The sequence below is a fragment of the Mycobacterium sp. Dal123C01 genome (assembly GCF_052566995.1).
The window spans coordinates 1,938,730-2,163,737 of sequence record NZ_CP199580.1; the positions used below are offsets into that span (position 1 = coordinate 1,938,730).

At 64.7% G+C, this 225,008-nt stretch carries 218 protein-coding genes, 5 tRNA genes and 6 pseudogenes (2 of these 229 only partly in view); 113 read left to right on the plus strand and 116 right to left on the minus strand.

The window, feature by feature from the left end:
- Together ACTXG5_RS09230 and ACTXG5_RS09235 are read left to right on the plus strand one after the other, a co-directional pair.
- Positions 1–243, plus strand: partial view of an SDR family oxidoreductase gene (locus tag ACTXG5_RS09230; RefSeq protein WP_445163375.1) — the end only. Its footprint begins 612 nt before the window's first position; only the last 243 of its 855 coding nucleotides appear in the window; its start codon lies beyond the left edge, outside the window; its stop codon occupies positions 241–243.
- Positions 240–1,031, plus strand: coding sequence for an SDR family NAD(P)-dependent oxidoreductase (locus ACTXG5_RS09235; RefSeq protein WP_445163376.1), 792 nt, complete (start codon positions 240–242; stop codon positions 1,029–1,031). Before ACTXG5_RS09230 ends, ACTXG5_RS09235 begins: the two co-directional genes overlap by 4 nt.
- Before the next feature lie 6 nt (positions 1,032–1,037).
- On the opposite strand, the gene ACTXG5_RS09240 is transcribed toward ACTXG5_RS09235, so the two are convergent.
- Positions 1,038–2,612: an LCP family protein gene (locus tag ACTXG5_RS09240; protein WP_445163377.1), complete on the minus strand. Its 1,575-nt coding sequence runs from the start codon at positions 2,610–2,612 to the stop codon at positions 1,038–1,040.
- Between the two features lie 265 nt (positions 2,613–2,877).
- Here ACTXG5_RS09240 and ACTXG5_RS09245 point away from each other — a divergent pair, with 265 nt between their 5' ends.
- A complete protein-coding gene (locus ACTXG5_RS09245) occupies positions 2,878–3,528 on the plus strand; it encodes a DUF2510 domain-containing protein (RefSeq protein WP_445163378.1) in 651 nt (216 codons plus the stop codon).
- 17 nt (positions 3,529–3,545) lie between these two features.
- On the opposite strand, the gene ACTXG5_RS09250 is transcribed toward ACTXG5_RS09245, so the two are convergent.
- Positions 3,546–3,755: a hypothetical protein gene (locus tag ACTXG5_RS09250; RefSeq protein ID WP_445164336.1), complete on the minus strand. Its 210-nt coding sequence runs from the start codon at positions 3,753–3,755 to the stop codon at positions 3,546–3,548.
- A 119-nt stretch (positions 3,756–3,874) separates the two neighbouring features.
- Between ACTXG5_RS09250 and ACTXG5_RS09255 the strand changes: the two genes are divergently transcribed.
- From ACTXG5_RS09255 to ACTXG5_RS09290, 8 genes are all read left to right on the plus strand, one after another.
- On the plus strand, positions 3,875–5,026 hold the full coding sequence (locus tag ACTXG5_RS09255; RefSeq protein WP_445163379.1) for a TDT family transporter: 1,152 nt from the start codon (positions 3,875–3,877) through the stop codon (positions 5,024–5,026).
- A 92-nt stretch (positions 5,027–5,118) separates the two neighbouring features.
- Entirely contained in the window at positions 5,119–5,280 is a 162-nt protein-coding gene (locus ACTXG5_RS09260; RefSeq protein WP_445163380.1) for a hypothetical protein, read from the plus strand.
- A gap of 25 nt (positions 5,281–5,305) precedes the next feature.
- The gene (locus ACTXG5_RS09265) at positions 5,306–6,181 is read left to right on the plus strand and encodes an alpha/beta fold hydrolase (protein WP_445163381.1); all 876 of its coding nucleotides are present in this window, start codon (positions 5,306–5,308) and stop codon (positions 6,179–6,181) included.
- Positions 6,182–6,301: 120 nt separating this feature from the next.
- The gene (locus tag ACTXG5_RS09270) at positions 6,302–6,946 is read left to right on the plus strand and encodes a S1 family peptidase (RefSeq protein ID WP_445163382.1); all 645 of its coding nucleotides are present in this window, start codon (positions 6,302–6,304) and stop codon (positions 6,944–6,946) included.
- Positions 6,947–7,113: 167 nt separating this feature from the next.
- On the plus strand, positions 7,114–7,578 hold the full coding sequence (locus tag ACTXG5_RS09275; RefSeq protein ID WP_445163383.1) for a lipoprotein LpqH: 465 nt from the start codon (positions 7,114–7,116) through the stop codon (positions 7,576–7,578).
- A 54-nt stretch (positions 7,579–7,632) separates the two neighbouring features.
- On the plus strand, positions 7,633–8,532 hold the full coding sequence (locus ACTXG5_RS09280) for an MAP_0585 family protein (RefSeq protein ID WP_445163384.1): 900 nt from the start codon (positions 7,633–7,635) through the stop codon (positions 8,530–8,532).
- Between the two features lie 23 nt (positions 8,533–8,555).
- Positions 8,556–9,326 carry an enoyl-CoA hydratase gene (locus ACTXG5_RS09285; RefSeq protein WP_445163385.1) on the plus strand — a complete coding sequence of 257 codons (771 nt, stop codon included), beginning with the start codon at positions 8,556–8,558 and terminating at the stop codon, positions 9,324–9,326.
- 154 nt (positions 9,327–9,480) lie between these two features.
- Positions 9,481–11,121, plus strand: coding sequence for a diflavin oxidoreductase (locus ACTXG5_RS09290; RefSeq protein ID WP_445163386.1), 1,641 nt, complete (start codon positions 9,481–9,483; stop codon positions 11,119–11,121).
- Here the strand turns inward: ACTXG5_RS09290 and ACTXG5_RS09295 are convergent.
- Complete coding sequence (locus ACTXG5_RS09295) at positions 11,118–11,723, minus strand: TetR/AcrR family transcriptional regulator (protein WP_445163387.1); 606 nt, start codon at positions 11,721–11,723, stop codon at positions 11,118–11,120. The genes ACTXG5_RS09290 and ACTXG5_RS09295 overlap by 4 nt on opposite strands.
- Positions 11,724–11,795: 72 nt before the next feature.
- Between ACTXG5_RS09295 and ACTXG5_RS09300 the strand changes: the two genes are divergently transcribed.
- Positions 11,796–13,211, plus strand: a complete 1,416-nt coding sequence (locus ACTXG5_RS09300; protein ID WP_445163388.1) for an ABC1 kinase family protein — start codon at positions 11,796–11,798, stop codon at positions 13,209–13,211.
- Positions 13,198–14,388: a cytochrome P450 gene (locus tag ACTXG5_RS09305; RefSeq protein ID WP_445163389.1), complete on the plus strand. Its 1,191-nt coding sequence runs from the start codon at positions 13,198–13,200 to the stop codon at positions 14,386–14,388. Before ACTXG5_RS09300 ends, ACTXG5_RS09305 begins: the two co-directional genes overlap by 14 nt.
- A 39-nt stretch (positions 14,389–14,427) precedes the next feature.
- Here the strand turns inward: ACTXG5_RS09305 and ACTXG5_RS09310 are convergent, their stop codons facing one another.
- From ACTXG5_RS09310 to ACTXG5_RS09330, 5 genes are all read right to left on the minus strand, one after another.
- Positions 14,428–14,742 carry a hypothetical protein gene (locus ACTXG5_RS09310; RefSeq protein ID WP_445164337.1) on the minus strand — a complete coding sequence of 105 codons (315 nt, stop codon included), beginning with the start codon at positions 14,740–14,742 and terminating at the stop codon, positions 14,428–14,430.
- 272 nt (positions 14,743–15,014) lie between these two features.
- Positions 15,015–15,647, minus strand: coding sequence for a hypothetical protein (locus tag ACTXG5_RS09315; RefSeq protein ID WP_445163390.1), 633 nt, complete (start codon positions 15,645–15,647; stop codon positions 15,015–15,017).
- Between the two features lies 1 nt (position 15,648).
- Complete coding sequence (locus ACTXG5_RS09320) at positions 15,649–16,980, minus strand: molybdopterin-dependent oxidoreductase (RefSeq protein WP_445164338.1); 1,332 nt, start codon at positions 16,978–16,980, stop codon at positions 15,649–15,651.
- A gap of 54 nt (positions 16,981–17,034) precedes the next feature.
- The gene (locus ACTXG5_RS09325; protein ID WP_445163391.1) at positions 17,035–17,514 is read right to left on the minus strand and encodes a hemerythrin domain-containing protein; all 480 of its coding nucleotides are present in this window, start codon (positions 17,512–17,514) and stop codon (positions 17,035–17,037) included.
- Positions 17,511–18,440: a Rieske 2Fe-2S domain-containing protein gene (locus ACTXG5_RS09330; RefSeq protein WP_445163392.1), complete on the minus strand. Its 930-nt coding sequence runs from the start codon at positions 18,438–18,440 to the stop codon at positions 17,511–17,513. Before ACTXG5_RS09330 ends, ACTXG5_RS09325 begins: the two co-directional genes overlap by 4 nt.
- 359 nt (positions 18,441–18,799) lie before the next feature.
- On the opposite strand from ACTXG5_RS09330, the gene ACTXG5_RS09335 reads away from it, so the two are divergent.
- Entirely contained in the window at positions 18,800–19,582 is a 783-nt protein-coding gene (locus tag ACTXG5_RS09335; RefSeq protein ID WP_445163393.1) for a DUF732 domain-containing protein, read from the plus strand.
- A 39-nt stretch (positions 19,583–19,621) separates the two neighbouring features.
- On the opposite strand, the gene ACTXG5_RS09340 is transcribed toward ACTXG5_RS09335, so the two are convergent.
- Together ACTXG5_RS09340 and ACTXG5_RS09345 are read right to left on the minus strand one after the other, a co-directional pair.
- Positions 19,622–19,696, minus strand: a tRNA-Thr gene (locus tag ACTXG5_RS09340).
- 28 nt (positions 19,697–19,724) lie between these two features.
- Positions 19,725–20,447 (minus strand): hypothetical protein, encoded by a 723-nt coding sequence (locus ACTXG5_RS09345; protein WP_445163394.1) that lies wholly within the window; start codon positions 20,445–20,447, stop codon positions 19,725–19,727.
- 159 nt (positions 20,448–20,606) lie between these two features.
- Here ACTXG5_RS09345 and phoP point away from each other — a divergent pair, with 159 nt between their 5' ends.
- Both phoP and ACTXG5_RS09355 read left to right on the plus strand, forming a co-directional pair.
- Complete coding sequence (phoP, locus tag ACTXG5_RS09350; RefSeq protein ID WP_445163395.1) at positions 20,607–21,326, plus strand: two-component system response regulator PhoP; 720 nt, start codon at positions 20,607–20,609, stop codon at positions 21,324–21,326.
- Positions 21,327–21,361: 35 nt separating this feature from the next.
- Positions 21,362–22,813 carry a sensor histidine kinase gene (locus tag ACTXG5_RS09355; protein ID WP_445163396.1) on the plus strand — a complete coding sequence of 484 codons (1,452 nt, stop codon included), beginning with the start codon at positions 21,362–21,364 and terminating at the stop codon, positions 22,811–22,813.
- A gap of 3 nt (positions 22,814–22,816) precedes the next feature.
- On the opposite strand, the gene ACTXG5_RS09360 is transcribed toward ACTXG5_RS09355, so the two are convergent.
- The 9 genes from ACTXG5_RS09360 to ACTXG5_RS09400 all read right to left on the minus strand — a co-directional run bounded on the left by ACTXG5_RS09360 (position 22,817) and on the right by ACTXG5_RS09400 (position 29,844).
- Positions 22,817–23,221, minus strand: coding sequence for an HIT family protein (locus tag ACTXG5_RS09360; RefSeq protein ID WP_445163397.1), 405 nt, complete (start codon positions 23,219–23,221; stop codon positions 22,817–22,819).
- A 48-nt stretch (positions 23,222–23,269) separates the two neighbouring features.
- Positions 23,270–23,689: a ketosteroid isomerase family protein gene (locus ACTXG5_RS09365; RefSeq protein ID WP_445163398.1), complete on the minus strand. Its 420-nt coding sequence runs from the start codon at positions 23,687–23,689 to the stop codon at positions 23,270–23,272.
- Positions 23,690–23,723: 34 nt separating this feature from the next.
- Positions 23,724–24,851: an NDMA-dependent alcohol dehydrogenase gene (locus tag ACTXG5_RS09370; protein ID WP_445163399.1), complete on the minus strand. Its 1,128-nt coding sequence runs from the start codon at positions 24,849–24,851 to the stop codon at positions 23,724–23,726.
- Between the two features lie 143 nt (positions 24,852–24,994).
- Positions 24,995–25,540, minus strand: coding sequence for a nuclear transport factor 2 family protein (locus ACTXG5_RS09375; RefSeq protein WP_445163400.1), 546 nt, complete (start codon positions 25,538–25,540; stop codon positions 24,995–24,997).
- A gap of 2 nt (positions 25,541–25,542) precedes the next feature.
- Complete coding sequence (locus tag ACTXG5_RS09380; protein WP_445163401.1) at positions 25,543–25,749, minus strand: ferredoxin; 207 nt, start codon at positions 25,747–25,749, stop codon at positions 25,543–25,545.
- 10 nt (positions 25,750–25,759) lie between these two features.
- Positions 25,760–27,112 carry a cytochrome P450 gene (locus tag ACTXG5_RS09385; RefSeq protein ID WP_445163402.1) on the minus strand — a complete coding sequence of 451 codons (1,353 nt, stop codon included), beginning with the start codon at positions 27,110–27,112 and terminating at the stop codon, positions 25,760–25,762.
- Positions 27,113–27,166: 54 nt separating this feature from the next.
- The gene (locus tag ACTXG5_RS09390) at positions 27,167–27,991 is read right to left on the minus strand and encodes an SDR family oxidoreductase (protein ID WP_445163403.1); all 825 of its coding nucleotides are present in this window, start codon (positions 27,989–27,991) and stop codon (positions 27,167–27,169) included.
- Positions 27,992–29,209, minus strand: coding sequence for a cytochrome P450 (locus tag ACTXG5_RS09395; RefSeq protein ID WP_445163404.1), 1,218 nt, complete (start codon positions 29,207–29,209; stop codon positions 27,992–27,994).
- Entirely contained in the window at positions 29,206–29,844 is a 639-nt protein-coding gene (locus tag ACTXG5_RS09400) for a TetR/AcrR family transcriptional regulator (RefSeq protein WP_445163405.1), read from the minus strand. Before ACTXG5_RS09400 ends, ACTXG5_RS09395 begins: the two co-directional genes overlap by 4 nt.
- A 224-nt stretch (positions 29,845–30,068) precedes the next feature.
- Here ACTXG5_RS09400 and ACTXG5_RS09405 point away from each other — a divergent pair, with 224 nt between their 5' ends.
- Genes ACTXG5_RS09405 through ACTXG5_RS09420 form a run of 4 tightly spaced genes read left to right on the plus strand, consistent with a single transcriptional unit; the run spans position 30,069 to position 33,585 of the window.
- Positions 30,069–31,535 carry an aldehyde dehydrogenase gene (locus tag ACTXG5_RS09405; RefSeq protein WP_445163406.1) on the plus strand — a complete coding sequence of 489 codons (1,467 nt, stop codon included), beginning with the start codon at positions 30,069–30,071 and terminating at the stop codon, positions 31,533–31,535.
- A 17-nt stretch (positions 31,536–31,552) separates the two neighbouring features.
- Positions 31,553–32,302 (plus strand): SDR family oxidoreductase, encoded by a 750-nt coding sequence (locus ACTXG5_RS09410; RefSeq protein ID WP_445163407.1) that lies wholly within the window; start codon positions 31,553–31,555, stop codon positions 32,300–32,302.
- Positions 32,299–33,153, plus strand: coding sequence for an NAD(P)-dependent oxidoreductase (locus ACTXG5_RS09415; RefSeq protein WP_445163408.1), 855 nt, complete (start codon positions 32,299–32,301; stop codon positions 33,151–33,153). Before ACTXG5_RS09410 ends, ACTXG5_RS09415 begins: the two co-directional genes overlap by 4 nt.
- Positions 33,154–33,585, plus strand: a complete 432-nt coding sequence (locus tag ACTXG5_RS09420; protein ID WP_445163409.1) for a carboxymuconolactone decarboxylase family protein — start codon at positions 33,154–33,156, stop codon at positions 33,583–33,585. It begins immediately after the preceding gene.
- 44 nt (positions 33,586–33,629) lie between these two features.
- Here the strand turns inward: ACTXG5_RS09420 and ACTXG5_RS09425 are convergent, their stop codons facing one another.
- On the minus strand, positions 33,630–34,721 hold the full coding sequence (locus ACTXG5_RS09425; protein WP_445164339.1) for an alpha/beta fold hydrolase: 1,092 nt from the start codon (positions 34,719–34,721) through the stop codon (positions 33,630–33,632).
- Between the two features lie 390 nt (positions 34,722–35,111).
- On the minus strand, positions 35,112–36,206 hold the full coding sequence (locus tag ACTXG5_RS09430) for an aldo/keto reductase (protein WP_445163410.1): 1,095 nt from the start codon (positions 36,204–36,206) through the stop codon (positions 35,112–35,114).
- Between the two features lie 49 nt (positions 36,207–36,255).
- On the opposite strand from ACTXG5_RS09430, the gene ACTXG5_RS09435 reads away from it, so the two are divergent.
- Both ACTXG5_RS09435 and purD read left to right on the plus strand, forming a co-directional pair.
- Positions 36,256–36,687, plus strand: coding sequence for a MarR family winged helix-turn-helix transcriptional regulator (locus ACTXG5_RS09435; RefSeq protein ID WP_445163411.1), 432 nt, complete (start codon positions 36,256–36,258; stop codon positions 36,685–36,687).
- Between the two features lie 25 nt (positions 36,688–36,712).
- Complete coding sequence (purD, locus tag ACTXG5_RS09440) at positions 36,713–37,981, plus strand: phosphoribosylamine--glycine ligase (RefSeq protein ID WP_445163412.1); 1,269 nt, start codon at positions 36,713–36,715, stop codon at positions 37,979–37,981.
- Here the strand turns inward: purD and ACTXG5_RS09445 are convergent.
- Positions 37,978–39,561, minus strand: coding sequence for a gamma-glutamyltransferase family protein (locus ACTXG5_RS09445; RefSeq protein WP_445163413.1), 1,584 nt, complete (start codon positions 39,559–39,561; stop codon positions 37,978–37,980). The two genes, purD and ACTXG5_RS09445, sit on opposite strands and share 4 nt — an antisense overlap.
- A gap of 98 nt (positions 39,562–39,659) precedes the next feature.
- Complete coding sequence (locus ACTXG5_RS09450; protein ID WP_445164340.1) at positions 39,660–40,577, minus strand: alpha/beta hydrolase-fold protein; 918 nt, start codon at positions 40,575–40,577, stop codon at positions 39,660–39,662.
- A gap of 61 nt (positions 40,578–40,638) precedes the next feature.
- Between ACTXG5_RS09450 and ACTXG5_RS09455 the strand changes: the two genes are divergently transcribed.
- Positions 40,639–41,256, plus strand: a complete 618-nt coding sequence (locus tag ACTXG5_RS09455) for a TetR/AcrR family transcriptional regulator (protein ID WP_445163414.1) — start codon at positions 40,639–40,641, stop codon at positions 41,254–41,256.
- A gap of 4 nt (positions 41,257–41,260) precedes the next feature.
- Here ACTXG5_RS09455 and ACTXG5_RS09460 read toward each other — a convergent pair whose 3' ends face one another.
- Positions 41,261–42,007 carry a DUF429 domain-containing protein gene (locus ACTXG5_RS09460; protein WP_445163415.1) on the minus strand — a complete coding sequence of 249 codons (747 nt, stop codon included), beginning with the start codon at positions 42,005–42,007 and terminating at the stop codon, positions 41,261–41,263.
- Between the two features lie 92 nt (positions 42,008–42,099).
- Between ACTXG5_RS09460 and purB the strand changes: the two genes are divergently transcribed.
- Positions 42,100–43,518: an adenylosuccinate lyase gene (purB, locus tag ACTXG5_RS09465; RefSeq protein WP_445163416.1), complete on the plus strand. Its 1,419-nt coding sequence runs from the start codon at positions 42,100–42,102 to the stop codon at positions 43,516–43,518.
- Complete coding sequence (locus ACTXG5_RS09470; protein WP_445163417.1) at positions 43,515–44,774, plus strand: cytochrome P450; 1,260 nt, start codon at positions 43,515–43,517, stop codon at positions 44,772–44,774. The genes purB and ACTXG5_RS09470 overlap by 4 nt, the downstream gene beginning before the upstream one ends.
- A gap of 53 nt (positions 44,775–44,827) precedes the next feature.
- Here ACTXG5_RS09470 and ACTXG5_RS09475 read toward each other — a convergent pair whose 3' ends face one another.
- Complete coding sequence (locus tag ACTXG5_RS09475) at positions 44,828–45,448, minus strand: hypothetical protein (RefSeq protein WP_445163418.1); 621 nt, start codon at positions 45,446–45,448, stop codon at positions 44,828–44,830.
- Positions 45,449–45,510: 62 nt separating this feature from the next.
- Between ACTXG5_RS09475 and ACTXG5_RS09480 the strand changes: the two genes are divergently transcribed.
- Entirely contained in the window at positions 45,511–46,404 is an 894-nt protein-coding gene (locus ACTXG5_RS09480; protein WP_445163419.1) for a phosphoribosylaminoimidazolesuccinocarboxamide synthase, read from the plus strand.
- On the plus strand, positions 46,401–48,566 hold the full coding sequence (locus ACTXG5_RS09485) for a S9 family peptidase (RefSeq protein ID WP_445163420.1): 2,166 nt from the start codon (positions 46,401–46,403) through the stop codon (positions 48,564–48,566). Before ACTXG5_RS09480 ends, ACTXG5_RS09485 begins: the two co-directional genes overlap by 4 nt.
- On the opposite strand, the gene ACTXG5_RS09490 is transcribed toward ACTXG5_RS09485, so the two are convergent.
- Positions 48,495–48,941: a DoxX family protein gene (locus tag ACTXG5_RS09490; RefSeq protein WP_445163421.1), complete on the minus strand. Its 447-nt coding sequence runs from the start codon at positions 48,939–48,941 to the stop codon at positions 48,495–48,497. The two genes, ACTXG5_RS09485 and ACTXG5_RS09490, sit on opposite strands and share 72 nt — an antisense overlap.
- A 91-nt stretch (positions 48,942–49,032) precedes the next feature.
- Between ACTXG5_RS09490 and ACTXG5_RS09495 the strand changes: the two genes are divergently transcribed.
- Positions 49,033–49,596, plus strand: coding sequence for a TetR/AcrR family transcriptional regulator (locus ACTXG5_RS09495; RefSeq protein WP_445163422.1), 564 nt, complete (start codon positions 49,033–49,035; stop codon positions 49,594–49,596).
- Between the two features lie 6 nt (positions 49,597–49,602).
- On the opposite strand, the gene ACTXG5_RS09500 is transcribed toward ACTXG5_RS09495, so the two are convergent.
- The gene (locus tag ACTXG5_RS09500) at positions 49,603–51,243 is read right to left on the minus strand and encodes a DHA2 family efflux MFS transporter permease subunit (protein WP_445163423.1); all 1,641 of its coding nucleotides are present in this window, start codon (positions 51,241–51,243) and stop codon (positions 49,603–49,605) included.
- A gap of 237 nt (positions 51,244–51,480) precedes the next feature.
- The gene (locus ACTXG5_RS09505; RefSeq protein WP_445163424.1) at positions 51,481–53,100 is read right to left on the minus strand and encodes a DHA2 family efflux MFS transporter permease subunit; all 1,620 of its coding nucleotides are present in this window, start codon (positions 53,098–53,100) and stop codon (positions 51,481–51,483) included.
- Positions 53,101–53,342: 242 nt separating this feature from the next.
- On the opposite strand from ACTXG5_RS09505, the gene ACTXG5_RS09510 reads away from it, so the two are divergent.
- Both ACTXG5_RS09510 and ACTXG5_RS09515 read left to right on the plus strand, forming a co-directional pair.
- Positions 53,343–54,047, plus strand: a complete 705-nt coding sequence (locus ACTXG5_RS09510) for a DUF2334 domain-containing protein (protein ID WP_445163425.1) — start codon at positions 53,343–53,345, stop codon at positions 54,045–54,047.
- A 50-nt stretch (positions 54,048–54,097) separates the two neighbouring features.
- On the plus strand, positions 54,098–55,765 hold the full coding sequence (locus tag ACTXG5_RS09515; protein WP_445163426.1) for an FAD-binding dehydrogenase: 1,668 nt from the start codon (positions 54,098–54,100) through the stop codon (positions 55,763–55,765).
- A gap of 2 nt (positions 55,766–55,767) precedes the next feature.
- Here ACTXG5_RS09515 and ACTXG5_RS09520 read toward each other — a convergent pair whose 3' ends face one another.
- Positions 55,768–56,406 carry an MBL fold metallo-hydrolase gene (locus ACTXG5_RS09520; RefSeq protein ID WP_445163427.1) on the minus strand — a complete coding sequence of 213 codons (639 nt, stop codon included), beginning with the start codon at positions 56,404–56,406 and terminating at the stop codon, positions 55,768–55,770.
- Here ACTXG5_RS09520 and ACTXG5_RS09525 point away from each other — a divergent pair.
- The 3 genes and pseudogenes from ACTXG5_RS09525 (at position 56,383) to purQ (ending at position 58,090) form a co-directional block, all read left to right on the plus strand.
- Positions 56,383–57,116: pseudogene (locus tag ACTXG5_RS09525) on the plus strand (ATPase). The gene ACTXG5_RS09520 and the pseudogene ACTXG5_RS09525 overlap by 24 nt on opposite strands.
- A 63-nt stretch (positions 57,117–57,179) precedes the next feature.
- Positions 57,180–57,419, plus strand: coding sequence for a phosphoribosylformylglycinamidine synthase subunit PurS (gene purS, locus ACTXG5_RS09530; RefSeq protein ID WP_313865871.1), 240 nt, complete (start codon positions 57,180–57,182; stop codon positions 57,417–57,419).
- Complete coding sequence (purQ, locus tag ACTXG5_RS09535) at positions 57,416–58,090, plus strand: phosphoribosylformylglycinamidine synthase subunit PurQ (protein ID WP_445163428.1); 675 nt, start codon at positions 57,416–57,418, stop codon at positions 58,088–58,090. The genes purS and purQ overlap by 4 nt, the downstream gene beginning before the upstream one ends.
- Here purQ and ACTXG5_RS09540 read toward each other — a convergent pair.
- A complete protein-coding gene (locus tag ACTXG5_RS09540; RefSeq protein ID WP_445163429.1) occupies positions 58,061–59,482 on the minus strand; it encodes a WS/DGAT/MGAT family O-acyltransferase in 1,422 nt (473 codons plus the stop codon). The genes purQ and ACTXG5_RS09540 overlap by 30 nt on opposite strands.
- Before the next feature lie 234 nt (positions 59,483–59,716).
- Between ACTXG5_RS09540 and ACTXG5_RS09545 the strand changes: the two genes are divergently transcribed.
- A complete protein-coding gene (locus ACTXG5_RS09545) occupies positions 59,717–60,553 on the plus strand; it encodes a mycofactocin-coupled SDR family oxidoreductase (RefSeq protein WP_445163430.1) in 837 nt (278 codons plus the stop codon).
- 29 nt (positions 60,554–60,582) lie between these two features.
- On the opposite strand, the gene ACTXG5_RS09550 is transcribed toward ACTXG5_RS09545, so the two are convergent.
- Positions 60,583–61,389, minus strand: a complete 807-nt coding sequence (locus ACTXG5_RS09550; RefSeq protein ID WP_445163431.1) for a lysophospholipid acyltransferase family protein — start codon at positions 61,387–61,389, stop codon at positions 60,583–60,585.
- Between the two features lie 144 nt (positions 61,390–61,533).
- Here ACTXG5_RS09550 and ACTXG5_RS09555 point away from each other — a divergent pair, with 144 nt between their 5' ends.
- Positions 61,534–62,598: an NAD-dependent epimerase/dehydratase family protein gene (locus ACTXG5_RS09555; protein ID WP_445163432.1), complete on the plus strand. Its 1,065-nt coding sequence runs from the start codon at positions 61,534–61,536 to the stop codon at positions 62,596–62,598.
- A gap of 37 nt (positions 62,599–62,635) precedes the next feature.
- Here ACTXG5_RS09555 and ACTXG5_RS09560 read toward each other — a convergent pair whose 3' ends face one another.
- Together ACTXG5_RS09560 and ACTXG5_RS09565 are read right to left on the minus strand one after the other, a co-directional pair.
- A complete protein-coding gene (locus tag ACTXG5_RS09560) occupies positions 62,636–63,103 on the minus strand; it encodes a hypothetical protein (protein ID WP_445163433.1) in 468 nt (155 codons plus the stop codon).
- A 193-nt stretch (positions 63,104–63,296) separates the two neighbouring features.
- Positions 63,297–64,292 carry an aldo/keto reductase family protein gene (locus tag ACTXG5_RS09565; protein WP_445163434.1) on the minus strand — a complete coding sequence of 332 codons (996 nt, stop codon included), beginning with the start codon at positions 64,290–64,292 and terminating at the stop codon, positions 63,297–63,299.
- Positions 64,293–64,833: 541 nt separating this feature from the next.
- Between ACTXG5_RS09565 and ACTXG5_RS09570 the strand changes: the two genes are divergently transcribed.
- Positions 64,834–65,232 (plus strand): VOC family protein, encoded by a 399-nt coding sequence (locus tag ACTXG5_RS09570; protein ID WP_445163435.1) that lies wholly within the window; start codon positions 64,834–64,836, stop codon positions 65,230–65,232.
- Here the strand turns inward: ACTXG5_RS09570 and ACTXG5_RS09575 are convergent.
- The 9 genes from ACTXG5_RS09575 to ACTXG5_RS09615 form a co-directional block, all read right to left on the minus strand.
- On the minus strand, positions 65,226–65,693 hold the full coding sequence (locus tag ACTXG5_RS09575; RefSeq protein ID WP_445163436.1) for a cupin domain-containing protein: 468 nt from the start codon (positions 65,691–65,693) through the stop codon (positions 65,226–65,228). The two genes, ACTXG5_RS09570 and ACTXG5_RS09575, sit on opposite strands and share 7 nt — an antisense overlap.
- Positions 65,694–65,710: 17 nt before the next feature.
- Complete coding sequence (locus tag ACTXG5_RS09580) at positions 65,711–67,159, minus strand: dihydrolipoyl dehydrogenase family protein (protein WP_445163437.1); 1,449 nt, start codon at positions 67,157–67,159, stop codon at positions 65,711–65,713.
- A gap of 31 nt (positions 67,160–67,190) precedes the next feature.
- On the minus strand, positions 67,191–67,874 hold the full coding sequence (locus tag ACTXG5_RS09585; protein ID WP_445163438.1) for a haloacid dehalogenase type II: 684 nt from the start codon (positions 67,872–67,874) through the stop codon (positions 67,191–67,193).
- A gap of 8 nt (positions 67,875–67,882) precedes the next feature.
- Positions 67,883–68,476, minus strand: coding sequence for a TMEM175 family protein (locus ACTXG5_RS09590; RefSeq protein WP_445163439.1), 594 nt, complete (start codon positions 68,474–68,476; stop codon positions 67,883–67,885).
- 31 nt (positions 68,477–68,507) lie between these two features.
- A complete protein-coding gene (locus ACTXG5_RS09595; protein WP_445163440.1) occupies positions 68,508–69,383 on the minus strand; it encodes a DUF427 domain-containing protein in 876 nt (291 codons plus the stop codon).
- Positions 69,384–69,433: 50 nt separating this feature from the next.
- Positions 69,434–70,492 carry a zinc-binding dehydrogenase gene (locus ACTXG5_RS09600; RefSeq protein WP_445163441.1) on the minus strand — a complete coding sequence of 353 codons (1,059 nt, stop codon included), beginning with the start codon at positions 70,490–70,492 and terminating at the stop codon, positions 69,434–69,436.
- A gap of 147 nt (positions 70,493–70,639) precedes the next feature.
- A complete protein-coding gene (locus ACTXG5_RS09605; protein WP_445163442.1) occupies positions 70,640–71,311 on the minus strand; it encodes a TetR/AcrR family transcriptional regulator in 672 nt (223 codons plus the stop codon).
- Complete coding sequence (locus ACTXG5_RS09610) at positions 71,308–72,009, minus strand: TetR/AcrR family transcriptional regulator (RefSeq protein WP_445163443.1); 702 nt, start codon at positions 72,007–72,009, stop codon at positions 71,308–71,310. The genes ACTXG5_RS09605 and ACTXG5_RS09610 overlap by 4 nt, the downstream gene beginning before the upstream one ends.
- Before the next feature lie 78 nt (positions 72,010–72,087).
- Positions 72,088–72,957 (minus strand): alpha/beta fold hydrolase, encoded by an 870-nt coding sequence (locus tag ACTXG5_RS09615; protein ID WP_445163444.1) that lies wholly within the window; start codon positions 72,955–72,957, stop codon positions 72,088–72,090.
- A gap of 179 nt (positions 72,958–73,136) precedes the next feature.
- Between ACTXG5_RS09615 and ACTXG5_RS09620 the strand changes: the two genes are divergently transcribed.
- Both ACTXG5_RS09620 and ACTXG5_RS09625 read left to right on the plus strand, forming a co-directional pair.
- The gene (locus tag ACTXG5_RS09620; protein ID WP_445163445.1) at positions 73,137–73,853 is read left to right on the plus strand and encodes an SDR family oxidoreductase; all 717 of its coding nucleotides are present in this window, start codon (positions 73,137–73,139) and stop codon (positions 73,851–73,853) included.
- 29 nt (positions 73,854–73,882) lie between these two features.
- Positions 73,883–75,595 carry an MOSC domain-containing protein gene (locus ACTXG5_RS09625; protein WP_445163446.1) on the plus strand — a complete coding sequence of 571 codons (1,713 nt, stop codon included), beginning with the start codon at positions 73,883–73,885 and terminating at the stop codon, positions 75,593–75,595.
- A 154-nt stretch (positions 75,596–75,749) separates the two neighbouring features.
- On the opposite strand, the gene ACTXG5_RS09630 is transcribed toward ACTXG5_RS09625, so the two are convergent.
- Together ACTXG5_RS09630 and ACTXG5_RS09635 are read right to left on the minus strand one after the other, a co-directional pair.
- Positions 75,750–76,550 carry a family 1 encapsulin nanocompartment shell protein gene (locus ACTXG5_RS09630; RefSeq protein WP_445163447.1) on the minus strand — a complete coding sequence of 267 codons (801 nt, stop codon included), beginning with the start codon at positions 76,548–76,550 and terminating at the stop codon, positions 75,750–75,752.
- The gene (locus tag ACTXG5_RS09635) at positions 76,547–77,581 is read right to left on the minus strand and encodes a Dyp-type peroxidase (protein ID WP_445163448.1); all 1,035 of its coding nucleotides are present in this window, start codon (positions 77,579–77,581) and stop codon (positions 76,547–76,549) included. Before ACTXG5_RS09635 ends, ACTXG5_RS09630 begins: the two co-directional genes overlap by 4 nt.
- Positions 77,582–77,633: 52 nt before the next feature.
- On the opposite strand from ACTXG5_RS09635, the gene ACTXG5_RS09640 reads away from it, so the two are divergent.
- The gene (locus ACTXG5_RS09640) at positions 77,634–78,890 is read left to right on the plus strand and encodes a M18 family aminopeptidase (RefSeq protein ID WP_445163449.1); all 1,257 of its coding nucleotides are present in this window, start codon (positions 77,634–77,636) and stop codon (positions 78,888–78,890) included.
- Between the two features lie 40 nt (positions 78,891–78,930).
- Positions 78,931–79,278, plus strand: coding sequence for a VOC family protein (locus ACTXG5_RS09645; RefSeq protein WP_445163450.1), 348 nt, complete (start codon positions 78,931–78,933; stop codon positions 79,276–79,278).
- Here the strand turns inward: ACTXG5_RS09645 and ACTXG5_RS09650 are convergent.
- Complete coding sequence (locus ACTXG5_RS09650) at positions 79,272–79,862, minus strand: TetR/AcrR family transcriptional regulator (RefSeq protein WP_445164341.1); 591 nt, start codon at positions 79,860–79,862, stop codon at positions 79,272–79,274. The two genes, ACTXG5_RS09645 and ACTXG5_RS09650, sit on opposite strands and share 7 nt — an antisense overlap.
- Before the next feature lie 84 nt (positions 79,863–79,946).
- Between ACTXG5_RS09650 and ACTXG5_RS09655 the strand changes: the two genes are divergently transcribed.
- The 3 genes and pseudogenes from ACTXG5_RS09655 (at position 79,947) to purL (ending at position 83,520) form a co-directional block, all read left to right on the plus strand.
- Positions 79,947–81,017 (plus strand): phosphotransferase, encoded by a 1,071-nt coding sequence (locus tag ACTXG5_RS09655; RefSeq protein WP_445163451.1) that lies wholly within the window; start codon positions 79,947–79,949, stop codon positions 81,015–81,017.
- Positions 81,016–81,192: pseudogene (locus ACTXG5_RS09660) on the plus strand (transcriptional regulator); the annotation flags it as partial. The gene ACTXG5_RS09655 and the pseudogene ACTXG5_RS09660, both read left to right, overlap by 2 nt.
- Before the next feature lie 51 nt (positions 81,193–81,243).
- Positions 81,244–83,520, plus strand: coding sequence for a phosphoribosylformylglycinamidine synthase subunit PurL (gene purL / locus ACTXG5_RS09665; protein WP_445164342.1), 2,277 nt, complete (start codon positions 81,244–81,246; stop codon positions 83,518–83,520).
- Between the two features lie 38 nt (positions 83,521–83,558).
- On the opposite strand, the gene ACTXG5_RS09670 is transcribed toward purL, so the two are convergent.
- Entirely contained in the window at positions 83,559–84,812 is a 1,254-nt protein-coding gene (locus ACTXG5_RS09670) for a haloacid dehalogenase-like hydrolase (RefSeq protein ID WP_445164343.1), read from the minus strand.
- A gap of 63 nt (positions 84,813–84,875) precedes the next feature.
- A complete protein-coding gene (locus ACTXG5_RS09675; RefSeq protein ID WP_445163452.1) occupies positions 84,876–86,081 on the minus strand; it encodes an MCE family protein in 1,206 nt (401 codons plus the stop codon).
- 19 nt (positions 86,082–86,100) lie between these two features.
- Here ACTXG5_RS09675 and ACTXG5_RS09680 point away from each other — a divergent pair, with 19 nt between their 5' ends.
- The 3 genes from ACTXG5_RS09680 to purM all read left to right on the plus strand — a co-directional run bounded on the left by ACTXG5_RS09680 (position 86,101) and on the right by purM (position 89,318).
- The gene (locus tag ACTXG5_RS09680; protein WP_445163453.1) at positions 86,101–86,490 is read left to right on the plus strand and encodes a sterol carrier family protein; all 390 of its coding nucleotides are present in this window, start codon (positions 86,101–86,103) and stop codon (positions 86,488–86,490) included.
- Between the two features lie 136 nt (positions 86,491–86,626).
- Positions 86,627–88,153 carry an amidophosphoribosyltransferase gene (gene purF / locus ACTXG5_RS09685; protein ID WP_445163454.1) on the plus strand — a complete coding sequence of 509 codons (1,527 nt, stop codon included), beginning with the start codon at positions 86,627–86,629 and terminating at the stop codon, positions 88,151–88,153.
- Between the two features lie 70 nt (positions 88,154–88,223).
- On the plus strand, positions 88,224–89,318 hold the full coding sequence (gene purM, locus ACTXG5_RS09690; RefSeq protein ID WP_445163455.1) for a phosphoribosylformylglycinamidine cyclo-ligase: 1,095 nt from the start codon (positions 88,224–88,226) through the stop codon (positions 89,316–89,318).
- Between the two features lie 63 nt (positions 89,319–89,381).
- Here the strand turns inward: purM and ACTXG5_RS09695 are convergent, their stop codons facing one another.
- The gene (locus ACTXG5_RS09695) at positions 89,382–89,561 is read right to left on the minus strand and encodes a DUF3073 domain-containing protein (RefSeq protein ID WP_445163456.1); all 180 of its coding nucleotides are present in this window, start codon (positions 89,559–89,561) and stop codon (positions 89,382–89,384) included.
- Between the two features lie 148 nt (positions 89,562–89,709).
- Positions 89,710–90,804, minus strand: a complete 1,095-nt coding sequence (gene ygfZ / locus ACTXG5_RS09700; protein WP_445163457.1) for a CAF17-like 4Fe-4S cluster assembly/insertion protein YgfZ — start codon at positions 90,802–90,804, stop codon at positions 89,710–89,712.
- Positions 90,805–90,856: 52 nt separating this feature from the next.
- Here ygfZ and ACTXG5_RS09705 point away from each other — a divergent pair, with 52 nt between their 5' ends.
- Positions 90,857–91,729 carry an aminodeoxychorismate lyase gene (locus ACTXG5_RS09705; RefSeq protein WP_445164344.1) on the plus strand — a complete coding sequence of 291 codons (873 nt, stop codon included), beginning with the start codon at positions 90,857–90,859 and terminating at the stop codon, positions 91,727–91,729.
- A 243-nt stretch (positions 91,730–91,972) separates the two neighbouring features.
- Here the strand turns inward: ACTXG5_RS09705 and ACTXG5_RS09710 are convergent, their stop codons facing one another.
- From ACTXG5_RS09710 to lmeA, 9 genes are all read right to left on the minus strand, one after another.
- Positions 91,973–93,487, minus strand: a complete 1,515-nt coding sequence (locus ACTXG5_RS09710; protein WP_445163458.1) for a sensor domain-containing protein — start codon at positions 93,485–93,487, stop codon at positions 91,973–91,975.
- 149 nt (positions 93,488–93,636) lie between these two features.
- Positions 93,637–96,012 (minus strand): hypothetical protein, encoded by a 2,376-nt coding sequence (locus ACTXG5_RS09715; protein WP_445163459.1) that lies wholly within the window; start codon positions 96,010–96,012, stop codon positions 93,637–93,639.
- 144 nt (positions 96,013–96,156) lie between these two features.
- A complete protein-coding gene (locus tag ACTXG5_RS09720) occupies positions 96,157–96,765 on the minus strand; it encodes an FABP family protein (protein WP_445164345.1) in 609 nt (202 codons plus the stop codon).
- 223 nt (positions 96,766–96,988) lie between these two features.
- A complete protein-coding gene (locus ACTXG5_RS09725; protein WP_445163460.1) occupies positions 96,989–97,291 on the minus strand; it encodes a DUF1416 domain-containing protein in 303 nt (100 codons plus the stop codon).
- A gap of 1 nt (position 97,292) precedes the next feature.
- Entirely contained in the window at positions 97,293–98,126 is an 834-nt protein-coding gene (locus tag ACTXG5_RS09730; protein WP_445163461.1) for a sulfurtransferase, read from the minus strand.
- 38 nt (positions 98,127–98,164) lie between these two features.
- A complete protein-coding gene (locus ACTXG5_RS09735; RefSeq protein ID WP_445163462.1) occupies positions 98,165–98,635 on the minus strand; it encodes a DUF4395 domain-containing protein in 471 nt (156 codons plus the stop codon).
- Between the two features lie 97 nt (positions 98,636–98,732).
- On the minus strand, positions 98,733–98,852 hold the full coding sequence (locus tag ACTXG5_RS09740; protein WP_407067556.1) for an Ms5788A family Cys-rich leader peptide: 120 nt from the start codon (positions 98,850–98,852) through the stop codon (positions 98,733–98,735).
- A 5-nt stretch (positions 98,853–98,857) separates the two neighbouring features.
- Positions 98,858–99,280: a thioredoxin family protein gene (locus ACTXG5_RS09745; RefSeq protein WP_445163463.1), complete on the minus strand. Its 423-nt coding sequence runs from the start codon at positions 99,278–99,280 to the stop codon at positions 98,858–98,860.
- Positions 99,281–99,329: 49 nt separating this feature from the next.
- Positions 99,330–100,142, minus strand: a complete 813-nt coding sequence (lmeA, locus tag ACTXG5_RS09750; protein ID WP_445163464.1) for a mannan chain length control protein LmeA — start codon at positions 100,140–100,142, stop codon at positions 99,330–99,332.
- A gap of 187 nt (positions 100,143–100,329) precedes the next feature.
- On the opposite strand from lmeA, the gene ACTXG5_RS09755 reads away from it, so the two are divergent.
- The 6 genes from ACTXG5_RS09755 to pstB all read left to right on the plus strand — a co-directional run bounded on the left by ACTXG5_RS09755 (position 100,330) and on the right by pstB (position 106,092).
- The gene (locus ACTXG5_RS09755; RefSeq protein WP_445163465.1) at positions 100,330–101,100 is read left to right on the plus strand and encodes a winged helix-turn-helix transcriptional regulator; all 771 of its coding nucleotides are present in this window, start codon (positions 100,330–100,332) and stop codon (positions 101,098–101,100) included.
- Positions 101,097–102,047: a mycothiol synthase gene (gene mshD, locus ACTXG5_RS09760; RefSeq protein WP_445163466.1), complete on the plus strand. Its 951-nt coding sequence runs from the start codon at positions 101,097–101,099 to the stop codon at positions 102,045–102,047. The genes ACTXG5_RS09755 and mshD overlap by 4 nt, the downstream gene beginning before the upstream one ends.
- Positions 102,048–102,186: 139 nt before the next feature.
- Positions 102,187–103,311: a phosphate ABC transporter substrate-binding protein PstS gene (pstS, locus tag ACTXG5_RS09765; protein WP_445163467.1), complete on the plus strand. Its 1,125-nt coding sequence runs from the start codon at positions 102,187–102,189 to the stop codon at positions 103,309–103,311.
- Positions 103,312–103,359: 48 nt separating this feature from the next.
- Positions 103,360–104,391, plus strand: a complete 1,032-nt coding sequence (gene pstC, locus ACTXG5_RS09770) for a phosphate ABC transporter permease subunit PstC (protein WP_445163468.1) — start codon at positions 103,360–103,362, stop codon at positions 104,389–104,391.
- Positions 104,388–105,302, plus strand: coding sequence for a phosphate ABC transporter permease PstA (pstA, locus tag ACTXG5_RS09775; RefSeq protein WP_445163469.1), 915 nt, complete (start codon positions 104,388–104,390; stop codon positions 105,300–105,302). Before pstC ends, pstA begins: the two co-directional genes overlap by 4 nt.
- 13 nt (positions 105,303–105,315) lie before the next feature.
- Positions 105,316–106,092 carry a phosphate ABC transporter ATP-binding protein PstB gene (gene pstB, locus ACTXG5_RS09780; protein ID WP_445163470.1) on the plus strand — a complete coding sequence of 259 codons (777 nt, stop codon included), beginning with the start codon at positions 105,316–105,318 and terminating at the stop codon, positions 106,090–106,092.
- A gap of 3 nt (positions 106,093–106,095) precedes the next feature.
- Here the strand turns inward: pstB and phoU are convergent, their stop codons facing one another.
- The 5 genes from phoU to ACTXG5_RS09805 form a co-directional block, all read right to left on the minus strand.
- Complete coding sequence (phoU, locus tag ACTXG5_RS09785; RefSeq protein ID WP_445163471.1) at positions 106,096–106,764, minus strand: phosphate signaling complex protein PhoU; 669 nt, start codon at positions 106,762–106,764, stop codon at positions 106,096–106,098.
- Between the two features lie 57 nt (positions 106,765–106,821).
- Positions 106,822–108,939: an LCP family protein gene (locus ACTXG5_RS09790; RefSeq protein ID WP_445163472.1), complete on the minus strand. Its 2,118-nt coding sequence runs from the start codon at positions 108,937–108,939 to the stop codon at positions 106,822–106,824.
- Positions 108,940–109,143: 204 nt separating this feature from the next.
- A complete protein-coding gene (gene dusB / locus ACTXG5_RS09795) occupies positions 109,144–110,277 on the minus strand; it encodes a tRNA dihydrouridine synthase DusB (protein ID WP_445163473.1) in 1,134 nt (377 codons plus the stop codon).
- 6 nt (positions 110,278–110,283) lie between these two features.
- On the minus strand, positions 110,284–111,306 hold the full coding sequence (locus tag ACTXG5_RS09800; RefSeq protein ID WP_445163474.1) for an acyl-ACP desaturase: 1,023 nt from the start codon (positions 111,304–111,306) through the stop codon (positions 110,284–110,286).
- Between the two features lie 160 nt (positions 111,307–111,466).
- Positions 111,467–112,078: a TetR/AcrR family transcriptional regulator gene (locus tag ACTXG5_RS09805; protein WP_445163475.1), complete on the minus strand. Its 612-nt coding sequence runs from the start codon at positions 112,076–112,078 to the stop codon at positions 111,467–111,469.
- 67 nt (positions 112,079–112,145) lie between these two features.
- On the opposite strand from ACTXG5_RS09805, the gene ACTXG5_RS09810 reads away from it, so the two are divergent.
- The gene (locus tag ACTXG5_RS09810) at positions 112,146–113,210 is read left to right on the plus strand and encodes an oxygenase MpaB family protein (protein ID WP_445163476.1); all 1,065 of its coding nucleotides are present in this window, start codon (positions 112,146–112,148) and stop codon (positions 113,208–113,210) included.
- 112 nt (positions 113,211–113,322) lie between these two features.
- On the opposite strand, the gene ACTXG5_RS09815 is transcribed toward ACTXG5_RS09810, so the two are convergent.
- Together ACTXG5_RS09815 and ACTXG5_RS09820 are read right to left on the minus strand one after the other, a co-directional pair.
- Complete coding sequence (locus ACTXG5_RS09815; RefSeq protein WP_445163477.1) at positions 113,323–113,712, minus strand: ArsR/SmtB family transcription factor; 390 nt, start codon at positions 113,710–113,712, stop codon at positions 113,323–113,325.
- Between the two features lie 39 nt (positions 113,713–113,751).
- Positions 113,752–114,252 (minus strand): nucleoside deaminase, encoded by a 501-nt coding sequence (locus tag ACTXG5_RS09820; RefSeq protein WP_445163478.1) that lies wholly within the window; start codon positions 114,250–114,252, stop codon positions 113,752–113,754.
- Between the two features lie 127 nt (positions 114,253–114,379).
- On the opposite strand from ACTXG5_RS09820, the gene ACTXG5_RS09825 reads away from it, so the two are divergent.
- Complete coding sequence (locus ACTXG5_RS09825; protein ID WP_445163479.1) at positions 114,380–115,279, plus strand: class I SAM-dependent methyltransferase; 900 nt, start codon at positions 114,380–114,382, stop codon at positions 115,277–115,279.
- A 21-nt stretch (positions 115,280–115,300) separates the two neighbouring features.
- Here the strand turns inward: ACTXG5_RS09825 and ACTXG5_RS09830 are convergent, their stop codons facing one another.
- Both ACTXG5_RS09830 and ACTXG5_RS09835 read right to left on the minus strand, forming a co-directional pair.
- Complete coding sequence (locus ACTXG5_RS09830; RefSeq protein WP_445163480.1) at positions 115,301–116,107, minus strand: TIGR04255 family protein; 807 nt, start codon at positions 116,105–116,107, stop codon at positions 115,301–115,303.
- 372 nt (positions 116,108–116,479) lie between these two features.
- Positions 116,480–116,555 (minus strand) — tRNA-Lys (locus ACTXG5_RS09835).
- Positions 116,556–116,690: 135 nt separating this feature from the next.
- Here ACTXG5_RS09835 and ACTXG5_RS09840 point away from each other — a divergent pair.
- The 6 genes from ACTXG5_RS09840 to ACTXG5_RS09865 all read left to right on the plus strand — a co-directional run bounded on the left by ACTXG5_RS09840 (position 116,691) and on the right by ACTXG5_RS09865 (position 121,279).
- Positions 116,691–116,763 (plus strand) — tRNA-Glu (locus tag ACTXG5_RS09840).
- 48 nt (positions 116,764–116,811) lie between these two features.
- Positions 116,812–116,888 (plus strand) — tRNA-Asp (locus ACTXG5_RS09845).
- A 32-nt stretch (positions 116,889–116,920) separates the two neighbouring features.
- Positions 116,921–116,997 (plus strand) — tRNA-Phe (locus ACTXG5_RS09850).
- A gap of 363 nt (positions 116,998–117,360) precedes the next feature.
- Complete coding sequence (locus ACTXG5_RS09855) at positions 117,361–117,795, plus strand: MmpS family transport accessory protein (RefSeq protein WP_445163481.1); 435 nt, start codon at positions 117,361–117,363, stop codon at positions 117,793–117,795.
- Entirely contained in the window at positions 117,792–120,647 is a 2,856-nt protein-coding gene (locus ACTXG5_RS09860) for an MMPL/RND family transporter (protein ID WP_445163482.1), read from the plus strand. Before ACTXG5_RS09855 ends, ACTXG5_RS09860 begins: the two co-directional genes overlap by 4 nt.
- Positions 120,648–120,673: 26 nt before the next feature.
- On the plus strand, positions 120,674–121,279 hold the full coding sequence (locus tag ACTXG5_RS09865) for a TetR/AcrR family transcriptional regulator (protein ID WP_445163483.1): 606 nt from the start codon (positions 120,674–120,676) through the stop codon (positions 121,277–121,279).
- Positions 121,280–121,301: 22 nt separating this feature from the next.
- On the opposite strand, the gene ACTXG5_RS09870 is transcribed toward ACTXG5_RS09865, so the two are convergent.
- From ACTXG5_RS09870 to ACTXG5_RS09880, 3 genes are all read right to left on the minus strand, one after another.
- Positions 121,302–121,757 (minus strand): PPOX class F420-dependent oxidoreductase, encoded by a 456-nt coding sequence (locus ACTXG5_RS09870; RefSeq protein WP_445163484.1) that lies wholly within the window; start codon positions 121,755–121,757, stop codon positions 121,302–121,304.
- A 90-nt stretch (positions 121,758–121,847) separates the two neighbouring features.
- Positions 121,848–122,345, minus strand: a complete 498-nt coding sequence (locus ACTXG5_RS09875; protein WP_445163485.1) for a hypothetical protein — start codon at positions 122,343–122,345, stop codon at positions 121,848–121,850.
- Between the two features lie 163 nt (positions 122,346–122,508).
- Complete coding sequence (locus ACTXG5_RS09880) at positions 122,509–122,940, minus strand: tautomerase family protein (protein ID WP_445163486.1); 432 nt, start codon at positions 122,938–122,940, stop codon at positions 122,509–122,511.
- 206 nt (positions 122,941–123,146) lie between these two features.
- On the opposite strand from ACTXG5_RS09880, the gene ACTXG5_RS09885 reads away from it, so the two are divergent.
- The 6 genes from ACTXG5_RS09885 (at position 123,147) to ACTXG5_RS09910 (ending at position 128,786) form a co-directional block, all read left to right on the plus strand.
- Entirely contained in the window at positions 123,147–123,839 is a 693-nt protein-coding gene (locus ACTXG5_RS09885; protein WP_445164346.1) for a M15 family metallopeptidase, read from the plus strand.
- Between the two features lie 61 nt (positions 123,840–123,900).
- Positions 123,901–124,713 carry a methyltransferase domain-containing protein gene (locus tag ACTXG5_RS09890; RefSeq protein WP_445163487.1) on the plus strand — a complete coding sequence of 271 codons (813 nt, stop codon included), beginning with the start codon at positions 123,901–123,903 and terminating at the stop codon, positions 124,711–124,713.
- 82 nt (positions 124,714–124,795) lie between these two features.
- The gene (locus ACTXG5_RS09895; RefSeq protein WP_445163488.1) at positions 124,796–126,373 is read left to right on the plus strand and encodes a methylmalonyl-CoA mutase family protein; all 1,578 of its coding nucleotides are present in this window, start codon (positions 124,796–124,798) and stop codon (positions 126,371–126,373) included.
- Positions 126,374–126,808: a cobalamin-dependent protein gene (locus ACTXG5_RS09900; protein ID WP_445163489.1), complete on the plus strand. Its 435-nt coding sequence runs from the start codon at positions 126,374–126,376 to the stop codon at positions 126,806–126,808.
- Positions 126,793–127,749: an LLM class F420-dependent oxidoreductase gene (locus ACTXG5_RS09905; RefSeq protein WP_445163490.1), complete on the plus strand. Its 957-nt coding sequence runs from the start codon at positions 126,793–126,795 to the stop codon at positions 127,747–127,749. Before ACTXG5_RS09900 ends, ACTXG5_RS09905 begins: the two co-directional genes overlap by 16 nt.
- Positions 127,746–128,786 (plus strand): CaiB/BaiF CoA transferase family protein, encoded by a 1,041-nt coding sequence (locus ACTXG5_RS09910; RefSeq protein WP_445163491.1) that lies wholly within the window; start codon positions 127,746–127,748, stop codon positions 128,784–128,786. The genes ACTXG5_RS09905 and ACTXG5_RS09910 overlap by 4 nt, the downstream gene beginning before the upstream one ends.
- 69 nt (positions 128,787–128,855) lie before the next feature.
- Here ACTXG5_RS09910 and ACTXG5_RS09915 read toward each other — a convergent pair whose 3' ends face one another.
- The 3 genes from ACTXG5_RS09915 to ACTXG5_RS09925 are packed head-to-tail and all read right to left on the minus strand — an operon-like array spanning position 128,856 to position 130,868.
- A complete protein-coding gene (locus ACTXG5_RS09915) occupies positions 128,856–130,121 on the minus strand; it encodes an amidohydrolase family protein (RefSeq protein ID WP_445163492.1) in 1,266 nt (421 codons plus the stop codon).
- A 37-nt stretch (positions 130,122–130,158) separates the two neighbouring features.
- On the minus strand, positions 130,159–130,473 hold the full coding sequence (locus tag ACTXG5_RS09920; protein WP_445164347.1) for a hypothetical protein: 315 nt from the start codon (positions 130,471–130,473) through the stop codon (positions 130,159–130,161).
- 29 nt (positions 130,474–130,502) lie between these two features.
- On the minus strand, positions 130,503–130,868 hold the full coding sequence (locus tag ACTXG5_RS09925; protein WP_445163493.1) for a 2Fe-2S iron-sulfur cluster-binding protein: 366 nt from the start codon (positions 130,866–130,868) through the stop codon (positions 130,503–130,505).
- A 117-nt stretch (positions 130,869–130,985) separates the two neighbouring features.
- Between ACTXG5_RS09925 and ACTXG5_RS09930 the strand changes: the two genes are divergently transcribed.
- From ACTXG5_RS09930 to ACTXG5_RS09945, 4 genes are read left to right on the plus strand one after another with little or no spacing between them, the layout of a single operon-like run.
- On the plus strand, positions 130,986–132,401 hold the full coding sequence (locus ACTXG5_RS09930; protein ID WP_445163494.1) for a class I adenylate-forming enzyme family protein: 1,416 nt from the start codon (positions 130,986–130,988) through the stop codon (positions 132,399–132,401).
- Positions 132,379–133,284, plus strand: a complete 906-nt coding sequence (locus ACTXG5_RS09935) for an acyl-CoA dehydrogenase family protein (RefSeq protein ID WP_445163495.1) — start codon at positions 132,379–132,381, stop codon at positions 133,282–133,284. The genes ACTXG5_RS09930 and ACTXG5_RS09935 overlap by 23 nt, the downstream gene beginning before the upstream one ends.
- A complete protein-coding gene (locus ACTXG5_RS09940; protein WP_445163496.1) occupies positions 133,271–134,359 on the plus strand; it encodes an acyl-CoA dehydrogenase family protein in 1,089 nt (362 codons plus the stop codon). Before ACTXG5_RS09935 ends, ACTXG5_RS09940 begins: the two co-directional genes overlap by 14 nt.
- Before the next feature lies 1 nt (position 134,360).
- The gene (locus ACTXG5_RS09945; RefSeq protein WP_445163497.1) at positions 134,361–135,128 is read left to right on the plus strand and encodes an enoyl-CoA hydratase/isomerase family protein; all 768 of its coding nucleotides are present in this window, start codon (positions 134,361–134,363) and stop codon (positions 135,126–135,128) included.
- 39 nt (positions 135,129–135,167) lie between these two features.
- Here ACTXG5_RS09945 and mbp1 read toward each other — a convergent pair whose 3' ends face one another.
- From mbp1 to ACTXG5_RS09965, 4 genes and pseudogenes are all read right to left on the minus strand, one after another.
- A complete protein-coding gene (mbp1, locus tag ACTXG5_RS09950; protein WP_445163498.1) occupies positions 135,168–135,410 on the minus strand; it encodes a microaggregate-binding protein 1 in 243 nt (80 codons plus the stop codon).
- Between the two features lie 123 nt (positions 135,411–135,533).
- Positions 135,534–136,445, minus strand: a complete 912-nt coding sequence (locus ACTXG5_RS09955) for an HAD family hydrolase (RefSeq protein WP_445163499.1) — start codon at positions 136,443–136,445, stop codon at positions 135,534–135,536.
- A complete protein-coding gene (locus ACTXG5_RS09960; protein ID WP_445163500.1) occupies positions 136,446–137,999 on the minus strand; it encodes a sulfatase-like hydrolase/transferase in 1,554 nt (517 codons plus the stop codon). It lies immediately after the preceding gene.
- 115 nt (positions 138,000–138,114) lie between these two features.
- Positions 138,115–138,986 (minus strand): annotated as a pseudogene (locus ACTXG5_RS09965) (proline iminopeptidase-family hydrolase).
- Between the two features lie 251 nt (positions 138,987–139,237).
- On the opposite strand from ACTXG5_RS09965, the gene meaB reads away from it, so the two are divergent.
- Positions 139,238–140,125, plus strand: a complete 888-nt coding sequence (gene meaB, locus ACTXG5_RS09970) for a methylmalonyl Co-A mutase-associated GTPase MeaB (RefSeq protein ID WP_445163501.1) — start codon at positions 139,238–139,240, stop codon at positions 140,123–140,125.
- Positions 140,126–140,250: 125 nt separating this feature from the next.
- On the plus strand, positions 140,251–141,147 hold the full coding sequence (locus tag ACTXG5_RS09975; RefSeq protein WP_445163502.1) for a thiamine pyrophosphate-dependent enzyme: 897 nt from the start codon (positions 140,251–140,253) through the stop codon (positions 141,145–141,147).
- Here ACTXG5_RS09975 and ACTXG5_RS09980 read toward each other — a convergent pair.
- Entirely contained in the window at positions 141,140–141,793 is a 654-nt protein-coding gene (locus ACTXG5_RS09980; protein ID WP_445163503.1) for a response regulator, read from the minus strand. The genes ACTXG5_RS09975 and ACTXG5_RS09980 overlap by 8 nt on opposite strands.
- A gap of 113 nt (positions 141,794–141,906) precedes the next feature.
- Here ACTXG5_RS09980 and ACTXG5_RS09985 point away from each other — a divergent pair, with 113 nt between their 5' ends.
- Positions 141,907–143,109 carry a sensor histidine kinase gene (locus ACTXG5_RS09985; RefSeq protein WP_445163504.1) on the plus strand — a complete coding sequence of 401 codons (1,203 nt, stop codon included), beginning with the start codon at positions 141,907–141,909 and terminating at the stop codon, positions 143,107–143,109.
- Between the two features lie 128 nt (positions 143,110–143,237).
- Here ACTXG5_RS09985 and ACTXG5_RS09990 read toward each other — a convergent pair whose 3' ends face one another.
- Together ACTXG5_RS09990 and ACTXG5_RS09995 are read right to left on the minus strand one after the other, a co-directional pair.
- The gene (locus tag ACTXG5_RS09990; protein WP_445163505.1) at positions 143,238–144,851 is read right to left on the minus strand and encodes an FAD-dependent oxidoreductase; all 1,614 of its coding nucleotides are present in this window, start codon (positions 144,849–144,851) and stop codon (positions 143,238–143,240) included.
- Between the two features lie 14 nt (positions 144,852–144,865).
- Complete coding sequence (locus ACTXG5_RS09995) at positions 144,866–145,543, minus strand: IclR family transcriptional regulator (RefSeq protein WP_445163506.1); 678 nt, start codon at positions 145,541–145,543, stop codon at positions 144,866–144,868.
- A 127-nt stretch (positions 145,544–145,670) separates the two neighbouring features.
- Between ACTXG5_RS09995 and ACTXG5_RS10000 the strand changes: the two genes are divergently transcribed.
- From ACTXG5_RS10000 to ACTXG5_RS10035, 8 genes are read left to right on the plus strand one after another with little or no spacing between them, the layout of a single operon-like run.
- Positions 145,671–146,534, plus strand: a complete 864-nt coding sequence (locus tag ACTXG5_RS10000; RefSeq protein ID WP_445163507.1) for an alpha/beta fold hydrolase — start codon at positions 145,671–145,673, stop codon at positions 146,532–146,534.
- Positions 146,534–148,246: a bifunctional 3-(3-hydroxy-phenyl)propionate/3-hydroxycinnamic acid hydroxylase gene (locus ACTXG5_RS10005; RefSeq protein ID WP_445163508.1), complete on the plus strand. Its 1,713-nt coding sequence runs from the start codon at positions 146,534–146,536 to the stop codon at positions 148,244–148,246. Before ACTXG5_RS10000 ends, ACTXG5_RS10005 begins: the two co-directional genes overlap by 1 nt.
- Positions 148,194–149,111 carry a 3-carboxyethylcatechol 2,3-dioxygenase gene (locus ACTXG5_RS10010; RefSeq protein ID WP_445163509.1) on the plus strand — a complete coding sequence of 306 codons (918 nt, stop codon included), beginning with the start codon at positions 148,194–148,196 and terminating at the stop codon, positions 149,109–149,111. The genes ACTXG5_RS10005 and ACTXG5_RS10010 overlap by 53 nt, the downstream gene beginning before the upstream one ends.
- 11 nt (positions 149,112–149,122) lie before the next feature.
- Positions 149,123–150,820 (plus strand): FAD-binding protein, encoded by a 1,698-nt coding sequence (locus ACTXG5_RS10015; RefSeq protein ID WP_445164348.1) that lies wholly within the window; start codon positions 149,123–149,125, stop codon positions 150,818–150,820.
- A gap of 18 nt (positions 150,821–150,838) precedes the next feature.
- A complete protein-coding gene (locus ACTXG5_RS10020) occupies positions 150,839–152,143 on the plus strand; it encodes an LLM class flavin-dependent oxidoreductase (RefSeq protein ID WP_445163510.1) in 1,305 nt (434 codons plus the stop codon).
- 20 nt (positions 152,144–152,163) lie between these two features.
- Complete coding sequence (locus ACTXG5_RS10025; protein WP_445163511.1) at positions 152,164–152,994, plus strand: coniferyl-alcohol dehydrogenase; 831 nt, start codon at positions 152,164–152,166, stop codon at positions 152,992–152,994.
- Entirely contained in the window at positions 152,981–153,979 is a 999-nt protein-coding gene (locus ACTXG5_RS10030) for a cyclase family protein (RefSeq protein WP_445163512.1), read from the plus strand. Before ACTXG5_RS10025 ends, ACTXG5_RS10030 begins: the two co-directional genes overlap by 14 nt.
- Positions 153,980–153,999: 20 nt before the next feature.
- Positions 154,000–154,809: an alpha/beta fold hydrolase gene (locus ACTXG5_RS10035; protein ID WP_445164349.1), complete on the plus strand. Its 810-nt coding sequence runs from the start codon at positions 154,000–154,002 to the stop codon at positions 154,807–154,809.
- On the opposite strand, the gene ACTXG5_RS10040 is transcribed toward ACTXG5_RS10035, so the two are convergent.
- From ACTXG5_RS10040 to ACTXG5_RS10050, 3 genes are all read right to left on the minus strand, one after another.
- The gene (locus tag ACTXG5_RS10040) at positions 154,797–156,440 is read right to left on the minus strand and encodes a multicopper oxidase family protein (protein ID WP_445163513.1); all 1,644 of its coding nucleotides are present in this window, start codon (positions 156,438–156,440) and stop codon (positions 154,797–154,799) included. The two genes, ACTXG5_RS10035 and ACTXG5_RS10040, sit on opposite strands and share 13 nt — an antisense overlap.
- Before the next feature lie 99 nt (positions 156,441–156,539).
- Complete coding sequence (locus tag ACTXG5_RS10045) at positions 156,540–157,298, minus strand: SDR family oxidoreductase (protein WP_445163514.1); 759 nt, start codon at positions 157,296–157,298, stop codon at positions 156,540–156,542.
- A gap of 82 nt (positions 157,299–157,380) precedes the next feature.
- Positions 157,381–158,256 (minus strand): hypothetical protein, encoded by an 876-nt coding sequence (locus tag ACTXG5_RS10050; RefSeq protein ID WP_445163515.1) that lies wholly within the window; start codon positions 158,254–158,256, stop codon positions 157,381–157,383.
- Between the two features lie 168 nt (positions 158,257–158,424).
- Between ACTXG5_RS10050 and ACTXG5_RS10055 the strand changes: the two genes are divergently transcribed.
- The 8 genes from ACTXG5_RS10055 (at position 158,425) to ACTXG5_RS10090 (ending at position 167,462) form a co-directional block, all read left to right on the plus strand.
- Positions 158,425–159,228 carry an SDR family NAD(P)-dependent oxidoreductase gene (locus tag ACTXG5_RS10055; RefSeq protein WP_445163516.1) on the plus strand — a complete coding sequence of 268 codons (804 nt, stop codon included), beginning with the start codon at positions 158,425–158,427 and terminating at the stop codon, positions 159,226–159,228.
- A 97-nt stretch (positions 159,229–159,325) separates the two neighbouring features.
- On the plus strand, positions 159,326–159,991 hold the full coding sequence (locus tag ACTXG5_RS10060) for a TetR/AcrR family transcriptional regulator (protein ID WP_445163517.1): 666 nt from the start codon (positions 159,326–159,328) through the stop codon (positions 159,989–159,991).
- 11 nt (positions 159,992–160,002) lie between these two features.
- Complete coding sequence (locus ACTXG5_RS10065) at positions 160,003–160,197, plus strand: ferredoxin (RefSeq protein ID WP_445164350.1); 195 nt, start codon at positions 160,003–160,005, stop codon at positions 160,195–160,197.
- A 1-nt stretch (position 160,198) separates the two neighbouring features.
- Positions 160,199–161,452, plus strand: a complete 1,254-nt coding sequence (locus ACTXG5_RS10070) for a cytochrome P450 (protein ID WP_445163518.1) — start codon at positions 160,199–160,201, stop codon at positions 161,450–161,452.
- 164 nt (positions 161,453–161,616) lie between these two features.
- Positions 161,617–162,678: an amidohydrolase family protein gene (locus ACTXG5_RS10075; protein WP_445163519.1), complete on the plus strand. Its 1,062-nt coding sequence runs from the start codon at positions 161,617–161,619 to the stop codon at positions 162,676–162,678.
- Positions 162,678–163,922: a M24 family metallopeptidase gene (locus tag ACTXG5_RS10080; RefSeq protein WP_445163520.1), complete on the plus strand. Its 1,245-nt coding sequence runs from the start codon at positions 162,678–162,680 to the stop codon at positions 163,920–163,922. The genes ACTXG5_RS10075 and ACTXG5_RS10080 overlap by 1 nt, the downstream gene beginning before the upstream one ends.
- Positions 163,912–165,051 (plus strand): M24 family metallopeptidase, encoded by a 1,140-nt coding sequence (locus ACTXG5_RS10085; RefSeq protein ID WP_445163521.1) that lies wholly within the window; start codon positions 163,912–163,914, stop codon positions 165,049–165,051. The genes ACTXG5_RS10080 and ACTXG5_RS10085 overlap by 11 nt, the downstream gene beginning before the upstream one ends.
- Positions 165,048–167,462 carry a CaiB/BaiF CoA transferase family protein gene (locus tag ACTXG5_RS10090; RefSeq protein ID WP_445163522.1) on the plus strand — a complete coding sequence of 805 codons (2,415 nt, stop codon included), beginning with the start codon at positions 165,048–165,050 and terminating at the stop codon, positions 167,460–167,462. The genes ACTXG5_RS10085 and ACTXG5_RS10090 overlap by 4 nt, the downstream gene beginning before the upstream one ends.
- A gap of 14 nt (positions 167,463–167,476) precedes the next feature.
- Here ACTXG5_RS10090 and ACTXG5_RS10095 read toward each other — a convergent pair whose 3' ends face one another.
- The gene (locus ACTXG5_RS10095) at positions 167,477–168,316 is read right to left on the minus strand and encodes an SDR family NAD(P)-dependent oxidoreductase (protein ID WP_445163523.1); all 840 of its coding nucleotides are present in this window, start codon (positions 168,314–168,316) and stop codon (positions 167,477–167,479) included.
- Between the two features lie 117 nt (positions 168,317–168,433).
- Between ACTXG5_RS10095 and ACTXG5_RS10100 the strand changes: the two genes are divergently transcribed.
- Together ACTXG5_RS10100 and ACTXG5_RS10105 are read left to right on the plus strand one after the other, a co-directional pair.
- Positions 168,434–168,925: a MarR family winged helix-turn-helix transcriptional regulator gene (locus tag ACTXG5_RS10100; protein ID WP_445163524.1), complete on the plus strand. Its 492-nt coding sequence runs from the start codon at positions 168,434–168,436 to the stop codon at positions 168,923–168,925.
- A 20-nt stretch (positions 168,926–168,945) separates the two neighbouring features.
- Positions 168,946–169,362, plus strand: a complete 417-nt coding sequence (locus ACTXG5_RS10105; protein ID WP_445163525.1) for a DUF5313 domain-containing protein — start codon at positions 168,946–168,948, stop codon at positions 169,360–169,362.
- Positions 169,363–169,365: 3 nt separating this feature from the next.
- On the opposite strand, the gene ACTXG5_RS10110 is transcribed toward ACTXG5_RS10105, so the two are convergent.
- Positions 169,366–170,205, minus strand: a complete 840-nt coding sequence (locus ACTXG5_RS10110) for a mycofactocin-coupled SDR family oxidoreductase (RefSeq protein ID WP_445163526.1) — start codon at positions 170,203–170,205, stop codon at positions 169,366–169,368.
- A 285-nt stretch (positions 170,206–170,490) separates the two neighbouring features.
- Entirely contained in the window at positions 170,491–171,141 is a 651-nt protein-coding gene (locus ACTXG5_RS10115; protein ID WP_445163527.1) for a TetR/AcrR family transcriptional regulator, read from the minus strand.
- A gap of 243 nt (positions 171,142–171,384) precedes the next feature.
- On the opposite strand from ACTXG5_RS10115, the gene ACTXG5_RS10120 reads away from it, so the two are divergent.
- Entirely contained in the window at positions 171,385–172,572 is a 1,188-nt protein-coding gene (locus ACTXG5_RS10120; RefSeq protein WP_445163528.1) for an acyl-CoA dehydrogenase family protein, read from the plus strand.
- 7 nt (positions 172,573–172,579) lie between these two features.
- On the opposite strand, the gene ACTXG5_RS10125 is transcribed toward ACTXG5_RS10120, so the two are convergent.
- From ACTXG5_RS10125 to ACTXG5_RS10160, 8 genes are all read right to left on the minus strand, one after another.
- A complete protein-coding gene (locus tag ACTXG5_RS10125) occupies positions 172,580–172,894 on the minus strand; it encodes a DUF4190 domain-containing protein (RefSeq protein ID WP_445163529.1) in 315 nt (104 codons plus the stop codon).
- Positions 172,895–172,949: 55 nt separating this feature from the next.
- Entirely contained in the window at positions 172,950–173,720 is a 771-nt protein-coding gene (locus tag ACTXG5_RS10130) for an acyl-CoA dehydrogenase family protein (RefSeq protein ID WP_445164351.1), read from the minus strand.
- Between the two features lie 64 nt (positions 173,721–173,784).
- Entirely contained in the window at positions 173,785–174,888 is a 1,104-nt protein-coding gene (locus ACTXG5_RS10135; protein WP_445163530.1) for an acyl-CoA dehydrogenase family protein, read from the minus strand.
- Positions 174,885–175,334, minus strand: coding sequence for a nuclear transport factor 2 family protein (locus ACTXG5_RS10140; RefSeq protein ID WP_445163531.1), 450 nt, complete (start codon positions 175,332–175,334; stop codon positions 174,885–174,887). The genes ACTXG5_RS10135 and ACTXG5_RS10140 overlap by 4 nt, the downstream gene beginning before the upstream one ends.
- Positions 175,312–176,538, minus strand: a complete 1,227-nt coding sequence (locus ACTXG5_RS10145) for an amidohydrolase family protein (RefSeq protein ID WP_445163532.1) — start codon at positions 176,536–176,538, stop codon at positions 175,312–175,314. Before ACTXG5_RS10145 ends, ACTXG5_RS10140 begins: the two co-directional genes overlap by 23 nt.
- A 37-nt stretch (positions 176,539–176,575) precedes the next feature.
- Entirely contained in the window at positions 176,576–176,899 is a 324-nt protein-coding gene (locus tag ACTXG5_RS10150; RefSeq protein WP_445163533.1) for a hypothetical protein, read from the minus strand.
- Positions 176,883–178,163 carry an aromatic ring-hydroxylating oxygenase subunit alpha gene (locus ACTXG5_RS10155; protein ID WP_445163534.1) on the minus strand — a complete coding sequence of 427 codons (1,281 nt, stop codon included), beginning with the start codon at positions 178,161–178,163 and terminating at the stop codon, positions 176,883–176,885. The genes ACTXG5_RS10150 and ACTXG5_RS10155 overlap by 17 nt, the downstream gene beginning before the upstream one ends.
- Before the next feature lie 17 nt (positions 178,164–178,180).
- Positions 178,181–178,711: a carboxymuconolactone decarboxylase family protein gene (locus ACTXG5_RS10160; RefSeq protein WP_445163535.1), complete on the minus strand. Its 531-nt coding sequence runs from the start codon at positions 178,709–178,711 to the stop codon at positions 178,181–178,183.
- Positions 178,712–179,121: 410 nt separating this feature from the next.
- Between ACTXG5_RS10160 and ACTXG5_RS10165 the strand changes: the two genes are divergently transcribed.
- From ACTXG5_RS10165 to ACTXG5_RS10205, 9 genes are all read left to right on the plus strand, one after another.
- Positions 179,122–180,420, plus strand: coding sequence for an amidohydrolase family protein (locus tag ACTXG5_RS10165; RefSeq protein ID WP_445163536.1), 1,299 nt, complete (start codon positions 179,122–179,124; stop codon positions 180,418–180,420).
- A 72-nt stretch (positions 180,421–180,492) separates the two neighbouring features.
- Positions 180,493–181,659 (plus strand): acyl-CoA dehydrogenase family protein, encoded by a 1,167-nt coding sequence (locus ACTXG5_RS10170; protein WP_445164352.1) that lies wholly within the window; start codon positions 180,493–180,495, stop codon positions 181,657–181,659.
- A 45-nt stretch (positions 181,660–181,704) separates the two neighbouring features.
- Complete coding sequence (locus tag ACTXG5_RS10175; RefSeq protein WP_445163537.1) at positions 181,705–182,517, plus strand: enoyl-CoA hydratase/isomerase family protein; 813 nt, start codon at positions 181,705–181,707, stop codon at positions 182,515–182,517.
- Between the two features lie 4 nt (positions 182,518–182,521).
- Entirely contained in the window at positions 182,522–183,670 is a 1,149-nt protein-coding gene (locus tag ACTXG5_RS10180; RefSeq protein ID WP_445163538.1) for a thiolase family protein, read from the plus strand.
- Positions 183,671–183,785: 115 nt separating this feature from the next.
- Positions 183,786–184,403 carry a TetR/AcrR family transcriptional regulator gene (locus ACTXG5_RS10185; protein ID WP_445163539.1) on the plus strand — a complete coding sequence of 206 codons (618 nt, stop codon included), beginning with the start codon at positions 183,786–183,788 and terminating at the stop codon, positions 184,401–184,403.
- Complete coding sequence (locus tag ACTXG5_RS10190; RefSeq protein WP_445163540.1) at positions 184,400–184,915, plus strand: hypothetical protein; 516 nt, start codon at positions 184,400–184,402, stop codon at positions 184,913–184,915. The genes ACTXG5_RS10185 and ACTXG5_RS10190 overlap by 4 nt, the downstream gene beginning before the upstream one ends.
- A 124-nt stretch (positions 184,916–185,039) precedes the next feature.
- Positions 185,040–186,323: a cytochrome P450 gene (locus ACTXG5_RS10195; protein ID WP_445163541.1), complete on the plus strand. Its 1,284-nt coding sequence runs from the start codon at positions 185,040–185,042 to the stop codon at positions 186,321–186,323.
- Entirely contained in the window at positions 186,320–186,520 is a 201-nt protein-coding gene (locus ACTXG5_RS10200; protein WP_445163542.1) for a ferredoxin, read from the plus strand. The genes ACTXG5_RS10195 and ACTXG5_RS10200 overlap by 4 nt, the downstream gene beginning before the upstream one ends.
- Before the next feature lie 29 nt (positions 186,521–186,549).
- Complete coding sequence (locus ACTXG5_RS10205; RefSeq protein WP_445163543.1) at positions 186,550–186,834, plus strand: DUF1330 domain-containing protein; 285 nt, start codon at positions 186,550–186,552, stop codon at positions 186,832–186,834.
- Positions 186,835–186,837: 3 nt separating this feature from the next.
- Here the strand turns inward: ACTXG5_RS10205 and ACTXG5_RS10210 are convergent, their stop codons facing one another.
- The 7 genes from ACTXG5_RS10210 to ACTXG5_RS10240 form a co-directional block, all read right to left on the minus strand.
- On the minus strand, positions 186,838–187,038 hold the full coding sequence (locus ACTXG5_RS10210; RefSeq protein WP_445163544.1) for a ferredoxin: 201 nt from the start codon (positions 187,036–187,038) through the stop codon (positions 186,838–186,840).
- A 9-nt stretch (positions 187,039–187,047) separates the two neighbouring features.
- Positions 187,048–188,253, minus strand: coding sequence for a cytochrome P450 (locus ACTXG5_RS10215; protein WP_445163545.1), 1,206 nt, complete (start codon positions 188,251–188,253; stop codon positions 187,048–187,050).
- A 119-nt stretch (positions 188,254–188,372) separates the two neighbouring features.
- On the minus strand, positions 188,373–189,182 hold the full coding sequence (locus tag ACTXG5_RS10220; protein WP_445163546.1) for an NAD(P)-dependent oxidoreductase: 810 nt from the start codon (positions 189,180–189,182) through the stop codon (positions 188,373–188,375).
- On the minus strand, positions 189,179–189,994 hold the full coding sequence (locus tag ACTXG5_RS10225) for an NAD(P)-dependent oxidoreductase (protein WP_445163547.1): 816 nt from the start codon (positions 189,992–189,994) through the stop codon (positions 189,179–189,181). The genes ACTXG5_RS10220 and ACTXG5_RS10225 overlap by 4 nt, the downstream gene beginning before the upstream one ends.
- Positions 189,994–190,875, minus strand: coding sequence for an alpha/beta hydrolase (locus tag ACTXG5_RS10230; protein ID WP_445163548.1), 882 nt, complete (start codon positions 190,873–190,875; stop codon positions 189,994–189,996). The genes ACTXG5_RS10225 and ACTXG5_RS10230 overlap by 1 nt, the downstream gene beginning before the upstream one ends.
- Positions 190,872–192,527, minus strand: coding sequence for a thiolase C-terminal domain-containing protein (locus ACTXG5_RS10235; RefSeq protein WP_445163549.1), 1,656 nt, complete (start codon positions 192,525–192,527; stop codon positions 190,872–190,874). Before ACTXG5_RS10235 ends, ACTXG5_RS10230 begins: the two co-directional genes overlap by 4 nt.
- A gap of 147 nt (positions 192,528–192,674) precedes the next feature.
- The gene (locus ACTXG5_RS10240) at positions 192,675–193,016 is read right to left on the minus strand and encodes a hypothetical protein (RefSeq protein ID WP_445163550.1); all 342 of its coding nucleotides are present in this window, start codon (positions 193,014–193,016) and stop codon (positions 192,675–192,677) included.
- Between the two features lie 184 nt (positions 193,017–193,200).
- Here ACTXG5_RS10240 and ACTXG5_RS10245 point away from each other — a divergent pair, with 184 nt between their 5' ends.
- The 3 genes from ACTXG5_RS10245 to ACTXG5_RS10255 are packed head-to-tail and all read left to right on the plus strand — an operon-like array spanning position 193,201 to position 195,848.
- Positions 193,201–194,136: an NAD-dependent epimerase/dehydratase family protein gene (locus tag ACTXG5_RS10245; RefSeq protein ID WP_445163551.1), complete on the plus strand. Its 936-nt coding sequence runs from the start codon at positions 193,201–193,203 to the stop codon at positions 194,134–194,136.
- The gene (locus ACTXG5_RS10250) at positions 194,136–194,879 is read left to right on the plus strand and encodes a hypothetical protein (RefSeq protein WP_445163552.1); all 744 of its coding nucleotides are present in this window, start codon (positions 194,136–194,138) and stop codon (positions 194,877–194,879) included. The genes ACTXG5_RS10245 and ACTXG5_RS10250 overlap by 1 nt, the downstream gene beginning before the upstream one ends.
- A gap of 12 nt (positions 194,880–194,891) precedes the next feature.
- On the plus strand, positions 194,892–195,848 hold the full coding sequence (locus ACTXG5_RS10255) for an LLM class F420-dependent oxidoreductase (RefSeq protein WP_445163553.1): 957 nt from the start codon (positions 194,892–194,894) through the stop codon (positions 195,846–195,848).
- A gap of 9 nt (positions 195,849–195,857) precedes the next feature.
- On the opposite strand, the pseudogene ACTXG5_RS10260 reads toward ACTXG5_RS10255, so the two are convergent.
- A pseudogene (locus ACTXG5_RS10260) lies at positions 195,858–197,017 on the minus strand (acyl-CoA dehydrogenase family protein).
- On the opposite strand from ACTXG5_RS10260, the gene ACTXG5_RS10265 reads away from it, so the two are divergent.
- A complete protein-coding gene (locus ACTXG5_RS10265) occupies positions 197,016–197,339 on the plus strand; it encodes a hypothetical protein (RefSeq protein WP_445163554.1) in 324 nt (107 codons plus the stop codon). The pseudogene ACTXG5_RS10260 and the gene ACTXG5_RS10265 overlap by 2 nt on opposite strands.
- 335 nt (positions 197,340–197,674) lie before the next feature.
- On the plus strand, positions 197,675–210,352 hold the full coding sequence (locus tag ACTXG5_RS10270) for a WXG100-like domain-containing protein (RefSeq protein ID WP_445163555.1): 12,678 nt from the start codon (positions 197,675–197,677) through the stop codon (positions 210,350–210,352).
- Between the two features lie 35 nt (positions 210,353–210,387).
- Here ACTXG5_RS10270 and ACTXG5_RS10275 read toward each other — a convergent pair.
- Both ACTXG5_RS10275 and ACTXG5_RS10280 read right to left on the minus strand, forming a co-directional pair.
- A pseudogene (locus ACTXG5_RS10275) lies at positions 210,388–210,655 on the minus strand (Zn-ribbon domain-containing OB-fold protein); the annotation flags it as partial.
- 88 nt (positions 210,656–210,743) lie between these two features.
- A complete protein-coding gene (locus tag ACTXG5_RS10280) occupies positions 210,744–211,067 on the minus strand; it encodes a hypothetical protein (protein ID WP_445163556.1) in 324 nt (107 codons plus the stop codon).
- Positions 211,068–211,176: 109 nt separating this feature from the next.
- On the opposite strand from ACTXG5_RS10280, the pseudogene ACTXG5_RS10285 reads away from it, so the two are divergent.
- Together ACTXG5_RS10285 and ACTXG5_RS10290 are read left to right on the plus strand one after the other, a co-directional pair.
- Positions 211,177–211,418: pseudogene (locus ACTXG5_RS10285) on the plus strand (NAD-dependent epimerase/dehydratase family protein); the annotation flags it as partial.
- A 138-nt stretch (positions 211,419–211,556) separates the two neighbouring features.
- Positions 211,557–212,387, plus strand: coding sequence for an alpha/beta fold hydrolase (locus ACTXG5_RS10290; RefSeq protein ID WP_445164353.1), 831 nt, complete (start codon positions 211,557–211,559; stop codon positions 212,385–212,387).
- 8 nt (positions 212,388–212,395) lie between these two features.
- Here the strand turns inward: ACTXG5_RS10290 and ACTXG5_RS10295 are convergent, their stop codons facing one another.
- Both ACTXG5_RS10295 and ACTXG5_RS10300 read right to left on the minus strand, forming a co-directional pair.
- Positions 212,396–212,692 (minus strand): ferredoxin, encoded by a 297-nt coding sequence (locus ACTXG5_RS10295; protein WP_445163557.1) that lies wholly within the window; start codon positions 212,690–212,692, stop codon positions 212,396–212,398.
- On the minus strand, positions 212,689–214,002 hold the full coding sequence (locus tag ACTXG5_RS10300; RefSeq protein ID WP_445163558.1) for an NADH-ubiquinone oxidoreductase-F iron-sulfur binding region domain-containing protein: 1,314 nt from the start codon (positions 214,000–214,002) through the stop codon (positions 212,689–212,691). The genes ACTXG5_RS10295 and ACTXG5_RS10300 overlap by 4 nt, the downstream gene beginning before the upstream one ends.
- 36 nt (positions 214,003–214,038) lie before the next feature.
- On the opposite strand from ACTXG5_RS10300, the gene ACTXG5_RS10305 reads away from it, so the two are divergent.
- Positions 214,039–214,512: a hypothetical protein gene (locus tag ACTXG5_RS10305; RefSeq protein ID WP_445163559.1), complete on the plus strand. Its 474-nt coding sequence runs from the start codon at positions 214,039–214,041 to the stop codon at positions 214,510–214,512.
- A gap of 5 nt (positions 214,513–214,517) precedes the next feature.
- On the opposite strand, the gene ACTXG5_RS10310 is transcribed toward ACTXG5_RS10305, so the two are convergent.
- The 6 genes from ACTXG5_RS10310 to ACTXG5_RS10335 all read right to left on the minus strand — a co-directional run bounded on the left by ACTXG5_RS10310 (position 214,518) and on the right by ACTXG5_RS10335 (position 219,677).
- Positions 214,518–215,384: an alpha/beta fold hydrolase gene (locus tag ACTXG5_RS10310; RefSeq protein WP_445163560.1), complete on the minus strand. Its 867-nt coding sequence runs from the start codon at positions 215,382–215,384 to the stop codon at positions 214,518–214,520.
- A gap of 15 nt (positions 215,385–215,399) precedes the next feature.
- On the minus strand, positions 215,400–215,798 hold the full coding sequence (locus tag ACTXG5_RS10315; protein ID WP_445163561.1) for a Rieske (2Fe-2S) protein: 399 nt from the start codon (positions 215,796–215,798) through the stop codon (positions 215,400–215,402).
- A 1-nt stretch (position 215,799) separates the two neighbouring features.
- The gene (locus tag ACTXG5_RS10320) at positions 215,800–216,945 is read right to left on the minus strand and encodes an amidohydrolase family protein (protein WP_445163562.1); all 1,146 of its coding nucleotides are present in this window, start codon (positions 216,943–216,945) and stop codon (positions 215,800–215,802) included.
- Positions 216,946–216,973: 28 nt separating this feature from the next.
- Positions 216,974–218,065: an amidohydrolase family protein gene (locus tag ACTXG5_RS10325; protein WP_445163563.1), complete on the minus strand. Its 1,092-nt coding sequence runs from the start codon at positions 218,063–218,065 to the stop codon at positions 216,974–216,976.
- Between the two features lie 293 nt (positions 218,066–218,358).
- Positions 218,359–219,279, minus strand: a complete 921-nt coding sequence (locus tag ACTXG5_RS10330) for an NAD(P)-dependent oxidoreductase (RefSeq protein ID WP_445163564.1) — start codon at positions 219,277–219,279, stop codon at positions 218,359–218,361.
- Between the two features lie 5 nt (positions 219,280–219,284).
- Entirely contained in the window at positions 219,285–219,677 is a 393-nt protein-coding gene (locus ACTXG5_RS10335) for a carboxymuconolactone decarboxylase family protein (RefSeq protein WP_445163565.1), read from the minus strand.
- Between the two features lie 149 nt (positions 219,678–219,826).
- On the opposite strand from ACTXG5_RS10335, the gene ACTXG5_RS10340 reads away from it, so the two are divergent.
- The 3 genes from ACTXG5_RS10340 to ACTXG5_RS10350 all read left to right on the plus strand — a co-directional run bounded on the left by ACTXG5_RS10340 (position 219,827) and on the right by ACTXG5_RS10350 (position 222,779).
- Positions 219,827–220,495: a nitroreductase family protein gene (locus tag ACTXG5_RS10340; protein WP_445163566.1), complete on the plus strand. Its 669-nt coding sequence runs from the start codon at positions 219,827–219,829 to the stop codon at positions 220,493–220,495.
- Positions 220,496–220,609: 114 nt separating this feature from the next.
- Positions 220,610–221,608 (plus strand): acyl-CoA dehydrogenase family protein, encoded by a 999-nt coding sequence (locus ACTXG5_RS10345; RefSeq protein WP_445163567.1) that lies wholly within the window; start codon positions 220,610–220,612, stop codon positions 221,606–221,608.
- Complete coding sequence (locus ACTXG5_RS10350) at positions 221,592–222,779, plus strand: acyl-CoA dehydrogenase family protein (RefSeq protein ID WP_445163568.1); 1,188 nt, start codon at positions 221,592–221,594, stop codon at positions 222,777–222,779. Before ACTXG5_RS10345 ends, ACTXG5_RS10350 begins: the two co-directional genes overlap by 17 nt.
- A 57-nt stretch (positions 222,780–222,836) precedes the next feature.
- Here ACTXG5_RS10350 and ACTXG5_RS10355 read toward each other — a convergent pair whose 3' ends face one another.
- From ACTXG5_RS10355 to ACTXG5_RS10370, 4 genes are all read right to left on the minus strand, one after another.
- A complete protein-coding gene (locus tag ACTXG5_RS10355; RefSeq protein WP_445163569.1) occupies positions 222,837–223,409 on the minus strand; it encodes a hypothetical protein in 573 nt (190 codons plus the stop codon).
- Positions 223,406–224,377 carry a hypothetical protein gene (locus ACTXG5_RS10360; protein ID WP_445163570.1) on the minus strand — a complete coding sequence of 324 codons (972 nt, stop codon included), beginning with the start codon at positions 224,375–224,377 and terminating at the stop codon, positions 223,406–223,408. The genes ACTXG5_RS10355 and ACTXG5_RS10360 overlap by 4 nt, the downstream gene beginning before the upstream one ends.
- Positions 224,378–224,432: 55 nt before the next feature.
- Complete coding sequence (locus ACTXG5_RS10365; RefSeq protein WP_445163571.1) at positions 224,433–224,846, minus strand: hypothetical protein; 414 nt, start codon at positions 224,844–224,846, stop codon at positions 224,433–224,435.
- Positions 224,847–224,970: 124 nt separating this feature from the next.
- Positions 224,971–225,008, minus strand: the final stretch of a protein-coding gene (locus ACTXG5_RS10370) for a cytochrome P450 (protein ID WP_445163572.1). Its footprint extends 1,327 nt past the window's final position; the window shows 38 of its 1,365 coding nt (coding positions 1,328–1,365); the start codon falls outside the window, past its right edge; it ends in the stop codon at positions 224,971–224,973.

Consider the following 225,008-nt stretch of genomic DNA (forward strand, 5'->3'; position numbering starts at 1 on the left):
GTCATTCAGTCGCCCGAGATCAGCGCCGACTACGCGCTGTGCACGCCGCTGCCCCGGGTGGGTGAGGTCGAGGACGTCGCCAACCTGGCCATGTTCTTGCTCAGCGACGCGGCGAACTGGATCACCGGCCAGTGCATCAACGTCGACGGCGGCCACATCTTGCGCCGCGGCCCGGACTACTCCTCAATGATGGAGCAGATGTTCGGCGCCGACGCGCTACGCGGAGTGGTGGCGACAGCATGAAAAGACTTGACGGCCATCGGATTTTGGTGACGGGTGCCGCGTCGGGGATCGGCCAGGCGACCACGTTGCGATTGCTGAGTGAGGGCGCCAGCGTTGTGGCCGCCGACATCTCGGCCGACGGACTGAGCGACACTGCGGCCCGCGCCGGCGAGGCCGCCACGGCGCAGCGGCTCACCACCGCACCGATCGATGTCGGTAACGAGAGTTCGGTGATCGACGGGGTGTCCTTGGCGGTCGAGAAGCTCGGCGGTCTGGATTCGCTGGTCAATGCGGCAGGCATCTTGCGCGCCTGGCACACCCAACAGACCACCCTGGACCAGTGGAATCAGATCATCAGCGTCAACCTCACCGGTACTTTTCTGGTGGTTCGGGAAGCGCTGCCGGCATTACTCGCGAATTCGCGCAGCGCAATCGTGAACTTCAGCTCCACGTCGGCGTCCTTCGCCCACCCGTACATGGCCGCCTACGCCGCGAGCAAGGGTGGAATCCAGGCCTTCACCCATTCGTTGGCGCTGGAATATGCGAAGGACGGCCTGCGCGCGGCGTGTGTCGCGCCGGGCAGCATCAAGTCCGGGATCACCGATGCCACCGGCGGATACCTCCCGAAAGATGCGGACTGGTCGCTGTTTCCCCGGCTGATGCCGATCCTGCCGACCACGACGGAATCCAGCGGGGCGGGGATGGCCGAACCCAACGCGGTCGCCGGCGTCATCGCCATGCTCGTGTCCGAAGATGGAGCCTGGATCACGGGCACTGAAATTCGCATGGATGGCGGCACCCACGCCTGAGCGTGGCTAGTTAACGCACGGCACCCCGCCGCCGTCGATCGGCTTGCCTTGATCGGGCGTCGGATAGGTGCTGGTGCCGTAGCCGGAATAGCCACTGCTGCTTTTGCTTGACGTCGTGGTGGTGGACGACGAAGACGTCAAGGAATCCTCCATGGATGCGTCGATCGTCGGCATCGAGTAGTTGGTGTCGACGGTCACGCGGATGTGTCCGGGCTGCAGACTGGAATCGGGTTGTTTGGGTGTATCCATGCCGAGCAGGCCAGCGATGTTCTGGGCGTCGGATTCCGCGCCCGCGCCGTACTGGATGGTCGTGGAGTTCGGATCAAACCAGTTGCGGTCGCGGGCTTGAACCGAGGTGTAGCCGTACTTTTTCAGCGCGCGCGACACCTGGCTGGCGAGACCGCTCATGCTGCCGGCGTTGACCACGTCGACGGCAGTGGACGGATTGGGTTTGGCGGCTGTCGTGGGCGACGAGCTTGTCGAGGAGTCGACGCCGATCGCCGACGCCACCTCGGCCTTGATCGCGGCCTGGTCGATGATGTTGACGTCTTGCCCGTTGATGTTGTCGTAGCGGACCACCGGCAGCGTCCGGAATTCGACCTGGTTTGCCGCCGCGCTGCCGGCGATTTCACCGATCCGGCGGAACATGTCCTCATCCCAACCGGCCGACAGCACAACGTCTTTGCGCGCCACCGCCATCAGGCTCTTCATCTTGTCCAGGTTGGTGAAGGTGCCCGAATCCTGCAGTTCCCGCATGACGGACGAAATGAAGGCCTGCTGCCGGTGGGTACGGTCCAGGTCGCCGTTGTCCAGGCCATGACGTTGCCGGACAAACGCCAGCGCCTCCGAGGCATCCAACCGCTGCGGCCCGGCGGGGAAATCGGCGCCGGAGTAAGAGTCGGAGACGGCGTGGTTGAGGCACACGTTGACCCCGCCCAAGCTCTGCGCCAGATCGTAAAAACCCGCCAGGTTGACCTCGGCGAAATAGTCGATCGGAACGCCGGTCAGGCTTCGCACCGCGCGCAGCGTCGCTGCCCGGGCGGCTTCGCGGCCCTTCGTCTCCATTTCTTTCTGGCTCGTACCCTGGTTGGCCAGCTTTTGGGCGACGTACTGCTTGGTGAGGCCGTAGGCCTCTTTGATCTTGATGTGGTTGTATCCCGGGACACCGGTGAACGGCACCCAGTCGTCGCGGGGGATCGAGAAGGCGACCACTTTGTTGTCGGCCCCGACGTGCACGAGTATCAGCGTGTTGGTGTTGTAGCCGCCATCATCGGAATCGCCCGCGTGCAACTGCTTCAGGATCGAATTGGGTAGGTCGTTGCCATCCTGGTCTTTGCGGGAGTCCAGGCCGATCAGCAGGATGTTCATGTTGTCGCCGCTGGATCGCGGGTCGTCGGGGCTCAGGGCTTGCGAGACGGTGATGCCGCCCAACGCCCCGTGTGCCACGTAATAACCCGCACCGGTCATCAGCACCGCCGCCGTGGACACCAGCGTCATGAAGGCGCGCGTCACCCCGCGGCGCAGAGGCGACGATTGGCGAACCGCTCGATGACGGTGATGCGCCCCGCCGGAGCGGGCCATCAGAGACCTCGACCCTTGACCCGCGCACCACTCGATACCGCAACAGCAGTTTGCGGTGGTGACGCGAAAAACATGAGGTCAAGTATGCGGTAGCTTGCTGTGAAGCCCCCAATCAAGACCGCCCCGAACGAGTGACTGTGGCCGTTCTCACCCTCAAGATTCGGGGGACTCGCCGACGACAATCTTCCCGCTACCAGCATGTTTTGGCTAGGATGCGCCGAGCTTGGGGTCCGGAAGGGTCGCGGGCAGGTCTCGAGAGGAGAACATGACTGGCGAGATCGATCCCCACTCGTCACCGGACGGAGACAAACGAGGAGACGACATCGATCCAGAGGCGCCTGAGCACGGCTTACGGCGAGTCTGGCAGAAGATCCCACCAGGTCTTCGGACCGTAATCCCCCTCGTTTTGTTGCTGGCCGTCGTGGTCGTCGGCTTCTACCACTGGGTACGGCCTTCGCCGGACGATTGGGCGCATCTGCCGGGTCGACTCGTTTGCCAGGTGAAGTCCGGAATCATCCCGCCGCCGGCGATAACGGTGGCCTCGGTCGGTGTCACCCATCCCCGGGTCAACGTGCTGCAGCTCGCCGTGCACTTCGCCCAACCACTTCCGGCGTCGCCGAGCTACCAACTGACGTACAACCTGGCCAACAACGGCGCAGCCTTCGCCGTACTGAGCCAGCAGCAGGGCAGCCACGACTTGGCGATCCGCAACGCCCTCAAGGAGGGCGCCGACATCCACACGGACCGCGGCACGCACGCCAGCCAGACGGCGCCCGACACTGTCGAGATGACTCTGAACCTCGCGAAGTTCGGTATCGACAAGGTCTTCATGAATCCCGCGCTCACGGTTTCAGCGCAGCTCAGCACGCCGCCCACCGAGCCGGTGACTTACGCGTTGCAGATCTGCCACGGCTGACGAAAGCCGTCTCCGGGCTATCGCACCCTTTCGAGGTCCTCGCCGGAACGGTAGAAGAGGCGAATATTCGACCCGGTGATGATTTCTGCGAGGTACACGCCTACGGGTTCAACCTCGTAGTAATAGTGAACGTAGCCTTGCGCATCCAATGTCGTGGCACACGTGAGGCCCGGTGCACCGCACCTTTGCTTGGTCGGCAGCGCGAGCATCGCGATCAGCAGCAGCATGACAATTCCGACCACGACCGGGGCTTTGTTCGCTATGTGCCTCGTTTGCGCGGAATACGTCACCCGATGGAGTGTATGCGCAACGTTGAGCAATCCCGGGGAAGTAGGGTCTGTCAGCTATGACGCTTGCAACCTCTGATAACCCGTCGCCAACGCACACTCGGGTTGAGGTTCTAGGCAACATCGGGCCCAACTGGTTCGCCTCGGTAATGGGTACCGGGATCGTTGCTATCGGCGGTGCCACGCTGCCGGTCCATGTGTTGGGGCTGCGCGCATTTGCGGAAGTCGTGTGGGTCATCGCTGCCGTGCTGCTGGTGCTGCTGATCGTCCTGGTCGGTGGTCACTGGCTACGCCACCCGACGGTGGCGCGCGGTCACGCTCGCAATCCGCAGATGGCCCATTTCTATGGGGCCGCGCCCATGGCGCTGATGACGGTCGGCGGGGGAGCGTTGATCGTCGGCAAGGATCTCATCGGCGAGCGCATTGCCGTCGACCTGGACTGGGTGCTGTGGACCGTGGGCACCCTCGGCGGGCTGTTCACCGCGGTGAGCATTCCGTTTCTGATGTTCACCCGGCACGACGTCGAACCCGATGCCGCCTTCGGCGGATGGCTGATGCCCGTGGTCCCGCCGATGGTGACGGCTGCGATGGGTGCGCTGCTGCTGCCACATATCGCAGCCGGTACCGGCCGTCAGACCATGCTCTACGGCTGTTATGCGATGTTCGGGTTGTCGTTGGTGGCTTCGTTGAACATCATCGCGATGATCTGGAGCCGGCTGGTGCTGTACGGCACCTCTGGCACCGCGCGGGTGCCGACGCTGTGGATCGTGTTGGGTCCGCTCGGCCAATCCATCACTGCTGCAGGGCTTTTGGGTGCAGCTGCCAAGAGCGGGTCCATCGACCCTGGGCTGGCCGAGGACATGAATGCGTTCGCAATTCTGTACGGAGTTCCGGTGTGGGGCTTCGCGGTGTTGTGGATTGCGCTGGCCACTTCGCTCACGGTGCGCACCTTGCGACATGGGATGCCCTTTGCCCTGACGTGGTGGAGCCTGACGTTCCCGGTCGGCACCTTCGTCACCGGCACGTCGCAGCTTGCCGCCCACACTCACTTGCCGGCATTCAAGGTCGCCGCCGCCATCGCCTACGCCGGTCTGCTCTTCACCTGGTTGTTGGTCGCCATCCGCACCACGCAAGGCAGCTTGCGCGGCAATCTGCTCAAGCTGCCACCGAGCAGTGCGCCGGTCAAGGCCAGCAAGGAGCCCGCGTCCTGACTTTCAGGACTCCCAGCACCACCGCCGGACATGCACCGTTTTGATGCACCGGCCCGGCGGGTAGGCAACGAGGGAATGAATGGAGGTATCGCATGCGCGCTGACGAAGGCGACGAAACGGTCAACGATTACGCCGTTGAAGGTAAGCAGACGCACGACAAGATCAAGGAGACGCAACGAGCAGGGAGCCCGTTGGGAAGAGTCGTCGCGCGGATCGCCAAGCTCTTTCGAGGCGAACAAGATTCCCCGCATTAACTGAGGTCGTCTTATCATCTCCTAGATGACGACGGCTGCCGAACAGTTCTCCACCTCAGGGATGGGCGGCGTCCGCATCGTCGCGGATCGCCAGGGCGATCCGCTGGCGCGGGCCGTGGTGTTCCTGCACGGCGGAGGACAGACCCGACGCTCTTGGGGCCGGGCGGCCACCGCGGTCGCCCAGCACGGTTGGCAAGCGGTCACGATCGATTTGCGGGGCCACGGCGAATCAGACTGGTCTAGCGAAGGCGACTACCGCGTCGTCAGCTTCGCCGGCGATGTCCAAGAAGTGCTGCGCGGCCTGCCTCCGAAACCGGTCCTGGTGGGTGCTTCCCTGGGCGGATTCACCTCGATGCTGCTGGCGGGCGAGCTCTCACCCGGCATTGCCAGCGCCGTCGTTCTCGTCGACATCGTGCCCAACATGGAGCAATCCGGGGCCAACCGAATTCACAATTTCATGTCCGACCGGGTGGAATCGGGGTTCGCCTCCCTGGAAGAAGTCGCCGACGCCATCGCCGAATACAACCCGCATCGGCCCCGGCCAACCGATCTGGAGGGCCTGACCACGAACCTGCGCCGCCGCGGGGACCGTTGGTATTGGCATTGGGATCCCCAATTCATCAGTGGCGCTGCGGCGTTCCCGCCATTCGAGGTCACCGATGCCGATCGCATGCACACCGCCGTTGAGGCGATCCTGGGTAGCGGCGTGCCCATGCTTCTGGTTCGCGGTCAGGTGAGCGACCTGGTTAGCCAGGAACGTGCCGACGAATTCCTCGCGCGCTTCCCGCAGGTCGAGTTCACCGATGTCCGCGGTGCCGGACACATGGTCGCCGGCGATCGCAATGACATCTTCGCGGGCGCAGTCCTGGATTTCCTTTCCCGCCACGTCGACGCGGGATAACGCCGCCCGAAGAGCGTGCCCGGCCAGCGCGAACTCGTAATAGCGGTCCGTCGCTCCTCTGACCAGCAACAAGCCCCTTTGCGGGCTGGTAGCATCCTGGGCCGACAAAAGGAGAGTGGCGTGGCCATAGCTTGGTTGCGGAGGTTGGGGCTGTTCGTTGCCACGATGATGGCCGCGACGGTGTTTGCGAATACGGCTGCGGCAGAGGCCCCGCCGACGCCTGGCGTGCAGGTCGATGATGAAACAAGCAGGTGCACAGCGGGTTTCGCGGCTCAGGGCAACGATGGCAGCTACTACTTGCTGACCAGCGGACACTGCGACATGCACGACGGTTCGGTATGGACCTACGGTGAGAGCACCCCGCTCGGGACGATCACCGCCAGTGAGAAAGAGGGCGACAAGCGGGACGCCGCGATTATCCGGCTTGTTCCCGCCGTCGGTGTGCCATCCAGTGGTGTCGACGGCAGACCGGTCCGGGATGTGTTGAGCCGTACCGAAATTAAGATGGGCACGCCGTTCTGCAAGTTGGGTGCGGTCACGGGGGAGACCTGCGGCACGATCACTGGCATCGACGGCGATGTGGTGGAAGCCAGCGTGTTCAGTCTGAATGGCGACAGTGGGAGTCCCGGCTACGTGCAGAACGACGACGGAACCGTCAGTGCCGTTGGCCTGTTGATGTCCTCACCGGACGGTGACGACAACATCACGTACTTCACACTCGTGCAGCCGCTGCTGGGCAAGTGGGGAATACGGGTTCTGCCCTGATGTGAGCCGCAGCTGGGAAAGCGCGAGGTTCCGTTTCGCCAACCCAGGTATGGGGTATCTACCGGACCGGTGTCTTGCCTAGAGACCCATATCTCCCGGTAGGGTCCCTAGGTGTTGACAGAGACGAACGCGAAGATAGCGGCACCAGCAACACGAAGGAGTGGGCGGTGAAACGTGGGATCGTGATCGGCGCAGCCGGCGTGGCCATGGTGGTCGCAACCTGTGTCGGCTGTTCGAGCAACAAATCCAACACCGGCGCATCAAGCACGGCAGCAGCGCCGACTGGCCCGCAGGTGATCGTGGACGGCCAGAAGCAGAACGTCACTGGTCCGGTCACATGCACACCGGCCGGCGACAACATCAACATCGGCATCGGTGATGCGGCCGCCGGCGTCGGCGCCGTGATCAGCAACGCCAACCCGCCCATCGTCCATGCGGTCGGGCTGGGCAGCGTCAACGGCGTCGCACTCGGTTTCTCCGACGCCGCGCCCAACCAGGCCAGCAACGCCGGAGCCGCAGTCGACGGCAAGGCCTACGCGATCAAGGGCACCGCGACAGGGACCGACATGACCAACCCGCAGCAGCCTCAGACGGTAACCAAGTCGTTCGAGTTGGACGTGACCTGCCCGTAGCGCGGGCCAACCAGACTTCGTCGGGGCCAGTGAAGCCCCAGAGGGGACGCAGCTATGTCTAAGAAGCGTGTCAGCGCGGTGGCGGTCGCGGCGGGACTCAGCATCTCCGCGCTGACGTTCAGCCAGGGATTCGCCAACTCCGCCCCGCTCGACCCACCGCCGCCCTGCCCGAATGGCAACTGCCACGGTGGCCCCGGTGGGCCTGGCGGACCGCATAGCCCGCAAGCGCCGGAAACCAGTGCCGCGCCCGCGACCACTGCTGCGCCCGCGACGAGTGCTGCGCCGCAGACCACCGCCCCGCCCGCAACCAGTGCTGCGCCGCAGACCACGGCCGCGCCGCAGACCACTGAACCGCAGAGTCCGCAAACCACCGCGCCGCACAGCTCACCAACGACGACCGCGCCGGCGACGCAAACCACCACCCCGCCGGCCAGCCAAACCACGACGCCGGCCGAACAAACCACGACTCCGCCGAGCGCGCAGACCACGACACCGGCGGGCAGCCAAAGCACCACGCCGTCGGGCACCCGGCCCACCCGGGCTCTGGTTGCGCCCAGCACCCAACCGCCGCACGAGCCCTACCAACCGCGCGGCACCTACTTGACGGCCAGCGCCGACATCGGTGGTCCGATGGACTCGTCCGTCGGATTCAGCATCGTTGGCCACGGTGCGCCGCCTCCGCCCCCGCCGCGAGGCTTCGGCTGGAATGACGGACCGGCTCCCGGTCACCCGCCGCCACACTGGGAAGGTCCGCCGCCTCGCGGTGGCTGGGATGGGCCGCCGCCTCCTGGTGGCTGGAACCGCCCGTGGGCCGGGCCGCCACGCGACGTGGTTTATGCGCGCTCCGACTTCGGGCCGTTCGCGTACAACACCTTCACCGTGGTTCCGGTCTTCAACTGGCAGTTCGGCGGTTGGGGTTACTGGTTCTTCGGTGTGTGGGTGCCGCTGTACTGACGCCCAAGAGGGACGTCCCTGCGTTGGAAAGACAATTCGTCAGGCTGGGTCGCGATGGCGGCCTGGTTACCGTCGAGTTGATCAACTCCAAGCCGCTCAACATTTTGGGTAGCGGCGCCATCGAGGAACTGACACAGGCATTCCGCGCGATCAGCCAAGAGAGCGACGCCCGGGTCGTGGTGCTGCGTGGAGCCGGTGAGAAGGCGTTCATCGGTGGTGCCGACATCAACGAGATGGTCGCCCTGGACCGGGCCAGCGGCGAGGTATTCATCCGCCGGCTTGCGGGTTTGTGTGAGGCGATTCGCGAATGCCCAGTGCCCGTCATCGCCCGACTCGCGGGCTGGTGCCTCGGCGGCGGCCTGGAAGTCGCGATCTCGTGCGATCTGCGGATCGCGGAGTCAGGGGTCAGGTTTGGCATGCCGGAAGTGGCCGTCGGGATCCCATCGGTTATTCACTCGGCCTTGCTGCCCGCGCTCATCGGGGCCTCGCATGCCGGCTGGCTTTTGCTGACCGGCGAAACGATCGACGCCGAGACGGCCGCCGGCTGGGGGCTCGTCCATGAGGTCGTACCCACCGACCAACTCGACCGCCGCATCGCCGAACTTGCCACGAAAGTAGGCGGATTCGGCACGAATGCGGTCCGCCAACAAAAGCGTCTACTCAACAAGTGGTTCGACATGTCCGTTCATGCGGCGATCGAAGACAGCGTCGAGCAGTTCGGTCTGGCGTTCCTGACGGGGGAGCCGCAACAACACATGCAGGCGTTCCTCTCGCGTAAGAGCGGCAAGAGTTAGTCGCAGCGTCCCGCTAAACGCTCATATCCGCGCGGCCGGATCGCTGCGGCCATGAAAACGGGTGCGGTTGTTGCAGCTCTACCCAGGCGAAACTAAGGTAAGCCTAAGCTTATGGAGACCGTGAGTCTCGCGCGCCACAACAACGGGAGCGGTCATGACTTCTCAACCAGAATTCTCGCTGGTCGTCGGCTACGGCAGTGATATGGGCAACGCCGAAGACGCCGCCTTGTCGTTCGCCGAAGCCCTCGAAGAAGCCATCGGTGTCAGCGCCACCGCGATCGAACTCAACCAGGTCGAACTGGCCGACCTGCAATCGGCAACCCACTTCATCCTGGTGTGTTCAACGTGGGGCGAGGGCGAGTTTCCCGACAACGCCTCGTTGTTCTGGGAGGCGCTCAGCGCGGATGGCGTCGAGCCGCTCGACCATTTGCGGTTCGCCGTACTCGCTCTCGGTGACACTGGCTACGAACAGTTCTGCAATGCCGGCCGGCTCCTTGACGAACGGCTGAAAGCACTGGGTGCCACTCGGCTGGTGGAGCGTGTCGATGTCGACGGCGTCTATGTGCAAGCTGCCGAGGCGTGGACGACCGATCTCGTCAAGTTGCTGGCCGCCGAGCGCACTGATCCCGCTGCCGTGGTTGTGGTAAGCCCGCCAGAGCCGCACCCGTCCGACAACGCCGAGCAGTCGCGCCGAGATCGCAGTCATCCTCTCTTCGAGGCGCGAATCGTGGTCAACCGACTGCTCACCACACCGGAGTCCGACAAGGAGGTCCGCCACTACGAAGTGGACCTCTTCGGTTCCGGGATCGCTTACAACACAGGCGATTCGATCGCCGTGCACGCCAGCAACGATCCGGTCCTCGTTGACGCGATCCTGAGCGAGCTCGGCGTGGGTCCCGAACACGCGGTGGCAGGTTATGACGAGCGGCTTGGCGCGCTACTTACCGATCACCTCGAGATCCGGACGCCGTCGCGAGCGTTGCAGACAATGGTCGCCTCCCGAACTCAGAATGCTGCCGCGGCGAGCGCGCTGGGCGGCGAGGCCGTTGCCGGGCCGGGCTCGTGGTTGTACGGCAAAGACGTGCTCGACCTGATCAGGCTGGGTGAGCTGACTGTCGATGACGTCGTCGATACGCTGCGCCCGCTGCAGTCGCGCGACTATTCGATCGCGTCGAGCCCGCTGGTACACCCCGATCATGTGCACCTGACGGTGGCGACGGTGCGCTATAGCGCCGGGGATCGTCAACACGGCGGTGTGGCCTCGACGTTCCTGTCGGACCGAAGCGAGACGGTACGGGTACAGCTGCGCCCCAACCATTCCTTCCGTCTGCCCGCGGCTGACGTGCCCGTCATCATGATCGGTCCGGGGACCGGCATCGCGCCATTCCGTGGCTTCCTGCAGGAACGCCAGGCCGTCGGCGCAGCTGGTCGATCGTGGCTGTTCTTCGGGGACCGACGAAGCGGCTGCGACTTTCTGTACGGCGACGAGCTCGGCACTTTCGTCGAGTCGGGCACACTAACCCGACTTGACCTGGCGTTCTCCCGCGATGGAGCGGCCGGCGACCCCAAACAGTATGTCCAGCACCGCATGTGGGAGAACGCGACGGAGATCTTTGGCTGGCTGCAGGACGGCGCGTATGTCTACGTGTGTGGCGACGCCGAGCGAATGGCCAAGGATGTCGACGCCACACTGCGTGGCATTGTGGCCCGCTGCGGCGCAATGGACGACGCCGCCGCGCACGCGTATGTCAACGAGCTCATGAAGAACCACCGCTATCTGCGCGATGTTTACTAGTCGCGACTGAACGCCCGGATCCGGCCGGCCAGGACTTCGGTCCACTCGGCGAGGTAGTGATCGTCGGGAACCGGCGCCTCGGTTTGGTGGAACAGGTTGGTGGCAAAGCGTGCGCCGAGGATGCCGTTGATGCCGAGTGCAGCCAACACCGTCGCCTGTTGTTGAGTCATTGCGGGCGCCCACACGGTAATCCATTCCGCCAGTTCGGTATTGAGTGTGCCGACAAGGGCGGCATACGCGGTGTCGAGGCGGGCGGAGCGGCCGGCGGAAGTGCGCGCAGCGATCTGCACGAGTTCGATTTCCTCGTCGACGACCGATAGCAGGTACCTGCCCAGCACGGTCAGCTCGGCGTGCATGTCACCGAGGCCCGCGAAGAGGCTGCGGATGTCACGCATCGCGCGGCGGCGGTCCAGCTGGCGATCAATGCCGGCGTTCAGCAGCTCTTCTTTGGATTTGAAGTGGTGATACAGGGCCCCCGAACCGGCTGCTAATCCGGCGGCAGCTTCAATCTGGGAGACGCTGGTCGCATCGAATCCCTTGGCGCTGAACAGGCGCATCGCCTCGCCGACCAGCCGCTCGCGTGTTGATGCGGGTGTCGCCATTGACCCCTCCAAAGTGATCACTTACCTTGTACAAGGTACCACTTTACTTGGCCGGGGTTGGTGAGGGGCTAGATGCCGCAGCAGGACAGCCCGCTACCACAGGGGCGGATCCGCCGCACTATGCCGTTGGTGGGCTTCACCGCGAGGGCCGCCGGCGGTCGCCTCGTCGCGGGATTGCGCAGACGGGCGGGCGAAGACGACGCCGTCGAGCGCTTTCACGAACGCACTGCCGAGCGCTACACCGAACTGCTCGGGCACTCCAGGGGTGTGCTGATGAAGCTCGGCCAGACCATGTCGATGATCGACAGCCGTGCGGTCGGCACAGGTGGATTCTGGCCCTATCAGAAAGCCATGAGCCGGCTGCAGGCGGACGCTCCGCCGATGCATCCGGAGCTGGTTCGTGAAGTCCTCGACGCCGAAATCGGTTCAGCCGCGGACCAGTTCGCTGAGTTCAGCGATGAGCCGATGGCCGCCGCGTCGATCGGTCAGGTGCACCGCGCTATCTTGCGCGATGGTCGCCACGTTGCCGTCAAGATCCAGTATCCCGGCGTGGACCAGGCTATCCGCGACGATCTGGCGAATACCGAGTTGTTGGCGACGTTCCTTCGTTTCATGACGTCGGCATCGGGAATGAAGCCGGACTTTCGGTCGGTGGCGCGTGAGGCCGCGGCACGAATCTCCGAAGAGGTGGACTATCGGCACGAGGCGGCCATGATTGCCGCGTTCAGCGACCTCTACCGCGGCCATCCGTTCATCCGAGTTCCCGACGTAATTCCCGAAGCATCCAGCGACCGCGTGTTGACGATGAGCTACCTCGACGGAATGGACTGGGCGCAAGCGCAACAGGCCAATCAGAACCTGAAAAACGTCTGGGCCGAGGTCATCGTGCGCTTCAGTCAAGGCAGCTTCCGGCACGCGAACCTGATGCACGCCGACCCTCATCCCGGCAACTACCGATTCAACCCCGATGGCACGGTGGGCTTTTTGGACTACGGCTGCGTGAAGGTGCTGCCCGAACTGCAGCGCTGGCGACTGGTCGCCATGAATCGCGCCGTCATCGAGCGCCGCAAACACGACTACCGCGATCTCATGGTGCAGGCCGGCTTCCTCGCCGTCGACTCCGACCTGACCGCTGACGAGCTGTATCAGTGGCAATCGGAGATGCTCCACGAGGTCATCGCGGCACCCCAGCCGGCCACCTACACGCCCGAGACCACCGCACGCACGATGCGCGGGTTGTTCGGCGTTCGTGACGCCGACCATCCGCTGGCTCGCATGAACGCGCCCGACGACTTTATCTTCGCCGGCCGCCTTCTGTTCGCCCTCTGCAGCGTCGTGGTCGGGCTGTCTGCTACCACGCCGGCCGGAGCCATCATCGACGACATGGACGGCATAGCAAAGCCGACCACCGAACTGGGCAAGCTGCACCACGCCTGGGTCCGCGAGCGCGGTCTGCCGTCGGCATTGGACCACCATGACCATCCCTGACGTCCCGGTGGTGGCGCGGCTGCCGTGGAATGCGGCCGACCCTTTTTCCTACTACGAGGACCGACGCCGCGAGGGCGACGTGGTCTGGGACCACGCGCTGGGGGCGTGGCTAGTCCTCGGTTATCAACCCGTGCAACAGATTCTCGGGGACTCCGGCTGGACGAGTAGTCCGTTAGCGAACCCCAACACTAGGGATGCTTTTCGGGCTGTAGATCGAGATATCTTGCGCAGCAATATCTTATTTACCGATGGCGTGGATCATCAGCGGCTGCGGGATTCAGTTCGCGACGTCTTCACCCACTCCTTTATCGCTGGTCTCCACGAAGGCATCGAAGCCATCGCCACGGAAGCGATCGACCGCATACCCACCGGAGTCGAGTTCGACTTCATGACCGAAATCGCGTCACCGCTACCGATCGCTGTCGTCGCAGCTTGGATGGGCCTCGATGTCGGCGCGGCACGATTGGTCGGCGACGAATCTCCAGCCATCAGCAGGATGATCAGTGATGTCGCGGACACCATCGCTGTCGAAGCCGGAACAGCGGCGTTCGCGGCATTGCTCGCCGAGCTTCTCCCATTGGCGGCCGACCGCCGCACCCACCGCAGCGACGACCTGCTCGGGTTTATCGCCGCCGACCCGAACCTCGAACTGGACGACGTCGTCACCACGGCGGTGATCATCGCCGTTGCCGGGCATGAAACGACAGCAAACCTGTTGGGCGCAGCAATGATTCGCCTCCTGAAGCCCGGACCCAACCGTGTTCGTCCCGTCGACACCGTCGACACGGTCGACGATCGACTGATCAGCGAGTTGCTGCGGCTTGACGGACCCGTACAAGCCGTGGGGCGCACCGCCACGCGTGACCACGTCGTTGGCGGCGTTGCCATCTACGCTGGGGAGCCGGCCGTCGCCGTCATCGGCGCCGCCAACCGCGATCCGGAGGTCTTCAGCTGGCCCAGAAGACTTCAAATAGACCGGCCCGGACCTGCGCCGCTGACATTCGGCTACGGACCGCACTACTGTCTCGGCGCGGCGCTCGCCCGACTCGAAATTGCCGTGGCGCTGCAACACATCCTGGCGCGCCGCCCAGTGCTTCGTGGCGAGCCAATATGGCGGGACAATCCAGCCGTCCGGGGGCCCGCGCAGCTGACGATTGTCTTTGAGGACCACCAATAGTCCTGCACAGCACATCGTTTCGCACTCATTGCTTATGGATCAACTCGCGTTGAGCGTCGGACAATCGTCGTAGCGGGCGGCATCGATGAATGCGTCGGCACGTTCCGCGGCCTCATCCACGCCGAGCCCGGTGAGGTCGGAATTGTTCGCATTCTCCGCATTACTAACGATCTGACGCCGAGTCCAACCCTGGGCCAGGGCAGCGCATATCGTCTTTTCGGTCTGCTTTCTGTGGTTGGGCCAATCCGGTGCGAAGGTAACCGAGTCGGCGTCAGCCGTGGCGATTGTGTCAGGCATTGCGGCCATACCAATGAGCGGAATGATCAGCGACATTGCTGAAAGTAATTTCTTCATGGCCACGGACCGTACGGATGCCAGCAGAGAATCAGCTGTGCTGTGACTGTGTGGACCTTCTGCGATCTTCGTCGCCGCAATTCCGCAGCAGAATCAGCACAGCAAATTCCCAGAATCCGTCTCCTGCCGCGGTGAATTGCGCTGCCACAAAACGTAGTTCAGTTGAATAACAAATTCATCGTCGAACCGCTGCATCGGCGTCGGGGATTTGATTCGCGATGCGATTGAAAAATCCCGCGGCCGACGTCGGGCGGCGCCAGGCCCCGGCTTGCCTAGCGCCAAGTCGATCGTCGCGAGGCCCCGACACGTGAAGTTTCATTGTGTAGCTGCATATTTCGGTGTCGGGGTGAGTGGATATTGATCGGCCGACCGGTAGGTTGGGTGGCCCGGCTATCGACCCCGCTGATGGGCCGGCGGGCCAGTGCGAGACGGATGGCATAGACGAGGGAGCTGCCGGTGAACATGGCAGCGGTCAGTAGTAGCCAGCGGCCCAGGAAAACCTGCTGGGTTTCTCCGGTAGCGGCGACGTAGGTAGCTGAACCCTGCCTGATGATGCCGGGAAAGAACATCAGCAGCGTCAGGCCGGACCCCAACGCCGGGATGCGTACATAGTTGCGCGCAGGGACGCGTAGTTGGCCGCGAGTTCGACGTCGGCGCCGCCTGGTCGCGATGCCCAGGAGTCGGTCGGCGAGTGCATAGAGCGGGAACAACGCAAGATCGTGGAAGATGATGGCCCCGGCGAGCCAGACTGCGATGGACTGCCACCACGCTTGCGGGTTCCACAGTGTCGCCGGTCTGAAGGTGAACGCGATGTACCCGGCTAGCGCGAAGCCCGCAACCATGGTCAACAGGTGCAGCGGGTGCGAGCCGTAGAACCTGCGCAATCGAGCCAGAAGCACCGACATGTCAGGCGCCGCGGAAGTCAATGGAGCTGACCCATTTGGTGTTGTGCACGCCGGGGAGCGCCGGCACGATGATCCGCGCAGGGTAGCCATGATCAGGTGATAGGTCGACGCCGTTTACCCGTAGCGCCAACAGCGCATCCGGGTCGAGCACCTGATTTGCTTGCAGGACGGCGCGGCTGTAATCCCCGATCTGGTAGTCCACGACTTTCTGCATCGATTGCACGCGGGCAGACAGTGGCGCCGGCACGCCGGCTGCGGCGGCCAGGTCGGCTAGTCGCACCCCGCTCCAGGTCTGGACGGTGGACCAGCCTTGGACACAGCCGATTGGCAGCCGCGCCGTGTGCTGCGGCAGGGCGGCCAGCGCAGCACGGTCGAGCACGACCGGTGTCGGCCCGCCGGTTAATGTGAGCCGCCACGCGGGACCGGTTACCGTCGGGTCTATCCCGGCGGTACGGGCGGTCTTGTTGATCGGAAAATCGTTGGGGCCACGATCGCGGCTACGCCCGCGCGGCAACAACAACACGCTCTGGCGGGCGACGCCCCCGATGGTTTGTCCCACGGTCAGAGCGGCCACTCCCAGCGCGCTGGCGCCGACCAGTGCCAGCGCACCGCGTCGGCTCACCGTGGCCGCCGCCGGGTCATCGGCGACCAATCCGTCGGGGCCATTTGGCTCGGGCCGGGTATCGGCACGGCTGGTGCGCAATACTTTTCGCATCGACATCGACCGAAGCCCTCGCACCATCTTCGGAAGCTTGAGCGTGACGTGCATCAGGAAACCGGTGATGAATACCCACGCCCCGAAGTAGTGCGCGGTGTGCCAGGGAAACCAGAAGATGAAGTCGTACTGGATGAACAGGAGCCCGGTGGCGATCTCGAAGAGAAGTCCACCAACCAACATGACAAGCGAAATTCGTTCCAGCACTTGAGCTATCGAGCGGAGCGGCGGCCATGCGAACAATCGCGGGATTACCGACCACAACTTGGCAATCACCACCGGAACCAGCACCATGCCGAGCCCCACATGCACACCCTGGGTCAGCCGATACAGCCACGCCGGACGAGACGGCCAATTGAACGCCGGTAGCTTCAGCCAGCCCACGTGGGCGGGCATGGCCTGCCCGAATTGCGGCGCATAAGCGATGTACGACAAGAGCCCGGTGATTATCACGATCGGCAACCCGATCAGCAATACTGCCCCGAAGACCGATGTGAGCCACGGGCCGCGCAACGGACTTCGCCAACGCCGCCGCACGCTCACGCCGGGCACGGCGTGGCGATCCAGGCTGCGCCAGAGGCGAGCCGGAAAGCCATATCCTCCCGTTTCGCTGGGCATGTCAGGCTCGCGCGGTCTGTCGGTTTCCAGATCGGAAGATGTCATCAGCCGGCCCTAAAACGTGCGCAGTAGCGCGGTTCGACCCTTGATGTGCAGCTTCTCGATCGTTGAGGTGCGCAGTTCAACTATCCGACGAAGCATGTTGTCGCCCAGCGTGTTTAACTCGTCTTCGCTCATTTCTATCGGTGGTGGGCACAGATCACGCTCCTCTTCGGCTGCGTGGGCGTCCAAAACCATGACGAACGATTCCCATTCTTCTTGGTATCCGGCCGCCTCGGGTGGCGTCCTCAAGACGACGGCCAGTTGATCCAAGACCTGCCGATGCTCGGCATGCGCGATGGCCACCAGCTTGCTCGCGGCCTGCACTGCCGGATAGAACAAGTCATCCTCGATCCGCATGTGGATGTCCAACTCCACCAGCAGTTCGTCGAGGGAGTCCCGACGCTCCTCCCAGGTGGGTGGTATGGCTGTGATCTTCTTGCACAGTCCCCGCAGCGTGTTGTGATGGTCAAACAACACATCGAAGGCGTTCATCGGGCGACCGCCCCCTGAGAACCGTGCACCTCGACGATTCCGTCGCGGATTCGGGTCGGGTAAGTCGGCAATGATGCCGTGGCCGGCCCCTTCAGTACCTCGCCCGACTGACATTCGAATCGTGAACCGTGCCAAGGGCATACGACGCGGCCTCGATCGACCCAACCGTCCGACATCGGCGCGGCTAAATGCGGACAGTATTCGCCGACAGCCAGGACGTCGTCGCCGTCGCGATGCAAGACCACACCGACCCCGTCGATCTCCACCCGCCGCGGTTCGCCGTTCAGGGCCGCCACCGGCAACACCGGTGTCCAGTCCTCGAGCTCCAACCGGGGACCCGCGCGATCGACGCCAACACCAGACCCAAATACCAGCGCACCACCTAGGTAGCCGCTTCCCATGGTGAGGCCGTAACCCACTGCGGTTTCGGCCATTCCACGAAGCTGGCGGCCACGCCGACGGTCCCACCACGACAGCGAATACAGCACGGTCGCCACGACGTTCAACAGACCGTGGACGATCCCAACTCGGCGAGACTCGCCATGTGTGTGCTGCCAATCGGTCGCGCCGGTCGCCGCGGCACCTAGACTCCCGATGATCCCCACGCCAAGCGCATGCCTTGCCGCATCGCGCATCGCGGCGCGGTGGCCGGGTAGCAGGCTAACGGCGTCCAATGTCACCGCCGCCCCCACTGCGCCAGTGGGCAGGGCCGTCAACGCCGGATGCAGCGGATGACCCAACCATGTCCCGTGCAGAACGTTGCTGACGCGTTCTCGATGGCGACCCAAGGCCGCGAAGATAAAAGTGAGGGCATGTTCGAGCCGGTAACTTGGTCTATCCAGCCAATGCTGGCGCCCGAGAGCGGCTATTGCTTGAGGTCCGTATTTTCGTGCGCGTTGCGGTGCAGAACACGGTTGATCAATCACGGGATTCCTCCACAGGTTCTCCGTGTCGAAACCTGAAAATGTCGCGGCTGGCTGCTGAACCGCATCGAGGCAGGCTCGTCCCCGATACCGACCCAACGCGGTTGCCCGTAACCCGCGTCCCCGTAGAGAACACGGCGCGGCGTCGGCCTCGGTTCAAGCCGAGACTCTGACCTGCGTCGAACGTGGAGACCCGGTCGGGATTGAACTGACGACTGCTCGCCACGCGAGCGTTCGAGGGTGTTCGCGGCAGAGTCAAAAGTGGGCGTGGCCAGCGGGAACGCAACTGTGCGTGCTCGCCGCGATCCGCCGGTTTTGTCACCGTGTTGACCGGGGCTCGTGACACTCGCAAACTGGTTGATATGCGCAACCGTGAGGCGATCGACGCAGAATTGCGTCGCATCGCTCTTGTGCGCCAATCGCTCCGCGAGCAGGGCCGTCAACCGTCGTCCCGAGAGGCCGACCAACTGCTCGACGAGCTCCTGGCGCACAGCTCGGGGGCGTCTCCCACCGACGCGGTGAAAGTGTCTGACGCCGTTTACGTCCCCGACGCTTGGTCGCTGGCCAACACAACCCGCGCTACGCCTCGCCCCCGCAAGCGTGTGCCGCGCCGCTTGGGCCTTTTCGCGGCGTTGCCGCTATCTCTGGTAGCCGTCGCCGCCGCGGTGGTGGTGATGTTCGGGGTGCACCACCAGGATTCGTCGGCGCCGCCGACGGAAACCCCGCCGTCGGCCGCGCCGCCCAAGCCGGTTGCGCCGACAGCACCCACTCCGCGGATTGACATTGTCGACATGGCGTTCATCGAAACGTTGAAGCACGAAGGTGTACCGGTTCCCAGCCAGGAATACGTGATGACCCAGGGGCACGCGGTCTGCGACTTCCTGGCGCACCAACCCAATTTCGCCGATGCGGTCGGATTCGTGCAGCGCTCGTCGATATGGGACGCCAAACAAAGTGTCGACGTCACCGCGGGGGCCATCGTCTCGTACTGCCCTCAATCTGAACCTGTCAGCCCGGGCGACCTGCAGCCGGCGTATCAGAATGCTCTCTCTGATCTGCAGGCCGCCGAAGGAAAACTGAAAGGCATCCAAGGCGATCTGGAAGGGATCCAGGGAGGTCTCGACGACATCCCAGGGCACCCGTAACCCGGGTCAGCGCGCTCGCCCAGCTGGGCAATTACTGCGTGGAGCCTCCTGTCAGGATTGAACTGACGACCGCTCGCTTACAAGGCGAGTGCTCTACCACTGAGCTAAGGAGGCTGGGTAAATCGGCTGCAAGCTTAACGGCTCACGCGTCGCCGTCGATGATGCGTTGTGACGGCACCGGGCGTGACGGCGAGCGACGTGGTCGGCGACCGGGCAGCGGGATCCGGTCGGCGATATTGCTCAGCGGATTCACCACCATGGTGAGCGCCATGACCGCGTCCTGCAGGGTGGAAATGGCGGGCTCCAACGCCTCCATCCCCGGCGTCAGCCGGGCCAGGGTGTCGGCGACGTCGGCGAGTTGGTCGAGCGGACCATGTTTGGCGGTCAGCTTGTCGACCACACCGCCCTCGGAAAGCAGCCGGTCCGCCAACCCGTCCTCGGACAGCACTCGGTCGATCAACCCGTCCTCGGACAGCAGCTGATCGGCCAGCCCGCCCGGTTGCAGCGCCCGTTTTAGGCCACCGCCCTCCGCGGTCAAGCGATCGACCAGACCGTTCTCCGACATCAACAGATCGACCACCCCGCCCGGACGCAGCAAACGGTCGACCGGCCCATCGGGCGCCATGGCGCGTCCCAACGGCGCGTCGTCGTCCATCAGTCTGGCCAGCCGATTGGCGCGAATGATCGCATCGTCGATCCCCAGCATGGAGGTCATCGGGTTGGTACCGCCGGCGCCGCCGTCCCCCAGCGATCGCTTCGCCACCCCGACCGCCACGCTGGCGAGGTTCAGGCTCGCCTCTGCAGCGGCAAGGCCGACTCGCGCGGGCGCGGTCGCGACGGAAACCATGCTTCTGGCGAAGTCCATGACTTCGAGTCTAGGCACGACGCGCCCCAAAAAACCGGGTCCAGTCCAAGCCGATGCGATGATTCCTGGCAGACTGTTAGCAGACGATGCGCACCGAGCTCACAGTAACTACACAATAATTGCATAGGAAACGTTCAGGCAAGGGACGGATGTGACCAGATGACAGCGGCAACCCAAGGCGAAACCAGACCGGAGGCGCGTGTCCTCGTCGTTGACGACGAGGTCAATATCGTCGAACTGCTTTCCGTGAGTCTGAAGTTCCAGGGATTCGAGGTGGCCACCGCGACCAATGGAGCCCAAGCGCTGGACCGCGCCCGCGAAGCGCGGCCCGATGCGGTGATCCTCGACGTGATGATGCCCGGGATGGACGGCTTCGGGGTGCTGCGGCGGCTGCGCGCCGACGGCATCGATGCCCCGGCGTTGTTCCTGACCGCCCGCGACTCCCTGCAGGACAAGATCGCGGGCCTGACGCTGGGCGGCGACGACTACGTGACGAAGCCGTTCAGTCTGGAGGAGGTCGTCGCCCGGCTGCGGGTCATCCTGCGGCGCGCCGGCAAGGGCAGCGCCGAAACGCACAACGCCCGGCTCACGTTCGCCGACATCGAGCTGGACGAAGAGACCCACGAAGTGTGGAAGGCCGGCGACCCGGTGTCGTTGTCGCCCACCGAATTCACGCTGCTGCGCTACTTCGTGATCAACGCGGGGACGGTGCTGAGCAAGCCGAAAATCCTCGACCACGTGTGGCGCTACGACTTCGGCGGCGACGTCAATGTCGTCGAGTCCTATGTTTCGTATCTGCGTCGCAAGATCGATACTGGGGAGAAGCGGCTGCTGCACACCTTGCGCGGGGTGGGCTATGTTCTTCGGGAGCCGCGCTGAGCACGCGCTCAGCCACTCGGCGAAAGTAGCAATTGGTGGCGAAGAATACGGAAACGGCCACACAGGTTCGGCGGGGATTGCCCCTACGGGTGGGCTTGGTCGCGGCGACCCTGGTGTTGGTCGCCTGCGGTTTGGCGGCCTCGGGCATCATGGTCACGTCGATCCTGCGGCACAGTCTGGTCAGCCGGATCGACCAGACGCTGCTCGAGGCATCCCGCGGCTGGGCGCTGTCCCCGCGGCGGCAGTTGACGGCCTCGTCCTACGAAGGTCCGGATCCGGGCCGGCCCCCGTCGAAGTACTACGTGCGCGGCCTCGGTACCGACGGCAAACCTTTTACGGCCATCAATGACCGCAACGCCGAGCCGGCGCTACCGCCCGACAACGACGTGGGTCCCAATCCGACGACGCTGCCCTCGGTCAACGGCTCGGATATTCAATGGCGAGCGGTGTCGGTACGCGGACCGAACGGCCTGACTACCGTCGCGATCGACCTGTCCGATGTCCAGCACACGGTGCGGTCCCTGGTGTGGTTGCAGTTCGGCATCGGGGTGGCGGTGCTGGCGGTGGTCGGTATCGCCGGCTTCGCGGTGGTGCACCGCAGCCTGCGGCCGCTGCTCGAGGTCGAGCAAACCGCCGCCGCGATCGCGGCGGGGCAGCTGGATCGTCGTGTGCCAGAACGTGATCCCCGAACCGAGGTGGGCCGACTTTCGTTGGCGCTCAACGGAATGCTCACCCAGATTCAGCAAGCGCTCGCTTCCTCGGAGTCCTCGGCCGAGAAAGCCCGTGGCTCCGAGGACAGGATGCGTCGGTTTATCACCGACGCCAGCCACGAACTGCGCACCCCGCTCACCACCATTCGCGGCTTCGCGGAACTGTATCGGCAGGGCGCGGCCCGCGACGTGGCCATGCTGCTGTCGCGCATCGAAAGCGAAGCCAGCCGGATGGGCCTGCTGGTCGACGACCTGCTGCTGCTGGCACGGCTCGACGTGCAACGCCCGCTGGAACACCATCGCGTCGACTTGCTGGCGCTGGCCAGCGATGCCGTCCACGACGGGCAGGCGATCGATCCCAAGCGCGCGATCACGATGGAAATCCTCGACGGTCCCGGCACCCCCGAAGTGCTCGGGGACGAGCCCCGGATACGCCAAGTGCTGAGCAACCTGGTGGCCAACGCACTGCAACACACTCCGACCAGTGCCGACGTCATCCTTCGGGTTGGGACCGAGGGCGACGATGCGGTGATCGAAGTGTCCGACAAGGGTCCCGGTATGAGTCAGCAGGATGCGTCGCGGGTGTTCGAGCGGTTCTATCGCACCGACTCGTCGCGGGCCCGGGCCAGCGGCGGTACCGGACTGGGGCTGTCGATCGTCGGCTCGTTGGTCCAGGCACACGGCGGCGTGGTGACGGTGCGAACCGCGCCAGGGCAGGGCTGCTGCTTCCGCGTCACCCTGCCGCGCGTCAGCGATGTTCCCGTCCAGGTCGGCTGAGGTCTACGCCAGCTGCTCCAGCGCCGCCTTGATCCTGGCCTGCGCTTGATCGAGGGATTCCGGTGACGGGTTGCGGTCGACATTGGCGAAGCCGAAGTCGCTCAGGCTGCGGGTGGGGAACACGTGAACGTGCAAGTGCGGCACTTCCAGCCCCGCGATGATCAGGCCCGCGCGCTCGGCTCGGAACGCCTTGCACACGGCCTTGCCGATCAGCTGGCTCACCCCCATCACGCGGGCGAACGCCGGGTCGTCGACCTCTTGCCACTGATCGATCTCGGCGCGCGGCACCACCAGCGTGTGCCCCTGCGTCATCGGCTCAATCGTCAAGAATGCGACGACGTCGTCATCCTCGTAAACGAATCGGCCGGGTAGTTCACGGTTGATGATCTTGGTGAAGATCGACGCCATGGGCCAAGCATAGGTGCGCCGAAAATGTCACCACTCCGTGGTTGCCGCTCAGCCCTCCTGGCCGAACTCCATGACGTCGAGGTTCCAGTACCCGCGCATGTTGGTGATCAGTCCCGCCTCGTTGACCTTGTAGGTGAACACGCCGCGCACCTTGCTGGTCATGCCACCCTCAAACCTGCTCTGCAGCACCAGAATATGAGCAATCTCGTCGGGTGAACTGGACGGGAAGGTTTCCTCACAGGTGATGGTCAGCTGATTCGTGGCGATGTTGTTGTCGAAGAACGCGCCGACGGCTTCCTTGCCGCGTACACCGGTGCCGTCGGCGTTGGTGACCGACTTGCCGATTGGGTCTTCGATGACCACATCGTCGGTCATCAGCGCCAGCCAGCCGTCCCGGTCTTTGCCTTGCGCGCAGCGCCACGACGACTGCGACGCGGTCAGTGCCGGGGATTGGGTGGTTTGGGTCATAGTTCCAGCCCTCTTTACGGCAGTTGGCGCTCTGTTACCGGTCGGCGTCGGTGTAGCGGATGACGCCGCGAATGTTCTTGCCGTCCAGCATGTCCTGGTAGCCGTCGTTGATCTGCTCGAGCCGGTACTGGCGGGTGATCATGTCGTCCAGGTTGAGCTTGCCGGCCTTGTACATCGACAGCAGCTGCGGGATGTCGTACTGCGGGTTGCCGCCACCGAAGATGGTGCCCTGCAGGTTCTTCTGCATCAGGGTCAGCATCGCCAGGTTCAGGGTGACGTTGGTGTCCATCAGGCTGCCGATCGCGGTCAGCACGCAGGTGCCGCCCTTTTGGGTGATGTTGAGGTAGTTGTCGATGTCGGCACCGAGCAGCTCACCGACGGTGATCACCACTTTGTGGGCCATCAGGCCGTAGGTGACCTCGGCGATGCCCGCCATTGCGGCGAAGATGTCGGGGTAGACGTGGGTGGCGCCGAACTTCAGCGCCTGATCGCGCTTCCACTCCACCGGGTCGATCGCGAAGATGTAGCGGGCGCCGGCGTTAGCCGCACCCTGCAGGGCTGCCATGCCGACTCCGCCGACGCCGACGATGGCGACGTCCTGGCCCGGCCGGACGTCGGCCGTGCGGACCGCGGACCCGTAGCCGGTGGTGACGCCGCAACCAACCAGTGCGGCGACCTCGAACGGAACGGACGGGTCGATCTTCACCACGGAGCTGCGGTGCACGACCATGTAGGGCGAGAACGTCCCCAGCAACGTCATGGGGAAGACGTTTTGGCCGCGCGCCTGGATGCGGAAGGTGCCGTCGGATACCGCGGCACCACCCAGCAGCCCGGCGCCCAAATCGCAGAGGTTGCGCAGGCCGGCCTGACATGTCGGACAGGTCCCGCAGGACGGGATGAACGACAGCACCACGTGATCACCCGGGGCGATGTCTTCCACGCCAGGGCCGACTTCGGTGACGATGCCCGCGCCTTCGTGTCCACCGAGCACCGGGAAACCGGCCATCGGGATGCCGCCGGTGACCAGGTGATGGTCGGAGTGGCACATGCCCGCCGCTTCCATCTGGATCTTGACCTCGTCCTTGACGGGATCGCCGATCTCGATGTCCTCGATGGCCCACGGCTGGTTGAACTCCCAGATCAATGCACCTTTTGTCTTCACGATGGTCCTGACCCCATTTCGCCTTTGAATTGATCAGAGCTACCCGGCCCTTGATGCCGGGCAGCTTGGTGACGAGTGCCACAGGCACCCTCGTCGCGTCAGCATAGCGCGTGCAACAAATCAAACGCTTGGTTGGCTCCAGCTCACCAGATCGGAGCCGGCGCCTCCCCGAGCGGGTAATAGCCCGGTAGCTTCTCGCCGGCGATGCTGCGCTCGATCCGCTTCTGCATTCCGGTGCTCAGGTCGCCGGACTCGATCAGCGTGCCGAACATCTTCGCGACGTGACCGAAGTCGAAGAAGTCACGCTGCCACTCGATGAGCTGGTCGTCGTTGAGGCGGAACCAGCTGCCGCCGATGCCGTAGATCTCGTCCTGGGTGCCGTCGGTCTTGTTGACGATCTGCTTCCAGAAGCCGACGATTTCGCCCTGCTTCTCGTCGATGAGCACCTTCTGGTACTCGTAGACCCAGTTCTCCAGCCCTTCCATCTCCAGGCCGAGTGCGATGTCGCGGATCTCGTCGATGCCCACGCACATCACATCTTCCTTGGGGCCGATGTTCCAGCCGTACGTCGCGTCTTTGGTGTAGAAATCCCCCAGCGGCCGCCAGTCACCGGCCTTTTCGCAGTCCTTGTTGGCCTGCAGCCAGCGGTCGACCCATGCCTCGAGGTCCGCGCGTGAGTGTGACGACATTGTCAGTCTTCTTTCTTCTTGAGGATCAGTGCTTGGGTGGGACACATCTCGACGGCGTTCTGAACTTCGTCCATGGCGTCGTCTGGTGGTTCGGCGTTGAGGATCTCGACCTTTCCGCGCTTGGGCACCGAGAAATAGTCGGGGGCCTCCAGTTCGCACATGGCGTGGCCCTGGCAGAGATCGAGGTCGACTTCGACTCGATAACCCATCTGGACTCTCCTACGACGTGCGCTTGCGGTAGCGGACCTTGGCGGGCCGATCCAGCTGGACCACCATCTTCGAGTGGTCGTTGCGATAGGTGTCCGCGGGCTGTGCCATCTCGAACTCGTACTCGCGCAACAGAACCGAGAAGATTGCCTTGATCTGCATCGTGGCGAACGCGGCGCCCACGCACCGATGGCGTCCCGCGCCGAACGGAATCCACGTCCATCGGTTCGTGACGTCGGCCTGTTCGGGCTTGTCATACCGGCTCGGATTGAACGCGTCGGGCTCGGGGAAGTCTTCGGGGATTCGATTGGAGATCGCGGGGGAGGCCGCGACGAAGTCGCCCTTGTGGATTCCGAAGCCGCCGACCTCGAACTCGCCCTGCGCCACCCGCATCAGGATGATCAGCGGCGGGTGCAGCCGCAACGTCTCCTTGACGACATTGTCCAGCTTCGGAATCTGGCGCAGCGCATGGAAACTCACCTCCTGGCCGTCGGCATAGAGTACCTCGAGTTCGGCGAGCACCTCGGCGTAGGCCTCGGGGTGGCGGATCAGCTCGATCAGCGTCCACGAGGACGTCCCCGAGCTGGTGTGGTGGCCCGCGAACATCAGCGAGATGAACATGCCGGTGACTTCGTCGGCAGAGAAGCGCGGCTTACCCCCCTCGTCCTTTACCGACACGAGGATGTCGAGGAGGTCGCGGTCTTCCTTGCCCTGCGGCGGGTTGGCGATGCGGCCGTCCATGATCTCCTGAACCAGCGCAACGAGTTTCACGCGAGCCTCGTCGCGGCGCTGGAAGCTCTCGATCGGCAGATAGGGGTCCACGTAACACAATGGATCGGTGCCGCGTTCCAGTTCGTGGTAGTAGTGCGCGAACCGGCCGTCTAGCTGCTCGCGGAACTTCAACCCGATCAGGCACGCCGTCGAGGTGTAGATGGTCAACTCGGAGAAGAAATCGAGCAGCTCGATCTCGCCCTCGTCGCCCCAGTCGGCGATGATCTTCTTGACCTCGCCCTCGATGGTGACTGCGTGACCCTTCATCTGCTCGCCCCGCAGCGCCGAGTTGTGCAGCATCTCCTTGCGCCGCTCGGGGCTGGCGTCGAACACCACGCCCTTGCCGAAGATCGGCGTCATGAACGGGTAGGCCTCGGCCTGGTCGAGATCCTCGTCGGCGGAGCGGAAGAAGAACTCGTTCGCTTCCGCTCCCGATAGGAAGATGACGTGCTTGTCGACGAGCTGGAACCAGCCGACGTCGCCGCACTCCTCGCGGATGCGCTTCATCAAACCGATTGGGTCGGTGCGGAATTCCTCAAGATGGCCGTGCTCTTCCTCACCGCCGGAAACCCGGGGCACGATGGCTGTGGTCATTTGCTCACTCCTCACCGGCGCGCGTGCCGCGCGCCGCGTCGTCGTTTCGCGAAGTCATGACGGCATCCCCTCTTCGCCGAGTGCGAGCTTTTGGCGATCTTTGCTGTCGGCCAGCGGGGCTTCGGGCTGAAGCTCCATGTTCGCGATGTAGCCACCACGCGGTGTCTCGGCGACGAACGCGATCGCGCGTCCCAGGTCCGCCGCGCGCAGGAAGTAGTCGTGGCGGGCCTGGCCCCACTTGGCCCAGTCGTCTAGCGCGGGGCCGATCTTGTCAGCCGGCAGGCTCCAGCCCATTGACGTCTTCGTCGGGCCGGGATGCACGATCGAGGCCCGCACGCCGGTGCCCTCGAGCTCCATCTGGAAGTTGGTGACCATCGCGACGAGCGCCGCCTTGGCCGCACCGTAGGCGCCCATGTGCGGCCGCTGGCGCAGGGCCACGTCGGAGCCGACGAAGATGAGGTCGCCGCGCTGGCGGTCGAGCATGCCCGGCAGCACCGCGGTGGCCAATCGGTTAGCGCCGATCAGGTGGATCTGCATCTGCGAATCGAACTCATCGGTGGTGATCTCGGCGAGCTTGCCGAAATAGGTGTCGCCCGCGCCGGCCACCAGCACCTCGATGTCGCCGAGTGCGTCGACCGACTGCGCGACAAAGGATTTCACCGAGTTCGGGTCGGTGACGTCCAGGTGGAATCCGACCGCCTCGCCGCCGTCGGCGTTGATCTTGCCGACGATGTCGTCGAGTTTATCGACCCGGCGGGCGCCCAGGGCGACCGGGAAGCCGTGCGCCGCGAGCTCGATGGCGGTGGCCTCTCCGATGCCGGAGGAGGCGCCGGCCACGATTGCCGGCCGACGTTCGGGCAGGGGGGCAAAACGAGGCATCTAGGAGACCTCCAGCGTCATCGGTAGGCGTGCGAACCCGCGCACGTTACTGGAATGGACACGAACCGAGTTGGCCTCGTCGACCTCGTAGCCCTTGATTCGCTTGAATAGTTCGGTGAGCGCCACTCGAGCCTCCATCCTGGCCAGGTGGGCGCCCAGGCAGAAGTGCGCGCCGCTGCCGAAACTCAAGAGTTTAGGGCCGATTTCGCGCCCGATCATATAGTCGTCGGGGTTGTCGAACGCCCGCTCGTCGCGGTGTCCGGAACCGGGCAGCAGCAGCAGGATGTCCCCGTCGGGGATGGTGGTGTCGTAGAGCGTGAGCTCGCCGGCCACGGTGCGGGCCAGGATCTGGCTGGACGTGTCGTAGCGCAGGGTCTCCTCGACCCACGACGGCACCAGCTCGAGGTCGGCGTAGACTCCGGTGAGCTGATCGGGGTTCCGGTGGCCCCAAAATGCGGCGTTGGCAAGGAGTTTGGTGGTCGTTTCGTTGCCCGCGATCACCATCAGGAACATGAATCCGATGATTTCGTCGTCGGTCAGCCGATCGCCGTCGATCTCGGCTTCCAGCAGCGCGGTCGTCAGGTCATCGGTCGGCTGCTGGCGACGCTCGGCGACCATCTGCTGGTAGTAGACGATGAGGTTGATCGACGCCTCGACCGCCGCGGCCGGTACGTCGGTGACGCCCTCGTCGCGGTGCATCACGCCGTCCGCCCAGGCGCGCACCTCGTCGCGGTCCGGTTGCGGGACTCCCATCAATTCGGAGATGACATCCATCGGCAGCTTGCCGGCGAATTCGTCGACATAGTCGACCGCTCCGTCGGCCGCCTTCTCCAACATGATGTCCAAGTGCTGGTGCGCGATCTCGGTAACCCGCGGCTCGAGCTCACGAATCCGCCTGGGCGTGAACCCTTTCGACACCAGAGTGCGCAGCCGCAGGTGCGCCGGATCGTCCATCGCGAGGAAGCTCATCGTCTTGCTGGCATGCGGGCCGCGCGACGCCGGGTCCAGCGAGACGCCGAAGCGATTGGACAGCGTGGTGCTGTTGCGGAACCCCTGGTGCACATCGGCGTGCCGGGACAGGGCCCAGAAGCCCAGCTCCTCGTTGCGGTACAGCGGCGCCTCGTCGCGCAGTCGCTGGTAATACGGGTACGGATCTTCGTGGAAGTCGTAGTTGTATGGATCGAGGACCAGTTCGTGGTCTCCAACGTGGACGGTCATTGGGCTGTTGTCTCCTGGCTTGTCTCCCCGGTGCCGGGCAAGATGAGGCCCACCACATAGGCCAAGCGGTCGGCGATCTGGTGATAGGTGAATTGGCCGCTGCCGGCCTGTACCAAGGCGCCGAAGAACGTCATCTCGAGTGCGGACACCGTGTTGGGGTCGGCCCCGGGCCCGATGGCTGTCGCGATGCGCCGGTGTATCTCGGCGCCGATCCGGTCGCGTGCGGCGCCGACGGCAGGATCGGCACCGCCGCCGAGCAACGCGGTCGTGCAGGCCGCCCCGACTTCGGGTTCATCGGCGACCACCAGTGCCAGATGGCGCAACACCTTGTCCACCCGGGTCGGCATGGGGTCGTTGACGTCGGTGAAAAACGGAACTTGCTGGACCAGGTCCAGGTAGACCTCGGCGATCAAGTGGTTCTTCGACGAGAAGTAGGTGTAGGCGGTGGCCGGGGCGACTTTGGCGCGGGCCGCGACTGCGCGCACCGTCAGGTCGGCGTACGACTTCTCGCGCAGGGTATCGATGCCGGCCGCGAGCACCTTGCGAAAAGTCTCCTCCTGGCGCCGGTTGCGCGCCGGTTGACCGGTTTGTTGCTCGGCCTGGGATGTGATCGCAACCAGGGCATCGCTGGACACATGTCCAAGCTATCGGATGGACGCGACGCGAGGCAAGCCCGTTCGGCAAATATGCTGCTTAATACCCAGATTTGTCGCCCTCCGCGACTGCTTGCGAGATCGGCTCTTGCACCGCGGATGGCCCGACAGCTATGGTGCGATGGGACATTATCGGACAACTGTCCATTCGAATGGGTGTACCGATTTGGCCCCTTGGATTTGCCACGCATAGACGGGAGCGAGAGATGGCCTTGTTGGCCGACGGCGTGAGTGGACTCTTCATTGACGGCAAGGTGTCGCCCGGCAGTGCCGGCACCTTCCCCACCATCAACCCGGCAACCGAGGAAGTACTGGGAGTCGCGGCCGACGCCGACGTCGACGACATGGGCCGTGCGGTCGACGCCGCGCGCCGTGCTTTCGACGAGACGGATTGGTCTGGCAACACCGAGCTGCGGGTGCGGTGTGTGCGGCAGCTACGCGAGGCGATGCAGCAGCACCTCGAAGAGCTTCGCGAGTTGACCATCGCCGAAGTCGGCGCGCCCCGGATGCTCACCGGGATCGCTCAGCTCGAAGTCCCGGTCAACGACCTGGCGTTCGCGGCGGACACCGCCGAATCGTATGAATACAAGCAGGATCTCGGCCAGGCGTCGCCGATGGGCATCCCGACCCGGCGCACCGTCGCTCGTGAGGCCGTCGGTGTCGTCGGCGCCATCACTCCGTGGAATTTTCCCCACCAGATCAACCTCGCCAAGATCGGGCCCGCGCTGGCCGCGGGGAACACCGTCGTCCTGAAGCCCGCGCCCGACACACCCTGGTGTGCCGCCGTGCTGGGAGAACTCATCGCCGATCACACCGACTTCCCGCCCGGTGTGATCAACATCGTCACGTCCAGCGACCACAGCGTGGGTGCGCTGTTGTCCAAAGACCCTCGGGTGGACATGGTTTCGTTCACCGGGTCGACGGCCACCGGTCGCGCCGTGATGGCCGACGGCGCCGCGACCATCAAGAAGGTCTTCCTCGAGCTGGGTGGCAAGTCGGCGTTCATCGTGCTCGACGACGCCGACTTGGGCGGTGCGGTGGGTATGGCGGCGTTCTCGGTGTGCATGCACGCCGGGCAGGGATGCGCGATCACCACCCGGCTGGTGGTGCCGCGGGCGAAGTATGACGAGGCCGTCTCCATCGCGGCGGCAACGATGGCGGGCATCAAGGCCGGCGACCCCACCGATTCCAAAACTATCTGTGGGCCCTTGATTTCGGCTCGCCAGCGCGATCGGGTGCAGGGCTATCTTGACTCGGCGATCGCCGAAGGCGGGACGTTCGCGTGCGGCGGAGGCCGGCCGGCCGATCGTGAAGTCGGCTTCTTCATCGAGCCCACTGTGATCGCGGGTCTGGGCAACGACGCCCGCTGCGCACGCGAGGAGATTTTCGGCCCGGTCCTGACGGTGATTCCGCACGACGGCGACGATGACGCCCTGCGCATCGCCAATGACTCGCCCTATGGCTTGTCGGGCACGGTGTTCGGCAGCGACCCGGATAGGGCGGCCGGCGTTGCCGCGCGGATCCGGGCCGGCACGATCAATGTCAATGGCGGCGTGTGGTATTCCGCCGACGCGCCCTTCGGTGGGTACAAGCAGTCCGGGAACGGTCGCGAGATGGGTCTGGCCGGTTTCGAGGAGTACCTGGAGACCAAGACCATTGCGACAGCGGTTTAACTAGAGGAGCTCGCAGCATGAGATTCGAAAACAAGGTCGCCATCGTCACCGGGTCGGGCGGCGGCATCGGCCAGGCTTACGCCGAGGCGCTCGCCCGCGAGGGCGCAGCTGTTGTCGTCGCCGATATCAACGTGCAGGGCGCCGAGAAGGTGGCCGACGGGATCAAGGGCGAGGGCGGTACTGCGCTGGCTCTGCCCGTCGACGTGTCGGATCCCGCGTCTGCCAAGGCAATGGCCGACCGCACGCTGGCCGAGTTCGGCGGCATCGACTACCTGGTCAACAATGCCGCGATCTTCGGCGGAATGAAGCTCGACTTTCTGATTACTGTCGACCCCGAGTACTACAAGAAGTTCATGAGCGTCAATCTCGATGGCGCGTTGTGGTGTACGCGCGCGGTGTACAAGAAGATGGCCAAGCGCGGCGGCGGAGCGATCATCAACCAGTCGTCCACCGCGGCCTGGTTGTACTCGAACTTCTACGGGCTGGCCAAGGTCGGTATCAACGGCCTCACCCAACAGCTGGCCACCGAGCTCGGGGGCCAGAACATCCGGATCAATGCAATTGCCCCGGGCCCCATCGACACCGAGGCCAATCGGACCACCACCCCGCAGGAGATGGTCGCCGATATCGTCAAGGGAATTCCGTTGTCGCGCATGGGTCAGCCCGAAGATCTGGTCGGGATGTGCTTGTTCCTGCTGTCGGACCAGGCTTCCTGGATCACCGGCCAGATCTTCAACGTCGACGGCGGACAGATTTTCCGATCATGACCGATCTGAAGCTGGGGTATATCGGGCTGGGCAATATGGGCGCGCCGATGGCCACGAAGATGATCGAATGGCCCGGCGGGGTAACGGTTTACGACATTCGGATCGAGGCGATGACGCCGTTGGTCGAAAAGGGCGCGAGCCTGGCCGACAGCGTGGCCGACATTGCCGCCGCCGACATCATCCATATCACCGTGCTCAACGACGCCCAGGTGCGTGAGGTAGTCGGCGAGTTGGCCGGCCACGCCAAGCCCGGCACCGTCATCGCGATCCACTCGACCATCAGCGACACCACCGCTGTCGAGCTCGCAGCCGAATTCAAACCGCAGGGCATCGACATCGTCGACGCGCCGGTCAGTGGTGGGGCCGCGGCGGCCGCCAAGGGCGAGCTCGCCACGATGGTGGGCGCCGAGCGCGAGGTGTACGAGCGGATCAAGCCGGCCTTCAAACACTGGGCGTCGCTGGTCATCCACGCCGGTGAGCCGGGCGCCGGAACACGAATGAAGCTGGCCCGCAACATGTTGACCTTCACCTCATACGCCGCGGCGTGTGAGGCCATGAAACTGGCCGAGGCAGCGGGCCTGGATCTGCAGGCACTGGGCCGGGTGGTGCGCCACACCGACGCGCTCACCAGCGGTCCGGGGGCGATCATGGTACGTGAGAACATGAACGACCTTGAACCGGACAACTTCCTGTTCCAGCCGTTCTCGCATACCCGCGGCCTGGGGGAGAAGGATCTGAGCCTGGCGCTAGCTCTGGGTGAAGCCGTATCGGTCGAGCTGCCGCTCGCCCAGCTGGCATTTGAACGGCTGGCGGCCGGCCTCGGGGTGCCGCACACACAGAAAGAGACGTAGATGGACGAATTGCGCCGCAAGGGCCTCGAAAAAATGAACGAGGTCTACGGGTGGGAGATGCCCAACATCGAGGGCGACGCGTACTTCGACCTGACCGTCGATCACCTGTTCGGTACCATCTGGAGCCGACCGGGGCTATCGATGCGCGACAAGCGCATCATGACGTTGACCGCGGTGACGGCGGTCGGAAACCGCGACCTGGCAGAGATTCAGATCAACGCCGCGCTGCTCAACGGCGAACTCACCGAGGACGAGCTGAAGGAGATGGCCGTCTTCCTCACGCACTATCTCGGCTTCCCGCTTGGCTCTGCGCTCAATGGGGCCGTCTCGACCGTCGTGGCAAAGCGCAAGAAGGCCGCGGCGAAGGGCGCCGGCGAGGACAAGAAGGCGAACGTCGATGCCGCGATCAAAATGAACTCGGGTAGCGACTAAGCCACCGGATCAACGCGATCACCACCACGCGTCGCTGACCGGAATCAACGCTCGGACCGGCTCAGCAGGTCGGTGAGATTGCTCTCCCAGAGGTTGGCCTGCAGGACGGTAAAGTGACCGCGGGTTTGGTCCGAGGCCGGCACCAAGACGTACCGGCCATTTTTGACCCGCTTGATGTCGCGGTCGATGATGCCCAGGCTGGGCGGGTTGAGGTAGTCGTCGGCCGAGTTGACAGCGACCATCGGTGCGGTGATCTTCGAGACGTCGGATTCGGGGTCGTAATCTCGGGATGCCTCGAACGCGTAGAGCGTGTCGTTGGCGTCGATCGACGCGACTTGTTCCGATACCTGGTCTTCGTAGAACTTGTCAGCCGCCGGACCCGTCGGTGCGATCTGCTGCATGTAGATGGGCGCGCTCTTCGGGGCCAGCAGGGTGATGTCGGCAACGGTGGTAAGCGCTTTCACCGGCTCCGTCTTGTAGTCGCCGCCCTGCCAATCCGGGTCGCTGCGGATGGCATTGATGATTTCTTTGCGCCATATGCGATTTCGACCACCGACCTCAACCGGGTTGCTGGCCAACGGCATGAGCGCGTCGATGGCATCCGGGTACTCCTCGCCCCACATCCAGGTCTGCATGCCGCCCATCGAAAAGCCCATCACCAGCCGCAGGTGGTCGACAGCCAGTTTGTCCGCCACCAGCTCATGCGTGGCGTTAACCATGTCGTGGTAGTCATAGCGCGGAAAGTGCGCGTGCAGGCCATCACTTGGCTTGGTAGAAGACCCATGTCCGATCTGGTCCGGCAGGATCAGGAAGAGCCGCGAGGCGTCGAGCGGTTGGCCGGCGCCGAACAGGTAATTGGCGAAGCTAGGAGCGAGCAGTTGCTTTCCTGAGCCAGTCGTTCCGTGCAGCAACAACACCGCGTTTGTGGCCCTTCCCGAGCCGTCCCGTTGCAGAGTCCCGATGGTGCGGTAGTGGATCTTCAGCTGTGGCAGCGTTTCTCCGCTGCGGAAGTGAAAGTTGCTAACAACGTAGTCACCCTCGGTGATGGCCGGATAATCCTTTGGCCCGAGAGCCGGCGTGGATGCGGCTGGACTCCCGTGCTGCGAGGAGCTGCACGCACTCGCGACGAGCAGCACAAGGCTCAAGAGCACGCAACTTCTGACCGCGGGACTTCTGCGAAACATTTCGATACGTCCTATGCCCGATAGATGTTTGCTGGATTCTGAGCCCACACTTGTTGCCGTGCAACCCAATCCATTCGGCGAGCACAGCGATGGGATGCGTTAGTGTATTCCCGGCCAGGTTGGGGCGGCAAGGGGGCGACCGGCTAGGGCGTCTCTCCTGAACAGGAGGGCGTCCGACGGTCGAGGATTGAGTGGTGACCCCGAATGGTCGTGATTTATGAAGAGTGCTGGGCGGTTGTGGAGTCGATGAGGCGTTTTGATGTCGATAAGCGGGGCAACAGATTCAGTGACATCGTCTGATGTCGAAAGGCATCGCTTGGCGGCAGCGGCGATCGGCGACCCTCAGTAAGGTTGACCACCCTCGGGCATCACGTATTCGGAGGTCGGTGCGGACACACCGTTGATTGTTGTTCCGCCTTGGATCATGCTCGGAATCAGTGGCAGCATGCTCTGCGGGAACCCCGATCGCGGTTTGGTCAGCTTGTTGAGCCGGGTGAGTTCCTCGGCGCTGAGGTTGACGTCAACGGCGCGAATATTGTCGTCGAGCTGCGAGAGCTGGCGTGCCCCAATAATGACCGATGAGACGGCGCGTTGCGCGTGCACCCAGGCCAGTGCCACGCTGGCGACGTTCGTCTCGTGAGCTTTGGCGATGATCTCGAGTTCGTCGATGATCGCGTAGGTTTTCTCGGTGAGGAAGCTATCCACCAGCGCGCCGCGAACGGCGTTGTGCTGGCCAGCATTTCGCCGGGTGTACTTGCCGCTCAGCACGCCGTTCTTGAGCGGCGACCACGGTGTGATGCCGAGGCCGAATTCACTGGCCATCGGAACCAGATCTTGCTCTACGGTGCGTTCGAGCAGCGAGTACTCGATCTGCAGGCCGATGAACGTCGACCAGCCGCGGAAACGCGCGATCAGGTTTGCCTCGACGATCTTCCACGCCGGGGTGTCCGAAACGCCGATGTAGCGAACCTTGCCGGCCGCAACGAGATCGTCGAGTGCGGCCATCGTCTCCTCGATGGGGGTGTTCGCGTCCCACATGTGCAGCCAGTACAGGTCGATGTAGTCGGTTTGCAGGCGCCGCAGCGAGTTTTCGCAGGCGCTGATCAGCGATTTGCGGCCCGCGCCGCCACCGTTGGGATCGCCGGGATACAGGTTGCCGCTGAACTTGGTGGCGAGCACCAAGCGATCGCGGCGAGCGGAGTGGCGTCCGATGTGGTCGCCGAGGATCTTCTCGGAGTGACTGCGGGTGTAGAAATTGGCGGTGTCGATGAAGTTTCCGCCGAGCTCGGTGTATCGGTCGATGATCTGCTGGGACTCTTCCACGCTGGTGCCCCAGCCGAGGTCTTCTCCGAACGTCATCGCGCCCAGGCACAGGGGGCTGACGCGCAAGCCGGACCGTCCGAGTGTCACGTATTGATCCAGAGGCATGAGGGCCACTCCCTGGTAGATTGTTCGGGTATGAGGTTATTCATTTCTAAACTAGTTAATGCCTGAACGATCTGGCAAGTCGATGTCTACGGTCGATGCGGCCAAGATCTGGTCACTGAACTACCGGGTGCTGCTCTCGGTCATCTCGTGTGCCGAGGCCGGTATCTGCGCGCTCGGGCTCGAGCCTAAGGAGCTGTTCCTGCTCGCCGAGATCGACGAGCATCCCTACCCGGCTGAGTTGGCGGCGACGCTGGGCATGCCTAAGGCGACCGTGACGCTGTACCTGAAACGGCTTGAGGCCGCGGGATTCGTGCGCCGCGAGATCGACGCGTCCGATTTGCGGCGCCATCGACTTTTGCTCACCGCGGCGGGTCGTCAAGCAGCCGCGAACGGCCTGGCGCTGCTGTCCGATGAGTTCAATAAGCGTCTCGGACGTCTCACGGCGGTGCAGCAAAAGGACCTCACAAACCTGCTCGAAAAAATTCTGTAAAGCGTTGCGGCTAGTCTGACTTTTCGTGCGCGTTCTGGTGATCGGTTCGGGTGGTCGTGAACATGCCCTCCTGTTGGCCCTGCGGAGAGATCCGCAGGTCACGGGACTGGCCATTGCTCCCGGCAACGCCGGCACGGCCCGGCTGGCCGAGCAACACGACGTCGACATCACGTCTGGCGATGACGTCGTCGCGCTGGCTCGCGAGGTCCGCGCCGACTTGGTCGTCATCGGCCCCGAGGTGCCGTTGGTGCTTGGGGTGGCCGACGCCGTGCGCGCCGCCGGCATCGTCTGCTTCGGTCCCAGCAGGGACGCGGCCCGCATCGAAGGTTCCAAGGCATTTGCCAAGGCCGTCATGGAGGCGGCGGAGGTACGGACTGCCCGTAGTGAAATTGTCGACAGCCCAGCGAAATTGGATGCCGCGCTCGACCGGTTCGGACCACCTGCCGGCGACCCGGCCTGGGTGGTCAAAGACGACGGTCTGGCCGCGGGTAAAGGTGTGGTGGTGACGGCCGAACGCGACGCGGCGCGCGCGCACGCGGCCGGTCTGCTCGACGACGGCCATCCGGTGCTGCTGGAGTCATTTCTCGACGGCCCCGAAGTATCGCTGTTCTGCATCGTCGATGGTGAGACAGTGGTGCCGCTGCTGCCGGCGCAGGACTTCAAGCGGGTCGGCGTGGGCGACACCGGACTCAACACCGGCGGGATGGGGGCCTACGCGCCACTGCCGTGGCTGCCCGAGAGCGTCCTGGGCGACATAGTCAGCGGGATCGTTGAACCCGTTGCGGCAGAACTAGTTAAGCGTGGTAGCGCATTTTCCGGTTTGCTGTACGTCGGACTCGCCATCACCGCGCGGGGGCCGGCTGTGGTCGAATTCAACTGCCGCTTCGGCGATCCCGAGACCCAGGCCGTGCTCGCCCTGCTGGACTCGCCGCTTGGTCAGCTGCTGCATGCCGCAGGCGCCGGCACGCTCGCTGAGTTTGGCGAATTGCGCTGGCGCGACGGCACCGCCGTGACGGTGGTGCTGGCCGCCGAAAACTACCCCGGGCGTCCGCGGGTGGGGGACGTCATCGTCGGCTCCGAAGCCGACGGAGTGCTGCACGCCGGAACGGCCCGCCGCGACGACGGCGCGATCGTCTCATCGGGTGGCCGGGTGCTGGCGGTGGTCGGCACCGGCGCAGACTTGTCCGCGGCGCGCGAGCACGCGTACCAGATCATGAGTTCGATTCGCTTGCCCGGCAGTCATTTCCGAAGCGACATCGGGTTGTCGGCGCAAGAGGGCAAGATCCACCTCTAGAAGGCCACGGCTTGGCCGTCGCGACGCGGATCGCTCGCCGCAACGTACCCGTCGTCGAGGCGCCAGATCGCCTGGCAGCTACCGAACTGGTTGTAGTCGTCGACAGTGACCAGTTCGTGGCCGCGCCGCTGGAGCTCGTCGAGTGTTGCCGGCGGAAATCCCCTCTCGCAACTGACTTGCATGCCCTGCACCCAGCGGAACCGGGGTCCATCGCAGGCCGCCTGGGGATTTTGACCGTGATCGGCGATGCGCCCCAGCACCTGCACATGACCCTGGGGTTGCATGGTGCCTCCCATCACCCCGAAGCTCATCACGGGCGCGCCGTCCTTGGTCACAAAGCCCGGGATGATCGTCTGGTAGGGACGTTTATTCGGTCCGACTTGATTCGGATGCCCTTGCGCCGCAGCAAAACCCGCTCCGCGGTTTTGCAGTGAGATGCCCGTGCCCGGCACCACTACGCCGGACCCGAACCCCATGTAGTTCGACTGGATCATCGACACCATCACCCCCGACGCATCGGCGGCAGTGAGATACACGGTGCCCCCGGTCGGGCTGCCCGCCGATGCGGGCTTCGCCCGATCGCGGTCGATCAGTCCGGCCCGTTGCTTCAGGTAGTCGTTGTCCAGCAAGTCCTTGGGACGCAACGGCATGTGGTCGATGTCGGCGACGTAGGCTTGCGCGTCCGCGAAAGCCAGCTTGAGCGCTTCGATCTGTAGGTGCACACTGTCGGCGGAATCGACTGGCAGTGAGGACATGTCGAACTGCTGAAGGATTCCGAGCGCGATCAACGCCACGATGCCCTGCCCGTTCGGCGGTATCTCGTGGACGGTGTAGTCGCGGTAGGTTCCGCTGATCGTGCCCACCCAATCGGCGCGGTGAGCGGCAAGATCGTCGGCACGCATCACGCCGCCGTTCGCCGTTGCGTGCGCTTCGAGTCGGGCCGCAAGTTCCCCGCGATAGAACTCCTCGCCGTTGGTTGCAGCGATCTTTTCGAGCGTGGCCGCATGTTCGGGAAACCGGAATCGTTCACCGGGTCTGGGCGCCCGCCCGTCGGGCAGGAACGCCTCGGCGAAACCCGGCTGGGATTCGAACAGCGGAACCTGCGCCTCCCATTGCTGCGCAATCGTCGGGGAGACCGGAAAGCCGTTGCGGCCGTATGAGATCGCCGGCTCGAAGAGGCGCTCGAACGGAAGCTTGCCGAATTTGGCGTGCAATTGGACCCATGCCGACACCGCCCCCGGCACGGTCACCGAATTCCAGCCGAGTGCGGGGACACCGTTGCCGCCGAAATACTCTGGCGTCCATGCCGCCGGTGAGCGGCCAGATGCGTTCAGCCCGTGCAACTGCTTGCCGTCCCAGACGATGGCGAAGGCATCCGAGCCGATGCCGTTGGACACCGGCTCCACCAGTGTCAGTGTGATGGCAGTGGCGATGGCCGCGTCGGCGGCGCTGCCGCCCTCGGCGAGCATCCGAAGACCTGCTTGGGCGGCAAGCGGCTGCGAAGTGCAGACAACGTTTGGCCCCAGAATGGGCTTTCGCGGCCAGGAGTACGGGAAGTTCCAGTCGAACGGTGTGGTCACCTCCGCGAGCGTAGCGCCGCGGCGAATCCGCGCCCAGTTTCTCGTGGTGACGTTTCCCACGCAACGGGAGGTGCTCCCAATTCGCGGCCGACGCAGCCTTACGCCGTCAGCAGCGGGGCCATCCAGGTCAGTTCGGCCGGCAGCTGCGAGCTCCAGAACGCGGGGTTGTGCCCCCCGGGCGAGAAACCGCCCGCGGGCGGGTTGGGCAGCTGAGCGATGAACTGCTTGGTCGCGTCGTAGAACGGATCACTGTCGCCACAATCAATCCGGATCGGAATGGACCCCAACGCAGGCATTCCGAACACCGAATTCGCCGCAAAATCGTCGGGGCCGTCGAAGGCGCCGGGTGCGGCCGCCCCGGAAGACATCCAGAGCGCCGGGCTCACCGCACAGATCGCCGCGGTGCGTGCGGGTCCCAGTCGACCGCCGAGCAGCAATGCGCCATAGCCGCCCATCGACCAACCCAGGAACGCCACCCGCGAGGTGTCCAGCCGTTGGCTGTCCAGCATCGGGATCAGCTCGCTCAGCACCATTGCTCCGGCGTCCTCGCCTGAAGCCCGTTTGTGCCAATAGCCGCCACCGCCGTCGACGGCGACCACCGCGAACGGCGGGAGCCCGGCGTTGACGGCCTGGGCCAGACCTTGCTCGACGCCGCCGGCCATCACGGTGGCCGCGTCACTGCCCTTGCCGTGTAGCGCGATCACCGGTCGCAACGGCTTGGTCTGGCCCGGCGGACGGGCGATCGCCCAGTTGGTCGATATCCCGCCGCGGGCCGCCGACACGAAGGAACCGGTCGTCATCGTGGGCGCCGGCTCCGCCGACGGAGCCGGCTCAAGCGGTGCGGTGGGCGGCGGCCCCAACGGGACTTGCGTGCTGGCCCTCGACACCGGAATGCTCCGAGATGTTCTGGCGTGTAACAGGTTGTCGAGCGCAAAAGCACCCGCCGCACCTACGGCCGCGCTGGCACCGAGACTGAGCACGGCGCGGCGGCTCAAGTCGGGCATGCGGGCCATCATGCCATGGTCGTTTAGCGGAAATGGCAATGCAGTACCACTTTGACTGGCACGATGGCTACTCGTGACTGCAGCGGTTACTCCGAAAGGAGAACGTCGACGGTATGCGCTGGTGAGCGCTGCCGCCGAGCTGCTTGCCGAAGGCGGGTTCGAAGCGGTGCGGCACCGGGCGGTCGCGGGGCGGGCCGGTCTGCCACTGGCGTCCACTACCTATTACTTCTCGTCTCTCGACGACTTGATCGCACGAGCGGTCGAACACATCGGGATGATCGAGGTGGCTCAGCTGCGAGCGCGGGTCAACGCGCTGTCGCGGCGGCGCCGCGGGCCCGAGACCACCGCGGAGGTACTGGTTGACCTGCTGGTGGGAGATCTCTCCGATCAGACTCTCGTCGAGCAGCTGATTTCGCGATATGAGCGACACATCGCCTGCACCCGCCTGACCGCGTTGCGCGAAACGATGCGTCGCAGCTTGCGGCAGCGCGCCGATGCCGTCGCCGAGGCGATCGAGCGGTCCGGCCGATCCGTGCGGATCGAGCTGGTCTGCACACTGATCTGCGCGGTCGATGGTTCGGTGGTCTCCGCGCTGGTCGAGGGCCGCGATCCGCACACCTCGGCAATGGCGACGGTGATCGACATCATCGACGTGCTCGCACCCATCGACGAGCGGCCGGTGCGGATCTAACCCATCACGACCTGGACGGCTCCGGGGTCAGCGACGGCGTCACGATGTAGCCAGTGGCGATGTCGCCGTAAATCGTGATGCGGGCCGGGCAGCGCTGGGCATACAGCGCCACATAGGCGCAGACGACGGCGTCGACGGGGTCTTCGGCACGGCGCAGGTCGCTCTTGCGCTGCGCCGTCATCACCTGTTTGCGCAACGCAACCCAGTCGCGGTGATCGGTGACGCGCAACGGCACGTCGGTGTGTGCGAGCCGCTCGACGCCGTCCATCAGCAACAGCAGCTCGGATTTGAGCCGATCGAGGGTGCGGCCGGGCTTGGCCTTGTATTTCAAGGTCCGCTCCAGCCGGAACAGCGCGACGGTCGCCGCGTGTGGGTAGACCTCGATCGCGCGCCGGACAGCCGCTGACCTTGGATCCATGTCGAGGCCCATTACCTCGGCCAACCGGCCGCCGCGCGGGCCGTTGGCGAACTCGGGTTTCCCGGTGTTAGCAGGGTGTGCGCCGGCTTCGAATCTGCGGAAGTCGCGGTTGAGCGCCGTCTCGGCCGGGCGCTGACCAGTGCGGTTGGTCACCACCAGCGGTGCGTCGAACCCGACCACGCAATCGCCGCGCACGTAGGGGAGCAATGCCGCCAGGATCTCGTCGTCGTCGCGGACCGCCCCGGCACTCACCAGACAACCATCGGAGTCGACGACGGCGACACCGGTCGGGTTGCGGAAGCCCCACGCGAGATCGACGCCGGCGAAGTACATCGGCCACATTGTGCCGCGAAACGGTGAGTAACGACCTTGCTACTCGGGAAATGCGTTGCCGTTCGCAGTCTCGCGGTCGATAAGCTGACCCAGTGAGCATTCCGAATGTGCTGGCCGCCCGGTACGCAAGCGCCGAGATGGTCGCGATCTGGTCGCCGGAGGCCAAGGTCGTCGCGGAGCGGCGGCTTTGGCTGGCCGTGCTGCGGGCGCAGACGGAACTGGGTGTTCCGCTGCCCCAGGAAGCGGTCGCCGACTACGAGCGGGTGCTCGACGATGTGGACTTGGCCTCGATCGCGGACCGCGAACGGGTGCTACGGCATGACGTCAAGGCCCGCATCGAGGAATTCAACGCGCTGGCCGGTCACGAGCACGTGCACAAGGGGATGACCAGTCGCGATCTGACCGAGAACGTGGAGCAGCTGCAGGTCCGACGTTCGCTGGAACTGGTTTTCTCCCATGGGGTGGCGGTAGTGGCGCGGCTTGCCGAGCGGGCGGTGACCTATCGCGATCTGGTGATGGCCGGGCGCAGTCACAATGTCGCCGCGCAGGCCACCACGTTGGGCAAGCGGTTCGCCTCGGCGGCCCAGGAGACGCTCGTCGCGTTGACCAGGTTGCGCGAGTTGATCGACCGCTACCCACTGCGCGGCATCAAAGGCCCGATGGGCACCTCCCAGGACATGCTCGACCTGTTGGACGGCGACGCGGCCAAGCTGGCCGAACTCGAGCGTCGTGCCGCTGAATTTCTGGGATTCACAACGGTTTTGACCAGCGTCGGGCAGGTGTATCCGCGATCGCTGGATCATGATGTGCTCTCTGCGCTGGTGCAGCTGGGCGCCGGACCGTCGTCGATGGCCCACACCATCCGGCTGATGGCCGGGCACGAACTCGTCACCGAGGGGTTCGCGCCGGGCCAGGTCGGCTCCTCGGCGATGCCGCACAAGATGAACACCCGCAGCTGCGAACGGGTCAACGGGCTGCAGGTGGTGCTGCGCGGTTATGCCTCGATGGCCGCCGAACTTGCCGGCGCACAGTGGAACGAGGGCGACGTGTTCTGCTCGGTGGTGCGTCGAGTTGCCTTGCCGGACAGCTTCTTTGCCATCGACGGCCAGATCGAGACGTTCTTGACGGTGCTCGACGAGTTCGGCGCCTACCCGGCGGTGATCGAGCGCGAGCTGGATCGCTATCTGCCGTTCCTGGCCACCACGAAAGTGTTGATCGCGGCCGTACGCGCCGGGATGGGGCGCGAGGCCGCGCATCACGTGATCCGGGAACACGCGGTAGCAACGGCGTTGGCGATGCGGGAACAGGGTGCCGAACCCGATCTGCTGGATCGGCTGGCCGCCGACGACCGACTGCCGCTGGACCGGGCGGCACTGGACGCCGCGTTAGCCGACAAGGAGGCGTTCATCGGCGCCGCCGGTGACCAGGTGGACGAGGTGGCCGCCCAGGTAGACGCGCTGGTGAGCCGCTACCCGGATGCGGCCAAATACGCCCCGGGTGCGATCCTGTGACGCGAGCCGCCACGCTCTCGAGGATCGACTTCACCGATCTGGACAACTTCGCCAACGGATTTCCGCACGAGTTGTTCGCCGTGCACCGGCGATCCGCGCCGGTCTATTGGCATGAGCCGACCGACAACACCCCCGACGGCGAGGGCTTCTGGTCGGTCGCGACCTACCCGGAAACGCTTGCGGTGCTGAAGGATCCGGTGACGTACTCGTCGGTCACCGGAGGTTCGCGGCCCTACGGCGGCACACTGTTGCAGGACCTGGCCATTGCGGGTCAGGTGCTCAACATGATGGACGACCCGCGGCATTCTCAGATTCGGCGACTCGTCAGCTCCGGGCTGACCCCGCGGATGATCCGTCGTGTCGAAGACGATCTGCGCGACCGGACGCGCCGGCTGCTGGATGCGGTGCAGCCGGGCGAACCCTTCGACTTCGTGGTCGACATCGCCGCCGAACTGCCGATGCAGATGATCTGCATCCTGCTGGGAGTGCCGGAGTCCGAACGACATTGGCTGTTCGAGGCGATCGAGCCACAGTTCGACTTCGGCGGCTCGCGCAAGGCGGCGCTGTCACAGCTGTCTGTCTCGGAAAAGACCGCAGAGGCCGGGTCGCGGATGTACTCCTACGGCCAGCAGCTGATCGCGTCCAAGCGCGCTGAGCCGACAGACGACATGTTGTCGGTGGTCGCCAACGCGACGGTCGACGAGTTGGGCGGACAAGTGCCGTCCGATCTCGAGGTGTACCTGTTCTTCAGTTTGTTGTTCAGTGCCGGCGCGGAGACGACCCGCAATTCGGTCGCCGGCGGCTTGCTGGCGCTGGCGCAACATCCGGAGCAATTACGTGCGCTGCGTGCTGATCTCGACGTGCTGCCGACCGCTGTCGAGGAGATGGTGCGCTGGACGTCGCCGTCGCCGTCTAAGCGGCGCACCGCCACCCGCGACGTCACGCTGGGCGGCCAGGCCATCGAGGCGGGGCAGAAGGTTCAGGTCTGGGAGGGCTCGGCCAACCGCGACGCGGGCGTGTTCGACCGCGCGGACGAGTTCGACATCGCGCGTAAACCCAACCCTCACTTAGGTTTCGGTCAAGGCGTGCACTACTGCCTGGGTGCGAACCTGGCTCGCCTGGAGCTGCGGGTCCTGTTCGAGGAGCTGCTGTCGCGCTTCGGCGCCGTCAAGGTGGTGCGGCCCGTCGAATGGACACGCAGCAACCGGCATACCGGTATCCGTCATCTCGTCGTGGAAGTGCTCGAGGAACAGTGAGGGTCCCCTCATTGTCACCCTCGCCGGACTGCTGCTCGCCTGCCGTGCGTTGGTTAGCGCGCGCGGATCGTGATCCCCGCCGATCGTAGTTCCAGGGCCGCCAGCGCGCGGATCGTGAGGGGATCCTCGCGACGCCACCCACCGACCGGATCCGCACTGACGGCGGCCAGTTTTCCCGGCGGACGGCTGGTCAGTGCCCGCAGCGCCAGCAGTTGTTCGCCGGCCGGGGTGACGGCCAGGGCGGTCACGGTCAATTTGCGCCGGAAGAACCGCAGCCGCAGGTAAAGCCACGGCATGGCCGCTACGAGGATCGGCGGCGCGACGACGGCCAGTGCGAGCAACACCGCGAGCCAGCTGGCCGTGGTGTCCAGGTCGTGGAGGGCGCCGGCGATGTCGAGGGCGGCCTGACTAGCCGAATTGAGCGGTTTGCTGACGGTATCGCCGACGACCGGAATGTGTTGCGCGCCATGACCCGCTGAGGCCAGGTTGCCTGCGATGCTGTGCGTGCCGTTCTCGACTTGTCGGCCCGCGTCGGCGATCGTCGAGATGGCGTCGTAGACGGCGGTGCCGACAAGCAACCAGATCGCCGTCCACACGACGATGGCAGCATCGCTGAACAGTTGGGCCAGCAATCGGCCGGGCGTGGTGGCGTAGGGCAAAAAGCGCGATCTCATAGCCTCGATCCCAGCACAGCTCCCGGCCCGGGGGGCTTCTTAGCGCCCGATAGGCTGGCCCGATGCGCCCTGCACTGTCCGACTACCAGCACTTGGCCAGCGGCAAGGTCCGTGAGCTGTACCGCGTCGATGATGAGCACCTGTTGCTGGTCGCCAGCGACCGGATCTCGGCGTACGACTTTGTCTTGGACAGCACGATCCCGGACAAAGGCCGCATCCTGACCGCGATGAGCGTGTTCTTCTTCGGCCTCGTCCACGCCCCCAACCATCTGGCCGGGCCACCGGATGACCCACGTATCCCCGATGAGGTGCTGGGCCGCGCGCTGGTGGTGCGCCAGCTGGAGATGCTTCCGGTGGAATGTGTGGCTCGCGGTTATCTGACCGGTTCGGGGTTGTTGGACTATCAGGCGACCGGCAAGGTCTGCGGCATCACGCTGCCGCCCGAGCTGGTCGAGGCCAGCAAGTTCGCCCAGCCGCTGTTCACCCCGGCGACCAAAGCCGCACTGGGTGATCACGACGAGAACATCGTCTTTGACCGGGTGATCGAGATGGTGGGTGCGGTACGTGCCAATCAGCTGCGCGACCGCACGCTGCAGATCTATATCCAGGCCGCCGACCATGCCCTGACGACGGGAATCATCATCGCCGACACCAAGTTCGAATTCGGCACCGACCGCAACGGCAACCTGGTGCTGGCCGACGAGATCTTCACCCCCGATTCCTCGCGGTACTGGCCTGCCGAGGATTACCGCGTCGGGGTGGTTCAGACCAGTTTCGATAAGCAGTTCGTCCGCAATTGGCTCACCAGCCCCGAGTCGGGCTGGGACCGCCACGGGTCGCAGCCGCCACCGCCGCTGCCGGATGACATCATCGAAGCCACCCGCGCCCGTTACATCAATGCCTACGAACGGATTTCCGGATTGAGCTTCGGCGACTGGATCGGTCCGGGCGCATGACCGAGGCGGGTACCCCAAGGCCGTCACCACCGGTCGCCAAGCGGGTGGATACCACGCGCGAGCACCACGGCGACGTGTTCGTCGATCCGTACGAATGGCTGCGCGAAAAGTCGAACCCCGAAGTGATCGCTTACCTCGAGGCCGAAAACGACTATGTAGACCAGACTCTCGCCCACCTTGAGCCGTTGCAGCAGAAGATTTTCGACGAAATCAAGGCGCGCACCAAGGAAACCGATCTGTCGGTACCGACCCGGCAAGGCGACTGGTGGTATTACTCACGGAGCTTCGAGGGGAAGCAGTATCGCGTTCAGTGCCGTTGTCCGATAACGGATCGCGATGACTGGGACCCGCCGGCCTTGGACGAGAGCACCGAAATACCGGGTGAGCAGATCTTGCTCGACTCCAATGAAGAGGCGGAGGGCCACGATTTCTTTGCCCTGGGCGCCGCCCTGGTGAGCCTGGACGCCAACCTGCTCGCTTACTCGGTCGACATCCTCGGTGACGAGCGGTACACGCTGCGGTTCAAGGATTTACGCACCGGCGAGAAATACCCGGACGAGATCGCCGACATTGCGGGTGGGGTGACCTGGGCGGCCGACAACCGGACCGTGTACTACCTGACCCTGGACGATGCCCACCGCCCGGACAAGGTGTGGCGGTATCGGCTGGGTTCCGGGGAGCCGTCGGTGTTGGTGTATCACGAAGCCGACGAACGATTCTGGCTCGGGGCGGGCCTGAGCCGAAGTGAGGCCTATGTCTTTATCGCCTCGGGTTCGTCCATCACCTCCGAGTTGCGCTACGCCGATGCAGCGGACCCCCAGGCGGAGTTCACCGTCGTGCTGCCACGCCGTGAAGGTGTCGAATACTCGGTGGAGCATGCGATAGTCGGGGGGCAGGATCGATTCCTGATTCTGCACAACGACGGTGCGGTGAACTTCACGCTCACCGAGGCCCCGGTGAGTGATCCCACCCAGCAGCGCATCCTGATTCCGCACCGTGACGACGTTCGGCTCGAAGCTGCGGACGCCTTTGCCGGTCATCTGGTAATCAGTTACCGCCGTGCGGCGTTGCCGCGAATCCAGTTGTGGCCCATTGATTCCGACGGCGGTGACTACGGTGAACCCGAGGAGATCGCGTTCGATTCGGAACTGATGTCCTCGGGCCTCGGCGGCAATCCGAACTGGGACTCGCCCAAGCTGCGGATCAGGGCTGGGTCTCTCGTCACGCCGTTGCGAATCTACGACGTCGACCTGGGCACCGGTGCGCGCACCCTGCTGCGTGAGCAACCCGTACTCGGTGACTATCGCCCTGCGGACTATGTAGAGCGGCGCGACTGGGCACCCGCCGCCGACGGAACCCGGATTCCAGTGTCGATCGTGCATCGCGCCGGCCTCGAATTTCCGGCGCCCACACTCATTTACGGGTACGGCGCCTACGAGATATGTACGGATCCAGGCTTTTCCATCGCGCGGCTGTCGCTGCTGGACCGGGGCATGGTGTTCGTCATCGCCCATGTCCGCGGCGGGGGAGAGATGGGCCGGCTGTGGTACGAGCACGGCAAGCTCTTGGAGAAGAAGAACACCTTTACCGACTTCGTCGCGGCGGCACAGCATTTGGTGGACTCGGGATTGACACGTCCGCAAGAGCTCGTGGCCTTGGGTGGTAGTGCGGGCGGGCTGCTGATGGGTGCGGTCGCCAATCTGGCGCCGGATCTGTTCGCCGGAATCCTCGCCCAGGTGCCGTTCGTCGACCCGCTGACCACGATCCTGGATCCTTCGCTCCCGCTGACCGTCACCGAGTGGGACGAATGGGGAAATCCCTTGAGCGACAGCGAAGTCTACGCATACATGAAGTCGTATTCGCCCTACGAGAACGTCGAAGCAAAGAAGTATCCGACCATCCTGGCGATGACGTCGCTGAACGACACCAGGGTCTACTACGTCGAGCCGGCCAAGTGGGTTGCCGCATTGCGGCATACCAACACGGGCGGCAACACGGTGCTGCTCAAGACTCAGATGGCGGCGGGCCATGGTGGCGTCAGTGGGCGCTACCGGGGATGGCAGGAAACCGCGTTCCAGTACGCCTGGTTGCTAGCTGCTGCCGACGCCAACCGCTATGGCGGCGGCCAGGAAAACGATCTCGGTGGCGATACGCAGGGGTAGCCGGGTCGTCATCGACGTGGGCGGATTGGGCATCCGGGACGCGTAAACGTTGGCCGGGAACATGGCCAGCATCAGCAACAAGAGGCACCCGGCTGCCGCCACCCGCGTGGCGGGAAGCAGCAGCCCCACGGCGCCCAGGAGTTCCAGCACGCCGGTGATGGTGACGAGCAGGCCGGGGGCGGGCAGCCTGGGCGGCACGATCGCGATGAGGTCGCGACGCAGCGGCGGCGCAAAGTGCGCGATCCCGGTCAGGGCGAACATGGCGGCCAGCCCGACGGCGATCGCCGCGGTCCAGCCGGTGACGTAACCGAGGCCGAGCCAGCCGGCGACACGGGCGACGATGCTGCCGAACAGCAGGGTAATCAGCGGAGCCATCTCAGTTCCAATCTAGACAGTGACAAGATGATTGCCTCAAGGTAGGCCTGATATCTAGTCACCGTCAAGTTTGCTTGGGTATGCTGCCCGTATGGAGCGTCCGAATTACCACCACGGTGACCTGCGCGCGGCGATCCTGAGCGAAGCCGCGCGCCTGGTGGGCGAACGCGGCGCGGACCAGGTGTCCCTGCGCGAGCTGGCCCGCAGTGCGGGCGTGTCACATGCCGCGCCGGCCCACCACTTCGTCGATCGCCGTGGCCTGTTCACCGCGCTGGCCGCACAGGGCTTTGCGCTCCTGGCCGAAGCGCTGACCAACGCTCGCGGTCACTTCGCCGACGCGGCGCTGGCGTATGTGCGGTTCGCCCTCGAACATCCCGGCCACTACCAGGTGATGTTCAACAAGTCGCTGCTCGACGTCGCGGACACCGAACTGGCCGCCGCCGAAGCCGCTGCCGGCGCCGAATTGTCGCGTGGTGTGGCGGCGCTGCGCGATCCCCGTGCCCAGGCCGATCCCGCGGGCGCGCAGTTGGCGGCATGGTCACTGGTGCACGGGTTTTCGACGCTTTGGCTCAACGACGCGGTCAATGCTGACGTCAAAGAGAGCGATCCAATGGAATCCGTACTGCGGATCGCGACGATGCTGTTCGAGGGCTAAGCCGGATCAGTCGGCCAGCGCCTCGGCGGGCTCCGGGTCTGCCTCTGGCTCCGGCCGCTTCATCGGCAGAAACGCTGCAGGGACGATCGTCAACACCAGCAAGGCGACGGCCACCACGAACACCGCCGTGTAGGCATGCGAAAGACCGCTTGCCACGGTGTTCGCGAAATCCGGGCCAAGGTCTTTCCACGCAGAGGCCGAGGCCTCCACCGGCACGCGTTGCCCACTGGCCTGTTGTTGTGCTCTGGCAAGCCTGTTCGCCGTGACCAGGCTTTCGTTGTGATTGAACAATTGGGTCAGGATCACGCCCAAAAACGCCGCCCCAATCGATCCGCTCACCTGCTGGTTGACGGTCACCAATGTGGTGCCGCGTGCGACCTGATGTGGGGCCAGCGCCTGCAGCACCGCCGCAGACAGCGGCGTCGTCGTGCAGCCGATCCCCAGGCCCATGACCGCAAGTCCGATCAGCAGTACCGGGGTATAGGGGGCCTGCGTCGCTACTCCGTAGGTGAAGATGCCCAGACCCGCCGCCATCACCGGTAGGCCGATCATCACAATCTTGCCGGGTCCGTGTTTGTCCATGAATACCCCGGCGAGCGGCATCGTGATTACTGCACCGAGGCCGACCGGTACCAGAAGCAACCCGGACTGCATTGGCGTTTTGTGCATCGCGAGTTGGAAATAGCTCGGGACCAACAGGCCGATACCGACGAAGGGGGCGCCGAAAACCAGCAGGGCCAGATTGGCCTGAGTTACCACGCGGTTCTGGAAAAGTCGCAGGTCAATGAGCGGGTGCTCGGTGCGAAAGGAGTGGAAGACGAATGCCGCGACCAGCACCATCCCGGTGAGCGTCGGTGCCCACACGCGGTAATCGCTTACCGTGCCGGCCGTCGGGATGTACGACACCCCGCAGAGGAAAAGCGTGACGCCGGGGGGCAGCAGCAACACGCTGATGACGTCGAGGGCTTCTGCCGGGGCCGGGCGGTCTTTGGGAAAGGTGATCGCCGCCAGAACGAGCGAGATCAGCCCGATCGGCAGATTGATCAGGAAGATCCACTGCCAGCCGTAGGCACCCACCAGCCAGCCGCCCAGAACTGGCCCACCGATCGGACCGAGCAGGATCGGAATTCCCCCGATCGCCATCAATCGGCCAACCCGATGCGGGCCTGCCTCGTGGGTCAGGATCACGAAGCTCAGCGGCATCAACATACCGCCGCCCATACCTTGTATCACCCGAAATGCGATGAGCAGCATGATGGTTGGCGCTATCGCACACAGCAGTGACCCCAGCATGAAAAACAGAACCGACCCGATGAAGAGCCGTTTGGTACCGAACCTATCGGCCGCCCACCCGGTTATCGGGATCACGGTGGCAAACGCGAGCATGTAGCCGGCGACCGTCCAGGAGACGACGGCTTGGGTGGTCTTGAACTCGGTGACGAAGGTGCCCTGGGCGACCGCGACGACGGTGCTGTCCAGCACCGCCATCACGGCGGCCATCCCGCACACGAAGACGACGCGTAACAGCTTGGCGTCGACCTTGTCGGGATACACACGATCGCCCGCGGCTGCGCGCCTGGTGGAAATGAGGGGGACCGCGACGTTGGGAGCTGCGGGGCGCCCTCCTTCCACGGCGTCGCTGAGCATGCGCCCGAGCATATCGAGACCGTTCAGCGATTTTGTGGCTTTTTGCCGGTATCCGCGAACCGGTACGCACAGACAAATAGTGTTTGACGACGAGCCGGGCGGTTGCGATGTGCGCTGCACTCTGTATGCGCGTCACGTTCTGGACACCCCGCGAACAAAATCGGCGCGGGTCGAATCAACGCTCTAGTTCATTTCGCCGGCACCGTACACAGATCGCGACAGCGCTGTTCAGCGCGGCTATTCGACGGCTGTTTGACTGGCCGGTTTTTTCGGCAGAAATGACGCCGGAATGATGGTGAATGCGACCAATACCACGGCGACGACGAATACGGATGTATAGGCCTGCGAAAGGTCGTGCAGCAGATTAGCGGAGAAGCCGGGCGCGAGTGACTGAAGTGGTATTTGGGACGGGTCCACCGGCACATTGCTGATTGCAGCCTTCTGCTGCAACGCCGCAAGTGTGTTCGCCGCGACGACGTTCTCACTCCGGTCGAACTTGTCGGTCAGGATCATCGCCATCAACGCGGTTCCCATCGAGCCGCCCACCTGATGGCTGACGCTCATCAGCATCGTACCGCGGGCGATCTGGTGTGGCGCCAATGCCTGCACCGATGCGACCGAGAGCGGCATCATGGTGCAACCCATCCCCAGACCCATGATCGTCAGCGCCACCAGCAGGGTGGGGAAGTACCCGGCGTGCCTGGCCACCCCGAAAGCAAACGCGCCCAGGCCGGCCATGATCAGCGCAATACCGACCAACACAATCTTGCCCGGACCCTGTCGATCCACGAGCGGACCGGTCAGCCGCATGGTCAGCATGGCCCCGAGTCCCTGCGGGATCATGTGCACCCCGGCTTGCATCGGCGTCTGGTGCAGCACCTGCTGGAAATAGCTCGGGAGCAGCAGGCCGGCGCCGAAGAACGCGGCGGCGAACAGCAGCATCGTCACATTGGCCCGGGTGAGCACCGGGTTCTGGAACAGCCGCAGATCTATGAGTGGGTGATCCGCGCGATGCAACGCGTGCACGACGAACGCGACGATCAGCGCCAAGCCGACGGCAGCAGGGATCAAGACGCGACGATCGGCGACGGTTCCGTAGCGCGGCACCGACGACACCGCGAACAGGAACGTCGCCAGTCCGGGCGAGAGCAGCAGCCCGCCGATCACGTCGAACGTTTCTGACCGCGCGGGGTGATCTCTTGGGAACACGATTCCCGCGAGGACGAAGGTGGCCAGCCCGATCGGCAGGTTGATCAGGAAGATCCACTTCCAGCTGGAGGTATCGATCAGCCAACCGCCCAGGATCGGGCCGGCAATCGGGGCGAGCAGCATGGGGATGCTCAAAATCGACATCAGGCGGCCGAGGCGCCCGGGGCCCGCTTCGCGGGTCATGATCATGAATCCCAGCGGCATCAGCATGCCGCCGCTGACGCCCTGCACCACGCGAAATACGATGAGCTGCATGATCGTTGACGCCACCGCGCACAGTAGCGAGCCCAGCACGAACGCCACCACCGAGCCCATGAAGAGCCGTTTGGTGCCGAACCGGTCGGCTGCCCACCCGGTTAGCGGGATCACGGTCGCCAACCCGAGTGTGTAGCCGGTCATCGTCCACGCGACGACAGCCTGGGTGGACGCGAACTCGGCGATGAAGGTGCGTTGCGCGACGGTGACGACGGTGACATCCAAGATCGCCATCACTGTGGCCAGCAGGCAGACGCCGGAAATCCGCAGCAGCGGGGCGTCGAGTTTGTCGGGATAAATACGCTCGTCGGCGCCCAACAGCTGAGCGGGGGCGGGGGGCAGCGGGGCATCGCCCGCCGCGGAACGGGCCTTCTCCATGGCGTTGCTTAGCATATCGAACCGATTTCCCGTTCCGACGCAGGTGCGCGTTTGCTAGCGGCGCGCCGGTACGGCCGTCGCCCGGTGGCGCGTCGCGCCGCGGATACCGCGATTCGGTGAGCGGCCCAACTCCGTTGCGCGACGGCCGCATCGAGCCGCGAGCGGCGTCTGGCGTACGCCTCGATAAGGCCCCGAAATACGCTTGCCGTCTGCGTGTCCTTTACTATCCCGAAACCTGCGCTCGTCAAACTGCGGGTGTGTCTGGAAAATTGATCGTCTCGGTCTCAGGGATAGGCGAGCGCACCCTGGACGACGTCGAGGCGTTCTGCGCACAAATGGATTCTCGCAAGGTGCCTGTTTCGTTGCTGGTGGCCCCGCGCCTATCCGGCGACTACCGGCTTGACCGCGACCCGCGCACCGTCGAGTGGCTGACTGCCCGGCGCGCCGGTGGCGACGCCATCGTGCTGCACGGCTACGACGACGCGGCCACCAAGAAGCGGCGTGGCGAGTTCGCCATGCTGCGGGCACACGAGGCCAACCTGCGGCTGATGGCCGCCGACCGCGTGCTCGAGCACCTCGGGCTACGCACCCGGCTCTTTGCCGCACCGGGCTGGGACGTCTCGCCTGGCGTCGTTAAGGCATTACCGGGCAATGGCTTTCGACTGCTAGCTGATTTGCACGGAATCACCGATCTGGTCAGGCACAGCACCGTCCGGTGTCGCGTACTTGGGATCGGCGAGGGTTTCCTGACCGAGCCATGGTGGTGCCGCATCGTGGTGCTGTCCGCCGAGCGGATCGCCCGTCGGGATGGGATCGTGCGGGTGGCCGTTGCGGCCCGTCAGTTGCGCAAGCCCGGGCCGCTGCAGGCGATGCTGGATGCCGTCGACCTCGCTTCGATGCTCGGGTGCACGCCGACCGTGTACGGCTGGCGACCCGACAAGGCGGTTCTCGACGCGGCCTGATTAAGCCGTGGAGATCAACCGATTGGTTCGGGGCATTACCCTGGTCCGACATGAGCGAATCTTCGGCGGCAGGCTTCGCCGCTGACGCGATTGTTGTCGGGGCGGGGCTATCCGGTCTGGTGGCCGCCTGCGAATTGGTGGACCGCGGCCTGCGCGTCCTCATCCTCGACCAGGAGAACAGCGCCAACCTTGGTGGGCAGGCCTTCTGGTCGTTCGGGGGTCTGTTCTTTGTCGACAGCCCCGAACAGCGTCGGCTAGGCGTTCGGGATAGCCACGAGCTTGCGTTGCAGGACTGGCTGGGCACAGCGGCTTTCGACCGGGAAGAGGACTACTGGCCACGACAGTGGGCGCACGCCTACGTGGACTTCGCGGCCGGAGAGAAGCGCAGCTGGCTGCGTGACCGCGGTCTGAAAATCTTTCCGGTGGTGGGGTGGGCCGAGCGCGGCGGCTACAACGCTCAGGGACACGGCAACTCAGTACCCCGGTTCCACATCACCTGGGGCACCGGGCCCGCCCTGGTCGACATCTTCGCGCGTCAGCTGCGGGATCGTTCGACTGTCCGCTTCGCCCACCGTCACCAAGTCGACGAGTTGATCGTCGAGGGCGATGCGGTGACCGGCGTTCGGGGCACCGTGCTAGAGCCTTCGACCGAACCGCGTGGCGTCCCTTCATCTCGAAAAGCGTTAGGGAAATTCGAATTTCGTGCGTCGGCGGTGATCGTGACCAGCGGTGGCATCGGCGCCAACCACGAACTGGTGCGCAAGAACTGGCCAAAGCGAATGGGCCGCGTGCCCGAGCAACTGCTGAGCGGGGTGCCCGCCCACGTGGACGGCAGGATGATCGGTATCTCCGAGCAGGCCGGGGCCCGCGTGATCAACCCCGACCGGATGTGGCATTACACCGAGGGCATCACCAACTACGACCCGATCTGGCCACGGCACGGCATCCGGATCATCCCCGGCCCGTCGTCGCTATGGCTGGACGGGGCCGGCGCCCGGTTGCCCGTTCCGCTGTATCCCGGCTTCGACACGCTGGGCACGTTGGAGTACATCACCAAATCCGGGTACGACTACACCTGGTTTATCTTGAACGCCAAGATCATTGAGAAGGAATTCGCGCTCTCCGGGCAGGAGCAGAACCCCGATCTGACCGGCCAGAGCATCCGCGAGCTGGTACGCAACCGGGCCAGTTCCGGTCCGCCCGGACCGGTCCAGGCCTTCATCGATCGTGGCGTGGACTTCGTCAGCGCAGATTCTTTGCGCGAGTTGGTAACCGGCATGAACAAGCTGCCCGATGTGGTCCCACTCGACTATGCAACGGTGGAAGCCGAGGTGACCGCCCGCGATCGCGAAGTGGCCAACAAGTTCAGCAAAGACGGTCAAATCACCGCGATCCGCGCTGCCCGCAGATATCTGGGTGACCGGCTGGGCCGGGTGGTGGCACCGCACCGGCTGACCGATCCGAAAGCCGGGCCGATGATCGCGGTCAAACTGCACATCCTGACACGAAAGACGTTGGGTGGCATCGAGACCGACTTGGATGCGCGGGTCCTCAAGGCCGACGGCACCCCGCTGACCGGACTGTATGCGGCCGGCGAGGTGGCCGGGTTCGGCGGTGGCGGCGTGCACGGATACCGTGCCTTGGAGGGCACGTTCCTGGGTGGCTGCATATTCAGCGGCCGGGCCGCCGGCCGCGGCGCCGCCAACGACATCACCTAGGCCTAGAAGGTGACCCCACTTTCCTCGGGCAGCACCTGGAAGTCGGTGTCGGTCATCTCGGTGAACCGGCTGTAGTAAAGGCCCCGCGCTTCGGGTGCGACCACGCCCTGGTGGATGGGTACCGCGCGTTCCGGGGCCACCGCGCGCAGGTATTCGATGGCCTCGGCGATCTTCATCCATGGGGCCGCGGCCGGGGCGGCCAATACGTCCACCGGCTCGTCAGGAACGAACAGCGCATCACCCGGATGCATCAACCGGGCGCGATGGTCACCGTCGCCCACCAGATACGAAATGTTATCTATCACAGGGATTTCCGGGTGAATCACCGCGTGCCGGCCGCCGACGGCCCGAACGGTCAGCCCCCCGATCTGCAGCTCGTCACCGACGTGCACCGCCTGGCACGGGGCCCCCAGCTGGGCAGTGGTTTGCGGATCCGCGTAGAGCGCGGCGTCCGGATTTCCCTCGAGCAGCGACGGCAGCCGCGAGACGTCGATGTGGTCGGGGTGCTGGTGGGTGATGATAATGGCGGAGAGGCCGGTGATTCCCTCGAATCCATGCGCGAAGGTACCGGGATCAAAAAGCACGTTAGTGTGGTCGAACTCGGCAAGTAGGCAGGAATGCCCGAAATGCGTCAGTTGCATGTTGACGATTGTGCCCTGACAGGGGTGGTCGTGTGCGGGTAATTTTCGCGACGATACTGGTCGCCGGCGGCCTCGTGGCGGCCCTTGTCTTCGTGGTCCCCGCAGCGGCTGAGCCCGAGACCTGCCCGCCCGTGTGCGACCAGATCCCGGCCACCGCGTGGATGCCGCAGCGCGCCGTGCCGCTGAACTCGACATACAACTGGCCCGCGCTGGCGGGTCTGGCGGTACAGCTGACGGGGGCCGCGGCGGGGCCGCGATTCCGGTTCGAGGAACTGTGTGCCACGCGGCCGCTGGCGCAGGACCCTCGCGCTTCGGCGGTCACGGCTCGCGTGACGGTGGTCCACCCCGACGGCCAGTGGCAGCTGCAGGCCCAGATCCTGCACTGGCGCGGTGACACGGCCCGCGGCGGCTCGATCGCGGCCTCGGTGTTCGGCAATGCCGTCGCGGTGCTGCGTGGCTGCCAGCTGGGGGCGCCGTCCCAGTCGCCGTCGGTCACCACCGACGAACCGACCCGGATGGCCGCGGTGATCAGCGGACCGGTGATCATGCACACCTACCTGGTCGCACACGTCGCGAGCAGCACGATCAGCGAACTGACGCTGTGGTCGTCGGGGCCACCGCAGGTGCCCTGGCCCTCGATGCCAGACAACCAAGAGCTGGACTCGATGACGGCGCCGCTGTGCGAGGCCTATATCGCCTCGTGCCCGTGAGCCACGCGCGGCACCTGCGCCGGTAGAGTTGGCGCCGACAGAGATTCGACAGGAGGAACGCCGGTGGCGCGGGTGATCGTTCATGTGATGCCCAAAGCGGAGATTCTCGACCCGCAAGGGCAGGCGATTGTCGGCGCGCTGGGCCGACTCGGGCATCCCGGAATCTCAAATGTCCGTCAGGGCAAGAGGTTTGAGCTCGAAGTCGACGACACCGTCGACGATTCTGTGCTCGCCGAGATCGCCGAGTCGCTGCTGGCCAATACCGTGATCGAGGACTGGACGATCAGCCGGGAAGTGCTGTGACAGCGCGTATCGGCGTGATCACTTTTCCCGGAACGCTCGACGACGTGGACGCCGCCCGCGCGGTGCGTCGCGTCGGCGCGGAGGCGGTCAGCCTGTGGCACGCTGACGCCGACCTCAAGGGGGTCGACGCGGTAGTGGTGCCGGGTGGGTTTTCCTACGGCGACTATCTGCGGGCCGGTGCGATCGCCCGATTCGCCCCCGTGATGTCCGAAGTGGTGTACGCGGCGGGCCGCGGTATGCCGGTTTTGGGAATTTGCAACGGTTTTCAGGTGCTGTGTGAGACCAGGCTGCTGCCCGGGGTGCTGGCCCGTAACGCGGGTCTGCACTTCGTCTGCCGCGATGTGTGGCTTCGGGTGGCCTCGAACTCTACTGCGTGGACATCGCGCTTCGAGCCCGACGCCGACCTGCTGGTCCCGCTGAAATCGGGCGAGGGCCGCTACGTGGCGCCCGAGAGCATGCTCGACGAACTCGAGGGCGAGGGGCGGGTGGTGTTTCGGTACCACGACAACGTCAACGGCTCGATGCGTGGCATCGCCGGCATCAGCTCAGCCAATGGCCGCGTCGTCGGTCTGATGCCGCACCCCGAGCATGCCATCGAGGCGTTGACGGGACCCTCCGACGACGGGCTGGGCCTGTTCTACTCAGCGCTGGACGCCGTTCTCGCCGCCTGACTTCGGCTGCACGGAAACACCTGCAACACTGCGTAATTCAGCGAAGGCCTTGGTCATTGCGTCGGTCGCTTCGTGGGGGTCCTTGAACGTCTGGTCGTCTGTGAGCACCGCGACCCCAAGCTGATCGACGTAGCTCCACACGGTGATGTTGACCGGTGCGCCCGGCGAGAGCACCCCGGTCGAGTAGATCTCGGTCACCGCGGCGCCGCCGAAATGCCCGCGTTCGCGCGGTCCGACCACGCTGGACACCGCCACGTTCATCAGCTTGTTCGGCATGTCGTGACGGCCGAGCCAGCGAAACGCCGCCGGGGCGAACGCGGTCGGCAGATAGGCCATCAACCGCCCATAGAGTTCCGGACCCATGATCTCGTGGTCCTCCTTGGCGATCTGGGTCGCCAACGAGACCAGCCGCGCCCGCTCGCCGGGGTCGGCGACGTGGACCGGCAGCGAGATCATCAGTCCGCTGATCTCGTTGCCGGTGACGCGGTCCGACTTGTCGGTGGCCGTGGGCACCGACGCAATGATCGGCCGCTCAGCGTGCCCGTCATAGCTCAACAACAGCGTGCGCAATCCGCCGGTGGCTGTCGCCAGCACCACGTCGTTGACCGTGATGCCCAAGGCCTTGGCGGTCGCTTTGACGTCGGCCAATGGCAACGTCGTGGTGGCGAACCGCCGCTGCGGGGACACCACATGGTTGAGGAAGGTCGGTGGTGCATCGAAGGCGTCGGCCAGATCCGGGTGGTTGCCGCGCTTCTTGGAACGGCGCCGCACCCGGCTCATTCCCACCGCGGCGTCCTTGAGCAGCCGGGGCAGCTCGGCGATTTGCCGGGCATGGTCTCGCGCGGCCCCGCGCAGCAACTCGCCCCTCGTCGCGGTGACGTCGGCCGCGTCGTTGTCGCGCTCGTCGGTCACCGAGCCCTCGAGATCCATCGCGCGCGCAAGCAGGTTGACCGAGGCGACGCCGTCGGCCAACGCGTGGTGCACCTTGCCGATCAAGGCGAATCGACCGTCGGCAAGCCCCTCGGCGAAATGAAACTCCCACAGCGGTCGGCTACGGTCCAACGGCGTCGATGCCACCCGCCCGATGACCTCGTCCAGTTCACACCGGCCCCCCGGCCCGGGCACCTGCACTCGCCGCAGGTGATAGTCCAGGTCGACGTCACAGTTCTCCTGCCACATCGGGTGATGGAGCAGCCCCGGGATATCGACAAGCTTGTAGCGCAACGGTTCCAGCAAATGCAGCCGACGTTGCACGTGCCGCCGGAAAGCCTCGAAGCCGAACTCGTCGTCAAGGCCGGACGGGTCGAGGATCGCCACCTTCAGCGTGTGGGTGTGCAGGTTCGGCGTCTCGCTGTACAACAGCATGGCGTCCATACCGTTGAGTCTTTTCACACGCCACCTCGCCCCGTCGACGCGCCCTGAAAGCAACTATGCCGTAGTGATTCCGCGTTTGCTACGGCCCAGCGCTCGCAATTCTTGCCGGGTGACGGTGTCGGGGCCGCGCCTTCCCGTTGCCATAGGAGGTATTGCCTCTTTCGTATTAGAGAACACGTCGTGGTCTCCGATCCCGTCGCGGGCGCACCATCGGGCAAGGGAGTTGTCAGCAATGTTGTGGGGGAGTCAGTGATGTCAGGATCCACCAGCCTCGAGGGCCGAGTCGCGCTCATCACCGGAGCGGCGCGCGGTCAGGGCCGTGCTCACGCGATCCGGCTTGCCAACGAGGGTGCTGACATTGTCGCCGTCGACATATGCGCCCCTGTCTCCGCAACCGTCCGGTACCCGGCCGCTACCTCCGACGAGTTGGTCGAAACGGCGCGGGCGGTGGAGAATTCGGGTCGCAAGGCGCTGGCCCGCGAGGTCGATATCCGCAATCTGGCGGATTTGCAGCAGCTGGTTGACGATGTCGTCGATCAGTTCGGCCGGCTCGATGTCGTTGTCGCCAATGCGGGGGTATTGAGCTACGGGCGGTTGTGGGAGATGTCCGAAGAGCACTGGGACACGGTCATCGACGTCAATCTCAGTGGCACGTGGCGCACCTTGCGCGCCGCGGTGCCAGCGATGATCAAGCTGGGCAACGGCGGTTCGATCATTATCGTCAGCTCGACTACCGGTCTGAAAGCCACACCTGGCAACGGGCACTATTCAGCGTCCAAGCATGGCCTGGTCGGGCTCACGAACGCGTTGGCGGTCGAATTGGGTGAGTACGGCATTCGCGTCAATTCCATCCATCCGTACGCCGTGAGCACGCCAATGGCGACCTCTGAAGAGATGCTGACGTTTCTCTCCGAACATCCCTCGTACTTGCACAGCCTCTCCCCGATGCCGTTTCGTGCGATTGGCGCTCCCGAAGAGTTCATGGCGCCCGAGGACGTGGCGGACGTGGTCGCCTGGCTTGCCGGCGACGGGTCGGTGACCATGTCGGGCAGCCAGGTCCCGGTGGATCGCGGCTACCTCAAGTACTAGACGCTGCCGGCGACCCCCCGCGCCATCGGTCAGCCCAGAATGGGAAACCGTCGCTGGCCGGCCAGCCGCTTGAGTGCGGCCTCCATCACCGAACGCACGTGGGCGTCCACCTCATCGATGTCGGGGTCTTTGCCGAACTGAGCAGTGATGTCGATCGGGTCGAGCACCTCGGTGACAATCTTGGATGGCAGCGGCAGGTTCGGTGGGAAGATGACGCTCAGCCCGAACGGGACGCCGAAGCTGACCGGCAGGATGTCCATCCGGGCTTTGGTGAGTCCGAGCTTGCGGGCCAGCCAGTTGCCGCGGGTCAGGAACAGCTGGGTCTCTTGGCCGCCGATCGACACGGTAGGCACGATCGGCACTCCGGCTTCGATGGCGGTCCGCACATAGCCGGTGCGCCCGTTGAAGTCGATGTTGTTCGCGCTCAACGTGGGCCGGTAGGAGTCGAAGTCACCACCCGGGAAAACCAGCACCACCGCGCCCGAATGCAGTGCGGTAGCTGCATTTTCGCGACTGGCTTCGATGACTCCCACCCGACGCAACCAGCCGTCCAGCGGTCCCATGAACACCCCGTAGTGGGCCAGGGTGTAGACCGGCCGGTCGTAACCGAATTTCTCGTAGAAGGCCGACGAAAAGATCAGCACGTCGGGTGTGAAGATGCCGCCGGAGTGGTTGGAGACCACCAACGCCCCACCGGCAGCCGGGACGTTGTCCAGGTTTCGCACTTCGGCCCGAAACCAGCGGTTGACCACCGGACCGACGGTGTTCTTGACCTGTTCGGTAAACGCGGGATCCCATTTAGCGGTTTCCCGGTTATCGGCCTCGGCGTTGCCCATCGCGATTCCCCCGCGGTTGTGTGCCTGTCGGTAGTTGCCAGCGCCAGGCCGTCCCCCGGGGCTCAACGCATGTGACATAGGGTACTCTCTGTTTGAGAGAATGTCATATCCGTTTGCTGTGGGAAGCCGCGCATCGGGGGGGAAATGACCGAACATGTTCTGGTTACTGGTGGTTTCGGGTTGGTCGGCTCGCAGACCGTGCGCCAGCTGGTTGCTGACGGGCACCGTGTGGTCGCTGCCGACCTCGGTGCGTCTGCCCAGCGCAAGGCCGCCGAATCGTTGCCCGTCGGAGCCGAGGCGCGCTGGGCAGACCTGACGGACTCGGCGCAGGTCGACCGCCTCGTAGCCGAGACGGCCCCGACGGTGATCATCCACCTGGCCGCCGTGATCCCACCGGGGATATATCGCCACCCGACACTGGCCAGACGGGTCAACGTCGATGCGACCGCGGCACTGTTGCGCGCCGCGAAGGCCAGCCTGCGCCCGGTGCGTTTCATCCAGGCCTCGAGCAACGCCGTCCACGGCTCCCGCAACCCGCGCCGGCACCCGGAGTGGGTGCGTGCGGACACTCCGGTCCGTCCGTCGGACCTCTACGGCGCCCACAAGGTCGAGGCCGAGCAGCTTGTCCGCGCCTCGGGTCTTCAGTGGGTGATCCTGCGCCTCGGCGGTGTCATCAGCGTCGATCTGGGCGCCATGCCCCTGAGCATGGACGCGCCCTTCTTGGAGAGCGCGCTGCCGACCGACGGTCGCATTCACACCGTCGATGTCCGCGACGTCGCAGTCGCGTTCTCGGCCGCCACCACCGCAGCCGTGGTCGGTGAGATCCTGCTGATCGCGGGCGACGATTCGCATCTGCTTCGGCAAGTAGATGTCGGCAAGGCGCTCGCGGCTACCCGGGGTCTGGTGAACGTTCTGCCGGAGGGCCGCCCGGGTGACCCCGACAGCGACGACGACTGGTACGTGACGGACTGGATGGACACCGCCCGTGCGCAACAGGTCTTGTGCTTTCAGTGCCATCCCTGGCCGGAGATGCTGGTGGAGATGCGCGTGGCTGCCGGATGGCAACGCTATCTCATGCGGCTGCTCTCTCCGATCGCGCGCCAGCTCCTCAAACGCCGTGGCGCCTACCGGAATTCGCCCGGAAGCTATGCGGACCCCTGGGGCGCGATCCGCGCCGAATTCGGTGACCCCCGGCCCGACACCAACTGACGCGCTGCGACCACCTCAGGCGCAGCGCGTCAGCGGCTCAGCCGGCGTCCAGCAGCAACGGTGCCGGCGGTGGGCACTCGGCAACCGAACCCAGCCCGGCGAAGAACTCGATCGCGGCGGCGATGGTGTGGTCGATGGACGTGGCGAACTCGTCGAAGGTGATGGGCTCCCGGATCTTCCAGGAGTTGCGCGCAACGACACCGACCCGATGTGGGTCAGAGGATCCGCGGACGGTCACAATGACGTCGCGGTGGCGTCGATTCCAGGTATCGGCGAGGTCCGCCAGCTCAGTGCTGTCGGCAGCGGGGAAGAAGCAGCCGGGAGTGACTTGAATCGTGAATTCGTCGCCGTGCCAACGGGAGATCCCGAGGTGGACATGCAGCCGCCGCGGACGGGTGTTGGCGACGTAGAAGAATTCACCGTCGTGCTGGCCGCGGAAATACCTGCTGCCGCGGGTGCACAAGTAACGTTCGATCAGGTTTGCGGACAACGCTTCAGTCGTCATAAATCTATAGTGAGGCCTGCGCCTTTGCGGATCCTTTGCGCCGGGCAATGCGCTGGCAAAGAATTTGTTGAGAATTCACTGAGTTTATAACGATCCAGTCACCGGCTTGCCACAAACCAGCGTCGCGCAAAGACGGTGCCCAGCACCGGAATCCGGTTAAGTCGTTCCGGGTCGCCCAGTCGGGGTGCGGCGATTATCGGTGCATTACTCCGGGCTTCGCGAAGGGGGCGATGGTCGGTGTGGTGAGCGGCACGTCGCCGAGGGCATCGTCGACGGCTTTGAGAACGTCGTCCGGCAGTTTGACACCCGCGGCAGCTGCGTTGGCGTGGACCTGCTCGGGGCGCGACGCCCCGGTGATCGCCGAGGCGAGCTCGCTGCGGCGGAGCACCCATGCCAGGGCCAGGGTTGGCATGCTGAGGCCGGCGCCTTCGGCGATCGGTATGAGTCGCTGGGCCGCCTCGATTGCGGCTGCCTCGTCGAAGAGGACGCCCATGCTTTCGCCCATCTCGTCGTGGGCGCGCCGACTATCGGCGGGAGGCGGCTGGCCCGGCAGGTATTTGCCGGTGAGCAGACCCTGGGCCAGCGGCGACCACACGATCTGGGAAATGTTGTTGGCCGCGCACAGCTCAAACAGCTCAGCCTCAGGGGCTTGCCACAGCATCGAGTATTGCGGCTGGGAAGACACGAAAAGGTCGGACCCGACGATGTCGATCGCCGCGTGGATCTGCTCGGTGGTCCACTCGCTGAAGCCGAGGTAGCGGGCCTTGCCCTGCTGCACGACCTTTTGGAACGCCTCGAGGGTCTCCTCGATCGGCACGGTCGGGTCAAAGCGGTGGGCCTGGTAGAGGTCGACGTAGTCGGTCTGCAGCCGGGTCAGTGAGGCGTCGATCTGCTTGGCGATCTGCTCGCCCGACAGGCCTTTGTCAGTGTCCGACATTTCGAAGAACACCTTGGTTGCCAGGATGTAGGAGTCGCGGGGGTGCTTGGCGAGGATCGCGCCCCAGGCGGTTTCGGCTGCGCCTTGGCCGTAGGCATTGGCGGTGTCGAAGAAATTGATGCCTGCGTCGAACGCGGCTTCGGTGCAGGCGCGGGTCTGCTCCTCGGCCACACCGCCGGAATAGGTCAGCCAGGAGCCGAGGGAGATCTCCGAGACCTCGAGATCGGAGCTGCCAAGTTTGCGGAACCGCATGGTTTGTCCCTATCTGTTGTCTTGTCGGTTAAAGAATCAAAGAGCAAAAGGCTGACTGGCCGATGGTCGGAGTCGGCCGCGAATTCGGCGAACGCGGACACCTTCGGCAATTTCCCTCTCCCTTTACGGCAAGGCCGTCAAATACACTTGTCCATAGACGATTTCGTTACTCGATCCATCGGACATACCGAGGATACCCGTCGCAGCCAATCCGTTGCGGGCGGCGTCTGGGAGTTTATTTGTCCCAGCGAGATCTCACGCAGGGTCTCTGCCCGGCAGGCCATAACGGCATACTTCAGGGCAGCAGCTTGTCCAGCGCGATTGCGCCTTCCAGACGGGCCAGGTCGACGTCGGTGAAAGCCTTGGAATCGCAGTTGGCCGAGCCGCCCAACAGGAATACTCGACCAAGCATTCGGGTTGGTCGATATCGAATAATCTTCGCTCACCAACCGCTCGACGAGCGTGCGACGGACGAGGACGCAGCCACGCTCGCAACACAACTTGCGTTACCGCTAGAGGCACAACACGAGGAGGGCTGAAAATGGGGATCGCGGTGCAACGGTTCGACCATATCGTGATCAATTGCAACGATGTTGAGGCCACGGCGGCGTGGTATGAGCGGGTCCTGGGCATGAAGCGTGAGACGTTCGGCCCGTCCAGCAGAACTGCGCTGTGCTTCGGAAATCAGAAGATCAACCTGCGGCCTGTCGGCGCGCTCGCCGACGATTCCGACTGGGTCACCGGGACCGTCGAAGCGGCCGGCTCGGAAGACTTGTGCTTCATTACCGATTCCACTCCTGACGAGGTCCGTGCCCACCTCCTCGCGTGTGGTGTCGAGATCACCGCGGGACCGGTGGCCAAGACCGGCGCGCTGGGGCCGATGACCTCGCACTACTGCCGGGACATCGATGGCAACCTGGTCGAAATCGCGGTTTACTGACCACTTTCGAGTGGATACAACGCGGGCAGATTGATCACGACAGCCTCCTGGGTGCTGCGCGCGATCACGACTTCGGCTTGTGTGTCCGGGTCGGGGTTCTCTTCCCGATGCGGCAGATAGGGCGGGATGAAGACGTAGTCGCCGGGTCCGGTCGAGATGCGCACCTCGTCGACGCCGTCGTGAAAGACGAACTCCGGGCGGCCGCTTCGCACATAGATTGCGGTCTCCGATTCGCCGTGATGGTGGTTGGACGACACGGTGTCGGGTAGTGCGTGGGTCTCGCCCATCCACAGCTTCTCGGCGCCGACCGACTTGCCGCTGAGCGCCGCAAAGCGCCGCAATCCTTCCGACTGCGCGGTGTCGGAGCTGATGTCCGACGCCTTGATGTGGTGCACGCGGTTGTTCGTCCCGTGCTGATGGGTGTCATCGAAATCGGGGTGAAATCCGTCCGCGGTAGCCATGTGTGCTCCTTTCGCGACTATTCGTCGCCCGAATCCCGGTAGGCCTCAAGAAGTCTCAGCCACAGCTCGCTGATCGTCGGGAAGCACGGCACCGCATGCCACAACCGAGCGATAGGAACCTGGCCGGCGACGGCAATGGTGGCCGAGTGCAACATCTCGGTGACACCCGGTCCTACTAAAGTCACACCGAGCAAGCAGCGCTGATCCTCATCGACCACCATACGCGCCCGGCCGTTGTAGCCCTCCGCGTAGAGCTGAGCCCCTTTGACGACATCACCGATTTCGATGTCGACAGTGCGTACGCGGTGGCCAGCCTGCTCGGCCTGCTCAGCGGTCAGTCCGACGGCGGCTGCCTCGGGGTCGGTGAAGAATGCCTGCGGCACCGCATGGTGATCGGCCGTCGTGACATGCGCGCCCCAGGGTTCGGTGTCCAGTGGCGTTCCGGCGGCACGAGCCCCGATCGCCGCGCCGGCAATGCGTCCTTGGTACTTGCCCTGATGGGTCAACAACGCCCGATGATTGACGTCGCCCGCCGCATAGAGCCAACCTTCCTCGACTGCTTTCACCCGGCAGGTGTCGTCGATGTCGAGCCAGCTTCCCGGGGTCAGCCCCACTGTGTCCAAACCGATGTCGTCAGTGAGCGGCGCCCGGCCCGTTGCGAAAAGAACTTCGTCCACCTGAATTTCAGTGTCGTCGTCCAATTCAAGGGTCACCGGACCGTCCGGGTCAGGCCGACGAAGCGCCCGTATCGATACGCCCACTCGCACATCCACGCCGGCGGCGATCAGTCCGCGGCCGATGAGCTCGCCCACGAATGGTTCCATCTTCGGCAGCAGTCCCGATCCGCGAGCCAGCAGTGTCACCGAGGAACCTAATCCTTGCCAGGCTGTTGCCATTTCGACTCCGACGCCGCCGGCACCGACGACGGCGAGGCGCCCGGGGACATAGCTGCTGTCGGTTGCTTGACGGTTAGTCCATGGCCGGGCGTCGCCGATGCCGGGCACGTCGGGCAGTGCCGCCCGGCTCCCGGTGCACACGACGACCGCATGCCGGGCACTGAGCGTGACCTTATTGCCGTCCGATGCAGAGATGGTGACCCGTCGGGCGCCGTCCAGCCGGCCGTGCCCGCGCACCAGTGTCGCGCCGATGCCGGCCACCCACTCGGCTTGACCGGTGTCGTCCCAGTTGGTCACGTAGCGGTCGCGGCGCCCGAATACACCGGCGGGGTTGATCGACCCGGTGATCGCCTCGCGCGCGCCGTCGACGCGCCGGGCATCGGCCAAGGCGAGGACCGGGCGCAGCAATGCCTTGCTGGGCACGCAGGCCCAATACGAACATTCGCCCCCGACCAGCTCACGCTCTACGACCGCGACGCGCAGGCCCGAGGCCCGGGCCCGCTCCGCGGCATTCTGCCCAATCGGCCCCGCGCCGAGTACCACCACGTCGAATTCGTTGCTGGATGCCATGATCCAAAATTGTCCTGTCTGTCGATTTGCCTCAGCGCGACCCGGTGATGAGTTGCTGGGCGAGTTGGCGCAGGTCGGTTGCCACCAGGGTCGGTTGCGGCAGTCCGGCAACCGGCAGTGGGGGATTACCCGGCCGCGTGATCAGCGCAGTGCTGAAGCCGACATTTTCTGCGCCGAGAAGATCCCACACGTGCGCGGCCACCATCATGCAATCGGCGGGCGTCACTTCGAGCATCTGGCACGCATATCGGTAGACCGAGGGTGACGGCTTGAACGCCCGGCAGGATTCCACGCTCAGCTGTTGCTCGAAGAACCCAGCGAGTCCGGCGTGCTCCAGCGGTGTCTGTGCGCCGGGCCTGTGTGGTGAGTTCGTGAGTGTAGCCAGTCGAAACCCCTTGTCGCGCAGCATTGCAAGTGCGTCCGCGACATCGGGGTGGGCCGGCATCGTGCGCATCTGCGATTGCAGGCGATGTAGGTCGTCGTTGGTGATGTCGACCCCATGGATATCGGCCAGCATGCGCAAGACGCCTTGCCCTAGCGTGAAAAAGTCCACATAGTATTCGGCCAGAGTGGCCGTCATCGAGTACGTGACGAGCTGGCCGAACCATTCGCGGAGCACCCGCTCATCGCCGAACAGCTCACCGAAAAGCGGTGCGATGGACTCGATATCGATCAGTGTCTCGTTCACGTCGAAAACTAGTACAGATGGCGTCATTGGCATGGCTAGTGTTCAGCCTCCTTAGGATCCGGAATGTCGGGTCGTAGATATCCGATCAGACACAAGCAGATCAACGCCATCGCGATGACCGGCCATCGCAGGGCGATCAGCGCGGCCGCCGCGAAGACAAAGATCGTGATGAATGATCTCATCCGCAGCAACCTGCGGAGACGGTGCGAAACGTCGTCGTGGGCAGGACGATCGACGACTTCGGTGCACAGCGCAATATAGGTGATGTTCACCAGGACGAATACGGACGCATACAACACCACCGGCGCTTCAGCCAGCCTGCTGTCGGCAATCCACTCGGTGGTGAACGGAAGCAGCGAAACCGAAAAGAGGTGGGCGAAATTCGACCACACCAGGCGCGGCGTCGCGGTCTGCGCATAGCCGAGCAAGTGGTGATGGTTGACCCAGACGATCGCGATGAACAGGTAACTGATCACATAGCTCAGACCCGTGGGCCACAGTGGGAGCAGGGCGCTAAAGGTATGGGCGCTCGGGGGCTTGAGTTCCAGCACCAAGATGGTGATGAGCACCGCGAACACAGCGTCGGAAAACGCCTGCACCCGTTCCGCACTGGTTTTCGGCCCAGCCATCGCAACCTCCCGTCGTGTCGCCGGATCTCCTTCAGTCTGGCCGAGGGGTCCGCCCTAACACCTCATCGGTGTCGAGTCCCCGGTCGACGCCGTGGGGGATAACGGTTTGGCCGGGCTCGAGCTGTAGCTGCTTGCCGTCGAGGTACACGTCGATCTTGTCGGGCTCAAAGGACACCAGATTGCTCACCCGGCCCACCTCCGTCCATGCGTCGAGGTAGGACCAGGCCGCGCGTTTGCGGTCGCCGATGTCATAGTAGGAGGCGATGCCCTTGTACGGGCAGAAGGTTTGTCCCTCAGCGGATTTGAGTGCGGATGTGTCGATATCCTCGCGTGGTACATACCACCGCGGCGCGAAGCCGGATTCGTACAGTGCCACTGGGTGCTGCGTGTCCGCGATCACCAGATCGCCGTCTCGGACGACAAGATGCCGTGAGGTAGAACGGATGTCGATGCGGTGATAGGCGTCGGCGGCGTGCCCGACGATGCGTTCGTCTTCTTCGTAGAAGGCGTCCATAGCGCGCCACGCGAACGCCTGCCGTCCGTCCAAAACGGCGGCATGGTCCGGCAATCCGGTGTGCTGCCACGCGCTGTGATTGGCCTCGTGCTCGGAGACCCTGACAGCGAACCACTGCGTCTCGCCGAGGTCCTTATGCTGCGTCACCCGGTCCTCGGAGACCAGAATTCCGTCTTCGATGTCACCCTTCGGGAAATAGGCCACCGGATAGCGACCCGGCTCGTGGAGCAACACCACATCCTCGCTGTCGGCGATCCACCGGTCTGCGAAGCGCACCCGCATGCGGCGGCGCAACGGCTCCGCGAACAGCAGCCGGGGCGGCAACTGCTGCTCGGTGAGGAAGTGCCCCACCGATCCGGTCGCCAATGGACCTTGTTGCCATGCTAACCCCATCGTCGTTCCCTCTCTGCGGCGAAACCAGTTGCCCGAGCACGTGTTTGCGCCTAGTCCATGACGACGACCATTTTCCCGCCGGCTTCTCCGGTCTCCATGACCCGGTGGGCTTCGTGGATCTGGTCGAACGAGAAGATGTGCGAAGGCTTCGCGTCGAGCTTGCCCGCAGCCACCTGCCGAGCGATGTCCTGGAGAGGCACGTCGGATAGTGGGAAGCCGGGAGTTCCAAACACGAAGCTGCCGAGGAAGTTCAGGTTTACCCCGCTGGGCATGCGCAGCAGCGGGTTGAAATCGCCGATTGGGTCAAGCCCGCCCAGCCACCCGGCCAGGCAGGCCGTGCCGCCGCGACGCAGCATGTCGAGCGAGTCGAGGATGGTGCTGTTTCCCACCAGGTCGAGCACGGCGTCGATCTGCTTGGACTCGGCGATGTGGGCGGCGAGGTCGCGCCTCTCCAATTCGACCCGCGACGCGCCCAATTCTTCGAGCAGGGAATTGCGCTTGGGGCTGCGCGCGGTCGCGATGACACGCGCGTCAGCGGCGACCGCCATCTTGAGAGCGGCCTGCCCAAACGACGATGTCGCGCCGCGCAAGACCAGTGTTTGTCCGGACTTCAAGTCGAGGTTGCGGAACAGGCACGTCCACGCCACCGCATAGGTCTCGGGCAACGCCGCCAATTGTGACCACGGGAGGTCGGACTCGAGGGGGGCAACGTTAGCCGCTCGCACGCGGGTGAATTGGGCGTAGCTGCCGTTGATTGTTCGCCCCAACCCACCCATCACCGCCGCGACCTTGGCGCCCAGCGGAAACTCGCCGCCCGGACACGAATCGACGATGCCGACACACTCGATGCCGCTGACCTCCGCGGCCTCGGCCCATTCCCCCCGGCGCATGTGCAGTTCGGCGTGATTGAGCCCGAATCCCTTTACCTCGATCACAACTTCGCCGTCCACGGGCAGCGGCTTAGGGATGTCGGCGTAGACCAGGCTGTCCAATCCGCCGAACCCGTTCAGGACGATTGCCCGCATGCTTTCGCCGCCGGGCTGTTCGCGCACCACGGCCGGCGCGGTGGGCAACAACGTACCGGTGGCGGTGCTACTGGCGGTCTCCATAGAACTGCCTTCCAAAAGATTTCGCGCAAAGCCCGCAGCTCAGCCTAATGCCCGGCGTCCACGTCGACTAAATGGGCCACACGACCCATTATTATGGGTGGAGAAACCCAAAAATGTCCAGGGTGCTGCAGCAGGTGATCGGCCGAGTCAGGATTCGCCTCGTTGTCGAGGTGACCTGGACCGGCGTTTGCCGGCGACCAGGGGCACCGCGAAGGAGCGCACGTAGTCGACTGCGGCATTGACGGCGACCCGCAGCGGTTCGGCGTCGCCGGTGGCGTGCGTGACCATCGCGCCACCTTGATGCGCGATGACCAGCGACACCGCCAGGTGTCGTGGGTCGGCGTCGGCCCGCAGCTCGCCGCGCTCGCGCATCGCCGTCAGGCCGGCGTGGAACAGCTCGAGCCATTGGTCGTAGCCGCGCGCGAGGTCGTCGTGAACCTCGTCGTCCGCCTCGATCAGTTCGCCGGCCAATGAGCCATAGACGCATCCGCCCAGCCGATACACGGTGTCGATGTCGTTGATACAGGCGTCCGCCCATGCCTGCAGCGACTCGATGCTGTCGAGCGTGCCAAGCCGCGGCTGGGTGTGAAACGCCACGACGTCGTTGCGGCGCGCGGTGATGACCTCGCGGGTGAGGTCGCGTTTGTCCTGGAAATAATGCGAGATCTGCGATCCGCCCACCCCGGCGGTGTTACGCACCTCGTCAATGCTGGTGTTGGCCACGCCCCGCTCGAACATCAGCCGGGCGGCGACTTCGATGATGCGGGCCCGCGTGGCTTGTCCCTTGCGGGTGAACCGCGGCCGACCGTCTTCAGTCATGGTGCCGCCGTGGGCTTCGCGCGCCGGCCGCGAGGACGTCGTGCGGGCCGCGGCGCGCGTTCAGTGGGATCGGCGGCAAAGATCCGCAGGTAGTTGACCGCGAACCGGGTGGCGTCGGCGTGCGGCCACTCCTCCCGATAGGTGAAAGCCAATGTGGCCCCGCCTTGGTGAGCGCTGATGATGGTCAGGGCCAATCGTCGCGGATCCGCGCTCGCCATCAGGACTCCCTTGTCCTTCATCCGCTGGATCGCCGACTCGAGCAACTCGACCCACTGCCAATAGCCCGCCGCCAAGGTGGCGCGGGTTGCGTCGTCGGACTTGGCCAGCTGGGCGGTCAGCGCGTGGTAAGTGGGTGTGCCGCCGGAGGTTCCGATGCGCCTGAGGTAGCGCATGTTGAGATCAATCCATCGCTCGAAGTCGTCGAACGAGTCCAGGTCTCGAAGCCTGGGTTGCCGATGGAAGTCCAGAACCACGCCGATCTGGCGCCTGATCACCGCGCGAATCAGGGTGCTCTTGTCCGCGAAATAGTGGGCGAGCTGCGAGCCGCTGACCGAGGCGGCTTTGCGCACATTCTCCATGTTCGAGGCCGACAGGCCTTCGGTGACGATCAGTTGGGCGGCGGCCTGCACAATCCTGTCGCGGGTGGCACGCCCCTTGGCGGTCAACCGTTGTTCGTCCTGAACATCGGGATGGGCCATCGCGTCAGGCTAACCCGCGGGTGCCGCCGATTATGGGATCTCTAGCCCATTGCTGGCCGCGCCGACCGCGGGCCCCGGTCAGGCGGGGACGCGGTCCTCGAGGAAGTTGCGAATGAGCCCGGTGACTTTGTCGAGTTCGGACTCCAGCAGGAAATGCCCGCCGTCAAGCAGATGAATCTGTGCGTCGGGGAGGTCGTCGGCGAACGCTTCAGCGCCGGCCGGCCCGAAGATCTCGTCACCGCGACCCCACACCGCCAGGAGCGGGACCCCGGTGGCGCGGAAGTACTCCTGCACCCGGGGGTACATCGGTGCGTTGGTGGCGTAATCGCGGAACAGTTTTAGTTGGACCAGGTCATTGCCGGGTCGGGATAGCAATGCGTAGTCGTGATACCAGGACTCGGGGTCGACCAGGGTCTCGTCGGACACGCCGGTGAGGTACTGCCACCGGGTCGCGTCCAGAGTGAGGAATTGGCGTACCGGAGCCTCGGTCTCGGCGGTCGGCTCATTCTGGTAGGCCTGGACGACTTTCCAAAAGCTCTCCACGAAACCGGCGTCGTAGCCGTTGCCGCTCTGGCTGATGATCGCCGTAATAGCGGACGGATCGCGCAGCGCCAACCGCCAACCGATGGGGGCGCCGTAGTCCTGCACATACATCGCGTACCGATCGACGCCGAGGCTGCGCAGCAGGCCGGCGGTCAGGTCGGTGAGCGCATCGAAGGTGTAGTCGAACTCCTCGACGCTGGGTGCGTCGGATAGCCCGAAGCCCAGGTGATCGGGAGCGATCACGTGATAGCGGTCGGCGAGCGCCGGAATCAGATTCCGGAACATGTGGGAGCTGGTCGGAAATCCGTGCAACAGAACCAGCGCCAGCGCCGCTGCGTCGCCGGCTTCCCGGAAGAACAGCCGATGGCCGTCGATGGTGGCGTAACGATGATGAACAGCCGACATGAGATTCCTCCTGTGCGACGGGGGGCGAGACGACCGCCGCCCCACTCATAGTTCTGGGATGTGCAACCCATTATGCAACAAAACGTGCGCCTCGCAATATTCCCCGGAGCAGTTGACCCTCCGCTTGCCCGGGAATATTCTGGGTCGGCCATCCCAATCTGTGGCATTGAGGAGCAGTCGTGGGTAACACGTTGCAGGACAAGACCGTCGTGGTGGTCGGACGCGGCAGCGGTATCGCGCGCGCGGTCGCTGTGCTGGCGCAATCCGAGGGCGCCCGCGTCATCGTGGCCGGACGAGACCAGGGCAAACTCGCGACCGCCTATGACGGCAGCGACATCACCGCTGAAGTTGTCGATCTCACCGACGATTCCTCGATTGCCGCCCTCGCCGAACGGGTGGGCGCCGTCGATCATGTGGTGTCAACCGCCTCCGCGCGCGCTCGGGGAAACCTGGCCGACCTCGAGCGCCGTAACCTTCAGCTGTCGTTTGACACCAAGGTCATCGGTCCCACGATGCTGGCCAAATACTTTGCACCGCTTATCCACCCGGGTGGATCCCTCGTCTTGTTCTCGGGTGTTCACGCGTTCAAGCTCAACGTCGGATACCTCGGGGTGGGTGTCACCAATGGCGCCGTTGATTTCCTCACCCGCTGGCTGGCCGTCGAACTCGCACCGATAAGGGTCAACGCGATTTCACCCGGGGTCATCGATACGGGAGCTTGGGACTCCCTCGGTGACGAGGGAAAGCGGGCTTACTTCCAGCACATCGCCGCCGGCAACCCGGCGGGACGGATCGGCACCGCCGAGGATGTGGCCAGCGCGGCGTTGTTCGCGATGAACAATACGTTCATGACCGGGATGACGTTGAAAGTCGACGGCGGCGAGCCGCTGATTTAGGCTCTCTTGCAAGGCCGAAGGAGACGACAATGGGCAGGCTCGTTTCAGTGAACGTGGGCATGCCCAAGAACGTGCGATGGCGCGATAAAACCGTCTACACCGGGATATGGAAGACGCCGGTCGAGGGACCGGTCATGGTGCGACGTCTCAACATCGACGGTGACGGTCAAGGCGACCTCGGCGGCCATGGCGGAGAACAACGCGCGGTCATGGTTTACCAGACCGAGTCGTACGACTTTTGGAAGAACTACCTGAGTCGCGACGACCTGCGACCCGGCCATTTCGGCGAAAACTTCACCGTCGCTGGACTATCCGATCATGAGGTGTGCATCGGCGATCGCTACCGAATCGGTGGGGCAGAATTCGAGGTCACCCAGCCTCGGGTCACCTGTTTCCGGATCGGGTTGCGGCTCGACGAACCGGAAATGCCTAATCTTCTTGTCGCCCAGCATCGCCCGGGGTTCTACTTCCGTGTCATCACCGAGGGCCGGGTCCAGGCCGGTGACGACATCGTGCGGACACGCCGTGGCCCGCACGAGCTCAGCGTCGCCGATGTCGACGCGCTGCTGTACCTGCCAAACCGCGACGTCGAAACGCTGCACAAGGTCGTTGACGTTCCGGCACTGAGTCCCGGGTGGCAGCAATCGTTCCACGACATGCTGGCGGCGCCCGATGGCTCCCCGGCCGCGACAACGCCGCCCATCGGAGTCGAACCAGGATGGAACGGATTCCGATCGTTGCGGGTCACCGCAATCCGTCGCGAGAGTCCGTCGGTGTTGTCCATCAGTCTCGAGGCCGACGACCATGTCGCGCTGCCGCCGCCGATGCCGGGACAATACCTGACGGTGCGACTTCCCGGGGCGGGAGACCCCGTACCGCTGCGCAGCTATTCGCTCTCCGGCGATCCCGGCGCGGGGGCCTATCGCATCAGCGTCAAGCGCGAAGAGTGTGGCCTGGCCAGTCGATGGGTGCACACGCACATCGAACCCGGGTCGGTCATCGAAGCCGCCGCCCCGCGCGGCGATTTCTATCTCGTCGACGACGACCGGCCGGTGGTCTTGATCTCGGCAGGTATCGGCATCACTCCGGTGTTGGCCATGCTGCACGCGCTGGCCGCCGCTCGCAGCGGCCGTGACGTTTGGTGGCTGCACACCACCCGCAATCGTGAAACCCAGGCCTTTACAGCTGAAGTCATGAATCTGATCGAGTCGCTGCCGCACGCTCGGCAGCGGGTCTTCTACACGCAGGCGCAAGGACGTCTGGACCAACAGGCCATCACCGCGCTAGGACTTCCGGCCGAGGCCGCGGCGTATCTTTGCGGCCCAACCCAATTCATGACCGATATGCGTGCCGCGCTAACGGCGACCGGCTTCGACACGTCGCGCATCCACAGCGAACTGTTCGGTGCGCTACCGCCGATCAATCCCGGCGTCGTTGACGAGGCTGAGCGCACGCCGCCACACCCACCGGCCGGACCACCCGGGACCGGGCCGTCGATCACCTTTGCCCGCAGCGGGCTCACCGCGAATTGGTCCCCGGACTACGGCAGCATCCTGGACTTCGCGGAAGCGTGTGACGTGCCAACCCGTTTCTCGTGCCGAAGCGGCGTCTGCCACGTGTGTGAAACCGGAGTCGTCGCCGGCACTACGAAGTATGTCCAGGCACCGCTGGAGCCGCCGGGACCGGGTACGGTGCTCATCTGCTCGGCGGCTCCAGACAGTGACCTGGTGCTCGATCTTTGATCGATCGGCGCCAAAAGCGCTGCGTCAAGCCGCAATCGCGCGGCGGCTGCCGGTCGCATCCAGCACGGCGCCGTTGACATAGCTGGCGTCCGCGGAGGGGGGGATACGACCGCGCTCGCGATCTCAGTCGGCTCGGCCCCCAAGGCTTTTATACCTAGGTGCCCAGCGCGACCGATGCCTCGGCTGTGTAGCACAGGAACGTCAGGGTCTCCTGCAGATAGAGCTGCACGGTGTCGGCGTCGTGGCTGGTGTATCCGATGGAGACGTCGGTGCCCAGCTGAAGATCGAAGTCGCCACCACGGGTGGTCAGTACGAACGCACCGTCGATGGCGGGCGCCCAGATGATGTCGCCGTTGACCAGCCGGTTGATGTGTTCGAGGATCGGATATCCGTGCTCGGTCGTCTCGCTGACCTTGGTGTAGATGTCTGCGGACAGCAGAACCGAGTAGGGCCCGTCGACGCCGGCCAGCCGCAGCTCGGACAGTGCCTGGGTGATGATGTCGGGAATTGCCCGAGGGTCGTCGGGCAACAACAGCGCGGGGTTCGAGCTGCAGCTGCGGATTCCGTCAATCGACGCGGCGGGGTAGCCCTCGAAGATGGCGCGGTCCTCGACGAAAGCCAGCTTCTTGGCGGCGCCTTTGACTGGATCCCAGTCGGAGTCCTGCGAGCCCCGCTCGACATCGTCGATCTCGTCACGCGACAGGGTGAACGGAACCCGCAGGCGGACAAGGGGTTTACTGGACCGCAGGTGCGCTACCACGCCGACGGTGGGTGCCTGCACGTCGACCAGACGCCCCGTGCTGACGGCCGCGGTGACCGGCCCCCCAGGCTCGCTGACGTCGACAACCCGACGCCCGGCGATGTGGCGTTTGAATGTCCGCGTTGCCTCCAATTCGATTTCGCCCCAGGCGACGTCGGTGATCGGTGCCAGTTCGCGGTAGAGGTTGTTCTTCATTGGTTGGGTCCTTTCAGACTGCCGATCGAAAGTGAGCCTTCAGAGGTTGGGTCAGCGATGGGCGTGGCCGGCCGCTCGAGCGGCGCGGGAAGGGGCGGTGGATCGTCGAGGAAGTCGACGGTGGGAGAGAAGAACAGCCCGCCGGTGATCGCGGTGGAGAAGTCCAGCACACGGTCGGTGTTGCCCGGCGGATCGCCGAGAAACATGTTGCTCAGCATGCGTTCGGTAACCGCGGGTGTCCGCGAATAGCCGATGAAGTAGGTGCCGTACTCACCCTTGCCGAGCTCGCCGAACGGCATATTGTGCCGAACGATCTTGAGCTCGTTGCCGTCGTCGTCTTCGATCACGTTGAGCGCAATATGTGCGTTGGATGGCTTGACGTCGTCGTCCATCTCGATGTCTTCGAGCTTGGTGCGGCCGAATACCAGTTCCTGGTCGGTCACCGACAGCGATTCCCAGGACTGCATGTCGTGCAGGTATTTCTGCACATGGACGTAGCAGGAGCCGGCGAAGTCGGGATCCTCGTCGCCGATCGCGGTGGCGCTCACAGCGATTGGGCCGCCCGGGTTTTCGGTGCCGTCGACAAAGCCCAGCAGGTCGCGGTTGTCGAAGAATTTGAAGCCGTGCACTTCGTCGACGACGGTCACCGCGCCGGCCATCGACTTGAGGATGCGGCCGGCCAATTCGAAACACACGTCCAGCGACTCGGCCCGGACGTGGAAAAGCAGGTCGCCGGGTGTGGCGGGTGCGGTGTGCCGCGGTCCGCTCAGTTCGATGAACGGATGCAGTTCGGCGGGCCTTTTTGTCAAGGGAGGCCCACCGAACAGCCGGTCCCAGGCGTCCGAGCCGATCGAGGTGACCACCGACAGATGCTTGGTCGGGTCGCGAAAGCCAATGGCACGCACCAGCCCCGAGAGGTCCGGCAGTGCGTCGTGCACGGTCGCTTCGCCGCCGTCATCGATGGTGACCACCAGAAAGATCGCGGCAGGCGTCAACGGCGCAAGAACGGGTTGCGGCTGAACCGGAGGCACTCTGGTGACCCTAGCGTGAACTGCGTGGTCACGAACAGCCATGATGGTGAACATGCCGGCCAGCGCCGCAGGCCTCTGCGAATTCATCGACGCCTCTCCATCGCCGTTCCATGCCTGCGCCACGGTGGCCGGCCGGCTGCTCGCATCCGGATACACCGAACTCCGCGAGGCCGACCCCTGGCCCGGCGAACCGGGTCGCTACTTCACCGTCCGCGCCGCCTCTTTGGTCGCCTGGAACGCCGCCGACCCCAGCGGAGCCTTCCGGATTGTCGGTGCGCACACCGACAGTCCCAACCTGCGGGTCAAGCAGCACCCCGACCGGGTGGTGGCCGGCTGGCGGGTGGTGGCGCTGGAACCCTATGGGGGAGCCTGGCTGAACTCGTGGCTGGACCGCGATCTGGGTATCAGCGGCCGGCTATCGGTGCGCGATGGCAATGGGGTCAGCCACCGGCTCATCCGGATTGACGATCCGATCCTGCGGGTGCCGCAGCTGGCCATCCATCTGGCCGACGATCGCAAGTCGCTGACGCTGGACCCGCAGCGACATGTCAACGCGGTGTGGGGCGTTGGCGACGAAATGAGTTCGTTTGTCGGCCACGTCGCCGAGCGCTCCGGGGTGGCGCCGGCCGACGTGCTGGCCGCCGACCTGATGACGCACGATCTCACGCCGTCGTCCGTCATCGGTGCCGACGCCAGCCTGCTGAGCGCTCCCCGACTGGACAACCTGGCGAGTTGCTACGCCGGCTTGCAGGCGTTGCTTGGCGCCAAGCCGCGAAACTTCATGCCGGTGCTGGTCCTCTTCGACCACGAGGAGGTGGGCTCGTCGTCGGATCACGGCGCGCAGTCCGACCTACTGGGCACCGTGCTGGAGCGCATCGTGCTCGCTGCTGGTGGCGGCCGGGAAGACTTCCTGCGGCGGCTGCCGGTTTCGTTGCTGGCCTCGGCCGACATGGCGCACGCCACTCACCCCAACTACCCGGAGCGCCACGAGCCGGGTCACCTGATCGAGGTCAACGCCGGACCGGTGCTCAAAGTGCACCCCAATCTGCGCTACGCCACCGACGGACGTACCGCGGCCGCGTTCGCCCTGGCCTGCCAGCAGGCCGGGGTGTCGCTGCAGCGCTACGAGCACCGGGCCGACCTGCCCTGCGGGTCGACGATCGGGCCGCTGGTGTCGGCTCGGACCGGTATCCCCACCGTCGACGTCGGCGCCGCGCAGCTGGCCATGCACTCCGCCCGGGAGTTGATGGGTTCCCACGACGTCGCCGCCTACTCGGCGGCGATGCAAGCATTTCTGGCGCCCGAGTGACATGGTGCGCCGGGCTGGTCGGCGCCTAAAGTCGATCGGTATGACGCTCAATGTGGAGATGGTCACGTTCGACTGCGACGATCCTGCGAGGCTGGCCAGTTGGTGGGCCGACCAGGTCGGCGGCACGACTCAGGAACTGATCCCTGGTGAATTCATTGCGGTGATGCGGCCCGACGGGCCCCGGTTGGGATTCCAGAAGGTACCCGATCCCACGCCGGGAAAGAATCGTGTGCACCTCGATTTCAGCGTCGAGGATGTGGACGGCGAAGTGTCGCGGCTGACGGACGCGGGAGCTAACGAGGTAGGCCGGAACCAGTTCAGCGAAAACTTTCGCTGGGTAGTGATGGCCGACCCCGAGGGCAATGTGTTCTGCGTAGCGGGTCAGTAATTCGATATCCCGTTCAGTAACGCGTCGACGAGACCGTCGAATCTCGCGCCCGCGCCGCTGCCCGGATGAGTCAGCGTGTGAAAGAGCATCGTGCCGACCAATGCGTTGGCGACGGCATCGATGTCCGCATCGGCGCGAAGCTCGCCGCCGTCGACGGCTTGGCGGAGTCGGGTCGTCAACCCGGCCAGTTGTGGAGCGCTCAATTGCTGATAGAGATCCTCGCCGTCGGCCGGCCGCGCGGCCGCCGCGGCGATCAAGGCTCGTACCAATGCGGCGTTGGGCGGCACAGTCAGGAAATTAGCGTGCTCGTCGAGCCAACGCTGCAGGTCAGCTCGGATGTTTGCGGTCTCGGCGACCGGGAACGATCCTGACCCTCCGTACGCCTCCAAGACCGCCTCGGCGACCAGCGGTGCTTTCGACGACCAGCGCCGGTAGAGGGTCTTCTTCCCGACCTGCGCGCGCGCCGCGACGCTTTCCATCGACAGCTCGGCGTAGCTGCATGTGGTCAGAAGCTCGCGGGTGGCGTCCAGAATCGCACGGTGCAGCCGGCTGTCACGCGGCCGGCCCACTCGTTCCTCGGGCACTGGCGGCTGATGGCCGATTTGCGCTACCTTCGTCGTGGACATATTAGGAAACGATACGTGTCGTATCCAGGAAAGGACTCACCGGTGAGTGCGCCGTCTCTGTCAGTGCCGAAAACCTGGGATGACATCACGCCGGACTGGATGTCGGCGGCACTGGCCGCGGACTTCCCCGGCGCACAGGTCGATACCGTCACCGTCGAGCTCCGTGACGACGGCACCAACCGCCGTGCCCGGTTGGGCCTCACCTATCGCGACGGCGAGGGTCCGGCAACGGTCTTCGTCAAGGCCGCCGATCCCGACCACAAAGACATGATCCGGCTGACCAGTGGCATGTTCCATGAGCCGCGACTGTTCACCTGCGGCGCGGAATTGCCGCTCGAGCACCCCGCCGTCCACGCCGCGCTCATCGACGAGGCCGACTACGACTTCGTGCTGGTGATGGAGGATCTCCGAGCCCGGGGAGCCGACCCCCGCGATGGCAGCCGACCGATGACCGTCGAGCAGGTCGCCATGGGCGTGCGTGGTCTGGCCCGGATGCACGGCAAGTACTGGGGAGAACGCGTGCTGGGTGAACCGGCGCTCGGCTGGCTGGAACCCTTCCTGCCCTGGGAAGGCATGCAACTGGCGCCGCTGCCCGTCGCCCTGGAACGACTCGGCGACGACGCTCCCGCCGAGGTGATGTCGTTGACCATCGACGAACTGATCGATTCGATCTGGAAGCCGTACATCGCGACGCTCACGACGTCGCCGCAGACCCTGCTGCATGGTGATCCGCACATCGGCAACACCTACCTGCTGCCCGACGGCGAGGTGGGTTTCCTGGACTGGCAGGTGGCCCGCCGGGGAAACTGGTCGCTGGATCTGGGCTACTTCCTGCAAGGCGCGCTGACCGTCGAGGATCGCCGCCGTAGCGAGCGCGACCTTTTGGTCGAGTACCGGGATTCGCTGGGGCTGCCTGCTGACGAGCTGCCCAGCGCCGAGGAGATCTGGTTGCGCTACCGGGCGTCGGTCGCGCACGGGTTGACCCTGTGGCTGGTTACCGCCAGCGCCGGTGAGTGGCAGCGCGTGGACGTCTCCGTCCCGCTGGCGCAACGGTATTCGTTCGCCTACGCCGATTTGGACGTGGCCTCAGCGCTGGCCGAGATCGCGGGTTGAGCGCGCCTCGCTGCTCGTTCCTTTTGAACTCGATGCCGGCGGCGGCCAACGCCTGTCGATGTTCACCACCCTGACGACCTTTGGGACTCCGCTCGATGTCACGCTCGCCGAACTGGCCGTCGAATTGTTCTATCCGGCCGACGCCGCAAGTGCCCGACTGCTCCGCGGCGGTTAGCTCTTTAGACTGTTGTGCGTGACTGTCTCCGGAACGGGCCCGCGGACCCACGTGGTGGACACCGTCGAACATGCGAACGCCACCCCCGACCAGCCGCAGCCGTTCCACGAGCTGGGCCTCAAGGAGGACGAGTACCACCGGATTTGCGAGATCCTCGGCCGTCGGCCTACCGACACCGAGCTGGCGATGTACTCGGTGATGTGGAGCGAGCACTGCTCCTACAAGTCGTCCAAGGTGCACCTGCGCTACTTCGGTGAGACCACGACTGACGAGATGCGCGCGGGCATGCTGGCCGGCATCGGCGAGAACGCGGGTGTCGTGGACATCGGCGACGGTTGGGCCGTCACGTTCAAGGTGGAGTCGCACAACCACCCGTCCTACGTCGAGCCCTACCAGGGTGCGGCCACCGGTGTGGGCGGCATCGTGCGCGACATCATGGCCATGGGCGCACGCCCGGTCGCCGTGATGGATCAACTGCGATTCGGCGCCGCCGACGCGCCGGACACCCGCCGTGTGCTCGACGGTGTGGTCCGCGGTATTGGCGGCTACGGAAACTCGCTGGGCCTGCCCAACATCGGCGGCGAGACCGTCTTCGACGCCTCGTATGCGGGCAACCCGTTGGTCAATGCGCTGTGCGTGGGGGTGCTGCGCAAGGAGGATCTGCACCTGGCATTCGCGTCGGGTACGGGTAACAAGATCATCCTGTTCGGTGCGCGCACCGGCCTCGACGGCATCGGTGGCGTATCCGTACTGGCCTCGGAGACTTTCGGCGGCGACGAGGGCGGAGGGCCCGGCCGCAAAAAGCTGCCGTCGGTGCAAGTCGGCGACCCGTTCACCGAGAAAGTACTCATCGAGTGCTGCCTCGAGCTCTACGCGGCGGGGATCGTGATCGGCATCCAAGATCTCGGTGGTGCCGGATTATCCTGTGCGACTTCCGAACTCGCCTCAGCCGGCGACGGTGGTATGCGCGTTGAGTTGGAGACTGTCCCGTTGCGGGCGGCCAACATGACACCCGCCGAGATCCTCTCCAGCGAGTCCCAGGAGCGCATGTGTGCGGTGGTTGCGCCCGAGAACGTCGAGGCTTTTCTGGCGGTGTGTCGCAAGTGGGAGGTGCTGGCGAGCGTCATCGGCGAGGTCACCGACGGTGATCGGTTGCGCATCACCTGGCATGGCGAGACGGTCGTCGACGTTCCGCCGCGCACCGTGGCCCACCAAGGTCCGGTGTACGAGCGGCCGGTGGACCGCCCCGAATCGCAGGACGCCTTGAACGCCGACCGGTCGAGCAGCCTGCCACGGCCGGTCACCGGCGAGGAGTTGCGTGCGACTTTGCTTGCGCTGCTGGGCAGCCCGCACCTGTGCAGCCGCGCATTCATCACCGAACAGTACGACCGTTACGTGCGGGGCAACACCGTGCTGGCCGAGCACGCCGACGGTGGGGTGCTGCGTATCGACGAGTCCACCGGCCGGGGCATCGCGCTATCGACCGACGCGTCGGGCCGCTACACAAAGTTGGATCCTTATACGGGAGCCCAACTTGCGCTGGCCGAGGCCTACCGCAACGTCGCCGTCACCGGTGCCGTCCCGGTCGCGGTGACCAACTGCCTGAACTTCGGGTCGCCCGAAGACCCCGGGGTGATGTGGCAGTTCGCTCAAGCTGTCCGGGGACTCGCCGATGGCTGTGTGGCCCTGGGGATTCCAGTCACTGGCGGCAACGTCAGCTTCTACAACCAAACCGGATCGGCCGCGATCCTGCCCACCCCGGTGGTTGGCGTGCTTGGCGTGATCGACGATGTTGATCGGCGCATCCCCACCGCACTGGGGACCGATCCGGGCGAAACCCTGCTGCTGCTGGGCGACACCCACGACGAGTTCGACGGGTCCATCTGGGCACAGGTCACTGCCGACCATCTGGGTGGGCTGCCGCCCGCGGTTGATCTGCCCAGGGAGAAGCTGCTGGCCGAGGTGCTCTGCGCGGCATCACGCGACGGGCTGGTGTCGGCAGCCCATGACCTGTCCGAAGGCGGGCTCGCCCAAGCAATCGTGGAATCGGCGCTCGCGGGTGAAACAGGTTGCCGCATTGTGCTTCCCGAAGGCACCGATCCATTCGTGATGCTGTTCTCCGAGTCGTCGGGCCGGGTGCTCGTGGCGGTGCCACGCACCGAGGAGAGCCGGTTTCGGGCGATGTGCGAGGCGCGAGGGCTTCCTGCCGTCCGCATCGGCGTCGTCGACCAGGGCGCGGATGCGGTGGAGTTTCAGGGCCTGTTCACGGTGTCACTGGCCGAACTGCGCGCGACGTCCGAAGCGGTGCTGCCGCGATTCTTTGGCTGAGGGGCTGCTTTGGGCCGGCCTGATTGGCGGCTGCGAAACTACTTCGAAAATACGCGGTCTTGCTGGTCGGGGACGACGCTGCCGTCGGGCCGCAGCAGCGGTGACTGGTCGCCGTTAGGTTGGTCGAACCCTTGGGTCGCACACGGGTAGGGCGGGCTCACCGGCAACGCGTTGATGAACATCGGGTTGACCAGCCACCGGCCGTCGAGATTGGCGTAGGCCCGGCACATCAACTCGATCTGGTTGCGGTTGATCACCAGGCGCAGTGCGGTTGCGTCCCCGATGAATGTGGCATCTCCGTCGGAGTCGCCGGCTCCGAACACCGGACGCTGTTGCTCGGGCAACTGATCGAACGCCCGCGGCCCCTGCACGCCGAACACCTGCTCGTTGACCCGGCAACGCTTGCCCTCGTTGTACGGCACGGATGGCTCACCGCCGCACAGGGCCAGACGCGTCGTCAAGACGTCACCGTCGTGTTCGGTGCGGGTGCCCATCACGCGATCGGCGGAGATCCCTACGTCGGCGGCCCAGACCCGCACCACCGGCTCCGGCGAGGCCGAGACAACCCGCACGTCAAATCCGTTGTCCTGCAGCGTTGCAACGAGGTCGCGCATCTGTGCGTAGTAGCGCACCCAGCCGGCTCGGCGGGTGGTGCCGACCTGCTGCTCGGTTCCTTCGGGTGCCGCCAGGCTCTCGTTGCGGGCCGCCTCAACGAATCCAGTCACCTCGGCGTCGGTCCAACCGGCCAGCAGTTGCGTCGCCCAGGCGGCAGCGGGATCGAAGCGGCGATGGTTATAACCAACGAATGCTGGTGCGCCCGTTTTTGTTTGGCGATCAGCGTAAACCGACATCAGCTCGTCGGCGCAGCCGGCGGCCGACCCGGTGGGCAACGGCTGGCCCGGAGGCGCAAGCCCACCGCACGCCGCTGCCAGTGCTGCGACCGCAGGCGGCGTGAGGTAACCGCTGCTGGTGCTCCAATCGCCGCCGGCCGGTTGACGCACCTTGGAATTGCGCAGCATCCAGAACAGTGTCACGTCGCTGATGGCGTTTTTCACCACGGTGTTGTCCCAGTCGAACAAGGCCAGGGGTGCGCCATCTGTCGCCGATCCCAATTTGCCGCAGCTGCCCAGCTTGCCGGCCATCGCGTCGATCCGGTCCCGGTTGTCGCCATACCATCCGGGATCGGCGGCCAGCCTGCGACAGCCGCTGTCCGCCGTGTCGCCTTCCGCATTGTCACCGGAGTCGCCGCAGCCCGATACGGACAGCATGGCCGCGATGATCGTCAACCCCACAAGTCCGCGGGCGACAGTCGCGGCACGGTGACCAGCCAAGCGCGGGAATGTCATCGGGTCTCTTTACGGGTTGATGGTGTTGTCACCTATTTGGCGGCCCCACACATAATCCACGACAAACGGCGAACCCACCTCAAAGTGGTTGTATGGGGCCATGCTCGCGCCGGTGTCCATGACGAGATAGGGAGCAGGCCAGAGTTCGCGGGTGATCGACTGCCAGCACCCCGGCCGGCCGCCAGGTCCACCCCTGGCGTTGGTCCGCGGCAGGTTCTCCGGGTAGATGTACGGATTGGCGGCGCCCGCAACGGAGCCCGAGGAGTGGGCACCCAGCGCGTAGCCGTTATCGCCCAGCGCGTTATGGATTTTGGGCGCGACGTCATTGAAGTTGCGGATCGTGCAAAAGATTTCGGGGCTGTACTCGTCCAGCAGCTGGGCGGTGGGTACGAGATCGGCCGCCCCGCGCGCCAGGTACGGCCCACCTCGTCCGAAAACGTCGGCGCCGGCGTTGCCCAGTCCCGCCGCCGCCAGCAATGCCGCATCCAGATCGACAAGCTGGCGGTTGAGTGTCCGCGCGGTAGTCACCGCATGGTCGAGTGCGACCAACAAGTCCGGTGCGGCATCGGCGTACGTGTCGCCCAGCGCCGCCAGCCGCGCAATGTCGGAGCGGATACTGGGCATCTGTGGGTTCAGGTCGTCGAGGATCGCGTTGCCGTTGATCAGCGAGGTGCCGAACTTCTCGCCCAACCCGCTCAGCGCCTCTGCCGCCGCGCTGAGCGTCAAGTTCACCTTGACCGGATCGACCTTCTCGGCGATCGAGGTCAGCGTTTCGAACAAGGTGTTGAACTCGGTCGTCACCGCCGTCGCATCGATCACTGTGGACGGTGTAATCGATTGCGGTGCAGGGTTTTTCGGAGAGCTCAATGCGACGTATTTGTTGCCGAACACCGTCGTCGCCTTCACCTCGGCCGTCACGTTGACCGGAATCATGTTGACGTACTTCGGCGTCACGTCCAGCACAACTCGGGCGGCCGGCTTGCCGTCCCGGTTGATCTCGGAAATGCCGGACACGCGGCCGATCTCGACACCGTTGTAGGTGACCTTGGAGCCGGGATCCATCACCAAACCCGCCCGGGCGGCCACCATGATCAACTTCGTTCTCGGTGTGAGGTCTCCGCGGAACTGCGAGTACAGAACCAACCCGATGAGCCCCATGACCACGATCGTCACGAGGCCGACGGTCTTGTACGGTGGCCCGCGGCGCGGATCCATGATTCTGAGACCCTAAGGTATGGCCGCCCGAGATAGTGCCGATCCGGCCAAGACGCGTCAGGCCCTGACGGCCATTGCGGACTGGTTGCGCGACGAAACCCGTCCGGAGCCAGATCGCAACACGCTGGCGACGGCAGTTCGGCTCACCGCACGCAGCCTGGCCGCCGTGGCGCCCGGTGCCAGCGTCGAGGTCCGGATCCCGCCCTTCGTCGCGGTGCAGTGTGTCTCCGGGCCGAAACACACCCGTGGCACGCCACCCAACGTCGTGGAGACCGATCCGCGGACGTGGCTGCTCCTGGCCACCGGAATGTTGGCACCGGCCGACGCCAAGGCCGTCGGTTTGCTGACGCTGTCGGGCTCTCGAGCGGGTGAAATTGACCACTGGCTGCCCCTGTTCGATGTGGGCTGAATATAACTCTGAACTGCAGGTTTAGGGTGACACGCCGACAACTTTCGGTGCCCAACACGCCCGACAGATTCGTCGCCGGGCTCGACATGGCCGTAAACTCCGTTACGTCGCCACTCTCTGTAGGGAGCCGCCCACCGTGACTGTCCAGGAACCCGAGCAGGACCTGAACTCACCCCGCGAAGAATGTGGTGTATTCGGCGTCTGGGCCCCAGGCGAGGAAGTCGCCAAACTCACTTACTACGGCCTCTACGCGCTGCAGCATCGCGGCCAGGAAGCCGCCGGTATCGCCGTCGCCGATGGATCTCAGGTGCTGGTCTTCAAAGACCTCGGCCTGGTCAGCCAGGTGTTCGACGAGCAGACGCTGGCGGCCATGCCGGGTCACGTCGCCATCGGGCACTGCCGTTACTCCACCACGGGCGATACCACCTGGGAAAACGCCCAGCCGGTGTTCCGCAACACCGCGGCCGGCACCGGGGTTGCGTTGGGACACAACGGGAACCTGGTCAACACCGCCGAGCTCGCCGCACGGGCGCGCGCCGAGGGGCTGATGACCAAGCGCTTCCCGGCCCCCGCCACGACGGACTCCGACATCCTGGGCGCGCTGTTGGCCCACGGGTCGGCCGATTCCAGCCTGGAACAGGCCGCCCTGGAACTGCTGCCGACCGTGCGTGGCGCGTTCTGCCTGACGTTCATGGACGAGAACACGCTGTATGCCTGCCGCGATCCCCATGGGGTGCGGCCGCTTTCGCTCGGACGCCTGGATCGTGGCTGGGTGGTGGCTTCCGAAACGGCCGCGCTCGACATCGTCGGCGCCTCGTTCGTCCGCGACATCGAGCCGGGTGAACTGCTGGCGATCGACGCCGACGGGGTGCGCTCCACTCGGTTCGCCAACCCCACCCCCAAGGGCTGCATCTTCGAATACGTCTACCTGGCCCGGCCGGACAGCACGATCGGCGGTCGGTCCGTGCACGGCGCCCGGTTGGAGATCGGTCGCCGGCTGGCCCGCGAATCCCCGGTGGACGCCGACCTGGTCATCGGCGTTCCGGAATCGGGCACCCCCGCCGCGGTGGGATACGCGCAGGAGTCCGGTGTTCCCTACGGGCAGGGCCTGATGAAGAACGCCTACGTCGGGCGAACATTCATCCAGCCGTCCCAGACCATCCGCCAGTTGGGCATCCGGCTGAAGCTGAACCCGCTTAAAGAGGTGATCCGCGGCAAGCGGCTCATCGTCGTCGACGACTCGATCGTGCGGGGAAACACTCAGCGTGCGTTGCTGCGAATGCTGCGCGAGGCCGGCGCCGTCGAGGTGCACGTGCGGATTGCCTCGCCACCGGTGAAGTGGCCGTGCTTCTACGGCATCGACTTTCCGTCGCCGGCCGAATTGATCGCCAACGCCGTCGAGGACGAGGACGAGATGCTCGAGGCGGTACGGCATGCCATCGGCGCCGACACACTGGGCTACATCTCGCTGCGGGGCATGGTCGCGGCGACCGAGCAGCCGGCTACCCGGCTGTGCACCGCCTGCTTCGACGGTAAGTATCCGATCGAGCTGCCCAGCGAGACCGCGCTGGGCAAGAACGTCGTCGAGCAGATGCTCGCCAATGCAGCACGCGGCGCGGAGCTTGGCGATCTCGCGGCCGATGAAGTTCCCGTCAACCGTTGACGGAATCACTTCGGGTACTTCCAAGACGTTTGACACCGGCGTGCAGCGGCGACCGGTAGCCTTTATCGCGATGACGGATCCCGGAAAAAGCCCCGGAGAAGAACCGGGCAGCCAGGGCATTACCTACGCGTCGGCCGGGGTGGATATTGAAGCCGGTGACCGCGCAGTCGATCTGTTCAAACCACTGGCGGCAAAAGCCACCAGAGCCGAGGTGCGGGGCGGGCTGGGCGGATTCGCCGGATTGTTCGCGTTGCGTGGCGACTACCGCGAGCCGGTGCTTGCGGCCTCCACCGACGGCGTCGGCACCAAGCTGGCGGTCGCGCAGGCGATGGACAAGCACGACACCGTCGGCCTCGATTTAGTGGCGATGGTGGTCGACGACCTCGTAGTTTGCGGCGCCGAGCCACTGTTCTTGCAGGACTACATCGCGGTCGGCCGAGCCGTGCCGGAACGACTGAGCGCGATCGTCGGCGGCATCGCCGAGGGATGCGTGCGGGCGGGGTGCGCGCTGCTCGGCGGTGAGACCGCCGAACACCCCGGGCTGATGGAACCGGACCACTACGACATTTCGGCCACCGCAATCGGCGTGGTCGAAGCCGACGACGTGCTGGGGCCCGATCGGGTCAAACCCGGCGACGTCGTCATCGCGCTGGGGTCCTCCGGCCTGCACTCCAACGGATACTCGCTGGCCCGCACGGTCCTGCTCGAGATCGATCGGATGAACCTGGCCGGCTATGTGGAGGAGTTCGGTCGCACCCTGGGCGAAGAGTTGTTGGAGCCCACCCGGATCTATGCCAAAGATTGCCTGGCGCTGGCCGCCGAAACCCATGTCCGCACCTTCTGCCACGTCACCGGTGGCGGACTGGCAGGCAATTTGCAGCGCGTCATCCCGCACGGATTGGTCGCCGAGGTCGACCGCGGAACCTGGACACCCGCGCCGGTATTCGCGATGATCGCCCAGCGCGGCCGGGTCAGCCGCGAGGAGATGGAAAAGACCTTCAACATGGGTGTCGGCATGATCGCCGTCGTCGGCCCCGAAGACACCGACCGCGCCTTGGCGATATTGACCGCAAGGCATTTGGACTGCTGGGTGTTGGGGACCGTCTGCAAAGGCGGAAAAGAAGGTCCGCGAGCAAAACTGGTTGGGCAGCACCCGAGATTTTAGAAGCCCGACCCTAACTGGAGCCAACACTGTGCCGATGCGCGGTGCATCGGCACGGAGCAAGCTCTAGCGACGCCAGTCGTCCTCGTTGTCCACTGAGCCGTCGGCGCCATCCAGCTCATCGGATCCGTCGATACCCGTTCCGGACAGCTCCTGCTGAAGCCGCTGAAAATCGGTCTGCGGGGAGCTGTATTTAAGTTCTCGAGCAACCTTGGTCTGCTTTGCCTTAGCCCGGCCGCGGCCCATGGGGGAACCCCCTCGCGCAATAAACGGAGCGGCCTAACAAGTTAGGCGGCTCCGATCTCTTGGTGTTTTATCGTCCTGCCGACAGTTTACCGTGCCGCGTGGCTAGGCGTCGGAAGGCCCCTGCCCGCTGTGGCGGACGTCATCGCCATTATCTCGTACCGCCCCGGAGTCGCTCAACGGCCAGACGCCCCGCGCCGATCTGCTCGGTGGGCGGCAGGGAATCGACATCGATAACCGCCGGGACCGAGGCCTCGGCGCCGGTTGCCAGTTCGGTGTCGGCCGGCAGTGCGCGTTTGAGCAGCGCCAGCGCGACCGGCCCCAGATCCACGTGCTCGACGACGGTGCCGAGGCGTCCAACGGCACGTCCGCCCGCGAGCACCGCGTCACCCGTGGACGGCCGGTCCACCGAGCCGTCGAGGTGCAACAGCACCAGCATCCGAGGCGGTTTGCCCAGGTTATGCACCCGAGCCACGGTTTCTTGCCCCCGGTAGCAACCCTTGTCCAGATGGACGGCCCCCACGTCGGGACCACCGATCCAACCCACCTCGTGCGGAATCGTGCGTTCGTCGGTGTCGACGCCGAGGCGCGGGCGCAGTGCGGCGACCCGGTGGGCTTCGTAGGTCCACACTCCGGCTGGTCGCACGCCCGACTGCGCGATACGGCTCTGCCAGTCGGCCGAATCGGCACGCGGCACCAGCAGGTCGAGTTCGATCTGACCGGCGGGGGAGGCCGGCATCCGCCGCGCAAAGCCACCGCCGGCCAGCGGAATTGCGACCAGATCGTCGGGCAGGGCGGCCAGGCCAAGCACGTCGAGCAACGCCTGATCGGCCAGCCGCGGCCCGATCAGCGACAGGACCGCCGTGTCTGCGACCGCCGGCGTGACGTCAGACCAGAACACCATCTTGCGCAGGTAGTTCAGCAGCGGCTCACCACGCCACGGTTCGGTGTCGAGGTAGGTGATGCCGCTGAGCTCGGTCTGCATCCAGTGATCCTCGACGCGGCCCTGCCCGTCCAGACTGAGATTCTGCGTGCTGGCGCCGTCGGGAAGTTCGCTGACGTGTTGGGTCGAGATGTTGTGCAGCCAGGATTGCCGATCCGCGCCGGTCAGGGTGAGCACCGCGCGGTGCGAGCGGTCCACCAGTACGGCATCGGTCTCGGCTGTGCGCTGCTCGCCGAGCGGATCGCCGAAGTGCCAGATCGCGCCGGCGTCGGGTCCGGAATCGGGTGCGGGAACTGCATTCACACCTCAACTCTACGGACGGCTAGGCTCTTTCGGCATGGCAGGCCAGACGGGTGTGATCGTCACTCTTGACGGCAAAATGCATCCGCCCGGGACCCCGCTGCTGCACGCCGACGATCTGGCGGCGGTCCGCGGCGACGGCGCCTTCGAGACCCTGTTGGTCCGCGACGGCCGGGCGTGTCTGGTCGAGCCGCATCTGCAGCGGCTGACCCAGTCGGCCAAATTGATGGATCTGCCCGAGCCGGATCTTGTCAGTTGGCGGCGCGCGATCGACGTGGCCACCCGGGAGTGGGCCGCCGGCCCGGCTGCCGAAGGTGCATTGCGTTTGATCTACAGCCGCGGTCGCGAGAGCGGTTCGGCGCCCACCGCGTACGTGATGGTCAACGCCGTCCCCGAACGGGTAGCCGCGGTTCGCCGCGACGGGTTAGCAGCGGTCACGCTGGACCGAGGGCTACCCGCCACCGGTGTCGGCGCGATGCCGTGGCTGTTGGCCGGCGCCAAAACCCTGTCGTACGCGGTGAATATGGCCGCCTTGCGCCACGCCGCCCAACAGGATGCCGGCGACGTCATCTTCGTCAGCTCGGACGGCTACATCCTCGAAGGCCCGCGCTCGACGGTGGTCATCGCCACCGATTCCGAGGAGGGCTCGGAAAATAATCCCTGCCTGCTGACGCCGCCGCCGTGGTATCCGATCTTGCGCGGCACCACGCAGCAGGCCCTGTTCGAAGTGGCCCGGAGCAAAGGCTACGACTGCGACTATCACGCGCTACGAGTCGCGGATTTACATGCTGCTCAAGGTATTTGGTTGGTATCAAGCATGACCCTGGCGGCCCGCGTGCACACGCTCGATGGTCGCCGGCTACTTCGATCCCCGATAACCGAGGAGTTCGCCGAGCTGGTTGATGCGGCGATCATCAGCGATCGCTGACAGCTGAATTGTGTTGTCGGCTCGCAGAACGGCGGGTACGGTCGGCCGTACACAAGGAAGGAGGTGGTCTGCGAAATTGATAGCTTCATGGACATGTGAGGTGGCTACGCGCTAGCTGCATAGGCTCGGAAGAGCTAGCGAATTTACGCGCGCTGGCGAATTCCCCGTAGCCACCCGGCCCCCGAGTTTCCCGGTCTGTCCAACCAGGAGCCTTGCTCGGGGGCCGCTCCATGTCATGGGCTGTTACTGGATGGCTTTCGCGGCGATCTGCTCGGCGATTTTGCCCGCCTGGCCGGGCGCGGCATCCGGGCCGCACACCAGCACGTCGATGACCGTAGCGGCTGCCGCATGCAGTACGTGGTGGCAGATCTTGCCGTTGTCTGACCGGGTGCGCTGTTGCGCGATCTTCGGCACGGTCCCGCCGACCTCCGCGAACGCCCAATCAAAGCTGTGGCCATTGAGGCTCTCCGTCACCGTTTTTCCGGCGCACGCCTTCCACTTGTCCGCGGACGCCTGGACGAAAGCGCTGGCCTTGTCGGGCGACGAGAATTCCGCGACGGACTCGATAATCCGGTGCGGCGGGTCCTGTCCGGCCGTGTGCACAACCAGGCCGCTCACCGCTTTGAACCCGCTGGCGCCCTGGTACGCCGCCGCTATCGCGGGCTCGTAGCTGCCGGCGCACTCCGGGTCGGACAGCGTCCACTTGGGACTACGCAGCTGACCGACTTTTTCGCCGGCCACCACGTTCGGGTCACCCACAATTGTGCCGACTTCCGGCGCACCGATCAGATAGGAATCCAGCTTCGCCGAGTTCGGAGACGAATTCGCTGCCGTCGGAGCTGAATTCGAGTTGCCCGCCCTCGGAGCCGGCTTGGTCTTGCCGCCCTGAGTGGTCAGCACCACGACGATCGCGATAGCGGCGATGACCGCCACCGCGGCACCGCCGATGATGAACAGCCGCTTGTTGGATCCGCCGCCCGTCGCACCGCCGCCGACCGCGGTCGGGACAGTGGCCGCGGCGGGTTGTGTTGCGGTGGTCGACCCCGCTGCAGCGGCCGCCGGGGCCTGGGCCTTGGCGGCAGGGGCCGCCGGCGAACCGTCTTTGGTCTCGATTTCGGCCAGTACGTTGTCGATTTCGCTTCGGGTGCGGTACGTGACGTCGTGGCGCAGGCGCAGCATGCGCAGAAGTTGCGCGATGTCGCCGCGAGCGCTGGGATCGTCGCCGTCCTCATCGAACCCGGACCTCAGCTCGACCAGAAGCTGGAGCTGCTGCTGCGGGCTGAGTTCTTTTTCGGCCATCTGGTTGCCCAGCCGCGTGATGTAGCCGAACGGCACCGCAGGCTCGTCGGGCAACGGGTCGGGCAACGGCACGGGCTTGCTGCGCAGCGCGTGCACCGCGGTGACCAACTGAATGCCGGCATCAACCGTCGGTTCCCGGTAGTCGATAATCTGCAATGCGGCAAGGGGATTCACGCGCATGCTGTCGACGTCACCGATCCGAACGGGAAGGATCGGACGGCCTAGCGCCTGGGCGTAGCGCAACTCCGCTTGACTCGGCTTGGACTGCAGCCAGTTGCTCGACAGCGCGACGATGAAGACCTCACAGTCGCGGATTTGCTCGAGGATCTTGGCCCACCAGGAGTCGCCACCGCCGAGCTCTTGGTCGAACCACACCTGGTTTTGTCCCCGCCGAAGGGCGTTGGTCAGGGCGTCGACCGTTGACCGATCTTGGCTCGAGTAGCTGATAAACAGCGCCATCGCAGTCTCCTAGGGTGAAGCGGCGAACCAACTGGGGCGAAAGCCTGCCTGCGCGCCCCGTACGCACATGCGCCGATACCGTATCAGTGCTGGGGCCCTTCAGGATGCGCAAATTTTCAGCGCAATTTTGGGTCGACATACGCGAGCGGCTACCCGTCGTCGCCGTCGTGAGTATGGGCTTCTTCGGGCGGGCGGAATTCGGCGTAGCGCCGCGCGAACTCATCACTGGGAACTGGCCATTGCTCACCGCTGGCTCCCCGCACCACCCAGTCGCCCTCCGCGGCGGCCGTGGGGCCCTCCAGGGTGTTGACGGTCTCGCCCGGATTGGCCGGGCGAGCTTGAACCCGTCCCCTGCGCTGCCACTGCCCGTCGCCTGCCGGCTCGTAGGTGTCCCGGAAGATATCGTCGCGGACCGACCAGACCTTTCCGTCCTCTTGGATCGCCCAGTCGCCGGCGTCGGCGCGCATGGTGTGTCCCGAGTCCGACGTCCATGTCCATGGGGTGCTTCGTTGTTCGGCGGCGACCGTCCCCACCCGGGTGAAGGACTGCCACAGCGGACGCGACCGGAAGCCCAGCTGGCGCAGGCTCCACAGCGTGCCCGCCAAACTTCGCACCGCGGCATTGAGCAGATCCGGGTCGCTTTCCACCACTGGCCAATCGACGAGCTTGTTGTGGATCTTGCGTGAGTCGTCGCGCGGCGAACCGTATTTCCAGCCGTTGTGGCGGTAGTAGCGGCACCAGTCCTCGTGCTCAGCTTGGGCCATGCGCAGCGCGGAGTCGTGGTCGAAACCCATCAGAGCCAGCTGCTCCAACGGCGCCAACGCCGCCATTTCGCTGCCGGACAGCTGGGCGGGCGGGCTGCCCCAGGTATTCCAGGTATGTCCCGCGATCTGTTCCACCATCCACAACGCGTTGCGGACCTGGCGGCGGTTGGACCCGCGGTAGAACTCGTTGAGCTCGGTCCACGGCATCGCGGCCGGAGACGGTGGGCCTTCCGGGTCGATCGTCGAGATATAGCGTTCGTGGATCAGCCGTGCCGCGCGCTCCCATGCGTCCCGAACCTGGCCTTCTTGGGTGTCGAGCACCAGCGAGTAGGACTGCAGTCGTCCGACGACCTGGATCGAGTCGTCGGTGATGCTGGTGTTGAGATCCGAGGCGTAGATCGGCATGTCGGGGAAACGGGCGGCCAGCCTGGAGGCGGTTGTTTCGGCATGGGCGTCCACGAAGATCACCGCGCTGGTTGCGGGGTCGACATCACCGATCAGCTTCAGCATGGTCGGGATCGTCGGCGCCTCCGCGACCGCATCGATAGTCGGCCCCTCAGACATGAATCCGGCTTGCTGACGGTGGAATTCGTGATCCCGCAGGTAATCTTCGGCATCTCTTTCGACCAGGGTCAGCGCGGGCAACGCCACCGCGCCGGGCGGAGTGTAGAAGTCGCGTTCCAAAGCGCGTTGGGTCAGGTCCGCGCATAGCGCCAGGGTCAATTGTGAAGTGCCGCAGACGAATACGCGCTTCGTGCGCCCCGTCGCGACGACGCTGTCGAGGAGCCGGCCCGCGGTCACCTCGTATTTGCCGACAACGTCGGCCGCCCACCGGGTGTCCGATCCGCCGAACTGCTGGGCACGCCACGCCTGGGCCAGCCAGGGGTCGTCCATGCGCACGATGAGGGGCAACCGCTGCTTGTGGGCGATCTCGGCGAGCTGACGACTGATCAGGTCCAGCCACAACAGGTTGATCGCCGGGTCGGGTGCCATCAGGTAGAGCCGAGACAGGTGGCGCCACAGTCGAAGTGAGACCAGCGTCGATGGGGCGTTGAAGTCCACCAGCACCACCCGAGCGCCCTGCCGGCGGGCCCGCTGTACGCGGTCGTCGCTGGCGCCGGTGATCACGACCAGTGTGCTGCGCCGGTCCAGCGTGCGCGCGACGGCGCTGATCATCGATTGGGTGTCGCTGTCGACACCGACGATGGCGGTGACGGAGTCGGCCCAGTTGGCCCGGAGCCGGTCCACCTGGGCCCGAAACACCCCGACCACAACGCCGCCCAGTCCGGTGAAGATCGCCGACAGTGCTGCGATCCGGGCCAGCTCCAGGCCGACCGGGGTGGGGTTCGGGCAGGTGTGCCCGCTCACCGAGAAGTCGCCGGTGCCACCCTTGATCAGGCTGGCGGTCGCCATCAGCGGCGTGAAGAAGGCCGGATGGTTGGCGTCGTGACAACCCCAATACGAGCTGAGTCCCAGCACCGCACTCATCCCGATGAGGACGGCGATCACGGTGAACGACATGCCCACCACCCGGTGGCCGCTGTCCGACCGGAAGGTCACCACGCACACCGAGATCAGCACCGTCACCACGATCGCCAGCGTCGGCATCGATCCCGGCCGGCCGAACCACTGCAGCCAGGCTGGAAACGAGTCGTCGATAGAGGGGCGCAGTGCCAGCAGCGCCAGATACACGACGAGCAGCATGCCGACCGCGGTGATGGCCCATCGCAGGATGGGCGAGGGTGTCCTCGTGGGAGGCATCCGCCGATCTCCCTTCGCGCGGTCTCGGCTGTTCGGACGTCGAACAGTACACGCAAAAGATCGGCCCAAGGCAAGGGTTGTGCGCGAGGGCCGAATTACTCCCGGGTTGCCCGAGTTTTCAAGGCGGGCAACAGCAGCGGGCCGTTATCCGACGAATCGCGACAGCCGCGCGGACAGATGCGGGACCAGTCCGCCGTCGGCGTCTACTCGCTCTTCGACGTAGGCCAGGTCGCCGCCTTCGACGATGCCGTAGAGCCGCTTGGCGCCACCGACCAGCACACCGGAACGGGTACGGGCCAGGGCGTCGGTCGCCAGTTCCCATGACGACTGATTGCGTGGGCGCCCGTAAAACAATTCGACGTACCCGGACGAGTGGGCCAGCAACAGCTCGATAGCCTGCGATTCGCTGGGGTCGTCGGGGTCGGGGACGAACCGCCAGTAGCCGGTCTCGCGCAGGCCGGGTTCCTGGTAGTCGCCGGCGCTGTCGAGCCGCCAGGACCTGGCTTCCCAATTCAGGTAATCGCCGCCGTCGTGTGAGACCACGATCTGTTGGCCGAACCGGTAGTCACCGTCGGGGCCGCGGCCCTCGCCTTCGCCGCGCCACACGCCGACCAGCGGCAGCAGGGCCAGTAGCGCGTCGTTGAGGTTGGCGCCTTCGCGCAGGTTCGCTGTGTCGGCCGGAACGGGCAGATCGTCGAAGGCCGGGATATTGCGGGCTGCGGTGACCTTGGCGCGTTCGGCGGCGGCAGCCATCGCGCCGTCACCAGAGACTGCGGAACCGGCCGGTCCCTCAGGGTCGTCGTCGTACGTCACGACTCGTCAGTGATCAGTCGGTAGAGGGTGTACAACGCAAACCATGAGATGACCACGACCGCCGCGACCAGCAGAATCTCGAAGAAGAGCACCACGGTTGAAAGTCTATTCGCCCGACCTCGTCAACGACGCTTCCGGGGATCCAGGTCACAGCCGCACGCGGTCACGCGATCTTGACGTCCACTTCGTGGATGCCCGCGCCCGACGGCGCCACGACGGCGTCGCCGTTGCCGGCCTTGGACAGGGCGCGCAGTGTCCAGGATCCGGGTGCGGCGAAGAACCGGAAGTCGCCGGTGGCCGACGCGACCACCTCGGCCGTGAACTCGTCCGACGAGTCCAGCAGGCGGACGAACGCGCCACCGACGGCTTGGCCGTCGCTGTCGACGACGCGGCCGGTGATCACCGTTTCTTTTTCGAGGTCGACGCTGGCGGGCAACGTCTGTCCTTGCCTAGGTGCAGAGCACATATCAGCTTCCCAACTCGATCGGGGCGCCCACCAGGGAGCCGTATTCCGTCCAACTGCCGTCGTAGTTTTTGACGTTGTTATGCCCGAGTAATTCCTGCAGAACGAACCAGGTGTGCGACGAACGTTCCCCGATCCGGCAGTACGCAATCGTTTCCTTGGTGCCGTCCAGGCCGGCGTCGGCGTACAGCTTGGCCAACTCCTCGTCGGACTTGAAGGTGCCGTCCTCGTTGGCGGCCTTACTCCACGGCACGTTCAACGCTCCCGGAATGTGTCCGGGCCGCTGGCTTTGCTCCTGCGGCAGGTGCGCCGGTGCCAGGATCTTGCCGGAGAACTCATCGGGGGAGCGCACGTCGACGAGGTTCTTGGCGTTGATGGCGGCGATGACCTCGTCCCGGAATGCCCGGATCGTGTTGTCCGGTGCGGCCGCGGTGTAGGAGGTGGCCGGCCTGCTGACGGTGTCGGTGGACAGCGGGCGCCCGTCGAGCTCCCACTTCTTGCGACCACCGTCGAGCAGTTTGACCTTGTCGTGCCCGTACAGCTTGAAGTACCAGTAGGCGTATGCGGCGAACCAGTTGTTGTTGCCGCCGTAGAGGATCACGGTGTCGTCGTTGGCGATGCCGCGTTCGGACAGCAATTTCGAGAACTGCTGGGCATCGACGAAGTCTCGCTTGACCGCGTCTTGCAGATCGGTGCGCCAGTCGAGCCGCACTGCGCCGGCGATGTGGCCTCCGTCGTAGGCACTGGTGTCCTCATCGACCTCGACGAATACGACGTTCGCGGCGTCGAGATTATTCTCAGCCCACTCGGCGGAGACCAGGACGTCGGAACGTGCCATGGTTGGGGATCCTTTCGATTACTTGCGATGAACTTCGGTTACGCGGGACCGGCGGTCGGCCGTATGCGAACCACGAGGGGATACAGCTGGCAGCCCAGGCAGATGCCGAAGGCCGCATTCAGGAACGCCGCCACCAGCGCGAAAGCCGTTGCGATGACCCCCACCAGGGGCGCACCGACGGCGAATCCGGCGGTGCCGACGATCGCGAAGATCAGGCCGACCAATTGGGCGAACTTCAACGGCGGCACCGGTTCACGCTCTTTGACCGGGCCCAGCCGGGGTGCCACGAGGGTGGCGAACAGCCGGCCATAGGGATGCCGGCGTGGACCGGCGAGGGCGCCGATCGCGAAGACCACGGCCTGCAGACCCAGAATGATCGCGGCCGCCAGCGGGCTTATCGCCGACACGATCAGCGTCACGACAAGGACCGCGGTCGTGACCCAAGCAGCGAATCGGGGTCCACGAACGTCGACGCGGTCCAGCTCGGCGCTGGTATTAGTGCTTGACACGAACAACTCCTATTTGCCTGTCGCACGGAAAAAGGGGGAGGCATACCACGGGGGGCTTCCGGGCTGCTCCGAGTGCTGCGCGGGCGGGCGCGGCTACTCAGCAGCTACAGCAACAGCGACAACAACAACCCGCGATGCGGCACAGATCGACTGCGCGGCGCTTGGTGAGCATGGGCTCCATGCGGGATGACACGTCGGTCAGCTTACCCAATGACATCGCGATCAAGCCAACAGCGGTTCGAGGGCAGACCGCAGGTCGGCGGCCTTCGGGACACCCGATGCGCGGTAACGCTGCCGCCCGTCGACATCGAAAATCAGGGTGGTCGGCAGCGATAGCACCGAAAACCGGCGTGCGGCGCCCGGGTTGGCGTCGATATCGACTTCAACATGGGCCACGTCACCCATGTTGTCGCATACCTGGTCGACCACCCGGCGTACGCGATCGCAGGGTCCGCACCACGGGGCGCTGAAATGCACGACGGTGGGCCCGCTACTGGACAGGCCCAGGTCAGCGGTGTCGGCGCCGGCTCCAGGGCCCGGGTCGGAAGCAACTTCTTTGATGTTTCCGGAGCGCCGGGTCAGGAACCAGCCAACGATTGCCGCCAGCGCAAGCGCCGCCACGAGGGCTACCACGGCAGTGGTCATTGGCGCCGCTCCTCCCCATTGCTTGGCGCTGCATCGTCCACAGCGCGGGTCATGATTGCTTAAACCCCTCGAGGGTGACGGTTACTCCCGTGCTGATGCCCTCGATGATGATGTCCGAGCCGCGGGCCCCGACGGTGTGCGGCGGCACGCCGAACGGAAGTCGCTGATTGGGCAGCCTGGCAGTGAAGGCCTCAAGCACGGCTTCGCGCTTGTCGTCCGGAACGGTTTGATTGGCGGTATCCGGTCCGGTGAGGACGCCGGTCGGGGTGAACACCAGTGTCGCTTGGTCGTCGGGGGCGATCGAAATGTCCATCGAGACGCTCACCCGGTGGTCGAAGTTGGCCGATTTAGGGGTGCCGCTGAACACCAGTCCGTGGTTGCCGGAAATCCCCGATTCGGTGGTACCGCCGGTGGCGTCGTTGGTCTCGGCGGGTGGTGCCTCCACCATCAGGTCGCCCATGCCCAGGTATCGGCCCAGGTGCGTCGAGTCGATGATGATGCGGCTCTCCAGTTTCCCTACCGGTAGCTTCGCATCGGGTCTGATCAGCCACGAGGCGTCGGTCAGGTCGATCGAGTGCATAGTGGCCTCGAGGGTGGCCTTGCCGGTCATCGCGTGCTCGGTGCCGTTGGCCTTGATCTCCAGCTCGTTGTAATGGTCACGCATCGCCTGCGGAATGAAGGGGAAGGCCAGGATCGCCACAAAGGGGTCTGACCCGAGATTTGCCGCCTTGCGGACGGCGCACGAGAGCCGGTATTCGGCGTAGATGCTGGCGCCGTAGTCCACGCCGACCGCGCCGATGACGATCACCGCCACGGCGCCCATCGTCGCGATCACAGTGATCAGAACCCTGCGCATCCGCATATTGTGGCGCAGTTCGTCGCGGCGCGTGGCGGGGGATTCCGGTCCGGACTACCTCGTGGCGGGGCTCACAGTACTTCGCAACGCCACGCACAAAGACCTGGTAGCACGTTATCGTTACATGACCTGGCCACTAACGCCGCGTGGCTTGATGAATCTGGGAGATGCCTTTCCCACGAGCTGGAGGGGCTTGTTGGAGCTACTACTACTGACCTCGGAGCTGCATCCGGACCCGGTCCTGCCGTCGTTGTCGTTGCTCCCCCATACCGTGCGGACGGCGCCGCCCGAACCATCCTCACTGCTGGAGGCGGGTACCGCGGACGCGGTGCTGGTGGATGCGCGCACCGATCTGTCGGCGGCGCGTGGGCTTTGTCGCTTACTCAGTACGGCCGGCCGGTCGGTCCCGGTCGTGGCGATCGTGGCCGAAGGCGGCCTGGTGGCAGTCAGTGCCGACTGGGGGCTGGACGAGATCCTGTTGCCGGGCACCGGGCCCGCAGAGGTCGACGCCCGGATACGGCTGGTGGTGGGCCGCCGCGGCGGGCTGGCCGACCAGGAAAGCGCCGGCAAGGTCAGCCTCGGGGAGCTGGTGATCGACGAAGGCACCTACACCGCGCGGCTGCGGGGCCGCCCGCTTGACCTCACTTACAAAGAGTTCGAGCTGCTGAAATATCTCGCCCAGCATGCCGGCCGGGTGTTCACCCGCGCCCAGCTGCTGCACGAGGTATGGGGCTACGACTTCTTCGGTGGCACCCGGACGGTCGATGTGCACGTTCGTCGGTTGCGGGCCAAACTCGGCCCCGAGTACGAGGCACTGATCGGCACGGTACGCAACGTAGGTTACAAGGCCGTCCGGCCGGCGCGCGGACGAGCGCCGATCGCCACGCCCGACGACGCCGAACACGACGAGCCCGAGTCTGAGAATCTGCAAGAGCCGCTGGCTGACCCGCTACACAGTCAGTGACCGCGCCTGACTGGCGCCATGCACTGACCCCCGAAGAGCAGCAGGGGGTGCGTGAACTGGTCGCGGCGGCAACCGAATTCGATGGAGTGGCACCCGTCGGTGAGCAAATTCTGCGGGAACTCGGGCACGACCGCACCGATCATCTGCTGGTCACGGACGCCGTGAACAACACCATCGAGGGCTACCTCAATCTCAATCCGCCGCACGACGACGGGGCCCCAATGGCCGAACTGGTGGTGCATCCGCAGGCCCGCCGGCGCGGCATCGGCACGGCGATGGGACGTGCGGCGATCGTCAAAACCGATGGAAATAACCGGTTCTGGGCGCACGGCACGCTGGAGCCGGCCCGGGCGACCGCGTCCGCGCTTGGTTTGGTCCCGGTACGTGAACTCGTCCAGATGCGGCTCTCGCTTCGCGAGGTCCCCGACCCGGTAAGCCCGATTCCCGGCGTTCAGGTCGAGACCTACCGGGGCGCCGACGATGATGCCGAGCTGCTGCGGGTCAACAACGCGGCGTTCGCCGACCATCCCGAGCAGGGCGGGTGGACCGCGGTCGACCTGGCGGAGCGGCGCAGCGAACCGTGGTTTGACCCCGAGGGGTTGTTTTTGGCGTGGGGTGCCTCCGAGAGCGACGAAGCGGGCCGGCTCCTGGGCTTCCACTGGACCAAAGTGCACCTCGATCAACCGCGCCTGGGCGAGGTGTACGTGCTTGGTGTCGACCCGTCGGCGCAGGGCCGCGGGCTGGGGCAGATGTTGACGGCCATCGGGGTCGAGTCGCTGGCTCGACGCCTGTCCGAGCCGGAAAATCCGGGTGGCCCCGCAGCCGAAGTCACCGTGCTGCTCTACGTCGAGTCGGACAACGTCGCCGCGGTGCGGACCTACCAGCGCCAGGGGTTCACCACCCATAGCGTCGACACCGCCTACGCTCCGGCGCCCACCGCCGGCTGAGGCGAAAGTGCAGGCAGACGGTGGCGTGGCAGCCGATAATTCACCGCACGTTCACTAATTAGGTCCTCGTGAAAAGGCCTCAGCGCATAGTTTCGAGCGGCGGCAGCATGCGTCGAAACTGCGTCAGAAAGCGAGATCGGTGAGGCTTCACCCCGTGGGCAAGACGCTCGCGGCTGCGGTGTTGGCAATGACGATGATTGGTGGGGGGTTGACTGCCTGCGGCAGCGACGACAATCACCGCGAGCCTGCGTCGGGGGCCAGCTTGGGACCCGCCGGCACGGCAACCTGTAGCGGCAAAGGTGAACTGACTGCCGAGGGATCGACCGCTCAACAGAACGCGATGGCAGTGTTCAGCCACGTCTGGGGCCAGTACTGCCCGCGCAAGTCCGTGTCGTACAACCCGACCGGGTCGGGTGCGGGCCGCGAGCAATTCATCGCCGGCCATGTCGACTTCGCGGGATCGGACTCTCCGCTGATCGCCGACCAGATCGGGCCCGCGACCAAACGCTGCAATGGAAACCCCGCGTGGGACCTGCCGCTGGTGTTCGGGCCGGTCGCGTTGGTGTACAACCTGCCGGGGATCACGACGTTGACCGTCAACAGCGATGTGCTGGCCAGGATTTTGAGCGGCAGGATCGCTGCCTGGAATGACCCGATCCTGGCGGCACTGAATCCGGGTATAGCCATGCCCGACACCAAGATCACGCCGATCTACCGGGTGGACTCGTCGGGGACCACCGACAACCTGCAGAAGTACCTGACGGCCGCCGCCCCCGAGAGCTGGTCCAGAGGAGTCGGCACCGAATTTCAGGGCGGTGTCGGTGAAGGGGCGGCGAAGTCGTCCGGTGTCGTCCAGGCGGTACGGACCATCCGCGGCGCCATCGGATATGTCGAGAAGGGCTTCGCCGACCAGGCGGGCCTTCCCTACGCGCGGATCGACACGGGCAACGGTGTGGTCCCGCTGACCAGTGAGACGGCCGGCAACGCCATCAACGCGGCCACCTTCGTGGCGCGTGGCAACGACCTGGTGCTCAATCTGAACTCGCTGTACGGCACCCAGCAGCCGGGTGCCTACCCGTTGGTGCTGGCCACCTACGAGATCGTCTGCTCGAAGGGCTACGACGCGGCAACGTCCGAAGCAATCAAGTCCTTCCTGACCGTGGCCGCGAACACCGGTCAGGCCAACCTCGCGTCGGCCGGCTATACCCCGTTGCCCGATAGGGTCAGGGAGCGACTGACCACCGCGATCAATGCAATGCAGTAGCCCTTGGGTTTCGAGAGCGACAGCAGAACCAGCAGTGACGGATTCACAGTGACGACGCCAGATCCAGCCCAGGGGGGTTCGGGTGCGGTCGTTGCCGCGCGCTTTACGCGGGCGCCGGTGGTACCCATCCGCCCATGGAAGGGTGCTCAACCCCGCTTCGGGGACCGGATATTTCGCTGGTTCGCGGAGGCTTCGGGGGTCCTGATCGCCATCGTGGTGATTGCGATCGGCGGGTTCTTGCTGTTGCGTGCGATACCGGCGTTGAAGCGCAACCAAGAGGACTTCTTCACCTACCGCGGCAACTGGGTCACCACCAACACGTCGGCGATGCACTTCGGCATCCTTGACCTGCTGCAGGTGACCGTGTTCATCTCGGTCTTCGCGTTGATCCTGGCCATGCCGGTCGCTCTGGGTGTCGCCATCTTCCTCACCCAGTACGCGCCACGTCGGCTCGCCGGGCCGCTGGCCTACACGGTCGACCTGCTGGCCGCGATTCCCTCGATCATCTACGGCGTGTGGGGTCTGTATGTACTCGCACCGCAACTGCGACCCGTCGCGACCTGGCTGAATCAGTCTCTGGGGTGGTGCTTCTTGTTCGCCGATGGCAGCGCCTCGGCGGCCGGCGGGGGCACCGTCTTCACCGGCGGCATCGTGCTGGCGGTGATGATCCTGCCGATCATCACCGCGGTCACCCGCGAAGTTTTCATGCAGACACCGCACGACCAGATCGAGGCCGCGCTGGCGCTCGGCGCCACCCGCTGGGAGGTGGTCAAGACAACGGTGTTGCCGTTCGGTCGGTCCGGGTACGTCAGCGGCGCGATGCTGGGTTTGGGCCGTGCCCTGGGTGAGACGGTCGCGCTGCTGATTATTTTGCGCGGCACTCAAAAGGCCTTCGGTTGGTCGCTATTCGACGGTGGCTCGACCTTCGCGACCAAGATCGCAGCCACCGCATGGGAATTCAATGACCGGTACAAGGCCGGTGCCTATATCGCCGCGGGACTGGTGCTTTTCCTGTTGACCTTTGTGGTCGATGCCGTGGCGCGTGGTGCGGTCGCCGGGACCCGAAGGGGCAGGCGATGACCTCGATCTTTGACCGGCCTCTGAAGGCGCGCACGTTGTCCGGACTCGGCCGGCGTCGTTGGTTCGCGAACATCGTTGCAACCGTGTTGGTCTCGCTGTCGATGGTGATCGCGCTGGCCCCATTGCTGTGGGTGCTGTGCGCGGTGATCGCCAAGGGGTTCAAGGTGATCGCGTCGTCGGCGTGGTGGACGCATTCACAAGCGGGTATGACGCCTTTTCTGGCTGGGGGCGGCGCATACCACGCGGTCATCGGTACCCTTTTGCAGGGATTGGTGTCCGCCACGATTTCCATCCCGATTGGTGTCATGCTCGCGGTCTATCTAGTTGAGTACGGGGGCGGTACCAGACTTGGCAGACTGGCGACCTTCATGGTGGACATCCTGTCCGGTGTGCCCTCGATCGTGGCGGCATTGTTCATCTACGCGTTGTGTGTGGCGACGCTGGGCTTTCCCCGTTCGGGGTTCGCAGTGGCGTTGGCGTTGGTGCTGTTGATGCTGCCGGTGATTGAGCGCACGACCGAGGAGATGCTGCGGATCGTCCCGGTAGATCTCCGCGAGGCCAGCTATGCGTTAGGGGTACCGAAGTGGAAAACCATTGCGAAGGTGGTGATTCCGACAGGGTTGTCGGGCATCATCACGGGGATCATGTTGGCGGTGGCCAGAGTGATGGGTGAGACGGCCCCGCTGCTGATCTTGGTCGGTTATTCGCAGGCCATGAACTTCGACATCTTCAAGGGGTTCATGGGGACGCTGCCTGGCATGATGTTCAACCAGACAGCGGCTGGCGCGGGCGTCAACCCGGTTCCCACGGATCGGCTGTGGGGAGCCGGGTTGACACTGATTTTGATGATCGCGGTGATCAACGTCGGAGCCAGAGTGGTCTCCATGATGTTTGCTCCCAAGAAGTCGTAGGGCGGAGTGCTGGGTGGCCAAGCGATTGGACTTGAAAGACGTCAACATCTTCTACGGATCGTTTCAGGCGGTCGCTGATGTGACGCTGTCGATTCTCCCCCGGAGCGTGACGGCGTTCATCGGAGCGTCCGGCTGCGGCAAGACGACCGTGCTGCGAACACTGAACCGGATGCATGAGGTCATCCCCGGTGCCCGGGTCGACGGCACCGTGTTGCTCGACGATGAAAACATCTACGCCCAGGGTATCGACCCGGTTGGTGTGCGCCGGGCGATCGGAATGGTGTTCCAGCGGCCAAATCCGTTCCCCGCCATGTCTATTCGTGACAATGTGGTGGCGGGCCTGAAGCTGCAGGGGGTGCGCAATCGCAGGTTGCTCGACGACGTCGCCGAGCACTCGCTGCGCGGCGCCAATCTGTGGGATGAGGTCAAGGATCGGCTGAACAGGCCCGGCGGCGGTCTGTCCGGCGGGCAGCAGCAGCGGTTGTGCATCGCGCGGGCGATCGCCGTGCAACCCGATGTGTTGCTGATGGACGAGCCGTGCTCCGCGCTTGACCCGATCTCGACGATGGCGATCGAGGAACTGATCAGTGAGCTGAAGCAGGACTACACCATCGTCATCGTCACGCATAACATGCAGCAGGCCGCCCGCGTCAGCGATCACACGGCGTTTTTCAACCTGGAAGCAGCGGGAAGGCCCGGCCGGCTCATCGAGATCGATGACACCGAGAAGATCTTTTCCAATCCCTCCCAGAAGGCCACCGAGGACTACATCTCCGGCCGCTTCGGCTAGGGCTTACGGCGTCGGAGGCGCCGTGTCGTCTTCGGGCAATTTGCCCGTCGCCTGGAAAATGACGCGCCTGGCCACCTCGACCGCGTGGTCGGCGAAGCGTTCGTAGAAACGGCCCAGCAACGTCACGTCGACGGCGGCCGCCACACCATGCCTCCATTCCCGGTCCATCAGAACCGAGAACAAGTGCCGGTGCAGATCGTCCATCGCGTCGTCTTCTTCGCGTATCCGGGCCGCTTTCTCCGGGTCGCGGGACAACACCACCTCTTGTGCGCTGTTGCCCAATTCGACGGCGACTCTGCCCATCTCGGCGAAGTACCCATTGACCTCTTCAGGCAATGCGTGCTGCGGATGGCGTCGGCGGGCAATCTTTGCGACGTGCAGTGCCAGTGCGCCCATCCGGTCGATATCGGCCACCATCTGGATGGCACTCACAATGGACCGCAGGTCGCCGGCCACCGGTGCCTGCAGCGCCAGCAGCACGAACGCGCTCTCCTCGGCGCGAGCGCTCGAATTCGCGATCTCTTCGTGGCCCGAGATCACCTGTTCAGCAAGAACCAGGTCGGCCTGCAGGAGTGCCTGGGTTGCCCGCTCCATGGCCGCCCCCGCTAACCCGCACATCTCGCCAAGCCGCTCGGATAAATCCGAGAGCTGCTCATGGTAGGCGGTCCGCATGCCGCCAAGCCTACTTACTCGGCGTCGAAAACGGCGGCCTACCGGGTCGAAAGACGGTTATTCACAGGTGGTATCGGCGGCGTTAGTCACCGTCAGGTCATCCGGGAGTTTGGTTGGCGTGCTACCCGGGCTGCGGTCGATCTGGACGCTGACCGACGAGCCGCTGGGCACGGGAGGGGAAACCGACTTGAAGTCAGGACCGAGCACCACCTGAACGACCTGCCCGTAGCCGGAAACCCGGGAAACCTTCGAATTGGCGAACGCCGATGCCACCGTCGCGGCCGCTTGCTCGTTGCCGGCGGAGAAGAAGACGGTCGTCGCGTTCACCGAACTTGGGAAGTCATCGGGCGACATGACGTTGAACCCGCTCCGCTTGAGCTGGGTGGTCGCGGTTGCGGCAAGACCACTCTGGGCGGTCGCGTTGGAGACTCGCACGGTGACTTCGTCGGGCGAGGTCGTCGTCACCTGCTCACGCCGAGCCTCGGGGGCCGCACTCGGCGGCGGTGTTTTCTTGGTGCTGGGTGCACTTGTCGGCCCCGAGGTTGGGGTCGTTCCCAGGCTCTGCGCGTTCTGATCGTTTTCCTCAGGCAGCGGATCGTCGTTGATGATCGCGTTGAAAAGCGCCTTGGTGTCGGCCGCGCGCGGCGGTTCGTCACCGTTCTGGTCCGTCACGCCGGTGGGCACCGTGACGAACGTGAAGTGCCCGGCAGCCATGCCCTGCAGCGACTGGCCCAGCTGAACAAGGTCTTTGGTTTGGACGTTGTCCACGTAGCTGTTGCTGATGAACATGTTGACGACGTTGTTGAGCTTGTTGAGGTCGGTCAACGTGTCCTCGGAGATCAGCGAACGCAGCAGGGACGACAAGAACAACTGCTGGCGTTTGATACGGCCGTAGTCGCCGTTGAATTCGGTGGTGACCTGGCGGGCGCGCACGTAGTTCAGCGCCGTCGGGCCGTCAATGAGCTGGCGTCCGGAATGGTCCAGGACGGTACCGAGCTCGTAGTCGTGCAGTGGTGTCTTGCTACAGACCTCGACACCGCCGAGTGCCTCGACCATGTTCGCGAACCCGGAGAAGTCGACGGCGATGAACCGGTTGATGCTCAAACCGGACAGTTTTTGGATTTCCTTGACCAGACATTTCGGACCGCCGAAGGAGAACGCCGAGTTCAATTTGGTCTCGGTGTAGATCATCTTGGAACCCCAGGTCTTTGTCTTCTCGTCGTAGAGGGGTCCGTACTTTCCGGTATCGGGGTTCCAGGCTTCGCACTGCATCGGGGTGATCGCCAGGTCACGGGGGAAAGAGACCGCCACCACGCGTTTGCGGTTCGCCGGGATGTTGACCAGCATCACGGTGTCCGACCGTGCGCCGCCGGCGTCCTCGGTGTCGCCCGCGCCCATGTTGGCGTTCGCGCCGGAGCGCGAGTCCATGCCAACGATCAGGAAGTCTTCATCGCCGTACTGCCCGTTGGGGTCGACGATGTCACCGGAGTTCCGGTCGAGTGCGCTAATGGTGTTGAGCCGGTTGTTCTTCGACGCGCTCCACTGCCACGCGCTGCCGGTCAGGACCAGCGCCAGCACGGCAAACAGCGCCGCCATCGAACGCCCGGCGAGCAGTATCGGCCTGCGGCGGGACACGTGTGTCGGCGACGGGATGTCGGCGGATTCGGGTCGGCCGATCCGCTTCGGCTTGGTCGGGCGTGACGCGGTCGGTACCGCGGTCCGGTCGGGCTCGGGCTCGTCGCCGCTCGGGTAGTTCGTGACCTCGAGGTCGGGAATTTCCGAGGCGATGTCGAGCGAGTAGGCCGGAATATCGATGACCTGGGTGTCCTGCTGGTCGACGAACACATCCGGATCGGGGGGTTCGTCGTCGAGGTCGGCGCGGTGGTGACGGGTGCCGGTGGTGTTGGCGCCGACTTTGGCGATCAGGTCGGCGACGCTGAGCGCTCCCGAGGCATGACTACCGGCCTTTTCCGCACTGCGTGCCGGCAACTCGGCGGCCTCGACTGCGGCGTCCGCGTGAGTCTCGGTGGGCGGCTCAACCTGCCATCGGTGGATGCGGTCATCGGCGGGCGGCTCGGTGAACCGCTCCCACGGCGCGGCGCCGAACGAGGCTGGTTGGCGGTCGTGGGAGCCGCGGCGAGAGCCAAGAGTGGCGTCTACCTCGCCGTCACTCATGTTCTACTCGCCTCCGAAGCTCTGATGCCGCCGTCAGTGATGTCCGTGCGCCAAATCACCGCAGTGCCGCGCTAACAGCGCCGCAACTTCGCTACCCGCAGCCCCTGTGCAGCGGGGTAAACAAACCGCCGCCCAAGCGCAATCCAGCAAGGTCCACATCGTACTGACTTATCGTCCCGGGCGCGATTTCGAGCGGGGTTCGGCTCAGCCGCCGGAATGCATGACGTCGGCTCCCGCCGGCACCGTGCAGTCGTCGGGGTCGTTCAGCCAGCCTTCGGGCAGGGCGACGCGGGCAGGGGAACCTTGCCGGCCTCGCGGCCCGGTCGCCGCCTCCGGAAAGGGGACGCTCCCATCCAGCCGGTCCAGCAGCGTGTCGAGTTCGTCGAGGGTAGTGACCAGGGCCAGTGCTCGCCGCAACTCGGAGCCCGCCGGGAAGCCATGCAGATACCAGGCGACGTGCTTGCGGATGTCGCGCATGCCCTTGTCCTCACCGAAATGCGCGGTGAGCAACTCGCCGTGCCGGCGCACGATGTCGGCGACCTCGCCGAGCGTCGGCGGGGTGGGGGCCGGACTACCGGTGAATGCGGCCGACAGTTCGGCGAACAGCCAGGGCCGGCCCAGGCATCCGCGGCCGATCACGACGCCATCGCAGCCGGTACTGGCCATCATGGTCAACGCATCGCTGGCATCGTAGATGTCGCCATTGCCGAGCACCGGAATCGTTTGCACCTGCTGTTTGAGTTGGGCGATCTGTTCCCAATCGGCGGTGCCGGAGTAGCGCTGAGCCGCCGTCCGGGCGTGCAGCGCGACCGCTGCCGCGCCTTCGGCTTCGGCGATGCGGCCGGCGTCCAGGTGGGTGTGGTGCCCGTCGTCGATGCCAATGCGGAACTTGACCGTCACCGGGATGTCGGTGCCTTCGGTGGCGCGCACCGCCGCGGCCACGATCTGGCCGAACAGCCTGCGCTTGAACGGCAGCGCGGCACCGCCGCCGCGCTTGGTGACCTTGGGCACCGGGCAGCCGAAATTCATGTCGATGTGATCGGCCAGATCGTCGTCGACGATCATCTTGGCCGCCGCGTACGTCGTTGCCGGGTCGACGGTGTACAACTGCAGCGAGCGTGGCGACTCATCCGGCGAGAACGTCGTCATGTGCATGGTGACCGGATGCCGCTCGACGAGGGCACGCGCGGTCACCATCTCGCACACGTACAGGCCGCTGACCGTGCCGACTTTCGACTGCTCTAGTTCACGGCACAGCGTCCGGAATGCGACGTTCGTCACACCGGCCATCGGGGCCAGCACCACCGGGCTGGCTAGCGGGATCGGACCGATGCGCAATGCGGGCTACCGACGGCTCATTACCAGCTTGCCGGCAGTTTTGTGCAGCTCGAGTGCGGTGACCTTCTTGCCCGTACGGACTTCCCGGTCGAGTTGGCGCTGCTTGGACACCTCGAACTTGTCGCAAGCCATCTCGAGTTCCTGGATCAGCACGGCAAGGTCATCGCGCAACGCTTCTGCTTCACCGGTGAAGTCCTCGCGCTCGAAGATGCGCCACTTCTTCAGGACCGGCATGACGACCTCGTCGAGGTGGATGCGCGGATCGTAGACGCCCCCGACGGCGATGAACACGGCCTTGCGGCGGAACTCGGGCACCTGGAAGCCGGGCATCTGGAAGTTGCGCAGGATCTTGTGCAGCGCCTTCATCGCCTGATTGGGCGAGATCGCGAACCCGGCCTCGCTGACATCACGGTAGAAGATCATGTGCAGGTTCTCGTCGGCCGAGATCTTGCCCAGCAACTGGTCGGCGATCGTTTCGTCGCAGGCTTTACCCGTATTGCGGTGCGAAATTCGGGTCGCCAGCTCCTGGAACGTGACGTAGATGACCGAATCGAAGAGACTCGTGGCGAATATGTCGTCTCGAATCTGGTGGTTCTGGCCCGGGCTGAAGCCCCGGTTGACCACCTCGAGGCGCAGCTTCTCCAGTTCGACCGGGTCGACCGCGCGGGTCACCACCAGGTAGTCGCGCAGCGCGATCCCGTGCCGGTTCTCTTCGGCGGTCCACCGGTTGACCCACTGGCCCCAGGGGCCGTCCAGGCCGAAGTTCATCGCGATCTCGCGGTGATACGACGGCAGATTGTCTTCCGTCATCAGGTTCTGCACCATCGCCACCTGGGCGAGGTCGGAAAGCTTGCTCTCCTCCGGGTGCCATTCCTGGCCGCCGAGCGCATAGAAGTTCTTCCCGTCTGACCACGGTATGTAGTCGTGCGGGTTCCAGGACTTATGCATGCTCAGGTGTCGGTTCAGGTTCTTCTCGACGACGGGCTCAAGTTCGTGTAGTAGCTGCAGCTCGGTCAGCGTGCCGGACATGACACCCCCAGTTATCTGTGTCTATTGGTTGCATCAATATATCTGTGTCGGCCAGTAGCATCAAGTTCCCGCCCGTTCATGGCGGGTCACAACTCTGCGTCGGAATGCGGGCGCGGCCCGATGGTCGTAATGCGGGCGCCTCCCGCCGGACGCAATGTCGCTACTCGAATACCTCTTCGGGGGGCGGTACATACGGAGCCGCCGTGTTGAAAAGCATGTTGACGCAGTAATCGATGAACTGCTTGCGGCTGGCCCCAAGCTGTCTGTTCAGGTACGCGGTGAACAGACTTGTCAGGGCGCCGACCAGGCTGGTGGCGATCATTTTCTGCAGCACGGGATCGCCGATGCCCGACAGCTTGCGTTGCAGGAGATCGATGAAGTTGGGCATCCACTCAGCGCCCGACTGGGTCAGGATCGGCTCGACGGCCGGCGCCAAGAGCAGCACGCGCCCGCGCACCGGGTCGTCGACCATCAGCTCGACGAATTGTTCGACCGCATCCCGAGGGGTGTCCGACGACGTGAGGGTCGTCATCGCCCGCGCGCAGACATCGTCGTACACCGCGCGCACGAATTCGTCCCGGTCGGTGAAGCTCTCGTAGAAATATCGTTCGGTCAGCGCGGCCTTGCGGCAGACCGCACGGACCGTCAGGGCAGGCCCGCGCTCGCTGCCCAATAACTGCACGCCAGCGGCGATGAGGTTGTCGCGCCGAAGGGCGTGGCGACTTTCCAAGGGGACGCCTGACCAACGGCCCCGTCGTTGACCAGACTGCACATCGCTCCTAAGCTACAAAGTGACAACACACGTAGTCACAATTCGGCTAGCTACCAGGAAACCCACAGTGACCAAACATACGTCCGCAGCCCGTCCACTGACCAGCACCGAAGCTGGTTGCGGCGCGCCCACCGCCGGCGAGTCGGCAATTTCGCCTGATGGGCCCAATGGTGTCGCGGGTGGCTGTCCGGTGTCGCCGTCGGGATATCAGGCGCCACCGATCCCGGTCGGCCCGGATTCTTTGACGTGGCGCTACTTCGGGGATTGGCGCGGCATGTTGCAGGGTCCGTGGGCAGGCTCCATGCAGAACATGCACCCCCAGCTGGGCGCCGCGGTCATCGACCACTCGACTTTCTTCCGGGAACGCTGGCCCCGCCTGCTGCGGTCGCTGTACCCGATCGGCGGAGTGGTCTTCGACGGAGACCGCGCCCCGGTCACCGGCGCCGAGGTGCGCGACTATCACGTCGACATCAAGGGTGTTGACGAACAGGGTCGCCGTTACCACGCGCTGAACCCCGATGTCTTCTACTGGGCGCATGCCACCTTCTTCGTCGGGACTGTTCATGTGGCCGAACGGTTTTGCGGCGGCCTGACCGAGGCGCAGAAACGCCAATTGTTCGACGAACATGTCGGCTGGTACCGGATGTACGGGATGAGCATGCGGCCGGTACCGGCATCCTGGGAGGAATTCCAGGTCTACTGGGACCACATGTGCCGCAACGTGTTAGAGAACAACGAGGCGGCACGTGCCGTGCTGGATCTGACTGAGCTGCCCAAACCCCCGTACGCACGGGGCCTTCCGGACTGGTTGTGGGCGGCGCAACGCAAACTGCTGGCGCCGTTCTTCGTCTGGTTCACCGTCGGTCTCTACGATCCGCCGGTTCGCCACCTGATGGGCTACCAGTGGTCGCGCCGCGACGAATGGCTGCACCGGCGCCTCGGTAACTTCATTCGTCTCGTTTTCACCTGTGTGCCAACACGATTCCGTAAGCACCCTCGGGCCAGGGCCGGCTTGGATCGTGCCTCCGGACGGATCCCGGCCGACACGCCGCTGGTGCACACACCGGCGCGCAACCTGCCGCCGCTCGATGAGCGCGACAACCCGATGCACTACTGCCCCAAGGTTTCCTAGTTTAGGTAGTGCCCTGCGTGTTATGCGTGGGCGTGGCCGTGCGCGGTGTCATGGGTGTGCGGCTCGGTCACGGTCAACGCGTTGTCCGAAATATGTTGTGGTTAGCCGTCGTTCACGGCTTTGTCGATGCCGACGATTCGGCCACCACCTTCAGTCCAGTGCCGTCGCGGTGATGACGGGGAACTCCGGGTCCGGCGTGCTCGGCGTTGAAAACAGCGTCGATGACGAGTTGGCGGACGTGGTCGTTCTCCAGGCTGTAGAAGATCGTGGTGCCGTCTCGGCGGGTGCGCACCAGGCGTGCCATGCGCAGTTTCGCAAGGTGCTGGGACACCGACGGCGCCGGCTTGCCGACGTGCTCGGCAAGCTCGTTGACCGACATCTCGCGGTGCGTCAACGACCACAGCACCTGCACCCTGGTGGCGTCGGCCAGCATGCGGAAGACTTCGACCATCAAACTTGTTTGGTCGTCCGGCAACCGGGCTTCACTATTACCTGCATGCATACGCAGATAGTAGCTGGAACATCGCATCAGGCGCCGGTTTCAGCCGGGCGGGACGACCGTCGATTTGCGTTGTCCGCCGTTGCGTTCATGCCACAGCCGGTAGACGTCCACCGCGGCATCCTCGGGCTGGTATCGCATGGGCAGGCGCCGCTGGTCCCAGCTCTTCGCGAATTCGTCGTAAAACGTTGAGACTTCGAAGTATTTACGGTCGTCGAGGTAGTACTGCTCGTAGGACTCGCGGGTGATCAAGAAGACGACTTCCTTGGGGGAGCAGTAGTACAGCGAACCCAGGCACATCGGGCACGGGTTGGCCATCACGTAGATGGTGGCGTCGACCAGGTGCTCGGTGCCCAGCTTCATGCACGCCTCCCGGATCGCGAGGATCTCGGCGTGGGCGGTTGGGTCGTTGGTCTGGGCGACCTTATTGGTGCTCTCAGCGAGGACTTCGCCGTCTTGGACGATCACCGTCGCGAACGGACGGCCGCCCTCGGCGACGTTGTGACGGGCCAGGTCGATCGTCCGTTGGGCAAAGTCAGTCACGGGTCCTCCGGCGCGCAAAGACGGGGGTCAGATAACTCGGAGCGTAGTCCCGGCAGGTCCCGGCGCCGCCGCTGTGGTAATAACTAGCTTATCTAAATTTGTTTGGGTTTACGGAGTAGGGAGCACCATGGCGCGCACCGATAGCGATCGCTGGGATCTCGCGACGAGTGTCGGGGCCACGGCAACGATGGTCGCCGCCCAGCGGGCGCTGTCCAGCGACGAGAAGTTGATTGACGATCCCTATGCCGCGCCGTTGGTGCGCGCCGTCGGGATCGATGTGTACGTCCGGTTGGTCAACGGGGAGATTCCGGTTGGCGAGGATTCCGAATTCGATCCACGGCGAATGGCCGTGGGGATGGCCTGTCGCACCAGGTTCTACGACCAGTTCTTTCTCGGAGCCGCACAAAGCGGCGTTGCCCAGGCGGTGATTCTTGCCTCGGGTCTCGACGCACGTGCTTACCGCTTGCCGTGGCCGGCGCGCACCGTCGTCTACGAGGTCGACATGCCCGAGGTGATCGAGTTCAAGACCCTGACCCTGCGCGAACTCGGTGCCGAGCCGACCGCCGAGCGGCGCACCGTCGCTGTCGATCTGCGCGACGATTGGGCCACCGCACTGCAGGCCGCGGGATTCGACCCGAAGGCTCCCTCGGTGTGGAGCGCGGAGGGCTTGCTGGTGTACCTGCCGGACGATGCGCAGGACGCGCTGTTCGACAACATCACCGCGCTAAGCGCCCCGGGCAGCCGGCTGGCGTTCGAATTCGTGCCTGACACAGCAATTTTCGCGGATCCGCGATGGCGCGCACACCACGACCGAATGAGCGAGTTCGGGTTCGAAGTCGATTTCAACGATCTCGTCTATCATGGCCAGCGCAGCCACATCGTCGACTACCTCAAGCAGCGCGGCTGGGCAGTGTCGTCGCACACGGTCAAGGAACTGCACGAGGCCAACGGGTTTGCCTATCCCGACGACGAGGTCGCGGAAGCCTTCGCCGATGTGACCTACAGCAGCGCGGTACTGACGCGATAACACCGAATGGTGTGGCGGGCCTTAGCGAAGCAGGCCATCCCGCAGGCGGCTGGTGAGCAGTTCCGAAAACACCGCACGAGCCGGTTCATCAAGGTTGTGAAAAGTCCCACGAACCGCATCCCGGTTGTATTCGGGAATTGACGCGACCGGGATCCAGAAGCTGTCGATGTCCAACTGAAAGAACGGTCCGGGCTCAACCGGCATCGTCCGGCGCAGGTAGTAGTTGGGATCGAGCACCTGGCCCATGCCTGGCCCGTAGCGCACGATCATCGATTTGCCTGGCTGCTGCTCGCGGTAAACCGCAGCGCCCTGCCATTCGGTCAGGGCCAGCCCCCCGGGAGCGAAGCGTTGCGGGCCGAGTAGCGGCTCGGCGATCCATTCGGCCCAGTCGATGCGACCATCAGGGCCCGCCGGGACTCGGATCTCCAGGAGATAGCGCAGACCGATGCGTTCCACCCCGACGATCGACGACACCTGCGAGCGGGCGTCGAGGACCCGCATCGCGACGTCGCACAACGCTTCGAAGGTGGTGTAGGCGGTGGTTTCGATGACGACTGCCTGATTTTTTATTGAGGCGGCTTGCGTGCTGTCCCGGTTGACATAACGGACGAAGTGCTCGGGCGTTGGTGCCGGACCGCCCCCCGGGCCCACTCCCCAGGCCATGTCCTGAGCTTGGCGTTCGATCGGCAGGTCGTCGGCGAGAAGGCGTTTGAGCTCTCGGCTCGACGATTCGGTGAGGGAATCCGTTGCGGGGTGACGGATTTCCATCGTTACCAGGGCTACGGGCGCATTTTGCCAGGCCGGATCGACACTCACCTCGCGAAGCATAGCCAAATCGTGTGCCGGCCACACGAGGGCCGTGCCGCACGGCTGAGGGGCCAACGAGTCGGCGAGACGCTGCCGGTCAAGCTGGCGTTTCCAACGCCGTGAACGCGGGTAGCTGACACGCAAAACGCCACGGGACGGGAGAACTAACGTGACCACCGCCGAACAGCCAGATCCAGAAGGCGACGAACAGCCCCCTCAAGCGGACGATAAGCAAGAAAATGACGTGTCCGCCGACCATAGTCCCACCTCGGCGCCGCCGGGAGAGACCACAACTGCCGGCGAGTGAGGCACACCTGCCGGGCGGAATGGGAGGCGCGGGTTGAACGCAACGGAAGACCCCTCGGCGAGTAAACGTCGGCTGGGCTGCCGTTTTGGTGCCCCCACTAGGACTCGAACCTAGGACCTGCGGATTAAAAGTCCGTAGCTCTACCAACTGAGCTATAGGGGCGGCGAAGATTCAGGATACTGGGTGCGAAACGCGCCTCGAACCCCACTCGTTTGAGGATTGGGCCTGCGGTGACCTAAGCTGGCGTGGCTCCCAACGGTAGTTGCGTTGCGAGTGCCCCGGAGTGATTCGGTTCTGGCCCCCATCGTCTAGTGGCCTAGGACGCCGCCCTTTCACGGCGGTAGCACGGGTTCGAATCCCGTTGGGGGTACGCGCAACGTCGGCAACGTCGGAGCGAGCAGTACACGCAGGAAAGCAAGGCCCTGTGGCGCAGTTGGTTAGCGCGCCGCCCTGTCACGGCGGAGGTCGCGGGTTCGAGTCCCGTCAGGGTCGCCAGCACGGCGAGGCACACGCTGCCTTCCGGTCATGGCCAGGTAGCTCAGTCGGTATGAGCGTCCGCCTGAAAAGCGGAAGGTCGCCGGTTCGATCCCGGCCCTGGCCACCACATTCGACATATTGCCGTGGGCTGTTCCCGTCCGTTCGCCGGCTGGCTGAGCGGCCGCTGCCCGGGTTTCATTCTCAAGTGCGCGATTACTCGCATCGCGAATTATGTTGTCGCAGAACGATACTGAGCTAATCCGAGAGATATCGCCCTGCTGGCGTCGACGAATTGGTGTATCCCGCCGACGGCGGCGGCGGGCTGCGCAATCTGCGGGCGAGGCACCCCGCGATGCGGTACAGTTCTGAACGATCCAAAATGGAACTTGAGTTCCGTCATGAGTGGGTCCGGCAGGTACGACCTCGATCGATACGTGTGCCGGCGACTCGCGCGGCGCTCGGCGGTGGCCGATAGGACAGGAGATCGTCGGTGTATCGACTGATCAAGAAGGCGTGGATACCGCTACTTCTTGTCGCCGTGGTCGCACTCGGCGGATACGTCGTGATTCGCGTTCGCGACAGCTTCGGTGCCAATACCGCTGTCGCGAGAGGCGAGGTAAATGCCGAGACGAAGCCGTTCAATCCCAAGCACATCACCTACGAGGTCACGGCACCGGCGGGCGGCAGCGTCAGCGTCAACTACCTCGATGAAAATGGGCAACCCCACCTTGTCGAAAACGCCCCGCTGCCGTGGTCGTACACCATCGTGACGACCCTGCCGTCGATGTCGGCCAACATCGTCGCCCAAGGTGACACCGGGATGCGCCACATTCGATGCCGGGTCATCGTCGACGGCCAAGTCCGCGACGACCGCAGCCTCGACGAATACCAACCCTTCATCTACTGCTTGGTGAAATCTGTATGAGTACCGAGCCTGGCTCTCGCTCCCGCATCGCCCGCCTGATCCGCGTCCTGGGGGTGCCGATCATCTTGTTCTGGCTGCTCGTCGCGCTAGGCACCACGCTGTTCACGCCGGCGCTTGGCGAGGTGGCGGGCAAGCACTCGGTGCCCATGGCTCCGCGGGATGCGACCGCGTTCAAAGACATGATGAATATCGGCCACAAGTTTCAGGAGTTCGACACCGACTCCTCGGCAATGGTCGTGTTGGAAGGCGACGACAAGCTCGGCGACAGTGCGCACATCTTCTACAACAAGATCGTCGAGAAGCTCAAGGCCAGCAAGCATGTCCAGTTCCTCCAGGATTTCTGGAGTGACCCGCTGACCGCCGCCGGCTCCCAGAGCCCGGACGGCAAGGCCGCCTATGTGCAGGTGTTCCTCGACGGTGCCCAGGGCACCACTCCCGCCCACAAGTCGGTCGCCGAGGTCCGCAAGATCGTCAAAAGCGTCCCGCCGCCGCCGGGGGTCAAGGCCTACGTGGCCGGCAACACCGCGCTCAATACCGACACGCTGATCGCCGCGCACAACAGCATGGACCTGATGACGTTGATCACGATCGGCGTCATCTTCGTGATGCTGCTTTTCATCTACCGCTCGCTCAAGAACGCGATCCTCGCGTTGATCCTGGTCCGCTTCGAGCTGTATGCCGCCGAGGGCATCGTGGCGACCGCCGGCAATCTGAACATCATCGGCCTCACCCCGTACGCCGTCAGCATGGTCACGATGCTGACCATCGCCACGGGAACCGACTACTTCATCTTCCTGTTGGGCCGCTACCACGAAGCCCGATCCCGTGGCGAGGACCGCGAACAGGCGTACTACAGCGCCTACAACGGCGTGGTGCACGTCATCCTGGGGTCGGGTCTGACGATCGTGGGCGCCTGCTTGTGCCTGACCGCGACCAAGCTTCCGTACTTCCAGACGATGGGGATACCGTGCGCCATCGCCTTGGTGGTGACGATGCTGGCAGGCCTGACGCTGGCGCCCGCGTTGCTCTCGGTCGCGTCCAAGTTCGGTTTCTTCGATCCGAAACGTCAAGTGTCGGAACGGGGTTGGCGCAAAGTCGGAACCATGGTGACGAGGTGGCCGATACCTATCATTGTCGTGGCGTCCTTCGTCGCGGTGATCGGTTTCATCAGCCTGGCGACCTATGTCCCGACTTACAACGACAAGAAGTTCACCCCGCCGGACATCGCGGCCAACGTCGCGCAGACAGCGGCTGAGCGGCATTTCACCCCGGCGCGCATGAATCCGGAATTGCTGATGGTCGAAGCCGACCATGATCTGCGCGATCCGGCGGACATGCTGATCATCGACAGAATCGCCAAGAGCGTCTTCCATGAACGCGGCATCGGGCGGGTGCAAACCATCACCCGGCCTCTCGGGGCCCCGATTGAGCACAGTTCGATCCCGTTCGTGATCGCCATGAATAGTTCCAGCACCCTGCAGACGGCGAAATTCATGAACGACAGCATGGCGTCGATGCTCGAGCAGGCCGACGAGATGGGCAGAACGATCAGCGTCATGCAGCACATGTATGGCGTCATGAAGGAGATGACCGAAACCACTCACGAGATGACCCGCGATATGCACGTCTTGCAAACTGATATCGAGGGAATACGCCAGCACGTCGCCGATTTCGAAGACACGTGGCGCCCGTTTCGCTCCTTTTTCTACTGGGAGAAGCACTGCTTCGACGTCCCGGTGTGCTGGTCGTTGCGGTCGATATTCGACACACTCGACGACATCGACGTCATGGCCGACGACATTGGGAAAACCACCAAAGACATCGACATGCTCGATACTTTGATGCCGCAACTGCTCGCCGACTTTCCCAAGACCATCGAGTCGATGCAAAGAATGCGCGACTTCATGCTGTCCACCCACAGCTCCATGGCTGGCATCCAGCGGCATATGCAAGAAAACGCCGAAGGCTCGACGATGATGGGGAACTACTTCGACGAAGCCAAGAATGACGACAGCTTCTATCTGCCGCCGGAAGTCTTCCAAAACCCCGACTTCAAACGCGGACTGAAAATGTTCGTCTCGCCCGACGGTAAGGCGGTCCGATTCATCATCACCCACCAGGGCGACCCCGCCTCGGTGGACGGCATCCGCCACGTCCAGGGCGTCAAGCAGGCGGTTGCCGACGCGATCAAGGGAACTCCCCTGGAGTCCGCGAAGGTGTCGCTGGCCGGCACCGCCTCGATGTACAGCGACATGCAGGACGGCGTGAAGATCGACCTGATGATCGCCGGCATAGCAACGCTGATCCTGATCTTTTCGATCATGCTGCTGATCACCCGTAGCCTGGTCGCATCCCTGGTGATCGTCGGTACCGTGCTCGCATCGCTGGGCACCGCATGCGGTCTATCCGTGCTGCTCTGGCAGGACATCCTCGGGGTGGGCTTGCAATGGATCGTGCTTCCGCTGACGGTCATCATCCTGCTGGCCGTCGGGTCCGACTACAACCTGCTGCTCGTTTCCCGTCTGAAGGAAGAGATCCCGGCCGGCCTCAACACCGGCATCATCCGGGGCATGGGCGCCTCCGGCCGGGTGGTCACCGCGGCCGGCCTCATATTCGCGGCCACCATGGCGTCGATGGTCGTCAGCGACCTGGTGGTGATCGGGCAGTTCGGCACCGCGATCGGGATGGGCCTACTCGTCGACACGTTTATCGTGCGAGCCTTCATGACGCCGGCGATCGCTGCCGCACTGGGCCGCTGGTTCTGGTGGCCGCTGGACACCTTCGCCATGAGGAAGAAGGCCGAAAAGCCGCAGAGCGATACCGCGCCCATCCCAGAACTGACGAGGGTGTGACGAGGTTTCAGGCAGGAATCGCGCATATGAGTGAGATGGAATCGAAGCTTCGCCAACGCACAGTTGGCCGGCTGGACCGATCCCGGGATCCCGCGATCCTCAACGCCGCTCTTGCCGCACTGACCGAGAACGGCTACGACGCCACGAACATGGACGACATCGCCGCACGTGCCGGCGTCGGCAAGGCCGCGATTTACCGGCGGTGGTCATCGAAAGCGGCGTTGATCACCGACGTTCTCGTCCACTGGCGGCCGGATCTGAGTACCGACGACGCGCCCGACACCGGGAGTCTGGCCGGCGACGTCGAGGCCCTGATCGACCGTGCGGTGCACTACGACAACGGGTTGATCACCAACAACTTAGTACTCCGCGTCGCCCTGGAAGCCACTCGCGACCCAGAGCTCGCCACGACTCTCGACGATCTGATGCTGCTCAGGGGCGGACGCCAGATAACTATTATCTTGGACCGCGCCTTGGCCCGCGGTGAGATCGCCCCCGACCGAGACTGGTCCCTGGTCGCCAACGTACTCACCGCTATGAGCCTGCTACGGGTTCTCAACGGACAAACCGTCGATGCGAAATTCCTGCGGCAAGTCACCGAGACACTCGTTCTCCCCGCACTGTCCAGCTAGCGCGTCTTTGCGGCAGCGAGTTCTATCTCGGCGGAAATCCGCCGGTGGCCACCGGCCCCCAGCGGCCGGGCGTGACGCGAACCAGGCACTTGCCTTGATCCACCATGGCACGGCGGTAGTCCGCCCAGTCCGGGTGCTCTCCGGCGATCACCCGGAAGTAGTCGACGAGCAGTTCCACCGCTTCGGGCAAGTCGATCACCTCGGCCTCCCCATCGACTTGCACGTAGGCGCCGTTGAAATCATCGGAAAGAATGACCACGCTCGCCGACGGGTTGCGGCGGATATTCACACATTTCGCGCGTTGGGGGTAGGTCGCGATCACTATGCGGCCCTGCTCGTCCACACCACCGGTCACCGGCGAACTGTGCAATGACCCGTCGGAACGGAAAGTACTCAGCAGCATCTTGTGTCTGGGCCGGATGAAGTCGAGCAGTTCGGGAAGACCGACCACGTCCGCGGTCGCTACTTTGGGAGCCATGAAATCCATGCTAGCGATCCGCGGAACGGATCTACGGTGTGGTTGAACACGTTGCAGCACAACGCATTCTTTTATTCGGCGCGACGTCGACTAGATCGGCGCGATCATGTCCGATGTCAGGAACTCAATCGGCGACTGAGAGTGCGCCGATGGGCGCTCAATGAACACCCAAGCGCCCGTCGTATTCGCGGAAATCGCGTCTTGCAGCGTCACCGTGCCCGATCCGGCGCCGTCGGTATCGATACCGCCGGCAGTAACTCCGGAATCTCCGACCACGCAGCCCGCAGAAGGCCTGGGCGACTGGATCAGTCTGACGTTGTAGTGGGTTTGCGGCTCGGCGGCAGTCAATTGCACCTGCGCGACGACCTTGTTGGATCCCGCCTTGCTAATGACGGCCTGGCCGCTGCCCTTGCCATTTGTCGCCACATTTAGCGACCAGGTGAAATCGCAGGCCCGAAATTTTGGACTCAACGGCACCAGAGTGCCCGCGGAACTGGCATCGGCCGCGGCGACACCCGTCCCGCCCCAGAATGCGGCCGTCCCAAGCATATTGGCGCCAACGAACAACAGCGCGGTGATTCTTCGCATCTATTTCCTGACGCATCATTTCTGCACAAATAGTGTTGAGAACCTACCAAAGTAGTGAACGAACTCGGCTATAAATGAGCAGACAGTTAGACAAATCACATAATAAGTAATTGTGCAGCCCAGCTCACAGGTGCTGGTCAGGGTAGCCTTTCCTGTGCGGGCACTAATCTTCGGACACAAGGCCTTTCACCTGCTGGTAATAGATGACCTTGCCGCCGCCAGCCCAATTTCCTTCGGGAATTTCGTGAATCAGCGTCCAGACATGAAATGCCTTAGAGCCCAAGGGCTCGATTCCCGCCGCAGCGCACACCGCGGCATGCACGTCGGCGGCGAGTTGTTCCTTGTGGTTCTTGTCGACGGCGCCCGCGAACACCGTCAGGTCGACCCTGAACCGGGGGTCGCGCGGTCCGCGGCCGCCGACGGAGACCTCGGCCGGCTCCATCGCATGCAGGTACACCAGGGTGTTGTCGCGCAAATACGGTGTGTCAGGGGCGCGTTCGGCGCGCAGTAGCGCGGTGACCAACTCGTCGGCGAGCCGGCTCAGCGGCTGTTCGTCTATGGAGCCGCGCACGAATGTCAGGTCGATCATCGGCATGGCAATCCGCCTCCTTTGTTCAGAGCTTTCGCAGGCCTCGCACGACCTTGACGTACGGTGTGGTCGCGGACCACAGACTAGCCGATCGGCTACTCGGACCATAGGTGATCGGCCGCGGTTCATCGATGGCCCCCGACCGCGTATTTCCCGCCGTTGGCTTACCGGGTTAATCGACCAAGAGCCGCGACAATGACTGGATGCGTTGTGTGCGCCCGGTCCTTTCGCTCGCGGTAACCATCGGCCTGGTCGCGGTGTCCGACGCCACAGCCGCGCAGGCAAGTCCCGACGTACCGCCCGTCAGCGATGCGGCGCGCGCGGCCGGGTTCGTCGACGTTCGCAGCGTGGTGCCTGACGCGATCATCGACCTGCGCTACGCGACGACGAACAACTTCACCGGCACGCAGTTGTATCCCTCTGACGCTCGATGCCTCGTACACCAATCCATGTCTCAAGGCCTCGCGACTGCCGCCTCAGCGCTGCGTCCGCAGGGGCACCTCTTGGTGTTCTGGGACTGCTACCGGCCGCACGATGTTCAGGTCAGGATGTTCAACGTGGTCCCCAACCCGGCATGGGTGGCACGCCCGGGTCCTTTCGCGCACAGCCACGAGTCGGGGCGGTCGGTCGACGTCACATTCACCAGCGTCCAGCAACAGTGCCCGCCCGAACGCCACGCAGACGGGATTTGCCTAGCCGACATGGGTACCGACTTCGACGATTTCTCCCCGCGCGCAACGGCATTCGCAACTCAAGGGGTCAGCGCCGACGCTCGGGCGAATCGGGCCCAGTTGCGGGACGCGATGAAATACGGCGGACTGAGCGCGTACTCCGGTGAGTGGTGGCACTTCGACGGTCCAGGGGCCGGCGTCGACCGTCCGATTCTCAACGTTCCCGTCGACTAGCTATCTCATATGCTGAGACATTGGTTTCATAATGTGGTCCGTCCTCGGTAGGCTATGCACCATGAACGACGCATCCCGGGCCAGCTACACGCACGGACATCACGAGTCCGTGCTGCGCAGTCATCAGCGGCGCACCGCGGAGGACTCCGCGGGCTACCTGCTGCCGTACCTCAAGCCGGGGCTGTCGCTGCTTGACGTGGGGTGTGGTCCCGGGACGATCACCGCGGACCTCGCCGCCAGGGTGGCGCCCGGATCGGTAACGGCCATCGATCAATTCGCCGATGTCCTTGACGCGGCCCGCGCGGAGGCTCAGCAGCGCGATCTGTCCAATGTCTCGTTTGCGACCGCCGATGTGGATCGGCTCGACCTACCCGACGACACATTCGACGTCGTGCACGCACACCAAGTGCTGCAGCACGTCACCGATCCGGTGCAGGCACTGCGCGAGATGCGCAGGGTGTGTGCGCCCGGCGGAATCGTGGCGGCTCGCGACGCCGACTACGCGGGGTTCGTCTGGTTCCCACGGCTCACGGCACTGGACTTTTGGCGCGACATCTACCAGCAGGCGGCCCGCGCCAACGGCGGTGAACCGGATGCCGGGCGGCAACTGTTGTCGTGGGCCCTCGAGGCGGGATTCGACGACGTCACACCTACGGGAAGCCTCTGGTGCTACGCGACGCCCGAGACCCGCGAATGGTGGGGCGAAATGTGGGCCGACCGAATCCTGCATTCCGGCATAGCCCGCGACATTTTGCGGATGGGCCTGGCCACTACCGGACAGCTCGAGGAGATCTCCGCGGCGTGGCTGACCTGGGCCGCGGCGCCGGATGGTTGGCTAGCCATCCCGCACGGCGAAATCATCTGCCGGGCCTAGATTTCACGCTGCGGCACTTCCGTTTGACCAGGTCAGCGCGTGGTATTGGCATTCTCTTTTTTTGCAAGTACGTTATTCATTGATGGATAATATGGCCCAAACTCCGTCCGGCATCCCGCTGCAGCCCGTCTACGGGCCAGCGGATAGAAGCGCCGAGCCGCCGGCGCCCGGGGAGTTTCCCTTCACACGCGGCAACTTCGCGTCCGGCTACCGGGGCAAGTTGTGGACTTTCCGGCAGTACTCCGGCTTCGGCACTGCCGAGGAATCCAACCGCCGTTACCGATACCTGCTGGACCAGGGGGGGACCGGACTGTCGGTGGCGCTCGACCTGCCTACCCAGTGCGGATACGACTCCGACGATGCCGAGTTCGGCGAAGAGGTCGGCCGGGTCGGCGTCGCGGTCGACACCCTGGCGGACGCCGAGATCCTGTTTGACGGCATCCCGCTGGACAAGATCAGCACCAGTTTCACGATCAACGGCACGGCCGCGATCCTGCTGGCGTTCTACGTCGCCGCCGCCGAGCGCAAGGGCGTGCCCCGGGAGAAGCTCACCGGCACCATCCAGAACGACATCCTCAAGGAGTACGCGTCACGCGGCACCTGGATCTGGCCGCCGGAGCCGTCACTGCGGTTGATCGCCGACACCATCGAGTTCTGCGCGGCCGAGGTTCCGAAGTTCAACGCCATTTCGGTGGCCGGTGCGCATTTCCGTGACGCCGGAGCTAACGCGGTGCAGGAGATGGCGTTCACCCTGGCCGACGGCGTGACCTACTGCGACACCGTGGTGGAACGCGGCCGGATGACGATCGATCAGTTCGCCCCGCAGATCTCGTTCTTCTTCTACACCCACGGGGACTTCTTCGAGGAGATCGCCAAATACCGTGCGGGGCGCCGCCGTTGGGCGACCATCGTGAAGGAGCGTTACGGGGCGACGACGGCCAAGGCGGCGATGTTCCGGTTCGGCTGCGTCTGCGGCGGGGCTTCGCTGTATGCGCCGCAGGCCCACAACAACATCGTCCGGGTGGCCTACGAGGCGATGGCGGCGGTCTTGGGAGGTGTCCAGTCGATGTTCACGGCGGCCTGGGACGAACCGTTCGCCCTGCCCACCGAGGAGACCACCACACTGGCGCTGCGCACCCAGCAGATCCTCGCGCACGAAACGGGAGTCGCCAGCGTCGCGGACCCGCTGGGCGGCTCCTACTTCGTCGAGGCACTGACCGATGCCTCGGAGGCCCGCATCATCGAGATCATGTCCGACCTCGAGCGGCACGGCGGAATGGTCCATGCCATCGAGGACGGTTACCTGCAGGGCCTGATCGCCGACGAGGCGTTCAAGATCCACCAGGAGGTCGAAGCGGGCACTCGGCCGGTCGTCGGGGTCAACCGGTTCGTGACCGAGGAGCCGCAACACGATGTTGTCACCTACGAGCTCGATGCCGAAGGTCGCGATCTTCAGCTGAAACGGCTCTCCCAGGTGAAGAGCGAAAGGGATTCGGCGACGGTCGAATCCAGCCTTGCGGCGCTCTCGCGCGCCGCCGAGGGAACCGATAATCTGATGCACCTGCTGATCGACTGCGCCAACGCGTACTGCACGGTCGGAGAAATTGTCGGCACACTCAAAGCGGTGTGGGGCGAATTCCAGCAACCGGTGGTGTTCTAAATGGCGGTAAGAGTTCTGGTCGCCAAACCCGGTCTCGACGGACACGACCGCGGCGCCAAGATCGTCGCGCGCACGCTGCGCGACGCGGGCTTCGAGGTCATCTACACCGGCATCCGCCAGCGCATCGAAGACATCGCGTCGATCGCGGTCCAGGAAGACGTCGCCGTCGTGGGCCTGAGCATCCTGTCCGGTGCGCACCTGGCGCTCACCGCGCGGACTGTCGAAGCGTTGCGTGCCGCCGACGCCGCGGACATCGCCGTCGTCGTCGGTGGAACGATCCCACATGCCGACGTCCCCAAACTGCTCTCCGCCGGTGCCGCCGCGGTCTTTCCCACCGGAACACCGCTCGACACACTGGTGCGCGAAATTCGCACCCTGACCGGCACCCCGCAACCCGCCTCAGAGGAAACAGAGGAACCGTGCGCATCGGAGTGATGATCGGCGCCGAACGTGGCGATATGGCCCGCAAGGTGGACAAGCTGGTCTCCGATATCGAGTGGGCCGAATCCGCGGGTCTGGACACCGCGTGGATGCCGCAGGTGCCCAACGACTTCGACTGCCTGACCATGGTGTCGCTGATGGCTGCGCACAGTTCGCGTATCGAGCTGGGCACTGCGGTGGTGCCGCTGCAGGCGCAGCATCCGATTGCCCTTGCCCGCCAGGCGCTCTCGACACATGCAGTGGCCGGCGGACGGTTGGCCCTGGGCGTCGGACCATCGCACCACTGGATAATCCGGGACATGCTCGGCTTGCCGTATGAGAAGCCGGCCGCCTACACCCGCGATTACCTGCAGGTGCTCAACGTCGCGATCGCCGGGCCGGGACCGGTTGACGTCGAGAATGATTCGTTCACGGTGCACAACCCGCTGGCGATCGGATCGGATACCTCGATGCCGGTGCTGGTCGCCGCGCTTGGGCCGGTGATGCTGCAGATTGCCGGTGAACTCGCCGACGGCACCGTCTTGTGGATGGCCGACGAGCGGGCGATCGGTGATCACATCGCGCCGAAGATCAGCAAGGCCGCCGCGGAGGCTGGTCGGCCCGCGCCGCGGATCGTCGCGGGTATCCCGGTATGCCTCTGTGTGCCTTCACAAGTCGACGAGGCCAAGGAGCGGGCCAACCGCATCCTGGGCGAGGCCGAGGTGTCACCCAACTACCAGCGCCTGCTGGACCGTGGAGATGCCCGCGATGTCGGTGACCTATGTGCAGCCGGCGACTCCGAACAGATTCTGTCGCGATTCCGCTCTTTCGCCGACGCCGGCGTGACCGACTTGTCGGTGCGGCTGCTGCCGATCGGCGACAACCGGGATGAGCTGGTCGCCTCCAAGCGCCGCACCCGCGAAATGATCGCCTCACTCGCAGCGGAGTTGCGGTGACACCGGGAGACCCCGGACCTCTGGCGGGAATACGCATCCTCGAAGTCGGCACCATGCTGGCCGGCCCGTACGCCACCATGCTGCTCGCCGACCTCGGTGCCGAGGTCACCAAGATCGAGCCCCGCGGCGGCGAAATCTCGCGCGGTGTCGGCCCCAGCTATTTCGCCAGCCTGAACCGGAACAAGTCCAGCATCTGCCTGGACCTGAATTCCGATGCCGGACAGCAACACTTGGGCGAACTGGTGGCGGACTCGCACGCACTTCTGGTGAACCTGAAACCGTCGGCGATCCGCCGGCTGGGGCTCACCTATGACGAGTTGCGACGGCACAACGAACGGATCGTCTGCGTGGCGATCACCGGCTTCGGCCTGCACGGCGGCGACGATCCGGCGTTCGACTATGTGGTCCAGGCGGGTTTCGGTATCGCCGCACTGACCGGAGATCCGGACGGCCCGCCGACGCTGCCGGGTTACTCGTCAGCCGACAATTCCACCGGAATGTGTGCGGCACTGGGTCTTTTGGCCAAGATCATCTCCGGTACCGGCGGGCAAGTCGATGTGTCGCTGCGCGATGTCATGCTGTCACAGCTGAACTATCACGCGTCGGCCTACCTCAACAACGGCGTCGAGCCGCAGCGCCGTCCGAACGGTGCACACTCGTATTACGTTCCTGCTCAGCTCTTTCCGACCGCCGACGGCTATTTGGCGCTGTTCATCACCCATGACGGGTTTTGGAAATCCTTTGCCACCGAGGCGGGTATCGGCGGTTTCGACACGATGGCCGAGCGGGTGGCCCGACGCGACGAGGTGCTTGCCGTCGTCACAGCGATGCTGGCGACCGACACCGCCGCCGGTTGGGAACGGCGACTGCGTCCACTGGGGGTGCCTGCCGCGGCGGTGCGGTCGCTGCCGGAGGCCCTCAAAGCGACTCCGGAAGTGGTTGTCACGGCAGGTGATTTCCGCCTCGTCGGTAGTCCGATCCACGTTTCCGGCTATCAGCCCGACTACCGGCCGCCGCCGGAGTTGCCCGAGGGCTAGTCTCGGCCCGAGTGTGCGGCCAGCCGCACATTCGAAGCCCAGTGTGAAGCTAGCCGCACACTCGTCGAGCTACCGCGCTACCGCAGCTTGTTTCTCCTCATAGAGCCGCGCCCACTCGGCACGCGGCCGGATGGACACGTCCACGTCAATAGCATTGGCGCGCAGGGCTTTGACGGTCGCCCGATCGCGAGGTGTGCGGGCGAACGGATCCCAGCCGAAGAACCGGCAGCTGTTCTCCCAGGTGATCTTGTTGATGTCGGAGTCGTCGGCGCCCGCGGCGTTCAGTTCGGCCAGCACCTGCTCGGGAGCATCCGGCCAGAAGCAATCCGAGTGCGGGTAGTCGCACTCCCAGGCGATGATGTCGATGCCGATCTCATGCCGTAGCTTCAGCGACGTCTTGTCGGTGACGTAGCAGGCCAGCGAGTGTTCGCGAAAGACCTCGCTGGGCAGCTTGTCGCCGAAGTCGCGGCGCAGCCACTTCTGGTTGGTGTAGTGGCGGTCGCTGCGGTCCAGGTAGAACGGGATCCAGCCGATGCCACCTTCGGAGAAGGCGAACTTCAGGTCGGGATAGTTGCGCATGGCGGGGCCCCACAACAGGTCCTGCGCGCACATCGCCGAAACCTGAGTGGCCAGAATGATCATGTTGTCGATCGGGGCATTGGGCGCCATGCTGATCGCCCCGAAGCCGGTGCCGATGTGCAGACACATCACCACGTTTTCTTCGGACAGCGTCCGGAACACCGGACCCCAGTAGTCGTCGTCGTGATAGCTCGGAAGCCCTTCCAGGTGCGGCAGTTCCGGCATGGTCACCGCCCGGCAGCCCTTGGCCGCCACGCGGCGGATCTCGGCGCACATCCCCTCGGGTGTCCACGTCGGCAGGATCGCGATCGGGATGAAGCGATCGGGATAGGAGCCGGCCCACTCGTCGATGTGCCAGTCGTTGTAGGCCGACACCATGACCAGGGTGACGTCTTCGCGCGTCATGTTGAGGTGGCGCGCCGAGAATCCGGTGAACGTCGGGAAGCACATCGACGCGAGGATGCCGTTGCGGTCCATGTCCCGAACGCGTTCGTGAACGTCGTAGACGCCGGGGCGCATCTCGGCGAAGCCGGCTGGGTCACGGCCCCATTCCTCGGCCGGCCACGACACCACGGCGTTCAGTCCGCTCACGCCCTGCGGCCTGCCCTGGTACATCCACTGGTCGACGCCCTTGTCGTCAACCACGACGATCGGGGCCTCGCCCTTGTACTTGGCGGGCACGTGGCGCAAGAACATGTCCGGCGGCTCGACCACGTGGTCGTCAATGCTCACCAGGATCAGGTCATCGACATCCATGACTTTCCTCTCCCTGCAGTGGCGCAGCCGAACTCAGCTAGCCGTCGCACTCGGTAGTCGTTGCCAGCAGCCGCGGAATCGGCGCGGGATCCAACAGCAATGCGTCCGACATCGTCAGCTGGCCGGCGTTGGCGATCATGTTGTCCAACACGGCCTGCAGATCGTCGCCCTCGATCTCGTAGATGGCGACATAGGGGCCGTCGCCGTTAACCGGGCGCAGCCGCCGCGCCGAAACGAATCCGTCGAGAGCCACGAGTTCACCCAGATGGACTTCGTCGTACCAGGTGTTGTACTCCTGCTCGCGTTCGGGCGAACTGGGTCGACTCTCAACGAGGATGACGCCCTTGGCCATCTTGGACATTTGAAGCCACCTCTCTGTGACTACTCGTAGCGCACTATGACCGAATCCGTATCGGGTACGCCCTGGCACGTCAAAATGTAGCCGTCGGCCACCTCGTCGTCGTCGAGAGCGTCGTTAATCCGCATGGTCGCGTGGCCGCTCTCGAGGCGGGCCATGCAGGTACCACAGTTGCCGGCCTCGCAATTGAACGGGGGATCCAGGCCGGCCCGCCGCGCGCTTTCCAGGAGCGTCTCGCCGGGAACCAGGGCCACCGTCGCCTTCTTGCGTTCCAGGTAGATCGTCACCGTGCCGGGCTCGGCACCGTTTGATGTCGGATCTGCCACCCTTGGAATCTCCTCGATGATCGCGGTGACCGCCGCGTGCTGGAACGCTTCGGGTTCCACCATGGCCGCCCCGCCCGTACTTGCGTTCTTCAGTATAGAGAATACTATTCTCACTAAGCGATAGCATCTTCTCAGCTGCGCCGATGTCGGGTCAGCCTGGCCTGAAGGGAAGGACGGGACGTGACCGAGCCGGCCGCGCTCGTGTGCGAGGAACGGCAATTCAGCCTGCCTCAGCTCGACACGCTGGCCAACAGTCTGGCCGCGGCCCTGGGCAAACACGGAGTCGCCGCGGGCAAGCGGGTTGCCCTTATGTCCTCCAACCGGCCGGAGTTCGTGGCCGTCCTGCTGGGAATCTGGCGGCTGGGCGCGACGGCGGTGCTGATCAGCCCCGCGTGGAAGCACGACGAGGTCGACCACGCGCTGGCGCTGACCAACCCCAGTCACGCGGTCGGGGACCATCCGGTGCTGGCCGGCCTGATGCCGATGCTGCACCTTGACGAACCCGTCACCCCCGCGGAGCCAATATCGATGTCCGCGCCACCGCGCGCCGACGCGGTGCTGGTGTTCAGTTCGGGCACGACCGGTTTACCCAAGGCCGTCCGGCACACCCACGCAGCGTTGCTCGAGGCGGTGCTGAACTGGCGCGACGCGTTGCAGCTAACGCGGCGGGACCGAATACAGGTCGCCACACCGCCGTCGCACATCCTTGGTCTGCTCAACATCGTCACGGCGCTGCGCACCGGCGCCCGGCTGCGACTGCATCCCCGTTTCGACATCGACCAGATGCTGCATCACATCGAAAAGGACCGCATCACAATCGAAATAGCGGTTGCGCCGATCGCCCTGGCCATCGCCTCGCACCCGACGCTGGAGTCGTACGACTTGTCGTCACTGCGCTTCATCATGTGGGGCGCAACGCCGGTCAGCGCCAGCGTCGCCGAGACGGTGACTCGGCGCACCGGCGTCGGGTGGGTTCCGGCCTACGGCACCACGGAACTGCCTGTGATCGCGTGCAATCCGCTTGATGGGGCCCGGCTCGACACGGTCGGGCGTTCGGTGCCTGGGGTGGATCTGCGGGTGGTCTCGCTGACGACCGGTGAGCCGGTCGGCCCGGGAGAGGTCGGTGAGCTTCAGGCGCGGTCGACATCGCTGATGGCCGGCTACCTGCCGGCCGAGGCGACCGGCGAGGCGATGTGCGACGGCTGGTATCGCACCGGCGACGTGGGCTGGCTCGACACCGACGGCTGGCTGCGGATCACCGACCGCCTCAAAGAGATGATCAAGGTGCGCGGGTTTCAAGTCGCACCAGCCGAAATCGAGACGGTGTTACACGGTCATCCCGCCGTCAAAGACTGTGCGGTGTTCGGGGTTCCGGACGGGATCAACGGGGAAGCCGTCGTTGCCGCGGTCGCCGCGTGCGTTCCCTTTGACACGGAGGCGGTCGCCGCCGACCTGACCGCCCGGGTGGACGAGAAGCTGGCGTCCTACAAACACCTGAGCCGGATCGTGTTTGTGCCCGATATTCCCCGCCTGCCGTCGGGCAAGGTGCTGCGCCGAGTGCTGAAGGAGCGCTATGGATGTACGTCTGACAGCTGAACAGCAACAGTTACGCGACGCTGCCGCGAAGCTGGCCGATGATCTTGGGCCGGCTGCGGTTCAGGACCTCGATGACGACCGCCGAATCGCGCGTCTAGACAAGCAGATTGCGGCGACGGGCTGGAGGTCGCTGCGCTCCGACGGAGCCTCCGGCGTCGAAGTCGCGATTGTCGCTGAGGAATTCGGACGACGACTGGTCGACACACCGTTCCTCGGTCCGGTGCTGGCCGACGACTTGGCACATCGCATCGGTACCGATGTCGGCGCGTCGACCATAGCGGTCGATGACCGCGCGATCGACGCTCGAGGCGCCCGGCGCGCGTTGTCGCTCTCCGGCAACACGGTGCTGGCCGCGAACCTGGGCGCCGTGCGCGACGGTGCCGATTTGACCAGAGCCGAAACCGAATTGGTGGGGTCTCCCGAGACGCTCGGTGAGTTGCCGGACGAAGCGGCGGCACGATGGCAGGCGCTCGCGCTGGTCACCACATCGGCGGATCTGGTCGGAGTTGCTCGGGGCGCGCAGGCCGTCGCCTGCGACTACGCGAAGATTCGCGAGCAGTACGGCAAGCAGATCGGCTCGTATCAAGCCGTCGCCCACCTGCTGGCCGAAAGCGTTGCCCTGATTGAAGGTTCGGTTAGCGTGCTGCGACATGCCGCGTGGGGCGTCGACGAACTTGCTCCGGCGCAAGCCATCCGGGCCGCCCAGATCGCGAAGGTCTACTGCGCGCGTGCCACCAGAACGGTCTGCGAGACCGCGGTTCAGGTACACGGCGGCATCGGTAATACCTGGGAGTGCATTGTCCATGTCTATCTGCGCCGCGCCCTGACATCGACAGAGCTGTGGCCAGTGACGTTGAAGGAGATCGATCTTGGACTTTCGTGACTCAGCTGAAGAGGCGGCCTTCCGGGAGCGGCTGCGAAATTGGCTTTCGGCGCACGCCAAGGAATTTTCCGGCTCGGGCGACGAGTATTGGGCGCGCATGGCCGACTGGCATCGCGCCCTGTACGAGAACGGCTTTTTCGGCCTGTCCTGGCCACGCGATTGGGGTGGACAGGACCTGGCGCCGGTGTACGACGTCATCGTCGACGAGGAGCTCGTGCGAGCCGGCGCCCCGCCTCGCCCCAGCGTCGGCTATCTGGTCTACGGTATCGGCGCGCACGGCGGCGACGAGCTTCGTAAACGCTTCCTGCCCGGCATCATCAACGGCACCGAGCGTTGGTGCCAGGGCTTCAGCGAACCGGGCGCGGGCTCGGATCTGGCGTCGCTGACCACGACCGCCACCCGGGACGGCGACAACTATGTCGTGCACGGGCACAAGATCTGGACCAGCTACTCCGACGTGGCCGACTGGTGTCTACTACTAGCCCGTACCGATCCCGACGCCAAGCGGCACCGGGGTCTGTCGGCGTTCGTGATCGCGATGAAACAGCCTGGCGTGCAACAGCGTCCGCTGCGCATGATGAACGGGGTAACCAACGAGTTCGGTCAGGTGTCCTTCGACGGCGCCACGGTGCCGGCGGACCGGATGGTCGGTGCCCCCGGTGACGGCTGGGCTGTGGCGATGACCGTCGTCGGACACGAGCGGGAGCCCTCGACGCTCGGCTATGCCGCGCGCTACGGCAAACTTGTCCGAGAACTGTTGGCGCGCAACGATGGTGAGGTATCCGAAGAGCTGGCGTGGGCGGCGGTTCAGTCAGATATGCTGACCCACCACGTGCGGCGGCGGCTCTCCGAACAGCTGGATGGGGTGTCGCATGGCTCGGAAGGCTCGCTGGACAAATTGCTGATGACCTGGGTTGAACAATCCGTGGGGCACGCCGCATTGGCAGTGACCGGGACCCGCGACCCAGATCTGTTGGGCGCCTACCTGTACAGCCGCGCGCAAAGCGTCATGGGCGGGACATCACAGATACAGAAAAACATCATCGCTTCGCGAATCTTGGGATTGGGAGTCTGACGTGTACGACATGCCTGCAGAAATCGATGTCCGTGCCGACGGCGCGTTGCGCATCATCACGCTGAACCGGCCGGATTCGCTGAACTCGGTCAACGACGACCTACACTCCGGGCTTGCTCGTATATGGCAGCGATTAACCGATGACCCGACCGCCCGCGCGGCGGTGATCACCGGTGCCGGTAGGGCTTTTTCGGCCGGCGGCGACTTCGGTTATCTCGAGCAACTTGCGAACGACGCCGACCTGCGGGCCAAGACCATCCGGGACGGACGCGAGATCGTTCTGGGCATGGCGCGGTGCCGAATCCCGGTGGTAGCGGCCGTCAATGGCCCCGCCGTCGGTCTGGGCTGCAGCCTGGTCGCGCTGAGCGACATCGTCTACATCGCCGAAGACGCGTACCTCGCCGATCCACATGTACAGGTGGGGTTGGTGGCCGCCGACGGTGGACCGCTGACCTGGCCGCTGCACATCAGCCTGTTGCTGGCCAAGGAATACGCGCTGACCGGCACCCGCATCAAAGCCCAGCGCGCCGTCGACCTAGGGCTGGCCAACCACGTGGCGGCCGACCCCGTGGCAGAGGCAATCGCCTGCGCCAAAAAGATTATGGCGCTGCCGCAGCAGGCCGTGGAGAGCACCAAGCGGGTGCTCAACATTCATCTGGAGCGTGCGGTGCTCGCCAGCCTGGACTATGCCCTCTCGGCCGAAAGCCAGTCATTCCTGACCGAGGACTTCCGGGCCAACGTGGCCAAGTTCAACGCCGCCAAAAACTGAGCCGCGAAAATGCGGCTCAGTTCTTGGACGGTTGCGTGACTAGCTCTTAGCGGCTGCCTTCTCACGAGCCTCGGCAGTCTTCTCGGCCCCACGCGCAGCCTCGGCCTGTGCCTCTTTCTTAGCCACGTCGCGCTGCGCCTGCGCCTTGTCTTGCTGGGCGCGGCCTTCCTTGCGGAGACTTTCGTTGTTGATCAGGATGCCGAGGATTTCCTTGGTCTTCCCGATGGCGTCCTCGACGACGCCCTTGATGCCTTCCACGAGTCCATTGTCGCGGTCACTCATATTGAGCCCCCTTCGTAGTTTGCCGGTCTACTGACCCGTACCCGAAGAGGGTGGGACACCAACGTTTTAATCAGCGTGTCTGGTGTGGCGTCGGTCACCCTGACCGTCTACCTGCGCCGACGTTCAGGACGCGGCGAAGACGGTGGTCCAATCGTCGCGGATGCTGGCGACGGCCCAACCCCGTTGCCCGGCCAGGGTCAATGCTTTCTCCGCGCCCTCGGTGTAGCCGAATTCGCGTTCGGCATCGTCGTGGAGCACCAACATCGACAGCGATGGCCTGTTCTGACCGGCGGCGTACTGGAGCATTTCGATGTCGCCGTTGGAGTTGCCCGCGGCGAAGATGGGCCGCCGTCCCGTCCGGCCCCAGATCCGCACCGGTTTGACGGGACCGTCGTCGAGAAATTCCGGGCGGGAGGTGGTGTAGAGGTTGCCGTCCCGGAATTCCAGCCCGACCGAGCTGCCGACGACTCGCTCGGGCGGGATGCCGTACATGAGCTGGGTGATCGGTCGCATGAAATCGCGGCCGCCGCCGGAGACGATGTAGCAGGTAAACCCGTGGTGTTCCAGGTAGCGCAATAAATCGACCATTGGCACATACCCGCAGGCAGTGTAGGGGCGGCGCAGGATCGGGTGTTGAGCGGTTTCGAAGAAGGCTTTGACGCGCTCGGCGTGGTCGTCGGTGGTGATCGCGCTGTTGGCCGAAAGAATGGCTGCACCAAGGGCTTTGATGTCTTGGTCGTCGCCCTGGTAGTGCTTGGTAATGGCATCGCCGAACCACGCGAGATTGTCGGACGCCGCAGCCGAGTAAGGCTGTTGGGCTTTCAGCGACGCGTCGGCCTCGGCCAGCGTCGCCAGCCGTCGGACCAGGAAGTCCAGCTGAACGTAGGCGGGTTTCTCACACCACAGGGTGCCGTCGTTGTCGAACACGGCGACCCGTTCTGCGGCGGCCACGAAACTCGGTCCGGCACTCGTCACGCGCCCGACGAACTCGACGATCGCCGACTTTGCGCGCCCATCCCGCCACGTGTCGAGCATCTAGTCCTTCGCCAGAAACGCGTGCAGTTTCTCCACCGCGTGGTCGATGGTGAAGCTGGCCGGTGGGTGTCGGGGCGGGAACTCCTCGAAGGTCTCCAGAAACTTGGTCGCCATCGCGGTCGCGTAGAAGACGAAGTAGTCGTGGCGCAAGAACCAGTCGTAGTAGGTATTCGACGTCAGGTCGGCGTATTCAAACGGGTCGGTGCGCAAATTGAACAGCTTGGGCACCCGCAGCGGGGTGAAAGGCTCGGCCCAGATCCGCAACGTGCCCTGGCAGCGTTGTTCCAAAAACACGATCTTCCAGTTCTCGAAGCGCATCGCGACCAGGTCACCGTCGTCGGAGAAGTAGAAGAACACACGCCGCGGGCTGACGTCGACTTCGCCGGTGAGGTACGGCAGCAGGTTGTACCCGTCGATGTGCACCGTGAACGTCTTGTCTTCGCCCTGTAAGTGGACGGTGTGGCCGTTCTTGAGCTTGTCGATGATGGCTGGTTCGCCTGCGGCAGCCAATAGGGTGGGCAGCCAATCGTGGTGCTGGATGATCTCATTGGACACGGCGCCGGCGGGAATCTTGCCGGGCCACCGAATCATTTCGGGCACCCGGAATGCGCCCTCCCAGTTGGTGTCCTTCTCGCTGCGAAACGGTGTGGTCCCGGCGTCCGGCCAGGAGTTGCGGTGTGGCCCGTTGTCGGTGGAGTAGATGACGATGGTGTCCTCGGCGATTCCCAGCTCGTCCAGACAGTCCAGCACCTGACCGACATTGCGGTCGTGGTCGATCATGGTGTCGTGGTACTCCGACTGCCACAACCCGGCCTGCCCGCGGCTCGCAGGCTTGGTGTGCGTGAACGCGTGCATATGCGTGGTGTTCATCCACACGAAAAACGGTGTGCCCGCCTCATGCTGACGCGTGATGTAGTCGACCGTAGCTGTGGTGATGTCGTCATCGATGGTCTCCATCCGCTTGCGGTCCAGCGGGCCGGTGTCCTCGATCATCTGCCTGCCGACGGGCCCGAATCTCGGGTCGTCGGGTGCTGTGGACACCTCGTCGATCGCCCCGCACTTGAGAACCCCGCGCGGCAACACCAACTCATACAGCCTCGGGAACTGGTCGGCATGGGGGTAGTCGAATTGTTCGGGTTCTTCCTCGGCGTTGAGGTGATAGAGGTTGCCGAAGAACTCGTCGAATCCGTGCACCGTCGGCAGGTATTTATTGAGGTCGCCGAAGTGGTTCTTGCCGAACTGCCCGGTGGCGTAGCCCAGCGGCTTGAGCAGCTCGGCAATGGTGGGATCTTCTGCGGCCCAACCGATGTCGGCGCCGGGCACCCCGACCTTGCTCATGCCGGTGCGATACACACTTTGCCCGCTGATGAACGCAGCGCGCCCCGCGGTACAGCTTTGCTCACCGTAGGAGTCGGTGAAGCGCATTCCTTCGTTGGCGATCCGGTCGATATTCGGCGTGCGATATCCCATCAGGCCGTCGCTGTAACAACTCAGGTTGCTGATCCCGATGTCGTCGCCCCAGATCACCAGAATGTTCGGCTTCTTGTCCGGCATGGCCGTACCTCGTTTCGTGCAGCTGACAACGGAATCCGCTCACCGCTGACGTTAGCCATCCGAACCGCCGGGCGGCAGGGGTCAGGCCGGGCTTTCCGGGTGAACTCCGAGTTGTTCAGCCGTCGTCGTGGTGCCGCAAGAAGTCCCGCATCACGCCGTCGAACCGGTGCGGCTCCTCGATGAAAGGCATGTGAGAACTCGACTCGAACAACTCGAACCGCGAGTCCTTAATACGCTGGTGCATCTCCCACATGTGCTCGGGGGCGCATTCGTCGTACTGCCCGCGACGACGAGGGTCGGCATCGCAATCTCGGTTAGCCGGTCGAACACGTCCCAGCTGCGAATGGTCCCGACGATGTGAAAGTCGCTGGGGCCGAACATCGTTTCGAAGACCTCGGCTCCCATGCGCAGGAACGCGTCTTGGAGCTCGCGCGGCCAGGGCCGAACGCGGCAGAGATACGTCTCGTTCCAGGTACGGATGGCGTCCTGGTATTCGGGTGCGTGCGTCGAGCCGGCGGCTTCATGACGGTCGATGGCGGATTGAGTAGCCGGGTCCAAGTCGCGCTTCAGCCGAGCCACCATGTCCGAAAACAAGGGTATGGACGCGATGCTGTTCGAGATGGTCAGGCTGACCGCGGTCGACGGGACGTCGAGCACGTACTGCTGCGCCAACATTCCGCCCCACGAATTGCCGAACAGATGGAAGCGTTCCAGGCCGAGCGCTTGGACGACGGCATCCATTTCGGCGACCGAGCGTTCCACCGTCCACAGTTGGGCGTTCGACGGGCATTCGGAGTTTCCGCAACCAAGCTGGTCCCAGAAAATGACCTCACGCTCGTTGGCCAGGCGTTCCAGCGAAAGCAGGTAGTTGTGCGGTACGCCGGGCCCACCGTGAATGGCAAGGAGCGGAAGGCCCGGGCCACCGCCGACACGCTTGAACCACACATTTCCGCCCGGGACCGCGATCGTCCCCTCCGACTGAGTCATTACTGGCCGCCGCCTCCTACCTCTCGTGAGCAGTGTCCGCGGATGGCACGAAATGGTAGTCCGCGTCCCTTTTGGCGAGCCGGGGCCCGCGCCCAGCTTCTTGCAACTGCGACTCTCTAACTGAGAGAATATTGTTCTCATGAATGTGCGGCCAGCTCTCTCGAGTCCCGCATCGTGCCGGCTGAACTGGAGAAGACCCGTGCCCGAAGCTGTCATCGTGTCCATCGAGGTCCCGGCGCCATAATGTGTCCATGACGATCGCCGACCTAATTGCCGGTGCGCGCAACGGATCTCCGCGCGCGGCGGGTCGGCTGCTCAGCCTCGTCGAGGGGGAACGGCGCGACGAGGTGCTGGCCAGCATCGGCCCGGCCACTGCCCTCGAGGTGGGTGTCGTCGGTATCACCGGACCGCCCGGTGCGGGTAAGTCGACCACGGTCGCCGCCCTCGTCGGCGCCTATCGCGAACGTGGCCGCCGGGTAGCCGTGCTGGCCGTGGACCCGTCGTCGCCATTCAGCGGTGGCGCGCTGTTGGGTGACCGAATCCGAATGGCCGCGCATATCAACGACTCTGAGGTGCTGATCCGCTCGGTGGCAAGCCGCGGTCATCTCGGAGGCCTGGCCGCTTCGGTTCCGGCTGCCATCCGGTTGCTCGGTGCGATCGGATACGACATGGTTCTGCTGGAAACCGTGGGGGTGGGGCAGTCGGAGATCGAGATCGCCGCCGTCGCCGACCCCACCATCGTCATCCTCAACCCGGGCGCGGGCGACGCAGTCCAGGCCGCCAAGGCGGGGGTTCTGGAAGTCGCCGACATCGTGGCGGTCAACAAGGCCGATCGGGATGGTGCCGAACAGACCGTCCGGGATCTGCGGGCCGAGACCAAGGCTCCCATCGTGAGCCTCATCGCCGCTCGGGGCGAGGGTATCGCCGACCTCGTCGCCGCCATCGACGACCATCGCCGCACCGACAGCCGTCAGCGTCGGCTGGCTCGTGCCCGAGCCCAGATTCTTTCGCTGGCACAAAGCCAGCTGCGGTCCCAGCCGGATCTCGACGGGCTGGCGGAGTCAGTGGTCGACGGCCAGGACGACCCGTATTCGGCCGCGGCGCGACTGCTGTCGCGCGCAGGTCAGCGCAAGGATTGACGGTCGCTTGTCCCCCAATCGGGGGACAGGGAGTTCATCCCGTTTGCGGTCCGATCGGCGGAGGTCTGCCCAGGTAAATCCGCCTAACTTGATTTCTGTATCCACGACGAGTTAGGAGACCGGAGATGACTCGCACACCTGAGATGTCAGCGGCGCGGTTGCGTGAGCAGCTGGAGCTGTACCGCCAAATGTGGGTCTTGCGCCTGCTCGACATGGCAGTGGAGGAGTTGCGGATCGACGGTCTGCTCAACCAACCCGTACAGGCGGCGTTCGGCCAAGAGGCGGTGGCCATCGGCACCGCTGCGGCACTTCGTCCGGGTGACACCATGACCACCGGCATGATCCATCTGCAGCACGCCCAGCAGATCGGTTGCGCGATGCCGCTGGGCCCGGCTATCGCCGCGCTGATGTGCCCCAGCTTCGGCTCGGACGGTGACGAGGAAGTTCGGTTTGTGGCTTCGGTTCGTGGGTTGTCTTCTCTTTCAAGCGCTTTGCAGCAGTCGCCGTTGCTGGCTGTGGGACACGCCTACGGCAAGCAACTGATCAACGATCGCGAGGTCACGGTCTGCGTCATGGAAGATCGCGACACGAACTCCGCGGACTTCGCCGAGGCCGCGAACATCGCGATGTCCTGGCAGCTTCCGGTGGTGTTCGTCGTCGACAATGTCCGTGACACCAACGCGAGCCAGTACCACGGGATCCCGGTGCTGCCCGTCGACGGCAACGACGCCGAGGCGGTTCGTGACTCGGTCGCCGCCGCCGCGCGACGGGCGGGTGCCGGCGGAGGTCCCGTCCTGGTTCGGGCGGTCACCCAGCGCACCAACGGTGCTTCCTCGGTGGACCCGCTGGTCCTGGCGAGGGAAAAGCTGGTCGGCGCTGGCATCGGCGCCAGCCACCTCTACGAGGTAGAGCGCCGAGCTCGCCGCCTGGTCGCCGAGGCCGAGGCGCACGCAAAGGCCATGTTCCGGGCCGAGGAGCCGGCACCGATTCGGGAGCCGGAAGCGTGGCCGGCCGCTAGTTGAGCAAACCTTGCCGCATTGCCTCGGCGACAGCAGCCGCGCGATCGCTGACCCCGAGCTTCTCGTATAGCCGCTGCACATGCGTTTTGATTGTGGACGGCGCCACGAACAGCTCGGCCGCGATCGCGGGGATGCTTTGACCGCGAGAAATCCCATTGAGCACCTCGCGCTCGCGAGCGCTGAGGACGGGAGCCGTCGGTTCGGCCCGCTGGCGAATCTGTGCGGCAAGGCCCCCGGCGAGGGAGGGTGCCACGACATCGCGTCCGCTCGCGCAATCGAGCACGGCTTTGACGATCTCGGTACGCGTCGAATCCTTGAGGAGAAAGCCCGCGGCGCCCTGCTGCAACGCTTGATAGACGATGGCCGACTCGTCGTGAGCCGACAGCAGCAGCACGCGCGTCGGCAATTCGTTGCTTCGCACCGCCGCCGCTACTTGGGCGCCATCCATGCCGGGCATTCGGAAGTCGAGCAACGCAACGTCGGGACGGTGCTCCTTGATCAGCTCCAGTGCCTGCGTCCCGTCGTCCGCCTCGCCGACGACGTTCACCGAGCCGCTCAACGCAAGCGCGCGCACGACGCCTTCGCGGAAGAGCGGGTGGTCATCGCCGACGACGACACTGACCTTCTCGGGCGTTGCTGCGCCGGTCATGGCGGACAGTGTAGCGGTTTGCCTTACCAGCGCCGTTCGCCACCGCGGACGACCTGATGCGGGTTTTGCCACGTAGCCTCGAAGGGGCGAGCACAGATGAGTACTGTGTTCGCGTGGCGGATACCAGCGACGCAGAGTTGCAACGGGTGCGCAGGGTTCACCAGCTTCGCTCGTATCGAATTGCGTCGGTGGTGCGGATCGGTGTGGTGGGACTGATGGTCGCCGCGATGATCATCGGCACTAGCCGATCCGAATGGCCGCATCAGATTCTATTGATCGTCACGTACGCGTTCGTCGCACTTTGCGCCGTAGCTCTGGCATTCACCCCGATCCGTCGATGGGTTGCGCTAGGCCGGCTTGAGCCGTTTGCTTTCACCGTCATTGACGTCGTGGCCTTGACGGTCTTTCAGTTGCTGTCCACCGGCGCGATTTATCCACTGCTGATCATGACGATGCTGCCCATCCTGCTGGGCCTTGACGTCTCTGCGCAGCGTGCCGCGTTGGTGCTGACCTTTTCCATGGTCGGGTTCGCGATCGCGGTGTTCCAAGACCCGGACATGCTGCGTTCGGTCGGACTGTTCGAGGCCACCTTCCGCTTTGTGCTGTACGGGTTCTTATGCGCCACCGCGTATGTGGCCGTGCGCATCGCGGACCGGCACACCCGCTCGGTGGCCGGCCTGAGCGTGCTGCGGGAGGAATTGCTTGCTCAGACGATGACCGCGTCGGATGTGCTGCAGCGCCGGATTTCGGAATCAATTCACGACGGACCACTTCAAGACATTCTGGCGGTGCGCCATGAACTCGTCGAGCTGGAGACGGCGCTGCCCGGCGACGAGCGCGTCGAGCGCGCGCTAGCCGGTCTTCACATTGCCTCACAAAGCCTGCGGCAGGCCACTTTCGAGCTGCACCCGGCCGTGCTCGAGCAGGTTGGTCTGGGTGCCGCGGTGCATCAGTTGGCCTCCGATACGGCGCAGCGTTCGGGTATCGAGATCTCCACCGACATCGATTACCCGATCCGCAACGAGGTCGACCCGATCGTATTCGGCGTGGTACGCGAACTGGTATCCAATGTGGTGCAGCACTCGCAAGCCCGCCACGCATCGCTCACGCTCGGGATCTCCGACGACAGATGTGTTTTGCACGTGGTCGACGACGGTGTGGGATTCAGCAGCGAGACGATGGAACGCCGACTGGGGGAGGGCCACATCGGGCTGGCGTCACACCGGGCCCGGGTGGACGCCGCCCGCGGCGTGTTCATCTTCCTCGATGCCGCTGTGGGAACCCACATCTGCGTGGAAGTACCGCTGAAGTCGTGACCGGCTCCGGCGCGCGCTTCCCGTCCTCGTTCTCCACAACGGCTGGCCGCGAGACATAAACTGCTGCGACCCTGCCCGGCGTGTCTTCGCCGAGGTTTATGTGTCGCGATGAACGGGCCGAGCTCCGGCTACTGCAGGTCGACGGACTTCCCGGTGGCGGCGGCGTAACCCGCGCGGTAGCCGAAAACCATTGCCGGGCCGATGGTTCCGCCGGCGCCGCCGTAAGCCCGGCCGGTCGCACCGGCCATCGTGTTGCCCGCGGCGAACAGGCCCGGGATAGGTTCCCCACTGACGTGCAGTACGCGGCCGTCGTAGTCGGTGCGCGGTCCGCCCTTGGTGCCCATCGCGCCGATGCACACCGGGACCGCGTAATAGGGCGCGGTGTCGATCGGGCCGAGTGTCTTTCCGGCAGCTGTGGTGGCACTGTCATCGCCCCAATAGCCGTCGTACGCACTGGAACCGCGGCCGAAGTCGGGATCGGCGTCCTGCGCGACATGACGGTTCCACTCGTCGATCGTGCGGATCAGGCCGTCGGCATCGATACCTGCCTTGGCACCCAGTTCGTTCAGGTCGGCGGATTCGCAGAACCAGTCGGGAACCGGCTCCCCGGGCCCGATACCCAGAAATCCGTAGCGCTGCAGATGAACTGCATCGAAGACCATCCATCCGCGATCGTTGACGTACCCGCCTCGCGGATCCAGGTAGTGGAACGCGCCGGCCATCGAGTTGTAATCACAAGCCTCATTGACGAATCGGTGCCCCGCCTCGTTGACGATGATGCTCCTCGGCCGAGTGCGCTCCAGCCGCACGCTGCGGCTGCGCTGCTTGCCTTCGATCGTGTCGCCGGGGATTTGGACGATCGGGACCCACCATGCTTCGCCCATGTTGGCCAAATCCGCGCCGTGTGCCATCGCCATGCGCAGCCCGTCGCCGGTGTTGTTCGGCGGGGAGACCGCACCGTGCATCGGGCCCCGCAGGAATGCCTGGACCAAGCCCGGATCCCATTCGAAGCCGCCGACACCCAGGACGACGCCGCGGCGCGCGCGCACGTTGATGGTCCGCCCGGACAGCGCGATGCGGACCCCGGTGATCTCTGCGCCCTCGGCGATGAGTTCTTCAGCCCGGGCGTTGGTGTGCGGGGTTACTCCCGCGTCGAGCAATCCCTTGAGCAGCCCGGCTATCAGTGCGGTGCCGGCCACGCACAGATCGCTGCCTTCCTCTATCGCCGCGTGCAGGCGAGCGCGGGTTTCGGCATCGAAGCCGACGTTGGACCAGTCGGCGGGAAACGATGTGATCCGGCTGCCCCACTCGCCGATTTGGTTGAGGTCGAACGGTCCCGCGCTCAGCGACCGGCCCCCAGTCGGCTGTCCTCCCGGCAGCTCCGGCCGGTAATCCGGGAAACCGGTAGCGACTTCGAAGCGCAGACCGCTGTGCGCCTCCACGAATTCCAGCATCGCCGGGCCGGTCCGCACGAACGTCTCGACCAGAGCGTCATCCATCGTGCCGAGTGACTGTGCGCGCAAATACTTCAACGCGTCGTCTTGAGTCAATTCGCCGTCGGGAGAACGGTTATGGGCGGGAATCCACACGACGCCACCCGACACCGCGGTGGTCCCGCCGACGGTCGGGGCCTTCTCGAACACCTCGACAGAGGCGCCGGCGGCCACCGCTGACAGTGCGGCGGTGAGCCCCGCCCCGCCAGTGCCGAGCACGACGACATCGACTTCGGAGTCCCAAGACATCAACTGCTATCCCTTCAACTCAGCAGCTCGGACAACTGCTTCGCGGCTTTGACGACCGCCTCCCTCCCGCGCATCACGACATCTTCCCGATGCGAGATGAGGTTGATGCACGTTGGTGGGGACGGAGCTTGGCGGTGGACCGACACGGCCAGGCCGTACGTATTCGGTTCGATCTCTGCATAAGTCGTTACCCAGCCACGCTCGCGCGCCCGCGACACCAAGTCCCGTTCACCGGGGCGCGGCGGCAGGCTGGAGAGCAAGGCGATTCCGGCGGCGCCGCGGTCCAGGGGATACCGGCTGCCCTCGTGAAAGGACAGCTGGTAGGCGACGTGGCTCGGCACGATCACCGCGACCGCCACCTGTTGGTCACCCTCCGCGACGAGCAACGACACTGTCGTGCCCAGCTCGTCGGCCAGGGCGCGCAGCGTCGGCAGACTCAGTTGGCGCACATTGCGGTCGAACGACGCACCGAGCACTGCCAAGCCCGCGGCCGGCCGATAACGCCCGTCTTCTCCCTTGGCCACCAAGCGGAACTGGGTCAACGTCGACAACAAGCGATAGGCGATGGTCCGGTGCACGCCGACTTGGTCGGCGAGTTGCTGCACCGTCAGCCCGGTCGGGGAAGCGGCCACCATTTGCAGCGCGGTAATTCCCCTGGCCAGCGTCTGCGAGCCGGTACTCGAACCCGTCACAGTCTTGACAGACCTCCATGCGAGAGCGAAGCTCTAATATATAACGCACGCTAGTGTGCGATATTCGCACACGAGATAAGTCTAAAACGAGAACCAGATTTCCACCAGTAGTGGGCAGAGAGGAACCGTGGCGGAGTTCGAAAGCATCTGGAGCGATCTCCAAGGTGTCGCGTTTGAGCAGGGCTATCTCAACGCCGGGGGCGTCAGGACCCGCTACCTGCGCGCCGGCGATCCCGGCAAGCCGGTGCTGGTGCTGCTGCACGGATCCGGCGGCCACGCCGAGGCCTATGTCCGCAATCTGGGCGCGCACGCCGAGCATTTCTGGACCTGGTCGATCGACATGCTGGGCCACGGTTACACCGACAAGCCGGGCCACCCACTGGAAGTCAGCCACTACGTCGAGCATCTGCTGGCGGTGCTGCGCACCATCGGTGTGGATCGTGCCTACATCAGCGGTGAATCGCTCGGGGGCTGGGTGGCCGCCCGCACCGCCGTCGACCATCCGGATGTGGTTGAACGACTGGTCCTTAACACCGCCGGTGGCTCCCAAGCCGATCCCGTCGTGATGCGACGGATCATCACGCTGTCCATGGCCGCCGCCGAGGACCCGACCTGGGAAACGGTGCAAGCGCGCATCAAATGGCTGATGGCCGACAAGACCAAGGATTACGACGACCTGGTCGCCAGCCGCCAACGGATATATCGCCAACCGGGATTCGTTTCCGCCATGAGCGACATCATGGCGTTGCAGGACCCCGAGATTCGCGCGCGCAACATCCTCGGCCCGAACGAATACGGGTCGATCATCGCGCCCACGCTGGTGCTGTGGACCAGTGACGACCCCACCGCGGATGTGACCGAGGGACGCCGGATGGCGTCGATGATCCCGAACGCGCGCTTCGAAGTGATGCCGGGTTGTGGTCACTGGCCGCAGTACGAGGACGCCAAGACCTTCAACCGCCTGCACCTCGACTTCCTGCTGGGGCGCTGATGGGGAGCGCCGGGCACGAACCGAAAGGCCTAGATGTCGACGTTGTCATCGTCGGCGCGGGCCCGGTCGGCTTGACGCTCGCCAATATCCTTGGCCTGCAGGGCATTCACACGCTGGTCGTCGATGAACGAGACTCCCTCATCGATTACCCACGCGGGGTCGGCCTGGACGACGAGGCGCTGCGCACCTTCCAGTCGATTGGTCTGGTCGACCGAGTCCTGCCGCATACGGTCCCGAACCAGATCCTGCGTTTCGTTGATGCCAAACGCCGGGTGCTTGCCGAAATGGCGCCGCCCGATGCGCGTTTCGGTTGGCCGAAGCGCAACGGGTTCGTGCAACCGCTCGTCGACGCCGAATTGCTTTCTGGTCTTGACAGATTCGACTGTGTCGAGGTGCGGTGGAGCCGGCCGATGACGGCCTGCGAGGAAACCGCCGATGCGGTGACGGTTGAGCTTGGCGGCGATCCGGACGCGTCCACGGTGCGGGCGCGTTACGTCGTGGGCTGCGACGGCGGCCGCAGCATGACCCGCCGGATGATGGGCGTGTCCTTCGACGGCACGACGTCGTCGACGCGCTGGTTGGTGGTCGACATCGCCAACGATCCGCTGGGCCACCCCAACAGTGAGGTCGGGGCCGACCCTGAACGTCCGTATGCCTCGATTTCGATCGCGCACGGGATTCGCCGCTTCGAGTTCATGATTCACGCCGACGAATCCGATGAGGAGGCCGAGGATCCGGCCTTCCTGAAAGCGATGCTGGCCCGCATGGTGCCGAACCCCGACCGGGTCGATGTGATCCGGCGCCGGATCTACACACACCACTCGCGCATTGCCGGCGCGTTCCGCAGCGGCCGGTTGCTGCTGGCCGGCGACGCCGCGCACCTGATGCCGGTGTGGCAGGGGCAGGGCTACAACAGCGGAATTCGGGATGCGGCCAACCTGGGCTGGAAGCTGGCGGCGGTGGTCAGCGGCCGGGCCGACGACGGACTGCTGAACACCTACGACGTGGAGCGCCGCAAGCACGCGCGGGCGATGATCGACCTTTCCACCATGGTGGGTCGAGTCATCTCGCCGACCAACCGACGTATCGCCACGGCACGCGACCTGCTGGTGCGGTCGGCGTCAATTGTGCCCACGCTCAAGCGATATGTGCTGGAGATGCGGTTCAAGCCGATGCCGCGGTACGAGCAAGGGGCCGTCGTGCACTCGGTACCGCGCAGCGCCGAATCGCCCGTCGGCACCCTGTTCATTCAGCCTCGGGTTGATACCCGGACACAGGCAGATGTCCTGTTGGACGACGTGCTGGGCACTTGGTTCGCCGTGCTGTGCTGGAACAACAACCCGCGCAAGATTCTCGGCGATGAGGCCTTCGCGCAGTGGAAATTGCTGGGCGCCCGCTTTGTTGCACTGCGGCCGTCGACTCAGCTGCACTGGACCGGGCACGACGATCCGGATGTCGTCGTCGTGGGCGATCGCACCGGCGGCCTGAAGGGCTGGTTCGACAGGCACCAGGAATCGGTGGTCTTCCTGCGTCCCGATCGGTGCATCGCGGCTGCCTGTATCGCGCAGCTGGCTCCCGAGCTGAGCGCGTCGCTGCTTGATGCTTTGACGCTCATCCCGGGAGGGGGTGACGTCGACAGTGGCAATGGCTCTGTGCTGTATGTCCCACAGCCCGCTCCTGAATCTTCCGGGGCCGTCGCGGGACCTGCTTGACGATATCGAAGGCGGCATCGCGCAGGCGCGGGAATTCGTCCGCGATTACGATCCCGAACTCGTCGTGATCTTTTCCCCGGATCATTACAACGGGTTCTTCTACAAGGCGATGCCGCCGTTCTGTATCGGGTTGAACGCCAACGGAGTTGGTGATTACGGCACACATGCCGGTCGGCTCAACGTTCCGACGGACCTGGCCTCGCAGTGTGCCGATGCCGTGCTCGACGCCGGTGTCGACATCGCGGTGTCGGCCAGCATGGACGTGGATCACGGCACCGTGCAGCCGCTGGAGAAGCTCTTCGGGGATGCCACCTCGCGTCCGGTGATACCGGTTTTCATCAATGCGGTCGCGGTGCCGCTGGGACCGCTGCATCGGTGCCGGGCGCTGGGCGCCGCCGTGGGCACCTTTCTGGCCACCCTGGACAAGCGGGTCTTGGTGATTGGATCCGGTGGACTCTCGCACAGTCCGCCGGTGCCGACGCTGGCGACCGCACCGCCAGCGGTCTTGGAGCGGATCGTGCAGGGCCGGCCGATGACGTCCGAGCAGCGGCAAGCCCGGCAGGCGGCCGTCATCGCGGCGGCCAAGGCGTTCGCCGGTGGCGAGAGTGACCTGCAACCTCTCAACCCGGCGTGGGACCATCGTTTCCTGGAGATCATCGACACCGGCCGGCTCGCCGAGTTCGATCACTGGTCGAACGCGTTCGTACTCTACGAGGGCGGTGGCTCCGCCCACGAAATACGAACGTGGATAGCGGCTTTCGCCGCACTGGAAACCGCGGGACCGTATCAGACTGCGCTGCGCTACTACAAGCCGGCCGAAGCGCTGATCGCCGGGTTCGCCATCAGGACGGCAGTGCCGACATGACGGATGTGGATATGGACGGTTTGGATCACGTCGTTGACGTGTTGATCGTCGGGTCTGGCGGTGGCGGCATGGCGGCCGCCCTGACCGCGCACGCGTCCGGGCTCGACGCGTTGGTGGTCGAAAAGTCCTCCTATTTCGGCGGTTCCACCGCCTTGTCGGGAGGCGGCATCTGGGTACCCGGAGCGCCCGCGCAACGCCGGGAGGGCTACACCCCGGATCCCGAAAGCGTGGTCGAGTATCTCCTCAAGATCACCGACGGCCTGGTCAGCGAGGCGCGCATCCGGCAGTACGTCGAGTCGGCACCGAAAATGCTCGAGTTCTTCGAACAACTGTCGGGCTGGTTTGAGTTCGTCTGGAAACCCGGCTACGCCGACTATTACCCGGAATTGCCGGGGGGCTCCGAACTCGGCAGCACGATCAACGTGCCGCCCATCGATCTGCGCAAATTGGGCCCGGACGAACAGAGGATGCTCAAGCCGCTCGCGCTTGCGCCCAGGGGAATCTGGCTGGGCCCCAAGGAACTTCGGGCCTTCTACCGGATCAGGCAGTCCTGGGCCGGTAAGGGTGTGCTGCTGAAGTTGATTTGGCGAATGGTCAAGGCGAGAGCATTCAACGAGCGGATGGCCGCGATCGGGCAGTCGTTGGCCGCACGGCTTCGGCTCGCGATGCGAGAGAGTGGTATTCCGTTGTGGCTCGACGCACCGATGACCGAGTTGCTCACCGACGCAAACGGATCAGTGACCGGAGCGGTGCTCGAACGTGACGGCGCCAAGCAGCGGATCGGTGCGCGCCGAGGAGTCATCCTGGCTTCCGGCGGCTTCGACCACGACCTTGCCTGGCGCAAGGAGCAGCTACCCGTGGTGGACCAGGACTGGAGCTTCGGCAATCCCGCCGCGGTGGGTGACGGCATCCGCGCCGGCCAAAAGGTCGGCGCCGCAACCGACCTGCTCGACGAGGCCTGGTGGTTCCCGGCCATCCAATGGCCCGATGGCCGAATGCAATTCATGCTCAACGAGCGGATGATGCCGGCGCAGTTCATCGTCAACGGCGAGGGCAAGCGCTTCATCAACGAAGCGGCGCCGTATATGGACTTCGGCCACGCCATGATCGACGGGCAGAAGTCCGGAGTCACTCACATCCCGTGCTGGCTGATCACCGATCACCGGTCGTGGAATCGTTATGTCGTCGGCGGCCACCTCCCGATACCGAAAATCCCCGGCGCTCCGGTCCCCACCGGCCGTAAGGTGCCGTCGGCCTGGCTGGAATCCGGCGTGGTCAAAGCGGCGACCAGCTGGGACGACATGGCAACCAAAATCGGCGTCCCGGCAGCCGAACTCCGGGCAACCGCGGCTCGTTTCAACGAACTCGCGCGTAAGCGTCACGACGACGATTTCGACCGAGGAGACAGCGTTTACGACAATTACTACGGCGATCCGACGCTGCCCAACCCCAATCTGTATCCGCTGGGTGACCCGCCCTACTACGCGTTCCGAATCGTCCTCGGCGATCTCGGGACCTCGGGTGGTCTGCTGACCGACGAATACGCCCGAGTGCTGCGGCCCGACGGCACCATCGTGCCCGGGTTGTATGCGGTCGGTAACACCTCGGCGCCGGTGATGGGCCGCAGCTATGCGGGTGCCGGAGCGACCATCGGTCCCGCCATGACCTTCGGCTTTGTCGCCGCGAAACACCTTGCCAGCCAGGCTTAATCTCTTGAGGAGGTAACAATGAAAATTTCACTGTTCTACGAGTTCGCCCTACCGCGTCCGTGGGTTCCGGATGACGAACATGTCATGTTGCGAGACTGCCTGAACGAGGTAGAGGCCGCCGATAAGGCGGGGTTCTCTACCGTCTGGCTGACCGAGCACCACTTCCTCGAGGAGTACTGTCACTCCACCGCGCCGGAGATATTCCTGGCCGCGGCCAGTCAGCGGACCAAGAACATCCGGCTCGGGTTCGGCATCATGCACCTGCCGCCCGCGGTGAATCACCCCGCACGGGTGGCTGAACGCATTGCCACCCTTGACCTCCTGTCCAATGGGCGTGTCGAGTTCGGCACCGGCGAATCCTCCTCCGTCGGCGAACTGGGCGGGTTCAACATCGATCCCGCCGACAAGCGCGGGCAGTGGGAAGAAGCCCTCGAGGTCGCGATCCGGTGCATGGTCGAGGAACCCTTCTCAGGGTTCAAGGGCGAGCACGTCCAGATGCCGGCCCGCAACGTGGTGCCCAAGCCGCTGCAGAAGCCGCATCCGCCCGTCTGGGTCGCCTGCACCCGGCCGGCGAGCGTGCAGATGGCCGCCCAAAAAGCCATCGGCGCATTGAGTTTCGCCTACACCGGTCCCGGACCGCTGACCGAGCGAGTCAACGGTTACTACAAAGAGTTCGAGGAGAACGGTGTGCCGGTCACACCGCAGATCAACCCGAACATCCTGGCCATCGGCGGCGACCTGTCGATGATGGTCGCCAAGACCGATGAGCAGGCCCTGCAGCGCCTCGGGCAGGGCGGCGGATTCTTCTCGTTCGGCATCATGCACTACTACATGACTGGCGTGCACACCCCCGGGCGGACCGGAGTGTGGAAGCGCTACCTCGAAGAGGTCGAAAAGGATCCGACGCTGGCCTACGGCCCGGGACGCGGCGCGATCGGATCGCCGGCCACCGTGCGCGAATTCCTGCGTGGCTACGAGGAGAGCGGCGTCGACGAGATCATCCTGCTGCTCAATCCACGCAGCCACGAGGGCACCATGGAATCCATCGAGCTGATGGGCAAAGAGGTGCTGCCCGAGTTCATCGAGCGCGACCAAAAGGCGGTGGCCGAGAAGGCTAAGCGGCTGGCGCCCGTCATCGAAAAGGTCGAGGCGAGGCGGAAGGAATCCACCGCACCGAAATTCGATGAAAACTACTCCTTCGGCGGCCTCCCCACCGGTCGTGGCGGTAAGTTCACTGCTAGCGAGATCCCCGAGGCCATGGCCGAGATCAACGAGGGCCGTGTCCAGGCGGCGCAGCGCGCCAAGGAGGAGCGCAGCACGTGATTCCGGAAGCCGGTTAAGCCTTGGCAGCAATCGACGGACTGTGGCGATACGACGGCCGCCGTGCGGTGGTGACCGGATGTGCGTCGGGCATCGGCGAACAGGTGGTGCGACAACTCACCGAACTGGGGGCCGAGGTCGTCGGACTGGACAAGCGCCGACCGTCCTTCGGCGTCAACGACTTCCATGAGTTCGACCTCGCCGACCAGGAGTCGATCGATGGAGCGGTAGCGTCCATCGGCGGGCGGGTCGATGCGCTTTTCAACGTCGCCGGGGTCTCGTCCGGGATCGGCAACCCGTCGCTGGTTGCCACGATCAACTTCCTGGGCCTGCGGCATGTCACCGAGGCGCTGGTTCCCAAGATGGCCGCGGGGTCGTCCGTCGTGAGCGTTTCCTCGCTCGCGGCGGCCGCCTATCGGGAACATGTGGAGGCGGTGGCCCCGCTGCTGAATACGGTGACGATGCAAGAGGGCATCGACTGGTGTCACGACCATCCGGATGCGCTGGGCAACGGCTACCAACTGTCCAAAGAAGCGATCATCTTCTACACGATGCGAAGCGCCACGCCGCTGGGCGCCCGGGGCATCCGGATCAACTGCTCCGGCCCGGGGGTCACCGAGACCCCGATCCTTGATCAGTTACGGACGGCGTACGGGCAGGGCTTTCTCGACGACATTCCCAAGCCCCTGGGTCGTGTCTCCGACCCCACCGAGCAGGCTACGGTGTTGCTCTTCTTGAATAGTCGTGCAGCCAGCTACATCACGGGACAGGTCATCTGGGTCGACGGCGGAAACGTGGGTGCCGCGATCGCCCGTGAACTCGAGGAAGGAGCCCCTCCAGATGAGTCGAGCTGACTTGACTGATTTTCGGCGGGCCGCGCGTGACGTCTCTAATTGGGGACGGTGGGGCGCCGACGACGAGCTTGGCACGTTGAACTTCATCACCGCGGACAAGGTCGCACAGGCCGCGAGCCTGGTCAGGCATGGCAAGGTGTTTGCGCTCGGCGTCGACTTCGGTGCCTCGGGTCCGCAGGGTGCCTTCGAGTTTCGGCATAACCCGGTCCACATCATGACCGTCGACGGCGGCGACGTGAACACGCTGGCCAAGTACGGGCCGACCTGGCCGCGTAACCCGATGGCCCAGCAGCTGAGTAGCTACATGACGGCCGACAACCCGTTCCGCTTCAACGACGACATGATCATCATGCCGTTGCAGGCAGCAAGCCAGTGGGATGCGCTGTCCCACGTCTACTACGACGATTACCTCTACAACGGCTTCCCGGCGGATTCGGTGACCAGCATGGGCGCCTACCACTGCGGCATCGACAAGGTTGACGTCAAGGGCATCACGTCCCGCGGTGTGCTGCTGGACCTGGTTCGGCATCGGGGGGCCGACGTCTTCCTCGAAGCCGGAAACCCGATCTCCCCGGAAGAACTCGACGACGTGGTCCGCGCGCAGGGCGTGACGATCGGGCGAGGCGACATTGTGCTGATCCGGACCGGCTGGTGGACAAGGTTTCTCATGACCGGGAACAAGACAGAAGGCTATTCCGGACTGGACTGGCGATGTGCGCAGTGGCTGCATGATCGCGAGATCGCCGCCGTGACCGCAGACAACCTTCAGGTCGAAGACCTGGAGTCCGGGGTCGACGGGGTAACCTTCCCCCTGCATCTGCTCTGCCTGCGCGACATGGGGATGATCTTCGGCGAATACTGGAATCTCACCCCGCTGGCAGAGGACTGCGCCGCCGACGGTGTCTACGAGTTCCAGCTCGTCGCCCCGCCCCTGAGCGTGGTCGGCGGGGTCGGCTCCCCAGTCAACCCGATCGCGATCAAGTGACGGACTTTCAGCGCAAGACCATGCTGGTGGACGGTCTGACCACCGGCTACCTAGAGGCCGGCGAAGGCGATCCGGTGGTGTTGCTGCACGGTGGTGAATTCGGCGCCAGTGCCGAACTCGGTTGGGAACGCAACATTTCCGAGCTGGCCGCGCACTATCGCGTGCTGGCACCGGACATGCTGGGGTATGGAAATTCGGCGAAGGTCGTCGACTTCGTCGACGGCCGGGGGATGCGAATACGGCACGTGGCCCGCTTCTGCGAGGTCCTCGGCATCGACTCGGCGCATTTCGCCGGCAACTCCATGGGCGCCATCAACCTGCTCAACGACGCCACCTCGGAGGCGCCGCGGTTGCCGGTCCGTAGCTTGATGATCATCTGCGGGGGCGGAGAGATCCAGCAGAACAAGTACTTTGAGGCGCTGCAGGAGTACGACGCATCGCTGCCGGCGATGCGGTGCATCGTCGAGGCGCTGTTTTACGACGCCAGCTATCCTGCCGACGACGACTATGTGCGGCGCCGCTATGAGTCCAGCACCGCGCCCGGGGCATGGGAGGCCATAGCGGCGGCCCGTTTTCGGCGTCCTCATGCCCAACCCTCGTCGACGCCGTCGAGTAGCCGACCCTACGAGCGCATCGGTGTGCCGACGCTCGTCGTCGAAGGCGGAGGGGACAAGCTGCTACCGGCCGGGTGGGCCGCTGCGATCGCCAAGCAGATCGACGGCGCGCGCTCGGCGGTGGTCGGCGACGCCGGCCACTGTCCGCAAATCGAGCAGCCGTCAACGGTCAACGACTTGCTGCTGGAATTTCTGTCCTACGCTCAGAAGACGTAGTCCAACCGGGTCATCATCCCGGCGACTTGGTGGTAGGTGTTGTGGCAGTGCATCTGCCACACGCCGGGGTTGTCGGCCACCAGGACGGCAAGGACCTTCTGCTTGGGCAGCACGATCACCGTGTCCTTACGGGCGCCGAGCGTTCCGTCGGAGTTGATCAGCTGGAATGTGTGCCCGTGCAGGTGGATTGGGTGATACATCATCGTCGTGTTGTCGAACGTGATGGTGGGTCGTTGCCCCTGTTCAACGTGTAGCGGATTGGTCTTGCTGTAGGGCTCGCCGTTGATCGTCCAGTCGTATTGGACCATGTTGCCGCCTAGTACGACCGGAATGTTGAGTCCCGGTTCGGGCCTGCTCAACATGACCGGCGTTGTGGCGGTGAACATGTCGACGGTTCCCACGCGCTTGGTGAGCTCGGTCGGCTGAAATTGTGGGTCGGGCGGGCTCCCTTTGCCGGTGGACAGCAGCGCCCGCGCCAGCGCACCTTTGCCCTCAGCCAGTGCGACCAGCGGGAAGACGCCGTCGGCGGCGGTCACGATGACGTCGTACCGTTCGGCCATCCCGATGAGCAGGGCGTCGACCTGCCGGGGCACGACGGGGAAACCATCGGTGTGGGTGACCATCATGGTGTGGCCGGCGAGCGCAACGCGAAATGCCGTATCGGAGCCGGTATTGATGAAACGGATCCGGATCCGCTGGCCCGGTTTCGCGTTGAAGCTGGTGGGAGCCGCGGGAATTCGGCCATTGATCAGATAGTACGGATAGGGGATGTCTCCCGCGTCGCCGCCCAGAAGGTCGCTATTGCCGACGCGCCCTGCCGGTGCCGCGGGCGCAGAGGTGCTCAGGCTTGTCGAGGTTGTCGGGCTCGTCGAAGTGGTTTCGCTCGTCGAGGTTGTCGGGCTCGTCGAAGTGGTCGAGGTCGTGGAGGTAGTCGGGGTTGTCGAGGGTGCGGCGGGCATGTTGGACATGCCGGCTTTGTTCGGGTTCGTGAGTTCCTCATAGAGCTGCTGCGGGCTCTTTCCTACGCCGTCCGTCCAATCATCAAGGACCACAATCCATTCGACGTCGTAATCGCCCTCAGTGGGGTTATCGATGATAATCGGCAGGTACAGGCCGGTGTCTTCGTCAAGCCCGGTGTGCGGATGGCCCCAGTAGGTGCCCGAATTAGGCACTGAGAACCGGTAAGTGAACTCCTGGCCGGCATCGATGTTCGGGGTGGCGGGTTCCGCGCCGTCCATGTTGTTGCGCAACGCGATACCGTGCCAATGCACCGATGTCGGGTGATCCAGTCGGTTGGAGACCTTGACCTCGAGCTCGTCGCCGACCCTGGCGCGGATCAGCGGTCCGGGGATCGTGTCACCGAAGGCCAGCGTCCGCACGACCGGCCCGCCGATGTCGATCTGTGTCAGCTGCGGAGTCAAACTGGCGGTCACGGTGCGCCCGCTGTGTGGCCGTGCCGCTTCCGCGGCGGCGATCGCGTCCGCCATCTTGGCGGCACTGCTCGGTGCCGCGGAATTGGAGTGGCCACAGCCCACCAGCGTCAATCCGCCGGCGATGCCGGCCGCCATCAAGCCTCGCCTAGTGAGCCGCGCCCCGTCGAACGGAACCCCACTGGTGGGTAGCACCGGCATTGGTCGCTCCTCGTCGTCGGTCGATTCCTCCTGGGCGACTTATACCGTGCTCGGGAGTTAGCCAGAACGCAACCGTTGACAACGGATCATTGGCTGATCTCAGACTGCCTGCGTCTGGGAAGTCATCCAGTCGCTGAAGCTGGTGGGGTAGATGGTCACTTCTTCGCCCTCGATGGGAACGATCGTGCGCTCGTCGAGCACCGCACCGTAATACTGGGCATCCGGGTCGGTCACCACCTCACGGGGATCGTCCGTTGCGGCGAACCGAGTCCGGATGAAGTCGTCCATGCCCTGCTTCTCGGGGCCGGCGATATTGATCAGTCCGACCGGATCACCGATCGACGCGCGCGTGACGGCCGTGGCAACATCCGCGGCCGCAATCGGCTGGAACGCCCCATGCGGGGAGCGAACCGTGTCACCGTCGGCCAGCGAATCGGCAATGCCGTCAACGAATTCGAAGAACTGCGTGGCCCGGACGATCGAGTACGGAAATCCCGATTCCACGATGACTTTCTCCTGGGCGATCTTGGCCCGCATGTAGCCACTTGCGGCCGCTCGGTCGGCTCCCACGATGGAGAGTGCGACGTGGTGCGCCACGCCGGCGGCCCGTTCTGCCTCGAGAAGGTTGCGAGTGGAAGTGGTGAAAAACTCCAGCACGTCATCATCGCCCCAGGACGGCGAGTTGGACACATCCACCACCGTGTGGACACCGGCGACGGCCTCGGCGAGTCCCTCACCGGTGATGGCGTTGACCCCTGAGCGGGGCGAGGCCGGGACGGCTTCGTGTCCCAACTCGGTGAGCTGGGCGACAACTTGCGATCCGATGAGCCCGCTGCCGCCGACTACCAAAACCTTCATGTGCACGCCTTTCATGCTTCCCGATGAACTGGCCTATTCAGCATGGCCCGCGAGCGGCCGCGTCGGAACCCCCGAAAATCCGTTAGGCGAACCGCCGGGCTGGGCCCTCGTCGGTGCTGGCGACCGAGTAGCAGGCCGCGGTCGAGATGATCGTCGGCACCACAAGCGAGAGTACGAAGACGAACATGACGAATGCGCGGTTGGGCGTGGTCAGCCAGCCGATGGGAAGGCGCGCGAGGCTGACGGCGAGCCATGACGCGGCGACCGCGAGGAACAAGGTTCCCACGGTGGCGACCTTGATCGAGCGCAACGCCAACTGCGTTGGTTCGGCCGCGTTGGCCAGCGAGCGGTTGAGGTTTTTGGTGCGGATGTAGACCACGACGAAATCAAGCACGATGACCAGCGCGCAAAACGTCACGATCGCCCCCGTCAGCCAGAGCGCCGGCCGGTGGCCGAGCACGAAATGCAGGTAGTCGATGCTCGTTTCGCTCATGATCAACGTCGTCGCCATCGCGGCGCCGAAGGTCAGCCACCCGCCGAGGTCGGCCAGGAAACAGAAGGCGCGGATGTCCGCGGGATCCTCCTTGGGGGCCTTGTTCACCGCGTGAGTGGCAAGCATCCAGCCCAGCCCGCCGAACAGTCCGGTGGTGCCTGCCGCGAGCATGCCGGTCGCCAGATTGCCCTGGGTCCAGGCGATCGCGCAGATTGCCTGGCGGTCGCCGTTCTCGGGCGGATGAGTGCCGCTGATGAGGCTGAACAGAAAGCTGTCGAGCATCAGGATCAGCACCGCCGAGGAGAACAACGCCAGGGTGTGCACGCCTTCTCGACTGCTGCGGTCGAACAGCAAGGCGATCGCGGTGATCAGGAATCCGCCGAGCACACCGGCGAGCTGCGACGTCGACGGCGCCGACGCGATCATGCTCCATTGGTCGGATGTGCAGAAGGTATCGGGATTCATCGACGCTGCAATCCGATAGTGATCCGCTCGCTCATGGGCCAAACATTAGCCAGCGCCGATCGCGACCAAGCCACATTGGGCCACGTCGCTTCGCTGGCGAGCGTTCGGTTCCGCAAACACTTAAATCAGTTGCTTGACTTAAAGCGGCGCGGCCCATTAACTCGTCGTGTGGTTAACGAATTGGACGGCAAGGTCGCCATCGTCACCGGCGGGGCGTCCGGCATCGGCCGCGGCATTGTGGAGCGTTTTCTGGCCGAGGGTGCGAAGGTCGTCATCGCCGATGTCGAAACCGAGCGAGGCGAGGCGTTGGCCGCCACGCTGGGTTCCGGCGCCGTCTTCCAGCAGACGGACGTTTCCGTGCCCGAACAGGTTGGAGCACTGGTAGCCGCGGCCGTCGAGAAGTTCGGCGGCCTGCACGTCATGGTGAACAACGCCGGGATTTCCAGTCCCCTGGGCCGATTGCTCGACGACGACCTGGCCGATTTTCACCGCGTGATGGGCGTCAACGTGTTGGGCGTGATGGCCGGTACCCGAGATGCCGCGCGGCACATGGCCGAAAGCGGCGGCGGCTCCATCATCAACATGACCTCGATCGGCGGGATCCAGGCCGGCGGCGGCGTGATGACCTATCGCGCGTCCAAAGCCGCGGTCATCCAGTTCACCAAGTCTGCGGCAATTGAGCTGGCGCGCTACGAGATTCGGGTCAATGCCATCGCGCCGGGGAGCATACCCACGCCGATCTTGGGGAAGTCGGCCGCTGGGATGGACCCGGAGGAGCTGGCGCAGTTCGAGGCGCGGATTCGCCAGGGGATGCGGGATGACCGGCCGCTGAAGCGCGAGGGCACGACCGATGACGTTGCCCAGGCCGCGCTGTATTTCGCCACCGACCGCTCGTGCTACGTCACCGGAACCGTGCTCCCGGTCGATGGTGGGACCTCGGCCGGCAAGGCGATCAGACCGACGAAGCGCTAGGGATGACGCCTAGCCGTCGCCTGCAGAGTGACGGTGCAGTCGACTCATTTTAAATCAAGCGCTTGACTTAAAGTCCGGTGCGAGGTTGACTGATCCAATGACCACGGCAGGCAGGGCCGTTCGCACCGAGCGGGCCAGCTCTACCCAGGAGGCGATCCTGGTGGCGGCCGAACGACTCTATGCCGAGCACGGCATGTTCGCGGTGTCGAACAGGCAGGTCAGCGAGGCCGCGGGGCAGGGCAATAACGCCGCGGTCGGCTATCACTTCGGTACCAAGGCCGACCTGGTGCGCGCCATCGAGGAGAAGCATCGCGGACCTGTCGAGGACCTGCGCGAGCAGATGGTGGCCGACCTTCTGGCATCGGGCGGCTCCGGCGAATTGCGGAACTGGGTGGCTTGCTTGGTGCGCCCGCTGACCGACCACCTCGAGGACCTCGGCAACCCCACCTGGTACGCGCGCTTCGCGGCACAGGCGATGACCGATCCGGCCTACTACAACATCATCGTCAAGGGTGCGCTCAGCTCGCCGTCGCTGGTGCAGGTCGTCGAAGGCTTCAACCGCTGCCTGCCCAACCTGCCGGCCGATGTCCACTTCGAGCGCAACATCATGGCCCGAAACCTGTTGATGCACACCTGCGCCGATCGCGAACGTGCGCTCGTCGCGGGCGCTGCGATGGCCCAGCCCTCCTGGCGGGCAGCCGCATTCGGCCTCATCGATGCGATCGTGGGCCTGTGGCTGGCGCCGGTAACTCCGTACGAATGAAGAGCATGCTGATGAAAGTGACTGTCGATCAGAATATTTGCGCATCCTCGGGCAATTGCGTGATGAATGCGCCCGAGGTGTTCGACCAGCGGGACGAAGACGGCGTCGTCGTCCTGCTCGATGAGGAGCCGTCCGTCGAGCAGACCGAAGGTGTACGTCAAGCAGCCGCGGCGTGCCCTGCACAGGCCATCTACATCGAGGAATGAAATGTCAGACGCACTGACGAGCACCGGGATTTCCGGGACTGAGTCGAACTCCGAGATTCCGGATTATCCGATGGCCCGCAACGAGGGCTGCCCATTCGCCCCACCCCCGGACGTCATGGCCCTGGCCGAAGAGCGGCCGCTGTCCCGGGTTCGGATCTGGGACGGCAGCACGCCGTGGCTCATCACGGGCTACGAGCAGGTGCGCGAGTTGTTCTCCGATTCCCGGGTCAGCGTCGACGACCGGGTGCCCGGCTTTCCGCACTGGAACGAAGGCATGTTGTCGACCGTGCACAAGCGGCCGCGGTCGGTGTTCACCGCCGACGGCGAAGAGCACACCCGCTTCCGGCGGATGTTGTCGAAGCCGTTCACGTTCAAGCGAGTTGAAGGCCTGCGGCCGACGATCCAGCAGATCACCGATGACAGCATCGACGCGATGCTGGCCGGGCCGCAGCCGGCGGACGTCGTCACCGCGATCGCACTGCCGGTGCCCTCTGTGGTGATCAGCCAGATGCTGGGCGTGCCATACGAGGACGCCGAGATGTTCCAGCACCACGCCAATGTCGGCCTCGCGCGGTACGCCGCCGCCGAGGACACGATGAAAGGCGCGATGAGCCTGCACAAGTACCTGGCTCAGCTCGTCGAAGCAAAGATGGAAAACCCGGCCGAGGATGCTGTTTCCGACCTTGCCGAAAGGGTCAAGGCCGGTGAGCTCAGCGTCAAAGAAGCCGCGCAACTGGGCACCGGATTGCTGATCGCCGGGCACGAAACCACGGCGAACATGCTCGGACTCGGCGTCCTTGCGCTGCTGCTGAACCCCTCGCAGGCGGCGGTCATCCGCGATGCCGACGATCCCAAAGTTCTCGGCAACGCGGTCGAGGAGTTGTTGCGCTACCTCAGCATCATCCAGAACGGCCAGCGCCGCGTCGCTCTGGAAGACATCCACATCGCCGGAGAGACCATCCGTGCGAACGACGGCATCATCATCGATCTGGCCCCGGCGAACTGGGATGCGGACGCCTTTACCGAGCCCGATCGGCTCTACTTGCACCGCTCGGGGGCCGACCGCAATGTCGCATTCGGCTACGGCCGGCATCAGTGCGTGGGACAGCAGCTTGCCCGTGCGGAGATGCAGATCGTGTACCAAACCTTGTTCCGTCGCATCCCGACCATGACACTGGCTGTGCCGGTCGAAAAGATCCCGTTCAAGCACGACCGGCTCGCCTATGGCGTCTATGAGTTGCCGGTGACCTGGTAACCGAATCGATTGAGCAGCCCGAGATCTCAAATCCCGATCCGACTGGAGGGTCAACAATGTCAACGCCGACAACCACTTCGCTCTACCCGCCCGGAGGCTACGGTGCTCCAAAGAATCGCCGCGGACACGCGGCGGACAGCGATGTAGGTCTGCCGGAGGGGACCGTGGTCTTCTCCGCTGACAACCACATCTCGCTGGCCGACGACATCTTCTACGACCGTTTCCCGGACGACCTCAAGGACAAGGCGCCGCGGATCTGGTACGAGGACGGCGCCTACCAAGTCGGGCGCAAGGGGCAGTCGTTCCTGCCGGGCGACTTCAGCGCGGTGCTGATGCAGTACGACGACCTTCCCGGCGCGGCCAGCACCAACATCGAGGCCAGGATCCAGGAACTGCACGACGACGGCGTCGAAAAGGAACTGGCCTTCCCCAATGCCGTGCTGGCCCTGTTCCACTACCCGGACAAGAAACTTCGCGAGCTGACGTTCCGCGTCTACAACGAATACATGGCCGAACTGCAGGAACGCTCGAACGGTCACTTCTTCGGTGCCGGACTGATCAACTGGTGGGATCCGCAAGGGGCAAGGAAGACGCTGGAAGAGCTGAAATCGTTGGGGCTCAAGACGTTCCTGATGCCACTGAACCCGGGCAAGGACGACGACGGCAACCCAATCGACTATTCGAGCACGTCAATGAACGCCGTCTGGGACGAGATCGAGGCCGCCGGTCTGCCGATCACCCACCACATCGGTGAGACCCCACCGAAAAGCCCGACCGAGTTCAACAGCGTCGTGGTCGGCATGATGATCAACATCGACGGGTTTCGGGAAACGTTCGCCAAGTACATCTTTGGCGGCATCCTCGACCGGCACCCGTCGCTGCGTCTCGGCTGGTTCGAGGGCGGCATCGCCTGGGTACCGTGGGCGCTGCAGGACGCCGAGCACCTGGTGGCGTCCTATCAGCACATGTTCAATCGGCCGCTGGAGCACGATGTGCGCTACTACTGGGACAACCACATGAGCGCATCGTTCATGGTCGACCCGCTGGGCTTGCAGTTGATCGACCAGATCGGCGTCGACAAGGTGATGTGGTCCAGCGACTACCCGCACAACGAAAGTACCTACGGCTATTCCGAGAAGTCGCTGCAAGCCGTTGTCGACGCCGTCGGCCCGGCGAACGCGGCGAAGATCGTCAGCGACAACATCACGAAGTTCTTGGGTCTGTAGTGACGACGTTCGCGGAACTGGATACCAGCACCGGTACCGGACTGGTGATTCCCGAAACACCCGACTTGGCGCGCCTGCGCGGCGAGACGGGGGCCCGGTTGCGGTCGGCCATGGCCGACCGCGGTGTCGACGCGATGATCCTGCTCGGCAACAACGCCGTGGTCTACGCCACCGGTGCCAGTTGGCCGCTCGGGGACGCCGGCCTGTCCTACGTCGAGCGACCGGTAGCCGTGGTGGTCGCCGACGACGAGTGGCCGCACCTGTTCCTGCCGTTTCGTGAGGGAGCCTCGCACGAGTCGGACCTGCCCGCCGATCACTTGCACGGGCCGGTCTATCTCGAATTCGACGAAGGCGTAGCCAATTTCGCGCGGACGATTGCGGGCCTGATTCCGCCCGGAGCGGTAATCGCCGTCGACGAATGCACGGGTGCGATGTCTCGTGCCGCGAATCTGTTGTTCCCCAACGGTGCTCCCGTTGACGCCGCGGCCATTGTCAGCGCGGCCAAGGCGGTAAAAACCCCGGACGAATTGTCGTGCATGCGCACCGCCATCCGGATCACCGACGAAGCCATGGTCGAAGTCCAGAAGCGTCTGGCACCCGGCATTCGTCAGAGCGACTTGTCGGCAAGCTTTTTGCGCCGCGCCTTCGAGTTGGGGGCCGCGGCCAGCATGCTCGAACCGATCTGGCAGGTGATGCCGCCGAGCAAGGCCGAGGGCGTGTGGACCACGCACGGTGACCTGGCGCTGCCACTGCTGAGCACCGAGCGCGAGCTCGTCGAAGGCGATGTGCTGTGGACCGACGTCAGCATCACTTACCAGGGCTACTGCTCTGACTTCGGGCGCACCTGGATCGTCGGCCGGGACCCGTCGCCGCGTCAGCAGGCGCAGTTCGACAAATGGTTCGAGATCATCAGCGCGGTTCTGGGTGTCGCCAAGGCCGGCGCCACCGCGGCAGACCTGGGGCGGGCCGCGATCAAGGCCAATGGCGGCACTAAGCCGTGGCTGCCGCACTTCTACCTGGGTCATGGTATCGGCGTCAATGCCGCCGAAATGCCGATGATAGGAACGGATCTCGGCCAGGAGTTCGACGAGAGTTTCGTCCTTCAATCCGGGATGGTGCTGGTTCTGGAGCCCGTGGTGTGGGAAGACGGCACCGGCGGCTATCGCAGCGAAGAGGTTCTGGTGATTACCGAGGAAGGCTGGATCCGCTTGACCAACTACCCCTATGACCCCTATGGCAACTGAAGTCCTGCCCGACGAGCGCACGCTGCGCTCGGGGCGTCGCCAACGGGCGCTAGACCAAATGGCGGCCCACGATCTCGATGTCCTGGTCCTCGGCCGCCAAGCCAACGTCCGTTACGTAACCGGCGCGCCGCAACTGTGGGTCGCCGGGACCCGGCCGTTCGGCCCGACCTGCGTGCTCGTGCGTGAGACCGGTGCCGTGCACCTCCTCAGCACCTGGGACGAGGGCGTCCCCGACGACATCCCCCACGAGAACCTCTATGGCATCTCCTGGAATCCGATGAACACCATGTCGGCGCTGCAGCGCATCGACGGCACGGCAACCGCCCGGCGCGTCGGAACCGACGCGCTTTCACCGGTTTTCGCAAAGCTACTGCCCATAGCGTTCCCCAACGCACAGCTGGTCGACGGAGAACTGGCCATGCGGGCCGCCCGCCGGATCAAGACCGCCGAGGAGATCGCCGCGCTGCGGGAATCGGTTGCGGTGGTCGAATCGGCTCTGGCGGCCGCGGTATCGGAGTTGCGGCCAGGGGTAAGCGAACAGTCGCTGGCCGGCATCTTGTTGGAGGCCTCGGCGGCCGGCGGGGTGAGTACGCCGGCGAATCAAGACGTCGCATGGGTGACTTCACGCGAGCATCCGTGGCGACGGGCCGACGGCGGTGACGGCATCCAAGGTCGTATCCAGGACGGTGATCTGGTCGCGTTTTCCGCCGGAGTCCTGGCGGGCGGCTATGTGGGCGAGGTAGGCCGAACCTGGCCGGCGGACAAGAGGCATCCGCCCGACGGCGCCGCGGCGCTGTACGGGCGCTGGGAGAGTCTGTGGGGCAAGCTGATCGCCGCCTGCCGGCCTGGCGCTGGAGCGAGCGAACTGCTTGCCGCCTACCACGCCGCCGGGGAAGCGGAGCCGCCGATGCCGGTGGCCCGCGGCCTGGGCCTGGGGTTCGACCCGCCCGTCGTCTCCAAGCACCTGCCCGCGACCGCGGCCGACGAACGTTTGGAGCCGGGGATGGTGCTCGCCGTCACGGGGTACGTATGGGAAGAAGGAGTCGGCGCGGTATTCGGGCGGGAAGCGGTCCTGATTACCGCCGACGGCTCCGAAGTGCTTACCGCGAGCCCGTTCTGGCAGCAGTGACGCCAGACCGTATCGAAGCGCCGCTGGCCGGCTATACGGTCATCGATCTGTCCACCGGCATAGCGGGCGCCTACTGCACCAAGTTGCTCGCCGACGGCGGCGCCGATGTCGTGAAAATCGAATCGCCGCAGGGCGATCCGCTGCGTGCGTGGTCGGCCTCGGGTGCCGCCATCCCGACCGACGGCGACGGCGCATTGTTCAGCTTCTTAGCCGGTGCGAAACACAGTGTGGTCGCCGATCCCACGAAGGACGACGACACCGAACTGGTGAACCGGCTACTCGCATCGGCGGATGCGGTGGTCTGGTCTACCGGTTCGAAAGTGGCTGAGCACCCGGACTTTACGCCGCACGCCATCCACGGTCGTCACCCGCATCTCACCCTCACCTCGATTACACCGTTTGGGCTGGAAGGTCCCTGGCGCGACCGCGCCGCGACCGAGTTCACACTGCAGGCGTGGTCGGGAGGAATCGTCGGGCTCGGACGGGGCGAGCAGGAACGGGCACCCGTCTTCGTCGGCGGTCAGGTCGGCGAGTACCTGGCTGGTGCCTACGCGAGCGCGGCCACCTTGGCATCGCGATACCGCCGAATCGATGGCGGGGCAGGAGAACTGCTGGATCTGTCGATGCTCGAAACACAAATCCTGTGCCTCACGTATTACCCGGTCACCTACTTCGAAGTGCGCGGGCGTCCCTGGCGAGACACCCGTCGGCCGACGGTGCCCGGAGTGGCACAAGCCAAAGATGGCCTGGTGGATCTCGGTTGCGGTACGGCGCAGCAGTGGTTCGACTTGTGCGCGATGGTGGGTCATTCGGAGTGGATCGACGAGGAATCGCCGCTGTCGATCACCGAGCTGGCCAACGTCTACGCCGAAGAGATCTTTGCCTGGCTGGCCAGCACCCCGGTCGACGAAATCCGGGAACTGGCCACGGCATTCCGTATCCCCAACGCGCCCGTGGCCAACGGCGCGAATGTCACGTCCTTTGACCAATTTGTGGAACGCGGTTCATTCGTGCGCAATCCCGGCGACGGCTTCCAACAGCCGGGTCACCCGTATCGGATGCGACCAGCGCAGTTGCGCCGGCCGCATCCCGCGCCGCGGCTGGGGGAGCAGACCGAGCATTACCGCGCCGCGAATCTCCCCGCCTGTCCCGCACCGACCGGCGTTGCAAAATCGCTGCCGTTCACCGGGCTTCGGGTGTTGGATATGACGACGTTCTGGGCGGGGCCCTGCTGTACCCACTTTCTGGCCATGCTCGGCGCCGAGGTCATCCACGTCGAATCCACCCGTCGTCCGGATGGCACTCGCCTGATCGCTGGCGTACCGATCACCGAGGACCAATGGTGGGAAAAATCGCCGATCTTCGAGGCCCTGAACACCAACAAGAAGGGCCTGACACTGGACCTGCAGAGCCCGCGCGGAAGGGAGTTACTACGTCGGCTCATCGCAACATGCGATGTGGTCGTGGAAAACTTCACGCCGCGGGTGCTCGAGCAAATCGGCCTGGATTTCGCTGCGATTCAATCGATTCGGCCGGATACGGTGATGCTGCGGATGCCCGGCTTCGGCCTTGACGGGCCGTGGCGCGACAACCCGGCGTTTGCCTACGTCATCGAATCCGCGGCCGGCGTGAGTTGGCTCACCGGTTATCCGGACCGCACGCCGTATGACCCGTATTCGATCGGTGATCCGAACGCGGGCGTGCATGCGCTCAATGCGCTGCTGCTGGCGCTGGAGCATCGCCGCCGCACCGGCGAGGGCGTGTTCGTCGAAGCGGCGATGGTCGATGCGGCGCTCAGCATCTCCGCCGAGCAGATCGTCGAGTACTCGGCGTACGGCGCACTGCTGGAGCGTGCCGGCAACCGGGGCCCAACTGCTGCGCCCCAGAACCTTTACCGCAGCGCCGATATCGACGAATTCGGCCGGCTCGACAGCTGGGTCGCTATCGCCGTGGCAACCGACGATCAGTGGGAAAGGCTCTGTCGGGCACTCGGATCGCCCTCGTGGGCAACCGATCCCAAGCTATCGACCCAAGCCGGCCGGCGGATGCGCGAAGATTTGATCGACGAGCAACTCGCTGCCTGGTGCGAGAACCGCAGCCGCGACGAAATCGTCACGCCCCTCTGGGGCGCCGGCGTGCCGGTGGCCAAGGTCCTGCAACCGCATCGGCAAACCGAGTTGGAGCAGCTGGCGTTTCGCGGCTTCTTCGAAGAGGTCGAGCATCCGGTGAACGGGCGGGCTCGGCTCAGCACCGTGCCGATGAGGTTCTCCGGCGGGCCCGAGCTTTTTCACGCGAATCCCGCACCCACACTGGGACAGCACAACCACGAGTTGTTGGCCGAGTTGGGGTTGACCCCGGCAGAGATAGCGGACCTGGAAGCCAACGGAGTCATCGGCCAAGTGCCGAACTGATCTCTGCTCGGCGGTTAGTGGCTCCACCCCTCGGCGGCCTGGTCATCGAAGGCGCGGTCGATGCGTTCGAACCGGCGCTTGACCGAGTTGCGGGCCGCCTCGTGGGGCAGGATGTACAACCGGTTGGCCAGAATCGCGTCGGCCGTCAGCCGCGCCACGTCGTCCACCGACACTGTTTCATCCTGCGTCGGCGGAAGCGGTCCGAACGCACTCGTCAGGTCGGGCGCTGACGCGAGTCCGTAATCCGCGCCGCGGATGCGTTCGGAGTTGGAGACCAGCTTGGTTTCCACGACCATCGGACACAGCACCGAGACGCCGATGCCGTTGTCCTTGACCTCGCGGGCCAGCGTCTCGGCCAGGCCGACAACGCCATATTTGGCAACGCCATATGCCCCCAGGCCGGCGTTGGGCACCAGTCCGGCAAAGGATGCGGTGAAGGCGATGTGCCCGCCCGTGCCCTGCTCGATCAACTTCGGCACGAATGCCTCGACGGCGTGGATCGACCCCCACAAATCGATGTCGATCACCCAGTGCCAGTCGTCGTGCGTCATATCCACGAGCGGACCCGCGACGACAATGCCGGCGTTGCTGAAAACGACGTCGACCTGGCCCAGCAGGCGGAACGCCTCATCCGCGAGATCAACCATCTCCTCGAGATGCCGCACGTCGCATGTCACGCCGTGGGCGTCGACCCCCTCGGCCTTCAGGTGTGCCACGGCCCGTTCCAACGTGACCTTGTCAACGTCGGCCAGCACCACCCGGGCTCCGCGGCGGGCGAACTCGGTGGCGGTGGCCAACCCGATGCCGCCTGCACCGCCGGTGATGACTGCCCCGCGTCCCTCGAACCCGTCCATAGATTCCGAGCGTATTACTCCCGCCCCGACGATCTGATCGCGGTACAACCGAGCGTCCAGCCACGTGTGAGAGGGCTCATATAGATAGGGCCCTAACTATTAGTGTATTATTCAGATATGCCCGCCCTGACTGCACGCGAGATCGATCCGCTTGCCCTGGAACACCAGGTGTGCTTTGCGCTGGCGGCGACCAACCGCGCGGTCTTGGCGGTGTACCGACCGTTATTGGAGCCGCTCGGCCTGACCCATCCGCAATATCTGGTGATGCTGGCATTGTGGGATCACCGCAAGACTCCCGCGGCGAACCGGTCACCGTTGTCGGTCAAGCAGATTGCCACCGCGTTGCAGATGGATTCGGCGACCCTCTCGCCGATGCTGAAACGCTTGGAGAGGCTGGGCCTGATCACTCGCGCCAAGAACGCCGCCGACGAGCGCACCACCGATGTCACGCTCACCGAGCGCGGAATCGCCTTGCGCGAGCGGGCGCTTGAGATTCCTCCCGCCGTCGTGGCGCGTCTGGGTGTCGAGCTGACTGAACTCGAGAACCTGCATCAGGTCCTCTCCCGTATCAACGCGGCCGCGTTGGCGGCCGGCGCCTTACAATCCTGACAACCTCCAGAGGAGCCACCATGACCGCCGCGAAACCCAATCTCTGGCAGCGCATCGGCTATTCCTACGGACGGCGCTTGCCCGACTCGATGCGCAGCTGGGTCGCACGCGATCTCGCCGGCGATGGAGCGATACGTCGCCACATGATCAGGTGGGCGATACCGCCCGTGCTGGTCCTCGCCCCGCTGTGGCTGCTGCCCGCCTCGATCTACGTGCACACCGAGATGACAGCGCCGCTCCACTTCTGGGCGCTGTTGATATCCCTTGCCCTGAACAAGGTCTGGCGTCGGCACCGACTGGCAGACCATGGATTGGACCCGAACCTGGTCGACGTGATCAACCGCCGGAAAAACGCCCGGATGCACGAGGACTACATCCGCCGTTACGGGCCGCGGCCCGAATCGGCGGAATGGCAGTCCAACAGCAGCCCGTTCTAGGGGCTACTTCAGGCAGCTGCCCGCGTCGATGGGCAGTGTCACGCCGGTGATGTAGCGGGCGTCGTCGGAGGCGAAGAACAGCACTGCATTGCTGATGTCGATGGGGTCCACCCACGGGATCGGCAGCGTGTGGAACATCTGACAGATCGGCGCCATGTCGTCGGGCCCCGGATTTTCCAGGTCGGGGCGGAACATCTTCCAGGTGCCCTCATTCATGATCATCCCGGTGCTGACATGGGTGGGATGCACGGAGTTGACCCGAATCATGTGCTGGCCGAGTTCGACGGCGAAGGATCGCATGATGCCCACCACGCCGTGCTTAGCGGCGACGTAGTTGCCGCAGTGCGGGTAAGCCTTGAGGCCGCCAACCGAGCTGGTCAATATGATTGAACCACCGTTGCCGCCCGAAATCAGGTGCGGCACAGCGGCTTTCACTGACTTCCACACGCCCGACAGGTTGATGTCAATCATTTCCTGCCAGTCATGTTCACTGCACTGGTCCAGAGTGTCGCCGCCGTTGCCGATGCCGGCGTTGGCCACGATGATGTCCAGCCGGCCCAACTGCTCCACGCCGGTATCCACCGCGGCCTTCATCGCGTCGTAATCGCGCACGTCGACTTCGGCCGTGAAGATTCTGCGGTTGTGAGCTTTGACGAGATCGGCGGTCTCCGCCAGATCCTCGGGCGTGGCCGCCGGAATGGTGGTGTTCTCCACGATGGGCTTGCAGACGTCAATCGCGATGATGTCGGCGCCTTCTTGCGCCAACCGCACCGCGTGGCTGCGGCCCTGACCAATCGCCGCTCCGGTGACGAAAGCAACTTTGCCTTCAACACGTCCAGTCATCACTACCTCAATTCCTGATCTGATCGAACCGGCATGTCTCAGCGGAGAACGGCCGGCATCGTGTCTCTCGCAGGAACCGCGTGCGCCCCGTTCCCGGGGGAGCGGGGAGGGTGCCGCCACTGAACTCTGTCATCACCCACCAACGAGTGTCAACGACGAATCCGTTTTGGCTATTTGCAATTCTATATATTAGAGAATCGGATTCTCACCAAGCAAATCGCGTGCGTTATTTGCTCACATTGGGGCAAAGAGGGAAGGACCGCTCGGGCCCGCCGCTGATGCGTGCTATCCGACGAATCCGGATGAACAGAAGTCCCACACCTCGTCGGCGCTGATCGGGTGGATCGTCGCGTCGTCGTTGCCGCCGCTGGACTGCGCGATGAACATGACGGTCTGCATCGTCATGGCGGCTATCCGGCGCGGATTGAGTCCGGCGCGCAACTTGCCTGCGTCGCAGGCCGCTTCCATGAGCTCGGTGAGCAACGCCACCAGCGGTGCGTGCGCGATCTTGACCTCGGTCGGATGCGTCACCAGCAACCGTGGCGCAAAGTCGGTGAACAGCGGGCGCTTGGCCTCGGGATCCGGACGCGACGCCTCATACAACAGCTCGACGGCGACCTTCAGCCGCTCGAGCGGATCGGATTGGTTTTCGGTGGCGGCACGGATCTGCTCGGCCGACCGGCTCAGCGCGTCTTCGAACAACGCGAGCAGCAGCTCGTGCTTGCCGTCAAACTGCAGGTAGAAGCTCCGCAACGACTGGCGGGACCGGTCCACGACCTCCTGGACGGTGAAGTCGGTAGTACCTTTTTCGATGATGATGGCCTGGGCCGCGTCAAGGAAGCGCTGAACGCGCTGGGCCGCACGCAGTTTCGCGGTCTTGATGGATCGCTCGACGGCGCGCTGCTTCCAAGCCGGCTCTTCGCTTGGGCTGGTCACAGACGGCTCGGACGATTGTCGCGAGGGGAGAACATGATTGGACTCTACCGGAGAACGCCGTGACATCGCTGCGCTCGACCCCCTCACTGACCATGTGTCGGAGATTGTAACTTTCGTGCCACGAGAATACTATTCTCCTACACGTGTGTATAGAAGCGGAATTGCAAGAGTGAACCGTGCGGTTGGCGGAAACCCGCATCTACTGACGGTCCACACGCGCGCTAGCGAATTCAGGGGAGTGCTGTGCAGCTGACCTTTGACGCCGACGTCGAGGAGTTCCGCGCGGAATTCGCGGCGTTCCTCGATGCGAATCTTCCCGACGCGGCGGTGACGGGTGAGCGGCCACGGTCGAGTTCGGACATTCCGGAGTGGGCCCGTAGCTGGCAACGGCTCCTGTTCGACAGCGGGTGGCTGCTGCCCGGAAATCCGCCGGAGTTCGGTGGACGTAACGCCACGCTGTTGCAGCAATATGTGTACCTCGAAGAGTTGTCGCGGCACCGGATCTATCAAAGTTTCAATCCGCAGGGCGTAGGCATCATCGCCGCGTCGCTGCTGTCGTTCGGCACGCCGGAGCAGAAGCAGCGATGGGCGGTGCCGATTCTGCGCGCGGAGATGACCGCGTCGCTGGGTATGTCCGAGCCCGGTGCGGGCTCGGATCTTGCCTCACTGAAGACGCGCGCGGTGCTCTCGTCTGATTCAGAAGGCGACCACTTCGTCGTCAACGGGCAGAAGGTGTGGACATCGGGCGCCCATCACGCCGATGTGTTGTTGACATTCGTGCGTACCGATCCCGAAGCACCAAAACACAAGGGCATCAGCGCTTTACTGATTCCGACAGACACGCCCGGTGTGGTCCGCCGTCCGTTCGCGTCGGTGTCAGACATCGAAGACGTCGACTTCAACGAGGTCTTTTTCACCGACGTGCGAGTGCCGGCCGAGAACTTGGTGGGGGAGCTCAACGCGGGATGGCGAGTCGCGACCGGTTCGCTCGGCCACGAACGCGCCATGCTGTGGCTTGATTACGCCGATATGCTGCACGCGCTGACCGTCGAGTCCAGCCCACCGGGACCCGTGCAACGCGATCGCTACGCCACGCTGGTGATGGATTGCCACGCAATGCGGCTCATGGGGTCGGTGACTTTGTCCAAAGCCGCGCGCGGTGAAGAGGATGTCCCCGCCCAGTCAGTGCTCAAGCTGCTCGGTTCCGAGGCAATGCAACGCGCCTGCGAGGACGCGCTCAACGCCAAAGGCGGCGACGGACTCGTGTTGCGCGGGGTCACCGCCCCGTTCGCCCCACTCAATCTGGACAGCCACTACGGCAGCTGGTTTGACCGGTACACGCGCACCTTCGCGGCGACCATCGCCGGCGGGACTTCCGAAATTCAGCGCAACATCGTCGCCGAACGAGTCCTTGGGCTGCCCCGCGGTTAGCGGACACTCAGCAGTTGGTTGCGGCGGGATTGTCCAAGCATCGCTGCACACGGCCCGGATCCTGGGAGTCCAGCCAGGAGTAGTAGCCGATGGCGACCAGCCCTGCCACAATCGCCACCGCCCCTAACACCATGCCGGCGATCGCGGCCCGGGGATTGGTCGCTTCACCGCGACTTACTCGCCGTCGGGCGATATCACCGGTCAACAGCGCCACGACACCGAGAGGCACTCCTATCAGCAGCCAGCAGGTAGCCAGTGCCAACCCGCCCAGGATCACTGAGATGACGCCGGCCTGATTTCGAGGTTCGCCGGGGGAGTACATGTGCGCCCATTCTAGGGACTGCGAGCCGGCGTACGACCCCCAGGCGCCCGATCCGTTACAGCTGCGCCAGCCGTGGCGCAGATCCCTTGGTCCGCAACACCGCTCCGGCCTCCGCGGTCAATTCCCGCGCGCTGCCGAGCAGGCTGTCCAGAATCAGCGACCGTTTGATGTGGCAATGCAGCTGGTGTTCGGCCGTGAAGCCGATACCCCCGAGCACCTGCTGGCAGTGACGTGCCGTGGTCAGCGCCGCCTGGCCGGCCGCCGCTTTGGCCAGCAGGCTGGCCAGGTCATCCGGATCGTCGGACGCCGAGGCGGCGGCCTGCAGGGTGGCCTCGGCGCCCTCGATCGCGACGAGTGTCTCGGCCAGTCGGTGCCGGATCGCCTGAAACGAACTGATGTGGCGGCCGAACTGGACTCGATCCAGGGCATGCTGGCGCGCCAGTGCAAGCATTGCGCGGCTGGCGCCGACCAGCCACCAGCCCAGTGCCCGCCGCCCGGCGGCAAGCCCGGCTTGCGGAACTGGATTTCCTTCTGCCACACGATGTATCGGCAGCTCGCCGTCGAGCGCTGAACTGGGAGCGTCGTTGCGCTCCCACACCACCCAGGCGCCTCCCGCGAACGGCAGTGGGGTGGTACCGCCCGGCCCCGCGCCGGCCCCGCGCAGCACGACATCGTTGAGCACGGGGGCGTGCGTAGCGGTCTCGCCGAGCAGTCGAAACACCAAAGGAATTGCGAAATCAGGTATTTCGTCCAGCATGTCGAGCCAGCCGAGGTCCGTCAACGCCGCATCGAGCGTAGGGCCCGAGGCCAGGGAAGGATCGCTCATTGCGGTGCGTACCGACTCGGCCAGCAGCTGCAGTTCCTCGGAGTCTGTTGAAAGATCCACGGCGCTACTCCTTCCCGAGGTCGAGTAGCCGGCGAGCGATGATGTTGCGCTGAATCTCGGCGGTACCGCCGTAGATGGTCGACGCGCGCGAGTACAGGTATTCCGATCGCCACGGTGTGTCGTCGAGCTCGATGACACCGGGCAGCAGATCGCGGACGGTGTCGTAAAGCCGCTGCTCGGCCGACGCCAGCAGCACCTTGTCAATGGAGGTGTCGGGGCCGAGTCGTGCTCCGTCGCGCAGCCGGTATTGGGTGGCGCGGGACCGGCAGCGCAGCGTGTGCAGCGCGAGATAGGCTGCGCCAAGCTCGAATTCGCTATGACTGTCGGTCTGGACGCCGCACGTCTCCCTGATCAGCTCGTCGAATCGGGAGTAGAGGTAGGCGATCCGCTGCCAAAAGCAGGTGGACCGCTCGTAGGGGAGCAGGTCCATCGCCAGTCGCCAGCCATCTCCCGGCCGGCCGAGCATCCGGCTCGCCGGGATCACCACATCGTCGTAGTACACCTCGCAGAACTCGTCGACGCCGTGCATGGTGCGAAGCGGCCGAACGGTGATGCCCGGGGTGTCGAGGTCGACAAAGAATGCGGTGATTCCGTCATGGCCCGGCGCGGTGCGGGTGAGCAGGACGCAACGGGTCGAGAACTGCGCGAAGCTGGTCCAGACCTTCTGCCCGTTGACGACCCAGTTGTCACCTTGCTGGGTGGCGCGGGTGGTCAGCGATGCCAGGTCACTGCCGGAGCCCGGCTCGGAAAAGCCTTGGCACCATTGCTCTTGGCCGCTCAGCAGTCGCGGCACCATTTCGGCGGCCAGTTCAGCTGGGGCGTAGTCGATCATCGTGGGTGCGAGCACCTCGAGCATCGAGTACGGGCCCGGCTCGGCAAGGCGCCGACCGACGACCTCTTCGCCGACGATCGCGCGAAGCACTGCGGGCCCACCCAATCCGCCGACTTCTTTCGGCCAGCCGTACCGCATCCAATCGGCGTCATACAGCGCCCGGCTGACGCGGAGGAATTGCTGCATATGGCCCTGCAGCGAGTGATCGGCCCCGGGGGTTAAGTCATTCTCGTCGAGCCACTTACGCAGACCCGCCCGGAACTCGTCGACATTCACGGGGTGGGGCGGCCGATGGCGTGCGGGCGCCCCGAGTCGTGCACCCCGCTACGGCGAATGAACGTCATCGCACGGGTCTTCAGCCGCCATCCATCGGCGGTCCGGGAGTAGGTGTCGCGGTAGTAGCCGATCCGCATGTCGTGGGTGGAGCCATCGATAAAGCAGAGCGGTTGCGTGCCGCTTGCCGAATCGCCATCGATGTCTTCGACCAGGGCAGTTCCGGTGAGGAACAAGCCCTTTGGTGCGGCGGCCACCAGTTCTGGGAACCGGTCCAACTTGTACGTGGAGCCAAATGCGCTGTAGGTCCCGTCGGGTGTGAATACACCGATGAGGCCGTCGATGTCTTCTTGGGTGATGGTCACCGCGTAACGGGCGAGCAACTGCTGAATCTCGACCAGATCGTCAGTTCTGGTCGGGCCGCTCTTAGACTGATCGGGTGTCGACATAGACCTTGCCGCCTTTCATGACAAAGCTGACGTGCTGGGTAACGGTTATGTCTTCCAACGGGTTTCCCGGTACCGCGATGATATCGGCGAGCTGCCCCGGCGCGAGGCGCCCCCGGTCGGTCGAGTTGATGAGCTCAGCCGCGGTCACCGTGGCCGCTCGCAGCACCGCCAACGGCGGTATGCCCCATTCGACCAGGGTGACAAGCTCGTCGGCGTTGCGCCCGTGCGGTATGGCGGGTGCGTCGGTGCCGACCGCGATCTTCACGCCGGCTTTGTAAGCGGCCAGTATCGAGGTGCGTGACTTCGGAAACATCTCGGCCGCCTTGGCTTGGAGTTCGGGCGCAGCGTGCGAAACATCCATCCCCTCGGCCAGGCGTCGGGTGCTCACCAGGAAGGTGCCGTGCTCGACCATCATCGCGATCGCCTCGTCATCGACCAGGAAACCGTGTTCGATGCAATCGATGCCGGCCTCGACGGCATGCTTGACCGCCTCGGCGCCGTGTGTGTGGGCGGCGACGCGCAGCCCGCGCCGGTGCGCCTCGTCGACGATCGCGCGTAGTTCTTCGTCCGAATAGTGTTGCGCACCAGGCGGACCGGTCATTGACATCACTCCACCAGAACAGCAGACCTTGATCAGCTCGGCGCCATGTTTGATCTGGTATCGCACCGCCTTGCGGATCTCGTCGATTCCGTTGGCGATGCCTTCCTCGACCGTCAGCTCCAGCACATGCGGCGCGAACGCCGCGAACATCGTCGGGTCCAGGTGGCCGCCGGTGGGCGTGATGGCGTGGCCGGCCGGCACTACTCGCGGTCCGTCGATCCAGCCCGCGTCAATAGCGTTGCCTAGCGCGACGTCCAGCAGGTAGCCGCCCGTCTTGACGAACAGACCGAGATTGCGCACCGTGGTGAACCCGGCGCGCAGCGTGCGACGGGCATTGCCGACCGCGCGCAGCACCCGGGTCGGCGGATCATCTTGAACCTGGGACAGCCCGGGCTTCTCCCCGCGCCCGCCCATTAGGAGGTTGACCTCCATGTCCATCAGCCCCGGCAGCAGGATCGCGTCGCCGAGATCGATCACGTCACTCTCGGAACCGTTACCGTCACCGACGCCGACGATCCGGTCGTTCTCGATCCGCAGAATGCCGGGCCGAACGATCTCGCCGGCGTCGATGTCGAGCAGCCCGGCGGCCTTGAGCGTCAGCACGGCGATGAGCCGCTCGGGCGAAGAGCCGAGAGCACCGTTAGATCACCGGCTCGCGGATCAGCTCCACCCAGGCTGCGCCGCTGTCGGGTACCCGCGGCTGCTTCCACGCCTCGATCGGAAACGACACCATGACCAATGACTGCATGATGTGCATCAGGGTACGTGCGTCCTCGGGCAGATCCTCCAGGGGGAACTTGTCGCAGTACTCGATCACATCGTTCAGCCGGGGAAAAGCGACGTCGTAGAACTCCTGCATCTGGGGCATCGTCGAGGCCAGCCGCTTGGTGTAGCGCTCGGGTTCGGTGGCCAGGTCCCAAGCCAAATAGGGCTCCAGGTCGGCGAATTCAGTGGGAAGCGCCATTGTTGGCGTACTCCTTCACGTAGTCGTTGGTCACCTTGTGCAGATGACGCAGCATGATCTCCTGATCGCAGAGCGGGAAGTCGTTGACCACCCGGGTGCCGATCATGGTCTGCGTCGCCTCGAGCGTGTTGGCGTCCTGCAGCGCGTACTCCTTGAACGTCACCGCCGCCAACTCCTGGGCCAGCCGTTCGCGAGCGTTTTTCGGCGGCACGAAGTACAGGGTGCATTCGAAGATGTGCTTGTCGACGGCGGTCGGCCAGTAGTGATAGGTCAGGTACCAGCCGGGCTCCCAGATCAGCAGCATGAAGTTCGGATAGAAGTGCCACTCGTCGATGCCCCACTGCTTGGCCTTCTTCGGGTTGATGCCTGGAGGCAGTTCGGTGAACTTCTCCATGACCTCCGGCTTGTCCCAAGGGCCGAACAGCCCGCTGCGCAGCACCTGGTCCATGGGCTTGACCATGCTCATGTCCACCGGCGGCGACTGGCCGCCCCAGGTCGAGATCATCGCGTGCGGGCTGGCCATCTCGTAGTACAGCGCTTCGAACCCGTACTTCTGGATCTTGGCGGCTTCTTCCTTGGTGTACTGCCCCTGGTGCAGGATCGGCGCGTGGTAGAACTCGGCGAACGCGTCCATGAACAGCTTCCAGTTGCTGCCGACTTCGGCCCGGTAGGAATAGGTCTCGGTCATCTCGCCGAAGGGGTAGCCCTCGATGCCCTTGGCCAGCGCCCCGAGGTAGTCGGCAAGCGGCTTGGCGTGCTGGTCGAAGTTGATGAAGATGAAGCCTTCCCACAGCTCGCACCGGACTCCCACCAGGCCGTAGTCGCTCTTGTCGACGTCGAAGAATTCGCCCTCCTGTTGGATGAAGGTCAAATCTCCGTCGAGGCTGTAGCGCCAGGCGTGGTACTTGCAGGTGAACTGCCGGCAGGTACCCGAGGTCTCCTCATTGGGAAAGTCGTTCCACACCAACTTGTTTCCGCGGTGTCGGCAGACGTTGTGGAAGGCCTTGACGGCCCCCTCCTTGGTCTTGACGATGATCACCGACATGCCCTTGCCGGCCGAGGGCAGCTCCTTGGTGAAGTAGCTGCCGGTGCGCGGGAGTCGCTCGACGCGGCCGACGTTGAGCCACGTCTTCTTGAAGACGGCGTCGCGTTCGGCTTCGAAGAATGCCGGGTCGATCGAGTCCGTGTAGTCGACCGGGGCGGTCCCTAGCTCGGGATAGTTTTCTGTCCAGCTGCCAGCGGCTGGCTTCGGGAAGTGCGGCAACGTTCTTACCTCTCTTGTCAGTGCTGGTCGGCGTGCTCGAGCTGGATGCCAAAAGTGTTGAAGGCCATGGCCAGCAGGGTGTAGCAGCCGACCGTGAAGACGAAATCCATGCGTTGCTGATCGTTGAGGCGCTCGCCGAGTGCCGCCCAGGTTTGGTCAGACAGCTGCGATTTCTCGTCGAGTTCATCGACCCCGGTGATCACTGTGCTGTCGAACTCGTCCGCGCCCTCGCCTCGTTGGACCGCGGCGATCTCGTCGTCGGTGATTCCCTCGTCCTTGGCCATGCTGACGTGATGAGACCACTCGTAGGCGCAGTCGCGACGATGCGCGACCCGCAGGATGGCCAGCTCACGGATGCGGGCCGGCAGCGTGGATGAGTACAACAGGTGGACGTTGAACCGGAGAAACGCCTTGGCCAGCGCGGGGTGGTGAGCGAAGGTGGCCAGCGCGTTGTTGGCGTCGCGCGGGCCGTCCGCGGGCAGCATGGGCGCAAGCGCGCGCTGGACGGCCTCATCCCACTGATCAGCCGGCAGCGGCGGCAGGCGCATTGTGAGAGTCCTCTCGGCCAAAGAGAATCATATTCTCATTTACAACTAACAGACTTGCACGATTCGTTCGCTTGGTCAATGCCAACAGGTCAGGGACCCGCGCCGCGTGACTGGTGGGTGGCCGCGCACCGGTTTGTCGAGGGTCCGGCGATCGAATCGGAGTCGAGTAACAAATTTTTGGTTCATTTGTTGAACGGATGCACGGTGCTGGCATTTCTGTGATCGTGTAGTCGCACGTGAGAGGGCGATCCGGACTGCGATGGGGGGTTCCGGAACGGCCGCCGGATTTGCCGGATCGAGCTGGTGAATGTTGATTCTCACATGGCGAGAAGCTAGTTTTCAGAGGTAGAGGGCTGAGAGCCGACGCCCTGGGAGTCGCCTGCTAATGGATCCGATGGAGAGGAACGGTCATGAACAAAGAGGACATGATTCTGATCAGCGTGGACGACCACACTGTCGAGCCGCCGAACATGTTCAAAGACCACCTACCGGCTAAGTATCAGGACGACGCGCCACGCCTGGTGCACAACGCCGACGGATCGGACATGTGGAAGTTCCGCGACACGGTGATCCCGAACGTCGCGCTCAACGCGGTCGCCGGCCGTCCCAAGGAGGAGTACGGCATCGAGCCGACGGGGCTCGACGAGATCCGGCGGGGCTGCTACGACGTCGACGAGCGAGTCAAGGACATGAACGCCGGCGGCATTCTGGCCTCGATCTGCTTCCCGTCGTTTCCGGGCTTTGCGGGGCGGCTGTTCGCCACCGACGACCACGACTTTTCGATCGCGCTGGTGCAGGCCTACAACGACTGGCACATCGAAGAATGGTGCGGGGCGTACCCGGCGCGGTTCATCCCGATGGCGATTCCGGTGATCTGGGATGCCGAGGCGTGTGCCGCCGAGGTGCGGCGGGTCTCGAAAAAGGGTGTGCACGCGCTGACATTCACCGAGAACCCGGCGGCGATGGGTTACCCCAGCTTCCACAACGATTACTGGACCCCGCTATGGAAAGCGTTGGTCGACACCGACACCGTGATGAACGTGCACATCGGATCCTCGGGCCGACTGGCGATCACGGCGCCCGATGCACCGATGGATGTGATGATCACGCTGCAGCCGATGAACATCGTGCAGGCCGCCGCGGATCTGCTGTGGTCCAAGCCGATCAAGGATTACCCCGGCCTCAAGGTCGGCCTGTCCGAGGGCGGCACCGGCTGGATCCCCTACTTCCTCGAGCGAGCGGACCGCACCTACGAGATGCATTCGACCTGGACCCACCAGGACTTTAAGGGCAAGCTGCCCAGCGAGGTCTTCCGGGAGCACTTCCTGACGTGCTTCATCAGCGACAAGGTGGGCGTTAAGCTGCGCAACATGATCGGCATCGACAACATCTGTTGGGAGGCCGACTACCCGCACAGTGACTCGATGTGGCCGGGTGCGCCGGAAGAGCTGTGGGATGTGTTGTCGTTGAACGACGTTCCTGACGACGAGATCAACAAGATGACCTACGAGAACGCCATGCGTTGGTATTCGTTCGATCCGTTCACCCACATCTCGCGCGAACAGGCGACGGTCGGTGCGCTGCGCAAGGCCGCCGAGGGGCACGACGTGTCCATAAGGGCGCAGGGCCACGAAAAGGACTCCCGAGGCGGCGCGTCCTTCGCGGATTTCGCGGCCAACGCGAAAGCGCTCAGCGGCAACAAGGACTGACGCGCCACCGGAGGAACCCGCGCGCCGGTGCATCAACTGACCTAAGGAGATCTTGCCGTGCCCGGCGATGGGATGAATTTTGAGCTGACCGACGACCAGGAGCTGATCCGCAAGTCGGTCGCCGAGCTGGCGCGGAAATTCGACGACCAGTACTGGATGGAAAAGGACCAGGCGCACGAATTTCCGGCCGAGTTCTACCAGGCAATAGCCGACGGCGGCTGGCTTGGCATGACGATCCCAACCGAGTACGGCGGCCATGGCCTCGGAATCACCGAAGCCACACTGTTGCTCGAGGAGGTCGCCAGGTCCGGCGGTGCGATGAATGCGGCCAGCGCAATCCATCTGTCGATCTTCGGCATGCAGCCTGTGGTGGTACACGGGTCCGACGAACTCAAGGCGCGCACGTTGCCCCCGGTCGCGAGCGGTGAGGTGCATATCTGCTTCGGAGTCACCGAACCCGGTGCCGGGCTTGACACTTCGCGTATCACCACGTTCGCCAAACGCGACGGCGATCGGTATGTGGTCAACGGCCGCAAGGTGTGGATCTCCAAGGCGATGGAGTCGGACAAGATCCTGCTGCTTACCCGCACTAAGACGTACGACGAAGTCGCCAAGAAGACCGACGGGATGACGCTGTTCCTCACCGACCTCGATCGGAGCCGAATCGACATCCGCCCGATCCGCAAGATGGGCCGCAACGCCGTGAGCTCCAACGAGTTGTTCATCGACAATCTCGAGGTGCCGATCGAGGATCGAGTTGGGGAGGAAGGCAAGGGATTTCAGTACATTCTCGACGGCCTGAACCCCGAGCGGATGCTGATCGCGGCAGAGGCACTCGGCATCGGGCGGGTGGCGCTGGAGAAAGCGGTGAAGTACGGCAACGAGCGCGTGGTCTTCGGCCGGCCGATCGGCATGAACCAGGGTATCCAGTTTCCCCTCGCGGATTCACTGGCCCAGCTCGACGCCGCCGAGCTGATGTTGCGCAAGGCCACCTGGCTCTACGACAACGGCAAACCCTGTGGGCGCGAAGCAAATACCGCCAAATACCTTTGCGCCGAAGCGGGCTTCACCGCAGCTGACCGCGCCTTGCAAACTCACGGCGGCATGGGCTACGCGGAGGAATACCACATCACGCGCTACTTCCGTGAAGCCCGGCTGATGAAGATCGCACCCGTCAGTCAGGAGATGATCCTGAACTTCCTGGGATCCAATGTCCTGAAATTGCCGAGGAGCTATTAATGGGCAGCTGCGGCGGCATGGTGACGTGAAGCCGGTCATGCGCCGATGACCGCATCCGCCGACCCCGTGCTGCTGTCCGATGACGGCGATGGGGTGCGCACGCTGACCCTGAATCGTCCGCATCGCAAAAACGCCATCAGCCCGGAGTTGTGGATTGCGTTGCGCGACGCGCTGCACGCCGCTGGCCGTGACCGCAGCGTGCGTGCGCTGGTGATCACCGGTGCCGGCGGGAGCTTTTGCTCTGGCGCCGACATTTCGATCCCGGACGACATTCACCCGAAATACAAGCTGCAGCGCCTGACCGACGTAGCGCTGGCGCTACACGAACTTCCGATACCGACGGTGGCCAAAGTGACGGGCGTCGCGGTCGGAGCCGGATGGAACCTGGCGCTGGGCTGTGATTTGGTGGTCGCGACGCCGGAATCGACGTTCTCCCAGATCTTTTCCAAGCGAGGTCTGTCAATCGATCTCGGCGGTTCCTGGTTGTTACCGAAACTTGTTGGCCTGCAACAGGCTAAGCGGCTCGTGCTGCTGGCAGAGACCATTGACGCCGCGGAGGCCCACGCCCTCAACCTGGTCACCTGGGTGGTGTCCGCCGCGGAGATCGACGCCTTCGTCAAGGATCTGAGCGACCGGCTGGCGGCGGGGCCACCGATCGCGTTGGCTCAGACCAAAGCCCTGTTGAATGAGGGCGCCGACCGCACCATGCGCGACGCGCTGGCCAACGAGGCGCGAGCGCAGGTCGGGAATTTTGCGACGGCGGATGCGGCCGCCGCCTATGCCGCCTTCAGCGAGCGACGGGAGCCGTCGTTTACTGGCCGGTGGGCGCTATCAAAATCTGACAAGGAATCGGAGTAGGGATATGCGGGAGACAGTCATCGTCGAGGCGGTGCGCACGCCGGTCGGAAAACGCAATGGCGGGCTGTCGGGCATGCACGCCGCGGACTTGTCCGCGATCGTCCTCAACGAGGTGCTGGAACGCGCCGGTGTGGGCCCGGAGATCGTCGACGACGTGATCTGGGGATGCGTATCCCAGGTCGGCGACCAGTCCAGCAACATCGGGCGCTACGCGGTCCTGGCTGCCGGCTGGCCCGAGAGCATCCCCGGGACCACGGTCAACCGGGCCTGTGGTTCCAGCCAGCAGGCCCTCGACTTCGCGGTGCACGCGGTGATGTCGGGCCAGCAAGACGTCGTCGTGGCCGGCGGCGTCGAGGTCATGAGCCGCGTTCCGTTGGGTTCGGCCAGGGCAACCGGCACGCCCTACGGACCGAAAGTCCTCGCCCGCTACGACGGCTTTTCCTTCAACCAGGGTCTGTCGGCGGAAATGATCGCCAAGAAGTGGGGCTTCTCCCGCAGCCAGCTCGATGAATTTTCCGCACAATCCCACGAACGGGCCGCCGCGGCCCAGGACAGCGGCGCCTTCACCGATCAGATGATCGTGGTCATCACCGATGACGAGACGATCGTGGCTGCGGACGAGGGTGTGCGGCGGGGCAGCACCGTGGAAAAGCTGGGCACACTCAAGCCCGCGTTCGCCGAAGACGGTGTCATCCACGCGGGCAACTCCTCGCAGATCTCCGACGGCGCGGCCGCGCTGCTGGTGACGACTTCGGAAATGGCCGTCGAGCTGGGGCTGACTCCGATCGTGCGCTACCGCGCCGGAGCCGTCACCGGGGCGGATCCCGTGCTCATGCTCACCGGCCCCATTCCGGCGACCGAAAAGGTGCTGAACAAGGCGGGCGTCTCGTTGTCAGAGGTGGGCGCATTCGAGGTGAACGAAGCCTTCGCGCCGGTCCCGCTGGCCTGGATTGCCGAGACGGGCGCCGATCCGGGCCGGGTCAATCCGCTGGGTGGCGCCATCGCGCTGGGGCACCCGCTGGGCGCATCCGGTGCTGTGTTGATGACGCGGTTGGCGCACCACATGCGCGATAACGGGATTCGCTACGGGCTGCAGACCATGTGCGAAGGCGGCGGGACGGCCAATGCCACCCTGGTCGAATTGGTCGCGTAACACCGACCAAAGAAGTTTTTAAGAGTCACTCTGAGACCCTTGTCACAGCTGGCAAACCAACCTACTGTGTGTTCACTAGGTTGGTTCAGCCCACCAACCGGTCAAAGGAGCCCGGGTGCCCGACGCGCGGCGTTACGACACGCTTCTCGCCAAAGGTGAGGACCGCAAGCAGCGGATCCTCGCGGTCGCGCAACGCTTGCTCACCCGCAACGGCTGGCGCAACACCACGCTGGCCCAGATCGCCGGCGAAGCCGGAGTCACCCCGGCGGGACTGCTGCATCACTTCGAGTCCAAAGAGCAGCTGCTGCACGCGGTGCTGGATGCCCGCGATCAGGATGACGATTCCCACGCCGACCGGACCGGCGACCTGATGGCCCAGATCTCGCAGGTCGCCGATCGATTCCACCGGGCGCCCGAATTGGTCGGCACGTTCACGGTGCTGCTGGTCGAGAACATCCTTCCCGACGCTCCGTTGCACGACCGAATGCTGGCGCGACACCGGGAAGCGGTCGACATCGTCGCCGAGCTGATTCGCACTGGTCAGGCCGACGGCCAGTATCGCGCGGACATAGACCCCACCATCAAGGCAGTGGAAATACTTGCCTTCGTCCACGGAATGGAAACCACATGGTTGCTCGATCCTTCGATACCACTGGCCGAGGTGTTCAAGCAGTACGCGGAGATGCTGGCGCGGGACTTCATGCCGCCGAACAGGCCCCCGAGCACGACATGAGGTACCGGCTCGATGTGGTCGCCTCGAGCGTGGTCGACGTGGTGCGGTTCGCCGGGGGGTGGCTGTTCGACCGGTCGATGGCCGGATGGGACGTCACTGTCCTTCTCACCGACCTTGCCGATCATCCCGATCTGCGGCCGCTGCAGATCATCGGAGCCCGGATGCTCGACCTCGAATGTGCCCTGGCGTCGGTCGAGCTCCGCCCCCGTCCGCAGGCCCTGGCGGCCGCGGCGGATCTGGTGGGCTGCGATTCGCGGGTACGGCAGGGCGTATTGCAGGCCCTCGATCACGGCGTCACCGAGGTCACGCTGTGGGGGGACACCTGGCCCGCAGAGCTCGATGGCAGTGTCGGCCGGGTGCAACACCGGCTGAGCAGGGCCGCGCAGATGTTCAAGGGCAAGGCGCTGGCCGCCACCGCCATACCGGAGTACGCGATCGGTCACACCGAAAACTTCCGGAGCGGGCTGCTGGCCTGCCCGTCGGTGGCGGCTGATCTGGTCCCGGCCAGCTAAACCTGCGGCCTCCGGCCGGGCTCGAACAGCGGCCCCCGTCGTTGACGGCGATCGCGACGTGTGGAAATCTAATACTCATCTCTGAGAGGCTCATTCTCACTGCTGAGATTCGAAACGGAGCAAGATGGCGAACGACTTCTCCAAGTTGGACTTCTTCCGCGGCAAAGAGCTCATCGCGGATCCCTACCCGTACTACGAGGCGCTGCGGGAGCAGTGCCCGGTGACCCGGGAAGACCACCACGGGGTCACCATGGTGACCGGCTGGGAAGAAGCCTGCGCCGTTCTGAACGACGCCGAGACGTGGTCCTCCTGCATCTCCGTGACCGGGCCGTTCCCCGGCTTTCCGGTAAGCCTCGAGGGCCTGGGGGGCACTGACATTACCGAGCTGATCGAGCAGCACCGCGACGAGCTGCCCTTCAGCGACCAACTGCCCACGCTCGACCCGCCGACCCACACCAACCACCGCTCGTTGTTGATGCGGCTGATCACCCCGAAGCGCCTCAAGGAGAACGAGGACGCGATGTGGGCGCTCGCCGACCAGGCACTCGACGACTTCCTGGCGCCAGGACACGGCGAGTTCATCAAGGGCTTCGCCAGCCCGTTCACGCTGCTGGTCATCGCCGACCTGCTGGGTGTGCCGATGGAGGATCGCGACAAGTTCGTCAAGGGCATTGCCGAGCACGCGGGTGGCGGCATTGGGGGCACCGGCAAGGAGTCGCTGTCGCACAGTCCGCTGGAGTTCCTCTACGGCCTCTTCTCCGACTATGTCTCCGACCGCCGCGGTGCGCCCCGCGATGATGTGCTGACCGGCCTGGCGACGGCGACCTTCCCCGACGGCTCGATGCCCGAGGTCGAAGACGTGGCGCGCGTCGCGGCGAACGTCTTCTCGGCGGGCCAGGAGACCACCGTGCGTCTTCTCGGCGCCGCGCTGCAGACGCTCGGGGAGCGCCCCGACATCCAGGCGCAGTTGCGCAAGGACCGGAGCCTGCTCCCGAACTTCATCGAAGAGTCGCTTCGCCACGAGAGCCCCGTCAAGGGCGACTTCCGGATGAACCGAACGCCGGTCAACCTCGGTGGCGTCGACCTGCCCGCCGGCACCACCGTGATGATCGTGCAGGCGGCCGCCAACCGCGATCCGCGCCGGTTCGACGACCCCACCACCTTCGACCCGGAACGCAAGAATGCTCGTCAGCACATCTCGTTCGGCCGTGGCATTCACAGCTGCCCCGGTGCGCCGCTGGCGCGAGCCGAAACCCGGGTGGCGATCGAACGGCTGCTGGACCGCACGACCGACATCAGGATCAACGAGGCTGTTCATGGGCCGGCGAATGATCGCCGCTATCAATATGTTCCGACGTACATTTTGCGTGGCCTAACCGAATTGCACTTAGAGTTCACGCTGGCATGAAGGTCTGGGTAGACGATCAGCGCTGTCGCGGTCACGGGATGTGTCTCACGCTCTGCCCGGACGTGTTCAGCCTCACCGACGACGGCTATGCGGAGTCGATAACTTCCGATGTCCCAGCGGAATTGGAAGCCGACACACAGGAGGCCATCCAATGCTGCCCCGAGCAGGCCATCAGTGAGATCAAAGATGAGACCTGACCAGATTCGCATCGACGTAAGGAGATTCAATGGCTAAGGGATACGTCATCCTTACCGAGGCCATCAAGGACCCGGAGGGCATGAAGGCTTACGGCAAGGCTGCCGGTGCAGCGATGAGCGGTGCCACCATTCTCGCGGTGGACACCGCGCCCAAAGTCATTGAGGGCAGCTGGCACGGTGACCAGACCGTCGTGCTGGAGTTCGAGTCGGTCGACGCCGCCCGCGCCTGGTACGAATCCGAGGGCTACCAGAAGGCGGCGAAACTGCGCCAAGCAGCCGCCGACTGCAACGCCGTCATCCTCGCCGGGTTCTGATCGCTAGTCTCCCACGATCGCGATAGCCTGCCGGGGGCATTGACGGACGGCCTCGCGCACGTCCGCCTCGTTCTCCGGGGTGACTTCTTCCTGGTGGACAGTCAGCATGTCGTCGTCGCCGAGCTCGAAGATGTCCGGATTGATGCCCATGCAGACACCATTGCTCTCGCAGAGTCCCCAATCGACTTCGATCTTCTTCGTCATCGCGACCCCTTACCGAAGCACCGTGACGGGTACGGTCTTCCAGCCCGCCACGTTTTGCATGTTCACCCGTTTGCACCCGTCCCAGTCCACCTCGTAGCGCGGCATGAACTCGACCAGTCGCTCCAGCGCGATCCTGCTTTCCAGCCGGGCCAGCGCCGCGCCCAGGCAGCTGTGAATTCCATACCCGAGGCCGACGTGCTGTGCCTCGGTCTGGTCGCGCTCAATGTCGAAGGTGTCGGCGTCGGTGAAGGCTTCCGGATCGCGGTTCGCTGCGGCGCCGCAGAGGAACACCGGCTTGAATGGCGGAATCACGCCACCGCTGACGTGTGCCTCCTTGAGGGTGTAGCGGACGTTGTATTGGACCGGCCCCTCGTAGCGCAATAGCTCTTCGACGGCTCCGGGGATCTTGTCGCGGTCTTCCTGCAGCTTCTGCCACTGGTCGGGGTGACGGGCGAAGATGACCGCCGCGTTTCCGATCAGCTTGGTGACGGTCTCGGCGCCCGCCCCGCCCAAAAGGGTCGCGAAACCGGTGATTTCGATGTCGTCGAGCTGGCGGGTCTGACCGTCTTCGCCGGGGATCTCGGCCGCGATCAGCCTGCTGATCATGTCGTCCTGCGGGTCCGTGCGCCGCTCTTGGATCAGGCCGAAGTAGTACATCGCCGTGTCGATGTTGGCCTGCATGCCGGCTTCGCTGATCTCGATCTGTCCGGGCTCGTGATGCAGGCTGGTGTCGATCCAGTGGCGCACCTGCTGGCGGTATTCCTCTGGTACCCCGGCCATCCGGGTGATGACCTCCACCGGGAACGGCCCGGAGAAGTCCTGCACCACATCGAAGTGGTCGGGGTCGAGGGCGCCCAGGTATTTGTCGATCACCTCGTGGATCGTTTCCAGTTGCGATTGAATCGCCCGCGGGGTGAACGCCTTGTTGAGCAGGCTGCGCATATGGCGGTGTTCGGGCGGGTCCATGAAGATAATCGACTTCTGCTCGGGGGATATGCCTCTGCGCACCATCGCCAGGTCGCAGCCGCGTGCCGAGGAATACGTCTCGAAGTCTTTGAATGCCGCCGCCACGTCTTCGTGACGGGTCAGCGCGTAGAAGTCCTCTTTTTCGTCGTAATACAGCGGCGCTTCCTCGCGCATCTGTCGATATATGTCGAACGGGTTGTTGTAGTAGTCCTCGGAATACGGATCGAAGACGATCTTCGGTTTTGTCACTGACATCCTCCTCAGCGGTGAGGGTTGGGGCGGGCTGGAACCGTTACGATCGAATGCCTGACTGTAACGCTAACGGTAGCGCTTTCATGGCGAACCGAAAAGGACCGCAGTGGCGTCATTCAAACCTTTCCGCCGGCACCCAGGACTTCGATGACGTCGTCCAGGGCGCCGAGGTCGCTGCCGAGGTCCTCGGCGATGCTGCGGACGACTGCCACGTCTTTGCCGACGAACTCCCCGGCTGCCTCGATGAACCCCGCGACGGAACCTCGCGCGGCCACAATGTCCAGCACCCGGCTGGTGGCGCTGCCGTGTGCCAGTGCCCCGAGCACGGTCGACTCCGGAACGCCAAGTCGCTCGCCCAGCCGGATTGACTCCGCGAGCAGCCCGATGTGACCGGCGAACAGCGCGTTGTTGACCAGCTTCACCGTCTGACCGGCACCGATCGGGCCGACGTGCAGGACCGGATCGCCGTAGCAGCCCAATATCGGTTGCAGCCGTGTCACGGCGTCATCGGCACCGCCCACGAACAGCGTGAGCTTGCCCGCCGCGATGTCGTGCGGGCCTCCGCTGACCGGCGCATCGACGACATCGACATCGTCGCGGCGGCCGGCGATGGCTTCGATCGTTTTCGGACTGGCTGTGGTGTGCACGACCAGCGTCGAGCCCGACTCCATGCTGGACAGCAGAGCGCTGTCCAGGCAGACCTGGCGTACCTGTTGGTCGGTGAACACGCAGAGCACGACCACGTCGGCCTGCGCGGCGGTGTCAGCCACCTCGTTCACCACGGCCGCGCCCAGCTGCTCGAGATCGCGCCGCTTGGCGTGATCCGCCGGGTCGCGGACCAACACCCGGACGTCGTGGCCGGCCGCCGCAAGACGCGCCACCATCTCGCGGCCCATCCGCCCGGCGCCGATGAACCCGACTTTCACCTGGGGTGATCCATCAGGGTCAGGGCGGCGTCGGCCGCTTCGAGCACGGCGCCCGCGCGGGCGGCAGCCGCTTCGGCGAGGTCGACGACCAGCCGGACGTCCTTCTGCAGCAGCGTGCCGGCCAGGCCGGCCAGCCGGTCCAGTCCGCCGGTCCCACCAATTGCATTGAGCGCAAAGCTGTTTCCGCTGCTGCGTGAGACGACTTCGATAAGCCGGTCTGGAGCCACGCCAAGGGACTGCGCCAGCGAAAGGGCGGTGGCCGCGGTTCCCAGGTGGGCGGTGAACAGCAAGTTGTTGAGCAGCTTGGTGGTTTGCCCGGAGCCCAGTTCGCCGAGGTGGACCACGGGGTCGCCATAGGTTTCAAAGACCGGACGGCAGCGTTCGACAGCGTCGGCCTCGCCGCCGACCATCACCACCAGACGACCCTCGTCGGCCGCCGGGCCGCCGCCGCTGACCGGGGCGTCGATCACCGAAACACCCTTGCCGCTGGCCTCTTTCGCCAGCGCTTTGCAGGTGTTGGGGTGCACCGTGCTGTGCACCGCAATCACGCTGTCGGGCTTGAGCCCCGCGAGCAGCCCGTGCTCACCGTTGGTGATTTCGTCGATGTCGGCTTCGCCGACGACACAGAGGCAGACCAGATCGCTGGCCGCGGCAAGTTCGGCCGGTGACTGGGCGACTTCCGCGGGGGTGTCGGCGAACGGCTCGACCGTTGCGGGTCGGCGCGCCCACAGCGTCGTCGCGAAGCCGCCCTCGATGATCCGCCGGGCCATGGGCCCGCCCTGGCTGCCCAACCCGATGAATCCCACCCGCATCAACCGGCCTCCTCTTCCTCCGCCGAACGTGACGCTGCAGTCACACACTCGTCGGCGAACGAAAGAACCTCCGCGTGGTACTCCGGGGCGGTGTGACCGAGGCTGATGTTGTGCCCGGCCTCAGGATGCCGGTGCACGGTGAAGCGCGGCGCGGCGGAGAACATCGCGGTGATCTCCTCCACTGCCGAAGCATCGGTCTGCCAGACCTTTTCGTGCTCGGCGATGCTGAAGTGCACCGGCACCCGCACGGCGGGGGCCAGCGTCGGGAAGGTTTGGCGTGCCCAGTCCGACACCATCTGGTCCTCGTAGGCCGGGGCCGTTGGGGAAACCGTGACCCCGGTGAGGATCTCGGGCGGGTACAAGTGCTCCGGGTGCCACAACAGCTCGCGCAGCCCGGACGGGCGGCGTTCACGCGTGGCCGACTTCAGCATTTCGCGCGCCGCGGGGTGATAGTGCCGTCCGGTGCCGACCAGTTCGATGCCGAGCAGATCGGCGCCGCGCTCGTCGGCGGCCATCCGCATCGTCAGTTCGCATCCGCCCGAATGGCCCATCACGAATAATCCTGCGCCGCTTGGTCGTTCGCCGAGGATGCGATCGACCGCCCCGTATGTCAGGTTGATGCGCTGCTCGGGCTCGACCATCGCCTCGGGATAGGGCGCCGAGCTGCCGTAGCCCGGCCGGTCCAGGGCCACCACGGTGAATCCCGCTGCCGCACCGGCCCGTAACAGCGAATACGACGGGTGACCGGGGCAGTCGAAGTAGACCGCGGTGGTGCCGCCGCCGTGGATTGCCAGGATCACGGCCCTCGGGTCGGGGGCCTCGGCGACCAACGCCGACATCGGCACCCCGTCGACGATCACCAGCCGGGGACGGACGCTCATGCGTCGGCCCGCAGCAGGAGCACGCCGCTGGGAGTGAGGCCGCCGCTGCTGACCACGCCCACCCGGGCGTCGACGACTTGGCGGTCACCCGCCTCGCCGCGCAGCTGGCTGACGGCCTCGTGGAGCAGGCCCATGCCGTGGGTGCGGCCGTGGGAAAGCTGGCCGCCGTGGGTGTTGAGCGGTAGCTGGCCGTCACGGGCGATGTTCTTACCGCCGTCCAGAAAGTCTTTGGCCTCACCGATTCCGCAGAAGCCCAGGGCCTCGATCCAGGACAGGCAGTTGAAGCTGAACCCGTCGTACAGTTCCGCGACATCGACGTCGGCGGGTCGCAGCGAGGTGCGGGTCCATACGTGTGCGGCCTGGCCCAGCACCTGGGGCTCGTGGGTGAGCGTGCTCTGGTCCCAGTCCAGCCGCTCGACGATCTGCGTGCCCACCGCCTCCACGAAAACTGGCGGCTTGGGCATATCGCGCGCGGCATCGACGGCGGAAACAATGACCGCGATCGCAGCGTCACACGGCACATCGCAGTCGTAGAGCCCGAAGGGGGTGGTGATGGGCCGCGCGCTCAGGTAGTCGTCCATCGTCATCGGGGAGCGGTAGATGGCGGTGGGGTTCAGCTCGGCGTTGGCCCGCTGATTCAACGCGATCCAGCCCAGCGTCTCTTTTGTGGTGCCATAGCGGTGAAAGTGGCGCTGCGCGTTCATCGCCAAGGTGTGGGCCGCCGAGGTGGCGCCGAATGGCATCTGCCAACCCGACATCCGACCCATCGACGGGACGATCTTGCCCTGCTTCATCAGCTCGGCGTGGGTGGCCTCCCACAGGGTCCGGAAGCACAACACGTGACGCGCCAACCCGCAGGCGATCGCCAGCATCGCGGAGATCACCGAGCCGCCCGGGCCGAACGTCTCCATGGTGCCGTTGTGCCACGTCGGCCGGATTCCGAGCGCGGCCTCCAGCGCGGTGACGCCACCTTCTCCCATGCCGGCGACGTTGAGCGGGCCCGGATACGTTGACAGGCCGTCGATGTCTGCGAAAGTCAGCCCGGCGTCGGCGATCGCCGCCTCGCACGCATCGATGGTCAGCGACAGCGGCGGCACCATCAATCGCCGCCCGATCGCCGACATGCCGATCCCGGTGAGGGCGGTTTTGTCCTCGAATTTCTCCGTGGTCAACATCGGGCGCACGTGTTCGCCGAAGCGCTCCGGCGCTATTTCGTCGGCGGGCAGGGGAGCGCGCTCAGCATCCTTTGCCGGTCGGAACAGCGGAAACCAGACGTCCTCGACCTGCTCGAAGACGACCTCGACCTGTTGACCGAGTTCGAGCTGATCGGGGTCGCACTCCACGATGTTGGTGGTCAATCGCACGCGGGGGTCTTCGGTGATCGCCACTTGCGCGATCACGTAGGGCGCCGCCAGCCCGGGCAGGCTGAACCGCTCGTTGATGGTGAATCCGGCCAGCGTCGCCGTGCCGGAGACCGCGCGCACGCCGATGTCGCGCGAACGGCAATAGCGGCATACCGGCGCCGGCGGATGGATCAGCGATTCGCAGGCCTTACATTCCTGCAGCCGTAGCTTTCCGTCGGCACCCGAGGTCCAGAAAAATTCGTTGTCCTCCGTGACCAGGGGCAGCGGGCGGCCCGGTGCAGCTGACACGTCACCTCCGCGAGTCGAACGGCCCGACGATAGGGTCTGGTAGGCCCGTTATACGAATCGGAGAATTACGTTATCACTGTCCGGCAGGGGCGATCCAGACGCGTTGGCAGCTCATGCCGCATGTCAGGTGGGCGGGCGCCCGCCCCGTCAGCTCGGCACCCAGACGCCGCCCACGTAAGTGCCCCACTGCTGAAAGCCGGTGCTCCACATCGGAGCGTGCGGCGCCCACCACGGCCATGGCGGCTGAGTCCCCGACCATTGCGGCGGCGGCGGGACATCCGGCCCGGCGAACGATGGCGCGTAGGGCGGCGGGGGCACGTACCACGCGGGCGGCGCCGCCGGCTGTTTGCACTCGCCGGTCGCCTCATTCCACGACATTTTGGGATCGCACTGCGCCGAGCTGATACCCGGCGTCACGATCACCGTGACCGCCATCGCCACGAAGACGACCGCGATGGCGGCTGTCAAACGACCAAGAAACCACCTCATAGTGGGCCTCCCATTGGGCCATCCCGACCTTGTTCGTTTCAGCTTATTCCGTTGACACGGCCACGACCAGGTAAGACAACACCGGGGGCGGCACAACGTCGAGCCCGACCACTCGTGCCATGTCCGATCGGCCGGGCGTTATGCTCCAAACGGCATATCAAGTACTTCACATTGGGAGGACTTCTTGCTCGACGCGGAGAAGATCCTGATCACCGGGGCGACCGGCAAGATCGCGTTCCCCATCGCTCGCGCCCTGGCCGCGGCGGGACACGAGGTGTGGGGTGCCGCCCGGCTGAAAGACCCCGCAGCCCGGGAAAGACTCGTCGGTGCCGCCATCTTGCCCGTGGCGCTGGACATCGGTGCCGGCGACTTCTCAGGTCTCCCTGACGATTTCACTTATGTCTTCCACGCAGCCGTGGATCCCGGCGCAGCCGACTGGAATCGTTGCGTCGAAACCAACGCGCAGATGTCCGGCGAATTGCTTTACCACTGCCGCACCGCCAAGGGCTTCGTCTTCTGCTCGACGGGCTCGATCTACGCCTACCAGGGGCAGCGACCCCTGACCGAGTCCGATCCGCCGGGGGTGCCACTGCGCGCAAACTACAGCATGTCAAAGGTTGCGGCAGAGGCAGTTTGCACGTGGATCGCCCGGCAGTATCGGATTCCGCTCACCATCATCCGGATCTGTTCGACGTATGGTCCGCAGGGCGGGGCGCCCGCCGATCGTCTCGATGCGATGTTGGCGGGCAAATCCATTCGGCTGCATCCCGACAAGCCGAACAACTACAACCCCATCTACGAAGACGACTACGTGGAACTCGGCATCCGCGCCTTGGAAGTCGCCACGGTGCCGCCGGTCGTGGTGAACTGGGCCGGCAGCGAGACGGTCAGTGTCGAGGACTACTGCACCTTCATGGGTGAGTTGATCGGTGTCGAACCGACCTTCGAGTACACGGCCCAAGCGCACACGCCATTGTGGCCGGATGTCAGCCACATGCACGAGGTGCTCGGCCGCACGAAGGTGCCCTGGCGGGACGGCTTCCGGCGCATGATCGAGGCCCGCCACCCCGAAATCGCACTCCCCCAGCATGATGCGACGAGCTCCCAAGGACGTACGTGATGCAGCTTCCCGGCACGCCATCCGACGAGGTCGCTGAGGTCCTCGCCGCCGGGCGTGGAGAGATCACCACGCTGTTCGTTTCCATGGCGACTCGCCATCCCGACGGAACAGACGCCGAGTACCTGCGCTGGCACACCCTTGACCACCGCCCGGAGCAACACCGGCTGGCCGCGGTGCGCGCGTCGTTGCGGCTGGTGTCCACGCCGGCCTGCCGCTCCGCACGTGCGGTCAGGGGTGGACCTTTGAACGCGGTCGACCATGTGATGACGTACTTCTTCACTGACGCGGCCGGACTTCACGGCTTCAACGAGCTGTCAACGGCACTCGGGAACGCCGGGCGCAAACTCCCGCTGCTGCCACCGGTGGAGCGCGGTGTGTACGACGTCCAGACCCGAGCGGCCGCGCCCCGGGTCAAGGTCGGGTCAGATGTGCTGCCCTGGCTGCCCGTGCGAGGCGCGTTCCTGTTGGTCGAGCGGGGATCGGCCGCGGTGAACCCGCTGGTCGAAGTCGAGGGTGTGGCCGGCGTCTGGTCTGCATTATCGCGCCAGGTCGACGCCAACTTGGCCAGCGCTCAAGGCAATCAGTCGATTACGTACTGCTTTCTCGATGATGACCCGATCGCCACTGCGGAACGGCTGCGGCCGGTGCTGGCGGCCCGTTGGGCCGAGTCGGGCATCGAACCCTTGTTTGCCGCACCGTTTTTCGCCGTGGTGCCGTATGAGTGGGATCGCTATGTCCCGTAGACAGTGGGCCACATGCGCATCGGCTTGATGGTTGGCTCCGACAAGGAGCGCCCGAGTGCGGACCGGCTGGCCGGGCTGGTCGCCGACGGTGCCGCGGCCGAAAACGGTGGCTTCTCCACGTTTTGGATGCCCCAGGTTCCCGGCTATCTCGATGCGATGACCGCTGTGACGCTGATCGGCCAGGCAACCGATCGCATCGAAATCGGAACGGCGGTCGTTCCGATTCAGACCCGCCATCCGCTGATCATGGCGCAACAAGCCCTGACCACCCAGATCGCGTGCGGCGGGCGGTTCACGCTTGGTATCGGGCCGTCGCATCATTGGATCGTCAACGGCCAACTCGGATTGGACTACGACCGTCCGGCCCGCTTGATGCGCGACTACCTCGAGGTGCTCGATGCGTCGTTCGCCGGACCGGGGAATGTCGACGTCGACAATGGTAGCTATCGCGTCCACGCGCCGGTGGATGTCAGCGACATATACGACGTTCCAATTCTGTTGTCCGCGTTGGGACCGGCCATGCTGCGCCTCGCCGGGGAGCAAGCCGGCGGCACGGTGCTCTGGATGGCGGACGAGCGGGCGATCTGCGACCACGTCGTTCCGCGCATCACTGAGGCAGCTACCCGGGCCGGCCGGCCGGCGCCGCGGATCGTCGCCGGCGTTCCGATCGCACTCTGTTCCAACGACAACACAGACGATGCTCGCGCCTACGCGAGCGAGGTGCTCGGGCACGCCGATTTCTCGCCGAACTATGTGCGACTGCTCGAGCACGGTGACGCCCAGGATGTCGGCGACACCATGGCGGCTGGGGATGATTCGACCATCCTCGCTCGGCTGCGCCGCTACCGCGACGCGGGTGTCACCGATCTTGCCGCGCGAATTGTGCCGTTGGGCAAGGACGCAACCGAACGGACCGAATCGCGACGGCGGACCCAGGAGTTTCTGTCATCCTTGTGTCCCGCCCTGTGATCGCCGTCATCAACGCGACGGCATACCCAGCACCCGCGTAGCGATGATATTGCGCTGAATCTCCGAGGTACCGCCCGCGATGGTGCCCGCGTAACTGCTGATGTAGCGGCTGAACCAGCTGGCGGTGAAAAGGCCTGGGGCGTAGGGGTTGTACGGCGCGGTGAGTGCCTTGTCTCGTAACCCGTCGATATCGGCCGCGTCCAGCGCATGCCGGAGTGCGCTCTGTTCGGCCTCCGAACCGAAGACCTTCAGCACGGATAAGCCCGCCACGTCTACCTCTCCGCGGGCCGCCCTGCCCAGCGCCCTCGAGCCGAGCAGCCGCAGTGCGTAATAGTCCATCGCGATGGTGGCGTAGTGGTCTGCGTTCACCTCGTCCGCCGGCCGGTAGTCCTCGAGAAGCTGCTGGAGCCGGTTAGCGAAGGCCATCCACATCAACGTGCGTTCGTGACCGAGCGAGCCGTTGGCGACTTGCCAGCCGCCACCCTGCGGGCCGACAAGGTTTTCCGCGGGTACCTGAACGTCGTTGAAGAACACCTCGTTGAAGTCCAGATCGTCGCGGTCGTAGACCGAAGCGAAGGGTCGGCACACCACCCCCGGAGTCGCGGTGGGAATCAGCAGGGCGCTGATTCCCTTGTGCCTGGGGGCGTTTGGATCGGTGCGGACGAAGGTCAGGATGACGTCGGCGTCGTGGGCGCCGGACGTCCACAGCTTCTGCCCGTTGACCACGAAGTGATCGCCGACCAATTCCGCCTGTGTCCGGAGCCGGCTCCTGGTTCACTCATTCCCAATGACGCGGTCATGTCCGCCCGCAGGATCGGCACCGCCCAGTGCTGTTTTTGCTCGTCGGTCCCGAACGACAGCAGTGACGCCGTGATGATGCCGACGCCTTGGGGATTGAAGCAGTGATAGATCCGGCGACGCGACAGTTCCTCGCGGTGCACGAATTGCTGCAGGATATTGGCGTTGCGACCGCCGAATTCGGGTGGGTTTCCAGGCAGTAGCCAGCCGTGGTCGAACTGGAGTCGCTGCCAGTGCCGCGACCATTCGGGCACGTGCGACGTCGACGAAGGTCGCTGGGCGGCCTGTGCCTGGGTCGGCAGATGTTCGTCGAGAAAGCCGATGAACTCCGCGCGGAAGGCTTCTACCTCTGCGTCAAAGGTGAGTTGCATGACCGCTTCGAGTCAGGTTCGGGAAACCTCAACGCGTGAAACCCCATTCGGCTTCGTTATCTTCGGTTTTGAGATGTTCGGCCGGGTCTTCTGTCTCGGTCAGTGGCGGGTCGGCGGCACGGTATCGGCGCTCACCTATCTCGGTGATGGCGTGCACCGGGCAGTTTTGACCGCACTGCGCGGAGCTGACAGCCGGCGTCACGATCACCGCAACTGCCATCGCCACGAAAACAACCGCGAATGCGGCTGGCAAACGACCAAGACCATCGTGGGCCTTTCGTTCGGCCATCCCGACCTCATTCGTTTCGGCCTATTCCGTTGAGACCGTCACGACCAGCTGAATAACGTCCGGGATCGGCGCAACAGGCAAAATTGCGTTCCCCATTGCGCGTGCCCTGGCCACGGCGAGCAACGAGGTGTGGGGCGCCGCTCGCTTGAAAGACCCCGCGGCGCATCAGTCAAGTTGCGTGGATTGCCGGCCCCGATAGTCGAGCAGCGCGATGCGGTGTTGCCGCCGCACAAAGTGAACTTTCGTCGCGGCAGGCTACGTTATGTCGGTGAAACCACCGGACAGCCTGCGCCACGCGGCACGTCACCTCTGACCTAGGAAGTGCAGGCGTACCGGGACGGTTCATTCTGGTTGCATAGAGGGCGCGAATGACACTGCGAATTCCGGAGTCTTTGCAGTGGTTGGCGTATCTGACCGGTTCGGAGTGGCCGAAGGGCGACGAGTCGGCCATGTTTCAGATCGGCGAGTATTGGCACGAGGCGGCCGGCCGACTCAAGGCGTTGATTCCGGAGCTGGATCAGGCCAATCGCAAGACGGACGCGGTGTTGACCGGGGAGGCCGGGGCCGCCGCGCAGGCCACCTTCGCGTTGTTGCTGGAAGGTGACTACTCGGTCGAGAAGTTGGTCGAGGCGGTAGCGGCGCTGGGGGACTTGGCCAGCAACGCCGGCACCCAGATCGAGTACACCAAGCTGCAGATCATCACTTCGTTGGCCATTGCCGGCGCGGAGATCAGCTATGCCCTCGCGTGCGCCCCAGCCACTTTCGGGGCGTCGTTGTCGTGGGTTCCGCCGATCGAGGCGATAACCATCGCCGCAGTGCGCCAGCTGGTGGCGCAGCTGCTCAAACGACTGACCGGGGAGCTGGTCAAGGCCTTGACCCTCACCGGGGTAAAGAGTCTGCTCAAACACGCCGTCAAGGAGGCCGTGCACGAGGCCCTCGAGGAGGCTGCTCAAGAGTTGGCCATTGAGGAGATCCAGAAGAGCAAGGGTCACCGCGACGGCATCGATTGGAAACAAGTCGGGATGAACGCAGTTGGTGGCGCGGCCGGTGGGGCGGCCGGCCACGCGACCCAAGGCCCGCTGAAACACGCGCTGGGGGATTCGAGCAGCGTGTTGGGCAAGATCACCAAGGGGGCGTTGACCGGGTACGGAACCGGCGTGGTGGGTAACGTGTTCGGGTCGATCGCCTCCGATGGCGGCCTGACCGCGGGTGGGTTGGATCCGTTGTCAGTGTTCGGTGGGGCCTCTACACAAGCCATCTCCGGTGCATTGCACGGCACCGGGCATCCTCATCCCAACTCCCCGGCAGGCGGTCTCGGCGGGCTGCCACCCCACGGCGACCTGCAGCTCGACGAGCCAGCGCCCGGCGAGAAGGCAGATCCGAAGATCTCCGACGACCACACCGAGTCCGGCCCCTCAGAGAAGTCCGACGAGTCGAACAAGAACGACATCTCGAGCCCACCCAACGCGCCGCACGACCCCCTCGCGGCAGCGCCACCCTATTCGTCCGAGGCGCTGCCCCCCTATACGGCAACATCGGCAAGCCCGACCACCAACGCGACCGATACCCACGGCTCACCGGGCGGGTCAACGAACACCGCTCGCGGCGCGGGCTCCGGCGACGCCGGTGAAGGCCATGCTTCCAGCACCTCCGGTGGGTCGAATACTTCTGGTTCAGCGAGTAATCGTGGCGCCGTTTCGCCGACTGGGGTGCCGAACACTCGTCTGGGCCAGAGTTTTACCTCCGGTTCGAAAACTGCAGCTACCGGTGCTACCAGTGGCGGTTCGAGTGGCAGGACCGCACCGGTCACGACCGCTGCGGCGACTTCCATGCCGAACACGCCTGTCCCAAGCACCGCCGGCCTGTCGGCCGAGGCTGCGACATCCCTGGGCGGGACACCCGTGGCAGCGCCGGCTGCGACATCAGCGTCTACCGGCTCTGGTGGTCTCAATCCCGGGAGTGGCCGGGGGGCGGAGGGTCCGCTGTCCACGAGCCAGTCGGGTACGACCGGCTCGCACGGGCTGTCCGTTCCGGCTGAGCAATCCGCGCGGGAGGGCGACAACGACTTCGGGGGCCGTCGCGCCCAGGCGCCGCCGACGCCGATGATCGGCGAGCGTTTCGAGGCCGCCGCCGACGGGCTTCAGGACGACGGTCTGCTGGCTGGATGGGGTACTCAGGTCAGCTATGACCAGCGCCGGTTCCAGTTGCCCAATGGCAGCTGGGTGCGTGACTTCGAGGTGCGGCTGAGTCTGGAGCCAGGCAGTGGGGTCAGGGACGACAAGGTGGCCACGCTGCGGCAGCGTCTCACCGACGCGGTCCAGGAGCACCTCAACGATCGCTACCACCTTCCCGACGGTGACGCACTGAACATCACCGTCCTCTTCGACTCGGCCGCACCGCACGCCACGGTCACGGTCCACACTGGCGCGCACACCGATCAGGCGAATTTCTCCACCCGCGCCGGTGACGGCGAGCTGGTGCACGAGGTTCTGCACTTTCTGGGCCTGCCCGAGGGGTATGACGACCGGCGCGCGCCCATGCAGCCGCTATTGCGGCGCCGCATTGATTCCGACGGCCCGATGGGCGCACGTGCTCTGCAAGAGGGTGCGACGCTGTCGGTCGAGCAGTTGGCCAAGATCGACGAGATCGCCCAGCACGGGCCGATCCATGACCTGCCTCACGACGCCACGCCGCCGCCGGTGCGACCTCGTGACGTGCCGCACCGTGACTCGATGCGCACCCACGTGCCAACGCCGGCACCGACATCACCGCATGGCGAGTCCTCCGATTCTCGGTGGGATGACGCTCCGGAGTGGTTACGGCAGGGTGCGGTGGCCGCCCAGTGGGCCGAATCGGGCGGGAGTGATCCCGCGCGCGACGACGACGTGGCACCGGCCGAGACGATGGTCGCGGCTAACGCACCCGCTGACCACGACGTGCACGACGGGCCGCTGTATGTGCCCTTCGACCAGCACGCCAAGACCGTCGACCCGGCGCATGCCGACAGGATCGCAGCGTTCGCCGACTACGTGGTCACCGAAGCCGGGCGCCGCAACGAGGCAGGACAACCCGGCGTGGCCCTGCGCGTGCACGGGGGCGGAAACGGCGGAGGGCGCAGCGAGGGTGCCGACGCCGTCGGTGAGCAGCGTGCCCGGTCGGTCCTCGACGCCGTCCGGCCCCGGATCGAGGCGCTGCTGCAACAGAAGGGCCTGCCGGTCGACCTCGTGACCTTCCCCGGCCCCACCTCTCGGGGCAAGACATTGACCGACGACATCCCCGGCACCGACAAGCACGCACGTCGACGCATGGTCGTGGCACACATCGAAGACCAGCCACCCGTCACTGCCTCGACCGCGCCGCACCGCACCGAGACACCGCCCGTGGTCGAATCCGAACCGATCGACCAGATACTCAGTGACGAGGAAGCAGCAGACTTCCGAGCATGGGAACGGTGGGCCAGTGACGGAGCCTCCGACACCGGCGATACTCGCAATCCCGGGGAGAATTACGCAGATCACGTTGTCCCGCAGGGTGATTCGGTGCACTCTGACCTTGACGCGCCGCACCGGTCGGCTGGTGACCTGAGGTGGATCCAGTCGCAGTGGGAGGCGGTGCGGGAGGATCCGGAATTCCGGCAGCGGTTGGAGATGGTGTACCGGTGGTTGTCGCCGAGTGGGAATGCGTTGGCGGCCAATGATTATCAGCTGGACGCCCACCGCGACCAACCGGGTGCGCAGGCCGCGCTGCGGGTGTTGTACATGTGGCATCGTTCCGGTGAGAATGCGGCGCGGGAATTTGCGGCGCGCCAGCATGTAGTCCGGTTCCGGGGTGGTGCCGAGCCGGTGCCCGAACAGGACTGGGATGCGTTACGGGAGAGCAACGCCGATGCCGGTATCGGCGAGCAGAGCGATACCGACGACCGGATACGGGATGTGTTCTCGGATGAGCTACGGACCGAGAACGCGCGGTTGCAGTCGTGGCTCGAACAGCTTGCCGAGACGCAGTGGCCTAATGTGTCACGGGATGAGCCGCGCGCACTAGGTGAGGTGCTGAATGAGAGACACTGGTGGCGGCTGTATCTCCATAGCGATGATCACGCGGTTGCAATGGAGACGCACCCGAACGATCCTGGCGCGGCGTATGAGTCGGAACTCGGAGGGTTCACGCGGCGCGATATGCAGGCTGCCTTCGAGCAATTTCTCGATGACCCCCGCGCGCTGCAACAGCCGATCGACTGGTCCTCGTATAACCAGATGCGCCAATTGGCGACCGGCATCGAAAACCCCGCGTTGGGCGGGGCCGAGGACGAGAATTATCAAACCCTCGGCACTTCCCAGCTGGCCCACGACATGGCAGGGGAGCGCGTCGGCGACCGCCAGCTGGCACACCGATCGAGCCACGGTGGAGGCATAGGCACGCCCGGCATTGTCGGAATCACCGAGCAGGACGGCGAACTCGGCCTCACGCCCGTGTACTCCATGGGGCAGGTGTCCGAACTCGTCAATGCAGTCTTCGATCGATATCGCACCGACATCACCGCGACGACAGAACATGAGCGGTTGCGTGCCATCGCGCGGGCGGTGCGCACGCTGCAGGTGATGCTCCCGTTTCCCGAGAACAAGGACTGGCTCAACACCCACTTGCTCCTGTCGAGATTGCTGCTGGCCAATGGTTTTCGACCGGTGGTACTACCGTCGACGGGCTTCCTGTTCTCCGGTGGTTTCTCGCTGGACCACATCGCGACCGCCCTACGGTGGGCTCAAGACCGCGATGTGACAACGGGTTTGGACGACAGCTTCAGTGTCGTGCCGTTGCGCGGACCCCGCGGGTTACTCCTCCACCACGAACCGACCGCACCATCGCGGTCTAACACGCCGCCGACGTTCGACCTCGAGCGGCGGTTCACCGGACACCCGGATGATCTCGCCGTCGGTGCGGCGGTGCATCAGTGGCTGGCCAGTATGACCATTGATGAGCCATCGCGGGCTCCGCGCACCGGGCCAACGACCCTTAGCGCCGTGTTACCGCGACGCCATTGGTGGCGGCTGTATCTGGATGAGCGCGACCACAACGACGCGCTCCAACACGACCGTTCGAATCCGGGCGGAATGTATGACAGCGACGAACACTTCGGATTCCAAGCGGATATGGAGTCCGCGTACCAATCGGTACTCGATGATCCCGACGTCGTGGGACGCGCGATCGGCTGGGACGAATACCACCGCATGTATGCGCTCGTCACTTCGCAGACGCGCGTGGTTGCAGGTAGCCGTGGAAATTTCAACATCGGCGGAGCGCATCCTGGGCGTATTTTCTCGACGCACTTCGTCATACTCGACACGCTGGCCGACGATCTGACCGAGACGCTCGACGGGCGCCCGCTGGTGACACACCTCGATGCACGGTCCGAGGGCACGACCACCCCGCCATCCGAAGTCTGGGATCGGACCGACTTGATAGCCGTGTCGTATCGGGACTCTGAGGGGGAGTTGGTACTCACCCTGCTGTTCCCGCCCAAGGGGTTACCGGCGATGATCAACGAGGCATTTGCGCGCTACTACCAGGAGCTCGGGCAGGCGCAGTCCGAAGACGACCAATTGCGCGCGATCGCGCGGGTGATGCGCACCTTTGGGGTATTGCATCCCTTTCAGGATGGCAACGGGCGGCTTCACAACCGATTCCTTCTACCAAGACTATTGTTGGCCAACGGGTTTCAACCAGTTGTCATGCCGTCGTCGTTATACTTGTTCAACGGCGGGTTCTCCCTGGCTCAACTCGTCACAGCCCTGCGGTGGGGACAGAACCGCAATTTGGCGATCGGCTTGGGTGATCTCCGGGAGGCCGAGCCAGGGCACCAGGGCAGCGCCGACAGCGAACCGGCTCCGATCACGCCCAACAACGCGCCGGTTCAACCTCGGACGGCAACGGACACCGGGCGAGCGCCCCGCGGTCCGATTGGAGGGCGTGGCCTGCCCGTCACCGGGCCGACGGCAACGACGTCGACCGCACCCCTTCACGCGTCACCCGTTACGGCTCCAGAATCCGCCGGCCGTGCCCAGGCGGCGTTGCGGGCTTTGGGCGGCACTGCTCGGCCGCGAGAAACACACGACGCTGATCTGCGGTGGATTGATTCGCAGTGGGAGGCGGTGCGGGAGGATCCGGACTTCCGGCAACGGTTGCAGGTGGTGCATCGGTGGTTGTCGCCGGGTGGCGGTGAGCTGACCGAGGAGGGTTATCGGTTGGATGCTCATCGTGGGGAGCCTGCGGCGCAGGCGGCGTTGCGGGTGTTGTACATGTGGCATCGCTCCGGCGAGGGTGCGGCGCGGGATTTCGCGGCGCGCCAGCGTGTGGTCCGGTTCCGCGGCGGCGCTCAGCAGGAACAACGGGAATCGTTCTTCTCGGATACCGACTCGGAGGGCCGCGACGACGGACCGGATTTCGATGACTATCACACTGAATCCGTTGTGCCCGTCACCCATTCGTCCGCCGAAACACCGCCCGCTTCTACGGATGAGATAGCGCAGAAGGACGAGGTTAAGGCCAAGCAGGTCGAGGCCGGCGTTGATTCTCCCAAAAGTGTTGCTGCGATTGATGATAAGGCTCCTATCGCAGTCGACAATGACTTGATATCAATCCCCGGCGACGGGTGGTGTTTGTTATACGCGGTGGTGCTCAGCACGCCGCCACAGCATTGGCCGGCTGAATGGTTGTCGGAGTCCTCGACTCCCGCGAATGCGTATTCGACAGCCTTGATCCAGGCGTTCGAAAGGACTGTCCTTCCCGACGGGGCAGGGCCGTTGGAGTGCGCTAGATCTGCGTTGTTCGCCCAAGTGCGGCAGTTCGTCCTCGATCGTGGCGGTCATGGGTTGCCTGACCGCGCGGTGGCGTTGTTCCGGGGCAACCTCAGGGAGCGGGCAAGCCTGGCGCAGTGGGTGGAGCACGCCAATGAGCAGCAGTTGCGCGGTCGGCTCACAGAGTTGGGGTTCGACGAGAACCATTTGGTGGACTCCGAAGAATGGTTGTCTCCCAACGAGTTACGCCAGCGCTACATCGAAGAGTGGACCGCAGAGCAGACTGCGAAATTCCGTCGTGCGGAGGCGCGACGAAGGGCGCGTGAAGAGGTGGGGATTCAGCCCGACGGCGGGGTGAACGCGGATCCGCGGGTGGGCCGACAGGGTCAATTCGAGTACCTGCGGAATCGTGGCGCGGTGCCGGCCATTGGCGGCCTTCACGGGGTCGAGGAGTTACGTGCGGCGGTGTTCGCTGCCAGTACGCGACGGCTGACCGATATGGAGTATGCCCATCTGCTGGAGGCGGTGGACTCGTGGCGGGACCGAGGGTGGACGAGCAGTTACGGGGACATGTTCTCCACGTTGGTGGCACATACGTTGGATGTACAGGTGCACGACGTCATCAAAGGGTCCACCGTTGGCCCCGAAAATGCCACTCGCACAGTGAATGTGCGTTACAACGGCCACAATCATTACGACGGCAACCTGCCGCCTTCCGAACGGAGTGGTGGGCACGGTCGAGTAGATGGCCCGTTGGAAGCGCATATCCGGCGAGCCGTGGATGCGGTGTTGCCGGGCCGCGACGTCGAGGAGGTGACACGGCCCGAGGCGTCCGGTAGTGGGGTGGGGGCCACGCGAAGCAGGCGGAATCCTCTGGTCGCCCTTGGAAAGGCGACCACCGCGTACAAAGATGTCTCCCAGCGTGACGACGCGGCGTTCATTCACCTGCTGCGTGAGCAATTGACTGATCCCGAGACGGGCAAGCCGGTCCTGACAAGTCTCATGGAGGATCTGGACGACCTGAAAGTCCTTGTTACAGCGCCCCCTCGCCATTCGCTCTCCGAGTCGGAGCAAACGGCCTATCGAGTCCTGCGCAACTCTGCGGGCCCGATCATCGACAAGGCGATGGGCTCGGTGCAGGCGTTGCTCCGAGATGAAAGCGCACTCAACCGATTTCGGCATATCGGCCCCACAGTCCTGCCGATGGCACTGTCGTATATCGGGCCGGCTTTGCAGCATCCTCCGTCGTTCAACTTCATCTCTTTGATTGCGGGTACGCATTTGAAGGCTGTGCTCCAGATGGGCGGCATGGCAGGCCATTCCAGTTACAGCTCGCGTCTGCTGCGTGAAACCGTCTTCGACTTGGTACTTCCGTTCACCGTCCCGGGGACCATCAATTTTCTTCCGCACGGGAAGCTGACGGATCGTGAGTGGGCAGCTCTCGCCGGTTCCTTGCAGGGAGCAATCTATTTCACAGCCGGATTTGCGGACTATATCCCCGCCTTGGCTAACAAAGCTCTTTCGCTGGCAATTGGTGCTGGGCTACCTTTTCCGAAAACTGAACACCATGCGTTGGCCAAAGGTGAGTTGCGCCTCATTTCCGAGTCCGATACCCGGCCAGCGGCCGATACCGACGAGTTGGGGAGCCAGCCTGACTATGCGACGCAGGAAGCGTTGGCTCGTGCAATCAGCAAGATACGTGCGCATTTCGCCATGATCGAGACTGCGCAGCAGATCTTCGAAGAGCGCGGGGCACATGTCTCGGAGAGCACGCATCGCCAGATCTCATTGATTCGCAAGGATGTTTTGAACCTGGAGCGCCTCGGTGCCCAACTTGTTGACGCACCGGACGAGCAGGGCCTGGGTAATGTCGATTTTTGGCCCAAGTTAGGGTACTCGGCCATCACCGTTGGGGTTCGGGGAGGAGGGCTCGCCGCGTCTTTGTTCGCACACAATCCCTCATCAGAGGCCATTGTGGTGCCGGGTTCTTCGTATCTCATCACGCGCTCGATTACTGAACTGTTCGACCCGAGCGTTACTGCGCATGATGCGGCCACCTCGTTCATCCACTTCACTCCACCGGCGCTGGTGGCGGCCGTCCCGGCTCTGGTCAACTTCGCCACTGACGGCCGCCAATTCGAGAGCCTGCAATCAGCGGCACCATGGATCGCGTACTCGCTCATAGCAAATGGCTTCTACAGCGACTGGGTCGGTGAGCAACTATCGCAATGGATGTCGGCCGGCATCGCAACGGGCCAACGCAGCTATCCCGCTTTTCGCGACACGGTGAAGTCCTGGCTCCCGAGATGGGACACGTCCGCCGGACCGCCGGACACAAGTGACGGGCATCCACCACCGAGTGATGACGATGAATCGCCCCAGGCAATGGGGGCTCCTGGCGTGCCGGGTGGATTTACCCCGGGTGCCAGCGACCCGCACCACAGCCAGGCAACATCGGCAGGTCCGGTCTCGGCTGCGGAGGGGCCGCGGGGTACGAGTGACGAGGTTTCGTCACCGAGTCACGTCGAGGACTCTCCGCGCGCAATGGGTGCTGCGCGTGTGCCGGGCGGGTTTGTTGCAGACACTGACGATCCGCCGGCGGCGCCCACACATCAGTCGACGTCGAAAGATTCAGTATCGCAGAGTGATTCAACAGTTCTGCCGATTGACCAGTCGTCCGGCAATGTGCCAGCCCTCGATGTGAACTCCCCGCCGTCGACGGTGCCCACTGCCCCAGGTTGGCGGCAGTTCGACGAGAGCGAGGATGTTGGCGATGGTACGACCGCTGGTCGCGTCCCGTCGACGGTGCCATCTGTGCCACCGTTGCCGCAGCCCGCTAGGCCATCCCTCGTTGGGCCGGAGCCACGGTCGATCGTGTCACACCAGACAGGAGCCAGCTCAAAGGCGATATCTTCTGTCAGCGACACTGACGACGAGACCGAAGGCGACACTGAAAGCCGCTTCCCGTCGACGGTGCCGATTTCGCCGGAACGGCGACAGTTCCCCGAGCTACCGCCGATGGCGGCAGGTCAGAGTGATGGCATCGTCGAATCGACACCGAGCGTCCGCGATACTGACCACGATGTTGCCGACTTCACCGACGACGAAGCTTCCCGCTATACGGAAGACGATGCCTCGTATTACACCGACGTCGATGTTGCCGATTTCACCGGCGGGACCGACCACGAGCCTGACATGACTGTGGAAGACCGCTTCCCGCCAATGACGCCATATACCCCAGTGCAGCTGCCGCCCCCGTCGACAGCGCTGCACCCGATGGCCGGCAGCTCACTGGACGCGAGCGCGACGAAACACGTCCGATTTGTTGACCCCAGTACATCGTCGGACTCCGAGGTGGGCTCGCCTAAACTCGTTTCTGGCCAGCATATGTCGTCCGGCATTGACGCTTCTGCACCCCAGACCGGACATCCGCATCAGGATCCACCGGCCGCGTCGCTGCGCCGACAGCCGATGCCGCCGGTATCGAGGCGGCGTGGCGGAGGGAATGAATCAGGCGTCAGTTTCCTGAACATGTCGGAATCGCGGCACGATGACATCATCGGGCGCGATGTGCCTGGTTTCGAACCGGACCCCGCGGTCGATTCGCACACCCGAACGCTGGCCCACGATGCCCTGCGCCGGCGAGCGCTGTACATGAATCCGGTCTTGGGCGGACGTCCCGCGCTTGCTGATGTATACGCGATACGTCATCCGTTGGGTGATGCGCCACAGGGTGTTGTGCGCGCGCGGCTGAATGCGCGCTGGTGGCAAGGATTGTCGGTGGAAGAGCGTCGTGCAATGGTCGCCGCCTTTCCGGAACATGTGGGTAATGCCGAGGGGCTACCGCCGCGGGTACGCGATGAGGCCAATCGAATCGTTTTGCAGGACAACCTGGCTCGAGAAGAGGCCGACAACCTTCGGCTGATCAAGCCGATCGAACGGCTGGATGCCGTCAACACCGCGTTGCGCCGGGCGGCAAATCGTCTGGGCCGGATCGGCAGTGAGCCGCCGTCGGTGTTGGCGCTCGACCCGACAGCCTTTCGCCACGACGGCCGGATCCTGGTCGCCGTCGGTGGCGATCCCTATCGCGCGTCATCGGTGTCGTGGATGGTGCCGGGCATGACTACCACGATGGCGAGCCTCAACGACCTCCTCAATGACGCGGTGAACCTGGTGGAATCTGCTCGCGCCGAGGGCGCTCCCGATCCGGTGGTGATCGTATGGGTCGGCTACGACGCGCCGAGTGGTTGGCGTTCTGGCCGAGTGACGATGAGGACGGCCGCGAACGACGGCGGTGAGATCCTGCACGCCGATATCAAGGCGTTCAACGCGGGGCGGGACGCCAACGACACTGCTGGGGGCCACTTTTCGAACAACCACGTGTTTGGCCATTCGTATGGTTCGACGACCACGGGGTTTGCGGGTCGGGGTGGACGGCTGGCTGGCCAGATCCGGACCGTGACATTGCTAGGTTCTCCCGGAGCGGGACCGCTCGCCCGCGCCCGCGACTTCAACATCGGAGACAATGTGTTTGTCGCCGGCTCTTCACGTGATCCGGTGACTGCGCTGGGGCGTACTCCGGACCCGAGTGCGACGATTGGCCAAGGGATCGATCCCACGCTGGATAGTTTCGGTGCACGACGTCTGGCGTCCGAGTTTCCGAGGTCGATGGACTCCGTGTCGACAGCGGCCACACATGTGTCGTACTACCGGCCCATCGATGCCATGGGATCGCGGTCGCAGTCGTTGGCCAACTTCGGGCGGATCGCGGCGGGTCAGACCGATCGACTCGAACTGCACGGCAACCGAGTCACCGGGCAGCCGCTCCTCTGGATTCGGCGGACGTTCGAACCAGCTCAGGGGCCACCTGCGGGCCGTCGGTTGTTCGGTGTCAAATGGGGCGCACCGGCGACTCACGCGACTCCGCCGTCGGGGACGTCCCATGTCGCACCGTCGAATGAAACGTCCGAGCTTCGCTTCCGTGAGAAGGCCAAGAAACTCAACGACGAGGAAATCCGGGTCGTCCGGGCGCGTGCCGCCGAGATCGCCGGCGACGCCGAGAGGCGGTACCGGTCCAACCAGAACGCGACCCGCCTGGTGGTGCACGTGGAGGTCGGCGCCAATGGGCAGCGATGGCCATTCGAGAGATGGCCGTTCAACGGGAGGCCGACGGCCGTGGGCCAGCGGCGGGCCACCGAAGCCCGCAAGGCCCTAGAGGCGGAGGTTCACGACATACTCGGTCAACGCGGAGTGCCGGAGTCGATGGTGACGTTCCGGGACGAGTCCCGCGGGAGGGGCCTCCCCGATAGCAACGGCAGGCCGCACGATCGCGAATCGGACGAGGTGGCACGCCGGGTCGTCGTGATTCGAATCGAGGAAGAAGCTCCGGTGTCAGATCGACCACTTCGCCTCGATTTTGCGGAGCGAGGCAAGAGGCTCGGCGGTGTCCAGAAGGACGAGCTCAAACCTTTTGTCGCCCATGTAGTTGAGGAAGCGGCTCGCCGGTCTGCGGCCAATGAGGGCGCTGTGGTCGTGAACATCGATGGTGGAGGGAATGGTGGGAATCCGTTCAAGAAAGCGGATGCCGTCGGCTTGACGCGGGCCCGCGACACTCGAAGATTCCTAAAGAAGGAAGTGATATCACGCCTCGCTGAACGCCGCATCGACCCGGACATGGTGAGATTCAGCAAACCCACATCGCGTGGACGGTCGCTGCCCGACGGTGCTCCGGCCTCGGGGAATCGTCCAGCAGATGCGGCAGCGCGACGAATCGTCGAGATTCGGCTAGAAGATCAGCCCGCGACGGGTGATGTCGATCTGCACGCACCGGTGGCTGACCACGATCCTCCGGCCGACCCGTCATCGTCCGCCATCGGGCGTGACCAGCGAACCCCGACAAGCGAAATCGGCCCATCGCGTCCAACCAGAGATGCTGAGCCGCAGCCACATCCGTCCGATATGGAACGGCAACCACAAATCGCGCAGGCGTCAGCCGCGCGGCGTTCCGCGGGTGCTTCGCGTACGGGCCCCAATCTCCCGCTGGCATCGACCACCAGTGCCTACACGTCGCGGTGGTTCGGCAGCACCGCATCGGTGGATGATGCGGTCACCGACCATGGGATGAGGCCATCGTCGTCAGGTCGCAGCTCTCTTGGCCGCAACACGACCGACGGTTCCCAATTCCTTGCCGTCAGTACGCCCCGTCGGGGCCGAGGACGGCCGCTTGACGCCGAGTCCGATTCCGAGGTCGACTGATCTGTCGGGTCGACGCCGAAACGGGGATTCCGGTGCACCCGTGGATCTTTGCGCCCGAGGATATCCAAGTCCCGGTGGATGCTTGGGCAGGAGCGGAAGATCAACTCCTGGGTCCGTGCTGGACCGGCCAGCGTCGCCCGGCCGGAAACGGCGCGCACCTCGATGTCGCGGGAGCGGCAATAGCGGCCACACCGGTGCCGGGGGAAGGATCAGCGATCCGCAGGCCTTACATTCCAGCAGCCGTAGCTTTCCATCGGCGCCCGAAGTCCAGAAAAATTCGCTTTCTCCCGTGACCAGGGGCAGTGGGCGGTCCGGTACTGCTGAGACGTCACCTTCGCGAGTCGAACGGCCAACCCGGTAGCGCCGTTATACGAATCGGAGAATCACGTTATCAGAGCGGCACCCAGGCGCCGCCCAGGTAAATGCCCCACTGATGAAAGCCGGTGCTCCACATCGGGGCCTGCCAGCCAGCCCACCAGGGCGGGGGTGGAGGGGGCGGCACATCCGGCCCGGCAAATGACGGCGCATACGACGGCGGAGGTGTGTACCACGCCGATGGGGCCGTCGGCTGTTTGCACTCCAGGGTCGCCGGATTAAACGACATGTTGTTGACGCACTGCGCCGAGCTGATACCCGGCGTCACGAGCACCGCGGCCGCCATGGACAAAAACGCGACCGCGATGGCGGCAGTCAAACGACGAACAAACATCCTCATGGTGGGCCTCTCATCGGGCCGTCCCTACCTTGGCTTTTTCAGCTTATTCCGTCGACTCGGCAACGACCATGTAGACAACATCGGCCGGGCGTTGTGCTCCAAACGATATATCAAGTACTTCACATTTGGAGTGCTTGTCGCTCGACGCGGAGAAGATCTGATTACCGGGGCGACGGGCAAGATCGCGTTTCCCATTGTGCGTGCCCTGGCCGCCGCGGGCAACGAGGTCTGGGGCGCCGCTCGTCTGAAAGACCCCGCAGCGCGGGAAAACTCGTTGGTGCCACCATCTTGCCCGTCGCGCTGGACGTCGGCACCAGCGACTTCCCCGGTCTCCCTGACGATTTCACCTACTAGACCACGGCGCTGGAGCACCCGTAATCTGTTGGCCGGGTTCGAGCACGCCCTTGAGCTGCATTAGCCGTGGTCATCAAACACGAAGGTGGGTCATTGTCCGGAGACGTCGCCGACGAGCGATACGAGGTGGTCCGGATGCCGCACGGCCGGCGGCTGAGCTATGCCGACTACGGCGATCCGACGGGTTTCGTGGTTCTCAACGCGCACGGCGGGCTGGCCTGCCGTCTCGACGTGGCCGCCGCCGCGCCAGTCGCCAAGCTGTGCGGGGTTCGTCTCATTTCCCCCGATCGACCGGGCGTCGGCCGGTCTGACTCGCAACCGGGTCGAACCATCCTGGATTGGGCGCGCGACGTCGCCGAATTGCTCGACGGGCTCGATGTCGATCGGTTCGCCGTGATGGGCTGGTCTCTGGGCGGACAGTACGCGGCGGCCGTGAGTTACGCGCTGCCGCAGCGGGTAACACGGGCCGCCATCATCGCTGGAGCGCTTCCGCTGACCGAACCGGGTGCAATCGATCATCTGCCGACTGTCGATCGCACCTATATCCCATTATCTTGCCGCGCAACGTGGGTGGCGCGGTTGGGCTTTCGCGCCATGGGGCTCGCCGCCGTATGCGCTCCGCGACTCTACGGCCGGCTTGCCGCACGTGAACTCGGGCCTGCCGACGGCGCGGTACTGAGGGCCGAGGGATTCACGACGTTTGCGCACATGTCACACGAACCACTGCGGCAACCAGAAGGCGTTGTCGAAGAGTACCGTGCCATGGTGCGCCCGTGGGGCTTCGAGCTCGAGGATATCCAAGTGCCGGTGGATGTTTGGGCAGGGACAGGCGACCGGTTTCTGGATCCGTCCTGGACCGGCGAACTCGCCCGCCGCATACCGCACGCAACGCTGCACCTGCGAGCCGGCGGACACTTCCTGGCCCACCTGTACTACCGGGAAATTTTGGAGTCGCTACGCGGGTGATGCGCCGCTCAGCGCGTGAAACCCCATTCGGCTTCGTTCGCTTCGGTTTTGAGATGCTCGGCCGGATCGTCGGCCTCGGTGAGTGGCGGCGCGGCGGCGGGGAAGAGGCGCTCGCCGAGCTCGGTGATGGCGTGCACCGGGCAGTCCAGCAGCGCCCGCATGACCGCGTCGCGATCGGCTTCGGCCACGGTGCCGTCCCCGATCAATGCGGCGTATCCCCAGTCGTCCAGCGAGAAGTATCCGGGCGCGTGCTTGGCACAGATGCCGAAGCCGTCGCAAATGGTGCGGTCCAGGCGGATTTTCATGGTTGCCTCACCGCTTCCGCCTGATACGGACGGTCGGCGCGGAATGCGCCGCCGGCGCAGTCCTGGCAAGTGCCGTCGAGATGCACGGCGACTTCGCCCGGGAATTGATCGAGCAGGCTGGCGGCCACATTGGTGGCGGCATCCAGCGTCGCGCAGGCGCCGCGTCCACGCAGCAGCACCGACCAGCGGCGCAATCGGTCGACATCTTCTTTCGTCGCTGCACCGTCGCGCAGGGCCCCAGCGGCGGCAGCCATCGCCGCCGTCCCGTTGAAGCACGACCCACATTGCCCGGCATTTTCGCGGTCGAAGTAGGCGAGCACCGACGCGGCGACCGCAACGGGGCAATCGTCGGTGATCACCGAGATCGCGCCGCAGCCCAGACCGCTGCCAACGCGTCGCATCGTCTCGTGGTCCAGCGAGGTTTCCAGAACGCTGCGGTTGAGCAGGCCGGCGAAGTATCCGCCCATCAGCGCCCCTCGCACTTGCTCAGGGGAAATCCCGTGCACCGCAAGCAATTCGGTGAACGCGAGGCCGTGGGGGAGCTCGTACACAACCGGAGGCTTGCCGCCACCGGTAATCGTGGCTAAGAAGGTGCCCGGCGACAGCGATGTGCCCTCGGAGCGGAATGCCGCCGAGCCGTGGCACTGCAGGTAGGGCAGATTGGCCAGCGTCTCGACATTGCTCACCAACGTGGGTCGATCATCGACGCCCGCTTCGAATGGGCGGGGCGGCTTGTCCGTTGGCTTGGCCGGGCCGCCCTTGATCACCCGAACCGCGGCGGTCTCCTCGCCGGCCACGTACCCGGGCGCGACGGTCAACATGTGAACCGTGACGCCCCGGGTATCGGGATCGAGCTCGCCGAGCGCGGTTTCGACACTGTGCGCCGATTCCGGATCGGACACATACACGTAGGCGCGGTCAGCGTCGACAATCGCTGCGGCCAACCGCAGTCCGTCCAAGACCAGGTGGGGGCGGTTGCGCAGCAGCCAGCGGTCCTTGATCGAAGCCGGTTCTCCCTCTTCGCCATTCGCGATGACGACGGGGCCACCGGTGTCTGCTGTCAGGCGCCCGTTGTCACGCACGGTACGCAACTTCACCGCGAGCGGAAAGGCCGCACCGCCGCGGCCGACGAGTCCGCTGGATTCGACTTCGCTCAGCAATTCATCGGCGCTGGCGAGCGGGCGGTACCCGCCGAGCCGCCGATAGGCTGCGAGGTCCTCCCGGGCCTGGCCGGCTTGCTCAGTCAGCAGCCGTGGTGTGCACCCGGGCAAGGTGGCGGTGGTGATGGTCGTGGACTGGGTGGTGTTCAAGGCAGGCCTGCCATCGTCTTAGTTAGGCTTGCGCACATGCGAACTGCGGTGGTGCGTGTCAACGTTGACCCGGAGAGCGTGCTCACGCCTGCGCAACTAGGTGACGGCATGACAGCGCTCCTCGAGCTCGCGGCGCAGGCCGGCGCCGGCGTGGTCGAGAACGACCTCGCGTCCATGCCCGTAACTCGTCGTGAAGTTGAATTGCTCATCGCTGCCGAAAACGGCGACGCGGCGAAGGAGGCGGCTATCAGGTTGTGCACCACGGCGTTCGGCGTTACGCCCGTCCCGGGGGTGATCACTTTTGTCAGCCGGGGAACCGACGACGACGCGCACGGTGTGCTGTCCGGGTTCGGGCTCACTGGTGACATAGTGCGTACCCCCGGCGACGACGGATTCGACATCGTCCATGTGACGCTGCGGGAGCAGGACCTCGAACGCGTTCCGGAAAGCCGAGTCCACACGGCGCTGGAGGCGTCGCTCAATTGTGAGGTCCACATTCGCACCGTGTAGCGCCATTACGAGCCCAGGAATTCGAGGATCGCGGGTGCCGCTTGCACCCAGGTGTCGAACATATTGAAGTGCTGCACCTTGCCCGCCGCACGTTCTTCGGACGCACGCTCCCAGGCGTCCTCGGGCCAGGGTGGATCGATGAGCTTTGATGCCTTGATCAGGCAACTGACTTCCAGCGAGGTCCGCTTGGGGTGATCCATGTCGTTCTCGCCGCCACGAATGATCAACGTGGGGACCTGGATCCGATCGAACATTTCGTCCTCGACGCCCGGAATCGTCTGACCCGGCTTGGAAACGAATGCGTTGAGCCAGCGCAGCATCAGCTTGAGAAACTCGCCGGAGTCGAAGTCGAGGAACCGCTGCTTGTTGGCCGGGTTTTCCTCGATGCGCTCGCGCCATTCCTGGATCTTCACCACGCCGTCCATGCCGGTACCTCGCACCGCGAGAATGCTGGGGATGATGTAGAAGGAACCGAGCACGAAGCTGCCATAGATGCCGCCGACGATGTTCCACACCACGAGCTTGGTGACCATCTCGGGGTAGAGCATCGTCGTCAGCATGGAATCCCTTGCCCCGCCGGAACCTCCGGCGAGAATGCAACGCTCGAAGCCCAGTCCCGTCACCAGCTTGTGCAGTGTCTCGGCGCGCATGTGCGACTCGCTTTGCCCGTAGAACTGCACATCGGAGGCGCCGCAATTGGGCCGGTCCCACAGCAGCACCCGATAGCCACCCGCGGCCAGGGCCTCGGCGAGCGGACGTAGGCCGGGGATGTCTTTGCTGAACCGGCCACCTGGCGTCAGGGCAATGAGATCGCCTGACTCACCGAGGATTTCGTAGACAACATTTCCCCGGTTGATCTCGATAGAAGGCACGCGATTCTCCTGTAGTTAGGCCTGCACCAGAACGTCATTGCCGACGACGCGCACCGGGTAGGTGCGGATACTCCATTCCGGCTTTACCGCGGTGGTACCGGTCGCCAGCTCGAAACCCCATTGGTGCCAAGGGCAATAGATGTATTCCAGGTCGCGCACCATGACCGCGTCACCAGGAGCTGTCTCGTCAACGATCGTGCGTCCCCGGGGTCGTCCCGAGCACAGCGGTCCGCCTTGGTGCGGGCAGTAATTCGCGATCGCGTAGAAGGTGCCGTTGACGTTGTAGACACCTACGCCGTGACGTCCGATCGGTACCAGCTTGTGCGTGCCAGGCGCAATTTCGTCCACCGTCGCGACAACATGCTCGCGGCCCTGGGCGAGACGGGGCTCGGGCCGCTTAGTTTCTTCGGACAATTCAGAGCACCCGAACCTGACCCTCGAGCACCGGAACCGTCTCCGGCAGGTGATAGGTCGCGATGCCGTTTTTGTACATCACCGCGTCGCGGGCGTGCTTGGGCAGGTGCTTGACCAACCAGCGCGGGTCGTCGAACGTCCAGTGTGGGTAGTCCGACGAGAAGAGCAGGATCTTCTCGCACTCCATCCACTCCAGCGCGCGGGTCAACTCCGTCTTGTCCTCGGGGTAGTCCAGCGGCTGGGTGGTGAACTTGATGTGCTCCTTGACGTACTCCGACGGCTTGCGCTTGATGTCCATCCAAGACTTACGCGCGTCGTAGATCGCATCCATGCGCCACATCAGCGGCAGAATCCAGCTGAACGCGTGCTCGACGAAGACGATCCGCAGCGTCGGGAACCGGTCGAAGACGCCGTCGAAGATCAGGCTCATCACCTGGTTGGCGGCCAGCAGCGAGTACGTGACCATGAAGTCGTGGTTGTAGCTGGGGAATCCCACCGGCGGGATCGGCAGCTCATCGAACTGGCTGCGCGACAGGTGGCAACTCACCGGCATGTCGTGCTTGGTGGCGGCCGCCCAGATCGGGTCGTATTTGGGGTTTCCCCATGGCGGACGCGGCTCGGCCTTGATCAGAATCTGCGCCATGTAGGGGTGCCCGGCCCACTTCTCGATCTCACGCGCGGATGCTTCCGGGTCTTCAATGGCGGCACAAATCGAACCCCGCCACCGCTGGTGCCAGTTGTTGTGCCCGTCCAGCCAGTGATTGGCCTGCCAGTCGTTCAGGGCGGACGCCATCGCGTGCTGCGCTTCAGGAATGCGGGCCGGGTAGGCGGCGGGTTCCAGGATCGCGATGTCGGAGCCGGCTTCCATGATCAGCTGGCGAAACGCCATATCCGGGTCGCTGCAGGGGAATTCGCCGTTGGACGGGAAGGAGTCCACGCGCATTGCGTAGGAGTGCGCGTAGTCGGGCGCGTCATAGTAGATCTGCTCACCCACCGTGCGGGTGAGGAAATATTTGCTGCGCCAGGGCTCGGGGATGTATGGAACGAGCTCGCCGCGCTTGGGTGCCGGGTGGACATCCGAGTCGACGCAGCGGACGGCAATGCGCTCGGCAGCGGGAATCCGCTCCTGCGAATGGGTCAACGTCATTGCATCTCCTCGGTCTCGCGTCTTCCTTCTACTGTGCGCCCACGCCGGCGGGGATGTCTATGCCGTACAGCTGTGCCGCATTTCGCCAGCACAGCTTCTCGCGCTGTTCGGCGGAGAGTGCGCGGGGCAGCTTCGTGATGTCACCGCATTGCCAGTGTGGGTAACTCGAGCCGAACATCACCATGTCTTCCTTGCCGGTGAAGCCGAACCACTCGCCGGCAAACTCGGTGTCACCGGGACCGTCGAGGCTGCCCTCGACGAAATACACGTGACCGGGCAGGTAGTCGCTCGGGAGCCGCGGCGCCCACGGCGTCTGCTCGAGGTGCGGCCGGCCGAACGTGTCCATCCGCCACATGAACGGCGTCACGAAGTCCGCGGCGCCATCGCCCCAGACGAACTTGAGGCCGTCGAAGCGCTCGAACACTCCCTCGGCGATCAGGTTCATCAGGTGGTACAGGTAGTTCAGCGCCATGAAGCTGACGTACTGCTCGTAGGTGCGGGTGTTCCCGTTCGGCGTCGGCGGAAACGCGATGCCCGAACCGACTTCGATGTGCGCAGCGACCGGAAGGCCGGCGTCGGCCGCGGCTTCCCACAGCGGCCAGAATTGCGGTTTGCCGTAGACCTCGCGGGATTGCAGCGGGACGCCGATCTGAACCACCCGCGGATGGGCACGCCATTTCTCGATCTCCCGCAGCGCGCCGGTGATGTCGTCGGGGTTTACCCGGATGGTGCCGCGGAACCGCTCGCCGAACTGGCTGGACTCCAGCCAGTTCGACACCATCATCTCGTTGTGCGCGGCGTGCAGCGCGCTGCCCAGGTGCCGGTCCGGCATGATGCCGCGCGCCATCGGGTGCAGGACCGCAACGTCGACTCCGCGCTTCGAAAAGAGCTCATTGGCAACGAATTCTGGATCCGAACCGGGGTACTGACGGTCCGGGCCCTCGGTGTTGGGCGCGTACTCACCGCCCGGAGCGCCGTACCAGTCCATCTCGTAGTCGGGGAAGCCGCGGCTCTTGAACGGCTCACGCAGGGTCTTCCGCAGCGCCTTGGTGGACGGAAAGAAGATGTGCACGCTCGCGTCGATGAGCGGTGTGCTTGTCCCGTCAGCGTGTTCGATCACGACAGCCACCCTTCGGTTCCGGTAGCCAAGGTGAAGCAAACCAGGTCATAAGATAGATAATCTAACATTCTCGTCGGCTGTCGATCAATGAATTTCCGGTAAGCGTCTCGGTTAGTCATCTGCCCTGGTAGTCGCGGGTATTGCCACCTTCAGAGCAATTGTCGTTCTTCAATCCGGATAATACCATTCTCCCCGTTCGTGGCAGGGCGGCTTCCGCGGCGCCGAGGTTGCCTCCGGGCCGCCGGTTCGCTACCCGGCCGCGGCCGCAGGCGTTACAGCCACGGCAAACGGTGTCACGCCGTCGGAATGGAGTCCCGGCCGTCGTCGACACCGCCGACGGTGACGCCGGCCGCCTTTTCGAACGGTTTGATGACGGCGGTGAAATCTGAGTCGGCGCCCTGGTCGAGTAGGGCGCCCTCCCAGAGCCGGCCGATGGTCTCGGCGACGTCGACAGGCACGCCGAGTGCTTTGGCTTCGTCCAGATAGAGCCGGACATCTTTGACCATCAAGCCGGTGGCAAAGCCGTAGTCGAAGGTGCGGGGCAGTACTGCGCGCGGAAACTTGTCACGACTTGCGCTCGTTGCGCCGGAGCCCGCGTTGAGCACTTCGATCATCACGGCCGGGTCGAGACCGGCCTTGACGCCCATCACGACGACTTCTGAGGTCGCGACCAAGACGTTGGCCGCCAGGATGTTGTTGGCGAGCTTCATCGTCTGAGCCGTCCCGGGTTTCTCGCCGATGTAGAACGGGCGGCCGATCGCTTCGAGTGCTGGTCGTATCACCTCGAATTCGCTGCGCGGGCCGGACACCATGATGGCGAGCGCCCCCTTCTCGGCTCCGCCCACACCGCCGCTGACCGGGCTGTCGAGCGCAGCGATGCCGCGTTCGGCCAGCAGGTCGTGGATCTGCACGGCGGTTCGACTGCCGACGGTCGACAAGTCGACATAGCGCCTGACCCGTGAGCCCTCGATTACCCCGGTGGCCCCGGTAGCGACCTCGAGCGACACCGCTGGCGACGGGAGGCTGGCCAGCACCGTTTCCGCCCGATCGGCGACCTCTTTTGCCGATGACGCGGCGCGCGCCCCGAGCGCCACGATGCGGTCGAGTGACGCGCTGCTGGTGTCGAAGGCGACGACGTCGTGGTTGTCGCCGATGAGCCGGCGTGCCATGGGAAAGCCCATGTTGCCCAACCCGACAAACCCGATCGCGGTCACGACTTCTAGCCTTCGCCCGGGCTCTGGTCCAGTTCGTCGAACGCCTCGCGGGCGATGCGAAAGCTGTCGACCGCGGCCGGGACACCTGCATAAATGGCGACCTGTAAGAAGATCTCGCAAATCTCCTCGCGAGTGACGCCGTTGGTCAGTGCCGCCTTGATATGTGTGCGTAATTCGTTCGGCCGGTTGAGGATCGGGATCATCGCCAAGTTGAGCATGCTGCGCGTCTTGCGAGGCAACCCGTCTCGGCCCCAGACCGCTCCCCAGCAGTACTCGGTGACGAGATCCTGCAGGGGCTTGGTGAATTCGTCCGCGTCGGCCAGTGCCCGGTTGACGTACGCCTCGCCGAGCACCGCGGAGCGGATTTCAAGTCCCCGCTGGTATGTTTCGCGATCCAATGGTCTTCTCCTTTAGGTCTGAGGCTGCAGCATCCGGTGCGTCACAAGCGCACGACTACGGTCTCCCTTGACTCAATTCGTCGTGTCAACGGTTAGCACCCGGTAATGAATAGTTGCATCAGGTGAGCCCGTGCCGAAAGGGAGTGACGATGACGGGAGCGAGCAGCGACGTCTGGGAAGTGATGTCGACCGCCCGGACGATCCGGCGTTTCACCGACGAGCCGGTCGACGACCTCACGCTGACGCGCTGCCTGGAAGCCGCGAGGTGGGCGCCGTCGGGTGCCAACGCGCAAGGCTGGCGCTTCGTGGTGCTGCGCTCATCGGAGCAGCGGGCCGTCGTGGCCAAGGCGGCGGCCCAGGCCCTGGAAGTGATCGAGCCGGTCTATGGAATGACGCGGCCCGCCGACGACGACAGCAGCCGGCGCGCCCGTACCTACCGCGCGACCTACGAATTGCATGACCGGGCAGGTGAATTCACATCGGTCTTGTTCGCACAGCAGCACTACCCGACGGCATCCGAACTATTGCTGGGTGGATCGATCTTTCCCGCCATGCAGAACTTCCTGCTGGCCGCTCGCGCCCAAGGCCTCGGGGCGTGCATGACCAGCTGGGCCTCCTATGGCGGCGAGCAGCTGCTGAGGGAAGCCATCGGGGTGCCCGACGGCTGGTTGGTTGCCGGCCACATCGTGGTCGGGTGGCCCGAAGGCAAGCACGGTCCGCTTCGTCGCCGTCCCCTCGCCGAGTTCGTCAACCTCAACCACTGGGACCAGGCGGCCGGCGACTTTTCGGCCGCGACGCACGACCGGCCGGCGAACTGAGCTCCACGTCGCGGTTCACGCGCATCGATACGTCATACGCCGAATCCGAGATTATCCCTTCCGGAAGGGAGAATGTTATTCTCGCGAGGGCGGCGACGACAGGAGGCGGGCCCAATGCTGTTGGAGTTCGATGCTGATCAGCGACTGTGGCAGGACACGGTGCGCGACGCCGTCGCAAAGCAGTGCCCGCCCTCGCTGGTGCGGAGCGTGGCCGAGGATGGCGTTGACCCGAGCCCACTGTGGAAGTCGTATGTCGACCAGGGCTGGACCGAGCTGAACGATCCGGACAGCGCCGTGGAGCTGGCCATCGTGCTCGAAGAGCTGGGCCGCGCAACCGATCCCACTCCGTTCCTGGCCACGATGAGCCAGTTCGCACCGCTTGCCGCGGACCGGTTCGACCCGCACGAGTCGGGCACCGCGGTGTACACCGGGGTGGCCGCGCACCGTGAGGCGCAGGGCTGGGTGCTGGATGGAACGGCGCGCCACGTCCTCGACGGTGATCGGGTGGACCGGCTGGCGGTCGTGACCGATGCCGGGGTGTTCCTCGTCGCGTCCAATCAGGTGTCGGCCCGGCGCGCGACGGTGTTCGACCCGGTCCTGCACGTCGCCGACCTGTCGTTCGCCGACGTCCACGTGCCCGACACCGAGCGGCTGACCGTCGACGCGGAGCGCGCGCATCATCTTGCGCTGACCGGCATGGCCATCACGATGGTCGGTGCCTGCCAACGCATCCTCGACCTAGTGCTCGAGCACGTCCGCAGCCGTCAGCAATTCGGCGCGCCGATCGGCTCCTTCCAGGCCGTGCAGCACAAGGCTGCCGACATGCACGTCGCGGTCGAACGCGCTCGGGCGCTGGCCTACTTCGCCGCGTTGACGATCGCTGCCGACGATCCCCGCCGCCGGCTGGCGGCCGCGATGGCCAAGGCGTCGGCAGGGGAGTGCCAATCGCTGGTGTTCCGGCACGGCTTACAGCTGCACGGCGCGATGGGCTTCACGTGGGAGAACGATCTGCAGTTCGCGCTGAAACGGGCCAAAGCGGGTGAGCTGTTGCTCGGCGGCGCCGCCGAGCACCGGGCGCGGATCGCGGAGGAATATCGTGCAGCTGACTTTTGATTCCGACGTCGAGGAGTTTCGGGCGGATTTCTCCGCGTTCCTCGACGAGAATCTGCCTCCCGCAAGCGAAACGCTCGAGCGTCCCCGGTCGGTCTCGCACATGCCGCAGTGGGCACGCGACTGGCAGCGGCTGCTGTTCGACAACGGTTGGCTGCTGCCCAGTCAGCCACCGGAATTCGGCGGGCGCAATGCGACCGTCATTCAGCAGTTCGTTTACCTGGAGGAACTCAGCCGTCGCCGGATCTACCACAGCTTCAACCCGCAGGGCGTGAATATCGTTGGCGCCTCGCTGTTGTCGTTTGGCAGTGATGAGCAGAAACGGCGCTGGGCGGTACCGCTCCTGCGAGCCGAGATCACCGCTTCGCTCGGGATGAGCGAACCCAGCGCGGGCTCCGACCTGGCATCGCTACGGACTCGCGCGGTGCGCACGTCTGATTCAGAAGGCGACTGCTTCGTGGTCAACGGCCAGAAGGTATGGACCTCCGGAGCCCACGATGCCGACGTCTTGCTGACGTTTGTGCGCACCAATCCAGATGCACCGAAGCACAAGGGAATCAGCGTGCTGATCATCCCCACCGATACGCCGGGTGTCGTGCGCCGGCCGTTCCCGTCGATCTGCGGTGCCGATGATCTGGATTTCAACGAGGTGTTCTTCACCGACGTGCGGGTGCCGGCGGAGAATCTGGTCGGCGAGCTCGACCAGGGATGGCGGGTGGCCAACGGGTCGCTGGGCCACGAGCGCACGATGATGTGGCTGGGTTTCGCGGATCGGATGGACAACATGATCGCTGATTTCCATCCCACCACGGAGGTCGAGCGCGACCAGTACGCCAGCACGATCATGGACAAACAGGCGCTGCGGCTGTTGGGTTCGGTGGCTCTGGCCCGCGCCGCGCGCGGCGAAGACGACGTGGCCGCGATCTCGGTGCTCAAGCTGCTCGGGTCCGAGGCCGAGCTGCGGGGGATGGAGCTTGCGCTGCACTCCGCGGGATCTGACGGGCTGATTCACCCTGGCCAGACGGGACCGTATGCGCACATGAATCTCGACCACTATTTCGCCAGCTGGTTCGAGCGTTATGCGCGAAGCTTTTCCGGCACCATCGCCGGCGGGACCTCCGAAATCCAGCGCAACATCATCGCCCAGCGCGTGCTCGGGCTACCGCGCGGTTAGCGATCTACGCGACGCCGTGTCCGAGTTGCTTTTAATCGCAACGGCGTTCAACGGCCTTTAGACCGGTTCGAATTTGGTAATCAGCCAGTTGCCGTTGACGCGGGTCAAACTCACCAGCACGCTGCTGGCAGACATCGCGGGGTCGGGATTGTCCTTACTTGTGGTGCTCTGGTCGACCAACACCAGCACGACGGCCGAATCCGGATGTAATTCCTGAACCGCGGCCCCCAACACCCGAGCGTTGGTTTTCAGTGACTTCTGTTTGGCTGCCGGAGCCACGATCTGTTCGGTGAACTGGTTGTAGTACGACAAGAAGTCCCCCGACAGGTGAGACTTGGCCGCAGCGAAGTCTTTGTCGAGTGAGTCCGGTGAGTAGGACAGCAACGCGACCGTTCCGTCGGACGCCGAACTGACGGCTGCGCTCGCGACGCTGGCGTCGGTTTGTTTATCTGGCCGGTACTGCTTGAAGTACAGCCATGTCGCCGCGCCACCGGATAACAGCAGGAGCGAAATCAGAATAACGGGAACGACTTTCACCGTGCGCCGCGCGCGTGGCTCGCTACCTCCACTCGGTTCCGTTTGTTCGGAGGAGTCGTCAGGGGCGTCGCTACTGCGGTCGTCCTCGCTCATGGGACGAACTCCAGTTTGGACATCTTGTATTGCCCACCGTCGTCGGTGACGGACACCTTGAGCCGCCAACGGCGTGGTTCGTCTTTGGCGCCCGCGGCGTTGGTGATCCGCGATGTCGCCGCGACGATGACCAACGCGGAATTCCCGTCGATGGATTGCACGCCCGCCGCATTCACGGTTCCTTCGGTGACTACTTTGGACTGCTCAACGACGGTCGTGAAATCTTTTGCGCGCTGCTGGAAATCGTCCCTGAACTGGCCGGTGGAGCTGTCGATCACCCGCTGGACGTCCTCCTTGGCCCTATTGAAGTCCAAGGAAAGCATGTTGACGACACCTTGTCTGGCTCCCGCAATGAAGTTCGCGGTGCGCTGGTTACGCTCGGTGGTTTCATGACGCTGCCACACCATGTATCCGCTGGCCCCGACGAAAGCGCAGATGAGGATGATGGCGGCTGCTTTCCACGTCACGGACAGCGGTGGCAACACGCGTCGCCAGGAGCGGGCAGACTTGGGTTCCGATTCTGCGTCTTTGGGCGTTTCGTCGGAGACTTCTTCTTCGGTCTCGGCCTCGTCGGCGTCGGTTGCGTCCGAGTCGGCGTCGGTCTCGGTCTCGTCGGCGTCGGTTGCGTCCGAGTCGGCGTCGGTCTCGGTCTCGTCGGCGTCGGTTACGTCGGTGTCGTCGGTCTTCGCCTCGGGAGTGTCGGTTGCGTCCTCGCCGGCGTCCGGGACTTCTTCGGTAGTTTCGGCGGCCTCGGCCTCGGCCTCGGTCTCGGCCTCGGTCTCAGCCTCGGCCTCTGCCTCAGCTTGGGCCTGCGCTTCGCGCCGGAGCCGGGCGGCACGGGCGCGGGCACGCGCCGCGGCTGCCAGTGCTTCGGCTTCGGCGGCTTCCGCCTCGGCTTCCGCGATCAACGCCAAGGTGTCGGCTTTCGATGTGGCCGAATCTTGCGGCGGCTTCTTCGCCTCAGCCATCGTGCTTACTCCCCGGCGCCCTCACGAGCGACTGACTCCAGTACGTCTCACGCGGCTACCATCGCACGAGCGAGAACGGGTAAGTGTTGGTGCCCCCTGGCCCGCCACCGCAGCCCGTGTTGAATGTTGAGTCGACCTGACCCGCCAGCGTCAGCGCATCCCACGAATAAACGTCATGCGAGGGAAAGAACTGGACTACGCAGCGCACACCGTCGGGCACATCAACGGCCAGGGTGTAGCGGCCGTTGGACAGGTGAGCGTCGCCCCGGTAGGGCGCCGCTTGCCCGTTGGGTTGCGGAGTCGCGAAGACGTTCAGGCATCCCGGCGCTTTAGGAGTGCACGGGTTAAGCGACCAAATCCAGCTGTGGCCGGTATCCCGGTTTGTGTCCAGCCTGTAGTTGCCAACCAACGTGTCCGCGTGGGCGGTCGGCGTGACAGCCAGCGCGGCCGTGGCAAGCGCAAGGCTCACTGCGAAAGTCTTCACGGACCGTCTCCCATCTCTGCACACGTTTGCCTCAATATAGGGCGCGGTCGGGCTGAACAGGCCGACTCGGAAAGATTGGATCAGTCAACGGCCGGTTCGTCTAGACCTGCTAGTCGATAACCGCGACTTCTTTGCGCTCGGTGATCG

What these genes read in the sequence shown, in the direction of transcription:
- ACTXG5_RS09800 (WP_445163474.1), bottom strand. Translation starts at nt 111,306, where the DNA reads ATGTCCGGCACGCTGACCGAGCTGCAGCTACTACACGAACTTGAGCCC.
- ACTXG5_RS09475 (WP_445163418.1), bottom strand. Translation starts at nt 45,448, where the DNA reads ATGAGATCGCGCTTTTTGCCCTACGCCACCACGCCCGGCCGATTGCTG.
- ACTXG5_RS10320 (WP_445163562.1), bottom strand. Translation starts at nt 216,945, where the DNA reads ATGACGTTGACCCATTCGCAGGAGCGGATTCCCGCTGCCGAGCGCATT.
- ACTXG5_RS09990 (WP_445163505.1), bottom strand. Translation starts at nt 144,851, where the DNA reads ATGTCTTGGGACTCCGAAGTCGATGTCGTCGTGCTCGGCACTGGCGGG.
- ACTXG5_RS10195 (WP_445163541.1), top strand. Translation starts at nt 185,040, where the DNA reads ATGGCGAACGACTTCTCCAAGTTGGACTTCTTCCGCGGCAAAGAGCTC.
- ACTXG5_RS09395 (WP_445163404.1), bottom strand. Translation starts at nt 29,209, where the DNA reads ATGACCGTCCACGTTGGAGACCACGAACTGGTCCTCGATCCATACAAC.
- ACTXG5_RS09825 (WP_445163479.1), top strand. Translation starts at nt 114,380, where the DNA reads ATGGCGCGCACCGATAGCGATCGCTGGGATCTCGCGACGAGTGTCGGG.
- ACTXG5_RS09675 (WP_445163452.1), bottom strand. Translation starts at nt 86,081, where the DNA reads ATGGATCCGCGCCGCGGGCCACCGTACAAGACCGTCGGCCTCGTGACG.
- ACTXG5_RS09570 (WP_445163435.1), top strand. Translation starts at nt 64,834, where the DNA reads ATGGGGATCGCGGTGCAACGGTTCGACCATATCGTGATCAATTGCAAC.
- ACTXG5_RS09315 (WP_445163390.1), bottom strand. Translation starts at nt 15,647, where the DNA reads ATGTCGGTGCTTCTGGCTCGATTGCGCAGGTTCTACGGCTCGCACCCG.
- ACTXG5_RS09935 (WP_445163495.1), top strand. Translation starts at nt 132,379, where the DNA reads ATGGATGTACGTCTGACAGCTGAACAGCAACAGTTACGCGACGCTGCC.
- ACTXG5_RS09955 (WP_445163499.1), bottom strand. Translation starts at nt 136,445, where the DNA reads ATGCTCGACACGTGGCGGGATGGGCGCGCAAAGTCGGCGATCGTCGAG.
- ACTXG5_RS10250 (WP_445163552.1), top strand. Translation starts at nt 194,136, where the DNA reads ATGCAGCTTCCCGGCACGCCATCCGACGAGGTCGCTGAGGTCCTCGCC.
- ACTXG5_RS10050 (WP_445163515.1), bottom strand. Translation starts at nt 158,256, where the DNA reads ATGAATCCCGATACCTTCTGCACATCCGACCAATGGAGCATGATCGCG.
- ACTXG5_RS10230 (WP_445163548.1), bottom strand. Translation starts at nt 190,875, where the DNA reads ATGAGCGTCCGTCCCCGGCTGGTGATCGTCGACGGGGTGCCGATGTCG.
- ACTXG5_RS09975 (WP_445163502.1), top strand. Translation starts at nt 140,251, where the DNA reads ATGACTCGCACACCTGAGATGTCAGCGGCGCGGTTGCGTGAGCAGCTG.
- ACTXG5_RS09680 (WP_445163453.1), top strand. Translation starts at nt 86,101, where the DNA reads ATGGCCGCCCGAGATAGTGCCGATCCGGCCAAGACGCGTCAGGCCCTG.
- ACTXG5_RS10255 (WP_445163553.1), top strand. Translation starts at nt 194,892, where the DNA reads ATGCGCATCGGCTTGATGGTTGGCTCCGACAAGGAGCGCCCGAGTGCG.
- ACTXG5_RS09410 (WP_445163407.1), top strand. Translation starts at nt 31,553, where the DNA reads ATGAGATTCGAAAACAAGGTCGCCATCGTCACCGGGTCGGGCGGCGGC.
- ACTXG5_RS09310 (WP_445164337.1), bottom strand. Translation starts at nt 14,742, where the DNA reads ATGAAGAAATTACTTTCAGCAATGTCGCTGATCATTCCGCTCATTGGT.
- ACTXG5_RS09895 (WP_445163488.1), top strand. Translation starts at nt 124,796, where the DNA reads ATGGATAATATGGCCCAAACTCCGTCCGGCATCCCGCTGCAGCCCGTC.
- ACTXG5_RS09595 (WP_445163440.1), bottom strand. Translation starts at nt 69,383, where the DNA reads ATGGGGTTAGCATGGCAACAAGGTCCATTGGCGACCGGATCGGTGGGG.
- ACTXG5_RS09640 (WP_445163449.1), top strand. Translation starts at nt 77,634, where the DNA reads ATGCCGGCCAGCGCCGCAGGCCTCTGCGAATTCATCGACGCCTCTCCA.
- phoP (WP_445163395.1), top strand. Translation starts at nt 20,607, where the DNA reads ATGACAGCGGCAACCCAAGGCGAAACCAGACCGGAGGCGCGTGTCCTC.
- ACTXG5_RS09610 (WP_445163443.1), bottom strand. Translation starts at nt 72,009, where the DNA reads ATGGCCCATCCCGATGTTCAGGACGAACAACGGTTGACCGCCAAGGGG.
- ACTXG5_RS09280 (WP_445163384.1), top strand. Translation starts at nt 7,633, where the DNA reads ATGTCTAAGAAGCGTGTCAGCGCGGTGGCGGTCGCGGCGGGACTCAGC.
- ACTXG5_RS09520 (WP_445163427.1), bottom strand. Translation starts at nt 56,406, where the DNA reads ATGCAACTGACGCATTTCGGGCATTCCTGCCTACTTGCCGAGTTCGAC.
- ACTXG5_RS09300 (WP_445163388.1), top strand. Translation starts at nt 11,796, where the DNA reads ATGCCGCAGCAGGACAGCCCGCTACCACAGGGGCGGATCCGCCGCACT.
- ACTXG5_RS09290 (WP_445163386.1), top strand. Translation starts at nt 9,481, where the DNA reads ATGACTTCTCAACCAGAATTCTCGCTGGTCGTCGGCTACGGCAGTGAT.
- ACTXG5_RS09920 (WP_445164347.1), bottom strand. Translation starts at nt 130,473, where the DNA reads ATGGCCAAGGGCGTCATCCTCGTTGAGAGTCGACCCAGTTCGCCCGAA.
- ACTXG5_RS09485 (WP_445163420.1), top strand. Translation starts at nt 46,401, where the DNA reads ATGACCGAGGCGGGTACCCCAAGGCCGTCACCACCGGTCGCCAAGCGG.
- ACTXG5_RS10060 (WP_445163517.1), top strand. Translation starts at nt 159,326, where the DNA reads ATGACCACGGCAGGCAGGGCCGTTCGCACCGAGCGGGCCAGCTCTACC.
- ACTXG5_RS09740 (WP_407067556.1), bottom strand. Translation starts at nt 98,852, where the DNA reads ATGTCATTGGGTAAGCTGACCGACGTGTCATCCCGCATGGAGCCCATG.
- ACTXG5_RS10010 (WP_445163509.1), top strand. Translation starts at nt 148,194, where the DNA reads ATGTCCCACAGCCCGCTCCTGAATCTTCCGGGGCCGTCGCGGGACCTG.
- ACTXG5_RS10265 (WP_445163554.1), top strand. Translation starts at nt 197,016, where the DNA reads ATGACCGCTTCGAGTCAGGTTCGGGAAACCTCAACGCGTGAAACCCCA.
- ACTXG5_RS09550 (WP_445163431.1), bottom strand. Translation starts at nt 61,389, where the DNA reads ATGGGCAACGCCGAGGCCGATAACCGGGAAACCGCTAAATGGGATCCC.
- ACTXG5_RS09245 (WP_445163378.1), top strand. Translation starts at nt 2,878, where the DNA reads ATGACTGGCGAGATCGATCCCCACTCGTCACCGGACGGAGACAAACGA.
- ACTXG5_RS10005 (WP_445163508.1), top strand. Translation starts at nt 146,534, where the DNA reads ATGGGGAGCGCCGGGCACGAACCGAAAGGCCTAGATGTCGACGTTGTC.
- ACTXG5_RS09615 (WP_445163444.1), bottom strand. Translation starts at nt 72,957, where the DNA reads ATGTCGGCTGTTCATCATCGTTACGCCACCATCGACGGCCATCGGCTG.
- ACTXG5_RS09480 (WP_445163419.1), top strand. Translation starts at nt 45,511, where the DNA reads ATGCGCCCTGCACTGTCCGACTACCAGCACTTGGCCAGCGGCAAGGTC.
- ACTXG5_RS10105 (WP_445163525.1), top strand. Translation starts at nt 168,946, where the DNA reads ATGACCGCCGCGAAACCCAATCTCTGGCAGCGCATCGGCTATTCCTAC.
- ACTXG5_RS09915 (WP_445163492.1), bottom strand. Translation starts at nt 130,121, where the DNA reads ATGGATGTCGATGACCTGATCCTGGTGAGCATTGACGACCACGTGGTC.
- ACTXG5_RS09720 (WP_445164345.1), bottom strand. Translation starts at nt 96,765, where the DNA reads ATGGCTGCCGCCGCCGAACGCGCCAAGGTCACCGCAGCCCGCAATATC.
- lmeA (WP_445163464.1), bottom strand. Translation starts at nt 100,142, where the DNA reads ATGCGGATGCGCAGGGTTCTGATCACTGTGATCGCGACGATGGGCGCC.
- ACTXG5_RS09365 (WP_445163398.1), bottom strand. Translation starts at nt 23,689, where the DNA reads ATGACCCAAACCACCCAATCCCCGGCACTGACCGCGTCGCAGTCGTCG.
- ACTXG5_RS09265 (WP_445163381.1), top strand. Translation starts at nt 5,306, where the DNA reads ATGACGACGGCTGCCGAACAGTTCTCCACCTCAGGGATGGGCGGCGTC.
- ACTXG5_RS09360 (WP_445163397.1), bottom strand. Translation starts at nt 23,221, where the DNA reads ATGGCGTCGATCTTCACCAAGATCATCAACCGTGAACTACCCGGCCGA.
- ACTXG5_RS09560 (WP_445163433.1), bottom strand. Translation starts at nt 63,103, where the DNA reads ATGACGACTGAAGCGTTGTCCGCAAACCTGATCGAACGTTACTTGTGC.
- ACTXG5_RS09790 (WP_445163472.1), bottom strand. Translation starts at nt 108,939, where the DNA reads ATGAGTGACGGCGAGGTAGACGCCACTCTTGGCTCTCGCCGCGGCTCC.
- ACTXG5_RS10240 (WP_445163550.1), bottom strand. Translation starts at nt 193,016, where the DNA reads ATGAGGTGGTTTCTTGGTCGTTTGACAGCCGCCATCGCGGTCGTCTTC.
- ACTXG5_RS09235 (WP_445163376.1), top strand. Translation starts at nt 240, where the DNA reads ATGAAAAGACTTGACGGCCATCGGATTTTGGTGACGGGTGCCGCGTCG.
- ACTXG5_RS10040 (WP_445163513.1), bottom strand. Translation starts at nt 156,440, where the DNA reads ATGCCGGTGCTACCCACCAGTGGGGTTCCGTTCGACGGGGCGCGGCTC.
- ACTXG5_RS09565 (WP_445163434.1), bottom strand. Translation starts at nt 64,292, where the DNA reads ATGCGGTTCCGCAAACTTGGCAGCTCCGATCTCGAGGTCTCGGAGATC.
- ACTXG5_RS10165 (WP_445163536.1), top strand. Translation starts at nt 179,122, where the DNA reads ATGAACAAAGAGGACATGATTCTGATCAGCGTGGACGACCACACTGTC.
- ACTXG5_RS10270 (WP_445163555.1), top strand. Translation starts at nt 197,675, where the DNA reads ATGACACTGCGAATTCCGGAGTCTTTGCAGTGGTTGGCGTATCTGACC.
- ACTXG5_RS09490 (WP_445163421.1), bottom strand. Translation starts at nt 48,941, where the DNA reads ATGGCTCCGCTGATTACCCTGCTGTTCGGCAGCATCGTCGCCCGTGTC.
- mbp1 (WP_445163498.1), bottom strand. Translation starts at nt 135,410, where the DNA reads ATGAGTGACCGCGACAATGGACTCGTGGAAGGCATCAAGGGCGTCGTC.
- ACTXG5_RS09250 (WP_445164336.1), bottom strand. Translation starts at nt 3,755, where the DNA reads ATGCTGCTGCTGATCGCGATGCTCGCGCTGCCGACCAAGCAAAGGTGC.
- ACTXG5_RS09495 (WP_445163422.1), top strand. Translation starts at nt 49,033, where the DNA reads ATGGAGCGTCCGAATTACCACCACGGTGACCTGCGCGCGGCGATCCTG.
- ACTXG5_RS09605 (WP_445163442.1), bottom strand. Translation starts at nt 71,311, where the DNA reads ATGACTGAAGACGGTCGGCCGCGGTTCACCCGCAAGGGACAAGCCACG.
- ACTXG5_RS09460 (WP_445163415.1), bottom strand. Translation starts at nt 42,007, where the DNA reads ATGTACTTCGCCGGCGTCGATCTCGCGTGGGGCTTCCGCAACCCGACC.
- ACTXG5_RS09880 (WP_445163486.1), bottom strand. Translation starts at nt 122,940, where the DNA reads ATGCCGATGATCGACCTGACATTCGTGCGCGGCTCCATAGACGAACAG.
- ACTXG5_RS09710 (WP_445163458.1), bottom strand. Translation starts at nt 93,487, where the DNA reads ATGGCGCTGTTTATCAGCTACTCGAGCCAAGATCGGTCAACGGTCGAC.
- ACTXG5_RS09630 (WP_445163447.1), bottom strand. Translation starts at nt 76,550, where the DNA reads ATGAAGAACAACCTCTACCGCGAACTGGCACCGATCACCGACGTCGCC.
- ACTXG5_RS09860 (WP_445163482.1), top strand. Translation starts at nt 117,792, where the DNA reads ATGAGTACCGAGCCTGGCTCTCGCTCCCGCATCGCCCGCCTGATCCGC.
- ACTXG5_RS09335 (WP_445163393.1), top strand. Translation starts at nt 18,800, where the DNA reads ATGCGCAACCGTGAGGCGATCGACGCAGAATTGCGTCGCATCGCTCTT.
- ACTXG5_RS10345 (WP_445163567.1), top strand. Translation starts at nt 220,610, where the DNA reads ATGCTGTTGGAGTTCGATGCTGATCAGCGACTGTGGCAGGACACGGTG.
- ACTXG5_RS09500 (WP_445163423.1), bottom strand. Translation starts at nt 51,243, where the DNA reads ATGCTCAGCGACGCCGTGGAAGGAGGGCGCCCCGCAGCTCCCAACGTC.
- ACTXG5_RS09415 (WP_445163408.1), top strand. Translation starts at nt 32,299, where the DNA reads ATGACCGATCTGAAGCTGGGGTATATCGGGCTGGGCAATATGGGCGCG.
- ACTXG5_RS10290 (WP_445164353.1), top strand. Translation starts at nt 211,557, where the DNA reads ATGCCGCACGGCCGGCGGCTGAGCTATGCCGACTACGGCGATCCGACG.
- ACTXG5_RS09900 (WP_445163489.1), top strand. Translation starts at nt 126,374, where the DNA reads ATGGCGGTAAGAGTTCTGGTCGCCAAACCCGGTCTCGACGGACACGAC.
- ACTXG5_RS09345 (WP_445163394.1), bottom strand. Translation starts at nt 20,447, where the DNA reads ATGGACTTCGCCAGAAGCATGGTTTCCGTCGCGACCGCGCCCGCGCGA.
- ACTXG5_RS10225 (WP_445163547.1), bottom strand. Translation starts at nt 189,994, where the DNA reads ATGCGGGTGGGATTCATCGGGTTGGGCAGCCAGGGCGGGCCCATGGCC.
- ACTXG5_RS09725 (WP_445163460.1), bottom strand. Translation starts at nt 97,291, where the DNA reads ATGTGCTCTGCACCTAGGCAAGGACAGACGTTGCCCGCCAGCGTCGAC.
- ACTXG5_RS09320 (WP_445164338.1), bottom strand. Translation starts at nt 16,980, where the DNA reads ATGCCCAGCGAAACGGGAGGATATGGCTTTCCGGCTCGCCTCTGGCGC.
- ACTXG5_RS09575 (WP_445163436.1), bottom strand. Translation starts at nt 65,693, where the DNA reads ATGGCTACCGCGGACGGATTTCACCCCGATTTCGATGACACCCATCAG.
- ACTXG5_RS09830 (WP_445163480.1), bottom strand. Translation starts at nt 116,107, where the DNA reads ATGCTTCGCGAGGTGAGTGTCGATCCGGCCTGGCAAAATGCGCCCGTA.
- ACTXG5_RS10150 (WP_445163533.1), bottom strand. Translation starts at nt 176,899, where the DNA reads ATGGCGCTTCCCACTGAATTCGCCGACCTGGAGCCCTATTTGGCTTGG.
- ACTXG5_RS09325 (WP_445163391.1), bottom strand. Translation starts at nt 17,514, where the DNA reads ATGAACGCCTTCGATGTGTTGTTTGACCATCACAACACGCTGCGGGGA.
- ACTXG5_RS09380 (WP_445163401.1), bottom strand. Translation starts at nt 25,749, where the DNA reads ATGGGTTATCGAGTCGAAGTCGACCTCGATCTCTGCCAGGGCCACGCC.
- ACTXG5_RS09405 (WP_445163406.1), top strand. Translation starts at nt 30,069, where the DNA reads ATGGCCTTGTTGGCCGACGGCGTGAGTGGACTCTTCATTGACGGCAAG.
- ACTXG5_RS09305 (WP_445163389.1), top strand. Translation starts at nt 13,198, where the DNA reads ATGACCATCCCTGACGTCCCGGTGGTGGCGCGGCTGCCGTGGAATGCG.
- ACTXG5_RS09240 (WP_445163377.1), bottom strand. Translation starts at nt 2,612, where the DNA reads ATGGCCCGCTCCGGCGGGGCGCATCACCGTCATCGAGCGGTTCGCCAA.
- ACTXG5_RS10160 (WP_445163535.1), bottom strand. Translation starts at nt 178,711, where the DNA reads ATGCGCCTGCCGCCGCTGCCGGCTGATCAGTGGGATGAGGCCGTCCAG.
- ACTXG5_RS09505 (WP_445163424.1), bottom strand. Translation starts at nt 53,100, where the DNA reads ATGCTAAGCAACGCCATGGAGAAGGCCCGTTCCGCGGCGGGCGATGCC.
- ACTXG5_RS10065 (WP_445164350.1), top strand. Translation starts at nt 160,003, where the DNA reads ATGAAAGTGACTGTCGATCAGAATATTTGCGCATCCTCGGGCAATTGC.
- ACTXG5_RS10175 (WP_445163537.1), top strand. Translation starts at nt 181,705, where the DNA reads ATGACCGCATCCGCCGACCCCGTGCTGCTGTCCGATGACGGCGATGGG.
- ACTXG5_RS10030 (WP_445163512.1), top strand. Translation starts at nt 152,981, where the DNA reads ATGAGTCGAGCTGACTTGACTGATTTTCGGCGGGCCGCGCGTGACGTC.
- ACTXG5_RS09815 (WP_445163477.1), bottom strand. Translation starts at nt 113,712, where the DNA reads ATGCATGCAGGTAATAGTGAAGCCCGGTTGCCGGACGACCAAACAAGT.
- ACTXG5_RS09715 (WP_445163459.1), bottom strand. Translation starts at nt 96,012, where the DNA reads ATGCCTCCCACGAGGACACCCTCGCCCATCCTGCGATGGGCCATCACC.
- ACTXG5_RS10045 (WP_445163514.1), bottom strand. Translation starts at nt 157,298, where the DNA reads ATGAAGGTTTTGGTAGTCGGCGGCAGCGGGCTCATCGGATCGCAAGTT.
- ACTXG5_RS09260 (WP_445163380.1), top strand. Translation starts at nt 5,119, where the DNA reads ATGCGCGCTGACGAAGGCGACGAAACGGTCAACGATTACGCCGTTGAA.
- ACTXG5_RS09515 (WP_445163426.1), top strand. Translation starts at nt 54,098, where the DNA reads ATGAGCGAATCTTCGGCGGCAGGCTTCGCCGCTGACGCGATTGTTGTC.
- ACTXG5_RS09555 (WP_445163432.1), top strand. Translation starts at nt 61,534, where the DNA reads ATGACCGAACATGTTCTGGTTACTGGTGGTTTCGGGTTGGTCGGCTCG.
- ACTXG5_RS09875 (WP_445163485.1), bottom strand. Translation starts at nt 122,345, where the DNA reads ATGCGAAGAATCACCGCGCTGTTGTTCGTTGGCGCCAATATGCTTGGG.
- ACTXG5_RS10015 (WP_445164348.1), top strand. Translation starts at nt 149,123, where the DNA reads ATGGACGGTTTGGATCACGTCGTTGACGTGTTGATCGTCGGGTCTGGC.
- ACTXG5_RS10210 (WP_445163544.1), bottom strand. Translation starts at nt 187,038, where the DNA reads ATGACGAAGAAGATCGAAGTCGATTGGGGACTCTGCGAGAGCAATGGT.
- ACTXG5_RS09745 (WP_445163463.1), bottom strand. Translation starts at nt 99,280, where the DNA reads ATGACCACTGCCGTGGTAGCCCTCGTGGCGGCGCTTGCGCTGGCGGCA.
- ACTXG5_RS10125 (WP_445163529.1), bottom strand. Translation starts at nt 172,894, where the DNA reads ATGTACTCCCCCGGCGAACCTCGAAATCAGGCCGGCGTCATCTCAGTG.
- ACTXG5_RS09385 (WP_445163402.1), bottom strand. Translation starts at nt 27,112, where the DNA reads ATGACCACAGCCATCGTGCCCCGGGTTTCCGGCGGTGAGGAAGAGCAC.
- ACTXG5_RS09590 (WP_445163439.1), bottom strand. Translation starts at nt 68,476, where the DNA reads ATGGCTGGGCCGAAAACCAGTGCGGAACGGGTGCAGGCGTTTTCCGAC.
- ACTXG5_RS10095 (WP_445163523.1), bottom strand. Translation starts at nt 168,316, where the DNA reads ATGGACGGGTTCGAGGGACGCGGGGCAGTCATCACCGGCGGTGCAGGC.
- ACTXG5_RS10280 (WP_445163556.1), bottom strand. Translation starts at nt 211,067, where the DNA reads ATGAGGATGTTTGTTCGTCGTTTGACTGCCGCCATCGCGGTCGCGTTT.
- ACTXG5_RS09730 (WP_445163461.1), bottom strand. Translation starts at nt 98,126, where the DNA reads ATGGCACGTTCCGACGTCCTGGTCTCCGCCGAGTGGGCTGAGAATAAT.
- ACTXG5_RS10295 (WP_445163557.1), bottom strand. Translation starts at nt 212,692, where the DNA reads ATGAAAATCCGCCTGGACCGCACCATTTGCGACGGCTTCGGCATCTGT.
- ACTXG5_RS10355 (WP_445163569.1), bottom strand. Translation starts at nt 223,409, where the DNA reads ATGAGCGAGGACGACCGCAGTAGCGACGCCCCTGACGACTCCTCCGAA.
- ACTXG5_RS10085 (WP_445163521.1), top strand. Translation starts at nt 163,912, where the DNA reads ATGGCAACTGAAGTCCTGCCCGACGAGCGCACGCTGCGCTCGGGGCGT.
- ACTXG5_RS09435 (WP_445163411.1), top strand. Translation starts at nt 36,256, where the DNA reads ATGCCTGAACGATCTGGCAAGTCGATGTCTACGGTCGATGCGGCCAAG.
- ACTXG5_RS10360 (WP_445163570.1), bottom strand. Translation starts at nt 224,377, where the DNA reads ATGGCTGAGGCGAAGAAGCCGCCGCAAGATTCGGCCACATCGAAAGCC.
- ACTXG5_RS09960 (WP_445163500.1), bottom strand. Translation starts at nt 137,999, where the DNA reads ATGCCGGACAAGAAGCCGAACATTCTGGTGATCTGGGGCGACGACATC.
- ACTXG5_RS10070 (WP_445163518.1), top strand. Translation starts at nt 160,199, where the DNA reads ATGTCAGACGCACTGACGAGCACCGGGATTTCCGGGACTGAGTCGAAC.
- ACTXG5_RS09375 (WP_445163400.1), bottom strand. Translation starts at nt 25,540, where the DNA reads ATGTCGTCACACTCACGCGCGGACCTCGAGGCATGGGTCGACCGCTGG.
- ACTXG5_RS09600 (WP_445163441.1), bottom strand. Translation starts at nt 70,492, where the DNA reads ATGGAGACCGCCAGTAGCACCGCCACCGGTACGTTGTTGCCCACCGCG.
- ACTXG5_RS10020 (WP_445163510.1), top strand. Translation starts at nt 150,839, where the DNA reads ATGAAAATTTCACTGTTCTACGAGTTCGCCCTACCGCGTCCGTGGGTT.
- ACTXG5_RS10100 (WP_445163524.1), top strand. Translation starts at nt 168,434, where the DNA reads ATGCCCGCCCTGACTGCACGCGAGATCGATCCGCTTGCCCTGGAACAC.
- ACTXG5_RS09580 (WP_445163437.1), bottom strand. Translation starts at nt 67,159, where the DNA reads ATGGCATCCAGCAACGAATTCGACGTGGTGGTACTCGGCGCGGGGCCG.
- ACTXG5_RS09870 (WP_445163484.1), bottom strand. Translation starts at nt 121,757, where the DNA reads ATGGCTCCCAAAGTAGCGACCGCGGACGTGGTCGGTCTTCCCGAACTG.
- ACTXG5_RS09625 (WP_445163446.1), top strand. Translation starts at nt 73,883, where the DNA reads ATGGGCAGGCTCGTTTCAGTGAACGTGGGCATGCCCAAGAACGTGCGA.
- ACTXG5_RS09450 (WP_445164340.1), bottom strand. Translation starts at nt 40,577, where the DNA reads ATGATGGCCCGCATGCCCGACTTGAGCCGCCGCGCCGTGCTCAGTCTC.
- ACTXG5_RS09865 (WP_445163483.1), top strand. Translation starts at nt 120,674, where the DNA reads ATGAGTGAGATGGAATCGAAGCTTCGCCAACGCACAGTTGGCCGGCTG.
- ACTXG5_RS10305 (WP_445163559.1), top strand. Translation starts at nt 214,039, where the DNA reads ATGCGAACTGCGGTGGTGCGTGTCAACGTTGACCCGGAGAGCGTGCTC.
- ACTXG5_RS09390 (WP_445163403.1), bottom strand. Translation starts at nt 27,991, where the DNA reads ATGCCTCGTTTTGCCCCCCTGCCCGAACGTCGGCCGGCAATCGTGGCC.
- ACTXG5_RS10035 (WP_445164349.1), top strand. Translation starts at nt 154,000, where the DNA reads ATGCTGGTGGACGGTCTGACCACCGGCTACCTAGAGGCCGGCGAAGGC.
- ACTXG5_RS10205 (WP_445163543.1), top strand. Translation starts at nt 186,550, where the DNA reads ATGGCTAAGGGATACGTCATCCTTACCGAGGCCATCAAGGACCCGGAG.
- ACTXG5_RS09645 (WP_445163450.1), top strand. Translation starts at nt 78,931, where the DNA reads ATGACGCTCAATGTGGAGATGGTCACGTTCGACTGCGACGATCCTGCG.
- pstA (WP_445163469.1), top strand. Translation starts at nt 104,388, where the DNA reads ATGACCTCGATCTTTGACCGGCCTCTGAAGGCGCGCACGTTGTCCGGA.
- ACTXG5_RS09695 (WP_445163456.1), bottom strand. Translation starts at nt 89,561, where the DNA reads ATGGGCCGCGGCCGGGCTAAGGCAAAGCAGACCAAGGTTGCTCGAGAA.
- ACTXG5_RS09545 (WP_445163430.1), top strand. Translation starts at nt 59,717, where the DNA reads ATGTCAGGATCCACCAGCCTCGAGGGCCGAGTCGCGCTCATCACCGGA.
- purM (WP_445163455.1), top strand. Translation starts at nt 88,224, where the DNA reads ATGACGGATCCCGGAAAAAGCCCCGGAGAAGAACCGGGCAGCCAGGGC.
- ACTXG5_RS09890 (WP_445163487.1), top strand. Translation starts at nt 123,901, where the DNA reads ATGAACGACGCATCCCGGGCCAGCTACACGCACGGACATCACGAGTCC.
- ACTXG5_RS10170 (WP_445164352.1), top strand. Translation starts at nt 180,493, where the DNA reads ATGAATTTTGAGCTGACCGACGACCAGGAGCTGATCCGCAAGTCGGTC.
- ACTXG5_RS09420 (WP_445163409.1), top strand. Translation starts at nt 33,154, where the DNA reads ATGGACGAATTGCGCCGCAAGGGCCTCGAAAAAATGAACGAGGTCTAC.
- ACTXG5_RS09255 (WP_445163379.1), top strand. Translation starts at nt 3,875, where the DNA reads ATGACGCTTGCAACCTCTGATAACCCGTCGCCAACGCACACTCGGGTT.
- meaB (WP_445163501.1), top strand. Translation starts at nt 139,238, where the DNA reads ATGACGATCGCCGACCTAATTGCCGGTGCGCGCAACGGATCTCCGCGC.
- ACTXG5_RS09980 (WP_445163503.1), bottom strand. Translation starts at nt 141,793, where the DNA reads ATGACCGGCGCAGCAACGCCCGAGAAGGTCAGTGTCGTCGTCGGCGAT.
- ACTXG5_RS10190 (WP_445163540.1), top strand. Translation starts at nt 184,400, where the DNA reads ATGAGGTACCGGCTCGATGTGGTCGCCTCGAGCGTGGTCGACGTGGTG.
- ACTXG5_RS10200 (WP_445163542.1), top strand. Translation starts at nt 186,320, where the DNA reads ATGAAGGTCTGGGTAGACGATCAGCGCTGTCGCGGTCACGGGATGTGT.
- ACTXG5_RS10110 (WP_445163526.1), bottom strand. Translation starts at nt 170,205, where the DNA reads ATGACTGGACGTGTTGAAGGCAAAGTTGCTTTCGTCACCGGAGCGGCG.
- ACTXG5_RS10130 (WP_445164351.1), bottom strand. Translation starts at nt 173,720, where the DNA reads ATGAGCGATCCTTCCCTGGCCTCGGGCCCTACGCTCGATGCGGCGTTG.
- ACTXG5_RS10140 (WP_445163531.1), bottom strand. Translation starts at nt 175,334, where the DNA reads ATGTCGACACCCGATCAGTCTAAGAGCGGCCCGACCAGAACTGACGAT.
- ACTXG5_RS10180 (WP_445163538.1), top strand. Translation starts at nt 182,522, where the DNA reads ATGCGGGAGACAGTCATCGTCGAGGCGGTGCGCACGCCGGTCGGAAAA.
- ACTXG5_RS09925 (WP_445163493.1), bottom strand. Translation starts at nt 130,868, where the DNA reads ATGGTGGAACCCGAAGCGTTCCAGCACGCGGCGGTCACCGCGATCATC.
- ACTXG5_RS09295 (WP_445163387.1), bottom strand. Translation starts at nt 11,723, where the DNA reads ATGGCGACACCCGCATCAACACGCGAGCGGCTGGTCGGCGAGGCGATG.
- ACTXG5_RS09585 (WP_445163438.1), bottom strand. Translation starts at nt 67,874, where the DNA reads ATGACGCCATCTGTACTAGTTTTCGACGTGAACGAGACACTGATCGAT.
- ACTXG5_RS10340 (WP_445163566.1), top strand. Translation starts at nt 219,827, where the DNA reads ATGACGGGAGCGAGCAGCGACGTCTGGGAAGTGATGTCGACCGCCCGG.
- phoU (WP_445163471.1), bottom strand. Translation starts at nt 106,764, where the DNA reads ATGCGGACCGCCTACCATGAGCAGCTCTCGGATTTATCCGAGCGGCTT.